At 48.0% G+C, this 230,686-nt stretch carries 227 protein-coding genes, 1 tRNA gene, 1 other RNA gene, 5 pseudogenes, 3 riboswitches and 1 other annotated feature (1 of these 238 cut by a window edge); of the genes and pseudogenes, 178 read left to right on the top strand and 56 right to left on the bottom strand.

The genetic code is table 11. The annotated features are described in order from the left end of the window. Together ASG02_RS10455 and ASG02_RS10450 are read right to left on the bottom strand one after the other, a co-directional pair. Nucleotides 1-530, bottom strand: partial view of a methionine ABC transporter ATP-binding protein gene (locus ASG02_RS10455; RefSeq protein WP_056063197.1) — the 5' portion only. 484 nt of this gene lie to the left of the window's left edge; 530 of the gene's 1,014 nt are visible here — the first part of the coding sequence; the start codon lies at nucleotides 528-530; its stop codon lies off the left edge, out of view. 85 nt (nucleotides 531-615) lie between these two features. Next, nucleotides 616-720, bottom strand: a riboswitch (SAM riboswitch). A gap of 62 nt (nucleotides 721-782) precedes the next feature. Beyond that, nucleotides 783-1,970: an aminotransferase class I/II-fold pyridoxal phosphate-dependent enzyme gene (locus ASG02_RS10450; protein WP_056063194.1), complete on the bottom strand. Its 1,188-nt coding sequence runs from the start codon at nucleotides 1,968-1,970 to the stop codon at nucleotides 783-785. A 148-nt stretch (nucleotides 1,971-2,118) separates the two neighbouring features. Here ASG02_RS10450 and ASG02_RS10445 point away from each other — a divergent pair, with 148 nt between their 5' ends. Next, a complete protein-coding gene (locus ASG02_RS10445) occupies nucleotides 2,119-3,729 on the top strand; it encodes an alpha-glucosidase (protein ID WP_056063191.1) in 1,611 nt (536 codons plus the stop codon). A gap of 60 nt (nucleotides 3,730-3,789) precedes the next feature. On the opposite strand, the gene ASG02_RS10440 is transcribed toward ASG02_RS10445, so the two are convergent. The 3 genes from ASG02_RS10440 to ASG02_RS10430 form a co-directional block, all read right to left on the bottom strand. Beyond that, a complete protein-coding gene (locus ASG02_RS10440) occupies nucleotides 3,790-4,518 on the bottom strand; it encodes an MBL fold metallo-hydrolase (RefSeq protein WP_035410300.1) in 729 nt (242 codons plus the stop codon). A 126-nt stretch (nucleotides 4,519-4,644) separates the two neighbouring features. Beyond that, complete coding sequence (locus ASG02_RS10435; protein ID WP_056063188.1) at nucleotides 4,645-5,451, bottom strand: SMP-30/gluconolactonase/LRE family protein; 807 nt, start codon at nucleotides 5,449-5,451, stop codon at nucleotides 4,645-4,647. A 178-nt stretch (nucleotides 5,452-5,629) separates the two neighbouring features. Further along, nucleotides 5,630-5,893, bottom strand: coding sequence for a metal-sensitive transcriptional regulator (locus ASG02_RS10430; protein ID WP_035410294.1), 264 nt, complete (start codon nucleotides 5,891-5,893; stop codon nucleotides 5,630-5,632). Between the two features lie 226 nt (nucleotides 5,894-6,119). Between ASG02_RS10430 and ASG02_RS10425 the strand changes: the two genes are divergently transcribed. The 3 genes from ASG02_RS10425 (at nucleotide 6,120) to ASG02_RS10415 (ending at nucleotide 9,624) form a co-directional block, all read left to right on the top strand. Further along, complete coding sequence (locus ASG02_RS10425) at nucleotides 6,120-6,683, top strand: RNA polymerase sigma factor (protein ID WP_029342596.1); 564 nt, start codon at nucleotides 6,120-6,122, stop codon at nucleotides 6,681-6,683. Then, on the top strand, nucleotides 6,664-7,401 hold the full coding sequence (locus ASG02_RS10420) for an anti-sigma factor domain-containing protein (RefSeq protein WP_056063185.1): 738 nt from the start codon (nucleotides 6,664-6,666) through the stop codon (nucleotides 7,399-7,401). Before ASG02_RS10425 ends, ASG02_RS10420 begins: the two co-directional genes overlap by 20 nt. 180 nt (nucleotides 7,402-7,581) lie before the next feature. Continuing rightward, the gene (locus ASG02_RS10415; RefSeq protein WP_056063181.1) at nucleotides 7,582-9,624 is read left to right on the top strand and encodes an EAL domain-containing protein; all 2,043 of its coding nucleotides are present in this window, start codon (nucleotides 7,582-7,584) and stop codon (nucleotides 9,622-9,624) included. A 231-nt stretch (nucleotides 9,625-9,855) separates the two neighbouring features. On the opposite strand, the gene ASG02_RS10410 is transcribed toward ASG02_RS10415, so the two are convergent. The 3 genes from ASG02_RS10410 to ASG02_RS10400 are packed head-to-tail and all read right to left on the bottom strand — an operon-like array spanning nucleotide 9,856 to nucleotide 11,888. Next, nucleotides 9,856-10,203, bottom strand: coding sequence for an iron-sulfur cluster biosynthesis family protein (locus tag ASG02_RS10410; protein ID WP_035410282.1), 348 nt, complete (start codon nucleotides 10,201-10,203; stop codon nucleotides 9,856-9,858). Between the two features lie 51 nt (nucleotides 10,204-10,254). Continuing rightward, on the bottom strand, nucleotides 10,255-10,983 hold the full coding sequence (locus ASG02_RS10405) for a tryptophan-rich sensory protein (RefSeq protein WP_056063178.1): 729 nt from the start codon (nucleotides 10,981-10,983) through the stop codon (nucleotides 10,255-10,257). Nucleotides 10,984-11,042: 59 nt separating this feature from the next. After that, on the bottom strand, nucleotides 11,043-11,888 hold the full coding sequence (locus ASG02_RS10400; protein WP_035410276.1) for a DegV family protein: 846 nt from the start codon (nucleotides 11,886-11,888) through the stop codon (nucleotides 11,043-11,045). Between the two features lie 187 nt (nucleotides 11,889-12,075). Between ASG02_RS10400 and ASG02_RS10395 the strand changes: the two genes are divergently transcribed. From ASG02_RS10395 to ASG02_RS10370, 6 genes are all read left to right on the top strand, one after another. Beyond that, on the top strand, nucleotides 12,076-12,621 hold the full coding sequence (locus tag ASG02_RS10395) for a helix-turn-helix domain-containing protein (protein WP_081780412.1): 546 nt from the start codon (nucleotides 12,076-12,078) through the stop codon (nucleotides 12,619-12,621). Between the two features lie 13 nt (nucleotides 12,622-12,634). Beyond that, the gene (locus tag ASG02_RS10390; RefSeq protein ID WP_035410273.1) at nucleotides 12,635-13,729 is read left to right on the top strand and encodes an ABC transporter ATP-binding protein; all 1,095 of its coding nucleotides are present in this window, start codon (nucleotides 12,635-12,637) and stop codon (nucleotides 13,727-13,729) included. Beyond that, nucleotides 13,729-14,535 carry an ABC transporter permease gene (locus ASG02_RS10385; protein ID WP_081780411.1) on the top strand — a complete coding sequence of 269 codons (807 nt, stop codon included), beginning with the start codon at nucleotides 13,729-13,731 and terminating at the stop codon, nucleotides 14,533-14,535. Before ASG02_RS10390 ends, ASG02_RS10385 begins: the two co-directional genes overlap by 1 nt. Continuing rightward, a complete protein-coding gene (locus tag ASG02_RS10380) occupies nucleotides 14,535-15,335 on the top strand; it encodes an ABC transporter permease (RefSeq protein ID WP_035410268.1) in 801 nt (266 codons plus the stop codon). The genes ASG02_RS10385 and ASG02_RS10380 overlap by 1 nt, the downstream gene beginning before the upstream one ends. Before the next feature lie 3 nt (nucleotides 15,336-15,338). Beyond that, a complete protein-coding gene (locus ASG02_RS10375) occupies nucleotides 15,339-16,409 on the top strand; it encodes a PotD/PotF family extracellular solute-binding protein (protein WP_056063175.1) in 1,071 nt (356 codons plus the stop codon). A 163-nt stretch (nucleotides 16,410-16,572) separates the two neighbouring features. Continuing rightward, nucleotides 16,573-17,085, top strand: a complete 513-nt coding sequence (locus ASG02_RS10370) for a hypothetical protein (protein WP_035410262.1) — start codon at nucleotides 16,573-16,575, stop codon at nucleotides 17,083-17,085. Nucleotides 17,086-17,116: 31 nt separating this feature from the next. Here ASG02_RS10370 and ASG02_RS10365 read toward each other — a convergent pair whose 3' ends face one another. After that, nucleotides 17,117-17,725: a YktB family protein gene (locus ASG02_RS10365; protein ID WP_056063172.1), complete on the bottom strand. Its 609-nt coding sequence runs from the start codon at nucleotides 17,723-17,725 to the stop codon at nucleotides 17,117-17,119. Between the two features lie 134 nt (nucleotides 17,726-17,859). Between ASG02_RS10365 and ASG02_RS10360 the strand changes: the two genes are divergently transcribed. Beyond that, the gene (locus ASG02_RS10360; RefSeq protein WP_056063169.1) at nucleotides 17,860-19,557 is read left to right on the top strand and encodes a GGDEF domain-containing protein; all 1,698 of its coding nucleotides are present in this window, start codon (nucleotides 17,860-17,862) and stop codon (nucleotides 19,555-19,557) included. Between the two features lie 97 nt (nucleotides 19,558-19,654). Here ASG02_RS10360 and ASG02_RS10355 read toward each other — a convergent pair whose 3' ends face one another. The 4 genes from ASG02_RS10355 to ASG02_RS10340 form a co-directional block, all read right to left on the bottom strand. Further along, nucleotides 19,655-20,305, bottom strand: coding sequence for a homing endonuclease associated repeat-containing protein (locus tag ASG02_RS10355; protein WP_035410251.1), 651 nt, complete (start codon nucleotides 20,303-20,305; stop codon nucleotides 19,655-19,657). A 269-nt stretch (nucleotides 20,306-20,574) separates the two neighbouring features. Then, nucleotides 20,575-22,224: a peptide ABC transporter substrate-binding protein gene (locus ASG02_RS10350; protein ID WP_056063166.1), complete on the bottom strand. Its 1,650-nt coding sequence runs from the start codon at nucleotides 22,222-22,224 to the stop codon at nucleotides 20,575-20,577. A 330-nt stretch (nucleotides 22,225-22,554) separates the two neighbouring features. Beyond that, complete coding sequence (gene bcp / locus ASG02_RS10345) at nucleotides 22,555-23,004, bottom strand: thioredoxin-dependent thiol peroxidase (RefSeq protein ID WP_056063163.1); 450 nt, start codon at nucleotides 23,002-23,004, stop codon at nucleotides 22,555-22,557. 13 nt (nucleotides 23,005-23,017) lie between these two features. Next, complete coding sequence (locus ASG02_RS10340) at nucleotides 23,018-23,857, bottom strand: hypothetical protein (protein ID WP_056063160.1); 840 nt, start codon at nucleotides 23,855-23,857, stop codon at nucleotides 23,018-23,020. A 121-nt stretch (nucleotides 23,858-23,978) separates the two neighbouring features. On the opposite strand from ASG02_RS10340, the gene ASG02_RS10335 reads away from it, so the two are divergent. The 9 genes and pseudogenes from ASG02_RS10335 to rlmD all read left to right on the top strand — a co-directional run bounded on the left by ASG02_RS10335 (nucleotide 23,979) and on the right by rlmD (nucleotide 34,780). Then, nucleotides 23,979-24,266, top strand: coding sequence for a HesB/YadR/YfhF family protein (locus tag ASG02_RS10335; RefSeq protein WP_035410238.1), 288 nt, complete (start codon nucleotides 23,979-23,981; stop codon nucleotides 24,264-24,266). Nucleotides 24,267-24,396: 130 nt separating this feature from the next. Next, entirely contained in the window at nucleotides 24,397-25,941 is a 1,545-nt protein-coding gene (pruA, locus tag ASG02_RS10330; RefSeq protein ID WP_029342578.1) for an L-glutamate gamma-semialdehyde dehydrogenase, read from the top strand. A 78-nt stretch (nucleotides 25,942-26,019) separates the two neighbouring features. Continuing rightward, nucleotides 26,020-27,531 (top strand): sodium/proline symporter PutP, encoded by a 1,512-nt coding sequence (gene putP / locus ASG02_RS10325; protein WP_056063157.1) that lies wholly within the window; start codon nucleotides 26,020-26,022, stop codon nucleotides 27,529-27,531. 128 nt (nucleotides 27,532-27,659) lie between these two features. Then, nucleotides 27,660-28,889 (top strand): annotated as a pseudogene (locus tag ASG02_RS10320) (Nramp family divalent metal transporter); the annotation flags it as partial. A gap of 200 nt (nucleotides 28,890-29,089) precedes the next feature. After that, nucleotides 29,090-29,380 (top strand): Asp-tRNA(Asn)/Glu-tRNA(Gln) amidotransferase subunit GatC, encoded by a 291-nt coding sequence (gene gatC / locus ASG02_RS10315; protein WP_023469336.1) that lies wholly within the window; start codon nucleotides 29,090-29,092, stop codon nucleotides 29,378-29,380. Nucleotides 29,381-29,395: 15 nt separating this feature from the next. After that, nucleotides 29,396-30,838, top strand: coding sequence for an Asp-tRNA(Asn)/Glu-tRNA(Gln) amidotransferase subunit GatA (gene gatA, locus ASG02_RS10310; RefSeq protein ID WP_056063150.1), 1,443 nt, complete (start codon nucleotides 29,396-29,398; stop codon nucleotides 30,836-30,838). Between the two features lie 14 nt (nucleotides 30,839-30,852). Next, complete coding sequence (gene gatB, locus ASG02_RS10305) at nucleotides 30,853-32,286, top strand: Asp-tRNA(Asn)/Glu-tRNA(Gln) amidotransferase subunit GatB (RefSeq protein WP_056063148.1); 1,434 nt, start codon at nucleotides 30,853-30,855, stop codon at nucleotides 32,284-32,286. A 147-nt stretch (nucleotides 32,287-32,433) separates the two neighbouring features. After that, nucleotides 32,434-33,396: a diacylglycerol kinase gene (locus tag ASG02_RS10300; protein ID WP_035410224.1), complete on the top strand. Its 963-nt coding sequence runs from the start codon at nucleotides 32,434-32,436 to the stop codon at nucleotides 33,394-33,396. Between the two features lie 25 nt (nucleotides 33,397-33,421). Further along, nucleotides 33,422-34,780, top strand: a complete 1,359-nt coding sequence (gene rlmD, locus ASG02_RS10295; protein ID WP_056063144.1) for a 23S rRNA (uracil(1939)-C(5))-methyltransferase RlmD — start codon at nucleotides 33,422-33,424, stop codon at nucleotides 34,778-34,780. A 121-nt stretch (nucleotides 34,781-34,901) separates the two neighbouring features. Here the strand turns inward: rlmD and ASG02_RS15500 are convergent, their stop codons facing one another. The 3 genes from ASG02_RS15500 to ASG02_RS10280 all read right to left on the bottom strand — a co-directional run bounded on the left by ASG02_RS15500 (nucleotide 34,902) and on the right by ASG02_RS10280 (nucleotide 40,626). Next, entirely contained in the window at nucleotides 34,902-37,043 is a 2,142-nt protein-coding gene (locus ASG02_RS15500; RefSeq protein ID WP_082478692.1) for a bifunctional glycosyltransferase family 2 protein/CDP-glycerol:glycerophosphate glycerophosphotransferase, read from the bottom strand. A 102-nt stretch (nucleotides 37,044-37,145) separates the two neighbouring features. Continuing rightward, nucleotides 37,146-38,303, bottom strand: coding sequence for a helix-turn-helix domain-containing protein (locus tag ASG02_RS10285; RefSeq protein ID WP_056063142.1), 1,158 nt, complete (start codon nucleotides 38,301-38,303; stop codon nucleotides 37,146-37,148). 115 nt (nucleotides 38,304-38,418) lie between these two features. Beyond that, complete coding sequence (locus ASG02_RS10280) at nucleotides 38,419-40,626, bottom strand: methyl-accepting chemotaxis protein (RefSeq protein ID WP_056063139.1); 2,208 nt, start codon at nucleotides 40,624-40,626, stop codon at nucleotides 38,419-38,421. A 171-nt stretch (nucleotides 40,627-40,797) separates the two neighbouring features. Here ASG02_RS10280 and ASG02_RS10275 point away from each other — a divergent pair, with 171 nt between their 5' ends. Both ASG02_RS10275 and ASG02_RS10270 read left to right on the top strand, forming a co-directional pair. Beyond that, the gene (locus ASG02_RS10275; protein ID WP_035410212.1) at nucleotides 40,798-41,220 is read left to right on the top strand and encodes a CBS domain-containing protein; all 423 of its coding nucleotides are present in this window, start codon (nucleotides 40,798-40,800) and stop codon (nucleotides 41,218-41,220) included. 138 nt (nucleotides 41,221-41,358) lie between these two features. After that, a complete protein-coding gene (locus ASG02_RS10270) occupies nucleotides 41,359-44,145 on the top strand; it encodes a bifunctional diguanylate cyclase/phosphodiesterase (RefSeq protein WP_056063135.1) in 2,787 nt (928 codons plus the stop codon). 290 nt (nucleotides 44,146-44,435) lie between these two features. On the opposite strand, the gene ASG02_RS10265 is transcribed toward ASG02_RS10270, so the two are convergent. Then, nucleotides 44,436-46,139, bottom strand: a complete 1,704-nt coding sequence (locus tag ASG02_RS10265; RefSeq protein ID WP_035410863.1) for a M3 family oligoendopeptidase — start codon at nucleotides 46,137-46,139, stop codon at nucleotides 44,436-44,438. 178 nt (nucleotides 46,140-46,317) lie between these two features. Here ASG02_RS10265 and ASG02_RS10260 point away from each other — a divergent pair, with 178 nt between their 5' ends. From ASG02_RS10260 to ASG02_RS10225, 8 genes are all read left to right on the top strand, one after another. Then, nucleotides 46,318-46,821: a PTS glucose transporter subunit IIA gene (locus ASG02_RS10260; protein WP_035410206.1), complete on the top strand. Its 504-nt coding sequence runs from the start codon at nucleotides 46,318-46,320 to the stop codon at nucleotides 46,819-46,821. A gap of 157 nt (nucleotides 46,822-46,978) precedes the next feature. Next, on the top strand, nucleotides 46,979-47,740 hold the full coding sequence (locus tag ASG02_RS10255; protein WP_035410204.1) for an ABC transporter ATP-binding protein: 762 nt from the start codon (nucleotides 46,979-46,981) through the stop codon (nucleotides 47,738-47,740). After that, nucleotides 47,727-49,646, top strand: coding sequence for an ABC transporter permease (locus ASG02_RS10250; protein ID WP_056063131.1), 1,920 nt, complete (start codon nucleotides 47,727-47,729; stop codon nucleotides 49,644-49,646). Before ASG02_RS10255 ends, ASG02_RS10250 begins: the two co-directional genes overlap by 14 nt. A gap of 94 nt (nucleotides 49,647-49,740) precedes the next feature. Beyond that, the gene (locus tag ASG02_RS10245) at nucleotides 49,741-50,427 is read left to right on the top strand and encodes a response regulator transcription factor (RefSeq protein WP_035410198.1); all 687 of its coding nucleotides are present in this window, start codon (nucleotides 49,741-49,743) and stop codon (nucleotides 50,425-50,427) included. Further along, a complete protein-coding gene (locus tag ASG02_RS10240; protein WP_035410195.1) occupies nucleotides 50,424-51,416 on the top strand; it encodes a HAMP domain-containing sensor histidine kinase in 993 nt (330 codons plus the stop codon). The genes ASG02_RS10245 and ASG02_RS10240 overlap by 4 nt, the downstream gene beginning before the upstream one ends. Continuing rightward, complete coding sequence (locus tag ASG02_RS10235; protein ID WP_035410192.1) at nucleotides 51,409-52,173, top strand: ABC transporter ATP-binding protein; 765 nt, start codon at nucleotides 51,409-51,411, stop codon at nucleotides 52,171-52,173. Before ASG02_RS10240 ends, ASG02_RS10235 begins: the two co-directional genes overlap by 8 nt. Continuing rightward, the gene (locus ASG02_RS10230) at nucleotides 52,139-54,070 is read left to right on the top strand and encodes an FtsX-like permease family protein (protein ID WP_056063129.1); all 1,932 of its coding nucleotides are present in this window, start codon (nucleotides 52,139-52,141) and stop codon (nucleotides 54,068-54,070) included. The genes ASG02_RS10235 and ASG02_RS10230 overlap by 35 nt, the downstream gene beginning before the upstream one ends. 30 nt (nucleotides 54,071-54,100) lie before the next feature. Beyond that, nucleotides 54,101-54,730 carry a helix-turn-helix domain-containing protein gene (locus ASG02_RS10225; RefSeq protein WP_056063125.1) on the top strand — a complete coding sequence of 210 codons (630 nt, stop codon included), beginning with the start codon at nucleotides 54,101-54,103 and terminating at the stop codon, nucleotides 54,728-54,730. A 47-nt stretch (nucleotides 54,731-54,777) separates the two neighbouring features. Here ASG02_RS10225 and ASG02_RS10220 read toward each other — a convergent pair whose 3' ends face one another. The 3 genes from ASG02_RS10220 to ASG02_RS10210 form a co-directional block, all read right to left on the bottom strand. Next, on the bottom strand, nucleotides 54,778-55,209 hold the full coding sequence (locus ASG02_RS10220; protein WP_035410184.1) for a hypothetical protein: 432 nt from the start codon (nucleotides 55,207-55,209) through the stop codon (nucleotides 54,778-54,780). A gap of 66 nt (nucleotides 55,210-55,275) precedes the next feature. Continuing rightward, complete coding sequence (locus ASG02_RS10215; RefSeq protein WP_056063122.1) at nucleotides 55,276-56,475, bottom strand: ABC transporter permease; 1,200 nt, start codon at nucleotides 56,473-56,475, stop codon at nucleotides 55,276-55,278. Beyond that, the gene (locus tag ASG02_RS10210; protein ID WP_035410178.1) at nucleotides 56,465-57,358 is read right to left on the bottom strand and encodes an ABC transporter ATP-binding protein; all 894 of its coding nucleotides are present in this window, start codon (nucleotides 57,356-57,358) and stop codon (nucleotides 56,465-56,467) included. Before ASG02_RS10210 ends, ASG02_RS10215 begins: the two co-directional genes overlap by 11 nt. 179 nt (nucleotides 57,359-57,537) lie before the next feature. Here ASG02_RS10210 and ASG02_RS10205 point away from each other — a divergent pair, with 179 nt between their 5' ends. Both ASG02_RS10205 and ASG02_RS10200 read left to right on the top strand, forming a co-directional pair. Then, nucleotides 57,538-58,476 carry a VOC family protein gene (locus ASG02_RS10205; protein ID WP_056063119.1) on the top strand — a complete coding sequence of 313 codons (939 nt, stop codon included), beginning with the start codon at nucleotides 57,538-57,540 and terminating at the stop codon, nucleotides 58,474-58,476. Next, nucleotides 58,473-59,069 (top strand): alpha/beta hydrolase, encoded by a 597-nt coding sequence (locus ASG02_RS10200; protein ID WP_056063115.1) that lies wholly within the window; start codon nucleotides 58,473-58,475, stop codon nucleotides 59,067-59,069. Before ASG02_RS10205 ends, ASG02_RS10200 begins: the two co-directional genes overlap by 4 nt. Before the next feature lie 59 nt (nucleotides 59,070-59,128). On the opposite strand, the gene ASG02_RS10195 is transcribed toward ASG02_RS10200, so the two are convergent. Together ASG02_RS10195 and ASG02_RS10190 are read right to left on the bottom strand one after the other, a co-directional pair. Then, nucleotides 59,129-59,596 (bottom strand): hypothetical protein, encoded by a 468-nt coding sequence (locus ASG02_RS10195; protein WP_035410169.1) that lies wholly within the window; start codon nucleotides 59,594-59,596, stop codon nucleotides 59,129-59,131. A 344-nt stretch (nucleotides 59,597-59,940) separates the two neighbouring features. Continuing rightward, nucleotides 59,941-60,681 (bottom strand): SGNH/GDSL hydrolase family protein, encoded by a 741-nt coding sequence (locus ASG02_RS10190; protein WP_056063111.1) that lies wholly within the window; start codon nucleotides 60,679-60,681, stop codon nucleotides 59,941-59,943. Nucleotides 60,682-60,723: 42 nt separating this feature from the next. On the opposite strand from ASG02_RS10190, the gene ASG02_RS10185 reads away from it, so the two are divergent. Together ASG02_RS10185 and ASG02_RS10180 are read left to right on the top strand one after the other, a co-directional pair. Then, nucleotides 60,724-61,785 carry an acyltransferase family protein gene (locus ASG02_RS10185; protein ID WP_035410164.1) on the top strand — a complete coding sequence of 354 codons (1,062 nt, stop codon included), beginning with the start codon at nucleotides 60,724-60,726 and terminating at the stop codon, nucleotides 61,783-61,785. Between the two features lie 56 nt (nucleotides 61,786-61,841). Next, nucleotides 61,842-62,174, top strand: a complete 333-nt coding sequence (locus ASG02_RS10180) for an Asp23/Gls24 family envelope stress response protein (RefSeq protein ID WP_056063108.1) — start codon at nucleotides 61,842-61,844, stop codon at nucleotides 62,172-62,174. 38 nt (nucleotides 62,175-62,212) lie between these two features. Here the strand turns inward: ASG02_RS10180 and ASG02_RS10175 are convergent, their stop codons facing one another. Together ASG02_RS10175 and secA2 are read right to left on the bottom strand one after the other, a co-directional pair. After that, nucleotides 62,213-62,974 (bottom strand): SLAP domain-containing protein, encoded by a 762-nt coding sequence (locus ASG02_RS10175; RefSeq protein WP_056063106.1) that lies wholly within the window; start codon nucleotides 62,972-62,974, stop codon nucleotides 62,213-62,215. Further along, nucleotides 62,958-65,321, bottom strand: coding sequence for an accessory Sec system translocase SecA2 (gene secA2, locus ASG02_RS10170; protein WP_056063103.1), 2,364 nt, complete (start codon nucleotides 65,319-65,321; stop codon nucleotides 62,958-62,960). Before secA2 ends, ASG02_RS10175 begins: the two co-directional genes overlap by 17 nt. Nucleotides 65,322-65,599: 278 nt before the next feature. On the opposite strand from secA2, the gene pgmB reads away from it, so the two are divergent. Further along, nucleotides 65,600-66,271: a beta-phosphoglucomutase gene (pgmB, locus tag ASG02_RS10165; RefSeq protein WP_035410155.1), complete on the top strand. Its 672-nt coding sequence runs from the start codon at nucleotides 65,600-65,602 to the stop codon at nucleotides 66,269-66,271. Nucleotides 66,272-66,362: 91 nt separating this feature from the next. On the opposite strand, the gene ASG02_RS10160 is transcribed toward pgmB, so the two are convergent. Then, nucleotides 66,363-67,847, bottom strand: coding sequence for an N-acetylmuramoyl-L-alanine amidase (locus ASG02_RS10160; protein ID WP_056063100.1), 1,485 nt, complete (start codon nucleotides 67,845-67,847; stop codon nucleotides 66,363-66,365). A gap of 293 nt (nucleotides 67,848-68,140) precedes the next feature. Here ASG02_RS10160 and ASG02_RS10155 point away from each other — a divergent pair, with 293 nt between their 5' ends. From ASG02_RS10155 to chrA, 4 genes are read left to right on the top strand one after another with little or no spacing between them, the layout of a single operon-like run. Continuing rightward, nucleotides 68,141-68,542, top strand: a complete 402-nt coding sequence (locus ASG02_RS10155; RefSeq protein ID WP_035410150.1) for a hypothetical protein — start codon at nucleotides 68,141-68,143, stop codon at nucleotides 68,540-68,542. 59 nt (nucleotides 68,543-68,601) lie between these two features. Continuing rightward, on the top strand, nucleotides 68,602-69,645 hold the full coding sequence (locus tag ASG02_RS10150; RefSeq protein ID WP_035410148.1) for a glycosyltransferase family 4 protein: 1,044 nt from the start codon (nucleotides 68,602-68,604) through the stop codon (nucleotides 69,643-69,645). Nucleotides 69,646-69,703: 58 nt separating this feature from the next. After that, nucleotides 69,704-70,807 (top strand): DUF418 domain-containing protein, encoded by a 1,104-nt coding sequence (locus ASG02_RS10145; protein ID WP_056063099.1) that lies wholly within the window; start codon nucleotides 69,704-69,706, stop codon nucleotides 70,805-70,807. A gap of 52 nt (nucleotides 70,808-70,859) precedes the next feature. Beyond that, nucleotides 70,860-72,014, top strand: coding sequence for a chromate efflux transporter (chrA, locus tag ASG02_RS10140; RefSeq protein WP_056063095.1), 1,155 nt, complete (start codon nucleotides 70,860-70,862; stop codon nucleotides 72,012-72,014). Between the two features lie 46 nt (nucleotides 72,015-72,060). On the opposite strand, the gene ASG02_RS10135 is transcribed toward chrA, so the two are convergent. From ASG02_RS10135 to ASG02_RS10125, 3 genes are all read right to left on the bottom strand, one after another. Further along, nucleotides 72,061-72,477: a GNAT family N-acetyltransferase gene (locus tag ASG02_RS10135; RefSeq protein WP_056063092.1), complete on the bottom strand. Its 417-nt coding sequence runs from the start codon at nucleotides 72,475-72,477 to the stop codon at nucleotides 72,061-72,063. Beyond that, complete coding sequence (locus tag ASG02_RS10130; RefSeq protein WP_056063089.1) at nucleotides 72,452-73,483, bottom strand: LCP family protein; 1,032 nt, start codon at nucleotides 73,481-73,483, stop codon at nucleotides 72,452-72,454. Before ASG02_RS10130 ends, ASG02_RS10135 begins: the two co-directional genes overlap by 26 nt. 69 nt (nucleotides 73,484-73,552) lie before the next feature. After that, on the bottom strand, nucleotides 73,553-74,194 hold the full coding sequence (locus ASG02_RS10125) for a YigZ family protein (RefSeq protein ID WP_056063086.1): 642 nt from the start codon (nucleotides 74,192-74,194) through the stop codon (nucleotides 73,553-73,555). A 99-nt stretch (nucleotides 74,195-74,293) separates the two neighbouring features. Between ASG02_RS10125 and ASG02_RS10120 the strand changes: the two genes are divergently transcribed. From ASG02_RS10120 to ASG02_RS10055, 14 genes are all read left to right on the top strand, one after another. Next, nucleotides 74,294-75,466, top strand: a complete 1,173-nt coding sequence (locus ASG02_RS10120; RefSeq protein ID WP_035410131.1) for a sensor histidine kinase — start codon at nucleotides 74,294-74,296, stop codon at nucleotides 75,464-75,466. Then, entirely contained in the window at nucleotides 75,463-76,155 is a 693-nt protein-coding gene (locus tag ASG02_RS10115; protein ID WP_029342537.1) for a response regulator transcription factor, read from the top strand. Before ASG02_RS10120 ends, ASG02_RS10115 begins: the two co-directional genes overlap by 4 nt. 134 nt (nucleotides 76,156-76,289) lie before the next feature. Further along, complete coding sequence (locus ASG02_RS10110) at nucleotides 76,290-77,138, top strand: DegV family protein (protein ID WP_056063083.1); 849 nt, start codon at nucleotides 76,290-76,292, stop codon at nucleotides 77,136-77,138. A gap of 243 nt (nucleotides 77,139-77,381) precedes the next feature. Further along, nucleotides 77,382-78,593: a helicase-related protein gene (locus ASG02_RS10105; protein WP_162236132.1), complete on the top strand. Its 1,212-nt coding sequence runs from the start codon at nucleotides 77,382-77,384 to the stop codon at nucleotides 78,591-78,593. Between the two features lie 233 nt (nucleotides 78,594-78,826). After that, nucleotides 78,827-79,231, top strand: a complete 405-nt coding sequence (locus tag ASG02_RS15825; protein WP_235514027.1) for a ComF family protein — start codon at nucleotides 78,827-78,829, stop codon at nucleotides 79,229-79,231. 144 nt (nucleotides 79,232-79,375) lie between these two features. Beyond that, nucleotides 79,376-79,654, top strand: coding sequence for a hypothetical protein (locus tag ASG02_RS10095; protein ID WP_156359001.1), 279 nt, complete (start codon nucleotides 79,376-79,378; stop codon nucleotides 79,652-79,654). Between the two features lie 36 nt (nucleotides 79,655-79,690). Beyond that, the gene (flgM, locus tag ASG02_RS10090; protein ID WP_035410118.1) at nucleotides 79,691-79,939 is read left to right on the top strand and encodes a flagellar biosynthesis anti-sigma factor FlgM; all 249 of its coding nucleotides are present in this window, start codon (nucleotides 79,691-79,693) and stop codon (nucleotides 79,937-79,939) included. Nucleotides 79,940-80,035: 96 nt separating this feature from the next. Beyond that, complete coding sequence (locus ASG02_RS10085) at nucleotides 80,036-80,443, top strand: flagellar protein FlgN (protein WP_056063071.1); 408 nt, start codon at nucleotides 80,036-80,038, stop codon at nucleotides 80,441-80,443. A gap of 12 nt (nucleotides 80,444-80,455) precedes the next feature. Beyond that, nucleotides 80,456-81,982, top strand: coding sequence for a flagellar hook-associated protein FlgK (flgK, locus tag ASG02_RS10080; RefSeq protein ID WP_056063068.1), 1,527 nt, complete (start codon nucleotides 80,456-80,458; stop codon nucleotides 81,980-81,982). Nucleotides 81,983-81,989: 7 nt separating this feature from the next. Further along, nucleotides 81,990-82,928 (top strand): flagellar hook-associated protein FlgL, encoded by a 939-nt coding sequence (gene flgL, locus ASG02_RS10075; protein ID WP_056063065.1) that lies wholly within the window; start codon nucleotides 81,990-81,992, stop codon nucleotides 82,926-82,928. 13 nt (nucleotides 82,929-82,941) lie between these two features. Beyond that, a complete protein-coding gene (locus ASG02_RS10070; RefSeq protein WP_056063062.1) occupies nucleotides 82,942-83,520 on the top strand; it encodes a DUF6470 family protein in 579 nt (192 codons plus the stop codon). A 4-nt stretch (nucleotides 83,521-83,524) separates the two neighbouring features. Then, nucleotides 83,525-83,965 (top strand): flagellar assembly protein FliW, encoded by a 441-nt coding sequence (gene fliW / locus ASG02_RS10065; protein WP_056063060.1) that lies wholly within the window; start codon nucleotides 83,525-83,527, stop codon nucleotides 83,963-83,965. Continuing rightward, a complete protein-coding gene (gene csrA / locus ASG02_RS10060) occupies nucleotides 83,965-84,189 on the top strand; it encodes a carbon storage regulator CsrA (protein WP_035410102.1) in 225 nt (74 codons plus the stop codon). Before fliW ends, csrA begins: the two co-directional genes overlap by 1 nt. A gap of 194 nt (nucleotides 84,190-84,383) precedes the next feature. After that, a complete protein-coding gene (locus ASG02_RS10055; protein WP_035410098.1) occupies nucleotides 84,384-85,208 on the top strand; it encodes a squalene/phytoene synthase family protein in 825 nt (274 codons plus the stop codon). Nucleotides 85,209-85,257: 49 nt separating this feature from the next. Here ASG02_RS10055 and ASG02_RS15605 read toward each other — a convergent pair whose 3' ends face one another. The 5 genes and pseudogenes from ASG02_RS15605 to ASG02_RS10035 all read right to left on the bottom strand — a co-directional run bounded on the left by ASG02_RS15605 (nucleotide 85,258) and on the right by ASG02_RS10035 (nucleotide 91,509). Continuing rightward, a complete protein-coding gene (locus ASG02_RS15605; RefSeq protein WP_156359000.1) occupies nucleotides 85,258-85,425 on the bottom strand; it encodes a hypothetical protein in 168 nt (55 codons plus the stop codon). A 15-nt stretch (nucleotides 85,426-85,440) separates the two neighbouring features. Continuing rightward, complete coding sequence (locus ASG02_RS10050) at nucleotides 85,441-86,337, bottom strand: alpha/beta hydrolase (RefSeq protein ID WP_056063057.1); 897 nt, start codon at nucleotides 86,335-86,337, stop codon at nucleotides 85,441-85,443. A gap of 23 nt (nucleotides 86,338-86,360) precedes the next feature. Continuing rightward, nucleotides 86,361-87,241, bottom strand: a pseudogene (locus ASG02_RS10045) (YitT family protein). An 86-nt stretch (nucleotides 87,242-87,327) separates the two neighbouring features. Next, on the bottom strand, nucleotides 87,328-90,153 hold the full coding sequence (locus ASG02_RS10040; protein ID WP_056063054.1) for a GGDEF domain-containing phosphodiesterase: 2,826 nt from the start codon (nucleotides 90,151-90,153) through the stop codon (nucleotides 87,328-87,330). A gap of 198 nt (nucleotides 90,154-90,351) precedes the next feature. Further along, nucleotides 90,352-91,509 carry a hypothetical protein gene (locus tag ASG02_RS10035; RefSeq protein WP_056063051.1) on the bottom strand — a complete coding sequence of 386 codons (1,158 nt, stop codon included), beginning with the start codon at nucleotides 91,507-91,509 and terminating at the stop codon, nucleotides 90,352-90,354. A gap of 130 nt (nucleotides 91,510-91,639) precedes the next feature. Between ASG02_RS10035 and ASG02_RS10030 the strand changes: the two genes are divergently transcribed. After that, a complete protein-coding gene (locus tag ASG02_RS10030) occupies nucleotides 91,640-92,296 on the top strand; it encodes a response regulator transcription factor (RefSeq protein WP_056063048.1) in 657 nt (218 codons plus the stop codon). After that, complete coding sequence (locus ASG02_RS10025; protein ID WP_056063046.1) at nucleotides 92,293-93,558, top strand: HAMP domain-containing sensor histidine kinase; 1,266 nt, start codon at nucleotides 92,293-92,295, stop codon at nucleotides 93,556-93,558. The genes ASG02_RS10030 and ASG02_RS10025 overlap by 4 nt, the downstream gene beginning before the upstream one ends. A gap of 83 nt (nucleotides 93,559-93,641) precedes the next feature. Here ASG02_RS10025 and ASG02_RS10020 read toward each other — a convergent pair whose 3' ends face one another. Then, nucleotides 93,642-94,145 (bottom strand): hypothetical protein, encoded by a 504-nt coding sequence (locus ASG02_RS10020; protein ID WP_050678728.1) that lies wholly within the window; start codon nucleotides 94,143-94,145, stop codon nucleotides 93,642-93,644. Between the two features lie 137 nt (nucleotides 94,146-94,282). Here ASG02_RS10020 and ASG02_RS10015 point away from each other — a divergent pair, with 137 nt between their 5' ends. From ASG02_RS10015 to ASG02_RS15710, 12 genes are all read left to right on the top strand, one after another. Continuing rightward, nucleotides 94,283-94,765, top strand: coding sequence for a hypothetical protein (locus tag ASG02_RS10015; protein ID WP_056063044.1), 483 nt, complete (start codon nucleotides 94,283-94,285; stop codon nucleotides 94,763-94,765). Nucleotides 94,766-94,829: 64 nt separating this feature from the next. Beyond that, complete coding sequence (locus tag ASG02_RS10010; protein ID WP_056063042.1) at nucleotides 94,830-95,660, top strand: GNAT family N-acetyltransferase; 831 nt, start codon at nucleotides 94,830-94,832, stop codon at nucleotides 95,658-95,660. Between the two features lie 278 nt (nucleotides 95,661-95,938). Continuing rightward, nucleotides 95,939-96,331, top strand: coding sequence for a hypothetical protein (locus ASG02_RS10005; protein ID WP_056063039.1), 393 nt, complete (start codon nucleotides 95,939-95,941; stop codon nucleotides 96,329-96,331). Between the two features lie 61 nt (nucleotides 96,332-96,392). Continuing rightward, nucleotides 96,393-96,629, top strand: a binding site (T-box leader). 95 nt (nucleotides 96,630-96,724) lie between these two features. After that, nucleotides 96,725-98,233, top strand: a complete 1,509-nt coding sequence (locus tag ASG02_RS10000; RefSeq protein ID WP_056063036.1) for a peptide ABC transporter substrate-binding protein — start codon at nucleotides 96,725-96,727, stop codon at nucleotides 98,231-98,233. Nucleotides 98,234-98,403: 170 nt separating this feature from the next. Further along, nucleotides 98,404-99,687 (top strand): methyl-accepting chemotaxis protein, encoded by a 1,284-nt coding sequence (locus tag ASG02_RS09995; RefSeq protein ID WP_056063034.1) that lies wholly within the window; start codon nucleotides 98,404-98,406, stop codon nucleotides 99,685-99,687. Between the two features lie 214 nt (nucleotides 99,688-99,901). Next, on the top strand, nucleotides 99,902-100,735 hold the full coding sequence (locus ASG02_RS09990; RefSeq protein WP_056063031.1) for a flagellin: 834 nt from the start codon (nucleotides 99,902-99,904) through the stop codon (nucleotides 100,733-100,735). A gap of 101 nt (nucleotides 100,736-100,836) precedes the next feature. Next, complete coding sequence (gene fliB, locus ASG02_RS09985) at nucleotides 100,837-102,048, top strand: flagellin lysine-N-methylase (protein WP_056063028.1); 1,212 nt, start codon at nucleotides 100,837-100,839, stop codon at nucleotides 102,046-102,048. A 25-nt stretch (nucleotides 102,049-102,073) separates the two neighbouring features. Beyond that, on the top strand, nucleotides 102,074-102,418 hold the full coding sequence (locus tag ASG02_RS15435) for a flagellar protein FlaG (protein ID WP_082478690.1): 345 nt from the start codon (nucleotides 102,074-102,076) through the stop codon (nucleotides 102,416-102,418). A gap of 17 nt (nucleotides 102,419-102,435) precedes the next feature. Next, nucleotides 102,436-104,007, top strand: a complete 1,572-nt coding sequence (fliD, locus tag ASG02_RS09975) for a flagellar filament capping protein FliD (protein ID WP_056063025.1) — start codon at nucleotides 102,436-102,438, stop codon at nucleotides 104,005-104,007. A gap of 15 nt (nucleotides 104,008-104,022) precedes the next feature. Next, nucleotides 104,023-104,391 (top strand): flagellar export chaperone FliS, encoded by a 369-nt coding sequence (fliS, locus tag ASG02_RS09970; protein ID WP_056063022.1) that lies wholly within the window; start codon nucleotides 104,023-104,025, stop codon nucleotides 104,389-104,391. Then, nucleotides 104,355-104,741 carry a hypothetical protein gene (locus ASG02_RS09965; RefSeq protein ID WP_231496899.1) on the top strand — a complete coding sequence of 129 codons (387 nt, stop codon included), beginning with the start codon at nucleotides 104,355-104,357 and terminating at the stop codon, nucleotides 104,739-104,741. Before fliS (ASG02_RS09970) ends, ASG02_RS09965 begins: the two co-directional genes overlap by 37 nt. A 27-nt stretch (nucleotides 104,742-104,768) precedes the next feature. Beyond that, a complete protein-coding gene (locus tag ASG02_RS15710) occupies nucleotides 104,769-104,945 on the top strand; it encodes a hypothetical protein (RefSeq protein ID WP_167507588.1) in 177 nt (58 codons plus the stop codon). A gap of 49 nt (nucleotides 104,946-104,994) precedes the next feature. On the opposite strand, the gene ASG02_RS09960 is transcribed toward ASG02_RS15710, so the two are convergent. The 8 genes from ASG02_RS09960 to ASG02_RS09925 all read right to left on the bottom strand — a co-directional run bounded on the left by ASG02_RS09960 (nucleotide 104,995) and on the right by ASG02_RS09925 (nucleotide 112,002). Then, complete coding sequence (locus ASG02_RS09960; RefSeq protein WP_056063020.1) at nucleotides 104,995-106,734, bottom strand: GGDEF domain-containing protein; 1,740 nt, start codon at nucleotides 106,732-106,734, stop codon at nucleotides 104,995-104,997. 86 nt (nucleotides 106,735-106,820) lie between these two features. After that, nucleotides 106,821-107,483: a DUF2225 domain-containing protein gene (locus ASG02_RS09955; protein WP_056063017.1), complete on the bottom strand. Its 663-nt coding sequence runs from the start codon at nucleotides 107,481-107,483 to the stop codon at nucleotides 106,821-106,823. 24 nt (nucleotides 107,484-107,507) lie between these two features. Next, nucleotides 107,508-107,948, bottom strand: a complete 441-nt coding sequence (locus ASG02_RS09950) for a YaaR family protein (RefSeq protein WP_029342506.1) — start codon at nucleotides 107,946-107,948, stop codon at nucleotides 107,508-107,510. A gap of 13 nt (nucleotides 107,949-107,961) precedes the next feature. Next, the gene (locus tag ASG02_RS09945; RefSeq protein ID WP_056063015.1) at nucleotides 107,962-108,843 is read right to left on the bottom strand and encodes a flagellin; all 882 of its coding nucleotides are present in this window, start codon (nucleotides 108,841-108,843) and stop codon (nucleotides 107,962-107,964) included. Then, nucleotides 108,840-109,232, bottom strand: coding sequence for a flagellar export chaperone FliS (gene fliS, locus ASG02_RS09940; protein WP_056063011.1), 393 nt, complete (start codon nucleotides 109,230-109,232; stop codon nucleotides 108,840-108,842). Before fliS (ASG02_RS09940) ends, ASG02_RS09945 begins: the two co-directional genes overlap by 4 nt. Further along, nucleotides 109,229-109,519, bottom strand: a complete 291-nt coding sequence (locus ASG02_RS09935) for an EscU/YscU/HrcU family type III secretion system export apparatus switch protein (RefSeq protein WP_029342503.1) — start codon at nucleotides 109,517-109,519, stop codon at nucleotides 109,229-109,231. Before ASG02_RS09935 ends, fliS (ASG02_RS09940) begins: the two co-directional genes overlap by 4 nt. Before the next feature lie 14 nt (nucleotides 109,520-109,533). Then, nucleotides 109,534-111,387: a hypothetical protein gene (locus ASG02_RS09930; RefSeq protein ID WP_056063007.1), complete on the bottom strand. Its 1,854-nt coding sequence runs from the start codon at nucleotides 111,385-111,387 to the stop codon at nucleotides 109,534-109,536. Between the two features lie 108 nt (nucleotides 111,388-111,495). Next, nucleotides 111,496-112,002, bottom strand: coding sequence for a competence protein ComK (locus tag ASG02_RS09925; RefSeq protein ID WP_056063004.1), 507 nt, complete (start codon nucleotides 112,000-112,002; stop codon nucleotides 111,496-111,498). A 251-nt stretch (nucleotides 112,003-112,253) separates the two neighbouring features. On the opposite strand from ASG02_RS09925, the gene ASG02_RS09920 reads away from it, so the two are divergent. The 16 genes from ASG02_RS09920 (at nucleotide 112,254) to ASG02_RS09845 (ending at nucleotide 132,123) form a co-directional block, all read left to right on the top strand. Then, nucleotides 112,254-112,454, top strand: a complete 201-nt coding sequence (locus ASG02_RS09920) for a cold shock domain-containing protein (RefSeq protein ID WP_035410038.1) — start codon at nucleotides 112,254-112,256, stop codon at nucleotides 112,452-112,454. Between the two features lie 279 nt (nucleotides 112,455-112,733). Continuing rightward, entirely contained in the window at nucleotides 112,734-113,297 is a 564-nt protein-coding gene (hpf, locus tag ASG02_RS09915; protein WP_035410035.1) for a ribosome hibernation-promoting factor, HPF/YfiA family, read from the top strand. Nucleotides 113,298-113,513: 216 nt separating this feature from the next. Continuing rightward, entirely contained in the window at nucleotides 113,514-116,033 is a 2,520-nt protein-coding gene (gene secA / locus ASG02_RS09910) for a preprotein translocase subunit SecA (RefSeq protein WP_035410032.1), read from the top strand. Nucleotides 116,034-116,101: 68 nt separating this feature from the next. Further along, nucleotides 116,102-117,202, top strand: coding sequence for a peptide chain release factor 2 (gene prfB / locus ASG02_RS09905; protein WP_035410029.1), 1,101 nt, complete (start codon nucleotides 116,102-116,104; stop codon nucleotides 117,200-117,202). Nucleotides 117,203-117,262: 60 nt separating this feature from the next. Further along, nucleotides 117,263-118,030, top strand: coding sequence for a bifunctional 2-polyprenyl-6-hydroxyphenol methylase/3-demethylubiquinol 3-O-methyltransferase UbiG (locus ASG02_RS09900; RefSeq protein ID WP_056063001.1), 768 nt, complete (start codon nucleotides 117,263-117,265; stop codon nucleotides 118,028-118,030). Next, a complete protein-coding gene (locus ASG02_RS09895) occupies nucleotides 118,030-118,533 on the top strand; it encodes a GNAT family N-acetyltransferase (RefSeq protein ID WP_056062999.1) in 504 nt (167 codons plus the stop codon). Before ASG02_RS09900 ends, ASG02_RS09895 begins: the two co-directional genes overlap by 1 nt. Nucleotides 118,534-118,630: 97 nt before the next feature. Further along, complete coding sequence (locus tag ASG02_RS09890) at nucleotides 118,631-119,500, top strand: YitT family protein (RefSeq protein ID WP_056062997.1); 870 nt, start codon at nucleotides 118,631-118,633, stop codon at nucleotides 119,498-119,500. Between the two features lie 115 nt (nucleotides 119,501-119,615). Further along, entirely contained in the window at nucleotides 119,616-119,990 is a 375-nt protein-coding gene (gene cccB, locus ASG02_RS09885) for a cytochrome c551 (RefSeq protein WP_056062994.1), read from the top strand. 194 nt (nucleotides 119,991-120,184) lie between these two features. Next, on the top strand, nucleotides 120,185-120,871 hold the full coding sequence (gene ftsE / locus ASG02_RS09880) for a cell division ATP-binding protein FtsE (protein ID WP_056062992.1): 687 nt from the start codon (nucleotides 120,185-120,187) through the stop codon (nucleotides 120,869-120,871). Next, complete coding sequence (gene ftsX, locus ASG02_RS09875; RefSeq protein ID WP_056062989.1) at nucleotides 120,861-121,760, top strand: permease-like cell division protein FtsX; 900 nt, start codon at nucleotides 120,861-120,863, stop codon at nucleotides 121,758-121,760. Before ftsE ends, ftsX begins: the two co-directional genes overlap by 11 nt. Before the next feature lie 40 nt (nucleotides 121,761-121,800). Further along, entirely contained in the window at nucleotides 121,801-123,177 is a 1,377-nt protein-coding gene (locus tag ASG02_RS09870) for a murein hydrolase activator EnvC (RefSeq protein ID WP_056062986.1), read from the top strand. Between the two features lie 93 nt (nucleotides 123,178-123,270). After that, a complete protein-coding gene (locus ASG02_RS09865; RefSeq protein WP_056062985.1) occupies nucleotides 123,271-124,695 on the top strand; it encodes a S41 family peptidase in 1,425 nt (474 codons plus the stop codon). A gap of 22 nt (nucleotides 124,696-124,717) precedes the next feature. Further along, a complete protein-coding gene (locus ASG02_RS09860; protein WP_056062982.1) occupies nucleotides 124,718-125,881 on the top strand; it encodes a PDZ domain-containing protein in 1,164 nt (387 codons plus the stop codon). Between the two features lie 207 nt (nucleotides 125,882-126,088). Then, nucleotides 126,089-128,056, top strand: coding sequence for an excinuclease ABC subunit UvrB (gene uvrB / locus ASG02_RS09855; RefSeq protein ID WP_023469235.1), 1,968 nt, complete (start codon nucleotides 126,089-126,091; stop codon nucleotides 128,054-128,056). A 1-nt stretch (nucleotide 128,057) separates the two neighbouring features. Continuing rightward, the gene (gene uvrA, locus ASG02_RS09850; RefSeq protein WP_056062979.1) at nucleotides 128,058-130,913 is read left to right on the top strand and encodes an excinuclease ABC subunit UvrA; all 2,856 of its coding nucleotides are present in this window, start codon (nucleotides 128,058-128,060) and stop codon (nucleotides 130,911-130,913) included. 100 nt (nucleotides 130,914-131,013) lie between these two features. Continuing rightward, nucleotides 131,014-132,123, top strand: coding sequence for a DUF4097 family beta strand repeat-containing protein (locus ASG02_RS09845; protein WP_056062976.1), 1,110 nt, complete (start codon nucleotides 131,014-131,016; stop codon nucleotides 132,121-132,123). Between the two features lie 199 nt (nucleotides 132,124-132,322). On the opposite strand, the gene ASG02_RS09840 is transcribed toward ASG02_RS09845, so the two are convergent. Continuing rightward, nucleotides 132,323-132,709, bottom strand: a complete 387-nt coding sequence (locus ASG02_RS09840) for a hypothetical protein (protein ID WP_056062973.1) — start codon at nucleotides 132,707-132,709, stop codon at nucleotides 132,323-132,325. Nucleotides 132,710-132,832: 123 nt separating this feature from the next. Here ASG02_RS09840 and hprK point away from each other — a divergent pair, with 123 nt between their 5' ends. The 11 genes from hprK (at nucleotide 132,833) to ASG02_RS09785 (ending at nucleotide 141,992) form a co-directional block, all read left to right on the top strand. Further along, a complete protein-coding gene (gene hprK / locus ASG02_RS09835) occupies nucleotides 132,833-133,768 on the top strand; it encodes an HPr(Ser) kinase/phosphatase (protein ID WP_035396292.1) in 936 nt (311 codons plus the stop codon). Then, nucleotides 133,768-134,598: a prolipoprotein diacylglyceryl transferase gene (gene lgt, locus ASG02_RS09830; protein WP_035409997.1), complete on the top strand. Its 831-nt coding sequence runs from the start codon at nucleotides 133,768-133,770 to the stop codon at nucleotides 134,596-134,598. Before hprK ends, lgt begins: the two co-directional genes overlap by 1 nt. A 3-nt stretch (nucleotides 134,599-134,601) precedes the next feature. Further along, complete coding sequence (gene ppaX / locus ASG02_RS09825) at nucleotides 134,602-135,258, top strand: pyrophosphatase PpaX (RefSeq protein WP_056062970.1); 657 nt, start codon at nucleotides 134,602-134,604, stop codon at nucleotides 135,256-135,258. Then, nucleotides 135,242-135,724, top strand: a complete 483-nt coding sequence (locus ASG02_RS09820) for a DapH/DapD/GlmU-related protein (RefSeq protein WP_056062966.1) — start codon at nucleotides 135,242-135,244, stop codon at nucleotides 135,722-135,724. Before ppaX ends, ASG02_RS09820 begins: the two co-directional genes overlap by 17 nt. A gap of 30 nt (nucleotides 135,725-135,754) precedes the next feature. Next, a complete protein-coding gene (gene kapB, locus ASG02_RS09815; protein ID WP_023469227.1) occupies nucleotides 135,755-136,135 on the top strand; it encodes a sporulation phosphorelay system protein KapB in 381 nt (126 codons plus the stop codon). Between the two features lie 96 nt (nucleotides 136,136-136,231). Then, nucleotides 136,232-137,716, top strand: coding sequence for a tetratricopeptide repeat protein (locus ASG02_RS09810; RefSeq protein WP_056062963.1), 1,485 nt, complete (start codon nucleotides 136,232-136,234; stop codon nucleotides 137,714-137,716). A gap of 61 nt (nucleotides 137,717-137,777) precedes the next feature. After that, on the top strand, nucleotides 137,778-138,740 hold the full coding sequence (gene trxB, locus ASG02_RS09805; protein ID WP_023469225.1) for a thioredoxin-disulfide reductase: 963 nt from the start codon (nucleotides 137,778-137,780) through the stop codon (nucleotides 138,738-138,740). Nucleotides 138,741-138,852: 112 nt separating this feature from the next. Next, nucleotides 138,853-139,722, top strand: coding sequence for an RNase adapter RapZ (rapZ, locus tag ASG02_RS09800; protein WP_035409987.1), 870 nt, complete (start codon nucleotides 138,853-138,855; stop codon nucleotides 139,720-139,722). Continuing rightward, nucleotides 139,722-140,720: a YvcK family protein gene (yvcK, locus tag ASG02_RS09795; RefSeq protein WP_035409984.1), complete on the top strand. Its 999-nt coding sequence runs from the start codon at nucleotides 139,722-139,724 to the stop codon at nucleotides 140,718-140,720. The genes rapZ and yvcK overlap by 1 nt, the downstream gene beginning before the upstream one ends. Further along, a complete protein-coding gene (whiA, locus tag ASG02_RS09790; protein ID WP_035409981.1) occupies nucleotides 140,717-141,673 on the top strand; it encodes a DNA-binding protein WhiA in 957 nt (318 codons plus the stop codon). Before yvcK ends, whiA begins: the two co-directional genes overlap by 4 nt. Before the next feature lie 82 nt (nucleotides 141,674-141,755). Further along, a complete protein-coding gene (locus ASG02_RS09785) occupies nucleotides 141,756-141,992 on the top strand; it encodes a hypothetical protein (RefSeq protein WP_023469221.1) in 237 nt (78 codons plus the stop codon). A gap of 119 nt (nucleotides 141,993-142,111) precedes the next feature. On the opposite strand, the pseudogene clpP reads toward ASG02_RS09785, so the two are convergent. Then, nucleotides 142,112-142,696, bottom strand: a pseudogene (gene clpP, locus ASG02_RS09780) (ATP-dependent Clp endopeptidase proteolytic subunit ClpP); the annotation flags it as partial. A gap of 182 nt (nucleotides 142,697-142,878) precedes the next feature. Further along, nucleotides 142,879-142,954: transfer RNA gene (locus tag ASG02_RS09775), tRNA-Arg, on the bottom strand. 154 nt (nucleotides 142,955-143,108) lie between these two features. Here ASG02_RS09775 and ASG02_RS09770 point away from each other — a divergent pair. From ASG02_RS09770 to ASG02_RS09725, 10 genes are all read left to right on the top strand, one after another. Further along, entirely contained in the window at nucleotides 143,109-144,251 is a 1,143-nt protein-coding gene (locus ASG02_RS09770) for an RNA polymerase subunit sigma-54 (protein WP_056062960.1), read from the top strand. Next, complete coding sequence (locus tag ASG02_RS09765) at nucleotides 144,242-144,502, top strand: glutaredoxin family protein (RefSeq protein ID WP_056062957.1); 261 nt, start codon at nucleotides 144,242-144,244, stop codon at nucleotides 144,500-144,502. Before ASG02_RS09770 ends, ASG02_RS09765 begins: the two co-directional genes overlap by 10 nt. 115 nt (nucleotides 144,503-144,617) lie before the next feature. After that, complete coding sequence (locus ASG02_RS09760) at nucleotides 144,618-145,646, top strand: sugar-binding transcriptional regulator (RefSeq protein ID WP_023469218.1); 1,029 nt, start codon at nucleotides 144,618-144,620, stop codon at nucleotides 145,644-145,646. Between the two features lie 53 nt (nucleotides 145,647-145,699). Continuing rightward, nucleotides 145,700-146,707, top strand: coding sequence for a type I glyceraldehyde-3-phosphate dehydrogenase (gene gap / locus ASG02_RS09755; protein WP_035409970.1), 1,008 nt, complete (start codon nucleotides 145,700-145,702; stop codon nucleotides 146,705-146,707). Nucleotides 146,708-146,828: 121 nt separating this feature from the next. Next, nucleotides 146,829-148,013: a phosphoglycerate kinase gene (gene pgk / locus ASG02_RS09750; protein ID WP_056062954.1), complete on the top strand. Its 1,185-nt coding sequence runs from the start codon at nucleotides 146,829-146,831 to the stop codon at nucleotides 148,011-148,013. Nucleotides 148,014-148,040: 27 nt separating this feature from the next. Beyond that, a complete protein-coding gene (gene tpiA / locus ASG02_RS09745; RefSeq protein ID WP_023469215.1) occupies nucleotides 148,041-148,793 on the top strand; it encodes a triose-phosphate isomerase in 753 nt (250 codons plus the stop codon). Then, nucleotides 148,794-150,341, top strand: coding sequence for a 2,3-bisphosphoglycerate-independent phosphoglycerate mutase (gene gpmI / locus ASG02_RS09740; protein ID WP_056062951.1), 1,548 nt, complete (start codon nucleotides 148,794-148,796; stop codon nucleotides 150,339-150,341). It begins immediately after the preceding gene. A gap of 59 nt (nucleotides 150,342-150,400) precedes the next feature. Continuing rightward, a complete protein-coding gene (gene eno, locus ASG02_RS09735) occupies nucleotides 150,401-151,693 on the top strand; it encodes a phosphopyruvate hydratase (RefSeq protein ID WP_056062948.1) in 1,293 nt (430 codons plus the stop codon). 267 nt (nucleotides 151,694-151,960) lie between these two features. Continuing rightward, complete coding sequence (locus ASG02_RS09730; RefSeq protein ID WP_035409958.1) at nucleotides 151,961-152,884, top strand: acyl-ACP desaturase; 924 nt, start codon at nucleotides 151,961-151,963, stop codon at nucleotides 152,882-152,884. A gap of 2 nt (nucleotides 152,885-152,886) precedes the next feature. Further along, on the top strand, nucleotides 152,887-153,135 hold the full coding sequence (locus tag ASG02_RS09725) for a hypothetical protein (RefSeq protein ID WP_231496898.1): 249 nt from the start codon (nucleotides 152,887-152,889) through the stop codon (nucleotides 153,133-153,135). Nucleotides 153,136-153,274: 139 nt separating this feature from the next. Here the strand turns inward: ASG02_RS09725 and ASG02_RS09720 are convergent, their stop codons facing one another. Further along, nucleotides 153,275-153,595, bottom strand: a complete 321-nt coding sequence (locus tag ASG02_RS09720; protein ID WP_035409954.1) for a hypothetical protein — start codon at nucleotides 153,593-153,595, stop codon at nucleotides 153,275-153,277. A gap of 135 nt (nucleotides 153,596-153,730) precedes the next feature. On the opposite strand from ASG02_RS09720, the gene ASG02_RS09715 reads away from it, so the two are divergent. From ASG02_RS09715 to ASG02_RS09645, 16 genes are all read left to right on the top strand, one after another. Further along, the gene (locus ASG02_RS09715; RefSeq protein ID WP_056062945.1) at nucleotides 153,731-154,084 is read left to right on the top strand and encodes a hypothetical protein; all 354 of its coding nucleotides are present in this window, start codon (nucleotides 153,731-153,733) and stop codon (nucleotides 154,082-154,084) included. 196 nt (nucleotides 154,085-154,280) lie between these two features. Beyond that, nucleotides 154,281-154,520 carry a hypothetical protein gene (locus ASG02_RS09710; protein ID WP_056062942.1) on the top strand — a complete coding sequence of 80 codons (240 nt, stop codon included), beginning with the start codon at nucleotides 154,281-154,283 and terminating at the stop codon, nucleotides 154,518-154,520. 198 nt (nucleotides 154,521-154,718) lie between these two features. Beyond that, nucleotides 154,719-155,699: a LacI family DNA-binding transcriptional regulator gene (locus ASG02_RS09705; RefSeq protein ID WP_056062939.1), complete on the top strand. Its 981-nt coding sequence runs from the start codon at nucleotides 154,719-154,721 to the stop codon at nucleotides 155,697-155,699. Next, a complete protein-coding gene (rbsK, locus tag ASG02_RS09700; RefSeq protein WP_056062935.1) occupies nucleotides 155,696-156,574 on the top strand; it encodes a ribokinase in 879 nt (292 codons plus the stop codon). The genes ASG02_RS09705 and rbsK overlap by 4 nt, the downstream gene beginning before the upstream one ends. Continuing rightward, complete coding sequence (gene rbsD, locus ASG02_RS09695; protein ID WP_050678687.1) at nucleotides 156,571-156,960, top strand: D-ribose pyranase; 390 nt, start codon at nucleotides 156,571-156,573, stop codon at nucleotides 156,958-156,960. Before rbsK ends, rbsD begins: the two co-directional genes overlap by 4 nt. Nucleotides 156,961-156,972: 12 nt before the next feature. After that, the gene (locus ASG02_RS09690; RefSeq protein WP_056062932.1) at nucleotides 156,973-158,451 is read left to right on the top strand and encodes a sugar ABC transporter ATP-binding protein; all 1,479 of its coding nucleotides are present in this window, start codon (nucleotides 156,973-156,975) and stop codon (nucleotides 158,449-158,451) included. A gap of 1 nt (nucleotide 158,452) precedes the next feature. Beyond that, entirely contained in the window at nucleotides 158,453-159,421 is a 969-nt protein-coding gene (rbsC, locus tag ASG02_RS09685) for a ribose ABC transporter permease (protein ID WP_050678685.1), read from the top strand. Nucleotides 159,422-159,448: 27 nt separating this feature from the next. Next, on the top strand, nucleotides 159,449-160,366 hold the full coding sequence (rbsB, locus tag ASG02_RS09680) for a ribose ABC transporter substrate-binding protein RbsB (RefSeq protein ID WP_050678684.1): 918 nt from the start codon (nucleotides 159,449-159,451) through the stop codon (nucleotides 160,364-160,366). Nucleotides 160,367-160,503: 137 nt separating this feature from the next. Next, nucleotides 160,504-160,737 carry a preprotein translocase subunit SecG gene (gene secG / locus ASG02_RS09675; protein WP_023469201.1) on the top strand — a complete coding sequence of 78 codons (234 nt, stop codon included), beginning with the start codon at nucleotides 160,504-160,506 and terminating at the stop codon, nucleotides 160,735-160,737. 101 nt (nucleotides 160,738-160,838) lie between these two features. Next, a complete protein-coding gene (locus tag ASG02_RS09670; RefSeq protein WP_023469200.1) occupies nucleotides 160,839-161,579 on the top strand; it encodes a carboxylesterase in 741 nt (246 codons plus the stop codon). 14 nt (nucleotides 161,580-161,593) lie between these two features. Beyond that, complete coding sequence (gene rnr, locus ASG02_RS09665) at nucleotides 161,594-163,954, top strand: ribonuclease R (RefSeq protein WP_056062929.1); 2,361 nt, start codon at nucleotides 161,594-161,596, stop codon at nucleotides 163,952-163,954. Between the two features lie 32 nt (nucleotides 163,955-163,986). Next, nucleotides 163,987-164,457, top strand: a complete 471-nt coding sequence (smpB, locus tag ASG02_RS09660; protein ID WP_029342464.1) for an SsrA-binding protein SmpB — start codon at nucleotides 163,987-163,989, stop codon at nucleotides 164,455-164,457. Between the two features lie 58 nt (nucleotides 164,458-164,515). After that, nucleotides 164,516-164,874: a transfer-messenger RNA gene (ssrA, locus tag ASG02_RS15430) on the top strand. 99 nt (nucleotides 164,875-164,973) lie between these two features. Then, nucleotides 164,974-166,236 (top strand): reverse transcriptase domain-containing protein, encoded by a 1,263-nt coding sequence (locus ASG02_RS09655; protein WP_056062926.1) that lies wholly within the window; start codon nucleotides 164,974-164,976, stop codon nucleotides 166,234-166,236. A gap of 172 nt (nucleotides 166,237-166,408) precedes the next feature. Next, on the top strand, nucleotides 166,409-168,427 hold the full coding sequence (locus tag ASG02_RS09650; protein WP_056062922.1) for an RNA-directed DNA polymerase: 2,019 nt from the start codon (nucleotides 166,409-166,411) through the stop codon (nucleotides 168,425-168,427). Between the two features lie 79 nt (nucleotides 168,428-168,506). Further along, a complete protein-coding gene (locus ASG02_RS09645; protein WP_056062919.1) occupies nucleotides 168,507-169,016 on the top strand; it encodes a GNAT family N-acetyltransferase in 510 nt (169 codons plus the stop codon). 56 nt (nucleotides 169,017-169,072) lie between these two features. Here the strand turns inward: ASG02_RS09645 and ASG02_RS09640 are convergent, their stop codons facing one another. Further along, nucleotides 169,073-169,438 (bottom strand): helix-turn-helix domain-containing protein, encoded by a 366-nt coding sequence (locus ASG02_RS09640; RefSeq protein WP_029342458.1) that lies wholly within the window; start codon nucleotides 169,436-169,438, stop codon nucleotides 169,073-169,075. A 204-nt stretch (nucleotides 169,439-169,642) separates the two neighbouring features. On the opposite strand from ASG02_RS09640, the gene hxlA reads away from it, so the two are divergent. The 3 genes from hxlA to ASG02_RS09625 all read left to right on the top strand — a co-directional run bounded on the left by hxlA (nucleotide 169,643) and on the right by ASG02_RS09625 (nucleotide 171,783). Then, a complete protein-coding gene (gene hxlA / locus ASG02_RS09635; protein WP_056062916.1) occupies nucleotides 169,643-170,278 on the top strand; it encodes a 3-hexulose-6-phosphate synthase in 636 nt (211 codons plus the stop codon). Further along, nucleotides 170,279-170,827, top strand: a complete 549-nt coding sequence (gene hxlB / locus ASG02_RS09630; RefSeq protein WP_056062912.1) for a 6-phospho-3-hexuloisomerase — start codon at nucleotides 170,279-170,281, stop codon at nucleotides 170,825-170,827. It abuts the gene before it with no gap. 185 nt (nucleotides 170,828-171,012) lie between these two features. After that, entirely contained in the window at nucleotides 171,013-171,783 is a 771-nt protein-coding gene (locus ASG02_RS09625; RefSeq protein WP_056062908.1) for a hypothetical protein, read from the top strand. A 38-nt stretch (nucleotides 171,784-171,821) separates the two neighbouring features. On the opposite strand, the gene hisJ is transcribed toward ASG02_RS09625, so the two are convergent. After that, nucleotides 171,822-172,616 (bottom strand): histidinol-phosphatase HisJ, encoded by a 795-nt coding sequence (gene hisJ, locus ASG02_RS09620; RefSeq protein ID WP_056062905.1) that lies wholly within the window; start codon nucleotides 172,614-172,616, stop codon nucleotides 171,822-171,824. Between the two features lie 122 nt (nucleotides 172,617-172,738). Between hisJ and ASG02_RS09615 the strand changes: the two genes are divergently transcribed. The 14 genes and pseudogenes from ASG02_RS09615 to ASG02_RS09545 all read left to right on the top strand — a co-directional run bounded on the left by ASG02_RS09615 (nucleotide 172,739) and on the right by ASG02_RS09545 (nucleotide 183,731). Further along, nucleotides 172,739-173,560, top strand: coding sequence for an ATP phosphoribosyltransferase regulatory subunit (locus ASG02_RS09615; protein WP_056062903.1), 822 nt, complete (start codon nucleotides 172,739-172,741; stop codon nucleotides 173,558-173,560). Further along, a complete protein-coding gene (hisG, locus tag ASG02_RS09610) occupies nucleotides 173,561-174,172 on the top strand; it encodes an ATP phosphoribosyltransferase (protein WP_023469189.1) in 612 nt (203 codons plus the stop codon). Continuing rightward, nucleotides 174,169-175,386, top strand: coding sequence for a histidinol dehydrogenase (gene hisD / locus ASG02_RS09605; RefSeq protein WP_056062900.1), 1,218 nt, complete (start codon nucleotides 174,169-174,171; stop codon nucleotides 175,384-175,386). Before hisG ends, hisD begins: the two co-directional genes overlap by 4 nt. After that, nucleotides 175,386-176,357, top strand: coding sequence for a histidinol-phosphate transaminase (locus ASG02_RS09600; protein ID WP_056062897.1), 972 nt, complete (start codon nucleotides 175,386-175,388; stop codon nucleotides 176,355-176,357). The genes hisD and ASG02_RS09600 overlap by 1 nt, the downstream gene beginning before the upstream one ends. After that, nucleotides 176,330-176,911 carry an imidazoleglycerol-phosphate dehydratase HisB gene (hisB, locus tag ASG02_RS09595; RefSeq protein ID WP_035396348.1) on the top strand — a complete coding sequence of 194 codons (582 nt, stop codon included), beginning with the start codon at nucleotides 176,330-176,332 and terminating at the stop codon, nucleotides 176,909-176,911. The genes ASG02_RS09600 and hisB overlap by 28 nt, the downstream gene beginning before the upstream one ends. Beyond that, the gene (hisH, locus tag ASG02_RS09590) at nucleotides 176,908-177,495 is read left to right on the top strand and encodes an imidazole glycerol phosphate synthase subunit HisH (RefSeq protein ID WP_029342451.1); all 588 of its coding nucleotides are present in this window, start codon (nucleotides 176,908-176,910) and stop codon (nucleotides 177,493-177,495) included. Before hisB ends, hisH begins: the two co-directional genes overlap by 4 nt. Further along, nucleotides 177,468-178,172 carry a 1-(5-phosphoribosyl)-5-[(5-phosphoribosylamino)methylideneamino]imidazole-4-carboxamide isomerase gene (gene hisA / locus ASG02_RS09585; RefSeq protein WP_035396350.1) on the top strand — a complete coding sequence of 235 codons (705 nt, stop codon included), beginning with the start codon at nucleotides 177,468-177,470 and terminating at the stop codon, nucleotides 178,170-178,172. Before hisH ends, hisA begins: the two co-directional genes overlap by 28 nt. Next, nucleotides 178,166-178,915 (top strand): imidazole glycerol phosphate synthase subunit HisF, encoded by a 750-nt coding sequence (gene hisF / locus ASG02_RS09580; protein WP_023469183.1) that lies wholly within the window; start codon nucleotides 178,166-178,168, stop codon nucleotides 178,913-178,915. The genes hisA and hisF overlap by 7 nt, the downstream gene beginning before the upstream one ends. Then, nucleotides 178,912-179,527, top strand: a pseudogene (gene hisIE / locus ASG02_RS15820) (bifunctional phosphoribosyl-AMP cyclohydrolase/phosphoribosyl-ATP diphosphatase HisIE). The gene hisF and the pseudogene hisIE overlap by 4 nt, the downstream one beginning before the upstream one ends. Nucleotides 179,528-179,755: 228 nt before the next feature. Beyond that, nucleotides 179,756-180,415: a hemolysin III family protein gene (locus ASG02_RS09565; protein WP_056063369.1), complete on the top strand. Its 660-nt coding sequence runs from the start codon at nucleotides 179,756-179,758 to the stop codon at nucleotides 180,413-180,415. Further along, on the top strand, nucleotides 180,412-181,086 hold the full coding sequence (locus tag ASG02_RS09560) for a TVP38/TMEM64 family protein (RefSeq protein WP_056062894.1): 675 nt from the start codon (nucleotides 180,412-180,414) through the stop codon (nucleotides 181,084-181,086). The genes ASG02_RS09565 and ASG02_RS09560 overlap by 4 nt, the downstream gene beginning before the upstream one ends. Nucleotides 181,087-181,170: 84 nt before the next feature. After that, nucleotides 181,171-182,088 carry a proline dehydrogenase family protein gene (locus ASG02_RS09555; protein ID WP_035405952.1) on the top strand — a complete coding sequence of 306 codons (918 nt, stop codon included), beginning with the start codon at nucleotides 181,171-181,173 and terminating at the stop codon, nucleotides 182,086-182,088. Between the two features lie 59 nt (nucleotides 182,089-182,147). Then, nucleotides 182,148-182,966 (top strand): DUF2785 domain-containing protein, encoded by an 819-nt coding sequence (locus tag ASG02_RS09550; RefSeq protein ID WP_056062891.1) that lies wholly within the window; start codon nucleotides 182,148-182,150, stop codon nucleotides 182,964-182,966. Nucleotides 182,967-183,050: 84 nt separating this feature from the next. Then, nucleotides 183,051-183,731, top strand: a complete 681-nt coding sequence (locus ASG02_RS09545) for a hypothetical protein (RefSeq protein WP_035405956.1) — start codon at nucleotides 183,051-183,053, stop codon at nucleotides 183,729-183,731. Nucleotides 183,732-184,359: 628 nt separating this feature from the next. Here ASG02_RS09545 and ASG02_RS09535 read toward each other — a convergent pair. Beyond that, nucleotides 184,360-185,007 carry a class I SAM-dependent methyltransferase gene (locus ASG02_RS09535; RefSeq protein ID WP_035405960.1) on the bottom strand — a complete coding sequence of 216 codons (648 nt, stop codon included), beginning with the start codon at nucleotides 185,005-185,007 and terminating at the stop codon, nucleotides 184,360-184,362. A 183-nt stretch (nucleotides 185,008-185,190) separates the two neighbouring features. On the opposite strand from ASG02_RS09535, the gene ASG02_RS09530 reads away from it, so the two are divergent. The 27 genes from ASG02_RS09530 to ASG02_RS09400 all read left to right on the top strand — a co-directional run bounded on the left by ASG02_RS09530 (nucleotide 185,191) and on the right by ASG02_RS09400 (nucleotide 211,647). Continuing rightward, the gene (locus tag ASG02_RS09530) at nucleotides 185,191-187,608 is read left to right on the top strand and encodes a 3-hydroxyacyl-CoA dehydrogenase/enoyl-CoA hydratase family protein (protein ID WP_056062886.1); all 2,418 of its coding nucleotides are present in this window, start codon (nucleotides 185,191-185,193) and stop codon (nucleotides 187,606-187,608) included. Between the two features lie 17 nt (nucleotides 187,609-187,625). Continuing rightward, nucleotides 187,626-188,816 (top strand): acetyl-CoA C-acetyltransferase, encoded by a 1,191-nt coding sequence (locus ASG02_RS09525; RefSeq protein WP_047393392.1) that lies wholly within the window; start codon nucleotides 187,626-187,628, stop codon nucleotides 188,814-188,816. Then, nucleotides 188,813-190,597, top strand: coding sequence for an acyl-CoA dehydrogenase family protein (locus tag ASG02_RS09520; RefSeq protein ID WP_056062884.1), 1,785 nt, complete (start codon nucleotides 188,813-188,815; stop codon nucleotides 190,595-190,597). Before ASG02_RS09525 ends, ASG02_RS09520 begins: the two co-directional genes overlap by 4 nt. Nucleotides 190,598-190,672: 75 nt before the next feature. Then, complete coding sequence (locus ASG02_RS09515; protein WP_056062880.1) at nucleotides 190,673-191,125, top strand: DinB family protein; 453 nt, start codon at nucleotides 190,673-190,675, stop codon at nucleotides 191,123-191,125. Nucleotides 191,126-191,159: 34 nt separating this feature from the next. Then, nucleotides 191,160-191,522 carry an arsenate reductase family protein gene (locus tag ASG02_RS09510; protein ID WP_056063366.1) on the top strand — a complete coding sequence of 121 codons (363 nt, stop codon included), beginning with the start codon at nucleotides 191,160-191,162 and terminating at the stop codon, nucleotides 191,520-191,522. Between the two features lie 64 nt (nucleotides 191,523-191,586). Then, on the top strand, nucleotides 191,587-191,970 hold the full coding sequence (gcvH, locus tag ASG02_RS09505) for a glycine cleavage system protein GcvH (protein ID WP_056062877.1): 384 nt from the start codon (nucleotides 191,587-191,589) through the stop codon (nucleotides 191,968-191,970). A 98-nt stretch (nucleotides 191,971-192,068) separates the two neighbouring features. After that, nucleotides 192,069-192,350 (top strand): thioredoxin family protein, encoded by a 282-nt coding sequence (locus ASG02_RS09500; protein ID WP_056062875.1) that lies wholly within the window; start codon nucleotides 192,069-192,071, stop codon nucleotides 192,348-192,350. A 539-nt stretch (nucleotides 192,351-192,889) separates the two neighbouring features. Further along, on the top strand, nucleotides 192,890-193,528 hold the full coding sequence (locus ASG02_RS09495; protein ID WP_035405992.1) for a class I SAM-dependent methyltransferase: 639 nt from the start codon (nucleotides 192,890-192,892) through the stop codon (nucleotides 193,526-193,528). A gap of 3 nt (nucleotides 193,529-193,531) precedes the next feature. After that, on the top strand, nucleotides 193,532-193,996 hold the full coding sequence (locus ASG02_RS09490; protein WP_029342435.1) for an S-ribosylhomocysteine lyase: 465 nt from the start codon (nucleotides 193,532-193,534) through the stop codon (nucleotides 193,994-193,996). Beyond that, nucleotides 193,993-194,916: a PLP-dependent cysteine synthase family protein gene (locus ASG02_RS09485; protein ID WP_035405994.1), complete on the top strand. Its 924-nt coding sequence runs from the start codon at nucleotides 193,993-193,995 to the stop codon at nucleotides 194,914-194,916. Before ASG02_RS09490 ends, ASG02_RS09485 begins: the two co-directional genes overlap by 4 nt. Further along, nucleotides 194,909-196,075, top strand: coding sequence for a bifunctional cystathionine gamma-lyase/homocysteine desulfhydrase (locus ASG02_RS09480; RefSeq protein ID WP_056062871.1), 1,167 nt, complete (start codon nucleotides 194,909-194,911; stop codon nucleotides 196,073-196,075). Before ASG02_RS09485 ends, ASG02_RS09480 begins: the two co-directional genes overlap by 8 nt. A 57-nt stretch (nucleotides 196,076-196,132) precedes the next feature. Continuing rightward, nucleotides 196,133-196,237: riboswitch (SAM riboswitch) on the top strand. A gap of 78 nt (nucleotides 196,238-196,315) precedes the next feature. Next, entirely contained in the window at nucleotides 196,316-197,338 is a 1,023-nt protein-coding gene (locus ASG02_RS09475) for a methionine ABC transporter ATP-binding protein (RefSeq protein WP_056062868.1), read from the top strand. Beyond that, nucleotides 197,335-198,000, top strand: coding sequence for a methionine ABC transporter permease (locus ASG02_RS09470; RefSeq protein ID WP_035406001.1), 666 nt, complete (start codon nucleotides 197,335-197,337; stop codon nucleotides 197,998-198,000). The genes ASG02_RS09475 and ASG02_RS09470 overlap by 4 nt, the downstream gene beginning before the upstream one ends. A gap of 32 nt (nucleotides 198,001-198,032) precedes the next feature. Continuing rightward, on the top strand, nucleotides 198,033-198,860 hold the full coding sequence (locus ASG02_RS09465) for a MetQ/NlpA family ABC transporter substrate-binding protein (protein WP_035406004.1): 828 nt from the start codon (nucleotides 198,033-198,035) through the stop codon (nucleotides 198,858-198,860). A gap of 79 nt (nucleotides 198,861-198,939) precedes the next feature. Then, the gene (locus tag ASG02_RS09460) at nucleotides 198,940-200,190 is read left to right on the top strand and encodes an MFS transporter (RefSeq protein WP_056062864.1); all 1,251 of its coding nucleotides are present in this window, start codon (nucleotides 198,940-198,942) and stop codon (nucleotides 200,188-200,190) included. Between the two features lie 133 nt (nucleotides 200,191-200,323). Then, nucleotides 200,324-201,109: a Fe-S cluster assembly ATPase SufC gene (sufC, locus tag ASG02_RS09455; RefSeq protein WP_023469158.1), complete on the top strand. Its 786-nt coding sequence runs from the start codon at nucleotides 200,324-200,326 to the stop codon at nucleotides 201,107-201,109. Between the two features lie 18 nt (nucleotides 201,110-201,127). Further along, nucleotides 201,128-202,405, top strand: coding sequence for a Fe-S cluster assembly protein SufD (gene sufD / locus ASG02_RS09450; protein WP_056062861.1), 1,278 nt, complete (start codon nucleotides 201,128-201,130; stop codon nucleotides 202,403-202,405). Between the two features lies 1 nt (nucleotide 202,406). After that, a complete protein-coding gene (locus tag ASG02_RS09445) occupies nucleotides 202,407-203,630 on the top strand; it encodes a cysteine desulfurase (protein ID WP_056062858.1) in 1,224 nt (407 codons plus the stop codon). Continuing rightward, a complete protein-coding gene (gene sufU / locus ASG02_RS09440; protein ID WP_023469155.1) occupies nucleotides 203,620-204,054 on the top strand; it encodes a Fe-S cluster assembly sulfur transfer protein SufU in 435 nt (144 codons plus the stop codon). Before ASG02_RS09445 ends, sufU begins: the two co-directional genes overlap by 11 nt. A gap of 36 nt (nucleotides 204,055-204,090) precedes the next feature. Further along, complete coding sequence (gene sufB / locus ASG02_RS09435) at nucleotides 204,091-205,488, top strand: Fe-S cluster assembly protein SufB (RefSeq protein WP_023469154.1); 1,398 nt, start codon at nucleotides 204,091-204,093, stop codon at nucleotides 205,486-205,488. A gap of 86 nt (nucleotides 205,489-205,574) precedes the next feature. Continuing rightward, entirely contained in the window at nucleotides 205,575-206,126 is a 552-nt protein-coding gene (locus tag ASG02_RS09430) for a dihydrofolate reductase family protein (RefSeq protein ID WP_056062855.1), read from the top strand. Between the two features lie 147 nt (nucleotides 206,127-206,273). Further along, a complete protein-coding gene (locus ASG02_RS09425; RefSeq protein WP_056062852.1) occupies nucleotides 206,274-207,347 on the top strand; it encodes an acyltransferase in 1,074 nt (357 codons plus the stop codon). Nucleotides 207,348-207,514: 167 nt separating this feature from the next. Then, complete coding sequence (locus tag ASG02_RS09420) at nucleotides 207,515-208,357, top strand: DUF72 domain-containing protein (protein WP_035406019.1); 843 nt, start codon at nucleotides 207,515-207,517, stop codon at nucleotides 208,355-208,357. Between the two features lie 21 nt (nucleotides 208,358-208,378). Beyond that, nucleotides 208,379-209,680, top strand: coding sequence for a bifunctional UDP-sugar hydrolase/5'-nucleotidase (locus tag ASG02_RS09415; RefSeq protein WP_056062849.1), 1,302 nt, complete (start codon nucleotides 208,379-208,381; stop codon nucleotides 209,678-209,680). A gap of 62 nt (nucleotides 209,681-209,742) precedes the next feature. Then, entirely contained in the window at nucleotides 209,743-210,642 is a 900-nt protein-coding gene (lipA, locus tag ASG02_RS09410; protein ID WP_035406024.1) for a lipoyl synthase, read from the top strand. A gap of 95 nt (nucleotides 210,643-210,737) precedes the next feature. Then, nucleotides 210,738-211,115 carry a YutD family protein gene (locus ASG02_RS09405; protein WP_056062847.1) on the top strand — a complete coding sequence of 126 codons (378 nt, stop codon included), beginning with the start codon at nucleotides 210,738-210,740 and terminating at the stop codon, nucleotides 211,113-211,115. Between the two features lie 85 nt (nucleotides 211,116-211,200). After that, the gene (locus ASG02_RS09400; RefSeq protein WP_056062845.1) at nucleotides 211,201-211,647 is read left to right on the top strand and encodes a general stress protein; all 447 of its coding nucleotides are present in this window, start codon (nucleotides 211,201-211,203) and stop codon (nucleotides 211,645-211,647) included. Between the two features lie 36 nt (nucleotides 211,648-211,683). On the opposite strand, the gene ASG02_RS09395 is transcribed toward ASG02_RS09400, so the two are convergent. Continuing rightward, on the bottom strand, nucleotides 211,684-211,959 hold the full coding sequence (locus ASG02_RS09395) for a DUF3055 domain-containing protein (protein WP_023469147.1): 276 nt from the start codon (nucleotides 211,957-211,959) through the stop codon (nucleotides 211,684-211,686). A gap of 35 nt (nucleotides 211,960-211,994) precedes the next feature. Continuing rightward, entirely contained in the window at nucleotides 211,995-212,975 is a 981-nt protein-coding gene (gene glpX / locus ASG02_RS09390; protein ID WP_056062840.1) for a class II fructose-bisphosphatase, read from the bottom strand. Between the two features lie 151 nt (nucleotides 212,976-213,126). Here glpX and ASG02_RS09385 point away from each other — a divergent pair, with 151 nt between their 5' ends. Together ASG02_RS09385 and ASG02_RS09380 are read left to right on the top strand one after the other, a co-directional pair. Further along, nucleotides 213,127-213,570, top strand: coding sequence for a DUF86 domain-containing protein (locus ASG02_RS09385; RefSeq protein ID WP_056062837.1), 444 nt, complete (start codon nucleotides 213,127-213,129; stop codon nucleotides 213,568-213,570). 6 nt (nucleotides 213,571-213,576) lie between these two features. Beyond that, entirely contained in the window at nucleotides 213,577-214,341 is a 765-nt protein-coding gene (locus tag ASG02_RS09380; RefSeq protein WP_023469144.1) for a TIGR01457 family HAD-type hydrolase, read from the top strand. Nucleotides 214,342-214,383: 42 nt separating this feature from the next. Here ASG02_RS09380 and ASG02_RS09375 read toward each other — a convergent pair whose 3' ends face one another. Then, nucleotides 214,384-214,611, bottom strand: coding sequence for a NifU family protein (locus ASG02_RS09375; RefSeq protein ID WP_012371190.1), 228 nt, complete (start codon nucleotides 214,609-214,611; stop codon nucleotides 214,384-214,386). 109 nt (nucleotides 214,612-214,720) lie between these two features. Here ASG02_RS09375 and ASG02_RS09370 point away from each other — a divergent pair, with 109 nt between their 5' ends. Further along, the gene (locus tag ASG02_RS09370; RefSeq protein ID WP_056062835.1) at nucleotides 214,721-215,017 is read left to right on the top strand and encodes a DUF1462 family protein; all 297 of its coding nucleotides are present in this window, start codon (nucleotides 214,721-214,723) and stop codon (nucleotides 215,015-215,017) included. A gap of 41 nt (nucleotides 215,018-215,058) precedes the next feature. On the opposite strand, the gene ASG02_RS09365 is transcribed toward ASG02_RS09370, so the two are convergent. Further along, the gene (locus ASG02_RS09365) at nucleotides 215,059-216,111 is read right to left on the bottom strand and encodes an NAD(P)/FAD-dependent oxidoreductase (protein ID WP_056062832.1); all 1,053 of its coding nucleotides are present in this window, start codon (nucleotides 216,109-216,111) and stop codon (nucleotides 215,059-215,061) included. Nucleotides 216,112-216,203: 92 nt separating this feature from the next. On the opposite strand from ASG02_RS09365, the gene ASG02_RS09360 reads away from it, so the two are divergent. Beyond that, complete coding sequence (locus ASG02_RS09360) at nucleotides 216,204-216,437, top strand: YuzB family protein (protein ID WP_023469141.1); 234 nt, start codon at nucleotides 216,204-216,206, stop codon at nucleotides 216,435-216,437. A gap of 76 nt (nucleotides 216,438-216,513) precedes the next feature. Here the strand turns inward: ASG02_RS09360 and ASG02_RS09355 are convergent, their stop codons facing one another. Then, nucleotides 216,514-217,080, bottom strand: coding sequence for an ECF transporter S component (locus ASG02_RS09355; RefSeq protein ID WP_029342415.1), 567 nt, complete (start codon nucleotides 217,078-217,080; stop codon nucleotides 216,514-216,516). 154 nt (nucleotides 217,081-217,234) lie between these two features. Beyond that, nucleotides 217,235-217,377: riboswitch (FMN riboswitch) on the bottom strand. Nucleotides 217,378-217,488: 111 nt separating this feature from the next. On the opposite strand from ASG02_RS09355, the gene ASG02_RS09350 reads away from it, so the two are divergent. The 4 genes from ASG02_RS09350 (at nucleotide 217,489) to ASG02_RS09335 (ending at nucleotide 219,812) form a co-directional block, all read left to right on the top strand. Beyond that, the gene (locus tag ASG02_RS09350) at nucleotides 217,489-217,839 is read left to right on the top strand and encodes an iron-sulfur cluster assembly accessory protein (RefSeq protein WP_029342414.1); all 351 of its coding nucleotides are present in this window, start codon (nucleotides 217,489-217,491) and stop codon (nucleotides 217,837-217,839) included. Between the two features lie 118 nt (nucleotides 217,840-217,957). Next, nucleotides 217,958-218,824, top strand: coding sequence for an NAD-dependent epimerase/dehydratase family protein (locus ASG02_RS09345; RefSeq protein WP_056062829.1), 867 nt, complete (start codon nucleotides 217,958-217,960; stop codon nucleotides 218,822-218,824). Further along, the gene (locus tag ASG02_RS09340) at nucleotides 218,821-219,324 is read left to right on the top strand and encodes a GNAT family N-acetyltransferase (RefSeq protein ID WP_056062826.1); all 504 of its coding nucleotides are present in this window, start codon (nucleotides 218,821-218,823) and stop codon (nucleotides 219,322-219,324) included. The genes ASG02_RS09345 and ASG02_RS09340 overlap by 4 nt, the downstream gene beginning before the upstream one ends. Beyond that, nucleotides 219,321-219,812 (top strand): GNAT family N-acetyltransferase, encoded by a 492-nt coding sequence (locus tag ASG02_RS09335; protein ID WP_056062823.1) that lies wholly within the window; start codon nucleotides 219,321-219,323, stop codon nucleotides 219,810-219,812. The genes ASG02_RS09340 and ASG02_RS09335 overlap by 4 nt, the downstream gene beginning before the upstream one ends. A 241-nt stretch (nucleotides 219,813-220,053) precedes the next feature. Here ASG02_RS09335 and ASG02_RS09330 read toward each other — a convergent pair whose 3' ends face one another. After that, a complete protein-coding gene (locus tag ASG02_RS09330; RefSeq protein ID WP_035406045.1) occupies nucleotides 220,054-221,052 on the bottom strand; it encodes an NAD(P)/FAD-dependent oxidoreductase in 999 nt (332 codons plus the stop codon). Nucleotides 221,053-221,295: 243 nt separating this feature from the next. Between ASG02_RS09330 and ASG02_RS09325 the strand changes: the two genes are divergently transcribed. The 5 genes from ASG02_RS09325 (at nucleotide 221,296) to ptsG (ASG02_RS09305) (ending at nucleotide 227,845) form a co-directional block, all read left to right on the top strand. Next, nucleotides 221,296-222,507, top strand: a complete 1,212-nt coding sequence (locus tag ASG02_RS09325; RefSeq protein ID WP_056062821.1) for an NAD(P)/FAD-dependent oxidoreductase — start codon at nucleotides 221,296-221,298, stop codon at nucleotides 222,505-222,507. An 81-nt stretch (nucleotides 222,508-222,588) separates the two neighbouring features. Further along, on the top strand, nucleotides 222,589-222,906 hold the full coding sequence (locus ASG02_RS09320) for a YuiB family protein (RefSeq protein ID WP_035406048.1): 318 nt from the start codon (nucleotides 222,589-222,591) through the stop codon (nucleotides 222,904-222,906). Between the two features lie 101 nt (nucleotides 222,907-223,007). Then, nucleotides 223,008-223,865, top strand: coding sequence for a glucose PTS transporter transcription antiterminator GlcT (gene glcT, locus ASG02_RS09315; RefSeq protein WP_035406051.1), 858 nt, complete (start codon nucleotides 223,008-223,010; stop codon nucleotides 223,863-223,865). Nucleotides 223,866-224,082: 217 nt separating this feature from the next. Further along, nucleotides 224,083-225,606, top strand: a complete 1,524-nt coding sequence (gene ptsG, locus ASG02_RS09310; protein WP_035406054.1) for a glucose-specific PTS transporter subunit IIBC — start codon at nucleotides 224,083-224,085, stop codon at nucleotides 225,604-225,606. 127 nt (nucleotides 225,607-225,733) lie between these two features. Continuing rightward, a complete protein-coding gene (gene ptsG, locus ASG02_RS09305; RefSeq protein ID WP_056062818.1) occupies nucleotides 225,734-227,845 on the top strand; it encodes a glucose-specific PTS transporter subunit IIBC in 2,112 nt (703 codons plus the stop codon). Between the two features lie 57 nt (nucleotides 227,846-227,902). On the opposite strand, the pseudogene ASG02_RS09300 reads toward ptsG (ASG02_RS09305), so the two are convergent. Then, nucleotides 227,903-228,841: pseudogene (locus ASG02_RS09300) on the bottom strand (IS30 family transposase). A gap of 215 nt (nucleotides 228,842-229,056) precedes the next feature. Between ASG02_RS09300 and ASG02_RS09295 the strand changes: the two are divergent. Next, nucleotides 229,057-230,574 carry an MDR family MFS transporter gene (locus ASG02_RS09295; protein ID WP_056062816.1) on the top strand — a complete coding sequence of 506 codons (1,518 nt, stop codon included), beginning with the start codon at nucleotides 229,057-229,059 and terminating at the stop codon, nucleotides 230,572-230,574. Nucleotides 230,575-230,686 lie beyond the last annotated feature (112 nt).

Genomic DNA, 230,686 nt, shown 5'->3' with positions numbered 1-230,686 from the left:
AGCGTCGTGACCGGATCAAGGGCAGAGGTCGCTTCGTCACATAACAAGACGGTTGGATCATTCGCGAGTGCCCGGGCAATCCCAACGCGCTGTTTTTGTCCGCCGCTCAACTGACTCGGGAAGTTCGTTTCGAATCCTTCGAGTCCGACGAGTGAGACGAGTTCACGGATCCGTTCCGGAAAATCTGCTCGTTTGACGCCAGCAGCCTTCAGTGCGAAAGCAATGTTATCTGCGACATTACGCGACTGGATCAATTGGAAATGCTGAAAGATCATTCCTGTCCGCAAACGAAGTTGACGCAAATCTGCTTTTGACATCCCACCGAGCGAGACACCGTCGACCTTGACCGTTCCTTGTGTCGGATGCTCGAGACCGTTGATCAGACGAAGTAACGTACTCTTACCGGCACCGGATTCACCGATGATCCCAAAGATTTCTCCTTTTTGAATCGTCAAATCGACATCCCGTAATGCGAAAATCGGGGTCCGGTCTCGGACGAACCGTTTCGTAATCTGTTTGAATTCAATCATTTGCTCATCTCCTTGTACAAAAAAAAGTCGCTTTTTCCTAGTAGCAGAGCAACCAGAAAAAAGCGACGAAAGTGTAAGATTTCGTAACTTATCTCTCAGAATGAATCCATTCTGTAGGATGTGGCACCGTTCCTGATAGGTGGTTGCCGGACGTCGTTGGGCCTAATCCCTCGGTCGCTCTCGATAAGTAGTTATGCTGTTGGGATTTACTTTAACGGAAATGATTCCCATCTGTCAAATGTTTTTTCAGAATTATTCCGCAACAGGTGTCCGGAACAGGTTGAGCGTTCCAATTCGCCCGACGGCCTCTTCTAGACGTTCGACGTCAGCAATTAAGCTGATCCGTACGTAGCCTTCGCCGTATTCGCCGAAGAATGATCCAGGGGTCACGGCGACGTGTGCTTCGTCAAGCAGATGATCCGTGAAGCTTTGGGACGTGTATCCTTCAGGCACCGGAAGCCAGACGAAGAAGGAACCGCCCGGTCGTGGTCCGCTCCAGCCGATTGCATCGAGTTTCGTAAATAAGGCATCGCGTCGTGTTTCATATAAGCTACTTAACTCACGGACACATGTTTGGTCACTCGTCAGGGCAACGGTCGCTGCATGTTGAATCGGTGTGAAAGCACTGACGTAGAGATGTTCCTGATACGTCTCGATGCTTGAGATGACGGACGGATTTCCGATCGCGAAAGCGATTCGGAAGCCGGACATGTTGAATCGTTTCGAGAGTGAGAACAACTCGATTCCGACATCTTTCGCCCCTTCCGTCTGCAGAAAGCTTCGTGTCGGACCGTCAAAACTGATTCCACCATATGCTAAATCGTGAACGACACAAATATCGTGGGCATCTGCGAAGGCAACTGTCTGTTCGAAGGCTTCTGCTGTCGCTGTCGCACCTGTCGGATTACTCGGGTAATTGAGGAACAACATCCGGGCGCGTTCGACATCTGTCGTATCAAGTAAATCGTAATCCGGCAGGAAGTTATTTTTCTCAAGCAATGGAAGCGTAATCGGATAAGCACCAGCAAGTGCTGCTCCAGACAGGTAATCCGGATACCCCGGATCCGGGACGATGACACCTTCTCCAGGATTGACGATCGTTTGTGGTAAGGCAACGATTCCGGCTTTACTACCGAGAAGAATTGCGACCTCGGTTGCCGGATCGATCGTGACGCCGAATTCATTGGCATAAAAGCTCGCGACGGCTTGCTTTAGAAAATCATGTCCACGAAATGGTGGATATTGAAGGTTTGTTGGCTCATCGATCGCCTGTTTCAAGGCGTCGAGAATATGTACGGGCGTGGTTTGATCGGGTGTTCCTTGACCAAGGGTAATGACATCATGTCCGGCAGCTTTCACAGCACCGATCCGGTTCGCAAGTTCAGCGAAAACGGGAGCAGGAAGCCGATCGATGGCGATGGATGGAGCGAAATGTTTCATGGATGTGTGCCTCCTTCGTAGTATTGTCGTCAAGGATAACGAATATTCAGTCAAAAGAAAAGAACTTTTTTGAAATTCAAAAAAATCGTCCAATAAACAGGTACAGATATGTGGAGCGGGAATAGAGAGTAGGGAGAGGAGTGAGGAGATGAAGCGAGCTAGCTGGAAAGAAGCAGTCGTCTATCAAGTCTATTGGCGCAGTTTTAAGGATTCGAATGGGGACGGCATCGGTGATTTGCGAGGTGTCATCGACAAGCTAGATTACATCGCATCGCTTGGTGTCGATATCGTCTGGTTAAATCCATGTTACCGTTCTCCAGACATCGATAATGGCTATGATATTGCCGATTATTACACGATCATGGACAAGGCGGGGACGATGGGCGATCTACAAGAGTTGATCACAGCGGCTCACGCACGCGGCTTAAAGATAATTCTTGATTTGGTCGTCAATCATACGAGTGACCAGCATGATTGGTTCCGTCAGTCGCGGGACCGAATCCACGACAAGGATGATTGGTACATCTGGAAAGATGGAACGAAAGAGACGCCCCCGAACAATTGGCGGTCGTACTTTGCGCCGAGCCCTTGGACGTGGAGTGAAGAGCGCGAACAATATTATTTCCATTCTTTTGCGAAAGAACAACCCGATTTGAACTGGGAACAACCGGCTGTCCGGCAAGCGATCTACGACATGATGAACTGGTGGATCGCTCAAGGGATTGACGGTTTCCGGATGGACGTCATCAACTTGATCAAAAAACGTTCACTTGAGGATGTCGTCAATCCGTTTGATCTATCGTATCTCGGAAATCAACCAGGTGTGCACGACTTCCTTCAGGAAATGCATGCGAACGTCCTTGCCGGGAAAGACTTGTTCACGGTCGGTGAGATTCCGTTCGTCGGTCCAGAAGACGGTCTGTTATATGTCAGTGAAGAACGAAAAGAACTTCGAACGCTGTTTCACTTCGAAATCGCGGACGACATGGAGGCGATGGATCTTTTACGTTTCAAGGAAATTCAGAAACGATGGTATGACGTCTTGTATCCGTTAGGCGTCAATTCACAGTTTCTCAACAACCACGATCATACGCGACAAGTGACGCGCTTCGGCAGTGAACGATACCGAGTCGAGAGTGCGAAACTACTCGGTTTGATGTTGCATACATTACCTGGCATTCCATACGTGTATCAAGGAGAAGAGATTGGGATGACGGGGATTCGCTTCTCGGATCCGTCGCTCTATCAAGACGTCGCCTTTCGCAATCGATACGCGGAGCGCGTCGCTGGCGGCGAGGATCCGGAGGTCGTACTCTCGTCAATGCAGTTACTCGCACGCGATAATTCCCGCACGCCGATGCAGTGGGACAGTACGCACGCGGCAGGCTTTACGAGTGGGAAACCGTGGTTAGCGGTCAATCCGAATTACACGGACATCAATGTCGCTCAAGCAGAAGCCGATCCATCATCCGTACTTGCCTTTTACCGAGCATTGATTCAGATGCGAAAGGATCATCCAATCATGGTCTATGGTACGTATCGCGACTTAGCTCTTCATGATCCGTATCTCTACATCTATGAGCGGGAACTAGAGGGAGAAGTGTGGCGGATCGTTCTCAACGTGCATGACGAACCGATGCAAACTGCCTTCGTTTTATCGCAAGATAAGTTGCTTGTGTCGAACTATCCAGATATCTCGGATGAACTACGTCCTTATGAAGCACGTGTATATCGATATACTGTTACAGAACAGAATTGAACTACTGGACAAAAAACATCCGCGACGTGTCAGGAACGCGTACGGATGTTTTTTCGTGTGTTATTTGAAAGGTGACGATTTTTTCGTCTGTAAGACTTGCGTGAATCGATCGACGGCTTGGCGCATCTCGTAACTTGGTCCAAGGATGAGGGGACCATGTCCGACGGCAAGAATATCTGGAGACAGTTCCGTTAATTGATCGGCGGAGCGAAGAGCAACGTCCGGATCCCATGTCGCAAGTGCTGGGAACGGAAATTGCCAACGGACGTCACCGGAGACAGCGAGTCCCCCTTGTGTCTGAAAGGCATCTCCGGCGATTAGCATCCGACTACCTTCATGCCAAAGAGAAATCGAACCAGGTGTATGACCTGGCGAGGCGATGACGCTGAGGCTACCGACTTGTTGACCACTTTCGAGCAATCGATCTGGACGTGTTTTGATGTTTTTCGGAATACCGCCTTTTAAGGGGGTCGTTTCGCCTTCGCGTAGCGTCTCGTCCCCACTGAGCAATGCGGCATCACGGTAACTGATACAGACTTGAGCGAGAGGAAAGGCATTCGCAAGGAAATCGAGCGAGCCGACATGATCGGCATGTGCGTGTGTCAGGATAATTGCGCCGAGCGGTTTTTCTTGCTTTCGAATATAGTGATAAAGCGCCTTTGCGTTGATTCCGAGTCCGGCGTCAATCAATGTCAAACTGTCTGCTTCTTCAAACAGGTAGCAATTGACCGGGAAAAAGGATGGGGTCGTCTGCAATTGGTGTAAACGTTCGATGATCGTGACACGCATCGGCTTCACTCCTTCAAAAAGTAAATAGACTTCTTCTTTAGTATCGTCTGTTTTTGAATAGGCGTCTAGACGGATTATGTGTAAAAAGAGGCACCATCTATTACTAGATGATCCCTCCCATGCTAATTATTCAAATGTCACAGCGAAGACAGCACCGGCATGTGGTGCATCATCTCCGTTGGCAGCTGTCGTGACGAGTAATCGATCTTCGTAAAAAATCGGACATGTCGGATTCGAGACAGGGAAGTCGACATGATCCAGTTTTTCGCCCGTCGTAAGATTCCAACGTGTGATACATGATCCGGCGTAATGTGCGATCCAAGCATGACCCTCAGCATCCTTCGTCATACCATCCGGGAATCCTTCTTCCTCTTCGAGATCAACGGCGACGCGTTTATTCGAAAGTGGGGCATCGGGAGCGTAGTCGAAGGCATAGACTTTTTTCGTTGGTGTATCGATATGATAGAGCGTCTTGCCATCTTCTGACCAGACGAGTCCATTGGAGTTCGTCAAGTCTTCGTGTAAAACATCAATGGAACCGTCATGACGCAGACGGAATAGCCCAGCTGTTTTACCGTCTTCTTCATTAATGCTACCAGCGACATATTGTCCAGTCGGATCGAGCTTACCATCGTTCATCCGATCAGAATCCGGTAATGACAATTGATGTTCGAGAGACAGATGACCTTCCTTGAGATCGAATGTGCCAAAGCCATGTGCTGATGTGACACGCAATAAGTCCGGAGCGTCCGTCAAGGCAATCGATGTAATAGCGCTTGGCAACGTATATGGTTTAAGTGCTTCTGTAACAAGATCATATGAAAAGAGCAGTTGATTCGGAATATCGACGAAATAAAAGCGTTTTGTTTTTGCGTCGTAAACAGGGGATTCACCTGTCTTGCAGGTGATATCAATGAATAGGGAAACGGTCATGAGTACTCTTCCTCCTAAGCGGACGGCTCTACATGCTGTCCAAGTAATAACAATTTAGTATACCTGTTTTGATACGCAATCAAACCTAAGTCAAGGTGTACACTCGCAACGACTTTGGGAAAAGAAACGTTAAAAAAATAGCCTGCTTCCAAAGCAGACTATCGGTATGAACGTGACGTCAGCGGCTTTTCACCAGTAGGTTGACCGCTTCCTTCACGAGTTCTTCTGTTTGTCCATCGCCGTTTTGTTCTGCTTCCTTGACACACTCGATCAAATTCGAGCTAACGACGACGCCGATCGTCCGGTCAATCGCAGAACGGGCAGCGGAGAGCTGGGTGATGACATCGCGGCAATCTTGCCCTTCTTCCATCATCCGTAAAATACCTCGTAGCTGTCCTTCAATCCGACTAACACGGTTTTTCATCTTCCGATCATAATCCATCTTTATTCCTCCGATTCCCGTTGACCTGACGTCATGTAGTATCTTTATGCTATGCCCATTACGGTATCGCTGTCAATTCAGCAGAATTTTAAGCTATACTTTTAATAGAATGAGGGAATATGGATGTGGTGAAGTTTTTTACTTAGAAAATGGATGAAATCGAAAACGATTTGGTGTCAGCTTGCGTATACTATATGATAGGGCTGACGTCAGAAGGAGGAGAAGGATGCACACTCAATCCGATGAATCGCTTTATCATCTGATGCGTAGCGGTGACGAGCAAGCTCTCGAGACATTATACGATAAGTACGAGAGGTTATTGTTTTCATTCGCCCATCGCTTTACGAATAATGACCGGTTGTCCGAAGAAGTCATACAGGAAGTATGGATGAAGATTTGGAATGGTCGTGTTGATTTTGATACACAAAAAGGAAAGTTTTCATCGTGGATTTTAACGATTACACGTAACGCGGCACTCGATTGTCTCCGTCGTGAAAAACGACAACCGACGATCGAAGTCGAAGAGCGGGATGGTGGATACGACGAGCCGGTCGAGCGGACGGTCATGCAGCGTGAAACGGCTGCTGAAGTACGCGGCGCGGTCAGTGAATTGAAGCCAGAACAGCAAGAGCTGATTGAACTCGTTTACTTCCAGGGGATGACGCAACAACAGATTTCAGAGCAGCTCGATTTACCTCTTGGAACGGTCAAGACGCGAATCAGGAGCGCGATTCAAGCATTACGAAAACGAATGGATGGGAGGGAACGAGATGGAAGAACGTTGTCATGACTTAATCGATTATTTTAATGGAACATTATCCGCAGCTGATCGCGACGCGTTCGAAGCGCATCTTTCGACGTGCGAAGAATGTCGTGAAGCGCTTTTAGAAATGGAAGAACTCATGCTTCCCATCGCTGAATCGCTTCCGGAGCGACCCGTTCCTGCAGGTATGAAAGCACGAATTCTTGGAGAAGTCCTTGGTTCAGCAGAGGCAGCGTCTCCGAAGGAAGCACCGATGACTACTCCGGTAGACATTAAACAAGCACGTCAGCAACAAACGAAGAAGAAGAGTGTGCCACTCGGTTGGTTGATGAGTATCGCCGCCGCCTTGATTCTCTCGCTTGGTGCGAATGCCTACTTCCTGTCACAGGAAGAGAGCACAGATACACCAGAGACATTAGCCATGGATGAGATCAAAGGGATGGGGAACTTTGAAAGTACCGAGTCCATTAAAGGATCGAGCATGATTTTTACGCAAAACGATAAATCGTATATGCTCGTTCAACTGAAAGATTTACCACCGCTTCAAAAAGGTCAGCTCTATCAATTGTGGACGCTCGAAGGAGAGACGCCTACTGCGAACGGTGTCATCGAAAAAGATGGAGAGGCAGCAGCTGTCTTCTCGCTTAAAGGAGACGGAAAAGTTGATGCCGTCGCCATCACGGTCGAACCCGAACCGGATTTAGAAAAACCGACGGGTGAAATCGTCGCATCGGTAGCACTCTAAAAATGATGTTTAACGGATCCGTCTCGAGCGGATCCGTTTTTGTGTAAGATGTCGAGTGGATTAGGTAAAAAAGTGATGGAATGATAAGAAATCAAACGAATTTCTAAATTTCACTGAAAAAAAGAGTCAGAGCAGACGATAGTTAGGAGAATGACATTTCATAAGGAGAGACCTCATACAATGAATGAATGGATCATCTTAACGAAACACTACGAAGTGATATTGGTCGTGTTATCGGTGCTCGTTGCCATCCTCGGCTCATATGGTTCACTGGAGTTAAATCGTCGTCTAGCGAAAGCGACTTCCTTAAAGAAGCGTGCCTTGTTCCTCTCGTCGTTGACGATGGGGTTATCGATCTGGGGAATGCATTTCGTCGGGATGGGAGCATTCGCTCTGTCCGTCACGGTTCGCTATGATTGGTTTTTAATGTTCTTATCCGTCATTCCCGCTATTTTGGCTGCTTTCATTGCCTTTCATTTGTTGTACTCGTCGACGATTACGCGAAAGAAGGTCATTTTAGCAGGATCCCTGATGGGGGTCGGAATCGCTACGATGCATTACCTTGGCATGATGGCGATGGAGTTCGGTGGAGCCGTTCGGTATGAGAAGAGTTTATTTTTTTTATCCGTCCTGATTGCAGTCACTGTCGCCTATATCGCTTTGCTACTGCTTCATCGCTTGAGACATGTCGATAAGAAACGGATCTTGATTCCCATCGCAGTCGTGATGGGGTTTGCCATCTCTTCGATGCATTATGTCGGAATGCTCGGCACATCGTTCTGTATTCCAGCCTCAGATGCCAGACTTATCGGTGATGCTCCAATCACGTCGAACATCTTGAATGAAGTCGCGATACCGGTCTTCTTGATTCTCGTGTTGATTGCAGGTCTCTACATTCACCTCGAACGTCGTGCACTGCAGATGATGGCGTATACCGATCATCTGACGGGATTACACAACCGACGATGGCTCGATCATCACATGACAAGAGTCGATGCCCAGTATGGTCGTGCTAAGCAGGAGATGGCGATGGCGTTACTTGATCTTGATGGATACAAATGGGTCAATGACACATTCGGATTCGATAAGGGAGATGCGGTCATCCGCCAATTCGCAGAACGGATGTTACAGACGTTGAAGGAAGATGAAGCGTGTATTCGTTATAACGGGACGCAGTTCTTCCTCATCAAACGTATCTCACAAGAAGACATGACAGATGTCTTCGAACAAATTTTAGACGATGTACGTCTTCCGATTGATCTCGAAGATCAACCGGTTCATTTGACAGCAACGATGGGCGTCATCCTCCCGAATGCGAAGGAATCACTTGAGATGCGGATCGGTCAGATGGAGAGTGCGCTTCGGGCTGGCAAAAATGAGGGGCGTGATCGCTTCATCGTGTATGATGACTCACTACACTCGGATCGTAGAGAGCAATTGATTGTCGGATCCTTACGCCGGGCGATGACGGATTTCAAGGAGTTCGCCCTCGTCTATCAACCGAAGATCGCCCTTGCGACGGGAAAAGTTGATCAAGCGGAAGTCTTGATCCGCTGGAATCATCCGAAGTTTGGTTTCATCTCACCGGCGGAGTTCATCCCGCTTGCAGAAAAATACAGTTTGATTCACCGTTTAACCGAGTGGGTACTCAAAGAGACCGTCGCCCAGATGGAGATTTGGAAGAAGGAAGATTATTTCATTCGCCAAGTCTCGGTGAACTTATCGGCGATGCATTTCCGGTCCGAGTCACATAACTTAATGATTAAGGAAATCGTCCACCATTCATTGAAGAATGGGAGCGAACTACAGTTACAGCTTGAAATCACGGAAACGTCCGTCATGGAGAACCTCGACCGGGCAATGATGATGCTCGGTGAACTGAAACAACTCAGTCTGACGATCGCACTTGATGATTTCGGAACGGGTCTATCATCATTGACACACCTGAAGCATCTCCCGATTGATATCCTGAAGATCGATAAATCGTTCATCGATGAAGTCCCGCATGACGAACGCGGAACGGCAATCACGGAAATGATCATCCAGCTTGCGAAGAGTCTCGGGATCGAAGTCGTCGCGGAAGGCGTCGAGACACTCGAACAGCATCTTTTCCTGAAACGTCTCGGTTGTGATTATGGACAAGGTTATTATTACAGTAAGCCGGTGCATGTGAAGGATCTGAATCAGCGGACGATTGAAGAGACCGTTCTAAATGTCGGATAAAGCAATCCAAACACGACTTTCGTTCGTATACTAGATAAGCATGCGAGGATGATGCATGCGACGTCTGGGGGGACGCAAAGCGCTGGATTTTCTCACCAGCTCGTGCACGACGCAGACAGACATCTAGTACATTCAATTACTCAGACCATCCAAGCTTTTAACGTAGCACCTGTCTGTTCGAACACAAACAAAGGCAACTTCCATCGCGGAAGTTGCCTTTTTCGTCTGTGCTTATGAACGAACCGTCAGGACACAGCCTGTCTGATCCGTAACGAGCACGTTCGTATTGAAGTATTGTCCATCGCTTTTAAGGATCAACGCTTTTTTCTCCGCGTTGTAATCGAGCGTCATGTCTTGATCGAGGAAATGACTCGACCATCGTTTGACAAGAACGGGTCCGACATTCGAGTCGATCGTCATGTCTTCCGGTGTCGCTTCATCGACGAGACGAATACTGAAAATACCAGAGTTTCCGCAACCGCAGCCTTCTGTATCGTAGTAGAGGTGTAGTTGACCTGATACTTCACCGCGTAATTGATTGATTCGTTCCTGAGCAGATGGTGTAAATGTGATGTTCATGGTCATTCACTCCTTTTCTCTAGTATACGCCGTTCGAATGAGAAAGGAACGTCACTTGCTCACGCTGACTCGACGGCGCATCCGCACAAGAAGGAAGATATACCCGGCTAACAATAAGACGACGCTACCGAGAACCGCTGTATCGACGAGACCGTTATCCGACTCGAAATTGATTGCGATGTACGCCCAGACGAAGACGAGCGGATAAATCGGATCGCGGTTTGCGAACATGAAGAGAAGGGCGACGATGACACCGACGACAAGCATAATCATCGTCCAACCGGCATCTCCGATTCCAAGCCACGATGTCATGCCCTCTGCGTTGATCGTTAGGAAGATGTCGGCGATCGTTGCGACCGATACCCAGCCGAGATAAAGCGAGAAGGGTAGCTTGAAGCGTAAGCCTTTCGTCTCGCGGTCGATTTTCGAGTAGATGACGATCAATGACAGCAAGAGACCAACGATGACGACGACAGAGACGACGAACAATTCGAAGGTGAATGAGACAATCCAGCCAGCATTGAATAAACAGCTGATCAGGAACCATGGTCCGATTTTCTTCGCCAGTTCATGTTCCTTGAATTTTGGGATCGTTTGGAGAATCAACCAAATGAGTAAAATCGTATAGATCAATCCCCAAATCGAGAACGCATAACCAGCCGGTTTGAATAACGTAAAGATGGAGTCAGAAATCCGTCCTGTCTTTCCACCATCGAGGGCGTTCACAGCAATCGTAAAGATAAAGCCGACCCAGTTAAGCCAAATCCATTTATTTTTCAAACAAAAAACCTCCTTTATTCTCTAAAGAAGGTTTACCCAAAAATCATTTTCATTAGTCATCATGGTCGACGCGTCGGGTTCAAAAAGGACATGCCGATGGCGGGGTTTCCGGTATGTGAACCGAGAACCGGCGTTAAATCATCGATTCGGACCCGGACGTCGAACTGTGCTTCGAGTCGATTTTTCCAATCGAGCGCCAGTTCATACGCTGTCGCGTGGAACAACGAGATGTCCGTCACTTGACCGCGCTCGAGAATCAAAACAAGGTGATCAAAAATCTTCGAATGGGCTTTCTTGAACGTCCGAACGGTTTGGTATGGAACGATCTTTCCTTCTTCGAAGTGGAACAACGGACGCAGTTGCAACAAGTTACCGACGAATGCCTTCGTCGAGGAGATCCGTCCACCGGCTTGCAATTGATCGAGGTTCGCGACAGTGAATTCGATATGGTGGTCGAAACGACGCTCCAGAATGAACTGTTCGACGGATTCAATCGAATGTCCCGCTTCGATGAGCTCGATTGCCTCTGCTAAGAGCTGACCAGCCGGATAAATCCCACAACGAGAATCAATCGCGATCAAGCGGAAGCCGGCAATTTCTGCGCCTTGGACGGACGCGTTATACGTTCCGCTCAGCTCACTCGACAGGTGGATAGCAAAACCGATGTCGTAATCTTCTTTTAGTCGTTCGTAGTGTTCGGTAAAACTACCGATGGAAGGTTGACTCGTCGTCACTTTATGTTTTGCATCAATCCAGCTATAGACGGTTTCCGCATTTACATCGACCCCATCGATGAAACTTTCGCCATCCTTCATGACGAGTAAAGGGACAACCGAGAGATCGTCGCGCTTTGCGATCGTATCCGGTAAAATCGTCGTACTATCAGTGATCCAAGCAATCCGCATTACAAGTTCCTCCTCAAATTAGTACCTGATAATAATTGTAGGTGTAAGCGTTCTCGCTGTCAAATGAACATTAAAAAATATCAAACGTTTTAGTTGATTAAATAATGAAATACGCTATAATCGGTACGTGATTAGTAAACTTTTAGTCATCTTATACTAAACTAAGCCGATGAGAGGAGGACGTCGATTGTACTCAATCGGACAAAAAATCAAGAACCTCCGTCTTCAAAAGGGATTGACGCAAGAGGAACTCGGGGAAAGAACAGACCTGAGTAAAGGGTACATCTCGCAACTCGAACGGGAAATCAGTTCCCCATCGATCGAGACACTGTTTCATCTCCTTGAAGTCCTTGGTATCTCACCGAAGGATTTCTTTGATGAGGACGCACTTAATCAAAAAGTCGTCTATGGAGAAGAAGATGTCACAACATATGCGGACGAAGAACAAGGGTATCATGTCACATGGCTCATCCCGGAATCGAATGAAAAAGAGATGGAACCGGTCCTGCTGACACTTGCGCCAGGGGGAGCCTTCAAGACGTATGAACCGTCGGGGGCGGAGACATTTGTCTATGTGCTCGCGGGGAACGTCACGTTGACGCTCGGACGTCAGTCTTTTTTAGCGAAGCAAGGGGAGACACTTTACTATAAGGCTTCAGAAATTCATCAATTACGCAATGAGTCAATGCAAGAGACAAAGGTCCTCGTGACCGCAACCGACTCATACCTATAAAGGAGGAACTAGATTGGCAGATACTACGATCATTCAATTCAAGGACGTCACGAAACGTTATGACGATCAGACCGTTCTTGATCAAGTCAGCTTTGAAATCGAACGCGGAAAGTTCTATACGTTACTCGGACCATCGGGTTGCGGAAAAACGACGATCTTACGACTTATCGCCGGTTTTTCGGAAGCGACAGAGGGAGACATTATCTTCGACGGGAAACGGATCAATGATGTGCCGGCGAACAAACGTCAAGTTAATACCGTTTTCCAAGATTACGCACTGTTCCCACACTTAAACGTCTTCGAAAACATTGCTTTTGGTCTTCGGATCAAGAAGGTGAAGGAAGCGGAAATCGCACAACGTGTGACCGATGCATTGAAGTTCGTCAACTTGTCCGGTTATGAGAAACGGGAAATCACCGAGATGTCGGGTGGACAACGGCAGCGTGTCGCGATTGCCCGGGCAATCGTCAATGAACCGGAAGTCATCTTGCTCGATGAGCCGCTCTCAGCACTCGACTTGAAATTGCGGACAGAGATGCAATATGAGCTCCGCGACTTACAACGTCGTCTTGGGATCACGTTCATCTTCGTCACACACGACCAAGAAGAGGCACTCGCGATGTCAGATGAAATCTTCGTTCTCAATCACGGCGTCATTCAACAATCGGGAACGCCGACAGATATTTATGATGAACCGATCAACCGCTTCGTCGCGGACTTCATCGGCGAGTCGAATATCATTCCTGGACGTATGATCGAAGATTATCGAGTTTGGTTCGCAGAAAAAGAATTCGAATGTGTTGACCGCGGTCTTGAGCTGAACGAACCGGTCGAAATCGTCATTCGTCCCGAGGATCTTGAAATTACGAACGTGACACAAGGAAAACTAAAGGTTACGGTCGACTCACAGTTGTTCCGTGGGGTGCACTATGAAATCGCCTGTATGGATGAAGTCGGAAACGAATGGCTCGTCCACAGTACCAAAAAAGCGACGGTTGGTGAACAAATCGGTCTGACGTTTGATCCGGAAGCGATCCACGTCATGCGATTGAACGAGACGGAAGAAGAATTTGATAAGCGTCTGGAATCCTACGACGGGGTGTTATGATGCAGAAATCACGTAACTGGTATCTCATCCCGTATCTATTCTGGATCGCCTTATTCGTCATCGCACCAATTGTGCTCGTCGTCTATTATTCGTTCCTTGATCTTGATGGCAATTTCTCATTTGAGAACTACCGGAACTTCTTCACATCGACGTATCTAACGATGACGCTTAGTTCGTTCTGGTATGCCTTTTTGATCACCTTGTTTTCACTCTTGATCGGTTATCCGACGGCTTATTTGCTGACGAAAACGAAACATAAACAACTTTGGCTGTTGCTCGTCATCTTGCCGACGTGGATCAACTTATTGTTAAAGACCTACGCCTTCATCGGATTGTTCAGTACGTATGGTCTCGCAAATCAAACGCTTGAAGCGATCGGAATCGGACGGAAGCAAATCCTGTTTACCGATTTCAGTTTTGTCTTCGTCTCGGTTTACATTTTCATTCCGTTCATGATCCTACCGATCTTCAACGCGATAGAAAAATTGAGTCCATCGCTCGTCTTCGCAGCACGTGATCTCGGAGCTTCAAATTTCACGACATTCCGTCGTGTCGTCTTTCCGTTGACACTTGACGGTGTGAAATCAGGCTGTCAGCTTGTCTTCATTCCGGCATTGTCACTGTTCATGATCACGCGTTTGATTGCCGGGAACCGCGTCATTACGCTCGGTACGGCGATTGAACAACAATTCCTCGTGACACAGAACTGGGGCATGGGCGCTACGATTGCCGTCTTCCTCATCATCGCGATGGCAATCATCCTTGCCTTGACAAGTACGAAACGGAAGAAAGGAGCGACGACTTGATGAAACGTCTGAAACTAGCAAATCTTTATTTGATCGGTGTCTTCATCATTTTGTATGCTCCGATTTTCTATCTCGCGTTCTATTCGTTCAACAGCGCTGATAACATGACGAACTTCGATTCGTTCACGTGGGATTGGTACAAGGAAGTCTTCCAAGATTCACGCTTGTTGATCATCGTCTTGAACACACTCGTCATCGCGTTGTTGTCAGCCGCAATCTCGACGATTCTCGGAGTATTCGGAGCGATCGGGATCCAGGCGGTCCGCAAGAAACGTGTCGAGACGTCGTTGTTGACGCTCAACAGTATCTTGATCGTCAGCCCCGATGTCATCATCGGAGCATCGTTTTTGATCTTCTTTACGATGCTTGGAATCCAGCTTGGCTTTACGTCAGTCTTACTCTCTCATATCGCATTTTCGGTACCGATCGTCGTCATTCTCGTCTTGCCGAAATTACAGGAGATGAGTCCAACGCTCGTCGATGCGGCGCGTGACTTAGGCGCGAGTCGCTGGGATGTCTTAACGAAGGTCGTCCTGCCGTACATCACACCCGGTATCTTTGCTGGATTCTTTACAGCATTGACGTATTCACTTGACGATTTTGCGGTGACATTCTTCGTGACAGGAAACGGCTTTACGACGTTATCTGTCGAAATCTACTCACTTGCTCGCCAAGGGATTTCGATGAAGATCAATGCGTTGTCGACCGTCATCTTCTTGTTTACATTCTTGCTCGTCATCGGCTACTACTTCTTGAACCAACGAGCTGCTACAAAGCTTTCGCGACCGGAGGTGAAATGACCGTTGAAAAAATTAATTCAATTATTCGTCGCGATTTTCTTGATCTCGGGTGTCATCCTATTCACCTTGAATCAGTTAAACGAGACACAAGGGTACTCAGGTAAGAATGTCCTGAACATTTATAACTGGGGCGATTATATCGATCCGGCACTGATCAAACAGTTTGAAAAAGAGAGCGGCATCAAGGTCGTCTATCAGACATTCGACTCGAATGAAGCGATGTTGACGAAAATCGAACAGGGAGGAACGACGTATGATATCGCCGTCCCATCCGACTATGCGATCGCAAAGATGATCGATGAGAAGCTCGTCCTGCCGATTGATCATCAAAAAATCCCGAATCTCAAAAATATCGATTCACGTTTCTTGGATCTATCCTTTGATCCGAAAAATAAATATTCGATTCCGTATTTCTGGGGAACGGTCGGTATTGTCTACAACAAAGACTTGATCGGAAAAAAACCGACGAGCTGGAAGGATCTATGGGATCCGAAGTTGAAGAACCAGATTCTACTTGCCGATGGTGCGCGTGAAGTAATAGGGATGAGTTTGAACAGTCTCGGTTATTCCTTGAATGAGACGGATGAGTCGAAGCTACAGGAAGCAAAAGCGAACCTGATGCGTTTGACGCCAAATGTCAAAGCGATCGTCGGGGACGAAATCAAGTTATTGCTTGCGAACGAAGAAGCAGGACTTGGTGTCGTCTGGTCTGGAGATGCGAACGAGATCATGAGTGAAAACGACAAACTTGACTACGTCATTCCAAAAGAAGGCTCGAACGTCTGGTTCGATAATATCGTCATTCCAAAGACAGCTAAAAACGTCAAGGGAGCACATCAGTTCATCAACTTCATGTTACGCCCAGATATTTCAGCGAAAAATGCGGACTACGTCGGTTATTCGACACCGAACAAAGAAGGCTTAAAGTTACTCGACAAATCGGTTCGGACGGATAAACGATTCTATCCTGATAAACAAGTCACGGATACGCTTGAAGTCTATGAGAACCTCGGGAAGAAGATGCTCGCGCATTATAATGAGTTGTTCTTAGAGTTTAAGATGCATAAGAAATGAGGAAAAACCTAGTGCTAGGGGGCACTAGGTTCTTTTTTTATTTCTCTTCATAAAAATAAATATAAGTTCCCAAAAAAAAACTGTAAAAACTGAATAATTTTTTGAAATAGGGGAATCAGTTTATTATCAACGCCTTTTTACAGGCACCGGGGAGGACATCATCATGAAACAAGTTCTAGGAATCATCTTAACTGCCGCTCTCACTGTCAGCATCGTGTCAGGCACTTCATATAAACAGCAACCGGTCGAGGCATCCAAACAATCAGACGTCAAATGGCTTCAAGAAATTCAAACACAAGCGAAACAAGCGCGCTCACTCGATGGAAAAGTCGTACTTGAAAAAACGACACTTGCACAAGTACATAAAGCGTACAAAGGGGAAAAGAACTCCAATTGGTGTCAAAGTGGAAATGGTCTTGCTTCAGCAGATCGCTCCCTTCATTACTGTTCAACGTATGGCGTGAAGGACACAAAAGCTAAAGTTAGCGCCATCGTCTATGATCCAAAGCAAATCAAACGGACGGTGACGGTCAAAGAAGCTAAAAAAGCATATCCGACAGCGAAACTCGATAAAACATTCAACGTCATGACTGTTTCCTCGAAACAGGTCAACATTTATCTAAATTTAAATTCCGACCGTACACAAGTCATGTCAATTCTAGTAAAATATAACTAACGAAAAAGGATGACCGATTCGGCCATCCTTTTTATTTAATCGTTTTATAGAGTGGTACGAGATGCGAATAGGTATTTCGAATCATTTCGAGTAACTCTTCGCGTGACAGTTGATGAACTTGTTCTGCCGGAATATGGCGACCGACAAGGAACTCTGCTTTTTTGACGTCGTGGAAACGTTGTAAACCTTTTTGAAGATCCGTCGCGTGAACAGGAACCGCGTCTTTTTTCATATGGTCATAAGAAACGACGAAATCATCCGGGAGAGTCGTCAGCAGTTCCGTATGCTGTAACAGTTTTGATGCATATTGTTGTTTGTTCGGTAACTCATAAATATAAGCGAGCCAAATGAACAAGTGATCATCAAATAGACCGACTTGAAAGTGCGGATGTTTTTTATATCCACGTTTATCGGGTGAGAATGCCATCCATGTATCTTTCGGAGGATTGACCTTCCGCCGAGCATGTTGCGCGATGTGGACATGGACATCTTCTGCTGTTGCGACCGTCAAGTCAGGTGCGACTTCTTGACCGATGTCGCGGAAGACAGGCTGAATCCGTTCACGAATCGCCTCCATCCGGGGTTCTAATCCATCAATTTGAAATGTATCAAATGCATGTTGCGTGAATGTGTTTGTCATGAAAAATATCACCTCACATTAATTGTATCAAAGGATACTATTGAAGTTCGACATTTTGCTTGAAAAGTAGAATGATGGACATATCGATTTCCAGTAATATACAACTACATACTTAAGAGGAAGGGGAATGTTTTGTGCGTCGTTTTCAACAATATCTCCTCCGAAGCTGGGTCGTTTTTTTCGTAATCGTCATTGGCATCGATCTTTTTGCGAAGTCAAAGGATTATAATCTCAGCATCGATTTGTTTACGTTCTTATTGATTGCCGCCTTGTCGACGATTTTCGTCATCGATCCTGTCCGCCGTCGTCATATGAGTTTTACTTTTCATTTTGGATTTGTTCTCTTTACGTTCTTATCATATGGTTTGTTATCAGCGATTTTCGTCGGTCAACTGACGATGCTCATCTATCAGTTGCGGACGATCCATACGCCGATCGGACGTCGTCGGATGTTGCACAACTATCCGTTCAATGTCGCGCTCGAGTTGTTTCTGATCGTGCCAGCAGGTCTTGCTTATAATGCCCTAGGTGGAACACACGGAGACGCATTCCTGTTGACAGAAAACATCGTTCCGTTACTAGCGATGGTCGCGATCCTTTGGATCGTACTCTTGTTACAATACCAGTTATCTCGATTTCTTCTCGGAGAAAACATTCCGAGTGACGTCATGTTCCAGCTCTTACGCTTTGAAGCAGTCGTCATCACGGCAGAACTGTTATATGGGATCTTCAGTACACTCGTTGTCCAAGGGAATGGGAATAGTGGACTCGTCATGGCAGCATTTGCATTGTTCATCATCAAACGAGCACTCGGGAGTTCGGTCGAAGCGTCTGATCGTATCGAACATTGGGAGCAGATTGAGCGATTGAAAGAAGCAGCTTGGAAGGACGGCGATGCACAGTTCATCATCGAGCGGTATCTGCGACAGCTCAACCAATTCGTCAAACCGGATATTGCTTGGATTAAGTTTGATTTTGAAGAAGGCAAGCAGACTGTCTACTATTCGTTGAAGGATGGACGAAAGTTAAAAGCAGATCATGTCGAAGGACGAATCATTGAAGATATCATCGAAAAAGAAGAAGTCCTTCTTTACGGTATGCAACAGGAATGGGATATTCGTCTGTACGATTGTCTGCCAGAAGAAACACAATCTGTCCTCTTCATCCAACCGGAGGCGACGGAGACGATTAACTGTTCCTTATTCCTTGCGTCCCATGCGAGTGGAGAGTTCACGAAGGATTTCGGATACGAGTTATACCGCGCTTTACGTGTTCTATCGTGGGCCGTTGAACGAGCGCACGAGCGAGAACGGTTATTGACGGATAGTCGAACAGATGCGATGACAAAATTGCCAAACTATCGTGCGCTACAAGAGTGGGGCGATCGTCGTATTAAACAACGCGATCTGTATCCGTTCTCTGCATTGATGATTGATTTGGATCACTTTAAACAAATCAATGATACGTATGGTCATGAAGTCGGAGATGTCGTTTTATTTGAAGTCGCGAAGTTATTGATGCAAGCAACACGAATCACGGATCTCGTTGCGCGTTACGGGGGAGAGGAATTCGTCATCTTGCTACCAAATACGGATCTTGATTCCGCACAAATCGTTGCAGAACGGATTCGTGAGACGTTACATGCGCATCCTATTTTAGTTGAAGGTCACACCCTTCAGATCACAGCAAGTATCGGGATCGATACGTTAAAGGAACTTGGGGATCTCGCGAGTCTGATTCGAAATGCGGACCGGGCGATGTACGTCGGTGCCAAGTTCCAAGGACGCGATCGTGTCGCATCGTATCAGGAGTGGAAAGAGAAGGTCATTTAAAGAAGCGAATAGAAGGTGGCGGATGCGTCACCTTCTTTTTTGATGTAAAAAATCCTTCCAGTTCAAATGAACGAGAAGGATTGAAGAAGGTATAAGTTCATTGGGCTTGTTGTTTACTAAGGCGAATCTCGTTTTCGATCGCATGGATCGCGGCTGACCAAGACCCATAGCGATGAAGTAAGGCTTTCGTCGATGGTTTGTTGTTTCGCTTTGCCCATTCTCGATATGCTTCAAAGGAGAGGGAGAAGCCAACTTCTTCGATTGCTTGACGCAGGGAAGCAGCAAGTTCAGCTTTTGAATAGGTGACACTTGCTTCGAGTCCTGCTGCGGTACAGGCGTCATGCCATGAACCGAACATCTTGACGATATGATAGTGACTCGGGGCATGATGGACGGATTTACGCCACATTTGATACTTTTTGAGCGTGATCGTCGAGCCGACGTCTTGTGCATACCGTTCGAATGACTTTAAGATCTCGTCTTTCGTGTATTTAGGTGCACGCTCGAGTTCCTCCGGCTGTTGATCGACATTCCACTCGTATCCAGCAGCAGATAAGGCTTCTGGCCATGAACCGAATTGACGAATGATGTTTTCTGGCTGAGGCCAGTCATTCACGAGAGCATAACGGCGATAGACAGTGCGGCGTGGACGATCCTGGATGAGTTCACCGACCGCGCGGATGGCTTCAATCATCTCAAGTTGCTCTTCTGTATAACTCTGTTGACTCGTAAGTACACGTTGCTTCATGAGTGAGTCCTCCTTCCTAGTTCGATGTAATATTGAGGCAAAAGTCCTCTGTATTAGATATATCGGTACATTTCCATTAATTATGAATAATTCCCGCAAAATATTGTAAATAAAGTGAATCGGATTCTTTGCTTAGTATAAATGGAATTCATGGAAATGAAAACAGAATGACACGAAATTTTAATTCTATTCAGAAAAATAGGACAAACGGCTCATATGGAAAAAAAGACCAGACACGCTCGTCAGCGAATCTGGTCTTCGGGTATAACTTATTTTCCTTCAATGGAAGCCCATTTGTACGAAGTATCCGCACCAACTTTGTGGTTGACGACTCCTTTGACATACGGTTTACGTAGGAAGGATGCTCCACGTTGGTACATGACTGAGATGGCTTGATCATCCTCAAGGAGTGTTTTCTCAGCATCTTTCAGTGACTGCCAACGTTTTGCTGCATCGACTTCTTTTTGAGCCGATTTGATGAGTGAATCATACTTATCGCTTGTGTACTTACCACGGTTGTAAGGTCCACCTGTTACCCACATATCGAGGAACGTCATCGGATCCTGATAGTCAGGTCCCCATCCTGCGAATGACAGTTCGAACTCACCTTTTGATTCAAGATCCAATTTGTTCTTGAACGGTTGTTGTTTGATCGTGACTTCAAGACCTGGAAGGTTTTTCTCCCACTCGCCTTTGAGATACTCAGAGATTTTCTTCGAGTTGTCATCATCGTACGAAAGAAGCTCGAGTTTCACCGATTTCTTACCGACTTCTTTGAGACCTTTTTCGAACGATGCTTTGGCTGAAGAAGCGTCGTATGACCCGAAGCCTTCGTTGCCGTCACGGAAGTCTTTACCGTCTGGACCTTTTGCGAAGTCTTTTGGTACGTAGTAGTATGCAGGGATTGAACCGTTGTTCAAGAGGACTTTCGCCATCTGCGCTTTATCGTATCCCGAATCGATCGCTTTACGGATATCCTTGTTTTTCAAGAGTTCATTCTTGAAGTTCATTTGGATGTAGTACATTGACGCATCAAGACGCGTATCGAACTCTTTGCTATCTTTGTACTGATCAACGAACTCGCTCGTCAGACCGACTTGGTCGACATCACCTTTTTCGTAAAGGTTGACGCTCGTTGAGACTTCCTTAACGATTTTGAAGTTGATGTCGTCGAGCTTGACGTTGTCTTTATCCCAGTACTGGTCGTTCTTCTTAAAGCTCCAGCCGACTTCCGTCTTCCAATCCGAGAGGGTGAATGGTCCGTTGTAGAGGAATGTATCCGGCTTCGTCGCGAAGTTTTTCCCTTGTTTTTCGACGAATTCTTGCTTGAGCGGCATGAATGAACCAAAACCAGTCAATGATTTGAAGTATTCAGCCGGTTGCGTCAACTTGACTTCGAGTGTTTTGTCGTCGACCGCTTTAACTGCAACGTCATCTGCTTTCCCTTTACCCGTGTTGTACGCTTCCGCACCGTCGATGATATACATGATATACGCATATTGCGAACCGCTCTTCGGATCGAGGACGCGTTTCCACGCATATTCGAAGTCTTTTGCTGTGACATCGCTGCCATCCGACCATTTTGAATCACGAAGTTTGAACGTGTATGTAAGTCCATCTTCCGAAACATCTACACTCTCAGCAACACCTGGTGTTGCCTCTTGTTTGTCGTCAAGACGGAACAGACCTTCTTGAACGTTGTTCAATACCGTGAAGGATACAGAGTCCGTTGCGACTGTCGGGCTAAGAGCCGGAATGTCTGAACCGCTCGTTAAGTTCAAGACTTGTTTGTCTGAAGTTTTGTCGCCTGACGTCGAGCCGCCTTCTTTTTTACCTTCATCTGTCGTCGAACATGCCGCAAGACTTGATCCAGCGATTGTCAGTGCTCCGACGAGTGCGAGTGCCTTTTTCTTCTTCATAAAGTAAATCCCTCCCAAAAGAAATAGATATATATGGTGAAACGATAAGAACCGATAGGATAGCGATCCGGTGTCCGACTAAAAATAAGAGGGGTCATCGCCTTTTATTCTTAAGCTATGGAAAGCACCGGATCAACTTGTTATCAATAATAAATACAATATTCAGAAAAATCAATAGGATATTTTCAGATTATTTCAAAATCATTAAATTTGTGTGTTATACCAACGTTTCCTTACATGAAATTATTTTTATGTAAGGATAAAATTAGGAATATTAATAATCTGCACATACAAAAAGAACCAGTTGAATGATTCAACTGGTTCTTCGAATTATTTCCGTTCTTGTACGTATTGAAGTGCTTCTGCGACGTGATCTTTTACTTTCACACTACGCCATTCCTTGACGATTTCACCGGATTCATCGATTAAGAAAGTCGAGCGTACGATTCCATAATATTCCTTACCGTAGTTCTTCTTTAATTGCCAGACGCCATATTGTTCACAGACTTCGTGATCGACATCTGATAACAATTGAAACGGTAATTCGTATTTCGCGATAAAGTTCTGATGACGCTTCTGGCTATCAGCGGAGACGCCGAGAATGACGGTGTTGTTCTCTTCAAAAGCTTGCGTCGCATCTCGGAAATCACATGCCTCGGTCGTACAACCCGGCGTTGAATCCTTTGGATAGAAATAAAGTACGACTTTTTTTCCGCGATAATCCTCAAGGGAGATTGGTTCTCCTTGTGCATTTGGAAGGGTGAATGTTGGTGCTTGCATGAAAAACTCCTCCTTATCCTAATTCCATGTTTAATTGATCCGCATATTTTTCAAGCTTCTTTTGAAGGCTTTCTTTTAACGGATCGAGTGCGATCAAGTACTTCTCATAATCCGTACCGGCTTTCGCTGTCTTCATGAGGAGAGGCTGTTCTTCCTCATACCAATCCGCATAGTCTTGATAGTAATCAACAAGCGTCTCAGGGTTTCCTTCATTCTTCAGCGCCTCACCGTAAATCATCAGAATGTTACTGTTCATCTCAAGCGCCATATAATCCGTTTGCGCATTGACGCGAGAGAAGACGGCATCCTGTTCTTTTTCATCCGTTTTCCCGATTTCGTCTGCTGCTTTCGCATTGACACCATACTCATCGGCGTTAAACCCAGTGAACAGATCACCAAGCGTCGAGAAAACGGCCGGGTCGAACGTCGTCGGTGTCAGAACGATCTTCCACTCATCGTCTTTCTTCAATAACAGCTTCGATCCGCGGTTCGGGAGAATTGCTCCCTTCGCATCCTTGAATTCATGGATGATATAAGCGACGTCGCCCTTTTGGAACGACTTGACGATTTTACCAGGAATGACGTTCAAGTTCTTCGCACCAACGGCGAGGGGTTCAAGTTGTTTTGCATCACCTGTATATTCAATCGATGCGAGGTCTTTCGCATCTGCTCGTCCCGATTGACCGAGCGTTTTTTCATAGGTTTGATAGATATCGAGAACGGCTTGTTCAGCCTTCTGTTGTTTCGTTTCCGTCGTCTTCGGGGATTTGGTATTTGTAGAAGACGGGGAATCGTTTCCGCAACCGACGAGTACGAGACTGGTCGCAAGCAGCACTACGAGCGATCGTTTCATTCGAATTCCTCCTAGATGGGTGTTCCTTGATGATTTCATAGCTAATCTTGTCTCTACCATACAGGAAATTCGCTTTTTTGAGTAGGATATCGGTACACTAAACGAAAGGGGAGTGATAGATATGAAAATTCATATTACAGACGAGGCATTGCAATACTTTAAAAATGAGATGGAAGCACAATCGGGCGATACGATTCGCTTTTTCGCAAAATATGGTGGATCAACGGATTTAACGCAAGGTTTCTCCGTCGGCGTTCATATGGAAGAAGTCGAACGGGCAGCGGTCGAGGAAGTCGTCGACGGTATTCATTTCGTCGTATCTGACCAAGATGACTGGTTATTCCAAGGACAAGACGTCAAAGTCTCGATCGAAAACGAAGAGATTGTTTTTTCACAAGCGAAGGAATGATAGAGGAACGAGGAGAGACCGAATCGGTCGCTCCTTTATTTTTTTGACTAGAATAATTGTAAGCGGACTCATGCTTCTGTACAATGGAGAATGTAAGCGATTTAAAGTAGAGATTAAAGGGGGAATAGAGATGATTCCGTACAAACACGAACCATTCACGGACTTCTCACAAGAAGCAAACAAGAAAGCGTTCGAAGAGGCACTTGCACTCGTCACGCAAGAACTCGGCAAAGATTATCCGCTCGTCATCGGTGGAAAACATGTGACGACGGAAGATAAAATCGTCTCCGTCAATCCGGCCAACAAAGAAGAGATCGTCGGACGTGTCTCAAAAGCGACACAGGAACATGCAGAAGAAGCGATGCAAGCAGCAGTCACAGCCTTCGAAACATGGAAATTCGTCAATCCGTCTGTACGTGCGGACGTCCTATTCAAAGCAGCGAACATCATCCGTAAGCGGAAGCATGAGTTCTCTGCCTACCTCGTCAAAGAAGCAGGGAAGCCTTGGAATGAAGCGGATGCGGATACAGCAGAAGCAATCGACTTCCTCGAATACTACGCACGCCAGATGCTCGTCTTAAAAGACGGCAAAAAAGTCGAGAGTCGTCCAGGCGAATACAACCGTTACGATTACATTCCACTCGGTGTCGGTGTCATCATCTCACCATGGAACTTCCCACTCGCGATCATGGCTGGAACAGCCGTCGCAGCAATCGTGGCAGGGAACCCGATCCTCTTGAAACCAGCATCGACGACACCGGTCGTCGCAGCGAAATTCGTTGAAGTGATGGAGCAAGCTGGTCTTCCGGCAGGCGTCTTGAACTTCGTACCCGGTTCAGGAGCAGAAGTCGGCGACTACCTCGTCGATCACCCAAAAACACGTTTCATCAGCTTCACGGGATCACGTGATGTCGGTCTTCGCATCAATGAGCGGGCATCAAAACTGAACGAAGGTCAAATCTGGCTCAAACGTGTCATCGCGGAAATGGGCGGAAAAGATACGATGGTCATCGATGAGTCGGCTGACCTCGATTACGCAGCGGACATGATCACGAAAGCGGCATTCGGATTCTCAGGTCAAAAATGTTCAGCTTGTTCACGTGTCGTCGCACTCGACTCTGTCTATGACGAGTTGCTCGAAAAAGTCGTCGCGAACACGAACAAACTCAGCATCGGTAACCCGACGGATGTCTCAAACAATGTCGGACCAGTCATCGATGCAGCAGCCTTCAAGAAAATCACGTCATACTTCGACGTCGCAAAAGAAGAAGGACGCATCGTCGCAGGTGGTACGGCTGACGATTCAACAGGATTCTTCGTCTCACCGACAGTCGTCGCGGACGTTCAACCAACGGATCGTTTGATGCAAGAAGAAATCTTCGGACCAGTTGTCGCCTTCACGAAAGCGAAAGATTTCAAAGAAGCAATCGATATCGCAAACAACACGGAATACGGATTGACAGGTGCTGTCATCACGCAAGACCGGACGAATCAAGAGTACGCACGTGCGAACTTCCACGTCGGTAACCTCTACTTCAACCGGGGTTGCACAGGCGCAATCGTTGGCTACCAACCATTTGGTGGGTTCAACATGTCAGGTACGGATTCGAAAGCGGGCGGACCGGATTACTTGACTTTACATCTTCAAGCAAAAACTACTTCAGAAATGTTCTGAAATGGTGTTTAATAGATGAAACGGGTGTGCGACCTGCACACCCGTTTTTCTTATATCACGGAAAAAGGGGGAGCAAGGATGAACGGAATGTGGTTCGCGATTTTGCTATATCTCGGCCTGATGGTCGCACTTGGCGTCATTGCGTATTATCGGACGAAGAACATGAATGACTATATGCTTGGAGGACGTACGATCGGTCCCGTCGTCACGGCGCTCTCTGCAGGAGCAAGTGACATGAGTGGGTGGCTGTTGATGGGCTTACCGGGTGCGATGTATGCAACTGGTCTGTCCAGTGGATGGATTGTCGTCGGATTATTACTTGGCGCCTATGCCAACTGGTTACTCGTCGCGCCTCGTCTGCGTGCGTATACGGCACATGCAGGGGATGCAATCACGATTCCCGATTACTTTGAAAAACGATTCCACGATAAAAGTGGTGTTTTGCGTACCGTTTCAGCTGGAGTTATTTTAATATTCTTTATAATGTACGCATCAAGTGGTTTTGTCGCAGGTGGTCGTTTATTCGAAGCTGTCTTTGGTCTTGAATATACAACAGGTCTTTGGATTCTCGCAGGCGTCGTCATTGCGTATGTCTTCCTCGGTGGTTTCCTTGCCGTCAGTTGGACGGACGTCGTGCAAGGGATGATCATGGTCATCGCGTTGCTGATCGTACCAGCTGTCGCGCTGACTTTAAGTGGTGGGATTAATGATACACTGGAGACGATCCGGTCGACAGGCGGCTCGAAACTGGAACTGTTCAAAGGGACGACGACGATCGGTATCATCTCGCTTCTCGCGTGGGGACTCGGCTATTTTGGACAGCCGCATATCATCGTTCGTTTCATGGCGATTCGTAACTTACATGAGATGAAGTCGGCGCGTCGTGTCGGGATGATTTGGATGACGTTCTCGATCGTTGGTGCAATGGTGACGGGCTTGATCGGATATGCCTATTACACGCAACAAAGTGCAGGATTAAAAAATCCAGAGAATGTCTTCATTCAATTATCACGTGACCTTTTCCCAGGGTTCATTACAGGGTTGTTGCTTGCCGCCTTACTTGCTGCGATCATGTCAACGATTTCAACGCAGCTGCTCGTTTCTTCAAGTGCGGCAACGAATGATTTCTATCACCGTTTCTTTAAACGTGATGCTTCAGACCGTGAATTGATGTTGATGGGGCGTGCTATGGTTCTTGTCGTAGCATTACTTGCAATTCTCTTATCGTTCGGAGCACAGAAGTCGATCTTGACGCTTGTCGGATACGCGTGGGCTGGTTTTGGTTCAGCGTTCGGTCCGGTCGTGCTGTTCAGCTTACTGTGGCGCCGGATGAACAAGACGGGAGCACTTGCTTCAATGGTTACGGGATCCGTCGTCGTCATCGCTTGGATCCTCATTAACCAAAATGTAGATGGATTACCATCGTATATTTCGGAAATGTACGAGATGATTCCAGCATTCATCGCTTCGACGATCGCGCTCGTTATCGGTAGTCTCGTGACGAAGGAACCAAGTCAAGCCATCTATGATGAATTCGATCAAGTACAAGCACAACTAAAAGGTGCAGAGCCTGAGCGAAAAATCGTCTAAATAACAGAAAGGGGTGTTTCCTGAGTAAAGGAGACATTCCTTTTTTGTTTACTTGATACGTTATTATTTACCATAAACATATTTGTTGCGCTTACGCAAAATGAGCGTATAATAAAAAACAAAAAAGTGAGGTGAATGAGATGGTGACACAGCCACTTACACAAGACGTACCCAAAAAACGGACATATATCGGACCGGCGTTCGTTGCTGCCGTCGCGTATCTCGATCCGGGAAACTTTGCAACGAACATGACAGCAGGTGCTCAATATGGCTATTTATTGCTCTGGGTCATCGTTGCCTCGAACTTGATGGCCGTCGTCATTCAGTTCCTATCAGCCAAACTTGGAATCGTCAGTAATCTCAGTTTAGCGGAGGTGATTCGAGAAGAGTTATCGCCGGTCTATCGCTTCTTTTACTGGGTACAAGCGGAACTCGTCGCAATGGCGACCGATCTCGCGGAGTTCGTTGGAGCCGCACTCGGATTTCATTTACTGTTTGCGATCGACTTACGTATGGCGGCGCTGTTGACGGCAGTCTTATCATTCGTCATCCTCGGATTCGAGCAAAAGGGACTTCGACATTTCGAAGCCGTCATCGCGGTGCTTGTTTTAATCATCGCTGCCGCTTTTGCAATTGAAGTGTTTGAAGTTCATCCGGTCTTTCGCGATCTATCGGCAGGATTGGTACCGGGATTTGAAGGTACGTCGAGCATCGTGCTTGCTGCCGGTATGCTCGGAGCAACCGTCATGCCACATGCGATCTATCTTCATTCCGATTTAACGAAGCGACGGATGGGACATGTTGCAAACAAAATACCGCTGTTACGAATCCAACGCTTCGATATTTGGGGAGCGATGCTGATCGCCGGAGCTGTCAACGGAGCAATGCTCGTCATCGCGGCCAGTGTATTTTACGGTACGAAATATCAAGCTGGTTCACTTGAAGAGATCTATGAGGGACTTCATGTCACGCTTGGTGGCATCGCGCCGTATCTGTTTGCAATTGCCTTACTCGTTTCAGGTCTTGCATCATCGAGTGTCGGTACGATGTCAGGTGACGCAATCATGCGCGGATTCCTCCATCTTCAATTGCCGTTGTTCGTTCGACGGACTGTGACGATGTTACCGGCGATTTTGTTGCTCTTTTCCGGTTTTGATCCGACACGAGCACTTGTCCTGAGTCAGGTCGCTTTATCGTTCGGGATTCCGTTCGCGCTCATCCCTTTGATTCGGGCGACAGCGAGTGAACGGTACATGGGAGAACATCGAAACAGTCATTTCATGAACGCGTTGGCATGGATCATCGTCTCGATCGTCATCGTCTTCAATATCTATTTACTCTTTGATGTCTTAGTATGAATATTCAGTATTTTTGTTTCGTCTGATTTAAACCGGGTATTTCATAACTAGAAGCTTTCCGCCCGGAAGCTTTGCTACCCCTATAAGGACGATGGTGCGGACCTCCCCCCGATGCACCATCGTCTTTTTTGTCTGGACAAAAAGTGCTATGATTAGAAATAGTGTAAAATATATCGCAAAAGTTCCGGAGGTGGAATGACATGGCAAAGATTAATGAGGAGCAAGTCCGCCACGTGGCGCATTTGGCACGCCTTGCCGTGACAGATGAAGAAGTAGCACAATTCACAGGACAACTCGAGAAGATTCTTGGGTTCGCTGAACAATTAAATGAACTCGATACGACAGGCGTCGAACCGACGACTCATGTCCTCGATTTAAAGAACGTCCTACGTAAGGACGAAGTACGTCCATCACTTCCGCGTACGGAAGTAGAACGACTCGCACCCGATTGGGAAGACGGACAAGTCCGCGTCCCAGCGGTGTTCGAATAAGGAGGAAATGACCCGATGTCACTTTTTGAACATGGTGTCAAAACATTACACACACTCATTCAGGATGGCGAAGTCAAAGCTTCTGAACTCGTCAAGGAATCCTTTGATCAAATCGACCGCGTCGACGGAAAAATCGGTGCGTTTCTCTCATTGAATGAAGAAGCGTTCGAGCAAGCGAAACGAATGGATGATGTCGCGAAACACGAAGCGAACCCACTGTTTGGTCTTCCAATCGGCGTCAAGGATAACATCGTCACGAAAGGAATGACGACGACATGTGGTTCGAAATTCCTTGAGAACTTCGTACCAGCACATGATGCGACGGTCGTCGAGCGTCTGCATGAAGCAGGGGCAATCACAATCGGGAAGTTGAACATGGATGAGTTCGCAATGGGTTCTTCAAACGAGAACTCAGCGTACAAACCGGTTCGCAATCCATGGAATACAAAACACGTTCCAGGCGGTTCTTCGGGTGGTTCAGCAGCTGCTGTCGCAGCAGGCGAAGTCTTGTTCAGCCTCGGTTCGGATACAGGTGGTTCGATTCGTCAACCGGCTGCCTATTGTGGTGTCGTCGGTTTGAAACCGACTTACGGTCTCGTCTCACGTTTTGGTCTCGTTGCGTTCGCATCGTCCCTTGACCAAATTGGTCCGTTGACACGAACAGTCGAAGATAACGCGTATCTTTTGAGCGCGATCGCAGGACACTGTGAGATGGATTCGACGTCTGCGAACATTGCAGCAACGGATTATACACAAGCGTTGACTGGTGATATCAAAGGTTTGAAGATCGCTGTTCCGAAAGAATACTTCGGCGAGGGTGTCAGTGAAGGCGTCAAAGCCAACATCCGTGAAGCGATCCAAAAACTCGAAGCACTCGGTGCAACGGTTGACGAAGTCTCACTTCCGAACTCGAAATATGCGCTTGCGACGTACTACTTACTCGCTTCATCAGAAGCATCTTCGAACCTCGCACGCTTTGACGGTATTCGTTACGGAGTTCGTGCGGAAGCGGACGCACTTGAAGATGTCTTCAAGTATTCCCGTTCACAAGGATTCGGAGATGAAGTCAAACGCCGGATCATGCTCGGAACGTACGCGCTCAGCTCAGGTTACTACGATGCCTACTATAAAAAAGCACAACAAGCTCGGACGTTAATCAAAAAAGATTTCGAAGATGTCCTTGCGAACTATGACGTCATCATCGGACCAACAGCACCGACACCAGCATTCGAACTCGGTGCACAGCTCGATGACCCGGTCACGATGTATGCAAATGACATCTTGACGATTCCGATTAACTTAGCAGGTGTCCCAGCGATCTCGGTTCCAGCTGGATTCGTCGACGGTCTTCCGGTCGGCTTACAAATCATTGGAAAACATTTCGATGAGGCGACGATCTATCGCGCTGCGCATGCGTTTGAGCTTGCGACAGGTGGATTCGCGCTTCCGAAGTTATAAGGAGCGAATGTATCATGAACTTTGAAACGATCATCGGGATCGAGGTCCACGCCGAACTGAGCACGAACACGAAGATGTTCTGTGGTTGTGCGCGGGAATATGGCGCAGAGACGAACACGAAAACGTGTCCGATTTGTCTTGGACACCCGGGCGTCTTGCCGAAAATCAACGAAAAAGCCGTCGAACTCGCCGTTCGTGCAGCGATGGCACTCAACTGCCAAGTAGCCGATCAAACAAAATTCGACCGGAAGAACTATTTCTATCCGGATACGCCAAAAGCGTATCAAATCTCGCAGTTTGATCAACCAATCGGCTTTGATGGCTACATCGATGCGGAAGTCGATGGCGAAACGAAACGCTTCCGAATCGAACGTGTCCATCTGGAAGAAGATGCCGGTAAGATGAACCACACGGGTGCCAACCACTCGGTCGTCGACTTCAACCGGACAGGCGCACCGCTAATTGAGATCGTCAGTGAAGCGGATATGCGTTCACCGAAAGACGCGGTCGCCTACCTCGAACGTCTCAAAGAAGTCTTGCAATATGCAGGCGTCTCAGACGTCAAGATGGAAGAAGGATCACTCCGTTGCGACTGTAACATCTCGGTGCGTCCATACGGACAAGAGAAGTTCGGTACGAAAACAGAGCTCAAGAACTTAAACTCATTCGGAAACGTCTTAAAAGGGCTTGAGTTTGAAGAAGATCGTCACCGCAAGTTACTGCTTGCTGGTGGTGTGATGCGTCAAGAAACACTCCGTTTCGATGAGACGAAAAAACAAACCGTCCTCATGCGTGTCAAGGAAGGGGCGTCGGACTACCGTTACTTCCCGGAGCCTGACCTCGTCAAGCTTGTGCTAGATCACGATTGGAAAGAAGCGATTCGTGCCGGTATTCCGGAACTTCCAGATGCCCGTCGCGTTCGTTACCAAGAAGAACTCGGTCTTTCAGCGTATGACGCGAAACAATTGACGGTCACACGTGAGATGGCAGAGTACTTCGAAGCGACACTTGCAGCTGGTGCAGAGCCAAAAGCAGCAGCCAACTGGACGATCGGTGAGATCCAAGGTCACTTGAATAAATCGACGGAAACGTTCGAAACAGTCAAGATGACACCAGTGCGTTTGGCAGAGATGATCGACTTGATCGCAAGCGGCACGATTTCTTCGAAAATCGCCAAACAAGTCTTCACGGCAGTCATCGAAGAAGGTGTCGAGCCGCGTGCATACGTTGAAGCAAACGGTCTTGCACAAATTTCGGATGAAGGATTGTTGCGTGGTCTCATCGTCGAGATGTTCGAAGCGAACCCAGCCGTCGTCGAGGAGTTACTCGGTGGACGTGATCGGAAGAAAGGCTTCGTCATCGGTCAGATCATGAAGAAAACAAAAGGAATGGCAAACCCTGCTCTCCTTGATCAACTCTTCTACGAAGAGCTCGAAAAACTGAAATAAGTTGCACTTAAGATGGCGTCTGTCTCTCCCTCGCTGAGGTGAAGAAACGGACGCTGTCTTTTTTGGCTTTGTAATGTCTCGAGAGTTCATGTAGAATAAAACAGTTATGTATCAAATGAACGGTTGAGTCAAAAAGGAGAAAATCTTATGAGACCTAGAGCGCGCGTGATTTATAACCCGACTTCCGGGAAAGAGATGGTTAAACGAAATTTACCGTATATCCTCGACCGACTCGAAGCAGCGGGTTATGAGACATCTGTCTACTCGACGAAAGCGGTCGGCGATGCGACGTATGAAGCAGCACGAGCATGCGAAGCAGACTTTGATCTTGTCGTCGCTGCAGGCGGCGATGGTACGTTGAATGAAGTGATCAGCGGAATGGCAGCTTATAGCAAACGTCCAAAGCTTGGTGTACTACCTGTTGGAACGACGAATGACTTTGGTCGAGCGATGCGTATTCCGTTGACGATCGAAGGGGCGATGGATGTCATCTGCACAGGACATACGATGCCGGTCGATATCGGTAAGATCGAAGGGTCGACAGGCGTCCATTACTTCATCAACATCGCCGGTGGCGGCATCATGACAGAACTGTCGTACGAAGTGCCTTCAAAGCTGAAGACGGCACTCGGACAGCTCGCGTACTATGTCAAAGGGATGGAGAAACTTCCGCAAATCCGACCAACATATGTCGAACTGGAGCATGAAAAGGGTATATTCAAAGGAGAAGTCATGTTGTTCTTGACATCCAATACGAACTCTGTCGGCGGATTCGAGAAGTTGTCACCGAACGCGTCACTTAACGACGGTCGGTTTGATCTCTTCATCCTGAAGAAATGTAACCTCGTCGAATTAATTCGTGTCATGCGTCTTGCTTTAAAAGGGGATCATTTCTCGGACCCTTGCATCGAGCATGTCACGACCTCATTCGTCCGTATGAAGAACACATCAGAGATGAGTTTGAACATTGATGGTGAGTTTGGCGGCATCTGCGAAGGCGAGATGACGAATCTTCGCTCTCATTTCGAAGTCATGACACCAAAGTTCCGGATCGAAGAAATGGAACAGATTAATACACAACTACAAGAAGCAGAAATGAACCTCGCGTGAAGCGAGGTTTTTAAGGAGGATATTCATGATTCCAGTACAAAAGAACGATGAACACGTCGTCGAGATCGTCGACCTGACACATGAAGGATCAGGGGTCGCACGCATCGATGGATATACGGTCTTCATCCCAGGCGCATTGCCGACGGAGCAGGTCAAGATCAAGATCACGAAAACGACGAAGTCTTACGGATTCGGTCGCATCATCCGTCAAAAGACGAAGAGTGCCGATCGTGTCGAGCCACCTTGCCCAGTTTACAACCAGTGTGGCGGTTGCCAATTGCAACATTTGTCATACGACGCAGAACTCAAGTTCAAGCACAACCGCGTTCGTGACGCTTTCGCGCGCCTAGCAGGCCTCGAGATTCCGGTCCACGAGACGATGGGTATGGAAGATCCATGGGGTTACCGCAACAAGGCACAAGTACCGGTCGCGTTCCAATCAAACAAATTGATGGCGGGCTTCTATCAAAAACGGAGCCACCGGATCATCGATATGGACTACTGCTTGATCCAAAACAAAGAAAACGATGAAGCTGTCCAAGCGGTTCGTAAAGTCCTCGCTGACTTAAAAGTCCCAGCATACGACGAGAAGAAAAAAGCAGGTGTCATTCGTCATATCATGGCACGTCATGGCTACCATACGAACGAGTTGATGGTCGTTCTCGTCACGAAGGTCAAACAACTTCGCGGTATCGATAAAATCGTCGAAGGGATCTTAAAGGCGTTACCGAACGTCACTTCGATCCAGCACAACATCAACCCGGATGATACGAACGTCATTCTTGGGAAAAAGAACGTCGTCTTGTACGGACCGTCCGTCATTCGCGATCAAATCGCTGGTTTGACGTATGAGATCTCACCGCATTCGTTCTTCCAAGTCAACCCGCTGCAAACGGAGAAACTCTACGCGAAAGCGCTCGAGTATGCTCAGTTGACAGGAGATGAGACAGTCGTTGATGCATACTGTGGAATCGGTTCGATTTCATTGTCACTCGCAAAACAAGCGAAGCACGTCTATGGTATCGAAATCGTACCGCAAGCAATCGATGACGCACGCCGGAACGCACAAGCGAACGGTATCGAGAACGTGACGTTCGAGTACGGTGCAGCTGAGAAGGTCATGCCTGATCTCGTTAAAGCCGGTATCCAACCGGACGTCATCGTCGTCGACCCACCACGTAAAGGCTGTGACGAAGAGTTCTTACGTGCTGCAGCAGATGTCGCACCGAAGCGGATCGTCTACGTCTCATGTAATGCGTCGACACAAGCACGTGACGCGAAGTTGTTGACGGAGCTCGGTTATACACTCGTTGAAGTGACACCGGTCGATATGTTCCCGCATACGACACACGTTGAGAGCGTTGCCTTGTTCGTCCGTAACTAAAATCGTTCATGCCTCTTTCCATTAAGGAAGGAGGCATTTTTGTCTTTACGCTTAGCAATTAATGGGTGGGAACAAAAAATGAGAAACGGCTTTATTAAGCCATTTCTCATTTTGATAATCGTCATTCTGTTTCTGTTGTTTCATCCTCCATCGTTGACTGTGCTGTGCTCGGGAACAACTCAGCAAGAACACGTTCACTTGCCGTGCCGTCATCCAAGCTACAGAACCGTTCGAGGAAGCGATCATATTTTTCTTGGTAAGCGACAGACTTCGTATCAATCTGTTCGATATAATCGATGACTTGGTCCGTTTCCTTCAAGAGTGGTCCCGGAACGACTGCTTCGAAATCGAAGTAGAAGCCACGTAACGTCGATGCATATTTTTCCAAGTCGTACGTAAAGAAGATCATCGGACGTTGTAAGTGCGCATAATCGAAGAAGACAGACGAATAGTCGGTGATTAGCACGTCACTGATTAAATATAACTCTGCGATATCACCATATGACGACACGTCATAGGCAAATCCTTCATGTCCACTGATGTCCATGTTTTGTGCAATCAAGTAATGCATCCGGAGTAAGACGACGTAATCGTCACCGAGTCGGGCTTGCATCTCGTTCAAGTCGAGTTGGAGATCGAAGCGGTATTTTCCACGCGCAATGAATTCGTCATCCCGCCATGTCGGTGCGTACAAGACGACTTTCTTGTCGGCTGGAATATCCAGACGCGCTTTGATTTCGCTGATTAAACCAGCTTGATCGTCCGCATACAAGAGATCGTTTCGTGGATAACCCGTCTCAAGCATCGTGTTTTGGAAACCGAACGCACTCTTAAAGATTTCGCTCGAATAAGCATTCGGAGAAATCAAGTAGTTCCATTCCTGTGCTTGATTGTAGAAGTTCCGTTTGTAGCGTGTCGCATTCGTTCCCGCCATATGAACTTCTTCCATGTCGAGACCTAATCGTTTTAAAGGAGTACCGTGCCATGTCTGGAGATAGATTGTTTCTTCGCGTTTTTTCAAGCTCAGTGGCTGACGCGTGTTGAAGACCCAGTACTTGGCGCGTGCCATTGCTTGGTAGTACGCGAAGCTGTTTTTGAGCACCCAATTTGGACAAGCTTCCTTGACGTCATCTGAAGGTTCTTTCGAGAAAATCCAGACGAGTTCAAGTTCTGGGCGTTGTTCTTTTAATTTCAGGTAAAGCGCCTTTGGATTATCAGAATAGCTCCGACCGAGGAAACTCTCAAATAAGACGAGGTTCTCTTTGACCGGCATCTTTTGGAACAGGCGATAGAGCATCAGACCGTTCTTGATCTTTTTACGTCGTGCCGTCCGTAGCGTTCGTTTTGTCTTCACGGCAGTGATGTATGAACGGAACATGAAGTAGGAACCCGTCGACCATGCTTGTAGATACTTACTTCGTGTCTTCGTCCGTCTTAAATCGTAAGCGACATGACGGAATATATCTGCCTGCTGACTTTTTGACGTGCTTCGTTCAAGCAACGCACGACCACGTTTTGAGATGAATCGTTTGTACCATGTATTCAAGAACTTTTGAACAGTGTTATCCATCGTATGCGCAGATAACATACCATAGATCCGTGAGATATCAGTCAATGTCGTGATATCGCGTGCTTGATAGAGTGATTGTCCCTCGAGTGGTGTACTGCGTGAGTTTCGACCGTAGACGACATAACTGACCGATGTCAGGTTCGTCAGTTTCGAGATGATCGTATGCGCGATGATCGTATCAGCAAACCATCGTGTCTCAAGAACCGGCAAATCGCTCAGCAAGTCCTTTTTGATCATCCAGCCGTGAATCGTCGTCAAATGACGCGAATTGAATTTCGTACGAGTGTAGAAGAAATAACGATCATCATCGATCGGCATAAGCCATTTTTTCTTGTTGTAGACAGGTGAGACTTTACCGATGATGACTTCGCCGCGTGATTTCTCATAGGCTTTGATATACGTATAGAGCGCACGTGGTGCGAGGATATCATCACTGTCGAGGAATGTGACGTAGTCACCTGTCGCGACTTCAAGACCGCGACGGCGTGCAGCATATGTTCCTTGATGTGCCTGTTCCAAGATCGTACAAGTCGGATAGAGGGAGCGAAGCTCATCGATGTATGTGCTTGGTCCATCAAAGACGACGATGATTTCTACCGGAATAGACACCTTCTGATCAAGAACGGATTGAATGGCTGCCTTCGTTTGTGATTCGGTTTGATAGACAGGAATGATGACACTAATTGAGTTCATGTTGATTCTCCTTTTTTGTTGAAAGAATCCGCTCAAGACGGATTCACGAAAATAGTTCCTGTTGAATAGGATATCACAAAACGAAAAAAAGGTACGATTCTCTTAAAATTCACTTCGTTGTCGATAATGTGTCGGGGTCTCACCGGTCGTCTGCTTGAAGGCTTGACTGAAGTGACTTTGACTCGAGAAGTGTAACTTGTTCGAGATCGTCAGCAAGGAATCGTCCGAAGAACGCAAGAGGCGCTTCGCTTCCCGGATCCGTTCCCGGATAACGTAGCGGGCGAGCGGTAGACCGGTCTCATCTTTGAATAGGACGGACAGATAGTTAGACGAGACATGGATGGCTTGACTGATCGACGAGACGGACAAAGGTTCATAGAGGTGTTGCTGAATATAACGAATGGCTGCCAACACATGTGGCGAATGACGTAATGCTTGGAGTTCCTTGACGGCTTCGGCAAACGAAACGGTAATCCGTACATGCCGATTCCGGAGCTCAGCGATACTCGTCGCCGCTTCAATCGTCTCAATCATCCGGTCGCTGAGTGAGAATGCCTCATCCGGTTCCAGTCCGCCGCGAATCGCAGCACGCGCGCTTAAGAGGACAGTCCCGAGCAACAGATTCTTTTCTGCACGTAACGGCTGATGACGGGCGAGTGTTCCGAACTCGCCATATGCCGGCAGGGAATAGGTCGTAGCGAGGCGCTCACTTTGACCGGTTGCGATCCAATCAATGATTTGTTGTTCCCGTTGCCAGGCTTTTCGATACGCCGTGACGCCCGTATGGGAAGGGGCGTCTGCGACGAGAGGGATTTCAGCTTCCTGAATATCAGACTGTTGTTCGATCTCGCGCTTCGGTAAAGCTTCCTCGTGTAACAAGCGATACATCAGGTGAGCACAGTCAATCAGTCGATTCTCCGTCGTACGTGGTAAGGCTTTATAGAACTGATGGTAGGCTTCATCTTGGATGTGTGCCCGAAAAAGAGCCGATTGTAGTAAAACCGGACCGATTCGGTACATTCCTTGTTCCGGAACATCTAAAAAGAGGTAAGCTGTACCATCTTTCAGGGTATAGAGTAGAGGAGTCTTTTTTAGTACTGGCCATTCGTTCTCAATCAGTAAGGTTCCCGGATGAGATGGAGCTTCTGGACGTAACGACAGCGGAGTACCGTGATGATCTCGGTACGTGACGAAAAAACCAGTCATCCCGTAGAGGTGCTCTGCGATTTGCGTCAAGTCAGACGTCGACAAGCGATTCATGACACGACTCCTTTCGAAATATAGTGGATTGCTTCTAGTGTATGTCCTCTTTCGCGGATAGTCGAGAACGAAACAATGAAAAACGAAGCCTTTCAAAAAAGACTTCGCTGAAAAATCATTCGGATGAAGACGAAGGAACCTTTAAATCCGAATCATGTCGTTCCTCGTCAAGTGATGCGACAGCTGCTTCCTCATACAAGACGGATTCTTCCGAATGTATGACCTCTTCAACGGAGTCGTGAACCAATGTTTTCGTATCGTCGAGTTGGAAATCAAGCGTCAGTTGATGGAGATTACCAGCAATCTTTGCAAGATGCGTAGCGGCAGACGTCACGGATTCGAGTGTTGCGTTCGTTTCTTGGATGCTCGCACTACTCGTCTCAAGACCTGCGGCATTCTCTTCCGTCAAAGCGAGAATCGTCCCCATGGCGTCTGAGACTTCTTCCGTCGCTTGCGTCAACGCATGGATGTCACCGGTCAGTTCTTCTGTCCGGCGTGAGACATGTTGGACGGAACCCGCGATTTGCTCGAAATCGTCACCGGTCGTCTTGACGGAATCAAGCGATCGTTTCAAATCATCCATGACATGGTGCATCGCACCCATCGCGGTCTGTGTCTCGTCTTGGATATGATCGAGGAGTTGTTTGATTTGCTTCGCAGAAGCGTCACTCTCTTCCGCAAGCTTTCGGACTTCACTCGCAACGACAGCGAATCCGCGCCCTTGTTCGCCAACGCGTGCTGCTTCAATGGCGGCATTCAAGGCGAGCAAGTTCGTCTGACTCGAGATTGCTTGTAGTGTGCCAAGGACTTTGGCAATCTCATCCGATCGTTTACCGAGGAAGTCGGACGTATTTTGGATTTCCTGTTCGAGTGAGACGGAATGATCAAGTAAATCGGCGATCGTCTGTTTCGTTACATCACTTCCGCGAACGGCTGCGGAAGCGACGGTCGAGACTTCCGATAATGTCGTTGACGCGACGTGTTGCATGGCCGTCGACCGTTCCTTGACGCCATGAACGGCATGGGACGAGCGCTCTGCTTGTTTCGTCTGTGTTTCACCAGCCGCCGCGATCTCTTCCATCGTTCGTCCGATTTGCAGAGAAGCTGTTTGGACGTGCGTTGCATTCGTGGAGAGTTCGGCAGACGCATCCCGGACGGTCGTCGCTGAAGTCGTCAAAGCGAGAATCGTTTGACGTAGTCGAGCCCGCATCGCGTCAAAGTTCTCGGTGAGATCCGTCAACTCGTCTTGGATGAAACGTGTCGGACGCTTTGGCGCCCTTAAATCACCAGAGGCGATGGCAAGTGCTTCTTGACGGAGTGTTGATAAAGGACGATTGATTGATCGACCAATCAACCAAGCAATCAACGTGGCTAAGGCGATCGCGACGACAAAGTTGATCAACGATTGACTGAGCATTTCTTCTTTCGGTGCATACAAGGAAGCATAGTCAAGAACGACAGCTAACTTAAAGCCTGTTTTTGACGAGGTCTGCCAGATGACGACGGATTTTGTACCGGCGACGTCCATGATGGTCGAACCCGACTCTTGTTCCATCATTGCTTTAGGAGCAGAGAAGTAAGGTTTTCCGTCTTCTTTCATCTGCGTTACGTTTTTGAAGAAATAATTTTTATTCGGATGGGTGACAATCTTCCCGTTTTGGGTATAGCTGAAGACGAATCCTTTTTGTCCGATTTCAATCCGCTTCATGTCTTCTGCTAGGCGATCGATACTTTTATAGATGGATAAGACACCTTTGATATTCGCCTGTGCATCTAGTGTTGCTTTTGAGAAGCCGATGATGGATAGTTTCGTTGCCGCATCATAATGCGGTTCACTCATGATGACGGTGCTAGAGTTATCAAGTGCTTGTTTGTACCAGTCTTCCTTGCGTGGATCGTATCCAGGTGCTGCCGCTTGTTTTGGCCAGTTGAGATAACCACCAGCGGTATCCGCATACTGAATGAAGGAGTTTTCGATTTTCGACGAACCATACTTTTCTAGGACGCTATAGATATCGCTCGCTTTTTGCGTCGGAGGAGTAGCCGGATCGGGTTGTTTCGTTTGATCCGTGTAGTTCGGTAAAGCGCCGTCCGCTCGGTTGAACGGAAGACCTGCGAGTAAGGTCGTATCCTTCTTCGTATCATCAATGATTCGTGTAAAGGATTGTTCGAGTTGCTTCAAAGCGGTTTGTGACGTCGAGTCTACAAGCTGATCGACGGTTTGGCTCGTCTGATCATAAGAAAACCAGGTCGAGGCACCGAGAGTGAGAGCGGGCAATAAAATAAGGCCGATGAACAGACGACGCGTGATCGGGAGGCGCATATGTATTCTCCTAACTAAATAGTCTTTAAATTCTGTCTAATTGGAATATCGGAATAGTATGACCAAATATGAAGGAATTATGTAGAGATTTTCATCATTTGAGAAATGAATCGGAGCAGGGTTCATGATAAAATGAAAAGGGTGTCACAGAGTGGCTAGGGAGGAACAGAAATGAATATTGCTTTTTTCTTATTACCTAAAGATGAGGTGAAATATTTAGATCCTGAGTCAACGGTCAGACAAGCACTAGAAAAGATGAAACATCATCGTTTTACGTCAGTCCCACTCGTTGATAATAAAGGGAAATACGCAGGAACGCTGACAGAAGGCGATGTCTTGTGGGCGCTCGAAGCAAATCTCGAGCATGCCGATTATGACCATGTCTTGCAGACACGTTTAACTGATATCAAACAACGCGTCCGTTATAAACCGGTCTCGATCACAGCGCAAATGGAAGAGATGATTGAAGTCATCACGGATCAAAATTTCGTACCCGTCATCGATGACGGAAGACATTTCATCGGGATTATCCGACGACGTGACATCATCGATTATTTTGCTAAAAAAGTAGCGCGTGAGAACGTCAGTTATTAAAAAAGAATAAAACCAGTAAAAAAAGCACTTATTTTCGCAGAAATGTGGGAAGACGTGCTTTTTATTGACCCAAAACGACTTCAGGAAACGGTATGAGACGACGATATAGAAACATAATGACAATTTAGGGAGGACGATGTGTTGCGACGTTTATCACCAGTCTTCATCGTAGAAGCTTTTCGAAGACGCTCCTACTATAAAACGTTCTCATGGATGATTGCGATCATCGGGTTATTAGCATTGATCGTCGCATGTCAACATTTGATGAAAACACTCGAAGAAGGTTATCGCTTCAAAGCATCAGGAAAAACGATTGCTGAAGTGACACCATTTAATCATGCTGAACAAGAAGTGACACGCTATTATTTTTCATCATTGAATGAGGACACGGATGTTCTACAAGCGTCCAGACAGTCCGATCGTGCATTGGAACAACTAACGGATCGTCTACCGAACATGAAAGCGACTGGGGCGGCACGGGAAGAAGTCTTGGCGGAAGTCAAGAAGCTTCAACGACAAGGGTATGAATCGAACCATCGCTTCTTCACGACGATGACGAATTTCAAGAGTGAAATCATCTTCAATCAACTCGTACTGAGCAAAGAGACAGGGTCTTATTATAATGTCTTCTCCAATTTGATTCTGATGGAGGAACAACTTGGGAAATCAGCTGAAATCTTAAAAGATGCCCGTCAAAAGGAAGAACCGAGCTCGATTGATCGATTACGGATTCAGCAGATGCGGATTGATTTACCGATACGCCAGGCATCACTCATCAAATCACTGTATGATGTGATTCCTCTTCAGGACGATATGGGACGTCAAGATGTCGCAACAATGCGGGAACAGATGGCTGCCTATACACAAACGCTCGATGATCTATTGCGTGCTCCAGAAGTCGAGACGTACGCTGCTTTGGCAGGACAAGCGGAAGAATATGAATCGAGTATGTATCGTCTGTACGATCAAGAACTCAACCAAGTCGCACAAGAAATGCAGGATCGAGGCCATCATATCATTCGCAATGCCTGGCTTCTCTTTGGTGTAACCAGTGTCTTAATTCTTGGACTGTTGATTTTGACCTTATCGTTATTACGCGCCTTTCGCCAAGATCTATCCTTACTGAAAGGAGAAGCGAATACCTTTGCAGAAGACCGCCGGCAATCCGGTTATGACGTACCGGAGCGAAATGATTTTCAACCTGTCGTCCAAGCGTTTCGGACGATGACGGCCATCATCGCCGGGTTGCTCGATCATAATGATGCGAAAACAAAAGAAATCAAGCAGAAAAAAGCGGAAATCGAGTCGCTCTTTTCACAAAATACAGATCCGATTCTTGCGATGTCATCTGACTATACGATTGTGAACGGAAACGAACGCTTTCGACAATTGACGAAAGCGACGGCGGGATGGACGATCGAAGAACTGATCCATCCGGCTGATTTGAATCGGATGCGGCGAGCGTTGAAGCAATCATTGGAAGGCCATAGTCAAACGATTCGTTGCAAGATGCTGTTCGATGAAAAAATCTTAAACATGTTCGTCAACATCGTCCATGTCGCAAACAAAGAAGACGATACAGGCGTTGCACTTTACTTATCCTGTCATGATGAAACGGATCAGTTCCGGCGCGAAGAACGGATCACACAACTCGCACTCTTTGACATGTTGACGGGACTGTTGAACCGAAATGGCTTTGAACAAAAGATGACAGATGCGTTGAAAGCACCTCAGCCGGGAGAACTCGTCACCATCAGCGTTCGACAATTCCGGCGGATCAACGATATTTACGGACATGGTGCAGGCGATCAGATTTTGAAAGATCTCGCCAATCGACTCAAACATCATTTCATCGGAACGGGACAAGCCGCACGAATCGGGGGAGACGAATTCGCCGTGTTGGTTGCACAACAGGATATCGTTGATTACGAGAAATTGAAGCAAGTCATCGAACACGTCTATGAGATCGATGGAGAGTATGTCAATGTCAGCATCAGTATGAGTATGGTGCGGTACCCCGATGATGCAGTAGCCGTCACGTCCTTGTTATCTTCGGTTGATATCGCGATGCAGCATGCGAAGCAACAGACAGAAGGCGGACCGGTCTGGTTCGAATCCTGGATGAGTGCCGAGTATCTCGAATCCGTCGTCCTCGAAGGAGAACTGCGGGACGCGATCGAAAAGAACGAGCTACAATTGTTCTATCAACCACAAATCAATCTCGCGACCGGTCAGGTCGATGGTTGTGAAGCGCTCCTGCGCTGGTTCCACCCTGAACGGGGGATGATCAGTCCGGCGATCTTCATTCCGATTGCCGAACGATCCATGTTGATTGAAGAGATCGGGATGTGGGTCGTTGCCGAAACGGTCCGACAAGTCGAAGAGTGGAAGGATACGGAACTCGGAGTACTACGCGTCTCAGCGAACTTATCCGTCAAAGAACTCGTCTCCGGTCGGATCGTCGATTATCTGACTGATGTCCGAGAAGTTCATCCGGGAATCGAACAACGGATGGAACTGGAAATTACGGAATCATTCGGTGTCTTTTCAGACACACGCGTGTTTGATGCGTTACAGAAGTTGCATCAGATGGGGTATCGTCTTGCGATTGATGACTTTGGTACGGGGTATTCTTCCTTGTCGTACTTGAGTCGCTTGCCAATTCAGCGACTGAAAATTGACCGTTCGTTCATCAGTGGTCCGGATGCATGCTCGAACGCACCGCTCATCGAGACGATCATCAAGCTCGCACATACGCTGAAGTATGACGTCGTCGCTGAAGGGATCGAAGAACTTGAACAAGCTGATCATTTGCGAGTGCTTGACTGTGAGTATGCGCAAGGATTCTATTATTCAAGACCGATTCCAGCCGACGAGTTTCGAGTCTGGTACGTGAAGTACCATCAAAAGCTTCTATCTGAATGAAATTAGTCTATTATGATTCATGATTTTAATATGTATGTGTCTTAAAATGAAAAAAGGTGAGTTTCCGGACTGGAAACTCACCTTTTTTCATTCGATAAATAGAGAACGTGAATGTTCATCTTCGACTCCTACAGGAAAAGAAAGCACGATTTTCGTTTTCTTCAGGGCTAGATAAGACCCGGCAGACCACATGAAATGCGAGGTGCCGGGTCTTATCACCCGCCTGTGGAAAGCGGGGATGACAGAAACGTTCATTGTAAGCGTGAACTTTAGATTGATGAAAATAATTATTAAACGCGATCGAGTACGAGGTCGTCTGCTTGTTCGAGATACGCTTTGACCGGTGCGACCGCTGCTTCGACCGTACCTGGTGCAAACGGAGACTTCAATCCAGCGCGCTCGACGAGCGTGAGGAAGCTTTCTGATCCACCGGCACGACAGAGATCGAGATATGATGTCCAAGCTGCTTCCCGGTCCTGTTCCATCCAAGCATAGAACTGGAAGGCACAGACTTGAGCGAGCGTGTAATCGATGTAGTAGAAGGGACTTCCGAAGACGTGCCCTTGCTGATGCCACCAGGCACCTGAATCGAGATAATCATTCGCTTCATAATCACGATGCGGCAAATATTTCTTCTCGATCGTCCGCCATGCTTCGCGACGCTCAGCTGGTGTCAATTCCGGTTGATTGTAGATGACGTGCTGGAACTCATCAATCGCAACGCCGTATGGAAGGAACGTGACGCTTCCTGCGAGGTGATTGAATTTGTATTTCGCCGTCTCTTCACCGAAAAATTCTTCCATCCACGGATAAGCGAAGAACTCCATCGACATCGAATGTATCTCGCACGCTTCATACGTCGGGAAGGCACTTTCTGGAGCAGTCAGGTGACGGCTCTCATAGACTTGGAACGCATGTCCGACTTCGTGTGTCAGAACATCGATGTCGCCCGCCGTTCCATTGAAGTTTGAGAAGATGAACGGGAGTTTTTCGTCTGCGATGTAGGTACAATACCCACCGCCCGCTTTTCCAGGCTTCGCCGTTAAATCGAGTGCTTCCCGGTCGAGCATGTAGTTGAAGAACTCGTTCGTCTCCGGTGACATCTCCGCATACATCTTTTTGCCGCCTTCGATGATGAATGACTCTTCGCCTTTAGGTGTCGCGTTCCCAGACTTGAAGGCGAATCCTTCATCGTAGTAGTACAAGTGATCGACACCGATGCGTCGTTGCTGGCGTTCTTTAAGTTGTGTCGCGAGCGGGACGATCGTTTCAAGGATCTGTTCGCGATATTGTTCAACCATCGATTGATTGTAATCGACGCGAAGCATCCGTGCGTATCCGAGTTCGACGAACGATGGGAAACCGAGTGTCTTTGCGATGTCTGTCCGGATACGGACGAGTTTATCGTAAATTGTATCGATCGTTTCCCCTTGCTCTTTTAAGTAGCCATAGCGGGCTTCTGAAGCTGCTTTACGAACAGCCCGGTCTGGTGATTGGAGGTAAGGACCGAACTGCGATAAGTTAAGCGTCTTCCCGTCAAACTCGATTTGAGCAGAAGACATCAGTTTCGTATATTCGCTTGAGAGACGGTTCTCTTCTTGAAGCTTTGGAATGATCTCTTCCGAAAACGTCTTTAGGCTCGCTTCCGCGATTAGGAATAACTGTTTGCCTTGCGTCCGTTCGAGTTCATTGCGAAGCGGATGCGTCGTCAACGCTTGATAATAGCTTGAGACATATCCCTGATAGATCGCGCTTGCTTCATCAAAGAACCCTTGTTCCGTCTCATAGAACGTATCACGTGTATCAATCGTATGACGAATTTCGACGAGCTGGCTTGCCGTTTCAAATTGATTTCTGAGGGTATTAATCTCAGTGATGGCTGCGTTTGCTTCATCTACCTGTGTGGCTTCCGTTAGTCGAGCGATTGCTTGATTCATCGATGTTTCAAGCAAAGCAAGATCAGGACGGACGTATGTAATTTCTGAAAATGGCAACATGTAAGCGCCTCCTTTTGATTTCTAACTATTATCACACAAAAATACTTGCAAAACCAGAGGGACAAACGTATGCTTTTTGTGAGAACGTGAGCGAGCTGTCTAACAGCTTACTCCTATAAAAAATCGAAACTTCCATTCGGAAGAAAAACGATCGAGAAAGTAGAGGGATAGTATCATGGGATTCTTAAAAAAATTGTTTGGTGGTAACGACGCAGGAAACACGAAAATCGCTTCTGCACTTACAGGTAAAATCGTCAACATCGAGAACGTACCCGATCAAGTTTTCTCTCAAAAAATGATGGGCGACGGTGTCGCGATCGAGCCAACAGAAGGTAAAGTTGTTTCACCGATCAACGCAACGGTTGAAACGATTTTCCCAACAAAACACGCAATCGGTCTAAAAGGTGAAGATGGTCTTGAACTCTTGATCCACGTTGGTCTTGATACAGTTAACCTCAAAGGCGAAGGCTTCACGGCTCACGTCCAGTCAGGTGACAAAGTCAAAGCAGGAGACGTCCTCGTCGAGTTCGATCTCGAGTACATCCGTGCAAACGCACCATCGACGATCACACCGATCATCGTGACAAATCACGATCAATTCACGCTTTCAGCTGTACCAGCTGAAGGAACTTCTGTTGTCGCAGGTGACACAGAGCTCTTCAAAGCAACACATAAATAAGATACGACACGCCTCCATCCCTTACGGATGGGGGCTTTTTTGATGTCTCCTCCCTTGTCTTACCGTTTTGTAAGAGAAGTGAAAGTAAAGTCCATTTTGAGAAAAGCATGGAAGGACTAGACTGAGTGTAACGAATCAAACACAGGAGGCATTACAGATGAAAGCAATCTTACGAGCAGAACAGATCACAAAAACCTATCACACGAAAACGGCACGCCACGAAGCACTACGTCCGACGACGCTCAGTGTCCATGAAGGGGAATTCGTCAGTATCATGGGACCGTCCGGTGCCGGGAAATCGACGTTGCTTAATCTGCTGTCGACAATCGATCAGCCGACGGACGGATCGATTTTAATCAATGGAGCAGACGTGACGGCGATGAAGGAAAAACAATTGGCACGTTTCCGCCGGGAACAACTCGGCTTCATCTTCCAGGATTTCAATCTCCTCGATACAATGACGGTCCGGGAAAACATTGCCTTACCGCTCTCACTCGCGAACGTCGATAAAAAGATGATCTTAGAGCGTGTCGATCGTGTGGCACATCAACTCGGTATCCAGGACCTACTCGATAAACGTCCGGTCGAACTATCGGGAGGACAAAAACAACGGACGGCTGCCGCCCGTGCGATCATTCATGATCCGTCACTCATCTTAGCGGATGAACCGACCGGTGCGCTTGATTCAAAGTCAGCGACAGGATTGCTTGAAGCGATGCAGTCACTAAACGACGAAGGCGCGACGATTTTAATGGTGACACACGACCCGATGACGGCGTCTTATGCAGAACGAATTCTGTTCGTCAAGGATGGAGAGCTGTTCAAGGAAGTCCATCGCTTCGGTTCACAGAAGGATTTTTTCGAGCAGATTATGGAAGTCCAACGCGAACTCGGAGGTGCCGTCCGTGAGTTTGTCTAAACTGGCGTTTCAAAATCTAAAAAACATCCGTCAAAACGTGATGTACCTCGGTGCGGTCACGTTCGCGATTCTCATTTACTACACGTTCCTCGCGATTCGATCAAACGAAGCGATGCTTCAGGCGAATGAATTGTACGGAAAATTAGGAACGGTCTTTACTGGAGCGAGTGTTATTCTAGCGCTTTTCTCTGCTATCTTCATCTGGTATTCAAGTGACTTCTTCTTACGCCGCCGTAAGCAGGAAATCGGTCTCTACGCGTTGCTCGGTTTAGAGCGGGGACAGATCGCCCGACTGATCTTCCTTGAGACGATGGGGTATGGAGTGATTGGTCTAATCCTCGGGATTGCGATCGGAACAGTCGCATCGAAATATTTCGTACAGTTGCTGGCTTCCGTCATGGCGATGCAAGTCGATGCGACCTTTACGATCAGCGGAGCTTCCGTCGTGCAGACGATCGGCGTCTTCCTTTTGATCTTCCTGATCATTGCCTTACGTTCAGCCCGGACGATCTATCGTTTTACATTGATTGAATTGTTCAAGGCAGAGCAACAAGCGGAATCCCTTCCGAAAGTCCATCCGATCCTAGCCGTGCTTTCGGTCGTTTTGATTGGTATCGGTTACTATTTGACGGGACAACCGTTGATGGATCACTTTACGATTGTCGCACCGCTCTTGATGCTGTGTGTGATCCTCGGGACATTTGGAACGATGAGTTACTTCACGATCTTCTTATTACGCCTCTTAAGTAATCAAGCGCGACATTTCAAAGGAACGAATTTGATTCTGCACGGACAATTGCTGTCACGAATCAAATCGAACGCTGTCATGCTGTCGACGATCACGGTCATTACTGCCGTGACATTGACGACAGTCGGTACAGCGACATCGATCTATTACTTCATCGATCAGACTGTCGAGGAGCAAGTCCCGTACAGTCTGTCGATTGCGAGTAAACAAGCGGAAGCGGAACAGCTGATTGCAAAGTCCGACCAGAAGATCGACAGCCGGACGATGGTCAACGTCAAGAACGTCGATCACAAGATGACTGAGCTTCCGAACCCGCTGACGTTCACACGCTATTATCAAACCTATGCTTACGAAGATCAGCCAGGGCAATTTAGTTACGTCAATTACTCGGATTACGTGAAGCTTGCGAAAGCAAACGGTCAAACGGTCATTAAAGAACCAAAACGAGGCGAAGCAATCGTCCTTGAAACATTTAAAGGAAACGATTTGTTGAAGATGAAAGTCAAATCGCCGGTCGGTGTCAAAATCAAGGATGTCCATGAGTCCTTTCGCATCACCGCTGCGACGAATTTACCGATCGCTCAACTTTATGAGAAACAGCGGCTTGCCCTCGTCGTAAACGACGATGCGTTTGCAAAGATGCCGGAAAAAGGTTTTACGCTGACGAATTATCAATTTTCGGATGAACGTCATGACGATGGGCTGATAAAGCAATTAACGCAACTGTATGGAAAACAAGCGGATACAGAGATGGCAGCGTACTATCCGGTCTATACGATGACGACGGCAACGACCGGTTTGCTTGCGTTTGCTGCCGGCTTCCTCGGTCTCGTCTTCTTGCTTGCGACAGGTTCAATCATCTACTTTAAGATGCTCGCGGAAGCAGAAGAATCGAAACAACGGTTTGCGATCATTCAAAAGATTGGTGTCGATGAAAAGGAACAAACGGGTATCATCCGTCGCCTCGTCGGATTCGTCTTCTCTTTACCGTATGTCCTCGGACTCGTTCATAGTCTAGTTGCGATGCAAGTCCTGCAGAAACTGTTGAACTACAATATCGTCCGTCCGACATTACTTGCGATTGTTTGCTATACGATCGTCTATCTGATCTACTATATCGTCACGGTTCGGGCTTATCGCCGCATCGTGACGGGATGAACTAAATACGGATACACAGAACTGGAAACAGAATAATCGTTTCCAGTCCTTTTTGAGTTCGTTATGATAGAAACAGAAGGAGTTGACGTGAACGATGCATACGATTTTATTAGTCGAAGATGATGTGAAGATCGCGACATTATTAAAGGAACTACTCGAACGTTATGATTTTAAGGTCGTCGTCGAGGATGGCCGAGGGGATGTCATCGCGACCTACGAGGAAACGAATCCGGATGTCATTTTATTAGACGTTAATTTACCGAAGTTCGACGGTTTCTATTGGTGTCGGCAATTACGGATGAAGACACGGGCACCGATTCTCTTTATCTCGGCACGTGTCGGCGAGATGGATCAAGTCATGGCACTCGAATATGGTGCTGATGACTATATCGTCAAACCGTTCCAAGGAGCGGTCGTCATCGCAAAGATTAAAAGTCAGATTCGCCGGGCGTATGGCACGTTGTCGAACGAGGCGGATGAGCGGACGGTGACGAAAGAGGGTGTCACACTGTACTTAGACCGTTATATCGTCGAGTACGGGGAACAGTCGATCGAGCTGTCGAAAAAAGAAGGGCTGATCCTTGAGATGTTGCTGACGGCAAGTCCACGAATCGTTAGTCGGGGTGACTTACTTGAACGGATTTGGGATGACGAAGCATTTGTCGATGAGAATACATTGAACGTAAATATCACCCGTGTCCGTAAACGACTTGCAGAAATCGGAGTTGCTGGTCTAGAGACGGTTCGAGGTGTCGGCTATAAACTGGTTCTTGAGCCATGAAGCTTTTTTTACGGCACGTGATACCGGGTACCATCTTCTTTACCGGACAGATGCTCATTTTATACGCTATTTTATGGCTCTACGACCTCTATCGTCCGGCAGCATTTTTTTACATCGTCCTCTTGAACAGCATCGGTCTCTTGATTTATCTCAGCTATCGTTTCTTCAGCATGCTTCCGCTGTTACGACGGATGCAACAACCGGTCCAGTCAGTCGCAGAACCGATTCGTAGCGATAGCGAAGAACCGATTTCCGTTGCCGTCGAACAATTTTTAGAGCGGCAACAGACATTGTTTCGCAATAGCCTGTTTGCTGAGCGACGAAAAGAAAAAGAACGACATCGGTATGTCGATCAATGGATTCATCAGATGAAGACACCATTATCTGTCATCGAACTGATTCTCGAACATCCAGGGGAACACTATCAAGCGGATTTACGTCAAGAGGTTGATCGGTTACGCAGTGGACTTGATCAGATGCTCTATTCGTCACGCTTAGAAGCAATCGAGACAGACTTGAAGGCGGAACGACTGGTATTGAAGCCGCTCGTGACGAGCATCATCAATCAAGAAAAACGATTGTTCGTCAAAAACCAGGTCTACCCGAAACTCGACATCGCCGAGGACGTGTATGTCTATACGGATGCAAAGTGGTTTCGTTTCCTCGTCTTACAGCTCGTGACGAACGCGATCAAGTATACAACGGGGCATGGTCGAGAAGTCGTTCTGACGGCAGAGGTGACAAAGGGGCAGGTCGTCTTGTCGATTCAAGACGATGGTGTCGGAATTCCGAAACGAGATGTTCCGCGTGTCTTTAATGCGTTCTTCACGGGTGAGAATGGGCGCCGCTACGGGGAATCGACCGGGATGGGCTTGTATTTCGTCCAACAAGTTTGCTTGAAGCTCGGGCACGAGATCGAACTCGAGAGTGAAGAAGGTGTCGGCACGACATGCCGGATTCGATTAGTAGGAGGTCGCGCACATGATTGAAGTCAAACAATTGGGGAAGGTCTATCCCGGAAAGGTGACGGAGCAACCGTTGACCGATTTGAACTTTCGGGTGGAGGAAGGTGAGATGGTTGCCGTCATGGGACCGTCCGGTAGCGGCAAATCAACACTGATCAACTTGCTTGCGACACTTGACGAACCGAGCTGGGGATCGATTCTGATTGATGGCGTCGATACAGCGACGTTCAAGCGAAAAGAGATGACACGTTTCCGGCGCGAGACGCTCGGGATCATCTTTCAGGAATTCAATCTACTCGACTCGTTGACACTCGGTGAAAACATGCTCGTTCCGTTGATGCTGTCGGGGAAAAAGGCGAAGCTCGCGCGGGAAGAGATGGAAGAGTTGGCACGTCGTCTACAGATTGACGATCTGCTCGATAAACAGGTCGATGAGGTGAGTGGCGGACAACGACAACGAACGGCAATCGGCCGTGCCTTGATCCATACCCCGCGTCTGATACTCGCGGACGAACCAACCGGAGCACTCGATTTCCAATCGACGAAACATGTCATGGACGTCCTAGCCGAGTTGAATGCGACCGGGATGACGATGGTCATCGTGACGCATGATCCGCAAGTCGCATCGTACTGTAATCATGTCTTGTTTCTCAAAGACGGCAGCATTCAGACGGAATTATTCCGTGATGAGCCACGACGTATCTTTTTCCAACGGGTCATCGAATCATTATCGCTATTAGGAGGGGATGAGCATCAATTATCTGCAATACGCCCTACGTAACATCCGCCGCTATCAGCGGTTGTACTACGGTTACGCCTTGACAATTATTATCGCGATGACAATCGTGACGAGTTATTGGAACTTGTTGACGAATAGATCGTTCCAAAATGTTGCCAAGGTATTGAGTCAATTGAACCAGGTCATCGAGCTGACGATTTTCTTCGTCTTCACCGCGGAGCTGATCATCTTACTCTTTAGTGTCCTGTTCATTTATTCGACGACGTACACGATGCTTGAGCACCGTAAGAATGATTTGCGGACGATGCGAACACTCGGCAGTGGACTGTCGCATTTCTTAAAATATTTTTTGATTGAGGTCTTGATCGTCGGTGGATTTGCGATTACGGCAGGACTAGTGCTTGGAAACGTCTTGACGAAGATGTTATTACTCTCTGTCGTTAAGGTCATGTTCTTGCCACCGATTGAATTCGAGTTATCATTTTATGCAATCCTCGCCTTGATTGGTGGTGCCCTCATCGTCTTACTGACGGCAACCGTTCTCGCGATCTATCGCTTTCGTCCCGACCGACCGGTTCGATTACGGTCTCCGTTTCGACGACGGATCTGGATTCTGATACAAGTCATTGCTTTGTTGACTCTGATCTACGGGTATACGCTCGCATTCATTCGGATGTACGAATTTTACATCGTATTTCCCCTCGTCATATTCATCGGATCGTTCTTCATTTGCCGGTATGTCTTACCGTGGTTGACCCAATTATACCGTCCTCGTCGTCTGTCGCTTCGGAAGCTGATCGTCTCGGAAATCGCCAATCAACTCCGGACGAATAGTACGTTGATTGCTCTCGGGACGATTTTGACGTCTTGTGCGCTGACAGCAGTCGGTCTTGTTTTCTTATTTCAATTGGTCGGACTCGATTTATCGTCACAAAACCAATTCGGTCTTGTCTATTATGAAGAGTCCGCTCAACCGACGAAACGATTGAAGGATATCAAGCAGACGATGACCAAGGCGTTCCCGGATCGCTACCAGCAAGATATTCAAGTGAAGGCAGATGGAACACGGGTGCTCTTGCCGATTTCAGCGTACAACAAGATGATGCGTCAACTGCATTTTCAGGAGCGGACAGCGACCGGTCGACAGAGTTTCTTCGTACCGGCACGTCCAGTACAACTGGAAGAGAACACGCCGACGATGAAAAAAGCGAAACAGGCGATGGAAAAAGCCGACTTTGAATTGCTTCCCGCTGCTTCCCATGATTTAGTCTTCGGTTACAACTACCGGATCGAGACGATGTTCGTCGTCAGTGATGCCGTCTTTCAAACACTGAAGCAACCTGTCCGTCAAATCGTCGTCTTTGATACGCCAGCCTATCATGATTACGGAACAAAGGACTGGGAACAGTGGATGAAGATTGTCCGCAACATCCAGTCTGCAGCAAAGCTAGATGAAAAACAGTCGGTTCCTTATCAGTTGATCAATGAGACGGAGGATGAGATCGACGGCATCCGGATCGTGCGCCTCGTCACGTTCGTCGTCATCCTCCTGACAATCTGGTTGTTCGTCATCAATGCAAGTTTCCTGCATGTGTGGATGCAGATGACAGCGGAACAAGAACAAAAACGAATGAAGACATTGTTTGCGTTAGGGTTCGGTTCCGGGAATATCCGCCGTTACTTGCTCATGAAGTATGGTGCGGTCTTACTCATTCCGTACCTGATCTCGGTTTTTCATGCTTTCTTATTGTTCCAAGTCGTCGTGACCCGAGCCGGACTACAGGTCGGATCATTCCTCAACTTAGCCGCATTTTGGATCAGTATCGTCACGATCGGATACTTTTTAAGTGTCCTACCGATTTGGTTACGCTATCCACGCCATCTGTTCCGGAATTCATCCAAAAGTTCGATGTATCCGACACCGGATTCAAGGGTATGATGATACCATAGGAACAAGGGAGGGAATCGTATGCTAGACCATTCACCATATCGGGGTTACGGTGACCGGATCCGTATCTTACGAGAGCGTGCCGGGATTACGATCGAACAATTGGCTGACCGCCTCGGTGTCGCACCGTATTTCATCCGTCGGACGGAACTCAGCGAAGTCTATCCAACTAAACCCTACATCGAAGCATTAGCGGACGTCTTGAACATCGATGCCAGTTATTTGGCACGGCATATCTGGACGGGAGAGTCGTTAAAGTTCATCATGCAACAGAACACACCGCTCGAAGAGATGAAGCTTGCTTATGAACAGACGCTCGGACAAGACGGAACGTGGGTCGAGGAACAGCTCGAGGAGCGAATGCGTCTGTTTGATTTAATGTATGATGAGGATGTCAAACGGATCGAGCAGACGATGAGTGCCACTGAGCAACGGATCTTTCATGAGCTCGTCGAAGCCGTCATGGAAGCAGGAGAGTTGCAACGCGATCAAGCTGAAGAGACGTATGAGTTATTTGAGGATAAATTACCATCGATGATGCAACTGGATGAATACCTCGATCGTATGACGGACGGGATTTCTTTGTCCAGTTCGACTTATTATGCGGATTATAGCGACCGGAAAAGCCGCTCTCGTTATCACCGAAAATGAAAAAAAGTCGCTATCTTCTGATTGACGTTCAGAAGACAGCGACTTTTTTATTGACGTTGTGGCATCGGACGTGGACGACGCGTCTTTTGACGTGTCCGGCCGATGATGAAACCGATGATCGCATTCGCAATGACGAGTACCCAACCGACATAGCCGAAATTGAGAGTTAAGCTACCGAGCATCGCTTGCCACTTGAAAATCATCATCACATCACCACGCAAGACGAATCGCGCGAGACAGACAAGTAAGACAGTCAATCCGGCGATGAAGACACCAACCCAGCTACCGTATAAACGGGAAGACTGGCGGCGCACCGCGACGAAGGACCAGCAAAAGAGGCTAGAGACGAACGCCATGCCTCCGTAGGCAATGACGAGTTCCCATGTCGCACTCGCTTGCGGGAATTTCGTGAACATGACAAGTGACGAGACCATGGCAGCAGCTGTGAAAAGGATCGCTGCCCAAAAACGAGACCGCATAACATAGTTCCTCCTAAAGGCTTTTTCTCACCTAACGATAGCGGAAACGATTCGTCTTGTAAACTGTTACCGGCGTCCGCTTAAGATCCGGCGTAATTGTTTAAGCGGATTCGATCCGTAGAACAGAACACCACCACGGTAGAATTTCGTTCCGACAAATAAGGCGAGCGAAATGCTGATCAGCATTAAAATGAGGGAAATCGAAACTTGCCATAGCGGTACATCGGTCAACATGACACGCAAGAACATGACCATCGGTGTAAAGAACGGAACGAATGACAAGACGACGACGGCTTGATTCGTTGGTGCGTTCAGACTGAACATTGAAATCATGAAGGCAGCAACGATTAACAAGATGACCGGTAACGTCACTTGCTGCGCATCCTCGACCCGACTGACGAGCGAACCGAGTGCTGCAAGTAACGTGGCATATAGGAAGTATCCAAGCAAGAAGAAGACGAACAGATAAATGATTGTTCGGGCACTTAAGGAATCGAGTGATAACTGATCAAATAAACTGCTACTTTGAGCACTGTAGTAGCCGACACCGACGAGAATCGACAATTGTACGAGACTGACGGTAGCGATTGAAAGAATCTTCGCGAGCATGTGCTGGATCGGACTCGCCGCAGAGATCAGCAACTCCATGACCCGTGATGATTTTTCATTCGCGATTTCCGTGACGATCATTCCACCGTAGATCGCGATCGTGAAGTACATCAAAAACAGCAATACATAGACGAGCGCGGATGCGGCAAAGAGTTCGTCTTCACTTTTTCCACCTGTCGACGTCAACTCTTGTTTGACGGGAACGGGTTTAGCGAGTGACGCAAGAACGTTCGGGTCAATCTTCGCATCCGTGATGACCGCTTGATCACGGACTTGTTTGACGACCGTCGCGACTTGTGTCTGTAACTCGGATTCAGGACTAGCACTAACGAGCGTCACGTCATAAGAATCTTGGACAATCGCTACGACGTCAAACGTGCCTCGATCGACCGCTTTACGTGCTTCTGCGACCGTATACTCCTTCGGTGTGATGTCTGAGGTGACACCAGCCTTTTTCAAGGCAGGGCGAAGGTCTGTCGATAATTCACTGACGAGGGCGACTTTCGGATCGTCACCCGAGAACCAGTCGAGAATCCGTTCGATATTGCCAAAGCCTACGAGAAACAGGACCATCAGAACAGTTGAGATTAAAAAGCTTTTGGCACGTAGTTTCTGTAATAAATTGAAGCGATATAAAGTCAGGAATTTACGGTTCATAACGTTTTCCGACCTCCTCGATGAAGATATCCTGCAAGGATAATTGATCCCAGACGAAACGATCAACATGATGTCCTTCACTGACAATATGTTGGAGAAGTTGGTCAGCGGTTTCTTTTGAAGAAACTTGGACGACATGCCCATTATTGTCCGACTCAACTTGAAGGACACCCGGTAAGCTATCCCATAAGAGTGGTGGGGCATCCGTCGTCAAAAGGACACGGGTCTTCCCATAGCTCGCCTTGATATCAGGAAGATAACCAGCGACGACGGGCTTACCATGATCGAGAATCGCAACATGCTCGCAGAGTTCTTCAACATGATCCATTCGGTGACTTGAGAAGACGATCGTCGTTCCATCGACGGTCAATTTTTTAACGGCACGTTTTAATTGTTCCGCATTGACCGGATCGAGTCCGCTAAATGGTTCATCTAAAATCAGCAGTTCAGGTTTATGTAGGACGGCGGAGATCAACTGGATTTTTTGTTGGTTTCCTTTTGAGAGTTGTTCGACACGCATTTTTTCATATTGAGGAATTTGGAAATACTCGAGCCATTCGGTCAGTGCTCGTTTTGCATCCTTCCGTTTCATATCGCGGAGTTCAGCAAGAAATAAGAGTTGTTCGTCGACTCGGACTTTCGGATACAATCCGCGTTCTTCCGGAAGATATCCAATCTTTGAAGTCGGAATGCGCTCTCCATTCCATGTGATCGAACCTTCGGTCGGTTGGAGTAGACCGAGTAGCATCCGGAACGTCGTTGTCTTACCGGCACCGTTCGCACCAAGCAAACCAAAGATTTGTCCGCGTGGCACTTCGATCGTCAACGCATCAACGGCAGTGAAATCGCCGAAACGCTTCGTGATGTGTTTGATTTCTAACATAAGAACCTCCTCATAAAGATGTCTGTTGCACGACAAGTGTACCATTGTTACATAGTGTCCTACGGTCAAAATTGGGTAAAGGTTCCAGGGAAAATGGAAACAAGTCTAATTAGTTTACTTTTTGTTCATTAGTTACTATTATTGTGTTAACAGTGACGATTGAAGGAGGGACCTATTCTATGAAAACGCAAGGTATCCATCACATCTCAGCAATGGTCGGCGATCCTCAAGAAAATCTTGATTTTTACGGGACGATTCTCGGACTACGGTTCGTCAAAAAAACGGTCAACTTCGATGATCCAGGGACGTACCATTTTTACTTTGGAAACGAGTCTGGTGCACCCGGAACGATCATCACGTTCTTCCCATTTAAAGGCATGGCGAGAGGACAGGTCGGTGCCGGACAGGTCGGAACGACAGCTTACGCGATTCCGGTCGGTGCATCGGATTTCTGGAAAGCACGGCTGACGCAAAAGAACGTCTCGTTTGAAGAAACAGTTCGTTTCGGAGAGCAACAGATCGCGTTCGAAGATCCACATGGTCTTCAAATCGAGCTCGTCGAACGCAAGGCGGGACGAGACAGTCGCTATGAAATCGACGGTATCACGCGTGACGTCGCCATCAAAGGATTTGCGGGAGCGACATTACTGTCGCGAGATCCATCAGACACAGCCAAATTACTGACCGATACATTGGGGCTCACCCTCAGTAAACGGACGGAGACCGTTGACCGGTACATTGCGGAAGGGGAGTTTGGAAATGTCATTGATGTCGTCCATGGTCAGATGCCGGTTGGTCGTCCGGGTACGGGAACCGTTCACCACATCGCCTGGCGCGCAACCGATCAAGAGGAACAACTCGACTGGATGAAGGCGATCAACGCGTTCGGTTTGCTGACGACTGAAGTAAAAGATCGCAATTACTTTACGTCGATCTATTTCCATGACCGTGGACGCATCCTCCATGAAATCGCAACTGACAATCCAGGGTTCGCGATCGATGAAGACTTCGAGATGCTTGGAGAAGACTTGAAGTTGCCGGAACAATTTGAAGCGCACCGCACCGCGATCACGAATCACGTAACACCTATTACAGTACCGAAGGGGAGACTCATATGATTCATTTATATCAAGCGCCAAAAACAATGGATGCACCGATCTTTTTACTCTTACACGGCACAGGCGGAACGGAACAAGACCTCATTGGACTCGTTTCGCTGCTTGATCCGGAAGCCGGTTACTTGTCCGTCCGTGGAGAAGTCTCGGAAAGCGGGATGCCACGTTTCTTCAAACGGCTCGCAGAAGGCGTCTTCGATGAAGAAGATCTCGCTTTACGGACAGCACGATTGATTCAATTTTTACAGGAACAAGCAGCGGAACGTGACTTCGCACTCGATCGCCTGATTCCGGTCGGTTATTCGAACGGAGCCAACATCGCAGCGAACATGTTGTTTGAAGAAGCGCTATTTAAACAAGCCATCTTACTGCATCCGATGGTACCACGTCGCGGTGTGACGTTACCGGACTTATCAAACGTTCGTGTGTTCATCGGCGCCGGTAGTAATGATCCAATCTGTCCCGCTCAGGAAACGGAAGAGTTGTCAGCACTCTTGAAGGAGGCTGGTGCATCAGTCGATGTCACATGGTCGAACTACGGACACCAACTTGTCATGCCGACGATCGAAGCAGCAACCGATTGGTTAAAACACTAAAAAAGGACTGTCCCATCTGCTTCTCTTCTAGAAGGTAATGGGACAGTCCTCTTTTCGCTTCAAGCGGGATGATCACTTTTTGGACGGGAGTAGACGATGAGCACGCCACGCTCGACAAGCTGAAGGGCAAGGATCTGTTTCACTTCTTCCGATGCCTTCGTCTGAGCGAGCTGCCGGTAAAGTAGGCGAAGTTCACGACGCATCGTCTTACGGATCAGCCACATGCTATCGATCGTCGTGCACCAACTGGTCACGGTCTCATGTCCGATATAATACTGGGTCTGACGTTCAAGATAATGAATCCACCACTCGTCACGCGCCATTTTTAGTACGATACCTGTGAGCCCAAGTACAAGGATCGCGAGGGGAATGCTTTCATATAAGGGAAGACGACCAAGAACGGTACCAACATTCGTGACGAGGGCAAGCATCACCCATCCTATGCATCCGATGACAAGCCAATATCCAAAGTTGAGAGTACTTCGATGTCGTAACGTCACTTTCGGCGTAAGCAATGAAGTGGCCATCAGAAACACCTCCTTGTTAAATAATCGAATTTTCTGACAATTTATAGTTGTCCTTCTACTATAGTTACTTTTTCCCGAATCGTCTAGTCATTAGACATGGAAAATGTGTTTCTTTCTTGACGAAATTCGTGTACGCTAAATGTAGAAGTGAGCGGTTACATAAAGGGGGATATGAAGAAATGATGGATCAGGTTATCTGGATCGCTGTCGGAATCGTTGCTGTTGCTGTTTTCTCAGCATCAAGCGTTGCAGCTTATATGGGTGTTAAAAACCAAGAAGACTAAGAATCGAAAAACGGCGCATCCCGATTGTCGGGATGCGCCGTTTTTTTAATGCGCCATCGCTTATTTGTTTGCTGTTATGTTTGCTTGCAACGCATAAGGTTTTAAGGCATCACTCCAGCGCAGGTAACCCCCACCGACAAGGTGTAATCCATCATACGTCAAGCGATTCTGAAGATAACCTTGTTTGTTCGTCAAGACAGGTCTCAAGTCGACGAATGGGATTTTAAGCGATTGAGCGAGATTTTGTAAGTTCCGGTTCAACGCTTCGACATCACGATTGATTCGGACAGAGTCCGAATATTTTGGAGCCACAGGAACGGTTGACTGGAGGACGACGTCGATGTTATTTTTTCGAAGTGTCGTCACGATCGTCGTCATGTTCTCGGTAATTTGTGGAATCGGCGTATAGTGACGGATGTCATTGATGCCACCCATCAAGAAGACGCGTTTTGGTTTCATCTCGAGAATCAAGTCGAGGCGAGTCAAAAAGCCTTCTGTCGTATCGCCAGGAATCCCGAAATTAATGATTGTCGGATCCTCCATCAAGATGCGCCAATCGGCAAAATTCGTCATCGAGTCACCTAACATGACAGCGTTCGCTGATTTTGGGTATTGATAAGTATGGAATAGACTATTCAAACGGACATAGTTCGGGTTCTTATCGTATTGGAATGTCGTGACTGGAGTCGTACTCGTTGCAGGTAAGACGCTTCCGAAGGTTTCGAGCGGTTTACGTCCCAGTAACAATGCAAGGAGAACGACGTTCAAGACGATGGATAGAATCAGGAGTGTCTTTTTCATAAACATTCGTTCCTTTCGAGGGAGTATAAGGGGTAGTGTAACATGAATCGGAATCCTTGGTTTGATAATATCAAAGGTTTTCTTGTCATTTTCGTCGTCATCGGTCACATGCTGACGGATTTACGGTTTGATTATGACGGAAAGTTGCTCGAGACGGTCTATCTATTAATTTACTCGTTTCATATGCCATTATTCATTATCTTAAGCGGTTATTTCTTCCGCGAAAATAAATACTTACGTGTCATCCAATTATTTGCCGTCTACTGTGTCTGGCAAATTTTAATTGGTTCTTGGGCGACACTTGGAGAAGGACTACCACTGTTGTCCGGAGAAAATATCGGGACACATCTACTACGTCCGTACTGGGCACTTTGGTATTTGTTCGTTATGGTCGTCTGGTATATCGTAACGCCGTATGTCGTCCGCTTGCGAGGATATGTCTGGTTTGGTCTCGCGTTCGCTTTGTTATATGGGTTCGAGCTTGAGAACACGGGTTTCTTAGCACTTCGCAAGTTGATCATGTTCTATCCGTATTTCTTACTCGGGAACTATCTATCGGAGCACGAGTTCATCCGGATTTTCGAGATGCCGAAGAATTTCAAGCGACGGATGAACGTCCGTTTGATTGGTGGTATCACGTTCGCAGCCGTCATGGGCTTCCTGTTATTCGAAGCGTGGCGTGATACGCCGAAAGAGATCGTCGACTTTGCAAATGCGTTCAAGCATCGTTTCCCATATGTCGAACAATATGATAGTGACGCGTGGGTTGGTGTACTCAAGCATAGCGTCATCTACCTCTTATCGATTGCGGCTTCGCTCGGTTTCATGATGTTAATTCCAATGCGTCGTTTGCCGCTCATCACGCGAGCAGGGGAACTCAGTCTCTATGTCTACTTGCTTCACGTCTTCTTCGTCATGGCGTGGCGCCAATACGTAACGGATGCGTTCGTTCCGCAAGCATGGCTTGCCTTACTGATCATGATTGGCGTCGCCTTACTAATCGTTGGCATCATCATACACCCGCTCGTCGTCCGTGTCCTCCGTCCTTTGATTGAGATCGACATTCGTCCGATCGTCGAGAAGCGGGAAGACCTTTCAAAATAAAGCGGAATGCATTACACTTTAGATAGATGGATTACTAGACGAAGGGCGTGGAAGGTATGTCATATAATTTAAATAATGCGGATGGTGTCGTGAACGTCTCGCAACAAGTCATCGAGGTCATCGCAGGTGTAGCCGTTCAAGAAACAGAAGGCATTGCCTTTACAGCAGACGATTCGAAATTACAGGAAAAACAGATGGTCAAACTTGTAAAAGTCGAAGATGTCGGCGGCTACATCACGGTCAGTTTATCTGTGCATATCAAATACGGCATGTCGATCATCAAGACAGCTGGAAAAGTCCAAGAACGAATCGCGCAAGACATGGAAAACATGCTCGCGTTCCAACCCAAAGCAATCAACGTCCGTGTCATCGGACTCTTAAAAGGATAAGGAAAACGTCTCGGCATCTTGTGTGCCGAGACGTTTTTTTATGAAGAAGGTGGGAGATAGCGGAGTCCGAGAGCATCGACGTGCGGGGCGGTGCAGGAAAAACGGAGACGAATTGCTTGTTGGCTATAAGCAGGTAAGGAGAGTCCGGGATGGGTGACATCTGCGATTGGCGTTTCGTCATCCATTAGTTCAAGCGTTAGCGCCTCGAGTGTCAGCGTCTGATCGCTCGCATTACGGACGAGAACGATTGCTGTCACAGTATCTAGCTCGCGCATGATTGAAACTGGTAAGAGGGACCAACCGTCTGCGGGTGGTGTCGGATGCGAATAAGCGACTTGGCGGATCATCCGTTGCTCGAGTTCCGTGGAGTCGTCTTCGATGAAGAGCTCCGTCAGAGTCTCGCTTGAGAAGACGAGTTGTAGCGGCTCCGTCAACTGTTCGAGGTCGACGAAACATTCGTCTTCTTCAAACGTCAACCAGAGCGGTAACGTCGCCATCGGAAGGATGACCGGGACCTCCTCGATACTGAGAACTTTACGAGCAACAAGTTCATCACCGGATAAAGCAAGGACGACGAGGTCATTCAGATGGAACGACCGAGACAACGTGTTTTGGAACAAGGCGATGACATGAAGTGGACGGTGTGATAAGACTTGAAACAGATGGATTGCCATCTGATTGGCTTCTAGATCAGGCAGTTGTTTCACGACGTGACGAAAGACGTATTCATCTTCCTTGACGATCGGCATGTCCTCCGTGAAGTAGAGCGGGGGACGGAACACTTCATTCGACGTGTGCATGGTGCAGTTCTCCTTCGCTATCGTGTGTCTGTTCGGCGCGGCAAATGCCTGAAAGGACCTGTTTCTCGAAACTTGCAATGGCATATTCAAAATAATCCATGCCTTCCCGTTCGAAGATGCGGACCGGTTGTTCTTGTCCGTAACTGCGGAGATGAATCCCTTCTTTTAAAGTGTTCATCGCCGTCAGGTGGCGCGTCCATTGCTCGTCCAGTGCAAGCAGGATGAAACGTTTGGCGGTCTCTTTTTCAGCTGTGACATGGGCAACGAGTAGGGCTTCGGTTTCAGCAATCAGCGGCTCGAGTTGTCGTTTCATCTCGTCGATCGTCTCCAGTCGTTCTAACGTGATTGGTTGATGTAACAGTTGCTCGAGTTCTGTCATGACGAGAGCCAGTGGCCATTCTTCTGGAACGAGATCGTCAGAGAGTGTTTGGTCGAGGATCGACGGCAAGACACGTCCTGCAAATGGCTGAACGATATCCTCGAGTGACGTCGCATCAACGATTCTGTTCCGGAGATGATAGATCGCTTGCCGTTGTTCACTGATGACTTCTTCGAGCTGAACGAGTTCATCCCGAACACTTCGGTTGACAGATTCACATGTCGACTGAGCGAACTGCAATAGATCCCGGACGTCACGCGAAGTGAGCGGACCGGCAGTATTTCGTACTTTTTGTTGCACACGCTCGAGGCGATCGCGCGCGAAACGGCGTGGCAGTTCATCTTCGAGCGAAAGATAAAACTGCGTCAATCCAGGATCACCCTGGCGACCTGCCCGACCACGCAACTGGTTGTCGATCCGGATCGATTCATGGCGTTCGGTACCGATGACGAACAAGCCGCCTTGTTGTCGTGCCGCTTCATCGAGTAAAATATCCGTTCCGCGACCTGCCATATTGGTCGCGATCGTGATTCGACCAGCTTGTCCGGCAGCCGCAATGATCCGGACTTCCTGATCGACGGTTTTAGCGTTCAGGATCTCGTAGGTGAGTCCGTGCGCATCAAGTGTCTTCGCGACGCGCAAAGACTGTTCAATCGATGAAGTCCCGATCAAAACCGGTCGTTCCGTGACGTGTGCCGATTTTGTTGCCAGCGCAATGGCTTCTAGCTTTTCGTCGCGTGTTGCAAAGACGACGTCCTCTGCATCGATCCGAATTTTCGGGCGGTTCGATGGAATCGTCACGACGTCCATGCCGTATGTCTTTTGAAATTCTTCCCGTGACGTCGCCGCCGTACCGGTCATTCCAGCTACCTGATGATAGAGACGGAAGTAATGTTGGATCGTGATTTGGGCGGTCGTCCGGTTCTCTTCCGTGACCGGAACCCCTTCTTTTGCTTCAAGGGCTTGGTGTAAACCATCGGATAGACTGCGTCCTTCCATCAGACGACCTGTGAAGAGGTCGACGAGCGCGATTTTTTGATCCTTGATGATATAATCGACATCTCGTTTGAGAACGACATGGGCACGTAAGGCTTGAATGACGTAATGGAAGAGGACGGAATGCTCGGCGGCAAACAGATGATCAATCGCAAACGCCTCTTCGATTGTTTCGATGCCATGATCGGTCAAGGCGACGGCTTTGATTTCTTCATCAAACGTATAATCCCGCTCGTCTTCAAACGTCTGGACGACATGACGGACGAGTTGTTGTAATCCTTCGTGGACACTGTCTCGTTCCGCCATGATGAGTGGCGTTTTCGCTTCATCGATTAAAATGCTATCGACTTCGTCGATTAAGGCGAAGTGCAGGGGCCGTTGCAGACGTTCCGTCGGCTCCATGATCAGATGATCCCGCAGGTAATCGAATCCGAATTCAGTCCCGACACCGTATGTAATATCTGCTGCGTAGGCAATCCGTTTTTCCTCAAACGTTGCTTCAGCGGAATTGATTCCGACCTGCAATCCTAAAAAACGGTGGATCTGACCGATTTGTTCAGCATCGCGTCGTGCTAGATACTCATTGACGGTAATGACGTGAACGCCTTTTCCATATAACGCTTGGGTGAAGCTCGCGAGTGAAGCGACGAGCGTCTTTCCTTCACCTGTCGCCATTTCGGCGATTTGTCCTTCCAGTAGTGCGAGTCCGCCCATGAGCTGCACATCGTAGTGTCGTAAGCCGAGCGTCCGTTTACTCGCTTCTCGAACAAGCGCAAACGCCATTGGTGAGATTGCATCAATCCGTTCTCCGTTTCGTAGCCGTTCCCGCAACGAAATCGTCAACTCCCGTAACGCTTCATCAGATGTTTGCTCCATTTCTCGTTCTAAGCTATTGATCGTCGTTACGATTTTTTCATAACGATGAACTCTTCGACTTTGATCATTCAACAACTGTTTAACACGTTGAAACATCTTCGTCACTCCCTCATATGCTATGAAGTCATTATAGCAGTTAAAAATTGTAAAACGAATAGTAAAAAACGAAATAAGTAAAACATTCCCTTAAAATTGAAAGCGTTATCAAAAAGAAGGTATCTCAGCTTTAAAAACAAAGAATCAGAAATATTTGATAACGCTTGCAAAGAGTCGAGAGAACCAGTAGAATTATTCATGAGGCAAGTGCAATCGTTTGCGCAAAGTCATTCGATTTCTTGCCTTGCATGGACGATGGAAGAAAGGATGGATGTCGGATGGCACCAACGATCGAAGCGGTCATTTTTGATTTAGACGGCGTAATTACCGATACAGCGGAGTATCACTACTTAGCGTGGAAACAATTAGGAGAGGATTTGGATATCCCGTTCGACCGGGAATTTAATGAGACATTAAAGGGTGTCAGCCGGATGGATTCACTCGAGCGTATCCTTGCGCTTGGCGGAAAACAAAACGCTTTTTCAGAGGACGAGAAGCTAGCACTCGCCGCTAAGAAAAATGAACACTATGTCACATTGATCCAGCACATCTCTGAACAGGATCTTCTTCCTGGAATCACTGCATTCCTCGATGAAATCCGAAACGCTGGGCTGAAGATCGGAATGGCGTCCGCCTCTAAAAATGCGCTGATGGTCGTTGAGGCATTAAAGGTTCGACATTATTTCGATGACATCGTAGACGCTGCGACTGTTGCACAATCGAAACCACACCCTGAAGTGTTTCTCCGTGCTGCAGAAGCACTCGACGTCGAACCGAGTCGTTGCATCGGTGTAGAAGATGCGACGGCTGGCATTACTGCCATCCACGCTGCCGGCATGTATGCCGTCGGAGTCGGACCGGAGTCGGCACTCCATGAGGCAGACTATCGTGTCGATTCGACAGATTTGCTTTCCCTTGAGCAAATCCTCGCTAGTCGCTCCCTTGTCTGAACCATTCCCTGATGGTGAAGGACATTCCTTGAAAGTTATGTATTTAAAAAGGATCGCTTCCCTGAGCGATCCTTTTTAATATGCGGTTGATTTAAAGCGAAGCGAGGATTCCGTCCGCGATTGCTTGCGCGTAGCGGGATTGATATGTCGGATTCGTAAGTTTCGCACGATCCGAACTGTTCGAGAGGAAACCGAGTTCTGCTAGAATCGATGGCGCTTGTGTGCCGCGAATGACAGCATAGTTCGCATAGTGAACGCTTCGGTTACGCATGCCAGCATACGAGACGAGACGTTGCTGAACGTTCTGAGCGAGGTTGATCGAAGAAGCACCCTTATAGTAGAAGGTCTCTGCTCCATATGCCTGTTCACTCGTTGAAGCATTGATATGAACACTGACGAAAGCAGTCGTCGCATGACTGTTCGCAAGGGCGCTCCGTTCTCCAAGTGACGGGTAGTAATCGTTTGTATAACGTGACATCGTCACATCGACTTTTCCGGCAAGACGTTCAGCGACTTGTTTCGTGACTGCAAGGACGATGTCACGTTCCGTAACGCCGTAACGAACCGCGCCTGCGTCATGTCCACCATGACCTGGGTCAAGGACAAGCAATGGACGGTTTGATGGTGCCGGTTGGAACAATGTCAGATACGTCGCATCGACATAACCGCTTTGACCACTCGCTGTCCGGACGGCGACGAAGCCTTTCGTTTGATGCCGCGGATTCGTGACGACGACAGGGGTCCCCCGACCGAGACGGGCGATTTGACCACTGAGCGTTGAAGTATTCGCACGAAGAGCGACACTGTTACCGGACGAGATCAAGACATACATCTTCGAACCACTGTAGTCAACGTTTCCGGTCGTCGAGGCAGGGACGGAAGCCCCTCTCTTCAAGTATGTCCCCATGACATAACCTGTCTTCCCTTGGTACTGCACCGTATGCCAGTTCGATTTAACGGCGAGGGAGCTGACTGCTGTTCCACTCGGAATCGTTGTAAGTACTTTCCCGGACGTCGAAGGGGACGAACGGAAGTTCAAGCGATCGGTCGTCGTATAGACCGTGGTTTTAGTTGGTGCAGCTACTTTCTTCAAATAAGAACCCGAAACATAACCAATCTTGTTCGCATAGGTCACTTTATACCAATTTCCGCTTTTAAAACTCGATTGTACGCCTGTCCCTTTAGGAATCGTCAACAAGCGATTAGAAGACGTCGTTGCCGCACTACGTAAGGACAACGCATCGGTCGTCTTATAGGACGTCTTCGTAAAGGACGTACCACTCTCAATCTTTTTCAGGTAAGATCCCGTCACATAACCCGTCTTTCCTTTATATGACAACTTATACCAAGAGCCTTTACGGTAGTTTGACGTGACGTTCGTCGTCTTCGGGATCGTCAGTAGTTTCTTCGAAGAGGTCGAATTCGAACTACGTAAATTCAAAGCATCCGTCGTCTGATACGAAGTTTTCGTAAAGGTTGTGCCGGTCGCAGCCGATACAGTAGAAGTAGAAGCGAAGCAACCGGATACCAACGAAAGTACTAAAGCGGTCTGAAATGTTTTAGGTAATTTGCCCATTAAATTTCCAGTCTCCTTTTCGTTAAAATAAGAAAGATATATCTTGTATTAATAGAACTTAAGTATTATTAAAATAGTTAAATCTCGAAATTATATGTTCCGTTTTCATTCCTTTCTGTTAATATGAAGTGTAGCCAATTTATCGGTAAGGATATGAAAATATTACAGGATAATTAAATAATTAAAGAAATTATATATTATCGAGGCAAATTATAGTTTAATATATTTCAAAATACATACAATTGAAACACAACTGAAATATTAATGTATAAAATAGGAAAGAGGGGCAAGGAATGGGGAACAGTGAACACATCTACCGCGAACTAATGGAAATCGAAGAGGAATACCGTCGTCTGCAACGACGCGCCGAGTATTTGATCTCGGAATTAAGCCGTGGAACGGGAGAACATTCGCAAGAAATCGCCGTCACGCATGAGCGTCCGTTAAAGCAACGTCGCGTCAATCAACGGTATCCACTAGAAGTCTACGTGCACCAAATCAGTGATTTAATGCGCGAGCGTGAATCGATGACAGCTCGTGATATCCAAATGGAACTCGAGTTACGTTATCGTCACCAAATCAGCAATATCTATCAATTGATGGCGAAAGTCGAACAGGCAAACCCTGCCATTAAGAAAGTCGGACGCGGTATCTATACATATGATCCAGCTGCTGAAGTACCGATCTTCATGTAAGAGCCGCTCGTCGGCTCTTTTTTTTTATGATATAATTCGCGCAGGAGCGTGATGTTACTATGTTATGGACTGCGTCCATCGTCTGTTTTATCGCCGCCTTACTGATCACACCCGTCGTGAAACGCTTTGCGATTGCAGTCGGTGCCGTTGACAGTCCAGACGCGCGAAAAGTACATGTCCGAATCATGCCGCGACTTGGCGGACTTGCGATCTATATCGCGTTCATGATCGGTTATTTTATCTTACAACCTTCGAGTCCGTATGCGACGCATATTCTAGTCGGCGGATTCGTTATTATTTTGACAGGTGCCTTTGATGATCGATTCCAGCTCAATGCCCGTTTAAAGCTGATGGGGCAAATCGTTGCCGCCGTCATTGTCCTCAACGGTGGGATTCGGATCGAGTTCATCAATCTACCGTTCGACCAACAATTATATCTCGGGTGGTGGAGTGTTCCGTTGACGTTCCTTTGGGTCATCGGGATCACGAACGCCGTCAACTTGATTGATGGATTAGATGGTTTAGCAGCCGGTGTCTCAAGTATCGTCTTGTTGACATTGATCAGTCTTGCCGTCATCCAAGGAAACGTCTACGTGACGATCGTCGCGATTCTCTTATTGATGAGTACGTTCGGCTTCTTGTTCCATAACTTTTACCCAGCGAAGATTTTCATGGGCGATACGGGTGCTTTGTTCCTCGGGTATATGCTCGGTGTGTTGTCGTTACTTGGATTCAAGAACGTGACGCTGTTCTCACTTGCCGTCCCGGTCATTTTGCTTGGTATCCCGATTTCCGATACGTTATTTGCGATCGTCCGCCGGGTGTTGCAAGGAAAACCGCCATTCGCACCGGACAAAGCTCATTTGCATCACCGGTTACTTGATCTTGGCTTTACAATGCGACAAGCGGTCCTTGTCATCTATGGACTCTGTGCAATTTTTGGGATGACGGCAGTTCTCTTTTCTCAGACGAACTCACTTGGGGCACTTGTCTCCCTCGTCATGTTACTGCTGGTCCTCGATATTTTAGTCGAGTCGCTTGGTTTGCTCGGTGAACGCTATCGTCCATTATTGAATTTGTTGGAACGTTTTACATCGAGATAGCGTATGATAAAGACCGCTCAGAAAATGAGCGGTCTTTTTTTAGGAAGGAAGTGTTAGGTTGGAACAACAGTTGAATCAACGCATCGTTTATTTAGATGTGTTACGGGGTTTTGCATTATGCGGAATCCTATTCGTCAATATGCCAAGTTTTCTTGGCGATCGATCACATGCGATGATGGGGGAAGTGGACCAATGGATTCGTCTGTTTTTTGACCTCTTCATCCAGACGAAATTCTATACGCTGTTTAGTGTCTTGTTCGGAGCAGGATTCTATTTGTTCATCCAGCGTTTGCGACAAAAAGGATTATCGAAGATGATTTTTGCGCGTCGTCTGGGGATTCTTTTTCTCATTGGACTAGTACATTTATGCTTGTGGCAGGGCGATATTTTACATACGTATGCGCTGACTGGGTTTATCTTGTTGTTGTTCTCGAAAGCAAAGCTGATTACGAAATTGCTATTCGCCGCTGTGTGTCAGGTCTATGCATTCCTGATTTACATAGCGATTTACTGGTATGCGACCGAATTCGGGGATGAATCGACTGTAGAGGGAAATGACCTCGTACAATCGATGGTCGCTTCCCGGGATATTGTCGGCTTCATTCACGATGAAGTAACCGTTCAAATACCGCAAGCGTTCATGAACACCGGTGTCATTTGGCCTGAAATCCTGTCATTATTTTTAATCGGGGCATTTTTAATGGAACGTTTCAGCGCACGACCACCGACGAATCGTTTTCTCTGGTGGACGCTCGGAATCAGCTTGTTGCTGACGGTGCCATCGTTCGTAGGAATCATTCGGGCACACATGGACGTACCGGACGGTTCGTTCAATCTATTTTATGTCTGGTTATCAGGCCGGACGCTTGCCATCACCTATGCTTGTGCTGTCGCGCTACTCGTTCGTGCTGGACGAATGCGATGGTTTGCTGGACTTGGACGGATGGCGTTGACGAACTACTTGATGCACACACTCGTCTTCACATGCTTCATTTTCCTAAGCGGTCAGTATGAAACAACGCCTTTATGGCAAGGTCTGTTACTTGTATTCCTGCTTTTGATTACGCAAGGTATCGCATCAAACAGATATCTAAAGCATCATGCGCAAGGTCCCATGGAGAAATTGTGGCGAAAAGGAACATACGGGAAGAAAAATCATTGAAGTTCACAAGAACTTAACATCTTTTGTGTAAAATGAGAGATGGAGGTGAATCATGCATCGCTTAATTGAAATTTTCCTTGTATCGTTCAAGCTCGGGTTAACGTCATTCGGTGGTCCGGTCGCCCATCTCGGGTATTTTTATGAAGAATATGTCAAACGAAAGAAATGGATTGACGAGAAAGCCTATGCTGACTTAGTCGCCCTTTGTCAATTCTTACCCGGACCGGCCTCGAGTCAGGTTGGGATGGGCATCGGATTGATCCGTGGTGGGGTAGCGGGGGCGATCATTTCCTTCATCGGTTTCACGTTACCGTCGAGTATCGCCTTGATTCTGTTCGCACTTCTTGCGACCCGGTTCGACGTCGCGGAAGCTGGCTTCATTCACGGATTAAAACTGGTTGCGGTCGCGATTGTCGCTGACGCCGTTCTGGGTATGGGAATGAAGCTTGCGACAGGTGCCAAACGCCTGACCTTGATGTTACTGGCGCTCGCAGCCGTGCTCTTGATCGCCCATCCATTGGCGCAAGTCGGAGTCTTGTTGCTGGCTGGTCTTATTGCCTTCTTCTGGTTCAAAGAAGAAACGAAGACAGATGGTTCGTTGTCAATTCGCGTACCACGAAGGCTTAGCGTCACCGCACTCGTCTTGTTTTTCGTCTTACTCGCCGTCACACCGTTTCTCGCTCAAGCGACAACTGGAACCATCCAGCTGACGAGTATCATGTACAGTGCCGGAGCTCTCGTCTTTGGTGGCGGGCACGTCGTCTTGCCGTTTCTTGAGCAATCGCTCGTACCTGGACTCATGAATACGGATACGTTCCTTGCCGGATATGCAGCGGCACAAGCGGTACCAGGACCTCTCTTCACATTCGCGACGTATCTCGGTACGATCATCTCTGGTATTTCTGGAGGCATCCTTGCGACGCTTGCGATTTTCTTACCCGGTTTCTTACTCGTCATCGGTGTTTTGCCGTACTGGGATCGCATCCGAAAAAATCAGTCGGTTGGTCGGATGTTGATCGGGGTCAACGCTGCCGTCGTCGGTATCTTACTCGCGGCATTGTACGATCCGATTTTTACATCGAGTATTAAAAGTGGACTCGACTTCTTGATGGCTTTCGGATTATTTTGTCTGTTACGTTTTTACAAGCAGTCACCGCTTCGCATCGTTCTGATCGGTGCAGTGCTTGGGTTTCTTTTCTTCCAATAACAAAGCAGCAGCGGACATTTGTCCACTGCTGCTTTGTTATTAGACGTCACATGCGCGTCAAGAAGACGAGTTCAATCTCATCGCGGAATACGCGTCGAACTTCCGTGAAGCCGAAGCGAGCATAAAGAGCGAGCGCGGGAAGATTACGCGCGCCGGTCATGACATGTTTTGCGTGACTGTGTTCGAATAGATGTTGCAACAAAGATTGTGCAATCCCTTGCCGGAAGTATGCCGGATCAACGACGAGACGGGTGATTGTCAGAGCGTCAACCGTGACGGCACCAGTGATGTTATCGTCGATAACATAAACAAAACCAGTCGGTGCCTCTATGTTGATGTCATCAATCGTTTCGCGTAATGGCGGGAAATCAGCAGTTTCGAGTAATCGTGCTTCAATCTTGTAAGCGCGGCGCTGAACGTCTAATAGTGACGTATGATCAGTTGGTTGAAGTGACCGAATCATCTGCAGCCTCCGTCGTCGTGCCGTCCGTCGTCTCGTCAGTCGGTAGATTGAGCTGTTCCTTCAACGTCGTTTTTGTATCCGCAAGTGAAGTCGGATCAAGTTGGTAGTAGTAGACGCCGTTGATTTTCGTATCCGTTCCTTTTAAATCAATCCGGTTGATCGAACCGATTTTTTTGATGAATGGTTGCAATTGGAATGCTTCCGTCAACGACATGTTCGTTTTGAAGTTATCACCGGTCGCATCCATCAGACTGTTCAATTTCGTGATGGAACCGAATGAGGTGGATTGATCGACGATCGCTTCGACGATTTGTTGTTGGCGTTTTGTTCGACCGATATCACCTTCAGGATCTTGATAACGCATTCGGGCATAAGCGAGTGCTTCCTCTCCGTTCAACGTTTGTTTCCCCGGCTCCAATTTGACGCCATTGCGCTTATCGGATGAGTCGAGCGTATCGATCGGTAATTTGACGTCGACATCGATGCCACCTAAGGCGTCAACGATCGCGACGACACCGTTGAAGTTGATCGAGGCATAATAGTCGATTGGGATATCAAGTAATGTCTCGACGGTTTCAATCGTTGAATCGATGCCACCGAAGGCATAGGAATGGTTGATCTTATCTTCATAACCAACCGAAGGAATCTGGACAAGTGAATCACGAGGAATACTGACCATATCGACCGTCTGATCATTCTTGTTGAATGTCGCGACGATCATCGTGTCAGCACGTGAGGAGGTATCGCCAGGTCGTTCATCCGTTCCGACAAGCAAGACAGAAAAGTGGTCTTTCGTCAAATCAATCGCAGCTTTTCGTTTCTCAGACTTGTCCCCACGAGCTAAATCGACTTTTGAGTCGTTTGCGGTCTGAAATGTCTTGTACGCGACATACGCGAAGGTCGCCCCTCCGCCAATAAGCACGATAAGAAAACTGATCACGAACACTTTGAACCAAGAACGTTTTTTCTTTATCTTTTTTTTATTGCTTCGGGTTCGCTCTTCCACGTTCATTAACTCCTAACTTTATCTGAATTTTTAAAAAACTTTAAAATTCTTTACAATCAGTATAGCAGTTTAGGAAATAATGTCACGTTCGAGGTAGCGTTTAGAGCCGCTTGACAAATTGGCTTGACCATTCGTCATATTCGTCATCCAGTCGAGAAAATCCGGAACATCGGCTGTTTTGACGAGGACGTCGATCTGGACTTGATCGAGGTAATGGATCTGATCAATTTGATGGACGCTTGCCCTCAGTTCGTTCTCGAGTTTTCCAAGCCATGTATAATCGACGGTGACGGAAACGACAGTATGTTCGATCCGTTCGACGACGCCGACTGCGTTCAGTGCTTCAGAAACGCTCGAACCATAAGCGCGGATCAATCCACCGCCACCCAGTTTGATGCCGCCGAAATATCGTGTCACGACAACGACCGTATCGCGTAAGTCTCGCTTTTTCAATACTTCAAGCATTGGAACACCGGCCGTTCCGCTCGGTTCACCGTCATCGTTCGCTTTTTGGATCTCATTGCGTTCACCGATGACGTAGGCGGAACAATTATGGTTCGCATCGTGGTGTTTTTTTTTCAGCTCGGAAATGAACGCCTGGGCTTGTTCTTCCGTCGTTGCACGCGCTAAATAGGTGATGAATCGTGACTTTTGGATAATGATTTCGTGGAAACCGTTTTCTTTTACTGTATAATAATTAGATAATGTCATAATCAAAAATGTCCTCCTCGTTAACTAGTTCTTTCTAGCATAACGACGTTCCAAGAGAGAGACAACCGTAGACGACTGGCAAGGAATGGAGGGAGTACCATGACGAATGAGATGAGGGAGCGGCTATCCTTGAATGATATCGTACAGAACATCATCGGCGTCGTAGAAGAGAGTCGGGAAGAAATCGTCCGGATTACGGAAAGTTCTCGCGAGCAGTATGCCGAAATTCAGCAAGAACTACGCGACCTGAAGATTCGGGTGCACGACTATATAAAAGAAGCAGAACGACTTGAACGGCACATCAAGGATGCGAAGGCGCGACTCGTCGTCGTCAGTAAGAACTTCGACAGCTACTCGGAACAGGATGTCCGGTCGGCCTATGAGACTGCAAACGCGTTGCAGCTCGAATCGTTCATCAATCAACGAGACGAGATGAATTGCCGAAAACGACGTGATGAGCTCGAGCGCCGACTGATTCAGCTCGATGAGACGATAGAACGAGCAGATCAATTGATTGGACGTGTCTCGGTCGTCTTGAACTTCTTGACGGACGATATGCAGATGATGAATGAAAAATATGAAAAGGCGATGCAAAAGCAGGAGATGGGTCTAAAAGTCTTCCAGTCCGCCGAAAATGAACGCCGCCGGCTGTCGCGCGATATGCATGATGGTCCGGCACAGACGCTTGCCCATGTCTTGATCCGGGCAGATTTGATTGAAAAGATTCACCAGCACAATGGGGCAGAGGCAGCTTTTGAAGAGATTCACCGTTTACGGACGTTGATTCGGGATGGGCTTGCTGATATCCGTCGTATCATTTATGATTTACGTCCGATGACGCTTGACGATCTCGGATTCGTTCCGACGCTCGAACGTTATCTTCGTCATATTCAAGAAATTTCGAATATTCCGGTTCACTTTAACTATCTCGGAGGCGGTGAACGAATCGATTCGACGTATGAAGTCGCCGTTTTCCGAATCGTGCAAGAAGCCGTTCAAAATGCAGTTAAGCATTCCAAAGCGAGTGACATTCGTATTATCATAGAACAATATCAACATTCCGTACGAATCCATGTAAAGGATAATGGCGTTGGATTTGATTTTGATTCCATCGTCGCGTCGTGTGACGAGTCATTCGGACTCGTCGGTATGCGTGAACGGATCGAATTGATCGATGGTGAATTCGAAATCGAGACGCAACCCGGAAAAGGTACGGTCATCAAGGTAAAGATTCCAATCGAGGAATCCGAAGCGAGAGGGGAAACACTGTGAACAACGAGCAAGTGAAAGTAGTCATCGTCGACGATCATCAGTTATTCCGCGAAGGCGTTAAACGAATTCTTGATTTCGAAGAAGAGTTCGTCGTCGTAGCGGAGGGGGAAAGTGGAGCGGAAGTCATCTCGCTCGTCGAAACCCACCAACCGGATATCGTCTTAATGGATATCAACATGCCGCAAGTCAATGGTGTCGAAGCAACAAAACGTCTGATGGAAGTCTATCCGGACGTCCGTGTCATCATCTTATCGATTCATGATGATGAGACATATGTCATGCATGCACTTGGTGCAGGCGCGGTCGGTTATCTCTTAAAAGAAATGGCAACCGATGAGCTCGTCAATGCGATTCGTTCCGTATACCGCGAAGGTGGCTACGTCCATCCGAAGGTCACACCGAACTTGTTACAGGAATATCGTCGTTTGATGAAGATGAAACAAACGATGGCATCACAGCCTGTTGAAAAACGAGTCGCGGAAGCACCGCTCCACGTTCTAACACGTCGCGAATGCGAAGTCTTACAGTTACTGGCGGACGGCTTCTCAAACCGCGCGATCAGCGATACATTATACATCAGTGAAAAGACGGTTAAGAACCACGTCTCATCGATCCTTCGGAAGATGAATGTACCGGACCGTACTGGTGCCGTCGTCGAATCAATCCGCCGTGGATGGGTCGTCGTCTAATATCTCGAAAGACAGGAGCCGGGGCTCCCGTCTTTCTTTTTTTATCCAAGGAAAAATGCTACACTTAAAAACGATTGTGGCGTGTCACATTCGGCAGCGTCACGACGGAACTATAAAAGCGAGGAAATTCACGGATGAGCCAGATTGTGATCTTAACGGATAGCACAGCCTATCTGCCAACTACCTATTGTGAAGAACATCAAGTGCACGTCGCACCACTTAGTGTCATCTTCGACGGTGACGCCTATCGAGAAGGGTTTGACATCTCAGTAGCTGAATTTTATAAACGCATCCAGACAGGCAGCCTCCCGACGACATCACAACCGAACATCGGTGATCTCGTTGCGTCGTTCGAGCAATTGCCGGAAGGAACGGATATCATCGGTATCACACTATCGAGTGGGATCAGTGGAACGTATCAAGCGTTACATACGATCAACATGATGGTGGAGCATGTTAACGTTCATCCAATCGATTCACGTATTTCCTGTATGCCGCAAGCGTTTCTCGTCCAAGAAGCCGTTCGTTTGCGAGATGCAGGAGCGACGGCAGAGACGATCGTTAATCGTCTGGAGACATTAAAAAAACAGATTCGAGCCTACTTCGTCGTCGACGATCTAGCCCACCTTCAGCGTGGTGGACGTTTGAGTGTCGCACAGGCATTCGTCGGCTCATTTCTGAAGATAAAACCGGTCCTTCACTTCATCGACGGGAAAATCGTTCCGTTCGAAAAAATCCGGACGTTCAAGCGAGCGGTCAATCGAATCGAGGAAATGATGAAGGAAGACATCAAAGGGGACGGAGCAGGATATGTCATCGGTGTCATCCATGCTGAGGATTCTATGAAAGCAGAAGCAGAAATTGCCGAACTAACGGCACTTTTCCCGCAGGCGCGCATCGAGATGAGCTTCTTCGGACCCGTCATCGGGACCCACCTCGGACCTGGTGCAATTGGGATCACATGGTATCATGCAGCGGAATGAACAACATAACCGATAAAACAGATGAGCAACAGGAATTCTCTTACATTGAGAATACCTGTTGCTTTTGTTTTGTCAAAATCCTCGATTTTCATGAATGACTCAACTTACGACAACTTTTAGAGACATAACGTACACTATTTTCTTAAATTGACTGAGGAAAAAAGCGATGGAGCAGGAACGAATGCGGACAAGGAGATACCAGGCATATGCGAGAAAGGAACGTCACAGAAAGGAGAGGTCATGATGATGGATCTTCGAGGACGACTTGTACCTGCTGAATGGATAGATACACCAAACGAAACATATCGATACATGCCAGCCGTGACATGGCGTTGTCAACGGTGTGGCGCACTACCAGTACGAGGTGCCTGTACATGTGGAAAAGCCTGTTATTATTGCCGAAAATGTCTCGCTTATGGCAAATTGCGAAGCTGCGGGAGGCTCGTGACGGATTTGGGGGCGCTTGATCCAGTGATCCCGTCGCAACACGGACCATTGTTGTTGACGCCGGCGCAACTGCGCATCGCACAAGCAATCCAGCAGACCGTCTTGCGTCCGAAACGACTTCTTGTCCATGCCGTGTGTGGTGCCGGAAAAACGCCGATGCTCTTTCCAGGAATCGCCGACGCGCTTACAAACGGACGACGTGTTCTTGTCGCAGCACCTCGGGCAGATGTCGTCCGGGAATTGACAGGGCATTTGAAGCGAGCATTCGCAAATACGTCCATTGTCTCTTTATACGGGGGTTCGTCGGAGCGTCTCGAGTTAGGTGACATCACGGTCAGTACGACACACCAATTGATTCATTACCGGCATTGTTTCGATGTCGTCTTCTTGGATGAGGTCGATGCCTTCCCTTACCGGATGGACCGGACGTTGCACCGGTACGTCAAACGAGCGATGACGAAAGACGCTGCCTTGATTTTATTAAGCGCCACCCCTTCGTTTTGGCATCGACGCTTTCCGATAGTCCGACTGATGCGGCGCTATCACGGGTATCCGTTACCGGTACCAAAGCTCGTCGTACCTTATACCGAACAGATCGTATTCGATTGGTTGGCGCGTCATGCTGCTGTACCACGGCTCGTGTTCGTCTCGCGTATTGCGGAGCTTGAGCGATGGCAGAACCGATTCGCAGATGCAGGCTATACCGTCGAGACGGTCCATGCCGCGGATTCAGAACGAGTCGAGAAGGTCCAACGCTTTCGACAATCGACAGGAATCTTACTGACAACGACGATTCTAGAGCGGGGTGTGACGATCGAAAACGTCCAGGTTGCGATTCTTGATGCCGATCAAGGATTCAGTACGGCAGCCTTGATTCAAATCAGCGGACGTGTCGGACGATCGTCGGCACATCCGGATGGTGACATTTTATTTTGCGCCAATGACCGAAGTGATGCGATGTATGAAGCGATCCATCACATTAAAAAAGCGAATGCCGTGCAACCATGAATCGATGTTTATTCTGTCAAGAGGTCTATCTACCTAGTTGGGAACTCGGAAATCTCTGGACTAGGCAAGTGACCTGTCTGACCTGTAAAATAAAGTTTGTAAAAAGAGGGGAATGCGTCGATTGTGGAAAGCCGGGTTCGCCATGCTGTTCAGATTGTACGGCGTGGCGGCAACAAGGGCTGACGCTCCAGACGACACCTCTTTATCTGTACAATGATGCAGCCAAGGAATTCATGCGTCGGTTCAAGTTTCTCGGAGATACTGCGTTGCTTGAGATGTTTACCGATGACTTGAAGAAGGTAAAAATCAAACAAGCTGTTCTTGTTCCGATACCGTTAAGCACCGAGCGTCTCGCAGACCGTCGTTTCAATCAAGCGGAGTTGATCGCACGCCAGATGCGTGGGAAAATCGCGCCGTATTTGAGTCGTTTGGAGGGTCCTGCCCAAAGTAGGGCAGGACGACAGGCTCGGCTTGCGCGAAGTAATCCGTATTGCGTGACAAATGATGTCAAAGGGAAGAACATTGTGCTCGTCGATGACGTCTACACGACAGGTGTGACTCTTCGGCAAGCGATGTTTCGACTGAAGGAAGCAGGCGCAAAAGAAATTTCTGCTGTAACTTTATTTCGAAGTGTTTAAGAAAGCGACAATCCTGCCGATACTCTGTATGAGGTGAAAGAAATGGATGTCATCAATTGTAAATCTTGCGGAAAGTTAGTCGTGCGTCAATCTTCAGAACTGTGTATTGATTGCATACGAAAGGATCATACGGATTTTGAGAAGGTGCGCGAATTTCTGCGAGAACGACGAAAAATCCGGACTTCACCTAAAGATGTCGAGATCGGAACGGGTGTCAGTCAAGATACCGTCTTCCGTTACATCAAGGAAGGGCGCTTATTGATCTCCGAGATTTCCCAAATGGAAATCATGTGTGAGAGTTGCGGGAAGCCCTCCCGTGAAGGCACGATTTGTGCCGCATGTCGTGATCGTTTACGACGTGACCTCGCCCAGGCGATGCTTGACTCTTCTGACTCTTCGAAACCAAGGACGTATCGGACTTGAACTAAGAATCTTGTAGTCTAGAAAGCAGGTGTTCACATGCGAATTGATTCTACGAAATGGGTGAACATGCCCAAAACGTACGAAAGAACTCAATCAGTAGAAGGAACAAAAAACCAACGCACGAACCGTCCGGACGAAGTCAGTATCTCAACAGAAGCGCGCGCGCGTTTCAATGAGACACAGACGTCACGGACTGAAAAGATTGAATCCCTCAAGCAGGCGATCCAGGATGGAACCTATAAACCGGACGCGAAAAAAATCGCGGAACGTTTCTTGAACCTGTAAGCGGGACATCGTAGAAAATGGAGGCGACTCGGGGCACGGATGCGCGGGTCGTTTTTTATATGAATGGAACCTTTTTAATTCGGAAGGAGAAACCGAATGCAACTCATCAATCAACTCAACGAGGCGCACGCTCAATTGCTCGCGCTCGCAGAAGAAAAGAAGCACGTCTTGATTGCAAACGACATGCGTCGCTTGTCTGAAATCGTCAAGGAAGAACCGGTACATATCAAGCGGATTGAAGCATTAGAGCAAGAGCGACTTGCACTCATGGGTAGCGTGACGATGACCGAATGGATCGAGACGCACCCGGAAGATATCGACTCACTCCGGACATTGTTGCAGACGATCGGTCAGTTGCGGCAGCTGAATGCACTGAACGCAGAGTTGCTCGAGCAATCGTTGCACTATTTGGATTGGCATCTCCAACTCTTGATTCCAGAAGCAGACGACTTCACATATGGTCAGTCCGCACTGAACCAGACACACTTTAACCGAAACGCGTAAGGAGGAATACGGATGGGATCGACTTTCATGGGGCTTGAGACAGGACGTCGGGCATTAACGACGAACCAGTGGGCCCTGCAATCGACTGGAAATAACATTGCGAACGCCGGTACGGAAGGATTCTCTCGTCAGCGTCTCGTCATGGGAACAACAGAACAGCTTTCGATATCGCTTGGATCTGGCCGAAATGGTCAAGTCGGAACGGGTGTCCGCGGAGAAATGATCGAGCGGATTCGTGACATCATGCTCGATAAGCAATACCGGGATGAAGTGACGAAAGTTTCCTATTACGGTACAAAGGAAGCGGCTTTCGGACGGATGGAAGATATCATCAATGAACCGTCGGATACGGGTCTTGCGAAGGCATTCGACGGATTCTGGGAATCACTTCAGACTTTGTCGACGAATCCGCAGGACTCGGGTGCGCGCAGTGTCGTCCGGCAAAAAGCAGAGACGCTCGCACAGACCTTCAATTACATGTCGAAGGCAATCAATCAGGTCAAATCAGACTTAAAAAGTGAAATCGATGTCTCGACGAAAAAAGTCAATGATCTCTTGCAAAAAATCCATAACATCAATACGGAAATCCATGTCGTCGAACCGCTCGGTACCTTGCCGAACGCGCTCTATGATGAACGTGATCGCTACTTTGATGAACTTGCTCAATATGTCGATTTCGAAAAAGTGACGGTAGATGCTCAGGCGATTGAAACAGGGAAGATGGGGAACGCGTTACGCAATGCAGAAGGACGTATTGACGTCAACATCAAGTTTCCGAATGGGGACAAGCTGCTTGCGGTCGACTCCGACTTACCGAAAGCAGGAACACTAACCTTCACGACGAACGATCAAGGACTATACACAGGCTTCAAATCGGAGACACAAACCTACACGTTCGATCAGCTAGGCGGTTTCGCAACAGGTCGTTTGACAGGATTGATCGAGATGTACGGGCAAGAACGAAACGGTCAAGCTGTCGGTGAATACGTCAAGATGGAGAGTCAACTTGATGAGATGGCGAAGACCTTCGCCGATGCATTCAACACCGCGCACGCGACGAACTTGAAAAAAGACGGGACGGCGGGATCGAACGCGTTCTTTGCTTCGACAAGTGGCGACATCACGGCAGCAACGATTTCTGTCGGTACGGACATCAAAGCGAGTCTCGATAACATTGCGACGTCGACGGACGGAAACATCGGTGACAGCCAAGGTGCGCTGAAACTAGCGAAGATGAAGACGGCAAGCATTACGTTTACGAAGTCGAACACGACGACAACGATCGGCTCGTTCTATCAAAACGTCATCGGCAACATGGCAGTCTCGACCGAACAAGTCGCGCGCCTCGGGAAGAGTGCCGCTGTCTTGATGGAGAGTGCGGATCAACGCCGTATGTCGATGTCTGCCGTCTCGATCGATGAAGAGATGACGATGATGATTCAGTATCAACACGCTTATAATGCAGCAGCACGAAATATTACGACCGTCGATGAGATGCTCGATAAAATCATCAACGGTATGGGACTCGTAGGACGGTGATGAATAGATGAGAGTAACACAAACGATGTTGACGAAAACAAATATCGGGCACTTATCCTCTAGCTATCAGCGCTTGAGCACGCTTCAAGAGCAATTGATCAGCGGGAAGAAAATTCAGCGTCCATCCGATGATCCGGTCGTCGCGATGCAGGGCGTGCGTTACCGGACGGAAGTAAGAGAAGTCGAACAGTTCAAGAAAAATGCCAGTGAAGCAACGGGCTGGATGGACTTGACGGATTCGGCCCTTAACGAAGTCACGTCGGCGATGAGCCGGATTCGTGAGTTGACGACACAGGCGGCGACGGATACGTATGATGCGACACAGCGTAAAGCGATCCAAAGCGAGGTCGGTCAATTGATCGAACACATCGGGACGCTCGCGAATACGAAATACAATGAAAAAGGGATCTTCAACGGGACGAAGACGGATACGGAATTCGTCTCGATGGACGGATTGCGTGATTACTTAGCAAGTGCTTCAGGTCCTGTTGACGATGTCTTCACGGATGGAGATCCGACAGGTAAGGAGACGGAATCGATTCAATATGAAGTCTCTTCCGGTATCGAGGTCCAAGTCAACATTTCGCCACTTAGCGTCTTTGGACCGGGAACGTTCCAAACGTTGAAAAAAGTCTACGATGCCCTAGGGACGAATGCTGACAATAATGGAGCTGCTTTATCCGGTATGTTGAAGGATATCGATGAGATGGTGAACGGCACGGTCGAGACGCGTGCGGATCTCGGGGCACGGGTTAACCGGATGGATTTGAACACGTCACGGCTCGAGGATCAGGAAATCATCGCAAAGACGGTCATGTCGGATAACGAAGACATCGAGGCGGAAAAAGTCATTATGGAACTGAAGTCGTACGAAACGTTACACCGAGCGGCTCTCAGCGCCGGAGCACGAATCATTCAACCGACGTTACTCGATTTCCTACGATAAGGGGTGAAGGCAGATGAATCTTCCACATCTTGAAATGCGTCAGACGGCAGCACGAATCGGGATGAACATCACGCGTCCGCAAATCGAGCAGAAGCAGACACCTGCCTCCCTTTCGATCGAACAGCCTCGCGGGGAACTGTCGATTGAAACCGTCGCGGCACGTCTTGAGATCGATTCGACACAAGCCTGGATCGAGATGGGGCGTATTCCTGCGCTCGAGTCCGTTCGGCAGTACGCTGCCTACGGTCGACAAAAGGGACAGGAAGCGGTCGCGCAGAGAGCTTCGGAAGGGGATCAACTGATGCGGATCGAGCAGGGTGGGGGAACGGTCGCGCGGATTGCAAAAGCTAACGACGCACCGCCTGCCGAAGTGACGACACTCGGATTCATCCCGCGGAGTCTTGATCGGGTCAAGACGACCTTTACACCGGCGGAAGTCCGATTGAGCTACACCGCGAATCGTCCGAAGATCGATGTCGAAACGCATCAACCGGAGCTGACCGTAAAAGACGGACAGGTCGAGATTTTCTTACAAGAACAAAATCAATTGAATATGTGGCCGGTTGGTGGCATATTCGACGGGGAAGGATAACGACATGCAAATCGAAACCGATTTTTTTGGAACTATCACGATTGACGAGACGGAAATCATTACTTTCGCGTCCGAATTACCAGGTTTTCCGGACGCAAAGCGCTTCATCCTGCTCCCGTTCGGAGAGGGCGTACCGTTTTGGTCGTTTCAATCGATTGATCAGCCGGAGTGTGCGTTCGTCGTGACGAACCCCTTCTGGATTGATCCGGAATACGTCTTCGAGTTACCGGACGCAGCAAAAGAACAGCTCGGGATTGAGGATACGGCGCAAGTCGCTGTCTATACGACGGTCACGTTACGAGATCCGTTCACGACGTCGACGACGAACTTACGGGCACCCTTCGTCATGGAGACGAAACAACGACTCGCGAAACAAATCATCTTAGACGATACATATACGAATCGTCATCTGATCGGCAGCCTGACGGAAGTAGGTGGTCGCTGATGCTGGTACTCAAACGAAAGACGGGAGAAGCGATTCAAATTGGTGATGACATTGAACTGACAATTCTTGCGATTGAAGGCGATCAAATCAAGCTCGGTATCAAGGCACCGCGACAGGTCGACATCCACCGGAAGGAAGTCTACTTGTCGATCCAAGAAGAGAACACGGAAGCCTCCCGTAGCACAGGGTTGATCGGACAACTCTTGAAACAACAGGAAAAATGATTCCATTTGAATGTCATTGGAACGTATTTTTCTTGTGAACGATATGCTTCAAACGAGGATGAAAAGACTCCCTTTGCCTGAATCTAGCGCAAAGGGAGTCTTTCTTATCATGAAACGAATGCTGAAACGCGTTGAATCGTGTATAGTAATGGAGAGAAAAGAAACCTTTTGAGCCAAAGAGGGAGTTGTCAGGAATGAATGAGACGAAGCAGCTGAAAAAAGACGCGAACCGAGTATTGAAAGCGACGAGTCGCACCTTCTATATCCCGATTAGTCGACTATCGCAAGACTTACAGGAAGCGGTCGGTGCTGCTTATCTATGCATGCGCGCCATCGATGAGATTGAAGATCATGAAGACTTGGCGACGGACGTCAAGACGATGTTGCTCCGGGAGACGGCATTGTTGATGCGGGGCACATTTTCCGCTACCGCCTATCTTGAGTTAATTGCGCCGTATACGGCACACCTACCAGAAGTGACCCTTCGTCTACCGGAGTGGATCGCCTATTGTCCGGCTGCGATTCGTCCGAAAGTGCTCGATTCGACGGCTGAGATGGCAGAAGGCATGGCGGTCTGGGCTGAGCGTGACTGGACGGTCGAGACGGAAGCGGATCTTGATGAGTACACATACTATGTCGCGGGACTTGTCGGTGTCATGTTATCCGACATCTGGTACTGGAAGGCTGGTATCGTCACCGATAAACAGCAAGCGATCGGATTCGGTCGTGGTTTGCAAGCCGTCAACATCCTTCGTAACCAACAGGAAGATGCGGAGCGTGGTGTCGGCTACTTCCCACCTGGTTGGACGACGGATACGATGTTCGCCTATGCGCGTGAGAACCTTGCAGAAGCCGATGCGTACCTTGCGTCCATTCCGAAGGAGACGACGATTTATGAATTCTGTCACATTCCACTTGCACTCGCACATGGAACGCTGGATGCCCTTGCAAAAGGGAAAGAAAAACTGAGTCGTCCGGAAGTCTTGAAGATCGTCGGCGCCGCCGTACTAAAACGATAAGCACAAACGAACAGCCGCCCGTTTCCGTCAAGGAAGTGGGCGGCTGTTTTTAACGTAATAGATAAAAAGCGAGTCCAATCAAGGCAGAACCCGTCCAAATCAAAGCGATCGTCCGTCCATAGGGCAAACGATAACCGACGCAACGGGAGACGAGTAGTCCGATCGTCATCACCGTCAACGCGACAAACCAGGTCAAGAACACAGATAGCTGTTGCATGTGTCTCTCCTTCCATCAATGCAAGTCAGACAGATAGGTCAACACTTTATCTTCATACGCCTTCCGGTCATGCGCGTATGACTGGACGTGTCCGCCGTTTTCCGTCACGTAGAGTTCCGAGCGCGGAGCAGCTTTTTGGATCTTCATGCTTTCCGTGACGGGAATCGCATCATCATCCTTCCCGTGAATCAACAGGATCGGGTACTCGATCCGTCGAACCGCTTCAATCGGTTTAACCCGTTCTGGATTGAGGCCAGTCAGAGGTGGCGTGATCTCCAGGATGATCGGGGTGAACGGGAAGTTCGGTAATCCGCTCCAGACAGGCAGATTCGTTGCGAGATAGTTCTCGAGATCGCTAAACGGACTGTCGGCGATGACACCGACGACGTCCGCCTTTGGAGCGGTCACGAGTGATGTCGCAGCGCCCATCGAGATACCGTAGAGGACGACTGGTTTTGAAGACCGCGACTTCGCGTAGCGAACGGCCGTCAGCAAATCATCTTGTTCCTTTGCACCGACCGTGACGCGTTTTCCGTCCGATTCACCGGATCCCCGGAAATCAAACGTCAAGACATTATAGCCGGCGTCGTGGAACTTCTTGAATAACGGGAAGACTGGAACATCTTCTTGCTCCCGGTTCTTGCCGTAACCATGGGCGAAGACGACCGTCAGTTTTGCGTCCTCGCTAGGCATCCACCAGCCAGACAAACGTGTCCGGTCTTTATAGGAGCGGAAGGTGACGTCCTCATAGTCGAGTCCTTCCGCTTTTTTCGGTGTCGTCGTCAAGGCTTCGCGCTCCGGTTGCGTCAACGATGAGCCGACATAAGCGGAAATCCCGATGACGACGATGACGGCAAGCGTCACGATGACAATCACCCCGCCGATGATTTTCTTACGATGTTTTTTCCACACCCGTGTTCCTTCCTTTCGTTCGGTTAATGGATATCTTTTTTCTTGAAGCGACCGCCGTGGACATCATGGATGTTGCCGATCGCAATGAAGGCTTGCTCATCGAAGTCGCGGACGATGTCTTTGAGTTTCGATTCCTCGAGGCGACTGATGACGCAAAAGATGACTTTTTTGCCGTCGCCGGTGAAGGCACCTTCTCCGTTTAAGTACGTCATGCTTCGACCAAGTCGGTCCATGATTGCAAGACCAATCTCTTCATAATTCTCCGAATGATCCAGACACTCTTCGACTGATCGAGTCCATCGATGACGACATCAATCGTCTTGAAAGCAACGAAATAGGTGATCAACGAGTACATCGCCCGGTCCCAACCGAAGACGAATCCAGCGGCGCCGAGGATGAAGACGTTGAAGAACATGACGATCTCACCGACTGAAAACGGTGTCGAGCGGCTGAAGGAGACAGCGAGAATCTCGGTTCCGTCGAGTGAACCGCTCGAACGGATGACGATTCCAACGCCGATTCCAAGAATCAAGCCACCGAAGACGGTCGCGAGCAAATCCACGCTCGTCAGCGGACCGATGTGTTCGAGGAGTTTCGTTGCGATCGCCATGACGAAGATTGCGTATAACGTCGATAGGGCGAACGTCTTTCCGATTTGTTTGTAGCCAAAAAAGATGAATGGAATGTTCAAGAAGAACAGCCATAAGGCGAGCGTCGTATCGGTCACTTTTGAGCCGATGATCGAGATTCCGACAATCCCGCCATCGATGATGTTATTTGGAACAAGGAATCCTTTCAGTCCAAGCGCGAAGATGATGGCACCGATCGTCAGCATCAGGAATCGTCGAAAAAGCTGACCTTTCGTAGAACGGCGATGATGTTTCGTAGGTAGTGGTGACTGCATGCCATTCCTCCCTTCTGAAGTAAAACGCTTTACGATTACTATAACAAAAAAGCACGAAGACGTGTGTGAACGTCTTCGTGGAGAGGTCAAGGGCGATATCGTAACGACTGGAAGAAGCGCATGATCTGTTCTGCTTCGATCGGATTCGTATATTCACCGATGTATTGATTATCTTGTTGTCCGGTGATCGTCACCGTACAGGAGACGAGTTGAACGCCTTCACTCAAGCGAATCTCAAACGTTGCGTCCGACAACGGTAACAACGTCTTTGACGAAAAATAGAGTGCCCGCGTACTCGTTTGATGCGCTTCAATGTCTGAGAAGGGCAGTTCGAACGACTGGGTATGATGTGTCAGCATGCGAACTTTCCCAGAGACGGAAAAACGGGGGATGGTATCGCTCGATAAGGAACAGGCTTCAATTGGATACAAAATCTCCCGCAGGAGGAACGATTCCATGACATCCGCTGGAACCGGGCGACTGAATAGATAGCCTTGGATACTCGGACAATTGAGCGTCCGAAACGTATCGAGCTGACGGAGCGTCTCGATGCCTTCCGCGACGACGGTCAGATTGAACTCACCTGCCATATAGAGAATGCTTTTGACGATCGCTTGGGCTTTGGCGTCATCCGTAATGTGGGTCGCGAACTGCCGATCAATCTTAATGACGTCGATTGGATACCGTTGCAGGTAAACCATTGAAGAATAGCCTTTCCCGAAGTCGTCGAGTGCGATCCGAACACCGATCCGGCTGACGTATTCGAGCGTCCGGCTCGTCATCGGATCATCCATGATTAAAGCCGCTTCCGTGATTTCAAGTTCAAGTAACTCAGGCGCAAGATCGTACGTCGACAGCATCCGCTCGATATGGTGTTCGAAGCCGGGGATCAAGAATCGTTTCGGTGAGACGTTGACGGAAATTGGAACAAGCTCTGCTCCAGTCGCCTTCCAGTCTTGCATCGAACGGCACGCCGTCTCGACGACCCAGTCGCCGATTGCGACATGTAAGGCACTCTCTTCGGCAAGCGGAATGAAATCGTTTGGTGGAATGCGTCCCCATTCCGGGTGTTGCCAGCGAATCAACGCTTCTAAACCGACAATCTTTCCTGTCCAGCTGTCGACTTTTGGCTGATATTCGAGGAACAGTTGATTACGTTCGATCGCGTAATGTAAGTCCTGCTCGAGCCGGTAGCGCCGGTAATAATCGATATCGAGATTCGATGCGTAGTGGTGTATCGTACTATGATTTTCACGACGCGATCGTCGTAAGGCGGTATAGGAATGCTTTAACAATTCGACGGCGTCCGTACTGTCTTCCGGATACCGGCTGACCCCGACCGAGATCCGCGCAAACAAGGCATACGGTTCAATTGAGATCGGTGTTTCCGATAAGTCGAGCAATGACTGCGCACATGTCGTCACGTCTTGTTTATAGCTCGTCGGTACGAGCAAGGCGTACTCATCGCCGCCAAGGTGCCCGAGAAACGTCTCGTCCGGTTTCGTTTGTTGTAATAAAGCTGCCGTTCCTTGTAACCATTGGTCACCGGAACCGTGTCCAAAGGCGTTGTTGATCTCAGCGATTCGGTTGAAGGAGACGGTGAGAACGAAGAACGATTGATTCTTTTCTTGCCACGCGTCGATTGTCTCGATGAGCGCTTGCCGGTTTGGCAGGCGCGTCACGGCGTCACGCAAAGCGAGCTGTCGTAATTGTTCCTCGTACACTTTTTGAAGCGTGATGTCATGCATGATGCTATTCGTATAGGCAATCGTGCCGTCCAGTTGGAAGACCGGGATCTGTTGGTCCTCGATCCATTTGATACGACCATCTGGAAAGTGAAGACGGTACTGAATCGTTCCCGCCTGACCGTCGACTAACCGTCCGATGAACTGTTTCATCGCCGCATGATCGCGAACGTCTAATCGTTCGAATAACCATTCGTGACTAAGGATTAAGTCCTGCGGTAACTCTTCGAAGATGTGCAGGAACCCTTGTGAGTGAAAGAGAATTCGCCCCGAAATTAAGTCAATTTGCGAGATCGCGGCATTGACGGCTTCGTAGATTTCACGCGCCTGCGCCCGTTCCGTGACGAGTTGACGTCGTGCCTCGTCGACTTCCGATAAATCATACAGGACGACCGACAGATGATTCGGATGGTGCGGACGGTGAAAGGCTTTCAAGCGTAACAGCTGATAGGTATCGTCAGCCGTCAGCAGGGAGACTTCCATTTCAAAGCGTTCCTTTTCATTCGCAATCAAACGTTCCATCTCGAACTGAAGCGGATCGAAGTCACGTGGATGAATCCGACTGAACAGTTGTGCTTGATCGAGTGTCGTCGCATCGACTTCTGAAAGGCCTAAAAAATGCAGTAAGGCAGGGGAGAATTCGATCGTCTGCTTTTGAACATCAAAATGGAAGACGATGAGTTCCGGAATCTGTTCCGTCAGTTCGAGTTGAGAGCGAATCGACGTGACATCTTCTTCGAGTTGTGTCTCACGTGTGATATCACGCGCGACACCATAGACACCGATGACTTGTCCATCTTGTTCGACTGGCATGTTCGTGATCTTCAATGTGACCCGGTGTTGATCAGCGTGGAGTCCTTGTGCCGTATAATGAACGGTCTCGCCACTTAAGGCACGTGTGAAAAAGGCAGTCACCGCTTCGATTTGATCTGGCGGATTGAACACTGCGAAATGCTCATAGAGCGTCTCAGCGGAATAACCGAGCATGTCTGGTAACTGTTCATTGAAATAGATGATCGTTCCAGAGGCATCGAATAAAAAGATTGCATCTGTCTGTTGCTGAAAGAAGGCTTCCGCCGTTTCCGGACGGGACACTTCAAGTCCACCGATATAGAGTGGGGCTTTGTCGGATTGACGAATCCGATTCATCGCTTCATGAAAAGCCATCCACGTCACCTCCTTACAATACTAGCGTTCTCTTTACTAGTATCGGGTGTAGGAAATGGAAATTGCAACCTTCGTTCAAGAAATAGACTTATTTTTCAAAAAAGTGAACCAGTATATGAAAATCACGATCAAAAGACATCTGTCCTAAATGGAACAGAAAAAAGCCGAAGCTCTCATGAAGGAGCTTCGGTCGAAATCTTAAATCGCTAAATCGACGGACGTGTCACTGGCATTTGGGTCCGCATCCGTTCCTTGATCCGGTGCACCTGGTCCCATGTCACCGTCCGGACCATGTCCGTGTCCTCGACCATGACCATCGCGCTCTGGACCTTTTTTGAGATCATCGTAGCTTGAGGCTTCGTCAGCTCGAGACTGGATATGTTCCTTGATCTGCTTCGCTTGTTTGTCTGTCAGCTTGCCATCTTTGACTTGTTGATCAATCGCAGCAGTTTGTGCTGTCAGGACGGCTTTCTCGAAATCGGCGTAAGCGATCTTGTTCGCTTCCGCGAATTCAGGCAAGGATTGCTCTGCAGCTTCGAATTTCGCTTCATCGAGTCCAAGTGCTTTTAAGATTGCGGATGTCGAGTCACCGAAGACACCACCTGGTCCATGGTCACCACGCTTACTGTGATCACCGCGATCCGGAAGATCGTCGTAGCTCTTCGCGTCCTTGTATTCCTCGGTCAGACGAGACTTGATTTCCGTTGCTTGTTTTTTCGTCATCTTTCCATCTTTGACGAGTTGGTTGAGTTCACTTGTCTGCGCCGCAAGCAATGCTTTTTTGTAGTCGGCGACCTTGATTGACTGTGCCTTCGCATACGCAGCAAGCGATTGATTGGCAGCATCGAATTTCGACTGGCTCAGTCCAAGTGCCTTCAAGACGTCGGCGATCAATGATTCATTGAAGAAACCTGGTCCGCCGTGGCGACCCATCGGCAGCTTGTCTTTGAGTTCAGCGTAGCTCTTGACGCCACTGAACCGGTCCGTTTGGCGCTTCAACATGTCGTCGGCTTGCGATTGTGTTAAATCACCTGATTTGACGAGACTTGCCAGTTGTTCCTTCGCTGCTGCGAGTTCCGCTTTTTTATAATCAGCGAACGAGATGCCTTTTGCTTTTGCGAGATCAGCGATCGATTGTCCTTTCTCCCGGGCAGCATCTGCCTCGGCTTGTGTCAGGTTCAATTTTTTCAAAAGTAACGTCATGTCGTGCTTTTTCATACCTTCGAAGTGGTGCCCGTGTTTCGCTTGTTTTGTCGTCGTGCTCGAGTCGTCGTTCGTCGCAGCGTAGGCTGACGCGCCTCCGACTGTTAATGCGCTAATTGTCAATGCAGTGATCCATTGTTTTTTGAATGTCATGGGATGATCACTCCTTTCACCTTTTATGGTAGAGGGTCACGAAAGAGAAGTTGTGAGGAAGTTGCAAAGAAACTGCGAAGAAAGGCAAATCTGGACAAAAAGGCGCTACACTAGGAGTGGAGGGATGACCATGAACGTACTATTGATTGAAGATGAACAAAAATTAGCGCAGGTGACGGCACGTTTCCTCCGTCACCATGCGTATGACGTAACGATTGCTGGTTCATTGGCGGAGGCGAAACAGTGCTTGACGACAGCGTTTGATGCCGTTTTGATCGACGTCCGCTTACCGGACGGTGACGGTTGGTCGCTCGTGCCAGGCATCAAATCACAAGTTCAGCCACCGGTTGTCTTCATGATGACGTCGCGTGGAGAGGCCGATGATCGCGTCTTCGGACTTGAACTCGGTGCTGATGACTATCTCGTCAAACCAGTCGTCTTGAAGGAGTTGACGATCCGGCTTGAACGGGCACTTAAAGTCCGTCCGGTCGCTCGCCATGCGTTTGGTGACTTGACAATCGATGAGAAGGGACGCCAAGTCAAAGCGGGGGAACAGGCGGTCAGTCTCGCAAAGATGGAGTTCGAACTGTTGCTTTATTTCATCGAACATCTCGGGGAGGCACTCAGTCGGGATCAGATTCTTGATGACGTCTGGGGCTATGCGTTCGGAGGTGATACCCGGACCGTCGACACGCACGTCAAACAATTGCGGGATAAGCTGCCTATCATTAAACGACAACTGAAGACGGTTCATCGGGTCGGCTATCGATTGGAGGCGATTGAATGAAACGACGTTCTTTGATGCGTAAGTTTTTATACGCTGTCGTCGGTCCGCTGCTCGTGATGGGGATCCTCAGTTTCGTCTTGACGGCGTTCCTCGTCAATCGATTCGCAGAAGGCGAACGGTACGATCAACTCGCGCGGGAAGCGAACATCATCAAACAAGCGATTGAAGCCGACACGCCGATTCCGCGTGACATCCAAGGATTTTTGACGACCGACGGGTTGACGCAACGGATTGGGGCGCGCGGACCGGCGGGACGATTGCCACTTTTAGATGGGCTGAAGAAAGAAGACGTCATCGAAGTACAAGACGAACGATTGCTGACGTATCAGTTGACGGTTGATGGAACGCGCATCACGACGGTCCGACAAGCACCACTTGCGAGTAGTGCCCTGAGTGGTGTTTATCTCGCGATTGGACTCGCGTTACTCGTGACCCTATTACTCGCATCCTTACTCGCTTACTATATGGGACGGCACCTGACGCGACCTATCGTCACGCTTCGGTCCGTTGCCCAAAAGATTGGTGCCGGTGAAACGGACGTCGTCTTGCCAGCACGACCGAAGGATGAAGTCGGAGAATTGATTGACGCAGTCGACGAGATGCAGACGCAACTCAAGCAGAAGGATCATCTACAGAAGACGTTCATTGCCGGCATCACCCATGACTTGCGGACACCGCTCGCGATCATTCGAAACGAGACCGAGGCACTCGCGGCAGGTGTCATTCCCGTTGCTGAATTGCCCGACGTGACGACGAGTATCATCGAGGAGACGGATCGACTCGGTCATCTGATCGATGAGACGTTGCTTTATTCGAAGCTTGCCGGTGGACGGATGCCGCTTGAAAAAACGGATGTGTCACTCGATGAACTCGTGCTTGCGACAGTTGAACGCCTGCGCGGGACGTTCACACAGGCAGGACTGACACTGGCGACGGAGCTACAACCGGTTAGGCAGTCACTTGATCCACGCATGTTCGAGCGCGTCTTGATCAACTTCTTGATGAACGCCCGTTTTGCTTCACCCGTCGGCGGGACGGTCACCGTTCTCTTAACGCATGACGAGTTGACGGTCGAGGATGAAGGAGCGGGAGTTCAGGCAGAAGACCGGGCGACGATCTGGGACGTCTACGTCAAACAAGAAGGCAGTGCCGGGCATGGACTCGGTCTTGCGATCAGTCGGATGATTCTCGATAGTCATCAGTTTGCGTATGGTGTTCGAGACCGGAATGGTGGGGGAGCGGTGTTCTACGTTCGGTTTTAAGCGGATTCTATCAAACATACAAAAAGAGAGGTCAGTTTTCGGAAACCATTCCGGAACTGACCTCTCTTGAATTAATGTAACGATTATTGACCGTCGTTCGCATGAACGAGACTTGGTTTGACGAGAGTATAGAACTCATCGCTCATCCCGACACGGCTGCCCATCTGGCAAGCGAGTTCGAGTGTTTCCTTATAGAAGTTCGCGACAAGATCGTGATTCTTGATGTGCTCATCTTGCATCGCCTTTTTGACCCCAAGGACGACCTTGTCGATTTGCTCATCGGCATCATTACGGACCGGCACGACGTTCTCTGGAAGATCGACTTCCTTATCGTGTCCGTTGAAGCGGAACGATGCCCCGAATCCGAGGTGCTCGAGGAAGAAGTGCGGTAACAGTTTACTCGCGAAGAACTGATGCCATTCCGTCTCTTTCATCGCTTCCATGTCACGCTTGAACGACGTCGTTGCGAGTGCATAACGATCGTGTGTATCCTTCATGAACTTCTCGAGGATCGGAACCTGCATTGCAAACGCATTCTTGAGCAAGTTATCGAGCTGTTCTTGCGTTAATTGTTCTTGTTCAGTCATCGCTTTAACCCCATTTCGTTTCGTTATCCCTATCGTAAGAAATTTAGACAATTCCGTCAAATCTTTTTCGAGAATAGAGTTTACCTATTTCACAAAAGGGAATCCATTACTATCGATCATTTTAAGGGGGAGTCAGCATGAAACGAATCGCAATGACAGGAGTCTTACTCGGAGCATGTCTGACTCCGGTGACGGGTTTTGCCGCAAGTAACGTGACATACAGTAAAGGGGTCGTCGCGAACAAGACGTTCGGCTATACCGTCAAAACGACGGACGCGTTGAAAAAAGTGATCCAGCAAGACAAAGTCGAGCTCGTCAAGAACAAGACGGTTAAATCGAAATACGGTGTCGTCACGCGAAGCGGCACGTTCGCGTTGTACTATAAAGTCAAAGGAGCGGATCAACTGCTCGTCAACTTGAACTACGAGCCGAAGAAGCTCTCGAAAAAACAGTTCGACCGTGAAATCGGATATGGTACATATCTCGGGACGAAAGGTAGCAAAACGTACTACTACGTCTTACCGACGGAAGCTGTCAAAGGCGCTGTCGGCAAAAAAGCGATCGAGAATTTGATCGTCAAGGACGTCCCGCAGATGATGAAGACATTCAAACTGCAATGAGCACTAGCTTTTGCTAGTGCTTCTTTTGTTCGTTCGGTATAGTTGAAAATGAGGTGAGTGAATTATGGAATGGAACGTCGCAGACGTCAAACAAACAACAGATGTATTACAACTCGAAAAATGTGTCAATGATCACGATGGCATTGAATTAAAAGTCGCAGCCGATTGGGTTGGCGAGAACGATTTCGCAATCTATGATGGCGAGCAATTGATTGGATATTTACAAGCATTCGCGTACTTACCGACGGAATGGGAATTGAATGTCTTTGTCGATCCGGATTACCGGAAACAAGGTGTCTTCACGGCACTTGTCGAAGCGGCGCACGCACGTGCTACGGAAGCAGGCGTCGAAGCATTTACGTTCGTCATTGACGACGCAAGTGAGTCAGGTCAAGCTGTCCTCGAAGGATTAGGTGCTGAGTACCGGATGACCGAGTACAACATGATCTTGAAAAAGGCGCAGTTGTTCTTAAAAGCCGATCCGGATTTCGAATTACGCGAAGCGACAGCAGACGATCGTCCGTTCATCGTCGAGACCCTCGGTAAATCGTTCGGGAACACGGACGAAGAAGCAGAGTCGATCTATCAAGCAATCGAATCCGATGACCGGATCACTTTCATCGGTGTCGCAAGCGGCAAACCGGTCGGTGTCATCCGTGCCTACCTCGCTTCCGACACACAAGCGAGCATTCATGCGTTTGCGGTTCGTCCGGAAGCGCAGGGCAATGGTTACGGCAAAAAGATGCTGAAGTTGATGGTTCAAGCGTTGTTCCGGACAGGTCGGACACAACTCGAACTCGACGTCGAGACGGACAACGACCGGGCACTCGATCTTTACAAAGAGGCAGGATTCGTCGTGCATCGTGGCTATCAGTTCCACGTGTTGGCGGTTTAATTGAATGAGCATCACGATTTTTCCACTCGCTTTCCTCAGGCGAGACACAAGCCGCGGCACTGTCGTCTTCGACGCAGAGCCGGGTCTTGTTTTTCTCTGACAGCGCGACTGCGCTTTTTCCTGTAGGAGTCGAGTGGACGTGTGATGCCTCATCGAAGAACGGTCTCCGGATCGTTCTTTTTTTGTGATGATTAATACAGAAACTAAACAAAAACGTTGGAACCTTTTCTGCAATCCGTCGTATACTAGACATATGGAAAAAAAGAGGAGGCGACGTCATGGAGAGTCGACAGGATTCATTGCGGACGTTGAAGTGGGTATCAGGTGGAATGGAAGCGGTACTTGGGATTCCGCTCTTAGGTGGTTCAATCGTCTTTTTCTCAGGTTATAATGCCCTGTGGTTGATGCTCGCGTTTCACATCGTCGTCGTCGTATTGACGGCACGTGCTGGAAATGTTTCAAAAGGGAATATCGTCGGGATCGTCGCATCAACGGTCGGTGTCATTCCGGTCGTCGGGATGTTCTTACACATGGCAGCAGCGATCACGATTTTGGTCGATACTGCACTCGGTAACCGCATCGTCACACAGACACATGTCAAGCACGTCGAACCGATTCGACCACGTCCGGTCCGTCGGGAACAAGAAAAACAAGAAGACCATCCGTTCTGACTTTTTTCGTTGACAGCGAAAAACAAGCCGTGTAAAGTAAACAACAAGTTAAGCCATATCAATTACATCGACGACGCGGAGTAAGTATCGTCAACACTGCCGACCAAGCGAGTCAGGAATGGTGAGAGCCTGACACGGTAAGCTGAACGAGAATGGACCGCTGAGAGCCTGTTGAACCTTCGAGTAGACAGGACGGTTGCCCCCGTTACCGGGCTAGCTGGTTGTTGGACCAGCGACAAGTGGAGACGATTTTCGTCTCAATCAGAGGTGGCACCGCGCGGATACAGGCGTCCTCTATGCATTAGCTGTTAGCTATGCGTAGAGGACGCCTTTTGTTGTACGTCAAATGCCGAATCATCCAACGCTCATCACATTTCTCAGGAGGCACTACACATGAAAAAGACATTGATCGCAGCGGCGAGTACGGCAGTTTTACTCGCAGGATGTGCAACGACAGAACCAGCAGAAGATAAACAAGCGGACAAGAAGGTCCTGCATACGATGGAAAGTTATGATCTCTTGTCGGTTGACCCGTCAGATGCCATCACGTCAAACATCTTCAATCAAATCTACGAAGGACTCTATCGTTTTGATGAGAAGAACGAACTTGTTCCGGCAGCAGCAAAATCGCATAGCGTATCAGAGGACGGAAAAGTCTACACGTTCAAGCTTGATCCGAATGCAAAGTGGTCAGACGGAAAGCCCGTCACAGCGGAGAACTTCCGTTATGCGTTCGAGCGTGTCGTCAAAACGAACTCACCGTTCGCTTACTTGCTTGAGCCGGTCGAAAAAACGACAGCGGTCGATGACGAGACACTCCGAATTGAATTAAAACGTCCGACACCGTACTTCCTCAGCATGACGACGTTCGGCACCTATATGCCGGTCCGGGAAGATATCGTCAAAGCTGAAGGCGATCAGTTCGGAACGGATCCAAAGACGAACGTCTACAACGGACCGTTCACGTTCAAGAAATATCAAGCCGAGCAAGGCTACACGCTCGCGAAGAATGCTGAGTACGCAGACCGGAAAAACGTCAAGATCGATGAAGTCGACGTCAAGATCATCAAGGATCCGATGCTTGCGATCAACTTGTTCGAGTCCGGTGAACTGGATGTCGCGCCACTCAACTCGGAGAACGTCGTGACGTACAAGGATCAAAAAGAGTACAACACGTTCAGCGATTCGCGGATGTTCTTTATCCGGATGAACGAAAAGACAGATGCCTTAAAAGATAAACAGACACGCCAAGCGATTGATGCGGCATATGATAAAAAAGCGATGACGGAAACGTTGCTCGGAAACGGATCACTCCCTGCTGACTACATCGTACCGCAAGAACTTGATCCGAAATACGATAGTGCGCGTCAAATCGAATCGTCGTACGATGTTACAGCGGCAAACAAAGTGCTGGCAAAGCAAAATCTTGAGTTGACGATGTTGATTGAAGACGACGATGTCTCAAAAAAAATCGGTGAGTACATCCAAGGCGCGTTGAAGAAGCAGAACGTCGACGTCAAATTGTTGTCACTTCCGAAGAAAGAACGCCTCGCCCGTGAAGGACGAGGGGACTACGATCTGTCACTCGCTAGCTGGGCACCAGATTATCAGGATGCAACGACATACCTGAACTTGTTCACGACGGGTAACCCGTTCAACATGATGGATTATTCGAACAAACAGTATGACCGTCTCTTGAAACAGGCTGAAAGTGAACTCGATCAAGACAAGCGTCTTGCCTTACTCAGTAAAGCGGAAAGCGTGTTGCTCGACGATCAAGCAATCTCGCCGGTCTACCAACGGAAGAATGCCTTCTTGCAAAACACGGAAGTGAAGAATCTTGCCCGACACAATGTCGGAACGGATATTTCGTATAAGTATGTTGAGATTGAGCGGAAATAAGATAAGAGAGAGTGATGGATGATTTGATCCATCACTCTTTTTGATGGACTTTTGTCATAACACTGGAAATGAAATCATTTTTGAAATTCGGGTCAACTGACTTAAAACGGTTCCAAAAGAAACCGATAGAGAGGACGGTGAAAGAAGATACAGGAAAGGAAGTTTCGGTTATGCGTAAATTACGAAGCAACTTGAAGGTACGGTTATTCTTTTGGGTCTTAGCCATCTCGGTCATCACGAGCGGCATCTCAGCCCAGCTTGTGCTTTATCTCCACCGGGGACTCGATGTCGCGGATACGAACGCGATTTGGATTGGAGCAGGGATTGGCTTACTGTTATCGTTGATTGGGACGTCGTTGATTCAGTTGATTTTGCGTCAACCAATCAAAGCGATTGAAAAGGCGACCGAAACGGCACGCGAAGTCGCAAACGGCAACTTCGATGTCGATTTCGAAGAAGCAAAACGCGGGGATGAAGTCGACCAATTGATGCATGAACTCGAAGTCATGGTTCTACATATTCGCAAACAAGCGACACAGATGGGCAGCTCAAGCGATAAACTGACAGCGTCCGCGCAAGAAATCGCAGCAGCAGTCCAAGAAGGCAATGCGTCGGGTGAAAGCATCCGTTCAGCGATGGCAGAGTTGTCCGCGAAGATGAACGAAAACGTCGATCAAGCCTACTTGTCGATGGACGCCCTCGGTGCGGTCAAACGGACGATGGATGAAGTCGCAAAAGAGATGAACGAAGCGTTGAAATCAGCGACTGTCATGCAGACGGAAGCCCAGAACGGGAAGACACTCGCAACAGATTCCGTCCAAGCGATGCATATGATTTCGAAGAAGATGGAACAGTCAGCGACACTCAATGGTCGTTTGACGGACATGACAGGTGAGATTTCGCGGATCACGGATGTCATTAGTGATATCTCAGCACAGACGAACTTACTCAGTTTGAATGCATCGATTGAAGCGGCACGCGCAGGCGAAGCAGGACGTGGCTTTGCCGTCGTCGCAGCAGAAGTCAAAAAACTCGCGGAACAGACAGCAACATCTGCAAAAGAAATTACTGATTTGATTTCTGGCGTCAAACGTCTTGTTAATGACACGGCGAACGCGATGACGGATGTTCAAAGTGAAGTAGCAACAGGAGTTGGACTCGTCGAACAAGCAGGATCGTCGTTCGAAGAGATTCATCATTCAACAGAGAACGTCTATTCACGCGTGAAATCAGTTGACCAACTCGTCGTCAAATCGGATCAAGAGATTGATCAGGTCGGTTTAACAACTGCGAATATCCTCGCAATGGTCGAGGAAGCATCGAAACACGCGGAACAAGTCTTGCAGGCATCAAGCCATCAAGCAGCATCACTCGGTGAAGTGAACGGCGCAATGGAAGAATTGGTTGCAGTAGCAGAACAATTACAAGCAGAGACGGGTGCGACGCGTCTGTAAGCTATGAGAAAATCGTACATCTAAACAGGATGTGCGATTTTTTTGCATTTTTTTGAAGAAAGTTGTTAAACATTTCGAGCAGACGACGATATATAAGGTGGAAGCAGTCATCGACTAATTCTACCGTGTCACCCTTGGGCCGGCCAGGGGGCACATCTCGGAGAAGACGGATCTTTGAAGAGACAAAAAACTTATCCTATGGAGGGAAATTACAATGATTATCAATCACAACATTACTGCTCTCAACACTCATCGTCAACTAGGAGCGGCAACAAATGCTCAATCAAAATCGATGGAAAAGCTCGCCTCTGGTTTACGTATTAACCGTGCAGGCGACGACGCTGCGGGTCTTGCAATTTCTGAAAAAATGCGTGGACAAATTCGTGGATTAGATATGGCTTCTAAAAACTCACAAGATGGTATCTCTATGATTCAAACTGCTGAAGGAGCTTTAAATGAAGTGCATGATATTTTACAACGTCAGCGCGAGCTTGCTGTACAGTCGTCTTCCGACACAAACGTTGCTGCGGATAGAACTGCATTGAAAGACGAGTTTGATCAATTAACTACAGAAGTAAAAAGAATTTCTTCTACTACACAGTTCAATACTCAAAATCTTTTGGATAAATCAGCTGGAACAGCTGGTGTTGTTAAACTACACATTGGCGCAAATAAAGACCAGGTATTTGATTTGAAATTAGATACGGCTGGCATTGATTTATCAGCAGTTAATACAGCTTTGGCAGCTGCAGATATTAGTGATCAAACAAAATCGGAAACTGCAATTGCTACATTAGATACTCAAATTGCATCAGTATCTTCAGGTCGTAGTTACTTGGGTGCGGCACAAAATCGTTTAGAGCATACAATTAAAAATCTACAAACTTCTTCTGAAAATTTATCAGCTGCAGAATCTCGTGTTCGTGACGTTGATATGGCTAAAGAGATGATGAACCAAACGAAAAACTCAATACTTGCTCAAGCTGCACAAGCTATGCTAGCTCAAGCAAACCAACAGCCACAAGGTGTTTTACAATTACTTCGTTAAACACAAAATGAATATATTAGATAAATACAAATAGGGAGGCGAACCTCCCTATTTGTATTTAAATAAATATATTCATTTTACAAAAAAAGGAGATTTTGATCATGGATAATACACTAGCTCCAGATTACTATAAAGAGTTCTCTTGTATAGGATCTTTATGTGAAGACACTTGTTGTGCAGGATGGAATGTACCAATTGATAAAAAAACGTTCAAAAAATACAAAAAACTTCCTAAAAAAAATAAAATTAATAGTGGTGTTGAAAAAAATTTATCTAGTAACACAGAAGCGGATTTCGGTTATGTCAAAATGAAAGGAAATAGTTGTACCTTTTTAACTGAAGATAAATTGTGTGGTGTACAACTTGATTTAGGTGAACAATATTTAAGTAACACTTGTTCAATGTACCCACGTCGATTTAATTCTATAAATAATACTGTTGAAAAATCAATGACTGTTTCTTGTCCTGAAGCTGCAAGAAAAATACTACTCAATCCAGAAGGGATAAAATTTGAAAAGATAAAAGGTGATAGAACTGATAATAAGTTAATTTCATCTAATATAAAAACAAACATAAAATCAATTTATAGTTGGCAAGACTTATTCGAAGAATATAGATATTCTACAGTATATATATTACAAAAAAGAGAATATACAATTGAAGAAAGATTGATTTTAGTTGGAATGCTAATGCAAGAGATTGAAGAAAATATAGATAATCAAAATATTCATAAAATACCAAGTTTTATTGGTGTATTTTTGAATATGGTTGATAGTTTAGAGATAAAAAATGATTTAAATAACATTGATAAAAGAGAAGACTTGCAATTGAAATTATTCAGAGAATTATTAGTGTTGAGATTATCTGCTGATATATCTTCCAAAAGATATCTTGAATGCTCTAGCGAAACGCAAAAGGGATTATTACTAGAAAATGGTGTATCTGAAGAAGTTGTTATAAAAAATTATAAAAATAAATTTAATGAGATATATAAACCTTTTATAAATAAAAACTCACACATATTAGAAAACTATTTAGTTAACTATGTTTTTAAAAATTGTTTTCCAATTGATGCTGAAAAACCATATGAAAGTTTTGTTAAATTGACCACACATTTTCTTTTGATAAAAAATCATTTGATAGGCATGGGGGCATTTCATAATAAAATTGATGAAGATATGACTATTAAATTAATTCAATCACTTTCAAAAACATTTGAACATAACACTTTTTATTTTATTGATGTACTAAAGAAAATGAGAGATTCAGACATGATTAAATTTCAATATGTAACGCTTTTAATAAAAAATTAACTATATCAATTGAGGTGGAGGAAAAATGTCTCTTGAGATTAATAAAAATTTATCGAGCGTTATCAGTTTAAATAATAATTTTTCTAATACAAACGTTAATAGTATAGAAAAAGAAAATGAGCCAAAGAACCAAGTGAAATTAAATTCATCAGGGGATAATGAATTAGAGGATTTTATAAAAGTAGCTAATATAAAGTTAGAAAAACAACATACAGATTTGAGATTTGTAAAGCACGAAAAATTAAATGAATACTATATTCAATTAGTTGATTTTGATAATAATGTAATTCAAGAAATTCCAAGTAAAAAAGAATTGGACTTCTTTGCCGAATTTATGGAATTTAATCAATTAATAAATAAAAAAATATAGATAAAGAGGTGGCTATAATGACCGCAATTCGTTTGAGTGGTCTAGCAAGTGGTATTGACACAGAGGCGATGATAAAAAAACTAATGCAAGCTGAGCGTTTACCCGTTGATCGACTTTCTCAAAAAAAGCAGATACTAACTTGGGAGCGAGATGCGTACCGTGAAATAAATCGTTCTTTACTTGAATTTCGAACAGCAGCAAGCGATATGCTGTTATCTAAGAACTATCAATCAAAGACAGTCATGAGCTCGAATCCGACTGCATTGACGGTAACGGCAAGTCCGGGAGCGCCGGCCGGTAGTGTAACGATTGATAAGATTGAGCAACTTGCGAGTGCTGCATCGGTAACACTCGTTGCAGCAAGCGGAAAAAAGAGTGCTGCGACACTCGAAGAAAGTGGATTGTTCACGAAGGACGCGGACGGGAAAATTAATGTGCAGATCAATACCTTCGATGCGACAGGTAAAGCGGTGACGGAGACGTTGAAGCTTGACGCAACACAAAAGATTTCTGACTTAACAGCAGCAATCAATGGTAAAACAAGTCTCGGGATGAACGCCGTCTTCAATGATTTGACGGGGAAACTTGTCTTAACGAAAACGAGTACCGGTAATTTAAATCCCGCAGGTGTCGATATCTCCATCGTCGATGCTTCGAATAATACCGCAAAGATCAATTCGCAGGATGGAACGTTCGGTCGTGAAGGACAGAACGCGAAATACACGATTGGTGGACAACAACTCGAACAAACGACGAATACGTTCACTCAGAACGGTCTGACAATCACCTTAAATAACGTCACGACGACAACGACGACTATTAATACGACGCTTGATACACAAAAAAACTTTGACTCAATCAAGAATTTCGTCGATAAATATAACGACGTCATCGATAAGATGAACAAAAAGATTCGTGAAGAGAAATATCGCGAATATCAACCGTTGACGGATGCGCAACGTAAAGAATTGAGTGAAGACGAAGTAAAAAAATGGGAAGAAAAAGCGATGAGTGGGATTCTGAAGAACGATAGCTACTTGCAGGATGGACTTAATCAGTTCCGTAGTGTGATTTCGTCGAAAATTGATACGGGTTACTCATATACGTCAGGTACGGATACGATCCAACTCCAGTACATGTCGCAAATTGGCATCACTTCAACGAGTGAATTTCGTGACGGCGGGAAGTTGAAAATCGATGAAGCGAAACTGAAGAAGATGCTTGAAGAACAGCCGGAAGGCATCTATAAATTGTTTACAGCTGACGCCCCGGAACCGACGAAAGATGCCCAAGGAAATACGATTCCGAATTCCAATGGACTAGATGGGTTTGTCCGACAAATTCAAGGCTTCGCAACGACGCTTCGCGATAAGATTTCTGGAGTCGCCGGGCGTGACGGAGCGATTGCGACGACCTATCGACTTGGAAAATCACTCGCTGATCTCGATAAGAGTATGCTGTCATGGGAAGACAAGCTAAAACGAAAAGAAGACAGTTACTATCGGCGATTCGCGGCAATGGAACAGGCGATGAATCAAGCAAACAGTCAGTCGGCGACGCTTGCTGGTTATCTTGGACAAGGACAATAAAAAGGAGGAAACGCGATGAACCCTTATGCGACGTATCAGACGAACTCGGTAACGACGGCGTTACCTCAAGATTTAACGTTGATGTTATACGAAGGATTGATCAAATTCTCGATGCTTGCAAAACGAGCAATTGAGCAGAAGATGATCGAACAAAAAAATACGAATATCCAAAAAGCGCAAGCGATCATTACGGAATTGCAATTAACGCTCAATCAATCGATTGCCCTATCAAAAGACTTGAACAGTCTTTATGACTATATGCAAACACGCTTGATTGATGCCAACGTCAAAAATGATTTGGTTGCAATCGACGAAGTCATCGGTTTTGCCGAAGAATTCCGCGAGACGTGGAAAGAAGCGATGAAACTCGCACGGCAACGATGAGTCCGCTTGATCCGCTTCGCCTGAAGACGAAACGATTGATCGAACTACTTGATCAAACGCCGAATGAAGAGACGTATGACGAATGGATCGAGAAGATTCAAGGTCTGCTGAACGAACGAGAAGCATTCATTGCGGCACACTCGAATCTGCTAGCCGGTGCCAACCAAGCCGTCATCCAGGAACTCGTCGCTGATAGTCGAAAAATCGACTTGAAATTATCAGCAGAAACGGCTAAATTAGGGGTACAAATCAGTCAGTTGCGTCAGACGCAAACGAGTCGTAAATCGTACGTCGATCCGTATGAGGAAGTCGATCATAGTTTTTCACCATATTTTGATTCTCGTCAGTAACTTTCTTGTGTGAGGGAGGGATCTTTCGTGACCAAGCGGGAAGACAAAAAACGTTCCGTACCGCAGCCGTATTTCCAATCGGACGGCTCGTACGATCAGTTTATTGAACCAGACGTCGAATCGGAATCGTGGGAAGAGTTCGAACGTCCCGTCTCCGATGCACCAGATGCCTATGAAGAAGAAAAATATCGTCGTGAGTCGTAAACTCATGAAAAGTGCCCTGTCCATTTCCGTGGATAGGGCATTTTGCCGTTCATTTAAAACGATACGCATTTTTCTCTTCTTGTTTGACGGTGTACATCGCTTCGTCAGCACAAATCAATAACAGACTCGTCGTCCGACCATCCTCGGGGTAACGGGCGATGCCAATTGATGGCGTGACGTGTATCGCGATCGCGCCAAAGAAAAACGGATTGTTCAGGCGAAGGAGGAGGTTCTCGGCGTAGATGATCGTCCCCGCGCGATGACTAGCGAGGAAGACGATGAACTCGTCGCCCCCGAGTCGTGCCGCTAAATCGTCATGCGTTAAATCTAGTTGTAAGCGCCGTGCTGTCTCCTGCAGGACATAGTCCCCAGCATCATGTCCATAGCAATCATTGATTTGTTTAAAGCCGTCGAGATCGATGAACAAAAGTGATCCTTCGGTTAAGGTTGCTAGCTGCGATCCAAGGTGATCCTCGAAGTAACGGCGATTCGGAAGTGCCGTTAATGCATCGTGATAGCCGAGTTCCTGAAGCCACTTTTCTTGCGATAAGGCTTCGGTCAAATCTGATAGGATGACGTAAAGATCAGACTCACCAGGAATCGGAATCAACGTTACTTCAAACGTTCGTCCGTCGACGGGACGCATCAATAGTTGTTTTTCACCAGTTTCGAGCTTCAGGAATGCCACAATCAATTGATCGACTAACGCATCAGGAACATACCCGTGCGGGAAGTAGAGTTCTGCTGCCGGATTCATCGCTTTCTCATGCCCGTTGCCGTCGAAGCGAACGATTGGTTGTGGGTGGGCGAGGAACAGGCGGCGATACTCTTCCTTCCGGAGTTCGAGTTGCGCCGTATGGCGGTCTATCCGGTGTGTCAAATCGACTTCGAACGTCTCGAGTTCCGTCAGCAGTTGGCGATTGAGACGTTCGGAGAAAAATTGCCGGAACATAAACAACGAGAACAAGATGATCAGCGTCGGGAAGTAGACATCCTGCGCCATCGGGAGGAACGTGATGCCCGTCAACAGAACGAGCAGACTGATATACGGTAAATATGGTCTTCCGAGTCGATCGCGTGCCGGCTGTTTCGGTGGAACATCTTTGAAATAGACAGCTAGTTCATGCAAACTGACCGCATAAAGCGGGAAGAAGCAAGCAGCGAACGTCAACTCATCACGAATAAAGAACGTGTAATAGCCGAAGTTCGCCAAGATGAATACCATCATCGCCCGAATCAGTCGTCTGTGTGCCAATCCACGAAGTCCTGTCGCATACAAAATCAAAAAGAAGAACAACTGCGCAATGAAACTGATCGCATAGCCAAGCATGACGACAAACTCGATATCGGAGCGAGCGAATGTTGGTAAATGTCGCAGGATGACCGTATAACCGAAAACAAAAACCATCCCGAACAAGAGCACGCCATCAATATAAAGTAACCGTGCATGTCGAATCGAAGACCAGTCGATCAATCGGGCAAAGGCGATGGCGGTCAGAATCAGAAAGGCGGTCAAGGTTAAGTTGGCAGCAGAGTCGACTTCCGGCGGATGCGGAAAGAAGGTCAAGGTAAAATTGATCCAGAGACCACTTGCGAACAAGAGAATCGCGATGCCGACCGAACGCTCTAGGTGCTTAGGGAAGAACCAACGCCTGGCTTTAACAGCGACGAATGTCACAGCAAGAAGTGTCGCAAGAACGGCGACAAGCGGAACGAATGGCGTAGCGCTGACGAGCACCATCAGTCTATAACTAATGAGTAAATAGAGAATTGGTAACATCGGTCGCATCGCGGACCTCCTTTCCTGAAACAGTGTGTTGGCTCCTTTCGACGAGTGGTGAAAAAATCCTTGTCCCGTCTGATGACGAACAAGGATCAGTCCTGCTCTTGAACCCATTCCCAATGAGATCGTGCTTCTTTTTTGATTTTGTCTGTAGCTTCTTGACTGTGGAATAAACGACCATACCATAGACGAGCTTGCTCTTTATCTTGTGTCACAGCGTATAAATCAGCGATCCGTAGTAGCAGTACCTCTTCCGGAATACCACTTTTTTGAGTTGACGTGTAGTTCTCATAAAGTGATACATATTTTTCAATCGCTCGACTCGCCCAAAGTTTCTCTTCCTCTGATTGCCCGATTAAACGGTGCAACCAGGATAAACGAACGCCAAGCATCGCTTGGATCGCTGCTTTTTGCTCTGTCAACTGAGCAGTGTAGAGACAAAGCTTGTAGAGCTGGATTGCCTGTTCGATTGTCCGTTCTGTACTAGCGAATGGTAAGACAGGAAGCGTCGACAGGATGTGCTCTTGTAACATCACCCGAACATCCGGCGACAACTTTCCGAATGATTCGTGGAAGAAGAACCGACAATGGATACACTGGACCGGTTCATAAAGGTACACGTTGGAACCTTTATAGCGAATGAAACCATCAAAGTCGGTCGAAGCGACACGGGCATGCCTCGATAAGACTCGTTTTGTTTCCGTTATCTTCAAGCAGTAGGGGCAGGTACATTTTTTAAAATATAGATCTGGCATATGGAGGAACTCCTCTAATTTGGATTACACGAAGACGTTGACGAGCATCCCTTTAATCTCGCCGATTTGGTCGAGGATATCGAGCCGACGCGACTCGCCAGAGATGACCGTATCCGTCAACTGAAGGAGTTTTGCGTCGACTTGCTCGACGACTTTATAAATCTTCGTCCGACCACGACGATTAAAGCCGCGCTTCTCTTCGAGTTGTTGTGATTGGTCGAGGGCATCTTTTAAGAAGTCCTTGATCTTTTCTTTGTAGCTTTCGAGATGTTCGATCGTCTGGCTCTCAGCTAGCAATTGACCGTGTTCTTCGACGAGCGCGAGCTTCTGTTGCAGGCGCTCGTAACCTTTGTGGTCCCGTTTCTCCTGCATCAAGGCAGAGAACGTCGTCGATGCCTCGACTTCACGGGGACCGCCTTTTAAGGACTGGAGTCGTTGCGTTTCTTGGATGCGGCGGATATCCATCGGGTTTGCCTCCTTAGTTGAGTAATTGTAAGACGCCTTGCGGTAGGGCGTTTGCTTGAGCAATCATCGCCATCCCGGATTGGTTAAGGATATTGTACTTCGCATATTCCATCATCTCACGCGCCATATCGGTGTCGCGAATTCGTGATTCCGACGCCGTCAAGTTTTCGACGCTGACACTGAGGACGGACGACGTTGCTTCGAATCGGTTCTGGATCGCCCCGAGTTGTGCCCGTTGTAAAGACACCTTATCAATTGCTTTTGTATATTGACTAATTGCCTTATTTGCGTCAGCGCTTGTCATGACACTTAGTGCATATTCAGTGACGTTGGGGTTAAGAGGTGGGACGTCAACGTTTGGTTTTGTTTTAGTACTTATCCCGAGTGCTGATGATCTCATATCCGCAATTGTAATCGAGATCCCTTCGTTTGCCCCCGCGTTTGTCTGGATGAATATTGCATTATTAGTATTCTTGAATTTCCCACTTAATAATTCTTTTCCATTGAATTGCGTCGTTTTTGAGATACGTGAAACTTCATTTGTAAGAGCCGTTATCTCACTTTGGATAGCTAATCGGTCTTCTTTTGCAAGTGTTTCGTTCCCAGCTTGAACGGCCAGTTCCCGCATCCGTTGCAATAGGTTATGTGTTTCACTCAAACCACCTTCAGCCGTTTGAATCATCGAGACACCATCGAGGACGTTCTGTTCCGCTTTATCGAGTGCCTTCAAGCGATTGCGCATCTTCTCCGAGATCGCGAGACCAGCTGCATCATCCGCACCCCGGTTAATCTTCTGACCGCTCGATAGTTTATCCATCGTCGTCTTGACGTTCGTCTGGTTGATGCTGAGATTGCGATAAGCCTTTAAGGCTTGAACGTTGTTCGTGATTCTCATTCGTATTCCATCCCTTCGTATCGTTGATGATGTGCGGCGCGCACGAGTGGTCGATCGACGGTCTGTGCCGCTTGCCAAGTGACGCGTAAGTCTTCTGCCAGTTCGAGTAGTTCGTCTAAGACACGCGGCGTCTTATAAACCTGTAACGTTTGCTCAGCAAGATAGTGGTAGAGGGCATCGAGCTGTGCGGTGATGATACCACCGTCGTCATGTAACCCCGCCTGCAATTTGTCGAGTAACTGATAGGCTTTTTGTAAGCGTTCGTTGACTTCGTCAAAGCGGTTCGCGTCACGCGCGAGGATGGCGCGATCGTATTGAAGGGCGAGTCCCGTCAACATCACTTCCGTCAGCTGTTGCGGGGTCATCGCGTAGAGTTCTTGTTCTGTCATGTCTGCCGTCCTTTCGCATTGTCGAGTTCTTCGATCAGTAAGAGCAGTTCTGCCATCACGTCGTAAAGTTGCGGTGGGATCGCTGTCCCAAGGTCGAGATCAAGCAAGTGACCGAGCAGGGACGTATCGTGTTCGATCGCGACCCCGTTCGCCCGTGCTTCTTGCAGGATTCGATCGGCGGCTTGACCGCTAGCTCGAGCGACGACGACCGGTGCTTGACCGGATGCTTCATCGTAGCGGAGGACAGCAGCCGTCTTGCGTCCGGTTAAGTCGATTTTCTGATACATATCGGTCTCTCCTTTTAGATAAGGTAGTCATAGCCACGTGGTGTCTCGTCTTGTTTGACGGTTTCTGTGACTTGCTCACGCGTGAATGGACGGAACTGGATTCGGACGTCTTGGTAACCGGTTGCTTGCAAGGCGTCCGTCGTTCGGTCGAGGAATGGGGTCGCCAGTTGTTCAAGGACCGGATGATCGTTTTCGATTGTGATCTGCATCTTTCGGTTAACGGTCTCGACCCGGACACCGATTTCCCCGAGGCGCGGCGTATTGAGCTGGACATACAACGTATTGTTTTCCCAGTCGATCACTTCGTCCGGCCGTTTATTTTGCAAATGGACGTGGAGTCCTGCCGTCGCTTCAATAAGTTGGACCGGTAAGGCGAGTAAAATCTGGTTCAACTGTTGCTGACTGTCCGGTTTATTGACTTGCTGTTGTGCTGCAAGGAACGTCTGCAATTTGGCAGCTTCCGGATTTGCTGCCGGCGTACTCAGTTTCAGTTCCGCCGTCTGGAGCTGAAGCGTCTTTTGGACGGTTTCCTGCAAAAGACGTGGACTGTTCTGTTGCGGCTCATATGGAACGACTTTTTGTGCCGTTTGTGACGAAGGAAACGGCGCTTGTGGCAGTAGTCCCTGCATCTCCGGTAAGTAAGTCGGACGAACGTTTGCTGGCGCATACCGGAAGGCTTCAAACGCAACCCGGACTTCTTGTAATACGGCTTTTGCCTCTGTTCCACGCCCGAGTAACGCCAGTTCCGCACCCCGTTCGAGTTTCGATAAAAAGTGGACTAGCTGTTTTTCATCCTTCATCGAGGTATGTAACAAAGCATCCGTTTGCTGGAAGACTTGTTTTAAGCGTTGCGCCGTACTCTCGATGACGGCGACCATCTGGACTGGACGTGTCTCGACGAGTGGTTCGATCTGGCGAAGTTGGGAGACGATCGTTCGCTGTTGGCTCTTGAAATCGTTCGTGATTTCGGCAAGCCGTGGCGTCACTTCGCGGACAAGCGTCAAGGCAGAGCGGACCGGTGCCGTTTGCCCCGTTACTGGTTCCGTTTGACTTGCCCGTGCCGTCAGACCAATCAATTGCTCGCGGACACTTGTCTTCGGCTCAAGCGGTGTTTGCGGGAAATAGGGCGCCAGTTGTTTGCGGACCGTCTCAATCTCGCCTTGTTCGAGCGTTGCGACGAGTGCCGGGCGTTTCTCTGCTGGTACGTGTTCAATGTATTGTCGGATATGCAGAGATGACGCTGTCTCGATATCGCGTTGCGTCGGTAGCGTCACACGAGCGACGTCAAGGGCGACGGCTTTTTCAAACGTCGGTTGCTCCGTTAAGGCGTCGTGCTCCGGAAGGACGTCCGAATAGTCTTCCGTTGTCGCAAGGAGACTTGCGATCAAGACGTCGGCGTCAACTGGCAGTGCAGTATCCGGTCGCGACACGAGTTCGAGTGCTAAGTCCTTGTACGTTCCTTGCAGTGCCGTCACAAGCTGGGCGACGATTTCCGGTGTCTGCGGCAATTGACCGCTTGCGAGTAACTTCGCGACGGCTTGCTTCAGTTCTGCAGGTACACCTTCAAGCAAAGCGGGATCGACATTTGACGGAACAGACAGGACAGGTGGCGTTTCCGCATCTGGTGTCGCTGGTGTTAGTTGTTCAATCAGGTAACCTTCTGCTGTCTGTCCTTTGACCTTGAACTGGAAATCACCTGTCGGAACGTCGCCTGTGAAGGTCATCTCGATCTTATCCCGACCGACCTGGACGAGAGCCGTATGCGGACCAGTCTGCTCAAGGACCGTCCCTTTATAGGTCTTTGTGTCCAAAAGCGGCGTCTGACCAGGGGATTGCGCCGGACGTGCCGGATTCAATTGGATGTTCATCGAGAAGCCTCCTTGTTTTTTAAAACTGTCATCTCATTATATATCGGCAGAAACCAAAAAGGATTGAGCGAATTCATCGCCCAACCCTGATTTTTTTACGGTTACTCTTTAAGATTTGATTGCATTAAAGCGTTCCTCTAATGTCATCGCGTTCAATTGTTGATAACGAGCCATCAGCTCGCCAGTTGCTTTCATTTGGTTGAGGACGATGTAAGGAGAGGCGTTTACGGGAAGGATCATGCCATTACGAGTCTTGAGCTTCGTCTGTCCGTCTTCCTCGATGACTTCAGACATGTGGCTCCAAGCATACCACTCGCAATCATCACGTTTCGGTGATTTTGTTGGGAAAAACACGAGGCCGAGTGTCGGTTCAATGACGACTGGTACTTTTCCTTTTACAGATGCGACACGTTTTGCTGTCACGATGCGTTCCTCAATGGAACTGTTGTATTGCCTGCAGGAAAGCTGCAGTAGTTGATACGGTCGAAGCGGGGTCATGATGGTCGAGCCATCCTCGAGTACGATGATGGATTGCTTCATCATGTCGTAGCACGGGAGAATCGCCACCGTCCGTTTCGTGATTCGATACTTTTCGTCATTATGGAATGGTCGCATTCGACTACATCCTCCTTAAGATAGGACAATGGATAAAATAGGTAATTACTAACGATATAATACAATAGTACAACTGTAATGACAATGTGATTTTTTAAAATATAAAGCAATAAGTAGGGAATATTATTCATTTTTCAGATTGAATTCAAATTAATCAGAATTTTTAATTGTCAATAATTCCTTCTTTTGATAGACTAAGCCGTAGAGAGCTTGCTCTCGAACTCTGGTTTGCGAAGGGAACGTGAATTCGAATGGAACAAGGTAAAGTAAAATGGTTTAATGCTGAAAAGGGTTATGGTTTCATTGAAACGTCTGATGCTAAAGACGTATTCGTACACTTCTCAGCAATTCAAGCTGATGGTTACAAATCACTTGAAGAAGGCGAAGAAGTGGAATTTGAAATCGTTGAAGGCGATCGTGGTCCACAAGCTGCGAACGTTTCAAAGATCTAATCCAATAGCAGCCGCCACCGTTTTTAGGCTAGTCGCCTAAAAGCGGTTTTTGTTTTGAGTTCGGATAGAACGGGTATATACGTTAACATCAACATGCTTCAATATTATCGTACGCTAAGAACAGTAGTGAACGTTCATGAGAATGTCATTGTTCTCATGGTCTTCCTTCACTTATCGTGCTATAATAAAAACGAACCGAAGAATTTCGAATATTCAGAAGGAAACGACTGGAGCATCTCGAATTCATAGGTTCAACCGGTTACTTAAGGAGGAGTTTACATGATCTACAACATTCGCGGTGAAAACTTGGACGTCACAGATGCTCTCAAGGATTACGTCGAGAAAAAGCTTGAAAAGTTAACTCGTTATTTTACAACTCCTACGGAAGCGCAAACGGCTTATGTCAATCTCAAAGTCAACAATGAGAAGCAAAAAGTCGAAGTGACGATTCCAATGCCAAACCTCTTGCTCCGTGCTGAGGATGTCAATGGCGATATGTATGCAGCAATCGACCTCGTCGTCGATAAGCTCGAACGTCAGATCCGGAAACACAAAACGAAATTGAACCGGAGAGGGCGCGCTAAAGAAGGCGGCATCGGAGAGTACTTCAAAACGCTCGAAGGACCGGAAGCGGAAGCGCCAGTCTATGAAGAGGACGAGGCAGAACTCGAACTCGTTCGGACGAAGCGTTTCACACTCAAACCAATGGACACGGAAGAAGCGATTCTTCAGATGGACATGCTCGGACACGCATTCTTCGTCTTCTCAGACGCAGAAACGGGCAACACGAACGTCGTCTACCGTCGTAAGGATGGTCGTTACGGTTTGATTGAACCAGAATAATGAATGCAACAGGGACTCGCTCTTACGGGCGAGTCCCTTTTTGATATGATGGAAAACTATTTCTAAACAAGGTACGTTTGCTCTACGACAAAAGACCGAGACCGCTACTTGGTCCGCTTGTTGAAATTTGACGTCGTATTCGGTACACTGAATAAAGGAAAAATCTCGGAATTCTGTTCGTTCAAAGAATCGTTCGAAGTAAGGGGACTGTAAGGCATGGCTAATTTTCTAAAAGAATTATTTGCACCAACGAAACGTGTCCTGAAGAAAGCCGAAAAAGCAGCAGATGCTGTGGAAGCGCTTGAGACACAAATCGGTGCGTTATCGGATCAAGAACTGGAAGGGAAAGTCGTTGAATTCCGTGAGCGTCTCGCTAACGGAGAAGACTTAGATGATATTTTACCGGAAGCCTTCGCGGTCTGTCGCGAAGTGTCAACACGCGTTCTCGGCATGCGCCACTACCGCGTTCAGTTGATTGGTGGATATGTCCTGCACAATGGGGATATCGCCGAAATGAAGACCGGGGAAGGTAAGACGCTCGTCGCAACACTCCCTGTCTATTTGAATGCTCTCGCAGGCAACGGCGTACACGTCGTTACCGTCAACGAATATCTCGCAAAACGTGACCGTGACATCATGGAGCCGCTTTATGCAGCACTTGGTCTCTCGGTCGGCTTGAACCTCTCAAGCATGTCGCGTCAAGAAAAACAAGCAGCATACAGCTGTGACATCACGTACGGAACGAACAACGAGTTTGGTTTCGATTACTTGCGTGACAACATGGTCCTCTACAAAGAAGACCGCGTTCAACGTCCACTCAGTTATGCCGTCGTCGATGAAGTCGACTCGATTCTCGTCGATGAAGCGCGGACTCCGCTCATCATCTCAGGGTCTGCCGAGAAATCGACAGCGCTCTATTCGCAAGCAGATGCATTCGCGAAAATCATGAAAGCAGATGAAGACTACACAGTCGACATCAAGACGAAGAGTGTCCTGTTGACGGAGCAAGGAATCGACCGGGCTGAAAAATACTTCGGCATTGATAACTTGTTTGGTCTCGAACACGTTGCGCTCAACCATCACTTAAGCCTCGCACTGCGGGCGAACGCTGTCATGCATCGCGACGTCGACTATATGGTTCGCGAAGACGAAGTCATGATCATCGACCAATTCACGGGTCGTGTCATGGAAGGTCGTCGTTATTCGGAAGGTTTGCACCAAGCGATCGAAGCGAAGGAAGGCGTCGAGATTCAACGCGAATCCATGACCCTTGCGACGATCACGTACCAAAACTTCTTCCGGATGTATACGAAGCTTGCCGGGATGACCGGTACAGCGAAGACGGAGGAAGAAGAGTTCCGTAACATCTACAACATGCACGTCGTACCGGTTCCGACGAACAAACCGGTCGTCCGAAACGATATGCCGGACTTGATCTTCAAAACGATGAACGGGAAGTTCGCTGCTGTCGCAGACGAAATCGAACGTGCCCACCGTGAAGGACAACCAGTCCTCGTCGGTACGGTTGCCGTCGAGACGTCGGAGTTACTTAGTAACATCCTCAAAAAACGTGGCATCCGTCACGAAGTCTTGAACGCGAAAAACCACGCACGTGAAGCGGAAATCATCGAGAACGCGGGTCAAGCGAACTCGGTCACGATCGCAACGAACATGGCCGGTCGTGGTACCGACATCAAGCTCGGTCAAGGCGTCTTAGAAAAAGGTGGTCTCTACATCCTCGGGACAGAACGTCACGAATCACGCCGTATCGATAACCAGCTCCGTGGTCGTGCCGGTCGTCAAGGGGATCCAGGTGCATCACAATTCTATCTCTCACTTGAAGATGAATTGATGCGTCGCTTTGGTTCTGATTCGCTGCAGTCGATGATGGACCGTCTCGGAATGGATGATTCGCAACCGATCGAGAGTCGGATGGTGTCTCGTGCCGTTGAATCGGCTCAAAAACGCGTCGAAGGAAATAACTTTGATGCACGGAAACAAGTCCTCGGCTACGATAACGTCATGGCGGACCAACGGAAAGTCATGTACGCGGACCGGGCAGCAATTCTCGATGCCGGTTCCGTGTCAGATATCGTCCGTCCGATGATTGAGCAAACGATCGAAGCAGGTGTCCATCAGTACACGCCGGTCGAGTTCGTACCGGAAGAATGGAGCATTGGTGCGCTTGCGGAGTGGGCGAACCAGACGCTTGCAATCGAAGAGAAAGTCACGGAAAGCGACCTCTTCGGAAAAGAACGCGAAGAGATCATCGAGTTGCTCAAAGAGCGCACATTCGCGCACTACGAGCACAAACGGTCAGAAGTCCCAGCAGAAGCATTCGATGAGTTCGAAAAAGTCATCGTCCTACGTGCCGTCGACCAACACTGGATGAACCACATCGATCAGATGGATCAACTCCGTGAAGGGATTCACCTCCGGGCATACGGTCAAAACGACCCGCTCCGTGAATACCAATCGGAAGGTTCAATGATGTTTGATGCGATGAACGCTGCGATCGCAGAAGAAGTGACACAATTCGTCCTTCGTGCGGATCTCGACCCGAACCTCAAACGCGAAAAAGTCGTCCAAGACGAAGTCGCGGTTTCTGGTAAGGAAGACAAAGCGGTCAAGAAAAAACCGGTCCGGAAAAATCCAAACGACCAAATCGGACGCAACGATCCGTGCTGGTGTGGATCCGGTAAGAAATATAAGAACTGTCACGGCCGTCAGGCATAAGTGATGAATCGACTGAAAGAGAGGCAGGAGATTCCTGCCTCTTTTCACGGAAAGAGAAGGTGGATTACATGGAATTAGCAGAAATTCGCAACACCGCCGAGTGGATGGAAAAGAAACTCGACGAATATAAGGCATCACTCGACCTTGAGTCGAAGATTGCTCGGATTGAAGAACTCGAAAACGAGATGACGTACCCGGACTTCTGGAACAACCAGGAATCGGCACAAAAAGTCATCGATGAGTCGAACGGCTTAAAAGCGATGGTCGACAAGTATAAAGAACTCGAAGCAGGTCACGAGAACGTCGCCTTGACGTATGAATTGATCAAGGAAGAGCCGGATGTGGATCTTCAAGAAGAGCTCGAGTCAGAACTCGGCGACCTCAAGAAAAAGTTCGAAGACTTCGAATTACAAATCCTCTTGAACGGGGAATATGACGCAAACAACGCGATTCTCGAGTTACACCCAGGTGCGGGCGGTACTGAGTCACAAGACTGGGCATCAATGCTTCTCCGGATGTACCAACGTTTCTGCGATAAGCAGGGCTGGAAAGTCGAAACGATGGATTACCAACCCGGTGATGAAGCCGGTGTCAAATCGGTCACGCTTCGTATTCAAGGGCACAATGCCTATGGTTACTTGAAAGCCGAAAAAGGGATCCACCGTCTTGTCCGGATCTCACCGTTTGACTCGTCAGGCCGTCGTCATACATCGTTCGTCTCGTGTGACGTCATGCCGGAATTCAACGATGACATCGATATCGAAGTTCGCACGGAAGACTTGCGAATCGATACGTATCGTGCTTCTGGTGCCGGTGGTCAGCACATCAATACGACGGACTCAGCTGTCCGGATCACCCACGTTCCGACAGGCGTCGTCGTCTCTTGTCAACAAGAACGGTCGCAGATCAAAAACCGTGAAGCGGCGATGAAGATGTTGAAAGCGAAACTTTACCAACGCGAAATCGAAGAGCAACAAAAGAAACTCGACGAAATCCGTGGTGAAAAATCGGATATCGCGTGGGGTAGCCAAATCCGTTCGTACGTCTTCCACCCATACAGCATGGTCAAGGATCACCGGACGAACTATGAAGTCGGGAACACGCAAGGGGCAATGGATGGTGACATCATGGGCTTCATCGATGCGTACCTTCGTCTCATGAATATGTAAGACAACCAACCAGTCGGACGATGTTCGACTGGTTTTTTGACCGTCAAAGGGGGAAACGTGATGAAGAAGCAAAGTTGGGTCAACAAACAGGCGTGGGAGTACCGAGCATATGAATTTTGGGAGAAACGCGATGGGACACCAGCCGAATATGCTGCACGTATTAAACAAGATCCAGCCGCATGCCTGAAGAAGCATCGACATGATCTCGAAGACGTCGCGGGGAAGGCGATCGCGAATATTTGTGGTTCGAACGGACGCAAGGCGGTTCCGTTAGCGTTACTCGGGGCGGACGTCACTGTGTTCGATATCTCAGAGGAGAATGCCAAGTATGCGCTTGAACTGGCGCACCATGCTGAGACAAGAATCACGTATGTCGTCGGTGATCTCTATGCGATCGATCTTGAACGATATCGCGATACCTTTGATATCCTTTACTTAGAAGGCGGGATTTTGCATTATTTTGCTGATCTCAAGCGTTTTTTACAGATTCTCTTTGCGATCTTGCAACCTGGTGGACAGCTGATCCTTAGTGATTTTCATCCGGTCGGACGCTGGATCGATGCTGATTTGACGTATACACCACGCTACTTCGATCAAGCCTTGCAAGCGGGTGACTTGGCGTATAAGACACACTTTACGAATGAGGAGCAAGTCGATTTTCCAGACGTTTCTGTCCGCTATTTTACATTGAGTGAGATCTTAAATGGGATTCTTCAAACACGTTTCACATTAGAACGATTCGACGAGCATCGTGGATGGAACGGTGAGAACATCCCGTCCGAGTTCACGCTTCTCGCAACTAAACCACTTGAAGGGAGCAATAACTAATGATCATCCGTAAAGAAGGCTTCAAGGACGCTACGGGAATCCGGCTCGTCCATGAAGCGGCATTCGAACAACCAAACGAAGCGAATCTTGTTGATGCGTTACGCGAGGAAGAAGCCGCGCAACCAGTCTTCGGTCGCGTCGCCGTGACTGATAAAGGAGAAATCGTTGGTCATGTCCTGTTGAGCCGGATCCATATCGATGACATCCCATCGCTTGCCTTAGCGCCGGTCGGTGTCCTACCCGCTTGGCAGCGAAAGGGTATCGGCTCTGAATTGATCCGTCAAGTGATCGAGGATGCGCGTGACGCCGGGGAATCTCACATCGTCGTCCTCGGTCACGACAGCTATTATCCACAGTTCGGCTTTGAACGGGCGATTGACTACGGTATTGAGCCGCCGTTCCCCGTTCCGCCAGAGGTCTTTCTCGTCCTTGCTCTTGAACGAAATGGGTTGCGCGGCGTTAGCGGCATCGTCCGCTACAGTCCGCCCTTTAGTGCGGTATAAAGGGAACACTGTGAGTTGTTCCGCCTATCTAGTCGTTGTTTGACTTTTCCGCTAAAATGAAACACGAGAATTAATCGATAAGGGGAAATGGAATGTCATGACATCGACACGTCAGGAAGTCGTGCGCGATTATGCGTATTTGTTAATCGGGTCCTTGTTCGTCGCAAGTGCCTTTAGTTTATTTTTAGCACCGAACCAACTCGCCTCGGGAGGGGTCAGTGGCTTATCGATCGTCTTGAACGATTTGTTCGGAATTTCGCCAGGATTGTTCCAACTCGTCGCGAACGTCGTCTTGCTTGCGATCGGTTGGATGATCCTCGGGATGGGCTTTGGGGTCAAATCACTCGTCGGGTCGATCTTCTTACCGGTCGTCATTCTCCTATATGAGCGGTTCGATGTTCCGGCTGCGACAATGAATCCGATGCTTGCTGCAATCTTCGGTGGTGCCGGGGTCGGGATTGGACTCGGTCTGATCTTCCGGGGGCGAGCGTCGACCGGAGGAATGGATTTGATTGCGCAAATCCTGCATCGTTTCACGAAATTGCCACTTCATCTGTGTATCGCCTTGCTTGACGGCACGATCGTCATCAGTGCGGCGACGATTTTTTCACTTGAAATCGGTCTGTACGCACTCGTCGCCTTATTCATCACGATCAAGATGATCGACGTCGTCCAGCTCGGAATCACGAACGACAAACTTGCCTATATCATCTCCGATCAACGGGAAGCGTTAGTGAAGGAAATCTTCGAGACACTCGATCGCGGGGCGACGGAGATCGAGGCAGCGGGAGCGTTCACGCGGACACGCAAACCAATGCTGATGGTCGTCGTTCGTCAAGGAGAAATCACGACACTAAAGGAAATCGTCAAACACATCGATCCATCGGCATTCCTCGTCGTCAGTGAAGCCCATGAGGTGCTCGGACTCGGGTTTACAGACGATAAACGTTACCGTAATGTGCCGTAATCGTTCTTAAAACGTGAAGTTTTTGTGAAATCACGCTTAACTCCTCCGAATAACGGTTATACTCTAACTAGGTCAGTAGCGTTTATGTAGATACTTACAAGAGGGGGATATCCGGATGAAGCTGAAAAACTTGTTACTCGCGTTAGGCTTAGGAACGACACTTGCGCTCGCAGCATGTGGTGGTAGTGACGATTCGAGTTCTGATGATTCATCGTCAGGCACGAAGGATGAGTCAACGATGAACGATGATTCGTCGAAGACACAATCCGGTGTAGATGCTGAGAAAATCTTCGCCAACAACTGTGCGACGTGTCATGGTAAAAACCTTGAAGGAAACGTCGGACCGAACTTGACGAAAGTCGGCTCGAAATATTCTTCAGAAGAGATTCAAAAAATCATCAAGAACGGGAAGGGGCAAATGCCTGCTGGAATCCTGAAAGATGATAAAGAAATCATGGCTGTTGCCGACTGGCTCGCTGCTAAAAAATGATTATGGGATATGATGGGGTACGAGATGACACACACGACATGTGTTCGTCATTCGTGCCTCTTTTTTATGGTATAATCGCTTGAAATGACATTTGATTGTAATGTGCGTTCAAATTTGTCCCTGTTATAATGGTGGTCGGTAGGTTTTTGGACCTATTCATTCAGCATCAGTAAATAAGTAAGGATGTGAAGTACGTGATCAAGATGCAACGAATCAGTAAGATTTATCCGAACGGCGTCACGGCACTCCGTGAGGTCGATTTAACGATCAATCAAGGCGAATTCGTCTATATCGTCGGTCCGTCGGGTGCGGGTAAATCAACATTCATGAAAATGATGTACCGCGAAGAGAAACCAACGAGCGGTTCATTTTTGTTTAAAGGAATCGAAGTCGGTAAGTTGAAGAACCGTCAAATCCCCGAACTTCGTCGCCAAATCGGCGTCATCTTCCAAGATTTTAAATTACTCCCGTCACTGACGGTTTATGAAAATGTCGCCTTTGCGCTAGAAGTCGTAGGGGAAGACAAAGCACAAATCCGGAAGAAAGTACTCGAAGTACTCGATCTCGTTAAGCTCAAGCATAAAGAGCGCAACTATCCGGACGAATTATCTGGGGGCGAACAACAACGGATCTCGATCGCGAGAGCCATCGTCAACCGTCCGTCACTCGTCATCGCCGATGAGCCGACTGGAAACCTGGACCCGGATACAGCCTGGGAGATCATGGAAGTATTCGAAGAGATTTATCGCCGTGGGACAACGGTCGTAATGGCGACACACAACCGGGAAATCGTGAACAAGATGCGTCATCGTGTCTTAGCGATCGATGGAGGAAAAATCGTCCGAGACGAAGAGAAAGGAATGTACGGCTATGAAGTTTAATGGATTCCGTCATTTACGGGAAGGGGCAAAAGGTCTCGTCCGGAACGGCTGGATGACATTCGCTTCTGTCAGTGCCGTTACCGTCACGTTACTTCTCGTAGGAATATTCGCGATGCTCATGTTCAACGTCAACAAGATTTCCGATAACGTCGAAAAAGACGTTGAAATCCAAGTATTCGTCGAACGAGAAGCAGACCAGTCGAAGATCGATTCAGTAGGTGATTCCCTCAAGCAGATGCCGGGCGTCAACTCTGTTCGTTACAGTTCGAAAGAAGAAGAACTAGACCGCTTCAAGAAGCAACTTGGCGAAGGTTCCCAAGCCTATCAGTCGGTTGAAAAAGACAATCCGCTTCACGACCGATATATCGTCAAAGCTACCTCACCAAAAGAGACAGAAACACTTGCAAATTCCATCAAAAAAATGGAAAATGTAGATAGTGTCGAATACGGTAAGGACTATGTTAAAAAGATGTTTAGCTTCCTTGAAGGAGTTCGGATCGGTGGAATCATCCTGATCGTCGGATTGACGTTCATGGCGATGTTCCTCATTTCGAACACGATTAAAGTCACGATCTTCTCCCGTCGCCGGGAAATCGAGATCATGCGTCTCGTTGGAGCGAAAAACGGATTCATCCGTGCACCGTTCTTCGTCGAAGGATTATTGATGGGCATATTAGGTGCCATCATCCCGATCGTCGTCGTCTACTTCGGTTACGAAGTCTCCTACAATGCGATCCAACCCCAACTTTCTACCGTGAATGCGGGAATATTCTCGCTGATTCCACCAGGTGAATTGTCGGCACAAGTCGTCTTAATCCTGCTCGGACTCGGTGCATTCATCGGTGTATGGGGATCAACGACATCACTCGGTCGTTTCTTGAAGATTTAAATCAGTTACCCAAAAATAAAATAGAGGAGAGATGCTTCTCATGAAAGTCCGATTCTATTCTGCCGTCCTGAGCTTAGCTTTGATTGGAACTAATGTGTCCGTTGATGCCACGTCGAAAGAAGATTTGCTGAAGGAACAACAGGAGGTCGAAAGCCGTCTGAAAGAGACGGAACGATCACAGAATCAGACATCAGAGAAGTTGATCTTGACGAAACAGGAGCGTAAGGAAGCCCGTGCGCAACTGAATGAAGTCAACAGCCGTTTGGATGATTTAGCGCTTAAGATAGCCGATCAACAAGCGGCTGTTGCTGCATCTAAAGAACAATTGCGTCTGACGGAAGCAGCGATTTCCGAGACGCTCAAGGAACTGCATCAACAAGAAGAGTTGCTTGGAAGCCGATTGCGTGCCGTCCAACAAAAAGGAGACGTCAAATACATCGAGGTCTTGCTCGACGCAAAAGACTTTGGTGATTTGATTTCGCGCTTCAGTACGGTCAGTGAGATCATTAAACAAGATGATCATGTCTTACAAGCTTACAAGGGGAACGTCAAACAACTGAGCGAACAACGGTCGGAACAAGCACTATTGCTTGAAAGCATGAAACGGGAACAACGGAAGTTGCTCGTACTCCAGACACGAATCATTGCGGAATCTGAGCTCAAGCGAAAGCTTGTCGTCCAGTTGAACACGAAGGTCAAGGAACTGCAACAAGAGCAGTTCTCTAAAGCCGAGGAAGCAGAAATTCTCGCGGATCAGCGCCGTCTGATTCAAAACGAATTGATCGCCCTGCAAGAAGCCGAACGGAAAGCAAAAGAAGAAGCGAAACGGAAAGCGGAAGAAGCGGCGCGGGCAGCAGAAGCAAAACGTCAAGCGGAAGCGGCAGAAGAGGCACGTGCAGCAGAGGCAAAAAAGAAAAAATCCGATGCTCCAAGTGCGGAACCGACCATTCCTGAAGTCGAGTCACCGACTGCGACGCCGGAGCAACCGGCAGATGCCGTGACGAGTCGCCCGTTCCATTTACCGGTTCAAGGATATGTCTCGTCGCCGTTCGGTCCCCGGAACAATCCGTTGACAGGAAAGCCGGAGATTCATAAAGGGATTGATCTCGTAAATGCAAAAGGAACACCGATTCATGCGGCGGCAGGTGGTATCGTTCTACGTGCCGGTAGTGCAACAGGTTACGGGAACGTCGTCATGGTGACGCATTTGATCGATGGACAGGTCTACACGACCGTCTATGCACATCTCGATTCGATCAGCGTCTCCGCCGGTCAAACAGTCATGCCGGGTAAGACGGTCGGCACATTAGGTACAACGGGCTGGTCGACAGGTCCGCATTTGCATTTCGAATTGCATAAGGGAGAGTGGGCAGTCGGACAACCGAATGCAGTTGACCCAGCACCGTACATCTTTTGACATCCCACAGAATACTGAAAAGATAGGGTAACCTATCTTTTTTTGCTATACTGAAAAAAATAATGCGTTTTTAATGGAAGTGGGGAATCAAGCGTGAAAAAATCTACAACAGCAGTGATTGCGGTCAGTACCTTCGGGCTTGGTTTAGGGGCAGGTGCCGTCGGTATGTTAGCGGCTGGCGGAACAGATTCCGTTGCAACGCAGTCATCATCTTCGAATGCGACAGGTGATTGGAAAAAAATCGACCAGGTCCGGCAGATGATCGAACAAAATTATCTAAAAGACGTGACAGATAAAGAGTTACTCGATGGTGCGTTATCTGGCATGACAGAAGTGCTTAACGATCCATATTCCGTTTATATGGATGAGTCGGAAACGACCTCATTCAACACGAATCTGTCGTCTTCGTTTGAAGGGATCGGTGCGACGCTTGAACAAAAAGGTGAGTCGATCGTCATCGTCTCGCCGATCAAAGGATCACCTGCTGAAAAAGCTGGTATCAAACCAGGCGACGTCATCCTAGAAATCGATGGTAAGTCGACAAAAGGTCAAAAGACGGATCAAGCCGTTAAAAAAATTCGCGGTGAAAAAGGAACGAATGTCGTCCTGACGATTCAGCGTAGCGGACAAGACGCGATGGAGATCACGATTAAACGCGATACGATTCCAATCGAGACGGTCTATACGTCAACGGAGAATGTCAATGGCAAGAAGATCGGTGTCTTACAAGTAACACAGTTCTCGGAACCGACAGCAGAAGAGTTCGAGAAGGGGTTGACGAAACTCGAGAGTCAGAACATTGATGGACTCGTCATTGATGTGCGCGGAAATCCGGGTGGTCTTTTGACGGCTGTCTCGAAAATGATCGCTCCGTTCATTCCGAAAGACGTGCCGATTTATCAAGTCGAGAACAATAAAGGCGAGCGCCAGCAGGAATTCGGGAAGGCAGACGAGAAGAAACCATATAACATCGTCGTCTTAGAAGACGGCGGATCGGCCTCAGCGTCCGAGATCCTCGCAGCCGGTCTGAAGGAAGGAGCTGGCGCCGAAGTCGTCGGTACGAAGTCGTTCGGGAAAGGGATCGTCCAAAGTGCGTATGACTTGAAGGACGGTAGCGACCTGAAGTTGACGACGAATAAATGGCTGACACCAGACGGGAACTGGATCCACAAAAAAGGGGTCAAGCCGACGGTCGAAGTCAAACAACCGGCGTACTTCAACGTCACGAAAATTTTGACTGATCAGAAGTCACTCGCTGTCGGCGATTACGGAAAATCAGTCGAGAATGCCCACCTCGTCCTCGAAGCGATCGGGTACGAGCCAAAAGGACAGGACGGCTATTTTGGTGACACGATGAAACAAGCTGTCGAGGCTTTGCAAAAGGATGCGAAACTTGACGTCACTGGAAAAATCGATCAGCAGACAGCGGGTGAGATGGAGACGCGTCTCCTGAAGAAACTCCAGGACGATAAGAATGACGTCCAGCGGAAAAAAGCACTCGAGGTCGCTGCTCAATAATAAGGAATGGAAAGAGGTCTGAATGCGCGTGGAATTACTCGATGAAATTGGTTGGACCGCGATTAGTCTCATCGCCAGTCCGACCTTGTGGTTAGCACTCCTTGTCAGTTGGGTCATCGGCATTCGGCGTGTCAAACGGGAACGCGGACTGTTTCGCTCCCGGACACACGGTAAACGAAGCGATGTCCTCGAAACACTTTTACCAGGCCTACTCGTCGGTCTCGTCTTGTCCGTCGTCAGCGGATGGCTCGGATTGACAGTGACACCGCAGTACGCTCTACTGTTGCTTGGACTTTCGAGCGTCCTGCTGTTGATTGGTGTCGTTCGTTTGAACCTGCCACTCTGGCCGATCGTCTTGCTTGGACTGACCGGCTGGTTCGTGATGGATTCACGTCTTGACTCGATCCGAGCGGTCGAGCCGAAGATGGTTTTATTGCTTGCGACGTTGACGCTCGTCGCGGAATGTCTCCTCGTCTGGTGGCGCGGGCAGCGGCGTCTGTCACCGTCACTCGTCGTTTCGAAGCGTGGTCGCTTCATCGGTGGGCTGTCAGCGAATAAACTTTGGCTATTGCCTTTGCTCGTCTTTGTTCCGGGCGACGTGCTTGAAGCCTGGTGGCCACGTTACAGCTTCCCGGAACTCGTTCCGGTCGTTCTCTGGTTACCGATCGGTTTCAGTTTCCTCTTTACAGGGAAGCTGCCGAAAGAATTGATGCGTCCGCTCGTTCAAGGACGTTTGATCACGAGTCTTGTTGCAGTTTTATTGACGGTTCTTGCGTACGTGACTGGTCAAGCTGAATGGCTCTACGGAATCGTCTTGTTGCTCGTCCTGCACATTTTGTTGCACCAGCGGGTCAAACGCTTGAACCGGGCGCAAACGCCGTTGTTCCTCAATGGAACGCGTGGTGCCGTCATCCTTGGAACACTTCCCGATAAACCGGCTGCTGAGATGGGCTTGATTCCAGGTGAAGCGATCTATAAGGTCAACGGTGAAAAGGTCGACTCGGAAGCATCGTTCTATGAAGCCATCCAAAAACACAAACCGTATCTGCGTCTTGAAGTCATGAACCATAACGGAGACATCCGTTTTGCGCAACGTGCCTTTTATGAACAAGATCATCATGAGCTCGGTATCCTCTTCGTCAACGAACCGGTCCACGGTCGGACGAAGGTACGCTCTTTGCATTAAACTAGTACATCCCTGTCACGGAACAGCCGTGACAGGGATTTTTTTGTCGGCAGAAAAATCGAAGATCAGCACTCGAAGTAAAAAGAAACTTTTGCATTTTCGAAAAAAAGGGTAACTTCCTAAAAGGAGCACTTCATAATCGAATGTTTGTTCGTAAAGTGATACAATAGAAATAGATTTTTTAACGTGATGAGGGGGAAGCAAACGATGGATTTTGAACTCGTTTCACCATTTGAACCAGGCGGTGATCAGCCAACGGCAATCGAAAAATTGGTGACTGGGCTAAAACAAGGCGAACGACATCAGACGTTGCTTGGGGCGACCGGTACCGGGAAGACGTTCACGGTCTCGAACGTCATCAAGGAAATCAAGAAACCGACGCTCGTCCTTGCCCATAACAAAACACTAGCGGGACAACTCTACTCGGAGTTCAAGGAATTTTTCCCAAACAACGCGGTCGAATACTTCGTTAGTTTTTATGATTATTACCAACCGGAAGCGTACGTTCCGTCGACGGATACGTTCATTGAGAAGGACTCTTCGATCAACGATGAGATCGATAAGTTGCGTCACTCGGCAACGTCCGCCTTGTTTGAACGAGAAGACGTCTTGATCGTTGCGTCTGTCTCGTGTATCTATGGTCTTGGTAACCCGGAAGAGTACAACAACCACGTCTTATCCCTGCGTGTCGGCAATGAGATGGGGCGAAACGAGATGCTTCGTCGTCTGATCGATATCCAGTATGAGCGTAACGACATCGACTTCCAGCGCGGACGGTTCCGCGTCCGCGGAGACGTCGTCGAAATCTTCCCGGCGTCACGCGACGAACAGTGTGTCCGGGTCGAGTTCTTCGGTGACGAGATTGAACGGATCCGTGACATGGATCCGCTGACAGGTGAGATCGTCGCGGACCGCGAGCACATCTCGATCTTCCCGGCGTCCCACTTCGTGACGGGGGATACCCGTCTACAGAAAGCGATCGCGAACATCGAGAAGGAACTTGAAGTGCAGCTTGCGAAGTTACGTGAAGACAATCAGTTGCTTGAAGCGCAACGGCTCGAACAACGGACGAACTACGATCTTGAGATGATGCGTGAGATGGGCTATTGTTCCGGAATCGAGAACTACTCGCGTCACTTGAACTTGATGCCGGAAGGGGCAACACCGTATACATTGCTCGATTACTTCCCGAAGGACTTTTTACTCGTTGCCGATGAGTCACACGTCACATTGCCACAAATTCGCGGGATGTATAACGGGGACCAGGCACGGAAACAAGTCCTCGTCGATCACGGTTTCCGTCTTCCGTCGGCAAAAGACAACCGTCCGTTACGGTTCGAGGAGTTCGAGGAAAAAGTCAGTCAGGCGATCTATATCTCGGCGACACCAGGACCGTATGAACTCGAACATTCGAAAGAGATGGTCGAGCAAATCATCCGTCCGACCGGTCTCGTTGATCCAACGATCGAGATTCATCCGATCACAGGACAAATCGATTACTTGATGGATAACATCCGTGACCGGGTCGCGAAGAACGAACGCGTTCTCGTGACGACACTGACGAAGAAGATGGCAGAAGATTTGACCGATTACTTGAAAGAGAATGGCGTCAAGGTCAACTACATGCACTCGGAGATCAAGACCCTGGAACGGATTGAAATCATACGTGACTTGCGGCTCGGGAAATACGATGTCCTTGTCGGAATCAACTTGTTACGAGAAGGACTTGATATTCCAGAGGTTTCACTCGTGACGATTCTTGATGCCGATAAGGAAGGGTTCCTCCGGTCGGACCGTTCGCTGATTCAAACGATTGGTCGGGCGGCTCGGAACTCGGAAGGACACGTCATCTTGTTTGCTGATAAAGTCACCGATTCGATGCAACGCGCAATCGATGAGACGGAACGCCGTCGCGCGATCCAGATGGCGTTCAACGAAGAACATGGCATCACGCCGCAGACGATCAAAAAGGATGTCCGTGGTGTCATCAGTACGACGATCGAGAGCGACGACACCGTCGAAAAACTCGAGAAGTTCAACAAACTCAAAAAACCGGAACGTGAAACGTTGCTTGAGCAGCTCGACCAAGAGATGCGTCAAGCGGCGAAAGACATGCAGTTCGAACGAGCTGCTGAGCTCCGCGACCTCATATTAGAATTGAAAGCAGGTGCCTAAGTTGGGAGAAAAGAAGAATCAGATTATCATCAAAGGCGCTCGCGTCAATAATCTACAAAACATCGATGTCGAAATTCCCCGCGATCAGCTCGTCGTCTTGACGGGCTTGTCCGGGTCAGGGAAATCGTCGCTTGCGTTCGACACGATTTACGCGGAAGGACAACGACGTTATGTCGAAAGTTTATCTGCCTATGCCCGTCAGTTCCTCGGACAGATGGATAAACCGGATGTCGACACGATCGAAGGACTGAGTCCAGCAATTTCAATCGACCAGAAGACGACGAGTAAAAACCCACGTTCGACGGTCGGAACGGTCACAGAGATCTATGACTATTTGCGCCTGTTGTACGCACGGATCGGGAAGCCGATTTGTCCGAATCACGGAATCGAGATTTCAAGCCAGACGATCAGCCAGATGGTCGACCAAGTGATGGAGTTGCCGGAGCGGACGCGTCTGCAAATTCTAGCGCCAATCGTTTCCGGACGCAAAGGAACGCACGTCAAGGTGCTCGACGATTTGAAGAAGGAAGGTTTCGTCCGCGTCCGTGTCAACGGAGAGACGATGGATCTCGCCGAAGAGATCACGCTTGAGAAAAACAAGAAACACTCGATCGAAGTCGTCGTCGACCGTGTCGTCGTGCGACCAGACGTCGAAGCCCGTCTTGCGGACTCACTTGAGACTGCACTTCGCCTCGCGGATGGTCGGGTCATCGTCGATACAATGGACGGCAACGAACTATTGTTCAGTGAACATCATGCTTGTCCAATTTGTGGCTTCTCAATCGGCGAACTCGAACCACGGATGTTCTCGTTCAACTCACCGTTTGGTGCTTGTACGTCATGTGATGGTCTCGGAACGAAGCTTGAGGTCGATGTTGATCTCGTCGTGCCGCATCCCGATAAGTCATTGAACGAAGGGGCAATCGTGGCGTGGGAACCAACGAGCTCGCAGTATTATCCACAATTGCTCAAAGCGGTCTGTGACCACTTTAAAATCGATATGGATACACCGTTCGAACAATTGTCAGAAGAACATCTCGAAACGATCTTGAACGGAAACACGAAGGAAGAGATTCACTTCCGTTATGAGAATGATTTCGGGATGGTCCGAAATACGAACCTCTACTTCGAAGGAGTTCTCAATAACTTACAACGTCGCTTCAAGGAGACGTCGTCTGATTATATCCGGGAACAGATGGAAGGCTACATGGCGAAGAAGGCGTGTCCGACGTGTAAAGGACATCGCTTGAAACGGGAATCGCTCGCCGTCAAAGTATCCGATCACCATATCGGTGAAGTGACGAAGATGTCTGTTAAACAAGCGGTCATGTTCTTCGACGAACTACCGGAGAAATTAAGTGAGAAGGATCAGACGATTTCGCGGATGATCGTCCGTGAGATTCATGAACGGGCGTCGTTCCTTGAGAACGTCGGTCTCGATTACCTGACGATCTCACGCGCAGCGGGGACATTATCCGGTGGGGAAGCGCAACGGATTCGTCTTGCGACACAAATCGGTTCGCGTCTGACGGGCGTCCTCTACGTTCTGGATGAACCATCGATCGGCTTACACCAACGCGATAATGATCGTCTGATCAATACGCTGAAGGCGATGCGTGATCTCGGCAATACGCTGATCGTCGTCGAACACGATGAAGATACGATGATGGCAGCCGACTACTTGATCGATATCGGACCTGGTGCCGGCGATCACGGTGGATTCGTTACGGCAGCCGGAAAACCGGAAGAGTTGATGCAGGATGCGAACTCGTTGACTGGTCAATACTTGTCCGGTAAGAAGTTCATTCCTGTTCCGTCGACACGCAAAGAGCCAGACGGTCGGATGCTCCATATCCACAAAGCATCGGAAAACAATCTGAAAAACGTCGATGTCGACATTCCGCTTGGTCTGTTCGTCGCTGTCACTGGTGTCTCGGGATCCGGGAAATCGACGTTGATCAATGAAATTCTCTATAAGACGATTGCGCACGAGATGAACCGGGCGAAGGAAAAACCAGGTGCCCATAAAGGGATCACCGGTCTGGATCAAATCGATAAGGTCATCGACATCGACCAGTCACCAATTGGTCGGACACCGCGCTCGAACCCAGCAACGTATACCGGTGTCTTCGATGATATCCGTGACGTCTTTGCTTCGACGAACGAAGCGAAACTCCGTGGTTACAAAAAAGGACGCTTCAGTTTCAACATCAAAGGTGGACGCTGTGAAGCCTGTCGTGGCGACGGGATCATCAAGATTGAGATGCACTTCTTACCGGACGTCTATGTTCCGTGTGAAGTCTGTCACGGTAAACGCTACAACCGCGAAACACTTGAAGTGAAATATAAAGGCAAAACGATTGCCGACGTGCTTGAGATGACGGTTGAAGATGCCCTCGCCTTCTTTGAGAACATTCCAAAAATCACACGGAAATTGCAGACGATCGCTGACGTCGGTCTGACGTACATGCGTCTCGGTCAACCCGCGACAGAACTGTCCGGCGGGGAAGCACAACGTGTTAAACTCGCGTCCGAGTTGCATAAACGTTCGACCGGGAAGACAATCTATATCCTCGATGAACCGACGACGGGACTCCACGTCCATGATATCGCGCGCCTCCTGAAAGTCTTACAACGACTCGTCGACAATGGTGATACGGTGCTCGTCATCGAACACAATCTAGACGTCATTAAGACAGCAGACTATTTGATTGATCTCGGACCTGAAGGGGGCGACGGTGGCGGAACAATCGTTGCTGCCGGTACACCGGAACAGATCGCTGAAGTTGAAGCATCCTACACGGGACGATACCTCGCACCTGTCCTTGAACGCGACGCGGCACGAATTGAATCGTGAAACTTTTGTGGATGAGGATTCGTAGGAAGGAACTAAGGGAACTTAAACGAAAGTATCATGTAACACACGTTTGAGGTTCAAGAATAGGAGGGAACGGTTCATGAAGCAAGATATGCGTCAATTGATATTGGAGCAAGTCAAAGAAGGAAAGTTAACGATTGATGAGGCACTCGATAAACTCGAGCGGCTCGAAGCGATCGACGAACGTGCAACTTCTGCCAGTGAACATAAGTACGTCGATGAACCAGAACAATATGATCGGGTCGACCAGTATTCTGTCGATTCACTGACGACGAAAGTCATGTCAGCGTTCGATAATCTCGTCAGCCGGATCAAGGACAGTGATCTTTCGCTTAATCAGGCGTCCGGTCCGAACGTCACCTACGTCAAACAATTCCCGTTCAGCGGTGAGACGGTTCACGTCGATCTGTTCAATGCGAACTTGGTCGTCGAACCGAGTGATCTTGAAGAATGCGAATTGACGGTGACAGGACGTCCGCTCCGCCGCCAACAGGTGACGGAAGAACAGGCGCTTGAGCAACTTCAAGCCGCTGTGCAACACGCGGTATCGGCGAACACACTCTCGATCCGTTTGAAGGATAAGAGTGTCCGTGCGACAGTCCATCTGAAAGTACCACGCCGTCATTACGAATCATTCGTCTTACAGACGTTGAACGGGGAAATTTCGTTATCGTCACTCGATACGACATCCGCTCAACTGATGACAGCGAACGGTCGGGTCAACGTCCGTGACCTCTTCAGTGAAGATGTCAAAGTATCGACAGCGAACGGCTCGATCGAAATCGAAGAGTCGGAGTTGAAGGTCTTAAAAGCGAAGACAGCCAACGGTCAAATCATCACGACGGGTGTCTTCGAACGTTCAGAATTGAAAACAGCGAACGGAAACGTCCGGTGCGAGCTGAAGACAGCGCAAAATGCGAAAGTCAAAGCCTCGTCACTTGCTGGAAGCATCGCCTTGATGTTGCCGCATGGCGCTGAAGTCTACGGGGAACTTGAGACGAACTTTGGTGGTCTCAACTGCAACTTGGACGACATGGAATTGATTCGGGATCAAAAAGAGATCGTCAACCGGAAACTCCATTTCGTATCAGGACGCGGCCGTTCACCAAAAATCGAGGTCGAAGCGGATACGAAGACAGGTACGATTTCGGTCACACACGGCGTTCACCTCAGTCCACAAGCGTTATAAGCATACTCGGCGCAACTTCTTGAAAAAGAGGTTGCGCTTTTCTAATGACGTCGCATCAGCTTTGCGTGCTTTTCTCAGGCTCGTTTGTCTCTGACAGCGCGGATGACCGCGCTTTTTCCTGTAGGAGTCACAGATGCGGAACGACCTCGTCTGCACATGTAAAAACACCCATCCTCATAAGAAGATGGGTGTAGCTACATCAATAATCGTAATCCTGATCCATCATCGGCTCGTCGAAGTTCATGTTCTCGATATTATTCATATCGTAACCGAACGAGAGTAAGGCGATGACACCGATAATCGCGAGGAAAATCGACACGAGGATCAGACCGATGCCGAGCCAACTCTTTCCGCGTGCCCGATTCCAATAGAAGATGATCGCGAGGACGTAAGAGATGAAGGACCCACTGATGAAGACCCCGATGATGGAAATAATAAAGAATAAGAGAGCTGTTTGATCTTGATACCGGGAGTAAGCCTTCCACATATCGATCAGCGAAATCACGAGATAAACGAAACCGGCGATCGCGAGGATCCCGAATAAAATAAGTATTAAAACGAACCAAATACCGCCACCTGACATCATGGCAAAACCTCCTTCAAAATATTAACTCTTTATTCCATTCCCAAGAAATCATGCTTCTAATCCAATTCCATGAACCGAATAAAAATATGGTACAATACTTCAAGTGAAAGGGGCTGACGAAGCGTGCAACCAAAAGTGCGAACAGCTGAAATCGTAAAACAATTCAATCTCCACATCGTCACGGGAGAAGAAGGCTTACATCGCCCGATTCTAACGGCTGATTTGTGCCGACCTGGCCTTGTGCTTGCCGGTTATTATGCCTATTACCCGGCAGAACGTCTTCAAATTCTCGGAAAAACAGAATTGACGTTCTTCAATAATTTAACGTACGAGGAACAACGTGAACGAGCGAACGTCCTTTGTACAGATGAAACACCTGGTATTTTGATCACACGTGGATTTGAAGTGCCGGAAGCGATCATCCAAGCTGCGGACGAGACGAACGTGCCACTGTTGACGACAAAAGGGCATACGACATCGGTCGAGTCACAGATCACGAACTTCCTCGAAGCGGAACTCGCGCCAACGACGGCGATGCATGGTGTCCTTGTCGATATCTATGGTGTCGGCGTCTTCATCAAAGGAGCAAGTGGCGTCGGTAAATCGGAAACAGCACTCGAACTCGTCAAGCGGGGTCATCGTTTGGTCGCAGATGACTCGGTCGAGATTCGTCAAACGGGTGACGGGATTCTCGTCGGAACGGCACCGAAGTTGATTCAACATCTGCTTGAGATTCGTGGAATCGGGATCATCGACGTGATGACGTTGTTCGGTGCAGGTGCTGTTCGCTCGCACAAGAAGATCAGCCTCGTCTGTAACCTCGAGATTTGGGATCAATCGAAAGTCTATGACCGCGTTGGTCTGGATCAAGAGACGCTTCAAATCATCGATACGGAAATCCCGTTCTTGACGATTCCGGTTCGTCCCGGACGAAACCTCGCCGTCATTATTGAGGTGGCAGCGATGAACTATCGCCTGAAAAACATGGGCATTAATACAGCAGAAGAATTCGCGGGACGTCTCGCGCAAGCAATTGAAGATGGGAATGGTGGTCTTTGATGGGAACTCTAGCCTCTGTACAACCAACGTTTGATCGCGTCGCAATCAATCTCGGACCGGTACCGATTTACTGGTACGGGATCGTCATCGCACTCGGTGCGGTCGTCGGTCTGTTGATCGCGATCTTCGAATCGAAGCGGATCGGCTTCAATGAAGAGTATGCGGTCGATGTCGTCATCTGGTCAATTCCGATCAGTATCATCTGTGCCCGGATTTACTACGTCGCGTTCGAGTGGGACTACTACAGTCAGCATCTTGATCAGATCATCAACATCCGCCAAGGTGGAATCGCAATCCATGGCGCAATCATCGGCGCGATTTTGACGGTCATCATCTATACGCGGAAGAAAAAGATCTCGTTCTGGCAGATCGCTGATATCCTGGCACCGTCGCTCTTGTTCGGTCAAGCTGTCGGACGCTGGGGCAACTTCTTCAACCAAGAAGCACACGGCGGCGAGACGACGTGGTCGTACTTACAAGATACGTTGCACTTACCGAACTGGATCGTCAATCAGATGTACATCGACGGGACGTACTACTTACCGACATTCCTCTATGAAAGCATCTGGAACATCATTGGTGTCATTCTATTAATCGTCTGGCGGATGAAGTTCAACCCACGTCGTGGATATGTCTTCCTCGGTTATTTGATTTGGTATTCGATCGGACGCTACTTTATCGAAGGACTCCGGACGGACAGTCTGATGGCTGACGGACTGCGGACGGCGCAAGTCGTCTCGATTTGTTTAGTCATCTTCGGTGTGATCATGCTCGTCATTCGTCGCAATGCCGTTCGTTACTTGGACGGTTCAAAAAAGGAGGCGAAGTAATCGATGATTCGCACACTTTTGTTTGACTTAGATGGAACGTTGATTGATACGAATCCATTGATCTTAAAAAGCTTTGAGCATACGCTCAGTTACTATTACCCCGACCGGACGTTCACGGAAGCGGAACTGCTTCCGTTCATCGGTCCGACGCTTGAAAAGTCATTCTCAGCGATGAATACGGAACAGTGGAAAGAGATGGTCGCTTTTTACCGAAGCTACAACATCGCCATGCATGACGCACTCGTGCTCGAGTATCCGGGTGTGCTTGACGGATTACGCCGTTTGCATGAAGCAGGCTATAAGATGGCGGTCGTGACGTCGAAGAGTCGTCGTGTCGCTCTCCGCGGCATCGAGTTATTCGGATTGACGTCACTGTTTGACGCTGTCATCGCAGCCGACGACGTAACGGAAGAAAAACCAGCCGTCGAGCCGTTTGAGAAAGCGATGCAGTTACTTGGATCAACACCAGACGAGACGATCATGGTCGGTGACAACGATACGGACATCCTTGGGGGCAAGAACGCAGGAGTGAAGACAGTCGCGGTTGGTTGGGCGATCAAAGGACGTGCGTACTTAGAAGCTCTCGAGCCGGACATCATCATTGATTCGATGGATCATCTCGCTGCTTGGCTGGAGGAACAAAATGGCACGGCGAACTGATCGGTTTCAGGTCGGAACGACGAATCCACTTTGGCATATGTACCGGACGGTGTCGTTCTTTAAAGTGATGTGGTGCTTTACGATCGTCACGATTGGTCGGTTTGCCCCGTCGTTACGCTTCAAGAACGCGCTCTACCGGACGTGTCTTCGGATGAAAATCGGGGAGAAGACGGCACTTGCCTTGATGGTGATGCCAGACACGATGTTCCCGGAGCGAATTACGATTGGTGACAATACGATCATCGGCTTCAATACGACGATCCTCTGTCATGAATATTTGACGACGGAGTATCGTTTAGGTGACGTCGTCATTGGAAATAACGTCTTGATTGGTGCGAACGTGACGATCCTTCCGGGTGTGACGATCGGAGATGGTGCCGTTGTCGGTGCCGGATCGGTTGTTCACCGGGACATCGCTCCGAACGAACGCGTCTCGAGTCAGCCGCTTCGCCGGCACGAAATGTGACAAAACTGTGAGAAGGAAGAAGGAAAAAAGATGACGCACATCCGCTTTACGTATAAGACAGGAAAGTATTTCGGAAGATTATTCGCCGAACGTCCACAAGGTCTCGTCGTGGAGGTACTGGCTGTCGAAAAGCATCCGGTTCAAGGAGATCTTCATCAACCGAACCAAGTCGATGTCCCGCTGTTTCATATCCGGACCGCCTTGCATAAGCACGAAAAGATCACGGTTTCGCCCGCAGTCGTTTATGCGTATGACGGAGAGATTCCCGATTATGCGACGAGCTTACGGCAGGCATATGACAAGGACGTGGCACGTCTTGAAGGACTGAATCCAGAGACGGATGCTTTTGTACGAAAATGCTTAGAGAATTACAAAGAACTGGAATCAATTTATGCAAAACGCTGGGGATGAACTCCGGCGTTTTTTTCTGTTGCATGCCTTCTAGAGATAGGGTATTCTTGTGTCTGCAACTACGAAACCAGTTTACTATTTATGGGGGCTTGAATCATGATGGAATTAACCAAATACAAAGCAGACCCCTTTGCGATTACAGCGCGCCAAGCGGAACTTTTTTATTTCCGCGGACGGAAGGCGCACCGGGAAGGGCGACTGGACGAAGCCGTCTATCATCTAGATGAGGCGACGACACTTCAGCCAGCGGACATCCGTTATTTGCTCCGTTATGCCCGTGTCTTATTCGAGACAGGAGAAATCAATCATGCGAATGATGTCTTGAAACAAGTACGTGCACTCGACGCATCAAATATGGAATCACTCTTTTATTTAGCGAATAACTACGCACATGTCTCACTTTATGAAGAAGCGCGACAGCATGCGATGGAATATTTAGAGCAAGCACCAAACGGTAAACACGCGGAGGCATCGGCCGCACTCGTGGAACTGATTGATCTCGAACAAGAGATGGAAGACGACGAAGAGGACGAATTGATTCGTCTGCACGGTCAAGCACAACGCCAGATCGATAAAGGAATGCTGTTCGCGGCACAGGAAACGTTGACTGGACTGATTGCCCAGTACCCGACGTTCTGGCCTGCCTACAACAACCTCGCGATCGTCGAGTTCTATTTAGGAGAGAATGATCAGGCATTCGCTTCCCTCGAACGGGTCCTTGAAGGAAACCCGGGGAATTTGCATGCCCTCTGTAACACGCTCGTCTTGCTACACGAGATGGGACAGGACGAAGAGGCGCACCGTCTCTCTCGTCAGCTCGAACACGTCCGTTCCGTGCATCTTGAGACACGTTACAAGGTCGCATCAACACTTGCGATCATCGGACGGTACGATATCGCCTATGAAGAGTTAAAATTACTCGAGCGTCGCGGTTACCGAGGAGATCCCCTCTTTGGGCACTGGTTATCGATCTCTGCTTATAAGACAGGACACGTCGAAGAAGCAGCCGCTTTCTTGAAGTCGGACGAAGCACAAGCGTTAAAGGAAGAAACGGATACGTATGACATCCGCCATAACCTGCAGTTTCGCTCGGCACTCATCCAAGCGTTGAAGACGGAAGATGACGTCTCGCGCATCTTCACGGCACTTCTTCTTGGCAAGCTGAACGATGCCGAAGCACGGCTTGCATTGTCGATGATGCCAGAAGTGACGGACCGAGAAGACGTCCTATTATTGACGGAACAGATCATCGTCGAGATGGAAGGACGGACCGATGTCGTGGATGAACGCATTCACCGGGCATTGCAGACGATCCGTCTTGCAGAACGATTCGTTTCAGACGAAGAACGGATGAGTCTTGAAGGGGACTTTTATGAGCGCTTCGCACAGCTTGTTTTAAGTGGAGAATCGTTCGATTCAATTGAAGCATCCGCGGCATCACTGCTTTACCTGTTCTATGATTTACGAGACGGAATGTTGATCGAGGAATGCGCATCGCTCGTCGATTGTTCGTTCGATCATGTCGCGTCAATGATCCGGACACATGAACGGATGCTGGCACCGCTGCAAGCAAAGTGTTAGACGTTTAGGGGATTCTCACCTATACTCAAACTACAACGATTACGATAAATGGGGTGGAATCATGGCGGAAACAGAACAAAAAATTTATGACGTCATCATCATCGGGGCAGGTCCTGCTGGGATGACAGCCGCACTTTATGCATCACGTGCGAACCTTTCGACATTGATGATCGAACGCGGGATTCCGGGCGGTCAGATGGCGAACACAGAAGATATCGAGAACTACCCAGGATACGATAGCATCCTCGGACCAGATCTCTCACAAAAAATGTTCGACCACTCGAAAGCATTCGGCGCAGAATATGCGTACGGAGATGTTCGAAGCATCGAAGACGGTAAAGCATACAAAACGATTCATGCACACAACAAAGATTACTACGCACGGGCAATCATCATCGCGTCTGGTGCACAATATAAAAAAATCGGTGTACCGGGAGAAGAAGAGCTCGGCGGTCGCGGTGTCTCGTATTGTGCGGTCTGTGATGGGGCGTTCTTCAAAGAAAAAGAACTCTTCGTCATCGGTGGCGGGGACTCTGCGGTAGAAGAAGGTGTCTACTTGACACGTTTCGCGAAAAAAGTCACGATCGTTCACCGTCGTGATGAGCTCCGCGCTCAAAAAATCCTTCAAAAACGTGCGTTCGACAACCCGAAAATCGACTTCATCTGGAACCATACGGTTAAACAGATCAACGAACAAGACGGAAAAGTCGGCGGTATCGAGCTGATCAATACAAAAACAGCTGACGTGACGACGCATCCGATCGATGGGGTCTTCATCTACATCGGAATGAACCCAATCACAGGTTACGTCCAAGATCTCGGTATTTTGAACGACCAAGGTTACGTCGTGACGAACGAAGCGATGGAAACGAACATCAAAGGTATCTTTGCTGCTGGTGACGTGCGTGAAAAAACATTGCGCCAAGTCGTTACAGCAACGAACGATGGTTCGATCGCAGCGCAAAATGCACAGCATTTCATTGAAGCGTTGCTTGAAGAATTACAAGAATCCTCACACGCATAATATCGAACCAGTTTCATTGAAGGACACTTCAGTGAAGCTGGCTCTTTTTTTATGATATACTGAAAAAGAAGCGAAAAAATACACACGGAACTGTTGTCTGGAGGGCGAAAAGATGGAACAGAATCAACCGCAACTTGTCATCATCACGGGTATGAGTGGGGCTGGGAAGACTGTCGCAATGAACAGCTTTGAGGACTTAGGCTATTTTTGTGTCGACAATCTACCCCCGACGTTACTGCCGCATCTCATCGAAGTCATTGGACAAGTGCGTCCTAAAATCGCCGTTGCCATCGATACCCGCGCGCGTGATTTCATCGACAGCTTTTTTGTCGTCTATGAGGATTTAAAGAAAACGGACTTACAAATCCGGATGCTGTACCTTGATGCACGAAACGATGTCCTTGTCCGCCGTTATAAGGAATCGCGTCGTTCGCATCCACTTGCACCGACGGATTCACCATTGATTGGAATCGAACGTGAACGGACGTTGCTCGAAGGATTCCGCGATAAAGCACAGATGCTGATTGATACGAGTGACATCAAGCCGCTTGCACTGAAAGAACGTCTCTTAAAGGAGTTCACGGAAGGCACACGGATTCCGTTCACGGTCAACGTCATGTCGTTCGGCTTTAAACATGGCTTACCGCTTGATGCGGATCTTGTCTTTGACCTGCGCTTCTTACCGAACCCGTTCTACATTCCAGAGTTGCGTCCAAAAACTGGACTTGATGAGGAAGTGGCATCGTACGTCATGCAATGGCCGGAAGCAAAGCTGTTCTATAAAAAACTCGTCGACCTGCTTGAATTTTTAATTCCGCAATACGAGCGGGAAGGGAAGTCGCAACTCGTCATCGCCCTCGGTTGTACAGGTGGGAAACATCGCTCAATCACATTTGCAGAAGCGATTAGTAAAGAATTTGCGACGCAGTATCATATTGAGACGAATCACCGGGATTATGTGTATGCGAAGGGGGAGAAGTGATGAAATGGGAACGTAAAGTCGTCGCTGTCGGTGGCGGAACAGGACTCTCGACGCTTCTTCGTGGACTGAAGCATTACCCGCTCGACATCACAGCCATCGTCACCGTTGCTGATGACGGGGGCAGTTCTGGTCGTTTGCGGACGGAATTCAATATGTTGCCGCCGGGCGATATCCGAAACGTCATCGTCTCCTTATCGAAGTCAGAGACATTGATGGACCGGATCATGCAGTACCGGTTCGAGACCGGGGAAGGACTGCATGGTCATTCACTCGGAAATCTGATGTTGACGGCAGCAACCCAACTTTGTAACGGTTCGTTCGTTGAAGCGATCGGTGTCATGGGGCAACTGTTGAACGCGGAAGGAAAAGTCTATCCGGCGACGGAACGGACGATCACGCTCTGTGCCGAGTTCGAGGACGGAACGATCGTTAAAGGCGAGTCGTTGATTCCGAAGGTCGGTAAGAAGATTGAACGGATTTTCCTTGAAGAACAAGATGTCCGTCCAGTACCGGAAGCGATTCAGGCGATTCTTGATGCCGATGTCATCGTCCTTGGTCCGGGCAGTCTCTATACGAGTATCATCCCGAACGTTCTGATCGACGAAATCCGGGAAGCAATCCAGCAATCGCTAGCTCCGGTCGTCTATATCTGTAACGTCATGACGCAACCCGGTGAGACGACAGCGTTCACAGCCAATGAACATTTAGCGGCACTCGAACGCTTCCTCGGACAAGGCGTCGTCGATACAATCATCGTCAACAACGAATCGATCGATGCGAGTTACCTGAAGAAATACCAAAAGGATCACGCTGACATCGTCACCTATAATGAAAAACAATTCGAGTTAGCAGGCGTTGAAGTGCTAGCAGACGATATCGTCGATTACAATCATCACTTCATCCGTCATGACTCAGATGCTGTCGCAAGCCTCGTCATGCGAAAAGTGTTGTCGATTCGACGGATGCGTCAACTCGAAGGAAAGGAGGAGCTGACATGAGCTTTGCCTCAGAAGTCAAAAAAGAATTAACGCAGATTCCGATTACTGATCACGAGATGAAGGCGGAACTCGCGGCGCTCGCCCGGATGAACGGTGCGATCTCGTTCGGTCTCGGACGTGGTCTGACACTCGATATCTCGACCGAGAATGCCTCGATTGCCCGTCGGATCTATTCGCTTTTGAAAAAAGCATACGGTGTCCATCTCGATCTGCTCGTTCGGAAGAAAATGCGTCTGAAAAAGAATAATGTCTACATCGTCCGCGTCAAACAACAGGCGGATAAGATTTTGCAAGACCTCGGGATTTTAGGAGAAGGATTCACGATGATTCGTTCCATCAGTGACACGATCTTAAACGATGAACGAAAAGCGCGTGCGTATTTACGAGGGGCGTTCCTCGCCGGAGGTTCGCTCAACAATCCGGCGACGTCGTCGTATCACTTGGAGATCTTCAGCTTATATGAAGAACATAATGCGGCGCTCCGTGGTCTATCGAACGTCTTTGATTTGAACGCGAAAGCGATCGAACGGAAAAAGGGACACATCCTCTACATCAAGGAGAGCGAGAAAATTTCCGATTTCCTCAAGCTCGTTGATGCGACACAATCGATGCTGCGGTTCGAGGACGTCCGGATCTTAAAAGATATGCGTAACTCGGTCAACCGTCTCGTCAACTGTGAGACGGCGAACCTCAACAAGACGGTTGGTGCGGCATTACGCCAAGTCGAGAACATCAAGTTCCTCGAGCGGACGGTCGGACTCGATGTCTTACCGGATAAATTGAAGGAGATCGCGATCTTGCGTGTGACACATCAAGACGTCACGTTACAAGAGCTCGGAGAGATGGTCGAAAGCGGCTCCATCTCAAAATCAGGGATCAATCACCGGTTGCGGAAGATTGATCAAATCGCTGAAAAAGTACGAAATGGCGAGTCGATGACAGGCGCCATATAAGAGGGTCGCTTGCGGGATGAACCATAGTCTACTATAATATATAGTCGATGCAACTAAATGTTCGAATTAAGGAGTTTTTGAAATGGCTAACGAAAAGAAACGTATTTCGCTGACAGTCGATGCGAAGTTTGATGAAGTGTTAACAAAAAAAGCGAAATCAATCGGTGTACCGAAAAGCACACTCGTTGCGTTCGCAACATCTTTATTCCTGAAACAATTACAAGCAGAAGAAGAGCTTTCGCCACATGCGAACGCGATCTACTCGCTGATTCGTGAAAACCACGATATCGTTTCAGACATCACAGACTTGATCGACTGATCATCGCCCTCTCGTTCTATAAGGAACGGGAGGTTTTTTGTATGTAACGATAACCGACAAGGCTTCGATTTTCTATGGATACAAAAAAAGTGCCTCCCGAAGGAGACACTCTGGATGACTTATGCACGTTCCATGACGCGGTCGATGAGACCGTAATCAGCAGCAGCTTGTGCTGACATGAAGTTGTCACGCTCTGTATCGCGTTCGATGACTTCAAGTGGTTGTCCTGTGTTTTCAGCCATGATTTTGTTGAGGTGCTCACGCATTTTGATGATACGCTCCGCATGGATTTTGATATCCGATGCTTGACCTTGTGTACCACCGAGTGGTTGGTGGATCATGATTTCAGCGTTTGGTAACGCGAAACGTTTTCCTTTTGCGCCTGCTTGTAGCAAGAACGCACCCATCGATGCTGCCATACCGATACAAATTGTTGAAACTTGTGGCTTGATGAAGTTCATTGTATCGTAAATCGCCATACCGGCAGTGATCGAACCACCTGGGCTGTTGATGTAAAGCGAGATTTCTTTATCTGGATCTTCTGCTGCTAAGAACAGAAGTTGGGCAACGACTGAGTTGGCGACGTTGTCGTCAATCGCGCTCCCGAGAAGAATGATGCGGTCTTTTAGCAAACGTGAGTAGATATCGTAAGCACGTTCCCCGCGGTTTGTTTGTTCGATGACTGTTGGAATTAACATAGTCTTTGCCTCCTTATAGTTGGTATGTAGCTTCCTATTCGACTTATCCTTATCATAATCCTTTGGTCAATATTGGTCAAAAGATACGATGCGACTTTTAGGTATTTTTCCATTACAAGGGCAAACGAAACATATCAGTATAGAAAAAAGGCAATGCCATTGCTGGCATTGCCTTGTAGTTGAATAAATGGTACACCCGGAGAGATTCGAACTCCCGACACCTGGTACCGGAAACCAGTGCTCTATCCCCTGAGCTACGGGTGCATCTGATGTACTGAACAATTAATAGTATAGCGACATTTTTTCAGAAAAGCAATAGGGAAGCATGACTTTTCTTTTCTCAAGCGACTCAAAAAGGGGTTCAGAGCATGTTTTTTAAAACGTTTCTTCTATAATAAGAAGTGAGGGAGGGAAATCGATGGATCAACGCCAGGAACAAACGCAACAGATGACGTTATCGGCGTCACAACAGTATCAGTTACATGTACTTGAGCAACCAGCGGCAGAACTCGAGGAGGAATGGCGGCGGTTAAAACGACGATTGCACCGCCATTACCCGAATCAGGTTTCGCTAGAGGTCGAGCAGATGGCAGGACATTTGGCTTCCTATGAAGACGAGCTTCTTGCACAAATACGTTTAGAATCAGTCAGACAGGAAATAGGATATATGGCGGAACAACTCATCGTGTATTTAGAAGCGGACGGTTTATTGCGGACATCGGACGAGCAGCTCGCTGCATCCTTCTCGACCGATGTTGCAACGATTACAGAAGCACGGACACTCTTACAACAATGTGAACCAGTCGGCATCGCTGCCCGCTCGGAGCGCGAGTGTCAATGGTTACAGGCGATCGAGCTAGACGACGCGGAATTGATCGGACTAACGGATCGGTTGCGACATGAACCGGCGAGTCAGGTGTTCGCGCAGTTCAGTGAACAGGATCGAGCACGGTTGCGAAAACAATTGACGCGGCTGAGCCGGACACCGGATCTTCCTAAAGAAGAACGACCGGTCATGGCAGAAGCACGGATTCACCTGTTAGATGGAAAACTTCAGATCGACTGGATGACACTCGACATGGATCAGAAGTGGCTCGGATTAAAAGAGGCAATGCCTTTTTTGCGCGCGTACGAACGACGTCGTGTTACGATGCATGCCATCCTCTCGGTCTTGCTTGAGCGACAAGAACGCTGGTTCAAGGGAGAACTGCATCTTGAGCCACTGACGAAAAAACAAGTCGCTGAGGCGACGGGGCATCATCCGTCAACGATTGGTCGAGCGATTGCTGCGAAGTATGTCGAGACGGTTCATGGTCTCGTTGCTTTAGAAGACTTGTTCGTCTCACGGACGACAACCGGAGATTCGAGTTTTTTAATTAAACGGCGGATCGCCGAATACATTCAGCACAGTGACCGTCCGTTAAGTGATCAGCAATTGACGGATCGTCTGCAAGCAGACGGTCTGACAGTCGCGCGACGGACGGTTGCGAAATATCGGGCAGCACTTGGTTTGACCCGGAAAACGATGCAGCAAAGGAAGGCGCAATCAGAATGGGATTAAAACGACACACACACTTAACACTCTATTCACGTCCGGGATGTACGCTATGTGAAGAAGCCGCCATCTTACTCGACTTCGTACTCGATGAGTTTCCGGAATGGACGTTCGAGGAAGTCAACATCGATCAGGATGAAGCGCTCAGTCTACGGTTTTTATACGAGATTCCGGTCGTCATGCATGACGAAGAAATTTGGAGTTATGGCAAATTTGACACGGAAACAGTAAGAAAACGCTTACTTCAAAAAACTTGAGATACGAGACTTGCAAGGCGAGAAACGGACTGTTATGATAACGGTGTACCAAGTGGGACACGTTATGACATGCGGGACAAAAAGCGTCCAGCTACTTGAGAGGAGAGGGAAATACATGATTCGGCAGTTAGTCCAGATCCAAAAACGAATCGTGCCTGATCTGATCGAAGAAATGCAGACACGCTACGACATCCTTCATTATGTTCGACTGATGCAACCGATCGGACGACGTACGCTTGCGACAAGCCTTGGCTTGACGGAACGCGTCTTACGGCGGGAAGTCGATTTCTTGAAGCAGCAAGATCTCCTAGAGGTCGCAACGCAAGGGATGTCCTTGACGGATGAAGGACGAAACGTTCTTCGCAGTATGCATAGCATCATGGGAGAACTCGCTGGGATCTCGGACATGGCGAAAGCTTTGAAAGAGAGACTCGGAGTACGGGACGTCGTCATCGTACCGGGTGATTCCGATGAAACCTTCTGGGTACAACGAGACATGGGGCGGGCGACCGTCGCACGACTCAAACGAGAGCTTTCTTCAGACCATCACAATACGATTGCTGTCACAGGCGGTACGACGATGGCTTCCGTCGCGGCGATGATGTCGCCAGACAAGGAACACCGTCCGATGACGTTCGTTCCGGCACGCGGAGGACTGGGAGAAACGCTCGAACTACAAGCGAACACAGTATGCTCACGGATGGCGTCACGCGCTCAAAGTGATTATCATCTGCTTCACATCCCCGACATGGTCAGTACAGAGACGTTCGTCAAGATGATTGAAGAGCCGAGCATAAAAAATGTGCTTCAAATGATTAAAGGTGCTTCAATCGTGGTACATGGAATTGGTGAGGCGAAAACGATGGCAAAACGTCGTCGCGCGTCTGAGGATCTCCTGACCCGACTGGAACATGAACAGGCAGTAGCGGAAGCATTCGGATATTACTTCGACCGAGACGGGAACATCGTGCACCGGGTCAAGACGGTTGGTCTCCAATTGGCTGACTTGAAGCAAGTCGAACACGTCATCGTCGTCGCAGGTGGTCATTCGAAGGCAGAAGCGATCAATGCCTATGTGAAACAGTCGCCTGACATCATCCTGATCACGGATGAAGGCGCAGCAGCTTCGATTTTGAAAGGGTAACCCCCTTTTGAATAATAGATAACTCGCTTTACATTAAAAGGAGGAAAATTATCATGGCAGTAAAAGTTGGTATTAACGGATTTGGACGTATCGGACGTTTGGCACTTCGTCAAATTCTTCAATTCGATGGAATCGAAGTAGTCGCGATCAACGACCTTACAGACACTAAAATGCTTGCACACCTTCTCAAATATGATACGACTCAAGGTCGTTTCGACGGCGAAGTTGAAGTACACGACGGTTACTTCCTCGTCAACGGTAAAGAAATCAAAACACTTGCTAACCGCAACCCAGAAGAACTCCCATGGGGCGAGCTCGGTGTTGACATCGTTCTCGAATGTACTGGTTTCTTCACAGACAAAGAAAAAGCTGAGCTTCACTTGAAAGCTGGCGCTAAAAAAGTCGTTATCTCTGCACCTGCAACTGGCGACATGAAAACAGTCGTCTTCAACACGAACCACGAAATCCTTGACGGAACTGAAACAGTTATCTCTGGTGCTTCATGTACTACTAACTGTCTCGCGCCAATGGCTAAAGTTCTCCAAGATCAATTCGGAATCGTTGAAGGTCTCATGACTACGATCCACGCTTACACTGGTGACCAAAACACACTCGACGCTCCACACCCTAAAGGTGACTTCCGTCGTGCACGTGCGGCAGCAGCAAACATCGTTCCAAACTCAACTGGTGCTGCAAAAGCAATCGGTCTCGTTCTTCCAGAACTTCAAGGTAAACTTGACGGATCTGCACAACGTGTACCAGTCGCTACAGGTTCACTCACTGAGCTTGTAACTGTACTTGACAAAAAAGTTTCTGTAGAAGAAATCAACGCAGCAATGAAAGCAGCTGCTAACGAGTCTTACGGTTACACTGAAGACGAAATCGTTTCTTCTGACATCGTTGGTATCTCTTACGGATCACTCTTCGATGCAACACAAACGAAAGTCATGACAGTCGGCGACAAACAACTCGTTAAAACAGTTGCTTGGTATGACAACGAAATGTCTTACACTAGCCAACTCGTTCGTACACTCAAACACTTCGCAGAAATCGCTAAGTAATTCGAGCAATTAAATAGCAATTGAATAAGAGCGGAAACGATATCAGTCTCCGCTCTTATTGCGGAAAAAAGCGGGAGGGGCATTCGCCCCTCACTATACGTAAGAGACGGAGGACGAATGTATGAATAAGAAATCGATTCGCGACATCGATGTACAAGGAAAACGCGTATTTACACGCGTGGATTTCAACGTACCGTTGGAAGACGGTAAAATCACGGATGACACACGGATCCGTGCTGCACTCCCAACGATCAAACACTTGATCGACGGCGGAGCAAAAGTCATTCTCGCTAGCCACATGGGTCGTCCAAAAGGCGAAAAGAACCCTGAGTTCTCACTTGCACCTGTCGTAGCACGCCTCAGCGAATTGCTTGGTAAAGACATCAAGCTCGTTGAAGAAGCATACGGTCCAGTTGCAGAAGAAGCAGTCAGCAAACTCGAAAACGGCGATGTCGTCGTCTTAGAGAACGTTCGCTTCTACCCTGGTGAAACGAAAAATGACGAAGAGCTCGCTAAAGGATTCGCGAAACTCGCTGACGTCTTCGTCAACGACGCGTTCGGCGCAGCACACCGTGCACACGCATCGACAGAAGGTATCGCACACCATGTCGACACTGCAGTTGCCGGTCTTCTCATCGAAAAAGAACTTCAAGTTCTCGATAAAGCTCTTTCTAACCCGGATCGTCCGTTCACGGCAATCATCGGTGGTTCGAAAGTAGCGGATAAAATCGGTGTCATCGATCACTTACTCGACATCGTCGATACGTTGATCATCGGTGGCGGCTTATCGTACACGTTCCTCACAGCTCGTGGTATCGAAGTCGGTACTTCACTTCTTGAGGTCGATAAAATCGACCAAGCGAAGGAATTCATGAAAAAAGCAGAAGAAAAAGGCGTTAAGTTCCTCATGCCAATCGACTGTGTCATCACGAAGGAATTCGGAGAAGAAACATATGTCGGACCACGTGACATCACAGAGATCCCAGCAGATCACATGTCACTTGATATCGGTCCAAAAACGGTTGAACTCTATGCAGAGGCAATCAAGAACTCGAAACTCGTCGTCTGGAACGGACCGATGGGCGTATTCGAACTCGATAAATACGCAAACGGTACAAAAGGTGTCGCGCAAGCTCTTGCGGACAGCGATGCGTACTCAATCATCGGCGGTGGCGACTCAGCTGCTGCGGCAGAGAAATTCGGTCTTGCTGACAAAATGAGCCACATTTCTACAGGTGGTGGAGCAAGTCTCGAATTCATGGAAGGGAAAGCTCTTCCTGGTGTCGAAGCGCTAAACGACAAGTAATCTAAGTTCACAAGGGAGTGTTTCTCAATGCGTAAACCAATTATCGCAGGTAACTGGAAGATGAATCTGACGCTCAAGGATGCAGTCGCATTCGTTGAGGAAGTCAAAGGAGCTGTACCTGCTTCGACGACAGTCGACGCAGCCGTCTGTGCGCCAGCAGTATTCTTGGCACACTTGACAGAAGCAGCAGCTGGTACGGATCTTAAGATCGGTGCTCAAAACATGTACGACAAAGAGAGCGGTGCGTTCACTGGTGAAATCAGCCCGCTCATGCTCAAAGAACTCGACGTGACATACGTCATCCTCGGTCACTCTGAGCGTCGTGAGTACTTCGGTGAAACAGATGCGTTCATCAACAGCAAAGCGAAAAAAGCGTTCGAGCACGGTCTCGTTCCAATCGTTTGTGTAGGTGAAACACTGGAAGAGCGTGAAGGCGGCAAGTTCGAAGACGTCATCCGCGAACAGACAGCAAACAGCCTTAAAGGTCTTACTGTCGACCAAGTGAAAAATCTCGTCGTCGCTTACGAGCCTGTCTGGGCAATCGGAACAGGTAAATCAGCAACAGAACAAGATGCACAAGATTCTTGTAAATTCGTCCGCGACGTCGTTGCAGCTGAATTTGGTGCTGAAGCAGCAGAAGCTGTCCGCATCCAATATGGTGGTAGCGTCAAACCGGAAAACATCAAAGAATATATGGCTCAACCAGACATCGACGGCGCGCTCGTCGGCGGTGCAAGTCTTGAGACAGGATCGTTCCTCAAACTGTTGGAGGCGATTTAAATGAAAAAACGTCCAGTCGCACTGATCATCCTTGATGGTTTTGGTATGCGTGACGAGGAGTTCGGAAATGCCGTTACGGCGGCAAACAAACCGAACTTCGACCGTTACTGGGGTCAATACCCGCATACGTTGTTGAATGCGAAAGGCGAATACGTCGGTTTGCCTGAAGGTCAAATGGGGAACTCAGAAGTGGGTCACCTCAACATCGGTGCAGGTCGCGTCGTCTATCAATCGTTATCCCGAATCAACAACGCGGTCAAGGATCGCTCGTTCTTCTCGCGTCAAGCGATGAACGATGCGGCAGGTCATGTGAAGAAGTACGGTTCAGCGCTTCATATCTTCGGTTTGGTCTCTGACGGTGGGATCCACAGTCACATCAACCACTTGTATGCCGTGCTCGAATTCGCGAAACTTCACGAAATCGAAAAAGTCTACCTCCATGCTTTCACGGACGGTCGTGACTGCGACCCACAATCGGGCGCTGGTTTCCTTCGTGACGCGCAAGCGAAGATGGATGAATTGAATGTTGGACAATTCGCGAGTATCTCTGGTCGCTACTATGCGATGGATCGCGATAACCGTTGGGAACGCGTCAAGAAAGTCTATGACGCCATCACGTTCGGTGAAGGTCCAACGACGAAGGATCCAATCGGCATGGTTGAAGCTTCGTACAAACAAGACGTAACGGATGAGTTCATCGAACCAACTGTTGTCGTGCAGGAAGACGGTACGCCAGTCGCACCGATCCACGATAACGATGCGATCGTATTCTTCAACTATCGTCCTGACCGTGCGATTCAGCTTTCAAAAGTCTACAAAGAGAAAAAAGGCTTCGACGGATTCGAACTTCCGGATAACGCACCGAAGAACCTGCTACTCGTCTCGATGACGAAGTACTCGGATGCGCTTGATACGGACATCGTCTTCCCGCCTGAAGACATCAAGAATACGCTTGGTGAGACATTGTCAAAACAAGGTCTCAAACAGCTACGCATCGCGGAAACGGAAAAGTATCCGCACGTCACGTTCTTCTTCAACGGACAACGTGAAGAACCATACGAAGGGGAAGATCGGATCTTGATCCCTTCACCAAAAGTCGCGACATACGACTTGAAACCAGAGATGAGCGTCTATGAAGTCACAGATGCGCTCGTTGATGCAATCAACTCGGACAAACACGACGCCATCATCCTCAACTTCGCTAACCCGGATATGGTCGGTCACTCGGGTATGCTCGAGCCGACGAAAAAGGCGATCGAAGCAGTCGATGAATGTCTTGGGAAAGTCGTTGACTTGATTCTCAGCAAAGGCGGCGCGGCAGTCATCACAGCTGACCACGGAAACGCGGATAAAGTCCTCAATGCAGACGGCAGTAAGATGACGGCGCATACGACAGAACCGGTTCCATGTATCGTGACGGTCGAGGACGTTGACCTCCTTGAACCACTCACAGGTGCACTCGCTGACCTCGCACCAACGGTCCTTGATCTCCTCGGAGCGGACCAACCAGCAGAGATGACTGGTAAATCGATCGTATTGAAGAAATAATCCCGTCGATCGAAGTAGTTACACCACATATTTCTTACACACAAAAGGAGCGAATTTAAATGTCAATGATTACAGAGATTTACGCACGCGAGATTCTTGATTCACGCGGTAACCCAACAGTAGAAGTAGAAGTTTATACAGAAGATGGCGGTTTCGGTCGCGCACTCGTACCATCAGGTGCATCAACTGGTGAGCACGAAGCAGTCGAACTCCGTGATGGCGACAAAGCACGTTACCTCGGAAAAGGTGTTTTGAAAGCTGTTGACAACGTCAACGAAAAAATCGCACCAGAAATCATCGGTTACGATGTCTTCGACCAAACTGGAATCGACAAAAAAATGATCGCTCTCGACGGTACGAAAAACAAAGGTAACTTCGGCGCTAACGCAATCCTTGGTGTTTCTATGGCTGCTGCACGTGCTGCTGCAGATGAGCTTGGTCTTCCACTTTACACGTACCTCGGTGGATTCAACGCGAAAACATTACCAACACCAATGATGAACATCATCAACGGTGGATCACACGCAGACAACAACGTGGACTTCCAAGAGTTCATGATCATGCCTGTCGGTGCTCCAACATTCAAAGAAGCACTTCGTATGGGTGCTGAAATCTTCCACGCGTTGAAATCAGTTCTTAGCGGAATGGGTCTTAACACAGCAGTTGGTGACGAGGGTGGATTCGCTCCAAACTTGAAATCAAACGAAGAAGCAATCACAGTTATCCTTGAAGCAATCGAAAAAGCTGGCTACAAAGCAGGCGAAGATGTTTACCTTGCAATGGACGTCGCTTCTTCTGAGTTCTACGATAAAGCAGCTGGAAAATACAACCTCGCTGGCGAAGGCAAAGTCCTTTCAACAGAAGAGCTTGTTGAATTCTACGCACAACTCGTTGACAAATACCCAATCATCTCAATCGAAGATGGTTGTGACGAAAACGACTGGGATGGTCACAAACTTCTTACAGATCGTATCGGACACAAAGTCCAACTCGTTGGGGATGACTTGTTCGTAACGAACACTGAGAAACTTGCTGAAGGTATCGAAAAAGGCATCGCTAACTCGATCCTCATCAAAGTGAACCAAATCGGTACGTTGACTGAAACATTCGACGCAATCGAAATGGCTAAAAAAGCTGGTTACACAGCTGTCGTTTCTCACCGTTCTGGTGAAACTGAAGATTCAACGATCGCTGACATCGCTGTTGCGACAAACGCTGGTCAAATCAAAACGGGTTCACTTTCACGTACAGACCGTATCGCGAAATACAACCAACTTCTCCGCATCGAAGACATGCTTTCAGACGTTGCTGTCTACGACGGAATCAAATCATTCTACAACCTCAAGAAGTAATTTCAGGTTGATCGTTTGAATAAGCTATAAGCAAAACCTCCTATTCGTGTGATACGTACACACGGATAGGAGTTTTTTATATCAAGCAATGTCAAACATGAAAATCGCTTTTGTCATCAAAACTATGATGAACTGTCAAAAAATTGATTCATCTGAGTAGATGACTAAAATGTTATACTCATAAATAAGTGCAAATTAAATAGTTATAGGGATTAATTACATCTTGCTCGATGCAGATGAAAAATACGTCTAAAGGGGACAGGGATCATGTTAAATTCAGATTTAGATATCCGTTTAGAACCACGCATTCAAGAGTTATACCGACTACACAAGGAGCGTTCAGCCAATATTGACTGGAGCTACCACGAGTTTATTCCGTGGGATAAGGCGATGTCGTTCAAACGCGTTCCTTGGGACGAAAGCCAAGTCACGCTTCCAGAAGGCGTCATCGTAGCGATTGAGACGGCATTACTGACAGAGGTCAACTTACCGTGGTACACGTCGCATTTAGACTACACGTTCAAGAACTCAATGGAAGTCATCAATGATTTCGTCCGGACGTGGACAGCAGAAGAAGATCAGCACTCGAACTTACTCGAAACGTATTTACTCGTCACACGAAACGTCAATCCAACGCGACTTCATCAATTAAGAAGACGCGTCGTTGAGAACGGCTGGTTCCCAGACTTCACGAACCCACTAGCGACGATGGCGTATACATCACTGCAAGAATTAGCGACACTCGTCTTTTACAATAACGTAGCGAAGATCGCAGGGGCGCATGACAAGGACTTAGCAACGCTACTCCGTCGTCTAGCGAAAGACGAAGCGCTCCATTATGCGTTCTATCGTGACACGGTCAAAGCACACTTAGAGCTCGACCCGAACTTCATCGTCTTCTTCGAAGATGTCATCATCAACTTCTCAATGCCAGGTGCTGTCATGCCGGACTTTACAGAACGCATGAAGACGATTGCCGTTGATACGAACTATGGCCCCCTCCAATACTTCGACCAGGTATTAGATGTCGTCGTCAAATACTGGGGAATCGCTGATTTGGAGCCGACAAGCGAAGAAGCGAAACAATCACAAGCGAACATCATGAAGTATCATGGACGTTTGAAACGCATCAAGGAACGTCAAGAACGTCAACTCGAAAAAGCGAAAATCGACGTCTCAGGAGGCAATTGAACATGAAGTGTGAAATCTGTGGAACTGAAACGAACAACCAAGTCAGTTACTTGGAACTCGATACATGGGAATTCAATTCATTGAACAAAGAAGCAAAAGACTTTTATCCGATCTGTTTTGATTGCTTCGACAAGCATACGAACCAGTTCATCGATCAGGAAATGGATCTCGAGTTACGCAAAAAACGTTCACAAATGGTCAACAAAGAAGTAGAAGCTGAAATCGAAGCGATTCTCGAGGCTGAGAATTAAGTTACCTTTTCTATCTGTGAAGTGAAGTCTAACCGGTAGTGCATTGGCGCTATCGGTTTTTTGTTGTCCATGAAAAAGCAGTTATCTCTTGATTCACGTGTTTTTCGTGAAAGAAGAAATAGCTGCTTTTAACATAAAGTCAGTCTTCAATGAATGTAACGAGATAATGATGGGCAGAATGAAGCGGTGCACGGGTCACGAAAAAGTCCGGGAGATCGACATCGATTCCTAATTCGCGTAACGTATCGGGATCCAAACATTCCTGAATCAAACGTTTGATGTCTTGTAACAGTTCATCGTGCAAATTCGCTTCTTTTGGAAAGGCACGTTTCGCGTCATCGCGCAACAATAGCACGATCGGTGGTAGACCTCGTAAGAGATCGACCTGAAGGGGTTGCTGATGACGTTCGAAATAATCATTCAAACAACTGACGACCTTCATCGAGTGTTCTTCTTTCATCCGATCCCAACTCTCTGTATGTGACTGTAACTCTCTAGCTATTCCCTAATTGAAGCGAGGATATGCAGGGAAACTGGAAATCCAGCATTACGAGGACGCTGTTCGGGGTAGAACTAGAGGGAAGGGGGAATCGACATGCTATTTCGGTTTTTGATTTTAGGGCTTGATACGTCGATTGGTGACATCCCGTTGCGCCTCATCTATTTTACGGAACTCATACTATTCATCGGTTTGTATCAAATCACGAGCCGATTTTCACGTCAGAGTTTGATTTTGGGAACGGCACTCGGAATTGGTGGACTGATTGCCATCTTACCCGGTGCGCTCTATATCATCCGTTATAATCCGGAGGATGCCGTCATTGATGTCACGTTCCTGTTGATTTATTTGTTCGAGCCGCTGGCAATCGTTGCATTCGTTGTTGCTTTGATCCGTCGCCTGTATACAGAGAAGAAAAGTAAAAAGAAGCGAAGTAGAGATGTTCATTGATTTCCGTCCTAAGCTGATAAATCTTAAACCGTGAGGTGATGTAACACTGCCTCATGGTTTATTTGCGTCCGCATCAAAATGCTTTCTTTCGATAATGTAAGGAAGGATTTCTGGAAGAATATTCTATAATGGAGAAAGAACGAAATCAAATCTTAGTCGGTTTCGTAAGATCCTGGTGATTATAGGAGTGACTTGCATGCAGAAAGTATTATTTGGTTTGTCCGTCTTAAACAGTGCCTACATTACGAATAACTTATTTACGTATTCCGATAGTTTTCTAAACGCTCCACTTGGCGTAACAACCATTATTGCCGTGACACTGATGTTCCTTAACGATAGTGTCAAAAAAGATAAGCCATCGTTATATACAAAAGCGACGGATTGGTTGGGATTCATTAATATTCTGATTGGGCTCTCGCTAATCGTCTTTATTTAAGGCATGATCCAGAGCATTTGAGTGAACGTTAATATGGTATGATCTTAAGTCTGATGCGGTGTCAGGCTTCTTTTTTATGGTTCAATTCAAGAGCTCGAAAAAAATAAAATATATTTTAGATAAAAAAGATTGATGTGTAACCGGTTACACAATATGATGATTCTTGTAAGCGTTATCAAAAGAAAGAGGTGGCGAAACATGTCGACCATCCGGGAAGTAGCGAAAGCGGCACATGTCTCTGTCGCGACGGTCTCACGCGTCATGAACGAAAAGGGTTATGTCAGTGAGAAATCGCGTAAGGCGGTGCTTCAGGCAATCAAACAATTGGATTATCGACCGAACCGGGTCGCGCGATCGTTGTTCCAAAAACGGTCCGGACTGATCGGATTGATAGTTCCAGACATCACGAACCCGTTCTTCCCACAACTCGCACGGGCTGTGGAAGATATGGCACATCAACATGGTTTTCAGGTCATTTTGTGTAACACAGACGAACAGTTTCAGAAAGAACGCGAATATATCAAGTCACTCGAGGCAATGCATGTCGACGGATTGATCATCACGACGAACTACTCGAACAATCCAAATTATGAAGAACTCGAAGTGCCGGTCGTAGCATTAGACCGTGTGTTACAAGGGGCGATTCCGACGGTGACGTCAAACGGATACGAAGGCGGGAAGAAAGCAGCTTCGCTTTTACTTGAAGCGGGTGCAACTGAACTAGCAGTTATCAGTGGTCCATCGAAACTCCCGACGATCAAGAAACGGCGAGATGGTTTCGAGGAAATCGCCGGAACCCATCTCGTTGCAAGCATCGAGTCACCGTTCCATTTTCATGGGGCGCTTGATGCTGCGAACTATCTCTTTGATCACTATCATTGCAACGGGATCTTTGCTGCGAGTGATGTCATCGCCGCAGCAACGGTGCAGGTCGCTGCGGAACGCGGGATCACGATTCCAGACGAGCTACAAGTGATCGGCTATGACGGGATCGAACTCGGACAAATGATTTCACCACCGTTGACAACGATTGCGCAGCCGATCTATCAAATGGGGGAACTAGCCGCGAAACTCCTGATTCAGCGGATTGAAGGCACACCAATTGCCGCCGTCCATCATGAGTTGACGGTTGAGATCATCGAACGGGAAACGACGAAACGGAAGGATGAGGAAGCATGAAACAAATCAGTGTCATCGGCAGTATCTCGATGGATCTCGTCGTTGAAAGTAAACGCCGCCCAGGCGCAGGCGAAACGGTCATCGGGGATGCCTTTCATACCGTACCGGGTGGAAAAGGTGCAAACCAAGCGGTGGCAGTCGCGCGTCTCGGCAGTACCGTCGAAATGATCGGTTGCGTCGGCAGTGATGCGAACGGTGAAGCCATCCGCGAAAACTTCAAGACGCAAGGGGTGCAGACGACGCACTTGCAAACGATTGAAGGCGAACGTACGGGAACGGCACATATCACGCTTGCTGAAGGCGACAACTCGATCGTCGTCGTTCAGTCTGCCAATCAACATGTGAAGTTTGCAGATAACGCACTCGCACCGATTCTCGCAGACAGTGAAATCATCTTACTCCAGCTCGAGATTCCAATCGAAACGGTCGAGACCGTGGCTCGCGAAGCACATGCAGCCGGCATTCCAGTCGTATTGAATCCAGCACCCGCGATGTCACTCAGTCCGGAATTGATTGAACACGTGACGTACTTAACGCCAAACGAACATGAATGTGGCTTGATCTTCGGACAAGACCAGCCGATCGAACATTGGCTGATGGAATACCCGAATAAACTGATCGTAACCGAAGGCAGTCGCGGGGCACGCTTCTATGACGGAGAGTCGATCGTGACGATTCCTGCGATCGAGACGACTGTCGTCGATACAACGGGAGCAGGGGATACGTTCAATGGCGCCTTAGCCGTCGCGTTAACGGAAGGACAACCGCTCGTCGAGGCAATTTGTTTCGCGAACCGAGCAGCCGGCTTATCCATCCGCGCACTCGGCGCACAAGGCGGCATGCCAACACGGGATCAGATGGAGGGAGACGCATGAAGAAACACGGTATCTTAAACAGTCATATCAGTAAGGTCCTGACCGATCTTGGTCATACCGATACGATCGTCATCGCTGATTGCGGCTTACCGATTCCAGACGGGGTCGTCCGAATCGATTTAGCACTGGAACTCGGCACACCATCATTTCTCGACGTCGTCCGTGTCGTCGCCGGTGACATGGCGATCGAACAGCTGACTCTGGCAACGGAGATCAAAGAAGCGAATCCAAACGTCCTCGAGCAACTCGAAGCCATGCAGATCGAGACGACGTTCGTCTCGCATGAAGAGTTCAAGAAACAGACGCAGCAGGCGAAGGTCATCATCCGGACCGGAGAAGCGACACCATACGCAAATGTCATCTTCCATTCCGGCGTAATCTTTTAAGGGGGTCATGCGATGCGTATCGAGATGACAGGTATCAAAAAAGCATTCGGTCCCGTCCCTGTCCTCAAAGGGGTCGACTTCGAACTCGCTGCGGGTGAGATCCACGCCTTGATGGGAGAGAACGGTGCCGGGAAATCGACGCTGATGAAGATTTTGACCGGTGTTCATAAAGCGGACGCAGGCACGATCCGCGTCGATGGACAGGACGTCGAGTATAAGAATCCGAAGCTTGCCGAAGAGGCGGGGATTGCCTTCATCCATCAGGAACTAAACATCCTCCCGGATTTGACGGTGACGGAGAACTTGTTTCTCGGACGGGAGTTGAAGTCACGCTTTGGGATTCTCAAGCAAGGGGAGATGAAGCGGCAGGCAGAACGTGAACTCGCGGAATTGAACGTCTTCATGGACGTCGATCAACTTGCTCGGACGTTATCGGTCGGTCAGCAACAGATGATTGAGATCGCAAAAGCTCTGATGACGGACGCGAAGGTCATCATCATGGATGAACCGACAGCGGCACTGACAGAGCGGGAAATTCGTGCCTTGTTCAGCGTCGCGACGGCATTACGCAACCAAGGTGTCTCGATCGTCTATATCTCACACCGGATGGAGGAAATCTTCGAGCTTTGCGACCGAATCACCGTCTTACGAGACGGGATTTCCGTCTCGACGCACGCGATTCCCGAGACATCGTTCGAACAGATCGTCCGAGAAATGGTCGGTCGTGAGATGGGCGAACGGTATCCGGATCGTGATGTGTCGATCGGTGCAACTGTTCTTGAAGTCAAACAGGCGAGCGGGAAACGGTTCGACGATGTCTCGTTCTCCGTCAATGCGGGCGAAATCATCGGCTTCTCTGGTTTGATGGGTGCGGGGCGGACAGAAGTCATGCGTGGACTGTTCGGGGTTGATCGCCTGAAAGAAGGGACGATCGAACTGAACGGACAGTCGCTAAAAATCAAGACACCGTACGACGCGATTCGCCAGGGGATCGGCTTTTTGACCGAGGACCGCAAAGGCGAAGGCTTGTTCCTCGACTTTTCACTGCGTGAGAACATCTCACTGCCGACGATTCGTTCGTTATCAAGATCCGGTGTCATCAAGGATCAGGCAGAACGTGATTTCGCAGAAGGATATTTGAAATCACTTTCGGTCCGGCACAGCTCGATGGACCAGCCGGCGAAGTCACTGTCCGGTGGGAACCAACAGAAGGTCGTCCTCGCGAAGTGGCTCGGGACACAACCGAAAGTCTTGATCCTCGACGAACCGACACGTGGTGTCGACGTCGGGGCGAAGAAAGAGATTTACCTCATCATGAACGAACTCGCTGCGGCGGGTGTCGCGATCATCATGGTCAGCTCGGACCTCCCGGAGATTCTCGGGATGAGCGACCGGGTCTACGTCATGCGTGAAGGCAAGATGAGCGGCATGTTGACACGACAGGAAGCGACGCAAGAAAGCATCATGACACTTGCGACAGGAGGACAATGATATGGAATTGATGCAAGGCAAGGTAACGGAAGCAAAACCGAGACGTCTTGGGATCGGACAAAAGCTTGGACCACTCGCAGGATTGTTTGCGATCGTCCTCGTCGTCTCAATCATGGAACCGGACTTTTTAACACTGAATAATTTATTTAACATCTTACGGCAAGTCTCGATCAATGCCTTGATTGCCTTCGGGATGACGTTCGTCATTCTGACGGGTGGGATTGATTTATCGGTCGGCTCGATTCTCGCCCTCTCGTCCGCCTTCGTCGCCGGTCTGATGACGGATGGAACGTCAGCGTTGATTGCTGTTCTGGCTGGATTGATCGTCGGCGCTGTCATGGGTGCCTTGAACGGGATGGTCATTTCACTCGGAAAAGTCGCACCGTTCATCGCGACACTTGCGACGATGACGATCTTCCGGGGCTTGACGCTCGTCTATACGGACGGGAAACCGATCACTGGTCTGAGCCAAGGTGGCTGGTTCGAATTGTTCGGACGCGGTTACTTCTGGATCTTCCCAGTACCGGTTCTGACGATGTTGATCGCCTTCGCGGTCCTCTACTTCATCTTGAAGAAGACGACGTTCGGTCGTTATACGTATGCGATCGGTGGTAACGAAGAAGCAGCGAAGTTGATGGGGATCCAAGTCAATAAAGTCAAAATCATGATCTACTCACTCTCAGGCTTGATGGCAGCACTTGCCGGTATCATCCTGACGTCCCGTCTGAACTCGGCACAGCCGACGGCGGGGACATCGTACGAACTCGACGCCATCGCAGCGGTCGTCCTCGGTGGGACGAGCCTGTCAGGTGGTCGTGGCTGGATTGTCGGTACCTTGATTGGTGCCTTGATCATCGGAACACTGAACAATGGACTCAACTTGCTTGGTGTCTCCTCGTTCTTCCAACTCGTCGTCAAAGGTTTAGTCATTTTGTTCGCGGTACTCGCGGACCGGAAACAAGCAGCATAACCCACATTCTAAAAGGAGGATTTACCGATGAAAAAACTACTTGCAGTCGTCATGATGGCATTAATGGTCTTCGCAGCAGCCTGTTCGACGGAACAGCCGGGCAGCAGCAACGGTGAAACGAAGAAGAAGACGAAGGACTTCAAGATTGGTCTTTCAATTTCAACCCTCAACAACCCATTCTTCGTCTCGTTAAAAGAAGGGGCAGAACAAGAAGCAAAAGCACAAGGCGCAACACTTCAAGTCGCCGATGCACAAGATGATGCAGCAAAACAAGCAAGCGACATCGAAGACATGGTTCAAAAGAAAGTCGATCTCATTTTGATCAACCCAACGGATTCAGCAGCAGTCGGTGCAGCCGTCCAAACAGCGAACGATGCAAACATCCCAGTCATCACAGTTGACCGGAACGCAGAAGCAGGCGACGTCGTCGCACACATCGCGTCCGATAACGTCGCGGGTGGGAAACAAGCAGGTGAGTTCATGATCGAACTCGTCGGCGATAAAGCAAAAGTCGTGGAGCTCGAAGGAATTCCAGGAGCATCCGCAACACGCGACCGTGGTAAAGGGTTCCATGAAGCAGTCGACGGTAAACTTGACGTCGTCGCAAAACAAGCAGCAAACTTCGACCGGGCAAAAGGCTTGTCGGTCATGGAGAACATCCTCCAAAACAACAAAGACATCAAAGCCGTCTTCGCGCACAATGATGAAATGGCACTCGGTGCGGTTGAAGCATTAAAAGCAGCGGGTCTCAACGATGTTAAAGTCATCGGCTTCGATGCAACAGATGATGCCGTCAAAGCCGTCAAAGACGGAAAAATGGCAGGAACGATCGCTCAAAAACCGACTGAAATCGGGAAGATGGGTGTCGAGACAGCCATCAAGCACTTAAAAGGCGACAAAGTCGAGAAAAACATCCCAGTCGATCTCGAATTGATCAAACAATAAGAAGACAGGACACCTGAGTCGACGATTCAGGTGTCTCTTTTCATCAGGCAGGAAAAAGTTCCTAAATCTATTCCTTGTTCCCGTACTTGTTTTTCTCTATAATGAAAGAAGCGTATATTACTGAAGGAGGATCATCGATGATCATTCATAACGTGGCTCTTGTCGGCCTCATCGTCGTTTCCGTTCTTCTCATCATCGTCGTTCTATTGATGTCGGGTCGTACGACCGGACTCGGAGCATTGACGGGTGGAGCAGAACAATTATTTGGTCGCCAAAAAGCTCGTGGCTTGGATGCGGTCCTAAATCGTGTGGCGTCTATCTTAGGAGCATTACTCTTCATCTTGGCGTTACTCGTCGCTTTTTATAAGTGAGCATTGAAACGACAGCCGTATGATCGCGCTGTCGTTTTTTGTATTTCTCGATATTCATTTTTTCCGGATATGGGGTATAGAGTTAGAGGGGGAATCATTTTATGAAAATCACTTTACCAAAACCATTCTTTTTCGAAGCCGGCCCACGTGCCGTTTTACTATTACACGGATTCACGGGATCGAGCGCGGATGTCCGCATCCTCGGTCGCTACTTGCAAAAACAGGGCTATACGTCCCTTGCACCACAATATAAAGGGCACGCTGCCCCACCCGAAGAGCTGACGAAGACCGGGCCAGCCGACTGGTGGCAGGATGTCCTTGCCGGATATCAGGAACTCGTCGATAAAGGCTATGACGAAATCGCCGTTTGCGGACTATCGCTCGGTGGTGTCATGTCGCTGAAGTTATCGATGAACCGTCCGGTCAAAGCGGTCATCCCGATGTGTGCACCCGCCTACATCAAAAGTGAAGAAGTCATGTATGCAGGAGTCACCGAGTACGCACGAGAATTCAAGAAGCGAGAAGGCAAATCGCAAGAAGAGATCGACCACGAGATGGCGTCCTTCGAACCGATGCCGACCTTGAAGGACTTGCAGGAACTGCTGCGTGAGACACGCGATTCGCTTGAGGACGTCTACGCACCGACGCTCGTCGTCCAAGCACGCAACGATCACATGATCAACACCGACTCTGCGAACATCATTCATGATGGAGTCAGTGCCTTCCAAAAAGAGCTGATCTGGTATGAGAACTCAGGTCACGTCATTACGCTCGACAAAGAAAAAGACCAGCTCCACTCTGACATCTTGGACTTCCTGGAGTCATTGAACTGGAGCAAGTAACTGGAGGTGTCACGTTGGAATTACGTGAACGAATACTAACGGTCATCACGACGGAAGAACGTCCGTTGTCGATTGATCAATTAACGAAAAAACTAGAACTAGCGGATACGGAAGCATTCAAGGAATTGATCCGGACGCTAAACGCCATGGAAGACGAAGCGTTGATCGCCCGGACACGCTCGAACAAGTACGGAACGCTCGCGCAGATCGGTCAAGTCGCAGGGAAGATTTCCGTCCACCAACGCGGTTTCGGCTTCGTCTCACCGGAAGACGGCTCAGAAGGCGACATCTTCTTACCGGCACCGGAACTAAAGAACGTCTATAACGGCGACCGTGTCCTCGTCAAAGTGTTTGCCGAGTCAAACGGCGGCGACCGTCGTGAAGGGAAACTGCTCAAGATTCTTTCACGCGGACCAGCTGATTTCGTCGGCACGTTCGTCAGTCCAAAAGGACGGATCGAATCGATCGCTTATATCGAACCGGATGATACGAAGCTGACGTTCTTACCGGTCGTCGCGAACGACGATACACTCGGTGCCGTCGATGGCCATAAAGTCCTCGCCCGGATCACGAAGTATCCCGACGGTCGCTACGCCGGAACGGCAAAAGTCTTGAAAATCATCGGTCACAAAAATGACCCAGGCGTCGATATCTTGTCGATCGTCCATAAGCACGGGATTAACGTCGACTTCTCACCGGAAGCGATCGCTGAGGCGAATGCCGTTCCGGATCAGATCGATGAGAAGGATTTAGTCGGACGCGTTGATCTACGAAACGAATTGACGGTGACGATTGACGGGGCGGATGCAAAAGACCTTGATGATGCGGTTCACGTCAAGAAGTTAGCGAACGGCAACTTCGAGCTTGGTGTCCACATCGCCGACGTCTCGCATTACGTCAAAGAAGATTCTGCACTCGACGAAGAAGCGCGTGAGCGCGGAACGAGTGTTTATCTCGTCGACCGTGTCATTCCGATGATCCCGCACCGTCTATCGAACGGGATCTGTTCGCTCAACCCGCATGTCGATCGCCTGACGCTCAGCTGTATCATGGAAATCGATGCGAACGGTGCTGTCGTCAACCATGAAATCTTCCAGAGTGTCATCAAGACGGCGGAACGGATGACGTACACGGACGTTCGGAAAATCATCGAACGCGAAGACGAAGAAGTGATCGCGAAGTACCAGGATCTCGTCGAGTACTTTGACAAGATGGCGGAACTCGCAGCAATCCTCCGTGAACGCCGCTCGCGTCGTGGAGCGATCAACTTTGACTTCCCAGAAGCGAAGGTTCTCGTCAACGAAGAAGGCAAGACGAGTGAGATCATTCTCCGGGAACGGTCGGTCGCTGAGAAACTGATTGAAGAGTTCATGCTTGCAGCGAACGAAACGGTCGCGGAGCACATTCAGCGTCAAAAACTACCGTTCATGTACCGGATTCACGATGAGCCAAAAGCTGAACGTCTCGATACGTTCTTCAAGTTCATCGGTAACTTCGGGATCAACGTCGAACGCAAGGGTGAGTCAGTCGCACCGAAGACATTGCAATCGATCCTCAACGCTGTTGAAGGCGAGCCGGAAGAAGCCGTCGTCAGTACGGTTATGCTCCGTTCGCTCCAACAAGCGAAATACGACATCGAACCGATTGGTCACTTCGGTCTGTCGACGGACTACTACACGCACTTCACGTCACCGATTCGTCGTTATCCGGACTTAATGGTTCACCGTCTGTTGCGTGAATATGTCATCTACAACGATAAATCACAAAAGACGCAAGACCGTTATTCGGAGATTTTACCGGAAATCGCCGATCATTCGTCAAAACGCGAGCGTCGCGCCGTTGATGCGGAGAGGGAAACGAACGCGTTGAAGAAAGCCGAGTATATGGAGCAACACATCGGTGAGACGTTTGAAGGTGTCGTCAGCGGTGTGACGAACTTTGGAATGTTCGTCGAATTGCCGAACACGATTGAAGGACTCGTTCACATCCAAGCGATGACGGATGACTTCTACCGCTACGATGAAGCGAACTATCAGCTAATCGGTGAGCGGACGAAGCAACAGTTCCGGATCGGGGATGTCGTCGAAATCAAGGTCACGAACGTCAACATCGATGAACGGACGATCGACTTCAGCGTCGTCGGGATGCCAGAACGGCAACCGAAGAAACGATTTGAGTCGAAGACGATCCGCTCAAGCGGTGGACGTCCGGGACAAAAACGTGATGACAAGAAGAAAGACGACCGTCGCGGCAAGTCAAAACGTCCAGGCAAGTCGAAGGACCAGTCGAAAGGCAAAGGCTTCGCACTGAAAGACAAAAAAGATAAACCGCCGTTCCATAAGGCGGTCTCGAATAAGAAACGGAAGCGCAAATAAGCGCTTCCGCATCGGAAATGTGGTGAACGAACATGCCAAAGGGAACAGATTCGAAAGTCTTAGCGAACAACAAACGGGCCTCGTTCGATTATGCGATCGAGGATACGATTGAAGCCGGTCTCGTCTTGACGGGAACGGAAATCAAATCGGTCCGTAAAGGAAAAATCAGCATCGGGGACGCGTTCGTCCGGTTCGACGGGGGAGAAGCGATTCTCTGGAACTCGAACATCGCCCACTTCGAACAGGGGAACCGTTACAATCATGAGCAGCTCCGTCCGCGGAAGCTGTTGCTGCACAAGAAACAGATCGCGAACTTGATCGGTGCGGTCTCACGGGACGGTTATACGATCGTACCGCTGAAGGTCTACATCAAGAACGGCTACGCAAAATGCTTGATTGGACTTGGACGCGGGAAGAAGAAATTCGATAAACGTGACGACCTGAAGAAGAAAGATGCGAAGCGTGATATCGACCGGGCACTACGCGATAAGCAAAAGTATTGAACCCGTAACACTTTTCTGCTAGAATATTAGTATTCGGAAAGCCCCAATTTATTATCTTGGGGACGTTACGGATTCGACGGGGGTAGTTCGGTCTTCTGTGGCGTGTCGAGGGGTCGGCCTCGTTAAAACGCACCAGCCATAACTGGCAAAACTAACACACAACTCGCAGCAGCGTAATAGCAACTGCGGATCCTAGCAGCTGTCGCCTGGTCGGCTGATTTCTAGGGTCTCACTTTAAACAGGCTACGCTTGGACCCTTCCGTCTGGAGGGAAAGAGAAGAGATGGAATCAGACTGGTCGGACGGACGCCTGTCAATTGGCAGCCTGACGACGAGATCCCAATAAATTGACTACACACGTAGAAGCTTAAGTATACGATGCCTTCGGACGTGGGTTCGACTCCCACCGTCTCCATACCCTGAAATTGCAAGAATTTAAAAAACACCATTATCCATTTTGGATAATGGTGTTTTTTGTTACTATAAAATTATCAATAGTTTCCTGGAGGTTAAATCTATGCGGAGCAGAATTTATCAAAATTTAACTGAATTACACAGTGTTGAAATGGAGGAAGTAGAAAAAATAATATCCAATTTTAATCAAAATATAGAGTATGAAATTAAAAATGTTAAAGGTAGAGATGTAATTAATAACAATGAAGTAGAAAAAAATTTAAGGATCGTATTAGATTACTACAAAGAATATTTAAACAGATATGCCAAACTAAAATTCCCTAATAGATCTTCTATTATGAGTGAATTAATGAACATTATGCCAAATCTTCATGTGTACCATACCTACACTATTTTTAAATTTGATATAGAAAAATTTTTCTATAATATTGACTTAAAAAAAGTACTTAAATATGTATGTGATTTTATAAACTTACATTCTCATGAAAAAAATTTTTTTGAAGTTTATATTAAAAATCAAAAAGAAATGATTCCAGGAATAGGACTTCATAACTCAATGATGGAAGTATTAGGACATTATTTTGATATGAAAATTAAAGAGAAATTTGAAAAACACTGTATTTATTATGCAAGGTACGTAGACGATGGAATAATAATTTTTGATGAGGAAATTGATGAACTTAAAATAAAAAATGAAGTATCAAAAATACTTAAGGATATCTTTGGGGAAAATGTGAAGTTAAGTCAACATAAAACAAAATCCTATAAAAAAAGTTTTAATGGAAAAATTGATTTTGAATATTTAGGATATCATTTTTTAAGAGAGCAAGGAAAAAAATTTAAATTTGGAATTGCTAATTCTAAGATCCGAAAATATCAACTAAAAATTGATGAGTATATCGAAGATTATATTTCTGGAGTTCAAGATGCAGAAGCAGTGAAAATTTTAGATTTTAAAATTGATGCTTTATTTAAAAGAGTCGTCTACTATGGATCCTCAAAAAATAGCACTGTTTCTAGATGGCAAGTTAGAGGGATAAGTGATAGTTATAAAGAGTTGAAAAGATTTATGGATGGAAATTCAGACAGTGAAATAATCACAAAAAATACTTTTACTTTCTTTGAAAGATATGTAGGAGTATCGTTTGGGAGAAATAGAATTGTGGTTCCACTATGTATAAGAAATAAATTAAAAAATAAAAGATATTTAGCAAATTTCTACAAAAACAGAACTATCCTTATGCATCCTAATTTAGGATGGAAGTATGAAAAACTTCAAAAATGTATGGAGGAAATTTATAAAGTAAACACAATAAATAAATCATATGAAACATTAGCAAAAGAATTTTTAATTCAGTATAAGTAAATCATCAGCAGGTCAAACTACAAACTTGTGTTAAGCGTGTAGTATATTGACCTACCGAATCATTTTTAAACCAGCCCAAAAGTAAAGAGCTAATAAAACTCTAAGCCTTAGAAACCAGTTTGATATTGTGTAAAAACAAGATATCATTTTCTTATTAAGGGGTCAATAAACCATGTCTAGAAAAAATACATTTAACAGACAAAAAGAAGATTATCTAATTTCAGATTTACTTCCTTTTGAAAAAGGAAATTTTTTTACGAACAAGTATTTTTATGAGTATGTATTAGAAAATAGAAAAATAGTAAATAAGATAGTAAAAAGTATAAAAGCAGATAAAGAGATATTTGATTCTAAATGGCATTCAGCCCCGTTAAAATTTAAAGTTAAAAAGAAAAATAACTTGTTTAGAGAAATCTCAATAATGAACCCACTAGGTTCTCTAGAGTCTTTAATTTTTATGGAGTGTTTTGAAAAAGATATATTAAATATTATACATAATAAAAAATCTTTTTCTGTTCGCAAACCACAAAAAGTAAACAGTTTATTTTATAAAAAGGTTAAGAATCAAAAAGTATTTTATACTAACGATCTTGAAAAAAAACAATTACTTCTTAGTTTAGAATCTAGCGGTTCATATTTTAATCATAAACCCTTTAAAAAAATAACTGATTTTTATAATAGTAATATATTCTCTTTTTATCAGGATAAATTTAGTAAGCTTTTATCTATTGATATTCAGGATTGTTTTCCAAGTATTTATACACATTCGTTCAAATGGTTGATAAGTAAAAAAACTTATGATTCAAAAAAATTAGGGAAGACGTATTCTGTATATAAAGGAATAGACTCTTTTTTACAGAACTTGAATGGTTCAAAAACTAACGGCATATTAGTTGGTCCAGAGATGATGAGACTACTCGCAGAATTTTTATTAGTACATATAGACGAAAGAATAATAGAAAGACTTTTTTCGAAAAACATCATAAATGAGGTAGATTACAAAATTTTTCGATTTGTAGACGATTATTTTATATTTACGGATAACAACGAGGTAGAAAAAATTATTTCAAATGAGATTTCTACTATTCTTAACCAATTTCATTTAAAAGTAAACGATAAAAAGTTTAAGCAATATAATAATTCATTTAGCTTTAACAAATGGATTTATGAAACACAAGACTTTACACCATTGATTGAGAAAATAATTATAGAAAAAAAAGACGACGATTTTAGTTTTGATAATCTTTATAAAGATATATCTGATCTAGGATTGACTGAGGAGAATTCGAAGCAAATTAATCAATGGATAAAAGCTAACTTTTTCATTGAAAATAAGCGTGTAAAGTATAACGATTTAAGGAATAGATTTTTAATTTTGCTTGAAAATACAAAAGAAGTTACTTTAACATCATCATACGTGTTAAGCGTAATATTAAACATAATTGAAAGATCGAATGATATAAAGAACAAATTAAATATTAATACCAACGAACTGGTTTTAATGTTATTCTTTGTCTATTCAAAAGACGTTACATATACTTCAACTCAAAAGTTAATCAGAACATTAACGCTTTTAAAAGATAAATTCAATTTAGATATTAAGGAAAGTGTAGAAAAATGTTACGAAAGATTTGATACAAGTATTTTTAGTAATTATAAAAATGATTGGATAGACTTATTAGTATTTAGTGCTATTTATAATATTCAATTTACTGTAAAAAGAATTGATTTGATAACATTTGAAATATTACAAGAAGAAAATCCAATTTTAATTGCAGGTTTATGTCTTTACTATAATAGTATTAAAAACACTAGAAAAATAAATACAAAAGTAAATAAGATTATTCGAGATAATTTATCAAAAACTAACTGGAATGACTTATTTCAAGATGAAAAAATATGGTTTATTCTCATTTTTTATTCGTATTCAGGAATTAATCAAATAGTTAAGCGAGAAATAAAGTTACAACTTAAGAAAAATATTGAAAATTTAGAAAATGCAAGTAGAGATAACTTAAAATCTGTAGATTTATCACAAAAATTAATATTAGAATTTATTCTAAATAAAGATAAGCATTTTATAGAGTGGGATTTTGTTAAAGATAATTATTATTCTATTTATCATTATTTTACTAAGGATAGAACTATCTTTAATCCAGGTATTTTAAGTCAATTACAAATTTCTAGATAATTACTTTAATAGAGCGTTTGTAGTCTAGTATATTATTTAAACTGGTAAATAAATTTTTTCAAAAACGGAGTTGACACCTATGATACGACGAGCCACTTTGATGGACGGGAAAGCTTTATCGGACTTAATGCGACGAATTGATCGGGAAACGAAATATATGTTGTATGAGCCAGAGGAACGTGTCCTTTCAACGGAACAGGCGGAGGCGTTCATCGAGAAGTTTGGTCAGGCTGCGAACTCGGACATCTTCGTTGTGGATGTCGATGAACAACTCGTCGGGTACGTGCTTGTCGTCGGTGGTGAACCGAGTCGGATTCGTCACCGCGCGAACCTCGTCATTGGCTTGCTCGATGCCTATACGGGTCGTGGTCTTGGTGCAGGACTACTTGAAGCAGTCGATGCCTTTGCGATTGAAGCAGGACTTATCCGACTTGAGTTGACGGTTCGCAAGGATAACTTGCGGGCAATCGAGCTCTATCATAAGTTTGGTTTCAACATCGAAGGAACTCGCATCGCGTCACTCTTCATCGATGGCGAATACGTCGATGAACTGGCGATGTCAAAAATCTATACAATAGAAGAATCCTAAAAAAAGATGCTCAGTGGACTTATCTCTAAAAAGAGACGAGACCGCGAGCATCTTTTTTATGGTGATATTTTTTGTTGTTCGAAGTCGATCTCCAGAACATTTTTCGCATAATCCTTACCCCAGTCATACATCGCATCTAAAATCGGCATTAAGCTATGACCGTGCGGTGTCAACGAATATTCGACCTTCGGTGGTACGACCGGATAAACTTCCCGGTGAATGATGTGGTGGTCTTCGAGTTCGCGCAGTTGATTGACGAGCATCCGTTGCGTGATCCCGGGCATCAGACTTTTCAGTTCCCCGAAGCGTTTCGTGCCTTCCTTACCTAAGTGCCAAAGAATGAGCATCTTCCATTTTCCCCCGATGATCGAGAGGGTCAATTCCTTCTCACAGTTAAACTGACGATCTTCAAAATGTGGCATCGTTCCACCTCCTGCTCCAGTATAGTCTTTCTTCCAGTCGACAGTATACTTTTCCGCACTATGTATGAAAAACCGCACTATGTAAATTAAAAGTGCGTACTTCTCAAGAATGCTCCTGCGGATTATATTTAGTCCTGTTCCTTCATGAACGTTTGAAGGAAGTGTCAGGTACGACAATACAGAGAAGAATGGGAGAGATACAAAATGAAATTACAACTCGCAATTGATTTAGTCGATACAGCAGGGGCAATCGCTTTAGTCAAAGAAATCGGGGAAGACAATCTAGATATCGTTGAGATCGGCACACCGGTCGTCATCAACGAGGGGCTCCGCGCCGTCAAAGAAATGAAAGAAGCGTTCCCGAACTTAACGGTCCTTGCTGACTTGAAAATCATGGATGCTGCTGGCTACGAAGTCAGTCAAGCTGTCGCACATGGTGCCGACATCGTGACGATCCTTGGGGCAGCCGAAGACATGTCAATCCAAGGAGCAGTCGAAGAAGCGAAAAAATCAGGCAAACAGATTCTCGTCGACATGATTGCCGTTAAAGATATCGCAACACGTGCGAAAGAACTTGATGCGTTAGGCGTCGACTACATCTGTGTCCACACAGGGTACGATCTCCAAGCAGTCGGTCAAAACTCGTTCGAAGATCTCGCAACGATCAAGTCAGTTGTGACAAATGCAAAAACAGCTGTTGCGGGTGGCATCAAGATGGAGACGTTACCGGAAGTCATCGCTGCACGTCCTGATTTGATCATCGTCGGTGGTGGGATCACGGGGCAAGACGATAAACAAGAAACAGCGTCAACGATGCACCGGATGCTGCAAGAGGCGTAAATGACACACATTCAAACGATTATCGATGAACTGACTTCGACAGTTGAAGCGATCGATGCGACGGAGACGAAAAAACTGGCAGACGCTGTTCTTCAAGCGAATCGGATCTTTCTCGCAGGAGCTGGTCGCTCCGGCTTGATGGGGAAAGCGTTCGTCATGCGGCTGATGCACATGGGACTCGATGCTTATGTCGTCGGCGAGACAGTCACGGCGAACTTACGTGAGGGTGACTTGTTAATCGTCGGTTCCGGATCGGGTGAGACAAAAACGCTGATTCCAATCGTCGAGAAAGCACAGCAACTCGGTGGAACGGTTGCCGTCGTCACAATCAATCCGACGTCAACGTTAGCGCGATTAGCCGACTTGGTCGTCCAATTGCCTGGAGTTCCAAAAGACCATACGGCATCAGCGGACGAGACGGTTCAACCGATGGGATCGTTGTTCGAACAGACGATGTTGTTGTTCTATGATGGCTTGATTCTGCAAATCATGGAAGATAAGCAGCTTGATTCGCAAACGATGTACGGGAAACATGCCAACTTAGAATGAAACATACGAAACAGATTAGTTCTCTTCAATTGAAGAGGGCTAGTCTGTTTTTTCTGTAGATATTTTATGTATGTATACGTATTAATCAGAAATTCTCCTTTCCCTCTTTTCGTAACTTTCTTAAAGACTTACTCCCGCTTCGTGCGATACTCAAAGAAAGGAAAAAAGAGGAAAAGGAGATTGTCATGCGATTTCAACGGATTGGTTTGATCAGTGCTTTATTAGTTACAAGTATTTTGACCGGTTGTACGGAACCAGACCAAAGTCCACCAGTGAATCAGCTTAAATCACACTGGATTGAGGATAATACTGCTGAAGATGTAAATAATCCCGATGCCATCGTACAACGAATTAAAGCGAAGGACTTTTCAGAACAGGATTTGTTTGAAGCGGATTTCCGTCGTCATGTGACGTTTTACTTTAAAGATGGAACAAAAGCGTACCCGACTGAACGCGATATCTGGAGCAGTATCGTTGTCGGAAATCATGCTTACGTAACGCTGCATTACCCAAAAGGAGCAGATCGTCTTGCTGTACTAGAGTATACCAAGCAAGAGAAGAACTGGATGTTAGGAGGCGTCTTATATGACGACGTTCAAAACATTAAGAAGAGTAGTTCTGCTCGCGGCTTGAATTTACCGTTCTCGACATTCCAAGCGATTATGAGTAGTTCGACTCCTAATGGGGACGATAGCATCTGGTTCTTCCACACGAAGTCCCAAACGATTCTGCTAACCGTCGTTCCGAAGCAAGACGTTCAAGGCGAGGACTGGAAGGAAACGACGCTTGCGAACGGACAGACAGCTTACTTCCAGCAGAAACAAGGGAGAACGAACCTTTATTACGTCGAGGACAATCAAATCGTCCTCCTGTCCGGTAACGTATCGCTAAAACAATTAAAAAAATTAGCACGATCGATTGCTCCTGTCGACGCTGCTGATTTTCCGTATTCCTAAACAAAAAAATCCGGACGCTGCGGCATCCGGATTTTTGTTTACCATTTGAAATCGAAATCAGCACCGACATCTTTTGCGAGGTGGGCATCTGATCCATAGACGAGCGGAATCGATAACGACTGCGTGACTTGCAAGAGTTCCGGGTAAGGATAGGAAAGACCGCATAACGGCTTCCGGAGTCCAGCCGTGTTGACGTCGAGTGTGAAGTTCGCCTGACGGATCTTTCGTAACGTGTCGTCGAGGTTCGACGGATTCGATTCGAGCGGATAGGCTTGGATGAACTTCGTCGGTAACGTCAAGTGACCGAGCCGCTTCGGTTGATGTGCACCGAGGTCCGTCATGACGAGGGCTTGGATGCCTTCATAATAGCGTTCGTGAACAGCGGTGACGCTCCCAAGTTTCGTGACAATCTCACCGAAGCTTTCCTTGCTAAAGTCGACGCCGTAATACTGATCATCGATGTATAAGTAATGCAGTGAGAGAATGCCGTCGGTCAAGACATCAGCATAGCGGGCGATGATGTCACGCGTACCGTCGACATGCCCTTCCCAGTAGTCGAACTCCATTCCGATCCGGATATCAATCTGATTCTTGTATGTCTCGCGGAGTTGTGTCAATTCCTTCAGGTAGGCATCGGCTGTCGCGAACGACATCCCGGAATCGTTATCTGGCGCAGGATCCGTCACACCTTCAGGTAAAGGGGCATGTTCCGTGAAGCTGATCCGTTCTAAGCCTTGCTCTAACGCACGCTCGATGTAGGCTTCGAGTGGATCCTTCGTACCGTGTGGACAATATGGACTGTGGACGTGACCGTCCCATTTCAATAATTGCATGATAAACCCTCCGATTTTTTAGAATTGGCAAGCAAAGCGATTGACAATGTGCCCGAAACGCGGTATCTTATCGTTAAATAATTTAGCGTGGTACAGTGATAATAAGATAAAGGAGTGGGAGTATGCAATCATTTTCTACGATTCGACTCAAGGATGGAGCGACGGATTACGTCGGTGCCTCGGCAACGCGGCTTCAGCAGGTCATTCGTCAGCTCGAAGATGGACTCGAACAATCTAACTATACCCGATTAATCACCCCCTTAATTGAGGAAATCGGTGGACGGGAACAGATTCGGATGGATTTTACGACTAGTGTCGCGCGTGCACTCAGCGAACGCGGTCGCGAACAATATAAACGTGTCTTCTACAGTGGCTCCGTCTTTCAACCGGAAGAGAAGTTCCAGGTCGGGTTCGAAGAACGGGGACAAATCGCAGAAGTCGAAGCAATTCAACTTGCGGTCCGACTCGTCGAGGAACTGACAGGAAAAGAAGTCACACTCTCAATCGGTGATGCCGGTTTGATCGAGCATTTGATCGAGACGCGTGTCGGTGATCACCACTTACGCGACCAAGTGACGCAGATGCTCCGTTTACGTAACGTCATCGAATTGAAGCGAATCGCAGGTCAACTCGATGATGCCTTACTCGCAAAACTTCCTTTATTATTCGGACGTGAAGGGGCAGAGACGATCCTACCATACGTCGATGAGACACGACTTAATGCCGTGCTTGATCTCGCGGAAGCCGTCAATGCCGATCTCGACTTCGGTCAAATGGGCTTACAGACGTATTACGACGGGATCACGATCCACGGTTTCATCGAAGGTGTGACGGAACCCATCCTCGTCGGTGGACGCTACGACCGGCTTTATGAACAATTCGGACAAGAACAACAGGCGTTCGGCATCGGATTCTCGGTCGAACGGTTGGCGGAGGTGCTCTAAATGCGAATCGGAATTACGAAAGGACGGCTGTCGAAAGCGACAGAACGTTATCTAAAAGAAGCTGGCGTCGAGACATGGGGAGCCATTGAACGCGAACTAATCGTCAAACGGGGCGAGCACGAATTCGTCTTCATGAAAGGATCGGACTTGATCCCGTACGTCGCTCAAGGAGTTCTCGATGTTGCAATCACCGGCAGTGACATCTTACTCGAATCGGATCAAGAGCTATCGGAACTCGCAGAATTACCGTTCGGCGTCTGCCGGATGTCGGTCTGCGCGAAGGAACCGCTACAATTCGAAGGTGGACGTCGCGTCCGGATTGCGACGAAATATCCGGTCATCGCAAAACGCTACTTCAGCGAACTCGGTGTCGACGTCGACATCGTACCGCTGAACGGTTCCGTCGAGTTAGCACCGTTACTCGGACTTGCTGACGCAATCGTCGATATCGTCGAGACAGGTGAGACGTTACGGGCAAACGGACTAAATGAATACGAAAAAATCATCGATATCAGCGCTCGATTCTTTACGAGCGAATGGACGTTAAAACGGAAGCGGGTTGAAGTCATCCGCTTGCTCGAGCAATTGACAGAAGGAGTGACACGATCATGACACCGACAAAACCTTTCAGCATCGATCGCGACACGGAGCTCGCGGTCCGCGCGATCCTCGAACGCATCGCAACAGACGGTGACGCTGCTGTCCGCGATTATACGAAGCAATTCGATCAGGTCGATCTCGAAGATTTCCGTCTTAGTGAAACACGGATCGCGCAAGCCTTCGAACAGGCAGACGCCAACTTGATCGACTCGTTGAAGTTGATGGCGACACGACTCGTCGAATGGCATGAACAGGAACTGCCGTCCGACATCGAACTCGTCGAAGCAGACGTGACACGACGCCAACGGTTCGTTCCCGTTGATTCGGTCGGGATCTACGTACCGGGTGGTGCAGCAAGTTATCCATCGACGGTCTTGATGAACGCGATTCCAGCGAAAGTTGCCGGAGTCGAACGCGTCGTCATGGTGACACCGATGACGAACTTAAGTGATGAGGTCCTCGTTGCAGCACGGATCGCTGGTGTGACAGAAATCTATACGATTGGTGGAGCACAAGCGGTCGCTGCGCTGACATTCGGAACAGAAAGCATCCAAGCCGTCGATTTGATCGTCGGACCCGGGAACCGCTTCGTCGCTGAAGCAAAACGCCAAGTCTACGGCATCGTTGGCATCGACTCGGTCGCCGGTCCATCGGAAGTCGTCGTCATCGCGGACGAAACGGCGCATCCGGACCGGATCGCAGCCGACTTACTTGCGCAAGCTGAACACGACCGTGACGCTGTTGCGATCGCCTTCGTGCCAACGGAAGAGATGAAACAAGCGGTGGATACGGAGATCGAGCGACGCTTACAGCAATTGCCGCGTCAAGAGATTGCCCGTCGCGCGATGGAAAACGGTGGCGTCTTCGTCGCTCCACTCGAAACAGCAATCGAAGAAGCGAATCGCCTCGCAGCGGAACACTTGGAACTTGCCGTTGCCAATCCGCAAGAGGTCGTCAAATCAATCCGTCACGCCGGGATGATTTTCCTCGGTCACGAAACACCGGAAACGCTTGGCGATTACGTCGCTGGAACAAACCACGTCTTACCGACATCCGGGACAGCCCGTTTTGCGTCTGGATTATCAGCGCGGACGTTTTTGCGTCACCAGACGATGCTCGAAGCCACTCGCGCAGGCGTACAACGTCTCGCGAACGCAGCGAAAACCGTTGCCCGGGTCGAAGGACTCGAAGCACACGCACAAGCCATCGAAGTGAGGGAAGACTAATGCGATTACACCAAAACGAACGATTCACGACCCACAGTCCAGTTGGGATCGAAGCGATTCAAGAATTGATCGCAACGTTCCCTTTAAATGAATATCCTGTCGAAATCATCGATCAAGTTAAGGCATCGTACGCGACGTACGCCGGTGTCCGTCCAACGCAACTCGTCGCCGGGAACGGCTCGGATGAGCTGATCGGCTACTTATGTGCTTGCTACGGCGGACCCGGGATGCCGGTCATCGCCTCGGAACCGGACTTCGTCATGTACCAGTTCTACGCTGACCGGGCACGGGCACCGTTCGAACGGGTACCGCTACTCGACAAGATGGCGCTTGACGTCGACGGATTGATCGCAGCACCCGGTGAGATCATCTTCTTGAGTCACCCGCACAATCCGTCTGGTGTCCTCCGGAAGGAAGCGGACATCCGTCGTTTGCTCGACAGTGGCAAATACGTCGTTATCGATGAGGCGTACATCGACTTCGCGCTCGAACAGTCGATGCTTCATTTACTCGAGGAATATCCGAAAGCGATCATCTTACGGACGCTCTCAAAAGCGTTCGGACTCGCATCGCTTCGACTTGGTTTTGTCATCGCGAGCGAACAAATCATCGAAGAAATCGAACAGATTAAATCACCGTACAACGTCTCTGGTCTATCAGCAGCTGTCGGCATCGCTATCATGGCAGAACCGGAACTCGATCGGGTCTTAGAAGAAACGTATGTGAGTCGCGAAACGATCGAGCGGATTCTCGCGCCAATCGGCAAGACGTATCCGAGTGCAGCGAACTTCGTCTATGTCGAGTATCCGGAAGCCGAACGCTTTACGCAGCGTTGTGCTGACGCTGGATTACGGATCCGCTTGTTTGACCAGGCATTCCGTGTCAGTTGTGGATCACCAGAAGCGATGCAAGTATTAGAAACGTGTGTAGAGGAGGAATTACGATGCGGCGTGGCGCAAGCGAACGAGTAAGTGCAGAATCAGACATCAAGGTTGAGGTCGATCTCGCAGGAGGTCCGGTTGAAATCAAGACCGGTGTCGGGTTCTTTGATCATATGTTGACGTTATTTGCCTTTCAGGCCCGGATCGGTCTGAAGGTGACAGCAAAAGGTGATACGTGGATCGATGCGCACCACACGGTCGAAGATACAGCGATCGTCCTCGGGGCAGCGTTGACGGAAGCGCTCGGCGATAAAGCCGGGATTGAACGCTACGGCGAATCGCGTGTACCGATGGATGAGACACTCGCGTCGGTCGTGCTCGATTTCAGCGGTCGTCCGTTCACGGTCTTCCGTGCTAGTTTCAAGAATCCGAAGCTCGGTGACTTTGATACGGAACTCGCAGAAGAGTTCTTCCAAGGCTTATCACGGAGTGCCCGGATGACGATTCATGCCGAAGTCTTATATGGCTCGAACACACACCACATGATCGAAGGGTTGTTCAAAGCACTCGGTCGAGCCGTCCGTCAGGCAGTCGCCGTGACGAGCGAAGGCGTACCGTCTACGAAAGGGTTGATTGATCAATGATAGCAATCGTCGATTATGGCGTCGGGAATATCGCGAATGTCGAGCGGGCGTTAAAGGAGCTCGGCGAAGCAGTCATCGTCACGAGTGACACGGAGTTGCTCGACCAAGCGGAAGCACTCGTCTTACCGGGTGTCGGTGCTTATGCACCGGCAATGGAGCGCCTGAAGGAAACGGGACTCGTCGACTTCTTAAAAGAACAAGCGGAAAAGAAACCGTTTCTTGGGATTTGCCTCGGGATGCAACTGCTCTTTGAATCGAGTGACGAAGATGGACTGACGGAAGGTCTCGGGATCTTACCGGGAACGATCGAAAAACTACCGAGCGACGTCCGCTTGCCGCACATGGGTTGGCACCAGCTGACGAACCACGGCGAAGCGGTCTATTTCGTCCACTCGTACGGCGCTGTTTGTGACCCAGAATGGATCGTCGACGCGGTTGAATACGGACGTCTTGTTCCAGCGATTGTTCAAAAAGGACAAGTCACCGGGATGCAGTTCCACCCAGAGAAGAGTGGCGAAGTCGGACTGAAACTACTGAAGGAATGGAGAGAGACGACATGCAACTCTACCCAGCAATCGATTTAATGAGCGGACAGGCCGTACGCCTGAAGCAAGGAGATTTTGACCAACAGACATTCTTCGGTGATGCGTTGACGATTGCGAAGCGCTTCAAGGAAGATGGGGCGACAGCGATCCACTTGATCGATCTTGATGGCGCGAAAGCCGGCGAACCGTTGCACTTGAGCTTGATTGCCGACATCAAAAAGGAGACCGGTTTGTTCGTGGAAGCGGGTGGTGGTGTCCGTAACATCGAAACCGTCGAAGCATACGTCGGTGCCGGAATCGATCGGATTCTCGTCGGCACGGTCGCTCTCGAGGATGAAGCGTTACTCGAGCAGATGATTGCCCTCGCTGGTGATAAACTGGCTGTTGCGTTAGATGCAAAAGAAGGCATCGTCCAGACACGTGGTTGGCTCGAAGCGAGCGGTTGGACGCTCGAAGAGGCAATGACGCACTTGATCGGTAAAGGCATCAAGACGTTCCTGTATACGGACATTTCGCGTGACGGAATGATGATGGGACCGGACGTTGATGGACTCGATCGGTTGAAACGGGAAGGGGTCGAATTGATTGCTTCCGGTGGTGTGACGACAGTTGACGACGTCGCGCGTCTGAAAGAAATTGGGATGGACGGAGCAGTCGTCGGTCGGGCATTGCTCGACGGATCACTCGCCTTAAAAGAGGTGTTACGCGTATGTTGATGAAACGAATCATTCCCTGTCTTGACGTCAAGGAAGGTCGTGTCGTCAAAGGGGTTAAATTCCAGAACTTACGTGATCTTGGTGACCCGGTCGCCGTCGCGAAATACTATTACGAGCAAGGGGCGGACGAACTCGTCCTGCTCGATATCTCAGCAACCCAAGAAGGACGCGAAACGATGCTTGATATCGTCGAACGCGTCGCAGAAGTCATCTACATGCCATTTACGGTTGGTGGCGGAATCAAGACGATTGAAGACGCAAAACGGTTGATTCGTGCCGGTGCTGACAAAGTTTCGCTCAACTCGTCGGCGCTTCAAAATCCACAACTGATTCAAGAAGTCAGCCGCCTGTTCGGTGTCCAAGCAACGGTCGTCGCGATCGATGCGAAGCAGACAGGCGACTCATGGGGTGTCTTCTCACATGGTGGCACACAACCGGTCGGACGTGACGCAATCGAGTGGGCACAGGAAGCCGTCGCGCTTGGTGCCGGCGAGTTACTCGTCACGTCGATGGACGCTGACGGCACAAAGGACGGCTATGATCTCGCCTTGATCCGTCGTCTGCGTGAAGTCGTCAACGTACCGATCATTGCTTCCGGTGGAGTTGGAACACTCGATCACTTAGCGGAAGGGTTGGAAGCAGGAGCTGATGCAGCCTTAGCTGCTTCGATCTTCCATGAAGCGACGTACACAATGCCGGAAACGAAAGCTTACCTCAAAGAACGGGGAGTCGAAGTCCGATGACGACATTGAATTTTTCAAAAGGACTCGTCGCTGCCGTTGTCGTCGACGAGCAGACGAACGATGTCTTGATGGTCGGCTTCATGGACCAAGCCGCCTATGATAAGACGCTTGCGACTGGTCTTGTCACCTTCTTCTCACGGACGAAGAATCGTCTTTGGACGAAGGGTGAGACGAGCGGGAACACGCTTGAACTCAAACGGATGTGGATCGACTGTGATCAGGATAGTCTCTTGATTGCAGTCAAAGCGAACGGTCCGACATGTCATACCGGAAATCGCAGTTGTTTCTATACAGAAGTGGAGGTGCCCGATGTTATACGAACTGGAACAGACCGTCAAAGCGAAGATTGACGCCAAGGAAGCAGAATCTTATACGAACTATTTGATCGCTTCTGGGTATGAGAAGATCGCGAAGAAATTCGGCGAAGAGGCATTTGAAGTCGTCCTCGCCGGTAACGATACGTTAGCAGAAGAGACAGCAGACTTGTTGTATCACTTAACGGTCTTGCTCGCTGAGCGTGGTGTCTCCTTCAAAGAAGTCGAAGCCGTCCTTAACGAACGTCACGGAACAAAATCGACGTTCAAGGATCGCCCGGATATTGAACAGTGGTAAACAGAATCCATATCGCATACGCGATGTGGATTTTTTTGATAGAGAAATGGGAAAAGACAAACAGATGACGGTTGTCATCAAATCGACAGAATCTTTCAATAGGCATGCTGTCTCGTAAGGGCGTATAATCAAACACATAGTCGTATGTTTTTCAGTCAGAAAGTAGGTGTTCGATTGGTTACAAAAAAAGAACTTAAGCAAACGATCAAGCAACAATCGAAAGAAACGATCGAAGAGCTGCTCGCAAAAGGTGATTCCTTGAAAGAGGAAATCGCCAGTGCCATTACACACGGATTGGGTGTCATTTTCAGTATCGTCGCGCTTGTCCTATTGATTTTGCAGGCGACGAAATCAGGTAGCGCTTGGAACGTCACCGCTGTCAGTATCTTCGGGGCAACGATGATTCTCCTTTATCTGTTCTCGACCTTGATGCATTCACTGATGCACACGAAAGCGAACAAGGTCTTGCAAATTTTAGATCACGCCGGTATCTACCTCTTGATTGCCGGTAGTTATACACCGTTCGCCTTGATCACGCTCCGTGGTCCGCTCGGTTGGACGTTGCTTGGAATCGTCTGGGGTGTCGGGACGCTCGGCATCATCTGGAAGCTTTATTCGACCGGTAAATATGTCTGGATCTCGAATGCGTCTTATCTGATCCTCGGCTGGTGTTGTCTGTTTGCGATCAAGCCGATCTATGAAGCACTCGGGTTACAAGGCTTCTTGCTCCTCCTCGGTGGTGGACTCGCGTACTCTCTCGGCGTCATCTTCTACGTCTGGGCACGCTTGCCGTATAACCACGCGATTTGGCATCTGTTCGTCCTTGCTGGTAGTGTGTTGATCTTCCTGTCGATTTTCTATTACGTTGCTCCGGCGACGATGTCATGAAGAAACTACGGCTCCGGGACTGGCTCCCGATCACGCTGTATTTTATGTTTGGTCTTGGATTGCTCCTGTACTTCCGGATGTCTGGAATGCTGGAGCAATTCGACATTCAGGCACTATCTGACTGGGTACGGGATCAAGGTCTGACCGGGATGGTGCTTTATGTCCTCGCCTATACCGTTCGACCGCTCGTCTTTTTCCCGGCGAGTCTTTTGACCGTTTTTGGCGGTTATACGTATGGTCCGTGGCTCGGAACACTACTCGACGTTATTGGTGCCGGTACCGGTGGCTTGCTCAGCTTTTGGATTGCGCGGTTGCTCGGACGCCGTGGGGTCGAGAAGTTGATTGGCAAAGGAAAGCTGAACGTGCTTGACGAACGGATTGCGACGAACGGCTTTCTCGTCGTCTTGATCGTCCGGTTGATTCCGTTGTTTCCGTTTGACGCGATCAGCTATGCATCGGGTCTCTCGAAAATCCGCTTCAAACAGTTCGCGATCGCCAACTACATCGGGATCATTCCCGGTGCGTTCGTTTACAACAATATTGGCTCAAGCCTACGTGATCCGTTCTCATGGCAGTTCTTCCTCGCGATCGGTCTGTATGTCTTATTCTTTGCCGTGGGACTTGTCGCACAACAGATTCTCAAAAATAAACAAAAGAAAGAGCGTATGTAAGCGCTTTATGTCATAATATAAAGGCAGAGATGTGAACCGATACGGTAAAACAGCCTAGCATTTATTTAGGGGGAATCATGAGTGATGGAAAAAGTACTACGGGATGGTTTTATCTTCTTATCGCAAAACAAGACATTGAACGGTCTCGCCAAGCGATACGGGCTTAAATTCGGAGCAAGTCGCTTCGTGGCAGGGGATTCATTGGAAGCATCAAAACGGGCGATCCAGGAATTGAACGCAAAAGGATTATGCGTCACGATGGACCATTTAGGGGAGTTCATCTCGACGGTAGCGGAAGCAGAGATGATGACACAAGAATGTATTCGTGCGGTTGAGATGATTGCGGAAGAAAAATTAGACTCGCAACTCTCGTTGAAACTGACATCACTCGGACTTGATATCTCGGACGACTTGATTCGCTCGAACATGGAACGGATCTTAACACGGGCAAAAGAACTCGGTGTCTTCGTCACGATCGACATGGAAGATGAGCCACGTTGTGAAAAAACGATTCAACTGTTTGAAGAATTGCGCCAATCTTTCGATAACATCGGTACGGTCATCCAGTCATACCTCTACCGGTCGGAAGATGATATCAAACGCGTCGGTCGCTTCGAGACGAATCTCCGGATCGTCAAAGGGGCATATAAAGAGCCGGCAACGGTGGCGTTCCCAGAAAAAGAAGACGTCGATCACAACTACATCAAGCTCGTGAAGTTACAATTATCACTCGGAAACTATGCTGCCGTCGCAACACATGACGATGCGATGATCGAGCAAATCATCCGTTACGCTAAAGAAAACGGGATTGAAAAAGACCAGTTCGAATTCCAGATGTTATTCGGCATCCGGGTTGAGCGTCAACTCGAACTCGTCAAACAAGGCTATAAAGTCCGTGTCTATGTCCCTTATGGACGTGACTGGTATGGTTACTTTATGCGCCGTTTAGCAGAACGACCGGCAAACGTTGCCTTCGTTCTTAAAGGAATGGTCAAAGGATAAGTAGAAAAGACGATGCAGCGCTGCATCGTCTTTTTTGAATTTAGAAAGGAGAGGACAAAATGGCTCGAACGGAACAACAGCTAAAAGAACTGTTACAACAAGATGTGCGTGTCACACCTGCGTTACTCGATGAGTTGCTTCTCCATATCGGCTCGACGGATTCTGAGTTGCGGGATGGATTGGTCTATCCGCAGTTAGCGACCTATATCGCATCAGAGTCCTTTACGATAGAAGACACCAATCGAATTTTCGATTTTATTTTAAGCGGGCATGGGTTGATGTATAGAATGGGAACAGCGGACACAACAGCTGTTCTGACGCGATCGTTTTCAGCTTTGGCACTTGCAGAGCTGTTAGTGATAGATAAAACAAGACACTTATTGACCCAAAGTCAGCTGGATCAGCTGTCCACTTACTTACAAACCTATTTGGAGCAAGAAAGAGATGTCCGGGGATTCATTGACGGGTTTGGATGGGCACATAGCATGGCGCATATCGCCGATGTTTATGCGGTCTGGTTTACGCATCCAGCGAGTCGTCCGCAGGAGGAAATCGGAGCGATTGATGCGATGATTCGTCAGTTGATCCGGTCTGATTATCTCTACATCGATGAAGAAGCAGACCGGATAGTGACTGCATGGTTGCAAGCTTGTCACCATGGACTGTCGGAAGACGTCTTATTACAACGAATCGAACAGACCATTCAGGTGTGGATTGAGAGTGACGTGACATGGGGAGATGCGGAATGGACGACGTATCGTAACATCAAGCAGATGCTACAGACACTCTATTTCCGACTGAAATGGGAAGAACGAACGGGTCACACCTTGATCGAAGATTGGTTGCGACAGGTACATCAGCGAACGCACGGAGGATGAGAATACATAGTATACGGGATATCCTTGGCATCTTCGCTTTCCTCAGGCGGGAAGTACGATCATAAATGAAAGGGTGGTTTTATTATGCATTTAGAAATTAAAAGTTTCATTAAATTTCCTCCTGAAAAAGAAGAACTAGATATTAATCAAGAATACCCAGGGTTTATAAATATGACCGATTTAAAAGACAACGATGTATTTAATTATGCATTTGGCCGAGCTGACGGGTATCCTTCTGGAAAAGTTGTTTTTTGTATAGATGGTGAACCACTTCCCTTTGACGCACATGTAAGTGAACTATACATGTTTTGGCACTCTTTAATAAAAAGTGTATCGACAAGTGAACTATATGACATTGAAAAATCAAACTGGTTTTTACAATATGAGAGCGAGGAAATTTCTTCTAACTTTATCATTCGATTTTTCTATCAAAAAAAAGTAGTAGAGTTTTATTATAAAAATCAAATCTTGGCTACTTTTCCACTAGATATGTATAAAAAGGCAGTCCTACAAGGATTTTTAGATTTTATGTGGCATACGAATTTAGAGTTTGAAACGATTGTGTATGATTCGCTAGGTGAAGAAATTGATTATGCTTCGATGAGAGAAGACACTGGAGACGATTTATATACGTGTCGCTACATTTTCTTGCAATTCATGAAAGAGATCTATCGACAAAAGAACTTCGATTTAAGTACTCTTATTGATTTTAATTTTAAGGTGAGTCGTTCTTTTTCTCGCTTAAAATATGACTTGGAAGATTAAATCTGTAAAAGTATTTTTTAAAATACTAAGCGAATTTTCGTTAAGTGGACGATCTCGATTCGCACTTTTCATTACCCGTACCAGTGTGATGAAGACAATCTGGCTTGCAGTCTCAAATTGGATGAAACCAACTAAAAACGGTCTCTTCGCCTGGTGAGAGACCGTTTATTTCATTTAAGCTACCTTACCTCACAAGTCTTCACCCGACTCCTACAGGAAAAAGCGCGACGTTTCATCTCGCGCTGTCAGAGACAAACAAGACCCGGATTCGTCATCCGAGGGATGAGGAAGACTGGCTTGTGTCTCGCCTGAGGAAAGCGGGTGAGAAGACAGTGAGGTGAATAGTGCGTTACATCGTTCATTTCGCATCATGGCCAAATGATATTACCTAGAAACACCATCCCAGCAAATAAACCAATCATTAAGAAGACAGTAGTTTGTGGTTGGAAACGTTTCTCCCGATAATGTCGAAATAAACGGTCCCCCAATGCCTGTATACAGAATAAGAGACCAATAAAGAGTAGGAAGAATTGCCATCTTTCTAGAACATCGAGAGCATCAATGTAAAATAAAAAAACAATACATAAAGCTATTAATATAGACGTATAAAAGGTACTGTGTGACATATTTATCGCTCCCTCACAGCCGTCGTCTGAAAAGCAAATAAACACGAGAAAGCATGTGCTTGATCAAGTAACTGGTGCCCCGTCATGACGGCTCCTTCCTTTTGGATGACTGCTTCATCGAGCAACGTCCAGCCGCGCTCTTTTGCTAGCTGCAGCAATTCCCACGGCATCATCGTATTTCCCATCGCGACTTCTTCGCCATAGAGACGACGGTAAGCAAGTTGACGCGGAGCGGCTGTCGGACCAAGTAGACTGATGACGACAAGTGGGGCAACGCGTTCGATTTCTTGCAGTACTTGAACGGGACGTGTCGACCATTCGAGTGAGTTGACGGCAAGAACGACGTCAAATGCATGATCAGCGAACGGTAACGCTTCGCCCGTTCCGACGATGAACGTCTGCTCGGGTGATTTCTCACGCGCAATTCGAATCATCGCATCTGAGACATCGAGTCCGACTGTCTGAAAGTCCGGTGTCAGTAGTCGACAGGCGGCACCATCGCCACAACCGAGATCAAGCAACCGACCACCGGTGATCATTTTTCGTAAGAACGGTAAAACGGTTTTGCGGCTACCGTTCGTCCACATATCATCAGCGCGCTCCGCCCAGTCAGCGGCTTTTTGATTCCATACATGCTCGGTTTGACTCATTTTCAATCACTCCTTTTTAACAGTCTAACAGGAAAATTTGTCCATTGACTGATTTTTTATTGCTACTGAATCATTATTCATTTATGATGAAGATGTAGAAGAAGCACACCAAAGTCGTTCGGCTTCTTTTTTTGTCAGTATAATGAATGGTTGTTCATTCAATTTAAAATCAGGGGGTATATCATGGCGAGTCAAATCGGTCAGCCGACCACAATCCAGTTGACGAAACACATCCAATTCGCCGTCATCATCGGTTCAGGGGTGATGGGTGCAGGCATCGCGGCACATCTTGCGAATGCTGGCATACGGACATTGATGCTTGATATCGTACCAAAAGAACTTACGGCACAAGAAGAGAAGCAGGGCTTGACGCTGAGTGATCCGCGCGTTCGTTCCCGCATCGCGCGCGATAACCGCGAAAAACTCTTGAAACAAAACCCAGCACCACTGGCATCAAAGAAATTGATCGATTTCATCGAGGTCGGAAACTTAGAAGACGACTTAGAGCGTCTGAAAGAAGCGGACTGGATCGTTGAAGTCGTCGTCGAACGACTCGATGTCAAACAGCAATTGTTCGCAACGATCGAACCGTTCATTCGGGAAGACGCAATCGTCAGCTCGAACACATCCGGCATCTCGATTGAAGCGATGCGCGAAGGGCGCTCGGAATCGTTCAACCGTCGTTTCCTCGGGACACACTTCTTTAACCCACCACGTTATCTGAAGTTGCTTGAGTTGATTCCGACGTCAGACACGGATCCAAGTGTCGTCGACTTTATGAAACAATTCGCAGAAGAACGACTCGGGAAAGGTGTCGTCATTGCGAAGGACACACCGAACTTCATCGGCAACCGGATCGGGACATACGGTCTCCTCGTGACGATGGATGAGATGAAAAAAGGTGGCTATTCGATCGGGGAGGTCGATTCGGTCACAGGTCCACTACTTGGTCGCCCAGGGTCAGCGACGTTCCGGACACTCGACGTCGTCGGCATCGACACGTTCGTTCATGTTGCAAACAACGTCTATGACTTGTTGCCAGAAGGCGAAGAGAAGGAGACGTTCGCAGTTCCGACTGAGATGCGTCGCCTTGTCGAACAAGGGTCGCTCGGTGCAAAGACGGGGCAAGGATTCTATAAGAAAGTCGGAAAACAGATCCTTGAACTCGATCTTGAGACATTTGAGTACGTTGAAAAGAAAGCGCTTACTGAACCGTCAGTCGGACAAGCCAAAGCACTTCCGGGCGCAAAAAATAAACTGAAGGCCGTCGTCTTCGCACAAGATCGTGTCGGCGCGTTACTCTGGCCAATCCACGCGAAAACCTTGCTCTATTCGGCACAACTGACAGGCGAGATCGCAGACGACATCAAAGCGATCGACGAAGCAATGAAATGGGGCTTCGGCTGGAAGATGGGACCGTTCGAGACATGGGATGCACTTGGCGTCGAGAAAACGGTCGCGAAGATGAAACAAGGCGGTTACGAAGTACCGGAATGGGTCGATGAGATGCTCGCAGCAGGAAAAACGAGTTTCTATGATGCGTCCGGTCGTCATTATGACGTTGCAACGAAAGACTATGTCGGAGCAACGGTCAATCCGAAGGAAATCCGCCTCCGTGATGTCCGGAAGTCAAACGGTGTCTTACTTGAGAACAACGGGGCACGCTTGCTTGATATCGGCGACGATGTCGCAGTCCTTGAGTTCACATCGAAGAGCAACGCGATCGGCGTCGACATCATGCAGATGATTGAACAGTCAGTCGATTTAGTTGAGAAAAACCACCGTGGTCTCGTCATCGCAAACGATGGCAAGAACTTCTGTGTCGGAGCGAACCTAGCAATGATGCTGATGGAAGCAGAAGATGAGAACTGGTTCGAACTCGACTGGATCATCAACAAATTCCAACAATCGATTCAAAAGATTCGCTATGCATCGCGTCCGATCGTCGCTGCACCACAAGGAATGACGCTTGGTGGCGGTACCGAGATCTCGCTTCCGGCAGCTCGCCTGCAAGCTGGTCTTGAAACATACATGGGTCTCGTCGAAGTGGGTGTCGGTCTGATTCCAGGAGGCGGCGGAAACGTCAACACGTACCGTCGACTGTTAGAAAACACACCGGACGGACTCGTCAACATCGAGAAAGCGGCGCAAAAGACATTCGAAAACGTCGCGATGGCAAAAGTCTCAAAATCAGCCTTTGAAGCGCGGGAACTCGGATATGTCCGCTCCATCGATCAGATCTCGATGAACCGCGATCACTTGACGTATGATGCAAAACAACTCGTCCTCGAACTCGACCGGACTGGATATACGGCACCCGCGAAAGCGAAGATTCCAGTCGTCGGTCGTGCGGGGAAAGCGACGCTTGAACTCGCTACACGAGAAATGTTCTACGGTGGTTATATCTCAGAACACGACTTGAAAATCGCAAGTAAACTCGCACACGTCATCGCCGGTGGGAACGTCGCCTTCGGTAGCCACGTCGATGAACAATATATGCTCGACATCGAACGGGAAGCATTCTTGAGCCTAATCGGTGAGATGAAGACACAACAACGGATGCAGCACATGCTCGTCAAAGGCAAGCCGCTTCGTAACTGAGGACTGGGGGGATTCGGATGAAGGAAGCAGTAATCGTCGCCGGTGCACGGACACCGGTCGGAAAAGCAAAAAAGGGCGCATTCAAGTCGATGCGCTCGGATGAATTAGCAGGCATCGCCATCCAGGAAACATTGAAACGGTCTGGTTACACGGGAGCGGTCGATGACGTCATCCTCGGATGTGCCTTGCCGGAAGCGGAACAAGGCATGAACATCGCTCGTTACGCTTCGGTCCTCGGTGGTTTATCACACGAGGTACCGGCAATCACGATCAACCGGTATTGTTCAAGTGGTCTACAATCAATCGCTGACGCGGCAATGAAGATCATGACGGGGCAAGCAACAGCCGTCGTCGCCGGTGGACTCGAATCGATGAGTCAAGTTCCGATGCCAGGTCACGTCGTCCGACCTAATCCGTCGATCGTCGACACGGCACCGGAATACTATATGAGCATGGGGCATACAGCGGAGCAAGTCGCTGCGACCTACAATGTCTCACGGGAAGATCAAGATGCGTTTGCCTTGAAGAGTCACCAAAAGGCAGCGGCAGCAATCGCAGCTGGTAAGTTTGCTGACGAAATCGTCCCGGTAACGGTGACGGAACAATTCGTCAATGATGAACTGAAAATCGAAGAGAAGACATTCGTCGTCGAGCACGATGAAGGCGTTCGTCCGGATTCGTCACCTGAAGGTCTTGCAAAACTTCGCCCAGCGTTCCGCCTCGGCGGTAGCGTCACAGCAGGGAACTCTTCACAGACGTCAGATGGTGCGGCTGCCGTCCTCGTCATGGAACGGGAAGAGGCAGAACGCCAAGGCTTACCGATTCTTGGCAAGTTCAAATCGTTCGCTGTCGGTGGTGTCCGTCCGGAAGTGATGGGTATCGGACCCGTCGTCGCGATTCCAAAGGCACTCGAACTCGCAGGCATCACGCTTGAGGATGTCGGTTTGATCGAGTTGAACGAAGCGTTCGCTTCGCAGTCGCTCGGTGTCATCCGCGAGCTTGGACTAAATGAAGACATCGTCAACGTCAACGGTGGAGCAATCGCCCTCGGTCACCCACTCGGCTGTACAGGAACGAAACTGACATTAACGCTCTTGCATGAAATGAAACGCCGGAATGTCCAGTATGGTGTCGTCTCGATGTGTATCGGTGGCGGAATGGGCGCAGCAGGTGTATTCGAACTAGTTGAAGGAGGAACAGGACAATGAGCCAAACGACAAACGAATTAATCAAAGGTGGCAGTTTTGTATTAGATGAGTTAGCACCAGAACGTCTCTTCACACCAGAGGATTTCTCAGAAGAACACAAAATGGTCGGTGATATGACAGCGAAGTTCGTCGAAGATCGTGTCGTTCCTGTCCTGGACCGGATCGAAAAACACGAGTTTGAACTGTCGGTCGGTCTCCTCCGTGAAGCAGGCGAGCTTGGTTTACTCGGCGCAGACGTTCCGGAAGCATACGGCGGCTATCAGATGGATAAGATCTCGTCTTCGATCATCACGGAGAAGTTCGCGCGTGGCCGTTCATTCGCCCTCAGCTACGGCGCACACGTCGGAATCGGTTCGTTGCCGATCGTCTTCTTCGGTAACGAAGAGCAAAAGCAGAAATACTTGCCAAAACTCGCTTCAGGGGAGTGGATCGCTTCGTACGCGTTGACGGAGCCAGGCTCTGGTTCGGACGCTCTCGGTGCCAAAACGACGGCTGTCTTGAATGAAGCCGGCACGCACTATATCTTGAACGGTGAAAAACAATGGATCACGAACGCTGGTTTCGCAAGCTTGTTCGTCGTCTACGCAAAAATCGACGGTGACAAGTTCACAGCCTTCCTCGTCGAAGGATCGTATCCAGGCGTCTCGACAGGCGTCGAGGAACAGAAGATGGGAATCAAAGGATCATCGACACGGACGCTGATCTTACAAGATGCAGAAGTACCAGTCGATAACGTCCTTGGTGAGATCGGACGCGGTCACGTCATCGCCTTCAACATCTTGAACGTCGGTCGTTATAAATTAGCTGTTGGTGCTGTCGGTTCGTCAAAACGGGCGATTGATCTCGCAGTCCAGTACTCGAACGAACGCAAGCAGTTCAAGACACCAATCAGCTCGTTCCCATTGATTCAAGAAAAACTCGCGACGATGGCAGCGCAGACGTATGCGATGGAAAGCTCAGTCTACCGGACAGGTGGACTGTTCCAAGACAGCCTCGATCAGTTATCAGAAGAAGAGAGCAAAGACGGTAAGAAAATCGCTGATGCGATCGCGGAGTACGCGATTGAATGCTCGATGAACAAAGTCTTTGCTTCGGAAACATTTGATTATGTCATCGACGAAGCGGTCCAGATCCACGGTGGTTACGGCTTCATGGCAGAATATGAAGTCGAGAACATGTACCGTGATTCACGGATCAACCGGATCTTCGAAGGAACGAACGAAATCAACCGTCTTCTCGTACCAGGAACATTGTTGAAGAAAGCGATGAAAGGCGAGTTACCATTGCTTGCGGAAGCACAGCGTCTGCAACAAGAAGTGATGAGCTTCATGCCGACTGACATCGGAACAGCGCCACTCGATCGCGAACGTCACTTACTCGCGATGATGAAGAAAATCTTCTTGTTGACTGCCGGAACAGCGGTCCAGAAATACCAGGACAAACTCCAAGGCGAGCAAGAGATCTTAGCGAACACAGCCGACATCATGAGTGCAATCTATGCGCTTGAGTCAGCGATCGTCCGGACGGACAAAGCGATTGCCGATAAAGGCATCGAGAAGAGCGAACTGAAAGTCCGTTATACGGAAGTCTTCGCGCAACAAGCATTCGAAGCTGTCGAGCGTGACGCGAAAGAGACTCTCTACGCGGCAGCAAGCGGCGACGAACTCCGGATGTTGCTCTCGGCACTCAAAAAATTCAGCCGTTATCAGCCGATCAACGTCATCGGTACGAAACGCGACATCGCAAAACGCCTCATCGAATCAAACAAATATACGGTCTAAGTCAGGTTTACCGCTTCGCCTTTGCAGGGAAAATCTCTGTAAAGGCGAAGTTTTTGGTTGAGGAGGGAAAACGAGATGCGCCAAGAATTGGTTGAACTGCAATTTGCGATTGCCTACTATCAATCCCTTGAACGTTTGTCGCCAGAAGAATGGAATCTGCCGCTTGCCCTTAACAAGTGGACCGTCCTGGAATGTGTCAGCCACCTCTATTTATGGGACCGGTTTTATTATGATCATGCCATTTCGAAGTTACCGGACGAACCGCTGACACTGGTCGAGACGGATTTCGATCAGTTCAATCGATTGGCGGTCGAGTATGCGCATCATATCGATCCGCTTGGCTTACTGAAGAAAGCGATCAGTGTCCGGCGTGATATCGTCGATCACCTCAATCGTCTGTCTGATGAGCAATTTGCGGCGACCTATGAGAATTTCCGACCGCAAGAATTCGTCGAGTCGTTCGTCGCCCATGACGCCCATCATCAAGATCAGATCGACGGGGCGCTCGCACGCTTGAAGCAGAAGTGATCCATCTGCTACTCTTGGAAGTGAGGTGATGAACATGACAACAACAGTCACGATGTACGGCTACCCGAAATGTAGTACGTGCGTCAAAGCAAAAAAAGCACTCGAACAACATGGTGTCGAAGTCGATTACAAACATATCGTCGAGGAGACACCATCTGCTGCAACGATTCAGGAACTCCACCAAAAAAGTGGGGAGCCATTGAAGAAGTTCTTCAACACGAGCGGTCAATCGTATCGTTCGCAAGGCATCAAGGACAAACTCCCTGAGTTATCAGAAGACGAGCAATACAAGTTGCTTGCAAGTGACGGCATGTTGCTGAAACGTCCAATCGTTACCGACGGGAAAGACGTCACGATTGGCTTCAAAGAAGAATTGTATCAAGGAAAATGGTATTAAGTTCAGAGGCGATTTTGGTATACTGAACACGTTAGTCCAAATTAGTCCACAGGGGGAATCGGAAATGAGTCAAGTAAAAGACAACTTACGCTATTCGGAAGAACATGAATGGGTCGAAGTATCAGGAAACAAAGCGCGCATCGGAATCACGGATTTCGCGCAACACGAACTCGGGGATATCGTCTTCGTCGAATTGCCTGAAGTCGGGGATACAATCTCAGCAAACGAGCCATTCGGTTCAGTCGAGTCGGTCAAGACGGTCTCGGAATTATATGCACCGATTTCTGGTAAAGTCGTTGCCATCAACGAAAACCTTTCGGATTCCCCAGAACTCGTTAACGAGTCACCATTTGAAGGCGCTTGGATGGTCGACATCGAACTCGAAGATGCTTCACAAGTCGAAGCCTTGATGGATGCTGCAGCATACAAATCGATGATCAACGAGTAATACTTAACGAAAAGAGAGTGAACGAGGCGCTTGCGTTTCGTCCGCTCTCTTTTTTTTGTATACTGACGACAGATACCACGAAGAAAGGAGCGACCCCGATGCAAGAGGTCACGACCGTTCCAAAAAACGGGTTATTGTATGTCTATGCACCGATGTGCGGGACATGCGCCATCGCTGAGCGCATGCTTGATATCGTCGAAGCGACGGAATCAGGTCAATCAATTCAAAAGGCGAATGGGAATTTCATCCCGGATTTCTTAGAAGAAGCCCGTGTCATGAGTGTTCCCGCGTTGTTGCGAATTGAAGAAAACCAAGTCGTAGAGCGACTTTATGCTTTCCAGTCCGTCCAAAACGTCTTTGCATTCTGTCAAGAACGGTAAGAAAAGTCCGACTGGATTTTTCTTTTTGTTAAATTGTCCGAATATTTACAATAATCCGTTGACAACGCGGAAATATGAATGGTATATTCATAACAACTTCTAGAAATGCATTATAGGAAGTCTAGCAGAGGTGATCGTTCAATACGCTTCAAGTCTTGAACCCTTTCTCCCATCCTAAGCTAGTGTATTGTTTCCCCTTAAGTCGTCCCCCAAAGACGAAGCGGTGCAATAGATAGGTGGTGGATCGAAAGGACTGATCAAGAAGTGAACGTAAGCTGGCGATCATGTCGAACAGGCGCCGTCCTCCACGCGGAAGAGCGAACAATTCCGAATGGAGCTGGGTTTTCCTTCGTAGCATTTCTAACCACATTATTCGTGTTGTCGGTTCGCCGGCAACGCCTTTTTTTTGTTTTCTGGAAGTTTTTCGAGCCGGTCGCTTGCCAGGATAGCATCTCCTTGCTACAATGCGAATAAGGAAAATTACTTTAATTCATATCCGATTACTCGGAATTAACTGGTGAGATGGAGGACGACAAGGCATGACAGTACGTTTTATGGATGTTTTCACAGAATGGGCATCGACGTATGACGAGACAGTAACCGGGCACGATCCGGAGTATAAAGAGGTTTTTCGTCGATACGATGAGATTTTGGATACAGTAGCGGATAAAGCGCAGTCGCCGGTCATTGAATTCGGAGCAGGCACAGGGAACCTGACACAACGTCTTCTGGCACGTCACGACGCCGTACTCGCCGTCGAACCAAGTCCGGAAATGCGGGCGATTCTGACGGAAAAGATTCCGTCGCTTGATGTACAGGATGGTCACTTCCTCTCGTTCGAAGCGAAGGAAGCAAGCAGTTTCGTCTCCACTTATGCGTTTCATCATCTAACGGATGAGGAAAAGGGAGAAGCAATCGATCTGATGGCGTCGCATTTACCGAAAGACGGAAAAATCGTCTACGCGGATACGATGTTCGTCTCAGAAGAGGCACGCCTGCAAACGATCCGCGAAGCACGTGCTCAAGGGTTCGATGCGTTAGCGGAAGATCTCGAACGCGAGTTCTACCCGTTGATTCCAGTCATGGAAGAATTGTTTACAGCACGGGGATTCACTGTTAAATTTATACAATACAATCACTTCGTCTGGCTCGTAGAAGCCGAGAAAATGGGGGAATAAATCATGGCACTTCAAAAAATGAACGTCGAAAGCTTTAACTTAGATCACACGAAAGTCAAAGCACCTTATATCCGCGTCGCGGGTTATAAAGAAGGTAAAGTCGACCAAGTCGTCAAATACGATATTCGTTTCACACAACCAAACGTTGAGCAAATGCCAATGCGTGCGATGCACACACTCGAGCATTTACTTGCTGAAAACATCCGCAACTACTCGGATGATGTCATCGATGTCTCGCCAATGGGATGCCAAACAGGTTTCTACATGGCGATGATGAACTTCGACTCGGTCGAAAAAATGAGCGAACTCGTTGAGAAGACGTTGAATGACGTCCTCGCAGCAGAAGAGATTCCAGCGCAAAACGAAGTCCAATGTGGATTTGCAAGCGCACATGACCTCAAAGGAGCGAAGCACTATGCCGAGAAAATGCTTGCCGGTCGTGATGAATGGGACATCGTCTTCGGATGATCGCGAACAACGTCCGCGACCTCGTCGGAAACACACCACTCTACGAGATCACTTCATTCGATTTGCCTGCTGGTACGCGCATTTTGGCGAAGCTCGAATGGATGAACCCTGGGGGCAGCGTCAAAGACCGCCTTGGCATTCAACTCGTTGATGCAGCAATCGAAAACGGACATGTGACACCAGGCGGTACGATCATCGAGCCGACAGCCGGGAATACCGGCATCGGCTTGGCGCTTGCCGCTAAAAAATATGATCTTCAAGTCATCTGTGTCGTTCCGGAAAAATTCAGTCAGGAAAAGCAGACGTTGATGCGGGCACTCGGCGCAACCGTCGTCAACACGCCGACTGAACTCGATATGCAAGGGGCAATCGACCGGGCAAAAGAACTCGGTCAGGAAATTCCGAACAGTTACGTTCCGTTACAATTCGAAAACGAAGAGAACCCAGTCACGTATCAGCGGACACTCGGTCCTGAGCTGATGGCGGACTTGCCGCACATCGACTGGTTCGTTGCCGGTTGTGGTTCAGGTGGTACGTTCGCCGGAACAGCGGACTTCTTAAAACAACGTCTCGGTACAAAAGCAGCAATCGTTGAACCGGAAGGCTCCGTCTTAAATGGTGGTCCAGCGGGTCCGCACAAGACAGAAGGCATTGGGACAGCAAAATGGCCAAGTCTCGTTCCGCGTGAACTCGTCGACGAGATTCATACGATTTCTGACCGCGATGCATTTGACGCGGTTCATACACTCGCTGCTCGCGAAGGATTGCTCGTTGGTAGTTCAGCAGGTGCAGCGCTCGTTGCTGCGCTTGATATCGCAAAGCGTCACCCCGGCAGTACGATCGTCACCGTCTTCGCAGACAGTGCCGAACGCTACTTAAGCCAACAAATCTTTGAAAAGGTGGACGAAACTCATGCGTAAGAAGACAGCATTGATTCATGGAGGAACAGGTGTCGACCGGGCAACAGGAGCCGTCACACCTCCGATCTATCAAACAAGCACATACAAGCAGGATAAAATCGGTCAACTCAAGGACGGATACGAATACTCACGGACAGCGAACCCGACACGGACGAGCATCGAACGATTGATTGCGGATCTTGAAGGTGGCGCACGTGGTTTTGCATTCGGTTCTGGGATGGCAGCGATTCATGCCGTCTTCCACTTGCTTGAGTCTGGCGACCACATCGTCATGACGGATGACGTCTACGGTGGTACGTTCCGCTTGATGCAACGCGTCTTACCGAAGTTCAACATCCAAGTGACATTCGTCGATACGACGGACCTCGCGGCAACGGAAGCAGCGATCCAGGACAACACGAAGATTGTCTACGTCGAAACACCGACGAACCCGTTGTTGAAAGTAACAGACATCACAGCCATCGCAACGATTGCCAAACGTCACGATCTTAAACTCGTCGTCGACAACACGTTCGCGACTCCATACCATCAACAACCACTCGCACTTGGTGCTGACATCGTCTTACACAGTGCAACGAAATACATCGGCGGACACTCGGACGTCGTCGCTGGACTTGTCGTCGTCAAAGATGATGCGCTTGGCGAAGAGCTTCACTTCATCCAAAACTCGACAGGCGGCGTGCTTGGACCGCAAGACAGCTTCTTGCTCGTCCGTGGTCTACGTACGCTCGGTATCCGGATGGATGCGATCGAAGAGACAGCGCATGATCTCGTTGCGTTCTTACAAGCACAAGACATCGTCTCGAACATCTTCTACCCAGGACTGGCATCGCATCCTGGACATGACATCCAAGCGAAACAAGCGACTGGATTCGGTGGGATGATCAGCTTTGATGTCGGTTCAGCAGCGAACGCAGAAAAACTCGTCGAGGCGACACACTTCTTCACACTTGCTGAGAGTCTTGGTGCCGTCGAGAGTCTGATTTCGGTGCCGGCACGGATGACGCACGCGTCGATCCCAGTAGAACGTCGGGCAGAACTCGGCATCACGGACGGTCTCGTCCGGATTTCAGTTGGACTTGAGGATGCGGAAGATTTGAAAGAAGACTTAACACGTGCTTTCACGTTCCTCGAAAAAGTTTCTGAAAAAACTGTTTGACAACAAAAATAACCCCTGCTAATATTCAGAATATATTCTACAAACTTAATACCGAAACTCTTATCGAGAGTGGTGGAGGGACTGGCCCGATGAAACCCGGCAACCGCGGATCTGATCCGAAGTGGTGCTAATTCCAGCAGACAAAAGTCTGGGAGATGAGAGCAAATGGTTTTGTGTACTGAAAAGTGCGCGCGTTTGCTCTAAAACGCGCGCACTTTTTTTATTTTAGGAGGGACAGTTGTGATTCGTTTACAAGACGTAGGAAAGATTTATCGCTCAAAGCGCGGAGCGGTCGAAGCCGTCGCGAATGTCGATCTGACAATCGAACGCGGTGAAATTTTTGGAATAATCGGTTATTCCGGAGCAGGGAAATCGACCTTGATCCGATTGTTGAATATGCTCGAAGCACCAACGAGTGGTTCGATTCAAATCGATGGTGTCGAAATGACATCACTGAAACCAAAAGAATTACGAGGCGTCCGCAAGAATGTCTCAATGGTTTTCCAGCACTTCAACTTACTCTGGTCACGGACTGTTGAAGAAAACATCATGTTCCCACTCGAACTCGGTGGCTTCCCGAAGGCTCGCCGTAAGGAACGAGTTGCGGAACTGATTCAACTCGTTGGTTTAGATGGACGTGAAAAAGCCTATCCGTCGCAATTATCGGGTGGTCAAAAGCAACGTGTCGGTATCGCTCGGGCACTCGCATCGAACCCTGACGTTCTCTTATGTGACGAGGCAACGAGTGCACTCGATCCGAAAACAACGGACTCAATCCTTGAGTTACTCGTCGATATCAACCAGAAACTAAAACTGACGATCGTCTTGATCACACACGAGATGCATGTCATTCAAAAAATCTGTCACCGGGTCGCCGTCATGGAAGCCGGTAAAATCGTCGAGCAAGGACCGGTCGCAGAAGTTTTCCGTCACCCGAAACAAGCGATGACGAAAGAATTCGTCAAACAATTGACGTCGCCATCGGAGAACGAGTTGACGTTTGCGAAACTCCGCGAACGGTATCCAACCGGAAAAATCGTTCAATTGACGTTCGTCGGATCGACAGCGGAAAGCCCGATCCTTGCGGAAGTCATGAAAGATTCACCCGTCCTGTTCAATATCATCGGCGGAAACGTCGGTCAATCACAGGAAGGGGCACTCGGTACACTGTTCATTCAGTTGATCGGGGAAACAGAAGCAACACAAGCGGTCATTACGAAGCTTCAAGCCAGTGATGTTGAAGTGGAGGTGGATCACCGATGATTTCATTCTTTGACAACCTAGACTGGGACATGGTGTGGGAAGCGACAGGTAGTACGATCTATATGACGGCAGTCGCTGGTCTTTCGACATTCGTTCTCGGTTTGATCATTGGTTTATTATTGTTTGCGACAAACGAAGAGTTGTTGTTCAAGAATCGGGCGTTTTATTCGATCTTGAGCTTAATCGTTAACGTCTTCCGTTCGATTCCGTTCATCATCTTACTGATCTTATTGATTCCATTTACGAAAGCAGTCGTCGGTTCGTTCCTCGGACCAACAGCAGCATTACCGGCACTGATTTTAGGAGCCGCACCATTTTATGGTCGGATGGTTGAACTTGCCTTACGCGAAGTCGATAAAGGTGTCATTGAGGCAGCTGAATCGATGGGCGCGACGAAGTTCCAAATCATCTATAAAGTCTTAATCCCGGAAGCGTTGCCTGCCATCGTTTCGGGTATCACGGTTACACTCGTTGCACTTGTCGGTTACACGGCAATGGCCGGAGTAGTCGGCGGAGGTGGACTCGGAGACATGGCCTTCATCGAAGGATTCCAGCGTTCTCAAAACGATGTCATCGTCATTGCGACACTCTTAATCTTAGCGATCGTCTTCGTCATCCAAATCATCGGTGACTTGCTGATCCGAGCAATCGATAAACGTTAATTCGAATCTTAATCATATTGGAGGAATCATTCATGAAAGTTTGGAAAAAATTCGTAGGTACTGCCGCTGTATCCGTTCTAGCAATCAGTCTTGCTGCTTGTGGTGAAAAATCATCAGGAAGCGACGACAAGACACTGGTCATCGGTGCTTCGAACGTACCGCACGCTGAAATCCTCGAACACGTCAAAAAGGAATACGAAGCAAAAGGCTACAAGCTTGAAATCAAGAAGTTCCAAGATTACGTGCTTCCGAATAAGGCACTCGCTGAAAAAGAAATCGATGCGAACTACTTCCAGCACGTGCCGTATCTCGAGCAACAAGAAAAAGAAAACAAATCGTATAAGTTCGCGAACGCAGGTGGCGTCCACGTTGAGCCACTCGGTATCTACTCGAAGAAATACAAGTCACTTGATAAGTTACCAAACGGTGCAACGATCTTAACGAGCTCAAACGTCGCGGAACGCGGTCGTGTCCTGACGTTCCTTCAAAACGAAGGATTAATCAAACTCAAAGACGGTAAAACGACAGACGCGCAACTCGGTGACATCGCGGAGAACCCGAAGAAACTCAAGTTCAAGACGAACATCGAAGCATCGCTTCTTCCGCAAGCTTACAAAAACAATGAAGGCGACGCAGTCCTCATCAACACGAACTATGCGATCGATAACGGTTTGAACCCGTTGAAAGACGCGATCGCGTCAGAAGATGAGTCTTCACCATACGTCAACATCATCGTTACACGTGATGGCGATGAAAAAGACAAGCGTGTCACGACACTTCTTGACGTGCTGCACGAGAAGAAAAACCAAGATTGGATCCTCGACAAGTACAAAGGTGCGGTCGTTCCAGTCAGCAAATAAGTTCACCGAGGCCGGCATCCTTCCTATATAATGGAAGGATGCTTTTCATTTGTCGGAAACAGGGGTTAGGGGGAATCATATGCAACGCATTCGTCAACTGCATCCGTTGACACTTGGGGTCTTATTCGGGACGTTTTTCTCACGTCTTGGAACATTCATCACGATGCCGTTTTTCGCCATCTACATGACGACTGTCCTGAAGTTTGATCCGGTCGATGTCGGCTGGGTCCTCAGTATCTCGGCGATCGCCAGTCTCGTCATGAGTTTCATCGGCGGTACATTATCGGACCGGTATGGTCGCCGAGCGATGATGCTTGCCGGAACGATCGGTTTTGCGATCGTCTTCATCGCACTCGCGCAAGTCGAGACGTTCTGGGCATTCTTCATCCTCAGTGCCTTGAACGGAGTCTGTCGCTCGATTTTTGAACCATCTGCTCGTGCCTTAATCAGTGATACGACGGACGAAGCGAATAGGTTATTCGTCTTCAACATTCGTTACGCGATGATCAATATCGCAGCTGCGATCGGACCGGGAATTGCCTTACTGTTGAGTGCGGGGAACACGTCAGCGACGTTTTACATCACGGCGTTCGTCTATATCGCCTACGGCGTGATGATCGGGATCTTGTTCAAACGTCATCCAATCACTGAGACACACGGTGGCAAGAAGGTGTCGTTTGGAGCGACGATTCGTCTGTTGCGGACCGACATTGCCTTCACGCTCGCGCTCGCGGGCATCATCTTCGGTGTCTTCGGTTACAGCCAGTTCAATTCGACCTTGCCACAGTTCTTGACGGAGACGTCACTGCTCGAAGGCGGGAAGACGCTCTATGCGATCTTGATTACGATCAATGCGATTACCGTTTTGATCGTGCAGTATCCCATCATGAAGTTCGGCGTTAAGACGTCACCACTCGTCTCGATTACGACCGGGATTGCGACCGTTGCTTTCGGACTTTTCATCATCGGTAATGCGAGTTCGATTTGGTTGATGGTCGTCGCGATGGTCATCTTCACGTGCGGGGAAGTCATGATGTTCACGATGACAGACATCTTGACCGATCGGTTTGCGAAGCCGGAATTACGGGGCAGTTATTTCGGGGCGATGGGCTTGACGTCGATCGGACAATCAATCGGTCCAATTGCTGGCGGACATTTATTAAGTTTATATGGAGCGGACCGTCCGTTACCGATTTTCGGGATATTAGCGGGCTTGACATTATTCGGAATACCACTGCTCTTACTGTCACAACGGATTCATCGGACTTCGACGATCGAGGAACTCGAGGAACCGGTGAAACTTTCGAATGATTCTCAACAAAACGCATGATTTTGAGAAAAAACAACGAGCGATGACGCTTGAATAATACGCCATGTTTCTTTAAGATTAGAATGATACTAAATTAGTAACGCTCGTGTTCTGAATCGTCAGTCACGAAATGAATAGATGGAGGGATTCTAACATGAAGGCTTCACACTTGAAGATTGAAGATCTACACGTCGCGATCGACGGCAAGGAAATCTTGAAAGGCGTCAACTTGGAAATCAAAGGCGGGGAAATCCACGCGGTCATGGGACCAAACGGGACAGGTAAATCAACACTCGCATCAGCATTGATGGGTCACCCATCGTACGAAGTGACATCTGGTTCAGTCACACTCGACGGCGAAGACGTCCTCGACATGGAAGTCGATGAACGCGCACAAGCAGGTATGTTCCTCGCAATGCAGTACCCAAGCGAAATCAGTGGTGTTACGAACTCAGACTTCCTTCGTTCAGCGATCAACTCGCGTCGTGAAGAAGGCGATGAAATCTCACTCATGAAATTCATCCGTGAACTTGATTCACAAATGGGTCTTCTCGAGATGCCTTCAGAAATGGCACACCGTTACCTCAACGAAGGTTTCTCTGGTGGAGAAAAGAAACGTAACGAAATTCTTCAGATGATGATGCTTAAACCAGCAATCGCGATTCTCGATGAAATCGATTCAGGTCTTGATATCGATGCACTTAAAGTCGTTGCAAAAGGTGTCAACGAAATGCGTTCACCTGAATTCGGCTGCTTGATCATCACGCACTATCAACGTCTCTTGAACTATATCGAGCCAGACTTCATCCACATCATGATGGGCGGAAAAATCGTCATGTCTGGTGGTAAAGAACTCGCACACCGTCTCGAAGCAGAAGGTTATGACTGGGTTAAAAAAGAACTCGGCATCGAAGACGTCGAAATCGAAACAAAAGCGTAAGACGAGGGAGGAAGCATGATGACTGTAGAACTGAATCTTGCAGTAAATCGCGAGGCAGTGGCAGAACGTGCGACTCGCTTAGGGGAACCATCTTGGATGGTCGCAAAGCGTCAAGACGCGCTTGATCTTGCCCCAACGCTCGCATTGCCAAAAGTAGAAAAAATCAAGATCGAAGGCTGGAACTTCACAGAAGGTACGACGGAACTTGAAACCGTCACTGGTCTTTCTTCAGATATCGAAGCATTGATCGGCGAAAACCGTGATCACATGCTCGTCACACGCAACGGACAACTTGTCCACGCGCAAAACAGTGAAGCGTCGAACGGCGTCATCTTCACGACACTCGAAGACGCATTAAAACAACACCCGGAACTCGTAGAGAAGTACTTCATGACGGAAGGTGTTCAAGTCAACGAAGATCGTCTTGCGGCATTAAACGCAGCACTTCGTAACGGCGGTACGTTCCTTTATGTACCAAAAGGCGTCAAGCTGTCTGTACCAATGCAAGCAATCTACACGCTTGAGCAATCAGGCGCTGCCCTTTACCATCACGCAATCATCGTTGCAGATGCTGACAGCGAATTGACGTATATCGAAAACTTCGTCTCTTACGGTGACGAAGCGCATAACGTCAACGTCGTCACAGAAGTATTCGTCGAAGACAACGCAAAAGTTCTCTTTGGTGGTGTAGATACACTATCTAAGGGTGCCATCACGTATATGAACCGTCGCGGTGTCGTCAAACAAGGCGCGAAGCTCGAATGGGCACTCGGTCACATGAATGACGGTCACACGGTTACAGAAACAAAAACACACCTCGTCGGAAACGATTCGTTCTCAGATACGAAAGCCGTTACGGTCGGTCGTGGAGAGCAAAAACAAAACTTCAACGTCCGTACGGACCATTTCGGTAAAGGATCAGAAGGTTTCATCTTGATTCACGGTGTCCAAAAAGACGCAGCAACATCAATCTTCAACGGAACGTCGATGATCCATCACGGCGCTTCGAAATCAAACGGCGTTCAAACGGAACGTGTCCTCATGTTGTCGGAAAAGGCACGTGGTGATGCAAACCCAATCCTCTTAATCGATGAGGATGACGTCATGGCAGGACACGCGGCATCTGTCGGTCGTGTCGATGAATTACAACTCTACTACTTGATGAGCCGTGGTCTTTCACGGAAGGAAGCAGAACGCCTCGTCGTTCACGGTTTCCTCCAGCCAGTCGTCTCGGAACTTGCGATTGACTCGGTGAAAGAACGTCTCGTTCAAGTCATCGAAGGGAAAGTAAACTAATATGGGAATCGATGCATCCATCCGCAATCAGTTTCCGATCCTCGACCAACAGGTCAACGACCGGAAACTCGTCTATCTCGATAGTGCGGCCTCGTCGCAGAAGCCGCTCGTCGTCATCAATGCGATTGACGACTACTATAAGACGATTCATTCGAATGTGCACCGTGGCGTCCATACGCTCGGAACACGAGCGACGGATGCGTACGAAGGTGCGCGTGAGAACGTTCGTCGTTTCATCCAGGCGCAACACCATGAAGAAATTATCTTTACCCGCGGTACGACGACAGCGATTAATATCGTCGCGTCAAGCTACGGGATGGAGCATGTCGAAGAAGGCGACGAGATCGTCGTCACGTACCTCGAACACCATGCGAATCTCATTCCGTGGCAACAAGTCGCTAAACGCAAAAAAGCGAAGTTGAAATACGTTGATTTGACAGCAGATGGTCGCATAACGGTCGAAGCAGTCGAAGCACAACTGTCCGACCGGACGAAGATCGTCGCGATGGCACATGTCTCGAACGTCCTCGGTACGATCAATCCGATCAAAGAAGTCGCACGTCTTGCGCACGCTCGAGGAGCCGTCATGGTCGTCGATGCCGCGCAAAGTGCACCGCATCAACGGATTAATGTCACGGATCTCGATTGTGATTTCCTCGCCTTCTCTGCACACAAGATGTGTGGTCCAACAGGCGTCGGTGTCCTTTACGGGAAAAAGGCATTACTCAATGCGATGGAACCGGTTGAGTTCGGTGGCGAAATGATTGATTACGTCGGTCTTGAAGAGTCGACGTTCAAACCATCGCCATACCGTTTCGAAGCAGGTACACCAATCATCGCGGGTGCTGTTGGTCTATCAGCAGCGATTGATTTCTTAGAAGAGATTGGTCTTGAGAACGTCGAAGCACACGAACGTGAACTCGCGCAGTACGCGATGGCACAAATGCGTGACATCGACGGACTAACGATTTACGGTCCGGAAGAACGCGTTGGGCTCGTCACGTTCAATCTCGGTGATGTCCATGCACATGACGTCGCAACCGTCCTTGATATGCAAGGAATCGCGGTTCGTGCCGGTCACCATTGTGCACAGCCATTGATGCGTTGGCTCGGAGCGAGCTCGACGGCTCGCGCTAGCTTCTATCTCTACAACACGAAAGAAGAGGTTGACGCACTCGTGACAGGACTTCGCCAAACGAAGGAGTATTTCAGTCATGGATTTTAACAATCTCGATCACTTGTATCGTCAAGTGATCATGGATCACTATAAAACTCCCCGAAATCGCGGTGCGATCGAGGGGGGCGTCACGATCGACATGAACAATCCGACGTGCGGCGACACGATTCGTCTCCAGCTCGCGATTGAAGACGATGTCGTCCGTGATGCGAAATTTGACGGGGAGGGCTGTTCGATCAGCATGGCGTCTGCTTCAATGATGACGCAACTCGTCAAAGGTAAGACTATCGAAGAAGCCTTACGACTCGCGGATATCTTTTCGGACATGGTCCAAGGAAAAGACTATGACGACGAATCGTTCGACCTCGGGGACGTCGAGGCACTCTCGGGTGTCACGAAATTCCCGGCACGGATCAAATGTGCGACACTTGCCTGGAAGGCGCTCGAACGCGGCGTAGAAGAAGGGAAGTAAACTTCGGTCACAAGCAAGTAAGAGGAGGAAATGAACATGGCAAAGAACATGCCGGAAATTGGCGATTATAAATATGGTTTCCACGATCGCGATATCTCGATCTTCCGTTCTGGACGCGGCTTGACGACTGAAGTCGTCGAAACGATCTCGAAAATGAAGGAAGAACCACAATGGATGCTTGATTTCCGTTTGAAATCACTCAAGATCTTCAACGAACAAGCAATGCCAGCGTGGGGTGGCGATCTCTCAGAATTGAACTTCGACGACATCACGTACTACGTCAAGCCGTCTGAACGTGCAGAGAAATCGTGGGATGAAGTACCAGAAGAAATCAAACGTACGTTTGATAAGCTCGGTATCCCTGAAGCAGAGCAAAAATACCTGGCAGGTGTCTCGGCTCAGTACGAGTCAGAAGTTGTCTACCACAACATGAAGGAAGACCTCGAAGAAATCGGTGTCGTCTTCAAAGATACAGATACAGCATTAAAAGAGAACGAAGATATCTTCCGTGAGTATTTCGGAAAATTGATCCCGCCAACAGACAACAAGTTTGCAGCCTTGAACACAGCGGTCTGGTCAGGTGGATCGTTCATCTACGTACCAAAAGGCGTCAAGGTCGACACGCCGCTTCAAGCCTACTTCCGCATCAACTCGGAAAACATGGGTCAATTCGAGCGAACGTTGATCATCGTTGATGACGAAGCATCGGTTCACTACGTCGAAGGATGTACAGCACCGGTCTACACGACGAACTCGCTTCACTCAGCGGTCGTTGAGATTTTCATCAACAAAAACGCTTACTGCCGTTATACAACGATCCAAAACTGGGCGAACAACGTCTACAACCTCGTTACGAAGCGTGCGATCTGTGAAGCTGGCGCAACGATGGAATGGGTCGATGGTAACATCGGTTCGAAACTGACGATGAAATACCCAGCCGTCATCCTCAAAGGTGAAGGTTCACGTGGTATGACATTGTCGATCGCAATCGCTGGTAAAGGGCAACACCAAGATGCGGGTGCGAAAATGATTCACTTAGCACCGAACACATCGTCTACGATCGTCTCGAAGTCGATCTCAAAACACGGTGGTAAAGTCACGTACCGCGGTATCGTTCACTTTGGACGTAAAGCGACAGGCGCACGTTCGAACATCGAATGTGATACGCTCATCATGGATAACCAATCGACGTCGGATACGATTCCGTACAACGAAATCCTCAACGATAACATTTCGCTCGAGCACGAAGCGAAAGTCTCGAAGGTCTCAGAAGAACAATTGTTCTACCTCATGAGCCGCGGGATTTCACAAGAGGAAGCAACGGAAATGATCGTCATGGGCTTCATCGAGCCGTTCACAAAAGAACTCCCAATGGAATATGCGGTCGAAATGAACCGTCTCATCAAGTTCGAGATGGAAGGTTCAATCGGATAATTCGTCTTACTCTCTCATCTGCGGATGAGGGAGTTTTTTTCATGACTTGAGGAAAACGGGTATAGAGTGAAAAAGGAGGGATTACTATGCGTGATATCGTCTATTCCTTTCAAGTCTCACTTGACGGTTATATTGAAGATGCGTCAGGCAGCATCGATTTCGCTTCACCGGATGCGGAACTGCATCAGTACTTCAACGATTATGAGAGAGCGTTCGATACCCATGTCTATGGACGTCGTTTGTATGAAATGATGCAGTACTGGGAGACAGCGGATCAAGAAAACGAGCCGATCATCGTTGAGTATGCGAAAACATGGCAGGCGCTTGAGAAGATCGTCTTCTCGCGAACGCTCGACGCTGTCGAAGGAAAAGCGCGTCTAGCGACCACGTCGCTTGCCGAGGAACTTCAAGCACTAAAAGCCTTACCTGGCAAACAGATTGCGATCGGTGGGGCAACGCTTGCTGCTGAAGCGATTGAGCTTGGACTCGTCGACCGTTATCATGTTGTGATTTACCCCGTTCTGCTCGGAGGTGGAAAACGGATGTTTCCGGTATTTGATCAACCACAGTCGTTACGGTTAGTCGAAACACGCATCTTTGCTTCCGGATGTATCGCGTTATCTTACGAGAAAATCTAACTGTCTTAAATAGGATCTCTTATTTCAAAAGAGATTCTTTTTTTTGTTACATCCGATAAAATTTGGATATTATCATTTAATTTGGGCGAAAATAGATTATAATAACTTTTGTGAAAAAATCTATAAAACTGATTAAGGTGTGAAAAAATGAAATTTTATCAAGAAATTCCAGTCATTCGATCGATTGCGGCAATTTTGGTCGTCGCTGTCCATGTCATTGCGGGTCTCTATTATTCTCGAGGAGAATTTACAAATGAGGCAATCGGTTATATCAACCAGTTTGCTCGAATCGGTACACCGATTTTTGCTATCATCAGTGCGTTTTTGTTGATGTCGATGGTCCAGCGCAAAGGATTCAATCTTGGAACATTCGTTAAATCGCGTTTTTCTAAAATTTTTATCCCTTATCTGATTTGGAGTACCATCTATCTCGTGTATCGTTATCATGTAGAAGATAGTCTAAAACCAGGTATGCCGTTATCAGATTACTTCCTTTACGGAACGGCAAACTTCCATCTGTACTTCATTTTGACAGTGCTTCAGTTTTATGTCGTCTTTCCGGTACTTGCACGACTTAAGAAAGGAACGTTGTTACTTGTCGCAACAATGTTTGCCATGGGCGTCAACTACTTCTGGCTGACGTCAGGAAGCTTAACGACAGACATCGCGTTTCTCGATCGACTTGTCAATAGCCGCTCCTTCTTACTCAACTGGATCGCGTATTTCATGATGGGAATTACATACGCTGTTTATTATGAAGAAATACAACAGATTCTAAAACGTCACCGGACGATCTTGTTGCTCATCAGTGGATTGATTTTGGTTGATATTTGGGTCAGTATTGATTTGAACCGAATTTATACTTCGACGAATCTTGCGAACCTCGTGTATATCCCGTTCGTTCTTGTCGTTTTGAATTACGTTTTTCAATATGTACGGAGAGATACGACAGCCATGCGCATCTTTCAGACGATCGGAACGCATTCGATGGGGATTTACCTGATCCATCCGCTCGTCATCCGCGGAATCGGTCGAACGGATCTCTTTGCTTACTTCGACTCTGCGAGTATGTTCGTTTGTGCGATGATCGTCACGCTTGCAGCTTCGATTTCTGTATCATATGTCATCAGTCTATTGCCCTACGGTAACTATATCGTTCCGGTACCGAAACGAGGAGCGCCTGCCCCAAAAATCGTTGAGGCACAGACTTCTGCTTCATAATGAAAATCGTTAACTAGACATCCTTTTTCTTCGTGCATGAGCAGGAGGGAGAGGGATGTCTTTTTTCTGAAAAAGAGTGTTTGCTCAGAAAGCATTGAAGAAGAAATCCTGGATTCTGCTATGCTATGATGAATAGGTAGAATAGAACACGCGAGGGGGAAGAGAGCATGATATATATCGGTGTCACGGGCTGGGGAGATCATGATAGTCTCTACTTGACCCCGCAAGATCGAAAAGAAAAACTAGCTGCCTATGCTGGGCATTTTCCAGCGGTTGAGGTCGACTCGACGTTCTATGCGATTCAACCAGAACGAAACTATGAGAAATGGGTATCTGAGACACCGGACGGTTTCCGCTTCATCGTTAAGGTCCACCGCGCGATGAGTGGGCACGACCGGGAAAATAAAGATCCGCTCGGACCAATTTTTGAACAATATATCACGTCGATTGAACCGATGCGTAAGAGTGGAAAAATTGCGGCAATCCTTGTCCAACTTCCACCATGGTTCGATGTCAGTAAATTGCACTTGGAATACTTGCAAACGATACGAAAATCGCTTGCCGGACTGCCAGTTGCGATCGAATTCCGAAATCCATCGTGGTACTCGGAAGCCTATCGTGAGCGGACGCTCCGTTTTTTGAAGGAACATCAGTTTATCCATACGATTTGTGACGAACCGCAGACCGAAGATGGTTCCGTACCGTTCGTACCTGTCGTGACGCAGGAGACGGCATTCATTCGATTACATGGACGAAACAAGGCCGGTTGGTTAAAGAAACCGGGTCAAAGTAGTGACGATTGGCGAAAAGTCCGCTGTCTCTATCGTTACTCAGAAGATGAGCTACAGGAACTTGCAAGTCACGTCCGCGACGTTGCAGCGGAAGCAAAGGATGTCTATGTCTTTTTCAATAACAACTCAGCAGGAGATGCTGCCCCGAATGCGAAACGATTAATCGAAATTCTTGATCTCGACTATGAACTCGCGCCGCGACAAATCTCTTTGTTTTAAATCATCAAGGGGGGCTTCTGCATGAAGTTACACATCATTCACTATAATGATTTGCACTCACACTTCGACATGTGGCCTCGCTACATGTCATTCGTCAAGGAACATCGGACGTATGATTCGCTTGTTTTTGATTTAGGCGATCATGCTGACCGTGTCGATCCAGCGACGGAAGCGACAAAAGGAAAAATTAATACGCATTTATTGAACGCGTTGATGCCGACTGCTGTGACGATCGGAAACAATGAAGGGATTACGTTTCCGCACGACTGGTTAGCAGACCTCTATACGGAAGCAGACTTTCCAGTCCTTGTCTCGAATTTAGAAGCACCATTCGCCAAGCAAGGTGTCATTCATGAGTTACCGACGGGAAAAGTCGGTGTCTTTGGTCTGACGGCACCTTATATTGAACTATACGGATTACTCGATTGGACGATCGAAGAACCATTTGACGTCGCGGCGCGCGAAATCGAACGTTTGCGCCAGGAAGTCGACGTCCTGATTTGTTTAAGTCACCTCGGATTTTATCAGGATGAAGAACTTGCGATGCGCTTTCCAGAACTTGATTTAATCATCGGTGCGCATACACATCATGTCCTCGATGATGGTGTCGTCAAGAACGGTGTCTTAATCACGCAAGCCGGAAAACACGGTCAATATGCGGGTGAGATTTATATGAATACGGATACGGGTGAGAAAGAAGCAGTACTTCATTCCCTATACGATTACGTTGAGGATGAGGCAACAGCGAAATTACTCGATCGAGAACAATATCTGGCGGAACAACAGATGAAGGAACCGATTGGCGAGACAGCGGGTCTAGCCAATGATTGGTTCAGTGAGTCGCCGTTTTCACAGTTGCTCGTCGAGACGATGCGCGACTGGTGTGAGGCAGATATCGCTTGTGTACCAGCCGGTATTCTGCTCGGGTCGCTTCCACCAGGTCCCGTCTCTGCCTTTGATTTACATCGACTCTGTCCACATCCGATCAATCCTTGTAAAGTCACGATGACAGGAATGGAATTACAAACATTCCTCGATGAAGTCAACACAGAACAGTTCGAGCACTTAAAGGTTCGTGGTCTTGGATTCCGAGGAAAGTTGATGGGACGGATGCATTATGCTGGTTTGGCGGATCATCAACCGCTTGAGCTAACACGCGATTATTCTGTCGTCTTGCCGGATATGTTTACGTTCGGTCCATTATTCCCGGCAATCAAAGAGATGCCAAAAGAATATTTCATGCCTGAATTGTTGCGTGATTTGTTATTTGAACGCTTATCGGAGAAGTCGGAATATAATGAATTGCATGTTCGCAAACCCTGATTGTTTGTTATACTAAAGCAGACATTAATTGACTTTTTGGGGATGAAGGGGGAAGCGAAACCATGGGACGCGGAGAAATCCAACGTAAACCGGAATGGTTGAAAATCAAGCTGAATACGAATGAGACCTACACAGAATTAAAGAGTATGATGCGCGAGAAAAAGCTACATACTGTCTGTGAGGAAGCAAAGTGTCCGAATATCCACGAGTGTTGGGCGGTACGCCGGACGGCGACGTTCATGATCCTTGGAAGTATCTGTACACGTGCGTGCCGTTTTTGCGCCGTGACGACAGGACGTCCGAACGAACTCGATCTCGAAGAACCAAAACGTGTCGCGGAATCGGTCCGTTTGATGAACCTGAAGCACGCGGTCATCACAGCGGTCGCACGCGATGATCTGAATGATTTCGGAGCAGGCGTTTACGCTGAGACGGTTCGTGAAGTTCGTCGGATGAACCCGGAGACATCAATCGAAGTCTTACCTTCAGACATGGGTGGGAATTTCGAAGCTCTGAAAACATTGATTGACGCACAACCAGACATTATGAACCATAACATCGAGACGGTCCGCCGTCTGACACCAACTGTTCGTGCAAAAGCCACATACGACCGGACGCTTGAATTCCTTCGTCGTTCGAAGGAGCTCGCACCTGAAATTCCAACGAAGTCGAGCTTGATGCTTGGTCTTGGTGAGACATGGGAAGAGATTCTCGAAACGATGGATGATCTTCGCGCAAACAACGTCGACATCATGACGATCGGTCAGTATCTCCAACCGACGAAAAAGCACCTCGACGTCATCAAGTACTATACACCGCAAGAATTCGCTGAACTGAAACAGATTGCGCTTGGTAAAGGCTTCTCACACTGTGAAGCTGGTCCACTCGTTCGTTCATCTTATCATGCAGATGAGCAAGTCAACGCAGCGAAAAAGAATAAAACAGCACTCCCGATCGACTAACGATCAACAACCGTTCGAGCAGCTGACTCGGACGGTTTTTCGTCTGTCAGGAGAAATGGAATATGCTATGATAAGAACAGCAGGAGGTGGGAATAATGATACAAGTCAATCGGGAACGTTATGAAGTCGTCGAAGAGAAACGGGAAGGCTTTAATGAAGAAGCCTTCATCGGTCGTTTCAGCGATGTCCTTGAAAAATATGATTATATCGTGGGCGACTGGGGGCACGGTCAATTACGACTACGTGGCTTCTATGAGGATCAACACGAGAAAGCGACATTCGATACAAAGATTTCGCATGTGGCTGATTATCTCTACGAATACTGTAACTTCGGATGTGCCTATTTCATCGTCAAGAAGGTCGGATTGGTAGAAGGAGAAGAAGCACCACCTCGCTTCGACGGTTCTTCATCCAATACGTTGAAGTTGAAACGGAAGTTCGCACCTGCACCAGATAAGACGGAAGGCGAGTAATCAAACTGTCATACAGAAAAGCGTTTCTAGTGGAAGGAATTCGGCTATTACTATAAGTATCACGTACCTATAGGGGGAACTATCCATGCGAATCGTTGGAATTTACTCATCCGTACCAGAAGTCGTCAGTGCCGTGCACGATCTCCGTGTTGCCGGGGTCGTATCGACTGATTTAAAAGTCTTAGCGCACGACAAATACGATCTCGAACAAATCGAGGGATTGGCGGATCTAAACAACCAACAGACATCCACGCGTTTGTCGCAGGAAGATCATCGTAATCTATGGCAGGAAATCAAGAGTATCTTCAAAAAAGATGAATCGGTCTCTCATGGAGATGCCATCCACGGAAGTGGCTTGACGAAGGAAGACGTCGATCGTGCGAATCATGCAGTCGAAAGCGGTCAATTCGTGTTACTCGTCGGTGATGAAGCGGATCAGCATTCAGAGCGCCGTGCTCATGACGAGTCAGATAATACGAACGTCTTCAGCGGACCGAACACACTAAATGAACGAAACGATCGTCTCTTATAAGACAAAAAAGCCTTCGTCCCGTGACGAAGGCTTTTTTCATAGACCGATATAAGCGCGAAGATACATTTCGAGTTCCGTTGCCGCATCGTCTTCGACGTCAAACGCCGTTGCGATGTAGCCGGGTTCATCGAAGTCATCCGCGCCGATGATCGCATACCGATTTGATAAGAGATTCAAGACGAGAATCTTACCGTAAAAATGTTCCGAATGCGTGATGGCGAGATCAAAGCGACTTGCTTCGCCAATCCAACTAACGAAGCGTGTCTTTGTTTGTTCGACATCATCATATAAAAAATCACGTTCTTCCATCATTCAGCTTCCCTCATTTCCCTAACGTCTGTTTCAGATTAAAGGGTTTGGGGGACTTTTTGCAAGTATGGTTTACGCGATAAGCTATGCTCGGCGATCACTTTTCGGATTGTCCGTGTTTTCGAACGCATGACGAGAGATGTCGTTTCAACGATATCATCCGTCAAGAACTTCACGCCATCGAGCATTTCGCCTGTCGTGACGCCTGTTGCTGCGAAGATGCAGTCGTCGCTTTTGATCAGGTCGTCGAGCGTTAAGAGCTGAAGTGGATCCGCTAGACCCATTCGGATGACGCGAGCTGTTTCTTCTTCGTTCATCGGATGTAATCGTGCTTGCATATCGCCACCCATCGCTTTGATGGCAGCAGCTGTGATGACACCTTCAGGCGCACCGCCTGTTCCGATAAAGATATCGATTCCTGTCGCAGGAGAAAGTGGTGCGATTCCAGCTGAGACATCACCGTCTTCAAACAGACGGACGCGTGCGCCCATCCGCATCGCTGCTTCGCGGAAGTGATCATGACGTGGACGGTCCTGCATGATGACCGTGACGTCCTCGATCCGTTTATTGTTATATTGTGCTGCCTTTTCGATAATGACTTCAAGCGGGTCGTCGAGTGAGACGTGCCCTTTCAAGTTCGGTCCGACTGTTAATTTATCCATATACATATCGGGTGCGTGGAGCAGGGCACCTTGATCGGCGACGGCGATGACGACCATCGCATTGCCAAGTCCTTTAGCGACGATGTTCGTACCTTCGAGCGGATCGACGGCGATATCAACGATTGGACCGTTCGCTGTTCCGACACGTTCACCGATGAAGAGCATTGGTGCTTCGTCAAGTTCACCTTCACCGATGACGACTGTTCCGTTCATGTTGACCGTGTTCAAGACTTCGCGCATCGCAGTCGTTGCTGCGTCATCCGCCTCATTTTTCTTACCGCGACCAATCCATTGAGCAGAAGCTAGTGCTGCTGCTTCCGTAGCGCGTACGATTTCCAGTGCGAGTTCCCGTTCCATGTATATAACCTCCACGTCACCAATGTGACATACTATTTTCAGCAAAAATCTAAATTGAGGATAACACATTGGGGAATGTGATGCAAATGACCTTTCTGCTTTTCAGGATTGCTGGATAACGATAAAATGGAGAATGTGAGGGGGAATGAAGATGTATTTCGTCAATCGTCAAAAAATCGAAGAGACGGTCGTCTGTTATGAGACAGCACTTCGACAAAATAAGGAAATTACGGGGGATCCGGTGACGACGGCACTGGCTATGGAGCGGATCGGTTTTTTAGTCATCGAGAGTGTCATCGATATCGGAAACAGTATGATTGATGGATTCATCATGCGGGATCCGGGAAGTTATGAAGATATCATCCTCATCCTAGAAGATGAGAAGGTGATTGATGGACCGCTTGCGACGAGTCTGAAAAAGCTCGTTGCGTTACGTACGTTGATCGTCCGGTCATTCACACAGTCGAGTATGGCGGAGATTCGGGCGATACTTGAGACAGAGGAAGCAGAACTACGTCGTTTTCCGGAAGCGATTCGCCGGTATATCGAGACAGAACTCGGACCGGTGTCTGCATTTTTACCAAACGAGGAGTGAGTCAGGATGAAGGCAAAAGGCTATTTATTTGATTTAGATGGAACGATGTATAACGGAACGGAACCGGTAAAAGAAGCGGTCGATTTCGTCAATCGTCTGCAAGCAGAGGGCATTCCGTACTTGTTCGTGACAAATAACGCGTCGATGACGGCAGAAGCTGTGGCAGAGAAACTACGCGGGATGGGTGTTCATTCCGATGCGAAACACGTTTTGACGAGTGCGATGGCGACTGGTCGTTATATTGCTGACCTGTCACCAAAAGCGCGCGTCTATGCGATCGGAGAAACAGGACTGATCGACGCGCTTGAACGAGAAGGGTTAGACGTCGTCGCAACCGAAGCGGCAGATTACGTCGTTATTGGTCTCGATCGTCAAATCACGTACGAAAAACTCGCTGTTGGTGCACTTGCGATTCGTGCCGGTGCCCGGTTTATTTCAACGAACGGTGATATCGCGATTCCGACCGAACGTGGTTTCCTGCCAGGTAATGGTGCTTTGACGTCCGTCCTGCGCGTGACGACGGAGAAGGAACCGTTCTTCATCGGTAAACCAGAACCAGTCATGGTCGATATCGCGACAGAAATGATTGGTCTGTCAAAAGAAGACGTCATCATGGTCGGAGACAACTACCATACGGACATTCTTTTCGGGATCAATGGAGGTATCCGGACGATGCACGTCAATTCTGGCGTCCATACACCAGTCTTCATTCAAGGGCAGGATCGTCAACCGACATACATGGTTGATACGTTAGCTGAATGGATTCTATGAATCAAAAAATCCCGAACGAGAATTCGTTCGGGATTTCATGTATTAGAAGACTTGTTCGACTTCGACGACGCCAGCGACTTCTTCAAGAAGGGCACGTTCGATACCGGCCTTCAATGTGATTGTTGAACTTGGGCAGCTACCACAAGCTCCCATCAAACGGAGTTTTACGATTCCGTCTTCTACATCTACGAGTTCAACGTCTCCTCCATCACGAAGAAGGAACGGACGCAATTTTTCAAGAACTTCATTCACTTGATCAAACATTTCCATGCGTAAACACATCCTTTCGTATAGTTTCATTGTAACAGGGTTGAAAAATGTTCTCAATCTGGAAAACTTGTATACTAAAGAGGAGTGAATTGAAAAGGGGGACTTCAAGATGGAAATCACGGTTTACGGAACAGCGGTCACCTGTCCGAGTTGTGTCGGGGCACCTAGCTCGGAAGAGACATTCAGTTGGCTACAAGCCGTCCTCGGGCGGAAATATGAGCAAGCGATGACGCTTCGCTATGTTGATTTCGAGACAGCAACATCAGATCAATGGACGGAAGCGCTGAAAGAGGATGTCTATTTTTATCCACTGATCGTGCTCGATGATGAGATGATTGATGAGGGGTACGTCAAACTCAAGACGATCACAGCGGCAATCGATGCGAAGTTAAGTCAAACGGGATGAACGAAAAAGAGGTATCCCAAAGCTTGGGACACCTCTTTTGCTCATTTAATCTTTTTGTGTTTCCATAAGACACCGGACTTCAAGAGACGTGGGACTTTCCCCGTCAGTGCTTGTTTGCCCATGACGATTCCGAAACCATCTGATTTTCCGAGTGAACCGAGCATCCCGCGCAGTTTAATTTCTGGCAGCTTCGGTAATTTCTTTCCTTGCCACTTGGCTTGTAAGACATCGACGACTTGTTCTGCCTGATGTTCTGCGAGTTGACCACTTGGTGCATACGGTAGACTTGCACAATCACCGATGACGAAGACGTTATCGTATTCCGGTACGTGATGATGTTCCGTCAATTTGATCCGACCGCCACTATCCGCAGCAAAGCCGAGATCGCGTACAACTTTGACCGGCTGCGTACCAGCTGTCCAAATCGTTAAGTCGGATGGATACGTATCGTCGCCGTTTCGCACATCGTCCGCTGTGACGAGCGTGACATTCGAGTTGTTGATGACTTCCACGTCATGTTCCTCGAACCATTCCTGAACGTAAGACGAGACTTTATCGGATAGGAACGACAAGACGGATGGACCGCGGTCGAACAGACGAATCGTTAAATCCTTCCGGCTCTCATGTAGTTCACTGGCGAGTTCGACACCAGATAGACCAGCACCGACGATCGAGACAACGGATCCCGGTGACAGACCATAAATCGCTTGTTGTGTCTTCCGTGATTCTTCTAGTGTCTGGATGCTGTATGTAAATTCTTGAGCACCCGGAATGTTGTGGTATTTATCCTCGCAACCGAGGGCGATGATTAAGTCATCATAGAATAATTCTGATCCGTCCTGCAGATGGACTGTATTCGTCTCTGGTGAGATTTTGATGACATGTCCATATTTATAGGTAAGATGTTTCCCCTCCGGAAATTCAATCCGGACATCGCGATCTGATAATGTACCTGCTGCGAGTGCGTAGTATTCCGTTTTGAGTGCGTGGTACGGTAGACGGTCGACGAGCGTGACGGCAACTTCCTCGTCCTTGAATCGCTCACAAATCCGCATTCCACCATAACCTCCGCCGAGTACGACCAATTGCTTCATAACGTAAAATCCCCCTTAGTTCCCCTAAATCAGTCTGACCTTGTATAATACGACATGAGGCAGGTCGTTTCCTGCTTGAAGGAGGAAAAAAAGTGAATCCGATTATTGAATTTTGTATTAGTAACTTAGCGGCTGGTACACAGGTCGTCATGGAGCAACTTGAACGTGACCCGAATGTTGACGTCGTCGAATACGGTTGCCTCGGTTATTGCGGGATTTGTTCGCTTGACCATTTTTGTCTCGTAGATGGTGAGACCGTCGTAGGTGAAACGCCGGAAGAGTTGCTTGAAAAGATTTACCTGAAAATCGAAGAGAATGAGCTGTGAGCATGGACAGCCAAAAAATCCCCTCGTTCGTCTGAACGAGGGGATTCGTGTCCGTCAGCGGGCGCAGCTTTTCGGATCAGGCAGATTGTTGACGGCGCATCATCCATGGGCGTAGTTTCAAGAACAATGGAATGAAGAGTGCCGAGATGAACAAAGCCTTGATGACGTTAAACGGTAAGATACCGGCTGTGATCGCTGTCCATTTGACAGCTGGATCCGCCATGTAATCCATACCGAGGAACCATGCATACGCTGGAAGGATCAAGATATAGTTGAGGATCGCAAGACCGAGTGCCATCGTGATCGTACCAGCGACGAGACCAGTTGCGAGACCTTGTGTGGATTTCTTTTTGTGGTAGAACCAGCTGACAGGTAGTACGAATGCGACGCCTGCAGCGAAGTTCGCGAATTCTCCGACCGGAACACCACTTCCGCGGAAGATGTAGTATAACACGTTCTTCAATGCTTCGACGATGACACCTGCGACCGGTGAGAACATGATCGCTGCGACAAGAGCAGGAACATCACTGAAGTCGATCTTCAGATAGTTCGGTAAGAACGGTAGTGGAAAATTGATAAGCATAAGAACAAATGAGATTGAACCTAACATTGACAGAGTGACCATTTTTTGTGTGCGTTTCATACGAGTATTGTCTCCTTTTGCTCGTTCCTCTCGATGAAGTATTGGCATGACTGCGACCATAAAGAAACCCCTATTGATGAGATCAACAGGGGAGAAGTCCGCATTAAATAAACCTAATCGATTATTGCAAAATCGATCAAATTCAAACTCATGCCGCCATCTTCTCCCATCCAGACTGTACTGTCGGCTCCTGAATTACACAGAATCAGCAAATAGCGCCCTATTCGCTCGCGGGCTTCAACTTAAAAAGAGTTGTTTACCGCCGGTCGGGAATTTCACCCTGCCCTGAAGATGGAACGATTATTTTATTGTACATACCATTTATACAACGAATTCAAGATAGTTTCAAGCAACTAGGTTTCGATTCGCTCAGAAGTTGCGTATACTAAAGAAAAGGAAGGTGATGACATGATCCATTTAACGGAGGCAGCAGCGCTACAAGTCCAGGACATGATGGCGCAGGCACCAGCAGATGAACGAAATCTTCGGATGCTCGTCCAAGGTGGTGGATGTAGTGGTCTGTCGTACGGAATGGGATTCGATCAACAAAAAGAGACGGATCTCGTTTTTGAACAGCACGGCGTGACCGTCATCGTGGACGAAAAGGATTATCCGGTCGTCAAAGGACTGGAAATCGATTATAAACAGTCAATGCTTGGTGGCGGATTCACGATCACGAATCCGAATGCCATCGCAACGTGTGGTTGCGGAACATCATTCCGGACAGCAACGAATGCCGGGACACCAGGTGGCTGTTAATGAATCCAATCGTGGACATCGTCCACGATTTTTTTGTTGCTCTCATACAGGAGACTTGTTGAGTTTACTCGAAATATTACAGAGAGTGAATGCTACTACGAACAGGGAGGGCTTCAGGATGAGAAAAGTATTGATCTTCGGGGGAACACGCTATTTCGGACGACGCTTAGCAATTCGTTTAGCCGATTCGGGGGATGATGTGACGATCGTCACACGCGGTGAGCATACTCCACCCGTCGCGAAGGGCTTGACATTTTTTAAAGGAGACCGAACGTCAAGTAGTACGATGAAGGATCTAAGCCAACAGCACTGGGATGTCATCTATGACAACATCTGCTTCACGCCGTATCAAGCAAAGCTCGCGATCGACGCGTTTGAAGGAAAAGTCGGACGCTATGTGTTGACGTCGACGATGTCTGTTTATGAAGACGGTGGTGCGAATATCACGGAACGTACCTACAATCCGTTTCCCGGGAAATATGATCTTGAGAAGGAACATGGGTATGGCGAAGGAAAGCGCCAAGCGGAGAGTTATTTCTTCCAACGCGCGACCTTCCCTGTCGTTGCCGTTCGTTTTCCTGTTGTCCTCGGACCAGACGATTATACGGAACGACTTGTCTTCCATATCAAACGCGCGCTTGACGGTCGTCCGATTATCGCTGAAAACAACTATGCGAAGATGGGCTACATCTCAAGTTATGAAGCCGCTGCCTTTCTTGAGTGGTGTGGTCGTTCGGAATTGACAGGTCCGATCAACGCTGCGAGTGACGGCGTTCTATCGATTCAAGACCTGATGGATAAAATCGACCATATTGCGGGAACGACGAGCCAAATCGTCGCAAAAGGAGAGGATGAATCGCCACTTGCGCCAGAACGCGATTTCTATATGGATACGACAGCTGCGAAAGAAGCGGGCTATCTGTTCCAACATATCGATGACTGGCTCGATCGTTTGATTGAAGAGGAGGTGCGCAATCACCAATGATGCAGTTGATGAAACCAACTCTTGCGTGGGAAACGGAGTACCGCGCCTTTTTAGAAGACTGGCGAGAGTCAGGCGAAACGATCGTACCGGAAGCGGTCGGGGATACGTATGAACCGCTCGCTACCTATTTCACGGAGCTTAAAGAAATGGAAACGACAGTCAGAGAAGGTCTTGTCACGCATTCGACGTACTGGATGGTTGATGGACAACGAATTGTCGGCGCACTGAACTTCCGGCATGATTTAACGGAGAACTTGAAGTTGTATGGCGGACATATCGGATACGGGATCCGACCATCTGAGCGTCAGAAAGGGTATGCGACGACAGGTCTTCAGCTTGCGCTTGAAGAAGCACGTCAGCGTGGACTTGATCAAGTGCTATTGACGTGTGGTGTTGATAATCTAGCATCACGTCGTGTCATCTTAGCGAACGGCGGACAGGAAATCGAAACGACTGTTCGCAATGGACGCGAGACACGTCGTTTCATTATCCCGTTATGAGAATTCGTGAAGCACGTCTTGAAGATGCGTTAGCCATCGCGCGCGTTCATATCGATGCCTGGCGGGAGACGTATCAAGGGATCATCCCTGATTCTTATTTAGCACAGTTGTCTTACGCGAAACGGACGAAACAATGGGAGCAGACGTTAATCGATCAGCGCGTGTATGTTGTGGAGTTAGAAGACGAAGTCGTTGGCTTCGCGCAAGGTGGACCAAATCGAAGGGATGCGCGTGAAGGAGAACTCTACGCGATTTATGTTTTTCGAGCTTCTCAAGGGCAGGGGCTCGGGAAGGCATTGTTTCAACGTATCATCGAGGACTTGGCGGAATACGAGGCAATGCAGGTTTCTGTCTTGCGGGATAATCCGGCGTGCCAGTTTTACGAGCGATTCGGCGGTCAGCTCTTCGAAGAATCGATGATTGAGCGTGGTGGGGTGGAACTCGTGCAGCGGGTTTACCGGATGCCTGTTAAAAGATCATTCGTATGAAATCGGACGTTTCAACATCTTCGCTTTCCTCAGGCGGGATGTAAGCCGCGCCAGTTCCCATTCCATGTGATCGATCGGGTCTTCCTTATCCCTGACGGAAGCACACATCGTGCTTCCTTTTCCTGTAGGAGTCAAAGAGGTTTGGTCACGTCCTAGGTGTGATTCCATCAAAATAAGAGGTCGGACTCCGGTATGTTATCCAGAATTCGACCTCTTATTTGTTTGCAGCCATTCATTTATCTCAAGAATGATTCGTTACTTTTTCGAACAGACTCGTCGAGTGTTGCGGGTGACGAGCCGATGGATCGACAAGAAGTTTCGCCTGGTTGACGGCAATCGGTGCTTCACCGAAGCCTGTTGCGATCAATTTGACGCGTCCTTCGTAAGTCGCAATATCTCCACAAGCGAAGACGCCTGGAATCGCAGTCTCCATCTTCGAGTTGACGCGAATCGAATTGCGTTCGAACTCGACTTCCCATTCTTTGAGCGGTCCGAGTGACGAGACGAAACCAAAGTTGCAGACGACATCGTCAGCAGCAACGACGACGACTTCGCCACTTTCAGCATGTTTGAACGTCATCGTCTCGATGTGCGTCTCACCTGTGACCGATTCGAGCGTATATGGCGTCATGACGTTAACGGATGAGTCGTGTAATAGTTCGACCGAATGTTCATGGGCACGGAACTTATCGCGACGGTGGACGAGCGTGACGGATTTCGCAATCGGTTCAAGCATCAATGACCAGTCGACTGCTGAATCGCCACCACCAAGCAGGACGACTTGACGATCCTTGAAACGTTCCATGTCGTTGACGAAATAGTGCAAGTTTGTTTCCTCGAAGCGTTCCGCGTCCGCGACACCGAGTGGGCGCGCAGCGAACGAACCGTTCCCTGCTGTCAAGATGACGGTCTTCGTATAATGCTCGCCTTTGTTCGTGACGAGGCGGATGATCCCATCATCCATCCGTTCATAAGCGATGACTGTCTCACCGAGCACATACGTCGGATCAAATTCATTCGCTTGTTCAAGTAGCCGATCGACTAGTTCCTGCGCTTTTACTTTTGGAAAACCGGCGATATCGTATATATATTTTTCAGGATAAAGCGTAGCGAGTTGACCACCTAATTGAGGTAGACTCTCGATGACCTTCGTCTTCATCTGGCGCATTCCTGAATAAAACGCGGTGAACAGTCCGACCGGACCGCCGCCGATGATCGTGACATCATATGGTTGGTACATCTGATTCCCTCCTAGCATTGGATAGGTCTATTATATAGGAAGTAGGGGGTTCAGGTGCAAGTACGGAACATCTCACATTTTTTTAAAGGAAATTACATTTTTCTTTTGCAATCATTCTTAAAAAGTGTTTCAATAGGCTTATAGACATGTGAACATTATTTGAACAAAGTTTTTGAACATTCGTCTGTAATTGAATGTGAAGAAAATCACAACAAAACTACGATTCGTAAGGAGTATCAGAACATGAACACACCTAACATTGTTATTCTTGGAGCGGGCTACGGTGGATTGATCACAGCAGTCAACCTTCAAAAGAAACTCGGCGTCGATCAAGCGAACATCGCGTTGATTAATAAACACGACTATCATTACCAAACAACTTGGTTGCATGAACCAGCTGCAGGTACGATGTCTGCGGAGCAAGCACGCATCTACATCAATGATGTCATCAACCCGTCACGCGTCAAACTTGTCAAAGGGATCGTTGAGAAAGTCGACACGGCTGCTAAAACAGTTCTTTTACAAGATGGCGGAACAGTTCCTTACGATTACGTCGTCGTTGCTCTCGGTGGCGTTCCTGAAACATTCGGTATCAAAGGATTGAAGGAACACGCATTAACGATCAGCTCGTTGAACAGCGTCCGTAAAATCAAGGAACATATCGATTACTCATTCGCACAGTACAAAACAACAGGATCACAAGATCGTTCACTCTTGACGATCGTCGTCGGTGGTGCTGGATTCACAGGAATCGAGTTCATGGGTGAGCTCGTCAACCGTATTCCAGAACTGTGCAAACAATATGATATCCCACGCGAACTCGTTCGTGTCGTTAACATCGAGGCAGCGCCAACAGTCCTTCCAGGATTCGATGCTGATCTCGTCAACTACGCACACAAATGGCTTGAGCGCCAAGGCGTCGAGTTCAAACTCGGTAACGGCATCAAGGAATGTGGACCAGGAAGCGTCACGTTCGGTCCGCTTCAAGGCGACACGACTGAAACGATCGAAGCAAGTACGATCATCTGGACAGGTGGCGTCAGCGGTAACCCTGTCGTTGCAGCATCTGGTTTCGAAGCGATGCGTAACCGTGTCGTCGTCGAAGAAGATCTTCGTGTTCCAGGACACGATAACGTCTTCATGATCGGTGACTGTTCAGCAGTCATGGATCCAAGTTCGAACCGTCCGTACCCACCAACTGCACAAATCGCGACACAACAAGCACACAAAGTCGCTGAGAACATCGCAGCACTCATCGCGGGTCGTCAAACATCGACGTTCACGTACGAGAACAAAGGAACGGTTGCTTCACTTGGTCATAAAGATGGTATCGGCATGGTCTTCGGCAAGAAGATTTACGGTCGTAACGCATCGTTCATGAAAAAAGTCATCGACAACAAACACTTCTTTGAACTGAAAAAACTTGGTCTTGCGATCAAAAAAGGGAAGTTCTAAGTTCACGTTTTAGGCAAATGTACACTCGTGCATTTGCCTTTTTTGTCGGTTATACTAGAAGAGATTCAAAGGGGGAACAGTATGCATATCATTCAAGCCGTGATCGGGAGTGTGCTTTATCTCGTCATGTTCTTTAGTATCGGATTCATTTTAAACATGTTGTTACGGAGTACATGGGTGATGCTCGTACTCTATCCGATCATCCTCATCATGATGATCGATAACCAATCTACGCTCGAATACTTCACGAATGCGCGTGAAGCGATTCCGAATCTTGGGGACCGGATTGCTGGACTGCAGGCAGCGGATATCACGATGTTCGCAGCTGGGTTTGCTGGAATCATCATCGCCGGTCTATCGATTCGCTTCTTGCGTAAGAGCGGTTACCAAATGTTTTAAAGTCTACTTGAGTAAGTAGGCTTTTTTCGTGCTTGAAAAACCGTTATAATAAAAACAATGTCTTTAAATAAATGTGTAAGAGCAGATTGGGTTGAGAGCGAATGGATAAACAAATGTACCACGTTATCAAGGTATTGAATAATAATGTCGTCATTTGTTCAACTGGTGCGAATCAGGAAGTCATTATCCTCGCGAAAGGGATTGGCTTCGGTCGGAAGCCAGGCGATCAACTGACAGATCTCGACAAGTTGGAAAAAGTCTACACGTTGAAGGATAAAGAAGAACAGGATCAATATAAGGCGCTCGTCGGTCACCTCGATGAAAATTTCATCGCGTTGATGAATGAAATCGTTTCAATGATCGAGACACGGTTTGGAAAAAAAGTCGATGAACATATCCATATCGGATTAACGGATCATTTGACGTTTACGTTCAAACGACTGGAACAAGGAATGGAAGTCACCAATCCGTTTCTTGCCGAAACGGAAGCCTTGTATCCGGAAGAGTACGCACTTGCAGAAGAAATCGTCGAGTTCATCAGTGCCGAGATGAATTTTTACCTGCCTCCAGCCGAGATAGGATTCATTGCACTTCATATTCATTCTGCGACGAACTTCAAAGACGTACTTGAAGTTAACCGCCATCATCAGCTCGTCGGTTTAATTGCTAGTCATATCGAACAGCGACTGGAGATTAAAATCGACCGAAAATCGCTTGATTACAAGCGTCTGATTCGGCATCTTCGTTCAGCGATTGAAAGGGTTTCCAATGGGGAGTATCTAGAGGCTCCAGAAAAAGTAGAAAAGCTATTGCGTGAAGAATATCCGCTATGCTATGATACTGCTTGGGAGCTGATGTCCATCATGGAACGTCAGTTGAAGAAAGCGGTACCGCGCGGTGAGGCGACGTATCTTACGATGCATCTGCAACGCTTAGTGCAGTACGATTCAGGTAAATGACCGCACGGACTACGTGTTACTGATACGATCAGGCATGAGTGGGATGTCGGGCAAGAAGCTTTATTTCCGTTATGCAACGGGATAAGTCTATTGTCTACAATCCGCTCGTGCCTGATTTTTTTCTGTAAAAAAACGGTCAGATGTCTGACTTTTTTCGTCTCAATCATTGGCATTATTCATCATACTTCGCTCTTAACAGGAAAAGGAGGAAACACACATGTTTAAACAGATTTTTGCTGTTCTTCAACGTGTCGGTAAAGCGTTGATGCTTCCTGTAGCGATTTTGCCAGCTGCCGGTATCCTACTCGGATTCGGTAACGCGATGCAAAATCCGAACTTGACGTCAAAACTCGAGTTCTTAAAAAATGATGCAATCATCAAGATTGCAAAATTGATGGAAGCAGCCGGGGATATCATCTTCGGTAACTTAGCACTCTTATTCGCGGTCGGTGTCGCGATTGGTCTTGCAGGGGACGGCGCAGCCGGACTTGCGGCAATCGTCGGATTCTTGATCATGAACAAAACAATGAGCGTATGGCTCGGCGTTACACCTGAAATGGTTGCTAACGGTCAAGGATATGCAAACGTACTCGGTATCCCAACACTTCAAACTGGGGTATTCGGTGGTATCATCATCGGTCTAATCGCAGCTTGGGCGTACGGGAAGTATCATAATCTCGAATTGCCACAGTTCCTTGGATTCTTTGCTGGTAAACGTTTCGTTCCAATCGTCACAGCAGTTGTTTCATTGGTTGCAGGTCTCGTTCTCGTATTCGTCTGGCCGTTCGCGCAAGATGGATTGAACACGTTCTCTCACTTCATGATGGAGAAAAACCCAACACTCGCAGCATTCGTCTTCGGTCTCATCGAACGTTCGTTGATTCCATTCGGTCTTCACCATATCTTCTATGCACCATTCTGGTTCGAATTCGGTTCGTATAAGAATGCAGCAGGAACAGTCGTTCATGGTGACCAAGCGATCTTCTTCGCACAATTGAAAGACAACGCAAAATTAACAGCTGGTACGTTCATGACTGGTAAATTCCCGTTCATGATGTTCGGTCTTCCAGCAGCAGCACTCGCAATGTACCACGAAGCTCGCCCAGAGCGTCGTGCAGTCGTTGGTGGTCTTCTTGGATCAGCAGCACTTACAGCATTCTTGACAGGTATCACAGAGCCAATCGAATTCGCGTTCTTATTCGTAGCTCCAATCTTGTTCGCAGTTCACGCAGTTTTCGCAGGTCTTTCGTTCATGACAATGCAATTGTTGAACGTTAAGATCGGTATGACATTCTCTGGTGGTTTGATCGACTTCCTTCTGTTCGGTGTTCTTCCAGGACGCACGCAGTGGTGGCTTGTCATCGTCGTCGGTCTTGCACTTTCTGTCATCTACTATGTTGGATTCCGTTTCGCAATCCGCAAATTCAACCTGAAAACTCCAGGTCGTGAAGATGCAGTTCAAGAGACTTCATCTGCTCAAGGTTCTGAACTTGCTGAAGGTATCCTCGATGCACTCGGTTCAGAGTCGAACATCAAACACTTGGACGCATGTATCACACGTCTTCGTGTTGAAGTTCTCGACAAATCGAAAGTCAACAAAGATGAGTTGAAAAAATTAGGTGCTGCTGGTGTCCTTGAAGTTGGTAACAACGTCCAAGCGATCTATGGACCGAAATCAGACAACATCAAGTCTGAGATTCAAGCTGTCATCGCATCACGTAAACAAGAAAAAACAGTCTAATGTTTTTTAAGATGAGTCCTTCTGCGGAAGGGCTCTTTTTTTTTTGAAATCGTTTAGAATCGTTTTGCGATAGAATATTTTAGGGTATGAATTAAGTAGTTTGTTTAAAAAAGGAGGGAACATGCGCATGTGGAAAAACGTGTTTGGTGTCTTACAGCGGATCGGTAAGGCCCTAATGTTACCGGTAGCGATTTTGCCGGCAGCGGGATTATTGCTTGCGTTCGGGACAGCGTTTCAAAACCCGAACTTAACACAATATTTACCGTTTCTAGAGAACGATTCGCTTGTCGTCATCTGGCGAGTCATGCAGGATGCGGGTGACATCATCTTTGCGAACCTCGGATTACTGTTCGCCGTCGGGGTCGCGATTGGTCTTGCGAACGGAGAAGGGGTCGCCGGTTTAGCAGCCATCGTTGGTTTCCTGATCATGAACAAGGTCATCAGTTCATTCTTGCAGATCACACCAGAAAAAATCACAGAAGCACAAAAGGCGAGTGATTTGTCGTATGCGACGGTCCTTGGGATACCGACCTTGCAAATGGGGGTATTCGGAGGGATCATTGCCGGTTTGATAGCAGCGTACAGTTATAATAAATTCTTTAAAATCAAACTGCCTGATTTCCTCGGATTCTTTGCAGGTAAACGTTTCGTTCCGATTGCGACCGCCTTGTTCAGTCTTGTCGCAGGTTTTGCTTTGTCATATATTTGGCCACCGATCGGAACAGGCATCAATACGTTCTCCAAAACAATCATCGAAGCGAACGAACCGTTGTCTGCCTTCATCTTTGGACTCGTCGAACGTTCATTGATTCCGTTCGGTCTTCACCATATTTGGTACTCAAGCTTTTGGTTCCAATTCGGTGAATATACGGATAAAGCAGGAACGATCATCAATGGGGACCAGCGAATCTTCTTTGCACAATTAAAGGACGGTGTACCATTTACAGCAGGGACATATATGACTGGGAAATATCCATTCATGATGTTCGGTTTGCCAGCAGCCTGTCTTGCAATGTACCATACCGTCGCAAAAGATCGTCGAAAAGCCGTCGAAGGTCTTTACTTCTCAGCTGCATTGACGTCTTTCCTAACCGGGATCACGGAGCCAGTCGAGTTCTCATTCGTATTCGTTGCACCACTTTTGTTCGCTGTGCACGCTGTTTTCGCAGGTCTATCGTTCATGATTATGGACTTGCTAAACGTTAAGATTGGGATGACGTTCTCAGGCGGATTGATTGACTACACGTTGTTCGGGATTTTACCGAACCGAACCTCGTGGTGGCTTGTTATTCCAGTCGGTCTCGTTTTCGCCGTCATTTATTACTTCGGTTTCCGCTTCGTCATCACGAAATTCGATCTGAAGATTCCGGGGCGCGAAGCGATTAAAGAAGGTGCTGCGACATCGACGGCACAAGCAGGCGATCTACCGTATGAAATTCTACAAGCATTCGGTGGTCCATCAAACATTAAACATTTAGATGCTTGTATCACACGACTTCGGATTACGGTCAATGATAAATCAGGCGTCAACAAGGATCGCTTGAAAGAGCTCGGTGCTGCCGGTGTCCTTGAAGTCGGAGATAACGTCCAGGCGATCTTTGGACCGAAATCCGATGGGATCAAGTCAGAAATGGCAGATATCATGAAAGATCCAAATTACAAACCGAAAGAGATACCGGAAGCCGATCCGATTCCACAAGTTCCAACAGGAGATGAAGCGCGAACTTCTGGATCGGGTACAACCGATACGGGACCACTCGCTGGAGATCGTGGGGGTGCTTATGTGCCTGAAGATGGATACGTCGCACCACTGAGCGGTATCATTCGTTCTCTGGATGATGTACCGGATCAAGTATTCTCCGGTCGTATGATGGGTGACGGATATGCGATCGAACCGACGGAAGGATATGTCGTCTCTCCCGTCTCTGGTGAGATCACAACCTTCTTCCCAACAAAACACGCAATCGGTATTCTTGCAGATAACGGAGATGAGATCTTAATTCACATCGGTATTGATACGGTGTCACTTGAAGGAAAAGGATTTGAGGCATTAGCGAAAGCTGGAGATCGTGTCGAACCGGGGACACCACTTCTCAATGTCGATCTCGAGCAAGTACGATCACTCGTGCCATCGTTACTGACACCGATCATCGTCACGAACATTGGCGATCGAAAAGTCGACGTCGATGTCGGACAGACGGTCGAAGCCGGAGAAGCGATTTCGTATCGTGTAGAGTAAAGGAAGAAAAGCGACGGATCGTCACGAACGGTCCGTCTTTTTTTGTGTGACGGTTTGTTAAATTAAGCGCAACACTTCTTCGGAAAAGACCTCGTATGCAGTTTTCCAATCCAAACACTTTCTTGGTCGATTGTTGATTCTAGAAAGTGCGTAATCTAATTCTGTCTTGTTGATCATTCCGAAGTTGGTTCCCTTTGGGAAGAACTCACGGAGAAGACCATTTGCATTCTCAGTGCTGCCACGTTGCCATGAAGAATAGGGATCCGCAAAGTACATTGGGATACCAAGAGAGTCCTGTATCCGTTCGTGACAGCTGAACTACTTACCGCGATTCGTCGTCATGGTTTGAAACGTTCCCGATGGGAAAGAAGAGTAAAGTGTTTGGATGGCATGTTCCATCGAGTGAGAAGAACGATCGACCATCGGTAGTACGATATAGAACCGACTTTTACGTTCGATGAATGTCGCAACACACGCCTTTGTCTGCCCTCGTCCTGATACGACAGTATCCAACTCCCAATGCCCGAACGTTTCTCGACCCCGGACGTCCGACGGACGTTTACTGATCGGAAGCCCGATGTTGAAGCGACCTCTTGTCTCACGTGGCTTTTGGCGCTTTCCTTTTTGTCGTAAAACGCCTAAATCGCTCTTGATGAATCCTTTATATATCCATCGATAGATTGTACTGTACGATGGTCCCTGTTCGTGAAAGAGCCGTCCGGCGATCTGTTCGGGAGACCATGTCTCTCGCAGTTTCGAAAGGATACATGAGCCAAGCGAAGTGCTGAACAGCGTGCGTGCTCCACAATTCTTTTTTTGCATCTCATAACGCAGTCCGGCGTTGATCGCATTGTAGGAAGGATTCCGTTTGAGCTCACGTGAAATCGTGGACGGCTGTCGTCCGAGATGCTGAGCGATCTTTCGCATTGAAAATCCAAGCTCTAGATAAGTTTCTATTTTGACTCTTTCTGATGTGGTAAGATGAACATAGCTCATAACGAATCCTCCGTTGAATTTGGTGTGGTAACTCTATTCTACACGAGGTCGTTATGGGTTTTTTTGTGTTTTCAGCTAGGTGTTGCACTTAATATTACAATTCGTCGTGTGAAAATATCGTAGAGCACATTTGATAGTGAGATTTTGCACATATGATGATACAATGAGTTAGCTATTATAAGAGTTAGCTAATTTTTTAGAAATGAGGTGTGTCGATGTCTTCGACTATAACAAAAACGAATACGACACCTGTCGTCATTGGATTATTGATTGGGATTTTAGTCGCAGCGATGGATAACACGATCGTTGCGACGGCGATGCCGACGATCGTCAGCGAACTGAATGGTTTTGATCAGTACGCATGGGTCACATCTGCTTACATGATTGCAACCGTTGCCGGAATGCCGATCTTCGGTAAACTGAGTGACATGTATGGAAGAAAACGCTTCTTCCTCTTTGGAATGCTCATCTTCATGATTGGTAGTATCTTGTGTGGAATGGCAGACTCAATCATTGAATTGTCTGCGTATCGTGCCTTACAAGGGCTTGGTGGCGGTGCGTTGATGCCGATCGCCTTTACGATTATTTTTGATATCTTCCCACCGGAGAAACGTGGGAAAGTCAGTGGATTGTTCGGAGCGGTCTTCGGGATCTCGAGTATCTTCGGACCGTTGCTTGGTGCCGTATTGACGGATTCCCTCGACTGGCGTTGGGTATTTTATATCAACATCCCACTCGGATTGATTGCCCTTGGTCTCGTGACGGTCTTCTATCAGGAATCACCGGTTCACCGGACACAGAAAATCGACTACGTCGGTGCCTTCACGCTTGTCGCAGGATTAATATTATTTTTACTCGCGCTTGAAATGGGTGGGAAAGAGTATGCATGGTCTTCGCCACAAATTCTTGGTTTATTCGGAGCAGCACTCGTTGCGTTCGTTGCTTTTGCGTTTGCAGAACGCCGTGCCGCGGATCCCGTCATTACGTTCAGTCTATTCCGTCGTCGTTTATTTGCGGCAACACAAGGCGTCGCGTTCTTTTATGGATTCGTCTTCATCTCGGCCAGTGTGTTCATTCCGATCTTTGTTCAAGGTGTCTTCGGTGGCAGTGCGACGAACTCCGGTCTGATCCTGATGCCGATGTTGATTGCCTCGGTCATCTCGGCGCAGCTCGGTGGCCAGTTGCCGAATAAGTTTGGTTTCCGAAATGTCATGATCGTCTCAGCTGTCTTTTTCCTACTCGGTGTCTATCTCCTCAGTACAATGACGCTTGAGACATCGCGTACAGCGGTAACGATCTATATGATCATTCTTGGGTTCGGTGTTGGCTTCAGCTTCTCGTTGTTGAACCTAGCAAGTATCAATGGGATCGAGATGCAACGTCGTGGTGCTGCGACGTCGATGGGATCGACATTCCGGACGATCGGGATGACGCTTGGTGTCACAGTCCTCGGAATCATTCAATCACGGACGTTCACATCGGCTGTAGCTGATCGATTGCCGCAAGGTGGAGCGCCGTCCGGTGGACAGTTCCCGACGGCAGCTGCGTTTGCGAAGATGCCACCAGAAGTCGCGACAGCAATCAAGACATCGCTTGCAGAATCCATCTCTACCGTCTATTTCTGGGCCTTGATTCCAGCAGTACTCGGTGTCATCTTTATCTTCTTAATGGGGAACGAGCGTCCGATTTTATCGGAACAAGCGACCCCAGCGAAGAAAAAACAAGCTCAATAATCAGGTTTCAACAAGAGGCTGGGACATAACTAGCTGAATTTAACGAGAAGAAGGAATTGCCATCACTCAGGATGTGCAATTCCTTCTTTTTTTATTGTCTCGCGTCAAGTTG

The organism is Exiguobacterium sp. Leaf196 (genome assembly GCF_001423965.1).
GTDB lineage: Bacteria > Bacillota > Bacilli > Exiguobacteriales > Exiguobacteriaceae > Exiguobacterium_A.
This window is presented reverse-complemented; position numbering and strand designations above follow the sequence as displayed.

Coding starts and splice junctions, on each gene's coding strand:
- ASG02_RS09365 (WP_056062832.1), bottom strand. CDS start 216,111: ATGAAGCAATTGGTCGTACTCGGCGGAGGTTATGGTGGAATGCGGATT.
- ASG02_RS10175 (WP_056063106.1), bottom strand. CDS start 62,974: ATGCACACGTCGAATGAAGTGTTCCGTCCCCCGCTCTACTTCACGGAG.
- ASG02_RS09650 (WP_056062922.1), top strand. CDS start 166,409: ATGTCTAGAAAAAATACATTTAACAGACAAAAAGAAGATTATCTAATT.
- rbsC (WP_050678685.1), top strand. CDS start 158,453: ATGGAATTGATGCAAGGCAAGGTAACGGAAGCAAAACCGAGACGTCTT.
- ASG02_RS10260 (WP_035410206.1), top strand. CDS start 46,318: ATGGGATTCTTAAAAAAATTGTTTGGTGGTAACGACGCAGGAAACACG.
- ASG02_RS10255 (WP_035410204.1), top strand. CDS start 46,979: ATGAAAGCAATCTTACGAGCAGAACAGATCACAAAAACCTATCACACG.
- ASG02_RS09375 (WP_012371190.1), bottom strand. CDS start 214,611: ATGGAAATGTTTGATCAAGTGAATGAAGTTCTTGAAAAATTGCGTCCG.
- ASG02_RS10180 (WP_056063108.1), top strand. CDS start 61,842: ATGTCATATAATTTAAATAATGCGGATGGTGTCGTGAACGTCTCGCAA.
- ASG02_RS09480 (WP_056062871.1), top strand. CDS start 194,909: ATGCGTAAGAAGACAGCATTGATTCATGGAGGAACAGGTGTCGACCGG.
- ASG02_RS10040 (WP_056063054.1), bottom strand. CDS start 90,153: ATGGCTTTTCATGAAGCGATGAATCGGATTCGTCAATCCGACAAAGCC.
- ASG02_RS10355 (WP_035410251.1), bottom strand. CDS start 20,305: ATGAAGCAACGTGTACTTACGAGTCAACAGAGTTATACAGAAGAGCAA.
- ASG02_RS10370 (WP_035410262.1), top strand. CDS start 16,573: ATGAAACAAGTTCTAGGAATCATCTTAACTGCCGCTCTCACTGTCAGC.
- chrA (WP_056063095.1), top strand. CDS start 70,860: ATGCATCGCTTAATTGAAATTTTCCTTGTATCGTTCAAGCTCGGGTTA.
- ASG02_RS09530 (WP_056062886.1), top strand. CDS start 185,191: ATGGCGAGTCAAATCGGTCAGCCGACCACAATCCAGTTGACGAAACAC.
- ASG02_RS10420 (WP_056063185.1), top strand. CDS start 6,664: ATGGAAGAACGTTGTCATGACTTAATCGATTATTTTAATGGAACATTA.
- ASG02_RS09370 (WP_056062835.1), top strand. CDS start 214,721: ATGGAAATCACGGTTTACGGAACAGCGGTCACCTGTCCGAGTTGTGTC.
- rbsB (WP_050678684.1), top strand. CDS start 159,449: ATGAAAAAACTACTTGCAGTCGTCATGATGGCATTAATGGTCTTCGCA.
- ASG02_RS10450 (WP_056063194.1), bottom strand. CDS start 1,970: ATGAAACATTTCGCTCCATCCATCGCCATCGATCGGCTTCCTGCTCCC.
- ASG02_RS10210 (WP_035410178.1), bottom strand. CDS start 57,358: ATGTTAGAAATCAAACACATCACGAAGCGTTTCGGCGATTTCACTGCC.
- sufD (WP_056062861.1), top strand. CDS start 201,128: ATGACTGTAGAACTGAATCTTGCAGTAAATCGCGAGGCAGTGGCAGAA.
- ASG02_RS10230 (WP_056063129.1), top strand. CDS start 52,139: ATGAGCATCAATTATCTGCAATACGCCCTACGTAACATCCGCCGCTAT.
- ASG02_RS09550 (WP_056062891.1), top strand. CDS start 182,148: ATGGCTCGAACGGAACAACAGCTAAAAGAACTGTTACAACAAGATGTG.
- fliS (WP_056063022.1), top strand. CDS start 104,023: ATGAACCCTTATGCGACGTATCAGACGAACTCGGTAACGACGGCGTTA.
- ASG02_RS09670 (WP_023469200.1), top strand. CDS start 160,839: ATGAAAATCACTTTACCAAAACCATTCTTTTTCGAAGCCGGCCCACGT.
- ASG02_RS09380 (WP_023469144.1), top strand. CDS start 213,577: ATGAAGGCAAAAGGCTATTTATTTGATTTAGATGGAACGATGTATAAC.
- ptsG (WP_056062818.1), top strand. CDS start 225,734: ATGTGGAAAAACGTGTTTGGTGTCTTACAGCGGATCGGTAAGGCCCTA.
- ptsG (WP_035406054.1), top strand. CDS start 224,083: ATGTTTAAACAGATTTTTGCTGTTCTTCAACGTGTCGGTAAAGCGTTG.
- ASG02_RS09355 (WP_029342415.1), bottom strand. CDS start 217,080: ATGAAACGCACACAAAAAATGGTCACTCTGTCAATGTTAGGTTCAATC.
- trxB (WP_023469225.1), top strand. CDS start 137,778: ATGGCGGAAACAGAACAAAAAATTTATGACGTCATCATCATCGGGGCA.
- lipA (WP_035406024.1), top strand. CDS start 209,743: ATGGGACGCGGAGAAATCCAACGTAAACCGGAATGGTTGAAAATCAAG.
- ASG02_RS09820 (WP_056062966.1), top strand. CDS start 135,242: ATGGCACGGCGAACTGATCGGTTTCAGGTCGGAACGACGAATCCACTT.
- cccB (WP_056062994.1), top strand. CDS start 119,616: ATGAAGCTGAAAAACTTGTTACTCGCGTTAGGCTTAGGAACGACACTT.
- ASG02_RS09535 (WP_035405960.1), bottom strand. CDS start 185,007: ATGAGTCAAACCGAGCATGTATGGAATCAAAAAGCCGCTGACTGGGCG.
- ASG02_RS09385 (WP_056062837.1), top strand. CDS start 213,127: ATGTATTTCGTCAATCGTCAAAAAATCGAAGAGACGGTCGTCTGTTAT.
- sufU (WP_023469155.1), top strand. CDS start 203,620: ATGGATTTTAACAATCTCGATCACTTGTATCGTCAAGTGATCATGGAT.
- hxlB (WP_056062912.1), top strand. CDS start 170,279: ATGACACACATTCAAACGATTATCGATGAACTGACTTCGACAGTTGAA.
- ASG02_RS10150 (WP_035410148.1), top strand. CDS start 68,602: ATGTTATGGACTGCGTCCATCGTCTGTTTTATCGCCGCCTTACTGATC.
- pgk (WP_056062954.1), top strand. CDS start 146,829: ATGAATAAGAAATCGATTCGCGACATCGATGTACAAGGAAAACGCGTA.
- ASG02_RS10205 (WP_056063119.1), top strand. CDS start 57,538: ATGAAAACGCAAGGTATCCATCACATCTCAGCAATGGTCGGCGATCCT.
- tpiA (WP_023469215.1), top strand. CDS start 148,041: ATGCGTAAACCAATTATCGCAGGTAACTGGAAGATGAATCTGACGCTC.
- gatB (WP_056063148.1), top strand. CDS start 30,853: ATGAACTTTGAAACGATCATCGGGATCGAGGTCCACGCCGAACTGAGC.
- ASG02_RS09955 (WP_056063017.1), bottom strand. CDS start 107,483: ATGCCAGATCTATATTTTAAAAAATGTACCTGCCCCTACTGCTTGAAG.
- hisG (WP_023469189.1), top strand. CDS start 173,561: ATGCGAATCGGAATTACGAAAGGACGGCTGTCGAAAGCGACAGAACGT.
- glpX (WP_056062840.1), bottom strand. CDS start 212,975: ATGGAACGGGAACTCGCACTGGAAATCGTACGCGCTACGGAAGCAGCA.
- ASG02_RS10035 (WP_056063051.1), bottom strand. CDS start 91,509: ATGACATTCAAAAAACAATGGATCACTGCATTGACAATTAGCGCATTA.
- ASG02_RS10300 (WP_035410224.1), top strand. CDS start 32,434: ATGAGACCTAGAGCGCGCGTGATTTATAACCCGACTTCCGGGAAAGAG.
- ASG02_RS10440 (WP_035410300.1), bottom strand. CDS start 4,518: ATGCGTGTCACGATCATCGAACGTTTACACCAATTGCAGACGACCCCA.
- ASG02_RS10425 (WP_029342596.1), top strand. CDS start 6,120: ATGCACACTCAATCCGATGAATCGCTTTATCATCTGATGCGTAGCGGT.
- hxlA (WP_056062916.1), top strand. CDS start 169,643: ATGAAATTACAACTCGCAATTGATTTAGTCGATACAGCAGGGGCAATC.
- ASG02_RS09490 (WP_029342435.1), top strand. CDS start 193,532: ATGGCACTTCAAAAAATGAACGTCGAAAGCTTTAACTTAGATCACACG.
- rapZ (WP_035409987.1), top strand. CDS start 138,853: ATGGAACAGAATCAACCGCAACTTGTCATCATCACGGGTATGAGTGGG.
- ASG02_RS09950 (WP_029342506.1), bottom strand. CDS start 107,948: ATGGATATCCGCCGCATCCAAGAAACGCAACGACTCCAGTCCTTAAAA.
- ASG02_RS09625 (WP_056062908.1), top strand. CDS start 171,013: ATGCGATTTCAACGGATTGGTTTGATCAGTGCTTTATTAGTTACAAGT.
- yvcK (WP_035409984.1), top strand. CDS start 139,722: ATGAAATGGGAACGTAAAGTCGTCGCTGTCGGTGGCGGAACAGGACTC.
- ASG02_RS10190 (WP_056063111.1), bottom strand. CDS start 60,681: ATGAAAAAGACACTCCTGATTCTATCCATCGTCTTGAACGTCGTTCTC.
- ASG02_RS09945 (WP_056063015.1), bottom strand. CDS start 108,843: ATGAGAATCACGAACAACGTTCAAGCCTTAAAGGCTTATCGCAATCTC.
- bcp (WP_056063163.1), bottom strand. CDS start 23,004: ATGCAAGCACCAACATTCACCCTTCCAAATGCACAAGGAGAACCAATC.
- ASG02_RS10435 (WP_056063188.1), bottom strand. CDS start 5,451: ATGACCGTTTCCCTATTCATTGATATCACCTGCAAGACAGGTGAATCC.
- ASG02_RS10020 (WP_050678728.1), bottom strand. CDS start 94,145: ATGACTGAACAAGAACAATTAACGCAAGAACAGCTCGATAACTTGCTC.
- hisJ (WP_056062905.1), bottom strand. CDS start 172,616: ATGCAATTATTGAAATGGGACGGTCACGTCCACAGTCCATATTGTCCA.
- ASG02_RS09925 (WP_056063004.1), bottom strand. CDS start 112,002: ATGCGACCATTCCATAATGACGAAAAGTATCGAATCACGAAACGGACG.
- hisA (WP_035396350.1), top strand. CDS start 177,468: ATGCAACTCTACCCAGCAATCGATTTAATGAGCGGACAGGCCGTACGC.
- ASG02_RS09560 (WP_056062894.1), top strand. CDS start 180,412: ATGAAGAAACTACGGCTCCGGGACTGGCTCCCGATCACGCTGTATTTT.
- ASG02_RS09655 (WP_056062926.1), top strand. CDS start 164,974: ATGCGGAGCAGAATTTATCAAAATTTAACTGAATTACACAGTGTTGAA.
- ASG02_RS10215 (WP_056063122.1), bottom strand. CDS start 56,475: ATGAACCGTAAATTCCTGACTTTATATCGCTTCAATTTATTACAGAAA.
- ASG02_RS09520 (WP_056062884.1), top strand. CDS start 188,813: ATGAGCCAAACGACAAACGAATTAATCAAAGGTGGCAGTTTTGTATTA.
- ASG02_RS10225 (WP_056063125.1), top strand. CDS start 54,101: ATGCTAGACCATTCACCATATCGGGGTTACGGTGACCGGATCCGTATC.
- ASG02_RS09485 (WP_035405994.1), top strand. CDS start 193,993: ATGATCGCGAACAACGTCCGCGACCTCGTCGGAAACACACCACTCTAC.
- ASG02_RS09935 (WP_029342503.1), bottom strand. CDS start 109,519: ATGTATCAGAAAATCGACTTAACCGGACGCAAGACGGCTGCTGTCCTC.
- ppaX (WP_056062970.1), top strand. CDS start 134,602: ATGATTCGCACACTTTTGTTTGACTTAGATGGAACGTTGATTGATACG.
- ASG02_RS09325 (WP_056062821.1), top strand. CDS start 221,296: ATGAACACACCTAACATTGTTATTCTTGGAGCGGGCTACGGTGGATTG.
- ASG02_RS10055 (WP_035410098.1), top strand. CDS start 84,384: ATGAATGAGACGAAGCAGCTGAAAAAAGACGCGAACCGAGTATTGAAA.
- fliB (WP_056063028.1), top strand. CDS start 100,837: ATGGATAATACACTAGCTCCAGATTACTATAAAGAGTTCTCTTGTATA.
- ASG02_RS10410 (WP_035410282.1), bottom strand. CDS start 10,203: ATGAACATCACATTTACACCATCTGCTCAGGAACGAATCAATCAATTA.
- ASG02_RS09525 (WP_047393392.1), top strand. CDS start 187,626: ATGAAGGAAGCAGTAATCGTCGCCGGTGCACGGACACCGGTCGGAAAA.
- flgM (WP_035410118.1), top strand. CDS start 79,691: ATGCGAATTGATTCTACGAAATGGGTGAACATGCCCAAAACGTACGAA.
- ASG02_RS10400 (WP_035410276.1), bottom strand. CDS start 11,888: ATGCGGATTGCTTGGATCACTGATAGTACGACGATTTTACCGGATACG.
- ASG02_RS10015 (WP_056063044.1), top strand. CDS start 94,283: ATGAAACGAATCGCAATGACAGGAGTCTTACTCGGAGCATGTCTGACT.
- ASG02_RS10380 (WP_035410268.1), top strand. CDS start 14,535: ATGAAACGTCTGAAACTAGCAAATCTTTATTTGATCGGTGTCTTCATC.
- ASG02_RS10025 (WP_056063046.1), top strand. CDS start 92,293: ATGAAACGACGTTCTTTGATGCGTAAGTTTTTATACGCTGTCGTCGGT.
- ASG02_RS09710 (WP_056062942.1), top strand. CDS start 154,281: ATGCAGAAAGTATTATTTGGTTTGTCCGTCTTAAACAGTGCCTACATT.
- fliW (WP_056063060.1), top strand. CDS start 83,525: ATGCAAATCGAAACCGATTTTTTTGGAACTATCACGATTGACGAGACG.
- gcvH (WP_056062877.1), top strand. CDS start 191,587: ATGAGTCAAGTAAAAGACAACTTACGCTATTCGGAAGAACATGAATGG.
- ASG02_RS09920 (WP_035410038.1), top strand. CDS start 112,254: ATGGAACAAGGTAAAGTAAAATGGTTTAATGCTGAAAAGGGTTATGGT.
- smpB (WP_029342464.1), top strand. CDS start 163,987: ATGCCAAAGGGAACAGATTCGAAAGTCTTAGCGAACAACAAACGGGCC.
- csrA (WP_035410102.1), top strand. CDS start 83,965: ATGCTGGTACTCAAACGAAAGACGGGAGAAGCGATTCAAATTGGTGAT.
- hisD (WP_056062900.1), top strand. CDS start 174,169: ATGACACCGACAAAACCTTTCAGCATCGATCGCGACACGGAGCTCGCG.
- rlmD (WP_056063144.1), top strand. CDS start 33,422: ATGATTCCAGTACAAAAGAACGATGAACACGTCGTCGAGATCGTCGAC.
- ASG02_RS09730 (WP_035409958.1), top strand. CDS start 151,961: ATGTTAAATTCAGATTTAGATATCCGTTTAGAACCACGCATTCAAGAG.
- rbsD (WP_050678687.1), top strand. CDS start 156,571: ATGAAGAAACACGGTATCTTAAACAGTCATATCAGTAAGGTCCTGACC.
- rbsK (WP_056062935.1), top strand. CDS start 155,696: ATGAAACAAATCAGTGTCATCGGCAGTATCTCGATGGATCTCGTCGTT.
- ASG02_RS09350 (WP_029342414.1), top strand. CDS start 217,489: ATGATCCATTTAACGGAGGCAGCAGCGCTACAAGTCCAGGACATGATG.
- ASG02_RS10135 (WP_056063092.1), bottom strand. CDS start 72,477: ATGATTCGGTCACTTCAACCAACTGATCATACGTCACTATTAGACGTT.
- hisF (WP_023469183.1), top strand. CDS start 178,166: ATGTTGATGAAACGAATCATTCCCTGTCTTGACGTCAAGGAAGGTCGT.
- sufC (WP_023469158.1), top strand. CDS start 200,324: ATGAAGGCTTCACACTTGAAGATTGAAGATCTACACGTCGCGATCGAC.
- ASG02_RS09870 (WP_056062986.1), top strand. CDS start 121,801: ATGAAAGTCCGATTCTATTCTGCCGTCCTGAGCTTAGCTTTGATTGGA.
- ASG02_RS09760 (WP_023469218.1), top strand. CDS start 144,618: ATGATTCGGCAGTTAGTCCAGATCCAAAAACGAATCGTGCCTGATCTG.
- uvrB (WP_023469235.1), top strand. CDS start 126,089: ATGGATTTTGAACTCGTTTCACCATTTGAACCAGGCGGTGATCAGCCA.
- ASG02_RS10000 (WP_056063036.1), top strand. CDS start 96,725: ATGAAAAAGACATTGATCGCAGCGGCGAGTACGGCAGTTTTACTCGCA.
- kapB (WP_023469227.1), top strand. CDS start 135,755: ATGACGCACATCCGCTTTACGTATAAGACAGGAAAGTATTTCGGAAGA.
- ASG02_RS10195 (WP_035410169.1), bottom strand. CDS start 59,596: ATGGCCACTTCATTGCTTACGCCGAAAGTGACGTTACGACATCGAAGT.
- ASG02_RS10335 (WP_035410238.1), top strand. CDS start 23,979: ATGAAAATTCATATTACAGACGAGGCATTGCAATACTTTAAAAATGAG.
- ASG02_RS09720 (WP_035409954.1), bottom strand. CDS start 153,595: ATGAAAGAAGAACACTCGATGAAGGTCGTCAGTTGTTTGAATGATTAT.
- glcT (WP_035406051.1), top strand. CDS start 223,008: ATGGATAAACAAATGTACCACGTTATCAAGGTATTGAATAATAATGTC.
- ASG02_RS09810 (WP_056062963.1), top strand. CDS start 136,232: ATGATGGAATTAACCAAATACAAAGCAGACCCCTTTGCGATTACAGCG.
- ASG02_RS15435 (WP_082478690.1), top strand. CDS start 102,074: ATGTCTCTTGAGATTAATAAAAATTTATCGAGCGTTATCAGTTTAAAT.
- flgK (WP_056063068.1), top strand. CDS start 80,456: ATGGGATCGACTTTCATGGGGCTTGAGACAGGACGTCGGGCATTAACG.
- ASG02_RS09705 (WP_056062939.1), top strand. CDS start 154,719: ATGTCGACCATCCGGGAAGTAGCGAAAGCGGCACATGTCTCTGTCGCG.
- ASG02_RS09425 (WP_056062852.1), top strand. CDS start 206,274: ATGAAATTTTATCAAGAAATTCCAGTCATTCGATCGATTGCGGCAATT.
- ASG02_RS09335 (WP_056062823.1), top strand. CDS start 219,321: ATGAGAATTCGTGAAGCACGTCTTGAAGATGCGTTAGCCATCGCGCGC.
- ASG02_RS15825 (WP_235514027.1), top strand. CDS start 78,827: ATGCGTCGGTTCAAGTTTCTCGGAGATACTGCGTTGCTTGAGATGTTT.
- ASG02_RS09510 (WP_056063366.1), top strand. CDS start 191,160: ATGACAACAACAGTCACGATGTACGGCTACCCGAAATGTAGTACGTGC.
- ASG02_RS09320 (WP_035406048.1), top strand. CDS start 222,589: ATGCATATCATTCAAGCCGTGATCGGGAGTGTGCTTTATCTCGTCATG.
- ASG02_RS10005 (WP_056063039.1), top strand. CDS start 95,939: ATGGAGAGTCGACAGGATTCATTGCGGACGTTGAAGTGGGTATCAGGT.
- ASG02_RS09930 (WP_056063007.1), bottom strand. CDS start 111,387: ATGAACATCCAATTGAATCCGGCACGTCCGGCGCAATCCCCTGGTCAG.
- ASG02_RS09465 (WP_035406004.1), top strand. CDS start 198,033: ATGAAAGTTTGGAAAAAATTCGTAGGTACTGCCGCTGTATCCGTTCTA.
- secA (WP_035410032.1), top strand. CDS start 113,514: ATGGCTAATTTTCTAAAAGAATTATTTGCACCAACGAAACGTGTCCTG.
- ASG02_RS10185 (WP_035410164.1), top strand. CDS start 60,724: ATGAATCGGAATCCTTGGTTTGATAATATCAAAGGTTTTCTTGTCATT.
- ASG02_RS09460 (WP_056062864.1), top strand. CDS start 198,940: ATGCAACGCATTCGTCAACTGCATCCGTTGACACTTGGGGTCTTATTC.
- hisH (WP_029342451.1), top strand. CDS start 176,908: ATGATAGCAATCGTCGATTATGGCGTCGGGAATATCGCGAATGTCGAG.
- ASG02_RS10200 (WP_056063115.1), top strand. CDS start 58,473: ATGATTCATTTATATCAAGCGCCAAAAACAATGGATGCACCGATCTTT.
- ASG02_RS10385 (WP_081780411.1), top strand. CDS start 13,729: ATGCAGAAATCACGTAACTGGTATCTCATCCCGTATCTATTCTGGATC.
- ASG02_RS09555 (WP_035405952.1), top strand. CDS start 181,171: ATGGAAAAAGTACTACGGGATGGTTTTATCTTCTTATCGCAAAACAAG.
- hpf (WP_035410035.1), top strand. CDS start 112,734: ATGATCTACAACATTCGCGGTGAAAACTTGGACGTCACAGATGCTCTC.
- ASG02_RS09995 (WP_056063034.1), top strand. CDS start 98,404: ATGCGTAAATTACGAAGCAACTTGAAGGTACGGTTATTCTTTTGGGTC.
- ASG02_RS09900 (WP_056063001.1), top strand. CDS start 117,263: ATGAAGAAGCAAAGTTGGGTCAACAAACAGGCGTGGGAGTACCGAGCA.
- ASG02_RS09785 (WP_023469221.1), top strand. CDS start 141,756: ATGGCTAACGAAAAGAAACGTATTTCGCTGACAGTCGATGCGAAGTTT.
- ASG02_RS10105 (WP_162236132.1), top strand. CDS start 77,382: ATGATGGATCTTCGAGGACGACTTGTACCTGCTGAATGGATAGATACA.
- ASG02_RS10070 (WP_056063062.1), top strand. CDS start 82,942: ATGAATCTTCCACATCTTGAAATGCGTCAGACGGCAGCACGAATCGGG.
- ASG02_RS09345 (WP_056062829.1), top strand. CDS start 217,958: ATGAGAAAAGTATTGATCTTCGGGGGAACACGCTATTTCGGACGACGC.
- prfB (WP_035410029.1), top strand. CDS start 116,102: ATGGAATTAGCAGAAATTCGCAACACCGCCGAGTGGATGGAAAAGAAA.
- ASG02_RS09330 (WP_035406045.1), bottom strand. CDS start 221,052: ATGTACCAACCATATGATGTCACGATCATCGGCGGCGGTCCGGTCGGA.
- ASG02_RS10155 (WP_035410150.1), top strand. CDS start 68,141: ATGGGGAACAGTGAACACATCTACCGCGAACTAATGGAAATCGAAGAG.
- ASG02_RS09470 (WP_035406001.1), top strand. CDS start 197,335: ATGATTTCATTCTTTGACAACCTAGACTGGGACATGGTGTGGGAAGCG.
- ASG02_RS09895 (WP_056062999.1), top strand. CDS start 118,030: ATGATCATCCGTAAAGAAGGCTTCAAGGACGCTACGGGAATCCGGCTC.
- secG (WP_023469201.1), top strand. CDS start 160,504: ATGATCATTCATAACGTGGCTCTTGTCGGCCTCATCGTCGTTTCCGTT.
- gpmI (WP_056062951.1), top strand. CDS start 148,794: ATGAAAAAACGTCCAGTCGCACTGATCATCCTTGATGGTTTTGGTATG.
- ASG02_RS09405 (WP_056062847.1), top strand. CDS start 210,738: ATGATACAAGTCAATCGGGAACGTTATGAAGTCGTCGAAGAGAAACGG.
- ASG02_RS09645 (WP_056062919.1), top strand. CDS start 168,507: ATGATACGACGAGCCACTTTGATGGACGGGAAAGCTTTATCGGACTTA.
- ASG02_RS09600 (WP_056062897.1), top strand. CDS start 175,386: ATGCGATTACACCAAAACGAACGATTCACGACCCACAGTCCAGTTGGG.
- ASG02_RS09415 (WP_056062849.1), top strand. CDS start 208,379: ATGAAGTTACACATCATTCACTATAATGATTTGCACTCACACTTCGAC.
- ASG02_RS10245 (WP_035410198.1), top strand. CDS start 49,741: ATGCATACGATTTTATTAGTCGAAGATGATGTGAAGATCGCGACATTA.
- ASG02_RS09420 (WP_035406019.1), top strand. CDS start 207,515: ATGATATATATCGGTGTCACGGGCTGGGGAGATCATGATAGTCTCTAC.
- ASG02_RS09615 (WP_056062903.1), top strand. CDS start 172,739: ATGCAATCATTTTCTACGATTCGACTCAAGGATGGAGCGACGGATTAC.
- whiA (WP_035409981.1), top strand. CDS start 140,717: ATGAGCTTTGCCTCAGAAGTCAAAAAAGAATTAACGCAGATTCCGATT.
- ASG02_RS09690 (WP_056062932.1), top strand. CDS start 156,973: ATGCGTATCGAGATGACAGGTATCAAAAAAGCATTCGGTCCCGTCCCT.
- ASG02_RS09400 (WP_056062845.1), top strand. CDS start 211,201: ATGCGAATCGTTGGAATTTACTCATCCGTACCAGAAGTCGTCAGTGCC.
- sufB (WP_023469154.1), top strand. CDS start 204,091: ATGGCAAAGAACATGCCGGAAATTGGCGATTATAAATATGGTTTCCAC.
- ASG02_RS09500 (WP_056062875.1), top strand. CDS start 192,069: ATGCAAGAGGTCACGACCGTTCCAAAAAACGGGTTATTGTATGTCTAT.
- lgt (WP_035409997.1), top strand. CDS start 133,768: ATGGGAACTCTAGCCTCTGTACAACCAACGTTTGATCGCGTCGCAATC.
- ASG02_RS10110 (WP_056063083.1), top strand. CDS start 76,290: ATGAGCCAGATTGTGATCTTAACGGATAGCACAGCCTATCTGCCAACT.
- ASG02_RS09990 (WP_056063031.1), top strand. CDS start 99,902: ATGATTATCAATCACAACATTACTGCTCTCAACACTCATCGTCAACTA.
- fliD (WP_056063025.1), top strand. CDS start 102,436: ATGACCGCAATTCGTTTGAGTGGTCTAGCAAGTGGTATTGACACAGAG.
- ASG02_RS10010 (WP_056063042.1), top strand. CDS start 94,830: ATGGAATGGAACGTCGCAGACGTCAAACAAACAACAGATGTATTACAA.
- eno (WP_056062948.1), top strand. CDS start 150,401: ATGTCAATGATTACAGAGATTTACGCACGCGAGATTCTTGATTCACGC.
- ASG02_RS09840 (WP_056062973.1), bottom strand. CDS start 132,709: ATGATGTCAGGTGGCGGTATTTGGTTCGTTTTAATACTTATTTTATTC.
- ASG02_RS10085 (WP_056063071.1), top strand. CDS start 80,036: ATGCAACTCATCAATCAACTCAACGAGGCGCACGCTCAATTGCTCGCG.
- ASG02_RS09340 (WP_056062826.1), top strand. CDS start 218,821: ATGATGCAGTTGATGAAACCAACTCTTGCGTGGGAAACGGAGTACCGC.
- ASG02_RS09890 (WP_056062997.1), top strand. CDS start 118,631: ATGACATCGACACGTCAGGAAGTCGTGCGCGATTATGCGTATTTGTTA.
- hisB (WP_035396348.1), top strand. CDS start 176,330: ATGCGGCGTGGCGCAAGCGAACGAGTAAGTGCAGAATCAGACATCAAG.
- ASG02_RS10285 (WP_056063142.1), bottom strand. CDS start 38,303: ATGAATCGCTTGTCGACGTCTGACTTGACGCAAATCGCAGAGCACCTC.
- ASG02_RS10030 (WP_056063048.1), top strand. CDS start 91,640: ATGAACGTACTATTGATTGAAGATGAACAAAAATTAGCGCAGGTGACG.
- ASG02_RS10280 (WP_056063139.1), bottom strand. CDS start 40,626: ATGCGCCTCCCGATCACGCGTCGTCTGTTCATCGGCCTTATTTTATTG.
- ASG02_RS10415 (WP_056063181.1), top strand. CDS start 7,582: ATGAATGAATGGATCATCTTAACGAAACACTACGAAGTGATATTGGTC.
- ASG02_RS10120 (WP_035410131.1), top strand. CDS start 74,294: ATGACGAATGAGATGAGGGAGCGGCTATCCTTGAATGATATCGTACAG.
- putP (WP_056063157.1), top strand. CDS start 26,020: ATGAACGGAATGTGGTTCGCGATTTTGCTATATCTCGGCCTGATGGTC.
- gatC (WP_023469336.1), top strand. CDS start 29,090: ATGGCAAAGATTAATGAGGAGCAAGTCCGCCACGTGGCGCATTTGGCA.
- gap (WP_035409970.1), top strand. CDS start 145,700: ATGGCAGTAAAAGTTGGTATTAACGGATTTGGACGTATCGGACGTTTG.
- ASG02_RS09860 (WP_056062982.1), top strand. CDS start 124,718: ATGCGCGTGGAATTACTCGATGAAATTGGTTGGACCGCGATTAGTCTC.
- ASG02_RS10340 (WP_056063160.1), bottom strand. CDS start 23,857: ATGAAACGATCGCTCGTAGTGCTGCTTGCGACCAGTCTCGTACTCGTC.
- flgL (WP_056063065.1), top strand. CDS start 81,990: ATGAGAGTAACACAAACGATGTTGACGAAAACAAATATCGGGCACTTA.
- gatA (WP_056063150.1), top strand. CDS start 29,396: ATGTCACTTTTTGAACATGGTGTCAAAACATTACACACACTCATTCAG.
- ASG02_RS15605 (WP_156359000.1), bottom strand. CDS start 85,425: ATGCAACAGCTATCTGTGTTCTTGACCTGGTTTGTCGCGTTGACGGTG.
- ASG02_RS09515 (WP_056062880.1), top strand. CDS start 190,673: ATGCGCCAAGAATTGGTTGAACTGCAATTTGCGATTGCCTACTATCAA.
- ASG02_RS09545 (WP_035405956.1), top strand. CDS start 183,051: ATGCATTTAGAAATTAAAAGTTTCATTAAATTTCCTCCTGAAAAAGAA.
- ftsX (WP_056062989.1), top strand. CDS start 120,861: ATGAAGTTTAATGGATTCCGTCATTTACGGGAAGGGGCAAAAGGTCTC.
- ASG02_RS09845 (WP_056062976.1), top strand. CDS start 131,014: ATGAAGCAAGATATGCGTCAATTGATATTGGAGCAAGTCAAAGAAGGA.
- ASG02_RS09295 (WP_056062816.1), top strand. CDS start 229,057: ATGTCTTCGACTATAACAAAAACGAATACGACACCTGTCGTCATTGGA.
- ASG02_RS09960 (WP_056063020.1), bottom strand. CDS start 106,734: ATGCGACCGATGTTACCAATTCTCTATTTACTCATTAGTTATAGACTG.
- ASG02_RS10445 (WP_056063191.1), top strand. CDS start 2,119: ATGAAGCGAGCTAGCTGGAAAGAAGCAGTCGTCTATCAAGTCTATTGG.
- ASG02_RS09430 (WP_056062855.1), top strand. CDS start 205,575: ATGCGTGATATCGTCTATTCCTTTCAAGTCTCACTTGACGGTTATATT.
- pgmB (WP_035410155.1), top strand. CDS start 65,600: ATGGCACCAACGATCGAAGCGGTCATTTTTGATTTAGACGGCGTAATT.
- ASG02_RS09395 (WP_023469147.1), bottom strand. CDS start 211,959: ATGATGGAAGAACGTGATTTTTTATATGATGATGTCGAACAAACAAAG.
- ASG02_RS09715 (WP_056062945.1), top strand. CDS start 153,731: ATGCTATTTCGGTTTTTGATTTTAGGGCTTGATACGTCGATTGGTGAC.
- ASG02_RS09445 (WP_056062858.1), top strand. CDS start 202,407: ATGGGAATCGATGCATCCATCCGCAATCAGTTTCCGATCCTCGACCAA.
- ASG02_RS10275 (WP_035410212.1), top strand. CDS start 40,798: ATGAATATTGCTTTTTTCTTATTACCTAAAGATGAGGTGAAATATTTA.
- ASG02_RS09765 (WP_056062957.1), top strand. CDS start 144,242: ATGGGATTAAAACGACACACACACTTAACACTCTATTCACGTCCGGGA.
- ASG02_RS10220 (WP_035410184.1), bottom strand. CDS start 55,209: ATGCGGTCTCGTTTTTGGGCAGCGATCCTTTTCACAGCTGCTGCCATG.
- pruA (WP_029342578.1), top strand. CDS start 24,397: ATGATTCCGTACAAACACGAACCATTCACGGACTTCTCACAAGAAGCA.
- ASG02_RS10430 (WP_035410294.1), bottom strand. CDS start 5,893: ATGGATTATGATCGGAAGATGAAAAACCGTGTTAGTCGGATTGAAGGA.
- ASG02_RS10125 (WP_056063086.1), bottom strand. CDS start 74,194: ATGACATTATCTAATTATTATACAGTAAAAGAAAACGGTTTCCACGAA.
- ASG02_RS15500 (WP_082478692.1), bottom strand. CDS start 37,043: ATGAACTCAATTAGTGTCATCATTCCTGTCTATCAAACCGAATCACAA.
- ASG02_RS10365 (WP_056063172.1), bottom strand. CDS start 17,725: ATGACAAACACATTCACGCAACATGCATTTGATACATTTCAAATTGAT.
- ASG02_RS10350 (WP_056063166.1), bottom strand. CDS start 22,224: ATGAAGAAGAAAAAGGCACTCGCACTCGTCGGAGCACTGACAATCGCT.
- ASG02_RS09640 (WP_029342458.1), bottom strand. CDS start 169,438: ATGCCACATTTTGAAGATCGTCAGTTTAACTGTGAGAAGGAATTGACC.
- fliS (WP_056063011.1), bottom strand. CDS start 109,232: ATGACAGAACAAGAACTCTACGCGATGACCCCGCAACAGCTGACGGAA.
- ASG02_RS10160 (WP_056063100.1), bottom strand. CDS start 67,847: ATGGGCAAATTACCTAAAACATTTCAGACCGCTTTAGTACTTTCGTTG.
- secA2 (WP_056063103.1), bottom strand. CDS start 65,321: ATGTTTCAACGTGTTAAACAGTTGTTGAATGATCAAAGTCGAAGAGTT.
- ASG02_RS09770 (WP_056062960.1), top strand. CDS start 143,109: ATGGATCAACGCCAGGAACAAACGCAACAGATGACGTTATCGGCGTCA.
- ASG02_RS09495 (WP_035405992.1), top strand. CDS start 192,890: ATGACAGTACGTTTTATGGATGTTTTCACAGAATGGGCATCGACGTAT.
- ASG02_RS10240 (WP_035410195.1), top strand. CDS start 50,424: ATGAAGCTTTTTTTACGGCACGTGATACCGGGTACCATCTTCTTTACC.
- ASG02_RS10235 (WP_035410192.1), top strand. CDS start 51,409: ATGATTGAAGTCAAACAATTGGGGAAGGTCTATCCCGGAAAGGTGACG.
- ASG02_RS09725 (WP_231496898.1), top strand. CDS start 152,887: ATGAAGTGTGAAATCTGTGGAACTGAAACGAACAACCAAGTCAGTTAC.